This window comes from Pseudomonas sp. URMO17WK12:I9 (assembly GCF_900230165.1).
Lineage (GTDB): Bacteria > Pseudomonadota > Gammaproteobacteria > Pseudomonadales > Pseudomonadaceae > Aquipseudomonas > Aquipseudomonas fulva.
In genome coordinates this window covers 1-230,686 of record NZ_OCMQ01000007.1, presented here as the reverse complement: position 1 = coordinate 230,686, position 230,686 = coordinate 1, and the positions used below count along the sequence as shown (strand labels likewise).

The window sequence follows — 230,686 nt, the reverse complement described above, 5'->3', positions numbered from 1 at the left end:
TCGCGTTCGCGACCGAGGTAGAAGCCCAGGCGGCGGGCTACCGAAAAGCCGGCAACTGCCGTTGATCCACCACCCTCAGCGGCGGCTTATCAGCCATTGACCGCGTTGGCCGGGCGCCTACCCGCCAGCGCGGCGAGCAGGTTGTCCACGGCGCAACGCGCCATCGCTTGCCGAGTTTCTTCTGTGGCCGAACCTATGTGCGGGGTGGCCACTACGTTGTCCAGCCGGAGCAAAGGCGAGTCGGCCGCCAATGGCTCCTGAACGAATACATCCAGGCCCGCGCCGCGGATGCGCCGTGTTTCAAGGGCATCGATCAATGCCTGTTCGTCCACGACCCGCCCTCGGGAGATATTGATCAGGATGGCCTCAGGCTTCATCAGCGCCAGCTCCCCGCGCCCGATCAGCCCTTCGGTAGCTGCGCTCAACGGGACGGTGAGGCAGACGAAATCTGCCTTCGCCAATAGCTCGTCCAGAGCAAAGCGTCTGGCCCCGTAGCGGGCCTCGACGTCAGGCTTGGGCCGCTGGCTGTGGTAGATCACCTGCATGCCGAAACCAGCGGCCGCTCGCCGCGCCAGCGCCTCACCGATCCGTCCCATGCCGACGATGCCCAGCGTCTTGCCGTGCACGTCGCTGCCGAACTGCGCAGGACCAAGGCCCGATCGCCAGTGACCGTCGCGTACCCAGTTGGCCAGTTCCACCACCCGCCTGGCGGTGGCCAGGATCAGTGCGAAGCCGGTGTCGGCCGTGGTTTCGGTCAACACATCGGGGGTGTTGGTAAGCACGATACCGCGTCGATCAAGGTCGGCGATGTCATAGTTGTCCACGCCCACCGAGACACTGGAAATGACCTCGAGCTCGGGCGCCAGGTCAAGCAGGCTGGCATCCAGGCGCACACTGGCGCCCAGCACCCCGTGGGCGCCAGGCAGCGCATCACGCAAGCGCGCCATGCCATCGGGACGGGCCAGGTCGACGGTGGTGACCTCTGCCGCGGCCTGAAGGCGAGCGAGCAAGTCGGGGGACAACGCCTTGTACAGCACGATGCGTTTTTTCATGTCGGGTTCCTGGAAGGGATGGCCGGGCGCAGGCAAGGTGTCTTGGCACGCCCGGAGGTGGTTGAGTTGTTCAGCGCTGCGGTCAGGGCGACGGCGCACAGCAGCGCGCCGCACATGAACAGGTACGAGGCCGCAGGGCTACCCGTGGCACCGTTGAGATAGCCCACCAGCCACGAACCACCGAACGAGCCCAGCGCACCCATGCTGTTGATCAAGGCCATGGCGCCACCGGCCACGTTGGCCGGCAGAATCTCGGGCACGATCGCGAAAAACGGGCCGTAGGGGGCATACATGCAGGCCCCGGCGACCACCAGCAGTGCATACGACAGCCAGAAGTGCTCGGTCCCCAAAGCGTAGGAGCCGTAGAACGCGAGCGCTGCCACCAGCAGCGGTGGCCACACGAAGCGCTTGCGCCGTTGCATCCGATCGGAGGCCCAGGAGACGCCCACCATCGCGATCACTGCTGCCAGGTAGGGTACCGAGGCCAGCCACCCGGCCTCGACGATGTCGACGTTGGCTGCCTGCTTGAGGATCGAGGGCAGCCACAGCACAAAACCGTACACGCCAATGCTCCAGCAGAAATACTGCAGTGACAGAATGATCACCTGCGGCGAGCGGAACGCCTCTCGGTAGTTCTTGACCGGCTTGATGCCCTGCTGCTCTGCCGCCAGCGCCTGTTGCAGATCATTCTTCTCCTGCTCGCTCAGCCATGAAACCTGCGCAGGCCGGTCATCGACCAGGCGCCACCAGCAAAACGCCCAGATGACCGCCGGCAAACCCTCGATGATGAACATCCAGCGCCAGTCGAAATGCTTGATCAGGTAGCCGGACACCACCGACATCCACAGGATGGTCACTGGATTGCCCAGCATCAGGAAGGTATTGGCGCGCGAACGTTCCGCCCGGGTGAACCAGTGGCACAGGTAGACCAGCATGGCCGGCATCACCGCCGCCTCTACCACACCCAGCAGAAAACGGATGCCAATCAGCATGTACACGTTGCTGACCATGCCGGTCAGCGTGGCCAGCCCACCCCACAGGATCAGGCAGACGAAAATGAGCTTCTTGACGCTGCGCTTTTGGGCGTAGATAGCCCCCGGTACCTGGAAGAAGAAGTAGCCCAGAAAGAACAGCGCACCCAGTAGCGAGGACAGCACAGGGGTGATGTGCAGGTCTTCGGCCATGCCCGATGCGGCTGCGAAGCCGTAGTTGGCACGGTCCAGATAGGCAAGGCTGTAGGTGACGAACACGATGGGGATGATGTACCACCAGCGGCGTGGCGCCAGGCTTGTACGTTTCATGGTGAGTTTCTCCTGAGCTTGTTGTTTTTGTGCGACAGGTGATTCAGGCCGTGCGTATTTCAGGGTTTTGTGGGGATTCGTATGCCGTCAGGTCCTGCCGGTGCGGCAAGCCCTCCATATCACCGCGCGACTGCACCGCGCGGCTGCCGCACCAATTGCCGCGGGCAACGGCGTGCTCGACGGGCTGGCCTTCAAGCAAGGCGCTGAGCACACCGACGGCGAAGGCATCGCCAGCGCCCACGGTATCGACCACGCAGGGCGCAGGTACGGCCGCGACTTGGCCCTCCTCGTTGGCACTGCGGTAGTAGGCGCCCGCCTCGCCCAGCTTGATCACCACCAGGTCCACACCAAGGTCCAGGTAAAAGCCGGCGATCTCGGCAGGTGTCTGCCTGCCCGTGAGCAGGCGGCCCTCCTCCAGCCCCGGCAGCACCCAATTGGCCTGGGCAGCAATGGCGTTGATCTCGGTGATCATGCGCTGTTTGTCGGGCCATAGCGTCGGGCGCAGATTGGGGTCGAATGAAAGGGTGCGACCGGCTTTGCGCATCTGGCTGACCAACGCCTGGGCAAGCCCCCGACAGCCGTCCGACAGCGCCAGCGGAATGCCGGTTACGTGCAGGTGGCCCGCGCGCAACCAGGCCGGATCCAGCATCGAAGCGCTCATGTGGCTGGCTGCAGAGCCACGCCGGAAATACTCGACGACAGGGTCACTGCCGTCATCGCAGCGCGCCTTCAGTTGAAAACCCGTCGGATGCGTTGGGTCAACCTGCACATCCGCGCAGTCGATCCCCTCTGCGCGCAAACTGTCGAGTACGAAGCGCCCCAGCGAGTCGTTGCCGACCCGGCTGATCCAGCGCACGCCAAAGCCAAGCCGCGACAAGCCGATGGCGACATTGCTGTCGGCGCCGGCAATGCGTTTGCCGAAACGCCCGACCTGTGCAAGATCCCCCACATCATCGGCCACGAACATGGCCATGGTCTCGCCGAAGCACAACACGTCATGATCAGGCATGGCTCAGCTCCCGTGCGCAGTGGCGCGCACCCAGTGCGGACAGTTGATGTACGTGGCTGCGCGTCACGGTCAGCAAGTCTTCGCCAAGCAGCGGGTATTCCACAGCACGCATGACCCCAGGTGTGAAATGGGCCAGGATCTGCTGCCAGTGCTCAAGATCGGGCGCCTGAGGTGCAGCGGCAGCCAGTCGCCCACCACCATGGCGAGTCACTGCTTTGCAGTGCACATACTCAACCCATCGCCCAAGAAGGCTGGCGGCTTCCAGCACCGGCTCGTCCAGCCACTGCCAGTTGCCGATGTCGAACGTCATGCCGACCCGCACGCCGCACGCGTGTGCCTGTTCGAAAAAGCCCACGAGCGGCGCGATCCGCCCACCGTGCTCAGTCTGGTCGTTCTCGACCAGCAACACGGGGCCGTCCTCGGGTAGCACCGCCCGCAATACCTGCATGTCGACGCCAGCTCGGTAATGCCCCAAAGACACTTTCACCGCTACAGCCCCAAGTGCCTTGGCGATGCGCAGCTTGGCACCCAGTTCGGGCGCGGGCGTACCCTCTGCGCACCAAAGCTCCAGCGGTGTGGAATAGAGGCACTGCAGCCCTGCACCGGCGATGAATGCACCCAAGGCAGTCGGGTCGGGCTGGCATGAGAACAATTCCTCACGTAACTCAACGCGGCTTGCCCCAGCGCTTGCCAGCAGATCGATGAACTGCTCCTGGCCGCGTTGTCGGACGAAGTCTGCGCCGTAGCTGGACAGGCTGATGGAAACAGGATTTGCATGCATTGTTATTGTCCTATGAAACCGGTTTCATTTTTGAACGTCAGGCATTGCGGATAGGCCGCTAGCCGCCGTTATGTTCAACGTAGGGGGGTAGAACCTCGTATGATCAGCGACGCTTTGAAATCGATGCGCCGGGCGGCGCCTTGTTCACCGTGCAGGCGACTGAGCAAGTGCTCGAACGCTGCCATGCCGATGCGTTCGGTGGGCTGCGCCAGGGCCGTGATGCCGTTGCCTACCAAGGGGTACCAGTCAAGGTCGTCCAAGGCGATCACCCCAACATTACCGAACAGCGCATGCCCGGCCTCGCGCAATGCGGTGGTGACCGCCAGCGTTGCAACGCCGTTGAGGGTGAAAAGTGCCTTGGGACGGGTGCCGTTGCTGCCCAGGAAACGGATGAGCGCTTGTGACAATCCCGGGCCGGTCTGCACGACCTCGCACTGCATGTCGGCGCGGCTTTGGACACAGGCTGTCAATGCCTGGACCCGCTCGGCTCGCGAGCTGGTACCGTCCAGCGGCTCGGTGACGGCGAGAATGTCCCGGTAACCCCGAGCGTGCAGATGCTCGACACCCTGCTGCATCGCTTGAGCGTTGTCCAGGCCGACCAGATCGGCGTTAATCTCAGGTAACTGCCGGTCGACCAGCACGATGGGCAGGTCACGCATGACGGTATGCAACTCACCTGGGTGGTGGCCCAGGGTGTTCACGATCAGCCCTTCCACGTTGTAGGACTGCAACGCGCGCAGATGGTGGCGCTCTTGCTCGTCATCGCGGTTGGTGTTGCACACTACAAGGCTGTAGCCATGCTGGCGGCAAGCCGTCTCCACGCCGTGCATGACTGCGACCGAATAGGGATTGAGAATATCGGCGACCAGCATGCCGATCAGTCGTGTCTGCCCGCGCTTGAGCCCGCGCGCCATCTGGTTCGGCCGATAGCCAAGCTGCTCGATCACCTCGCCCAGGCGTTGGGCCGTGGCATCGGCCAGCAACTGGCGATCGCCTCCGATGTACCGGGAAACGGTGGCCTTGGAGACACCTGCGACACGGGCCACCTCGCTGATGGTGACACGGTCGCGCGCTGGCGCGGGTGCTGGGCTCATGATGGGACCTTGTGGTTGTTGTGATCATGATGAAACCGGTTTCACTAGAACAAAAAATGCCTATACGCGTCAATCCACCGTTGATCGGGAATGCTGTTTACTGCCGGTTCAAACAGTATGAGGACCCTGTGGAAGCGGCCTAGCCGGGGCGCCGGACCAGCCGTGATGGGCCGCCCAGAAGCCCCAGCGATGTAAGATACGAAGCTAAAATCTGGGGGCCGCTGCGCGGTCTATCGCGGCCGGAAGGGCTTTGACTCTCGGGATTCCAGGCTGCAGGGGCAGTGCAAACACAGGGCCCCTGGCAGCGGCATAGCCCTGCAGCGCTAGTGCTCGGTCACCTGCCCGAGATCATCACCCGATGTCTGCTTCATGTCGCTTGTGCGAAGCTTTTTCACCGCCTTGACCTCGATAGGCTCACCCTGGTTACCCCAGCTGGTGCGGATAAAGTTGACCACGTCAGTCACCTCCTGGTCGCTCAGGCGCCAGCCATAGGCCGGCATGGTGAAGTTCGAGGGCGCCGTGCGGGTCGCGGGCAGGGTCCCACCCTTGAGTACCAAATGAATCAACGAGGTAGCATCCTGGGTCTGCACCACCGGGTTACCGGCAAGCGCTGGGAAGACGCGCGTGTACCCCTTGCCATCGGTGCGGTGGCAGGCGGCGCAATTGTCGATATATACCCCAGCCCCTGGCTTGCTGTCGTCGCCTTTCCACAGCGCATCCGCCACTTGCCGGTCGTAGACGTGGGGCGTGTCATTCGGATTGCTGGGCGGCAAGGTCTTCAAGTAGCGCGCTATGGCTGTCAGGTCGGCGTCGCTCATGTACTGCATGCTGTGCTCCACCACATCGCTCATGCCACCGAACACGGCACTGGTGTCGCTGCGGCCAGTCTTGAGAAACTGCACCAGCTGTGCCTCGCTCCAACTGCCCAGACCATCCTTGTGATCGCCTCGCAGATTCTTCGCCACCCAGCCTTCGAGCGGCGCGCTGCCGGCCAGGAAAGCATCGCCCTCCTTTGCACTTAACGCTTTTTCCTGCATGGTCAGTGCCCTTGGGGTATGGCAGGCACCGCAGTGGCCCAGGCCTTCGACCAGGTAAGCGCCGCGATCGATCACCGGATCTCGCTCGGGCAACGGCTGCCAATGTTCAGGCTTCGGGGCGAATACACCGCGCCAGATCGACAACGGCCAGCGCATGCTCAGGGGCCAAGGAATGTCCGTGTCCTTGTTCGGCTCCTGCACGGGAGTTACGCCCTTCATGAAGTAGGCGTACAACGCCTGCATGTCGGGTTCGGTCAACCGCGCATAGGACGGGTACGGCATGGCCGGGTACAGTGTACTGCCATCCTTGCGGATCCCACGGCGAAGGGCTCGGTCGAAGTCTTCGAAACTGTACTGACCGATGCCCTCGGATGAGGGGGTGATGTTGGTCGAGTAGATCGTGCCAATGGGCGTTTCCATCGGCAACCCACCCGCAAAGGGCTTGCCGTCCTTGGCCGTGTGGCAAGCCACACAGTCCCCTGCACGCGCCAGGTACTCACCCTGGCTAACCAGCGTCTGTTCGGCCTGCGCTGCCTGCGTTGTCTGCGCCGTCATGCCCATACCCACCAGCACAGTGGCGATCAACATTCTGTTCATGCTCATCGCTCCTTACACCGCCACCAGGGGGCCGGGATTCTTCAGGTACCGTTCACGAATGGCCCGTGCCGACCAGTAGGTCAGCGCAGCGACCAGACCGGTCGGGTTGTAGCCAAGCCCCTGCGGGAACGCCGAGGCCCCAGGTACGAACACGTTGTGTACATCCCAACACTGTAAATAGCGGTTCAAAGCGCTGGTTTTTGGGTCGGTCCCCATGATCGCCCCACCGTTGAGGTGAGTCGTCTGGTAGGAGGCAGTATTGAAGTGTTCCTTGACCTGCTTCCCCAGCACCGCAATGGCCTTGGGGTTCATGGCCTTGGCGATGGCGCTGAGCTTGCCGACCATGAACTGGTTCATTCGGATGTCGTTTTCCTGCCAATCGAAGGTCATGCGCAACAGCGGCAGGCCATAAGCATCACGGTAGGTAGGATCCAGGTCCAGGTAATTGCCGCGGTAGGACTGGTGCGCGCCGTGGGCATCCATGGATATCTGGTGGGTGTAGTAGTCGGCGGTGGCCTTTTTCCAGGCGCTGCCCCATGCAGGCGTGCCCGGCGGGTTGCCTACACCTGCGATGGGCCGGGTCCCCGCCTGGTTGACCCACATCGGGGAGCCACCCACGAAGCCGTGAGGGCCATGGTCGAAATTGTCGGCGTTGAAGTCGTCGATCGCCACGCCATTACCACCGGCGCCGATGAAGTTGTTGGTGTGCAAGTCCTTGTCGAAGAAGGCCTTGACCGTGCCCATGTTCTGATAGGCGAAATTGCGCCCGACCACCCCTTCGTTCTTGACCGGGTCGTAGGGCTTGCCGATGCCAGAAAGCAGCATCAGGCGCACATTGTTGAACTGAAAAGCCGACAGGATCACCAGGTCGGCCGGCTGTTCCACCTCACGGCCCTGGGCGTCGATGTAGGTGACCCCGGTCGCACGCTGCTTGCTGTCGTCCAGGTTCACCTTCAGTACATGGGCATTGGGCCTTAGCTCGAAGTGCTCCACCTGGCGCAGCGCGGGCAGGATGTTTACGTTCGGCGATGCCTTGGAGTACATGTAGCACACGTAGCCGCTGCAAAATCCGCAGAAATTGCACGGTCCCATCTGAGCGCCATACGGGTTGGTGTAAGGGCCGGATGTGTTGGCCGAGGGCAGGTTGTAAGGGTGATAGCCCAACGACGAGGTGGCCTTCTGGAAAACCTGAGCCGACACCACGTTCTTCTGCGAGGGCAGCGGGAACGGATTGGAGCGGTCCGGGGCAAACGGATTGCCGCCTTTGCCCTGCCCGACCAGTTCACCCTTGACCGTCCAGGCCTGCCCCGAGGTGCCGAACACCTTCTCGGCGAAGTCGAAGTAGGGTTCCAACTCTTCGTAACTGACGCCGAAATCCTGAATGGTCATGTCCTGGGGGATGAAGGACTTGCCGTAGCGTTCTTCGTAGTGGCTGCGCATGCGCAGCTCCATCGGGTCGACACGAAAGTGTACGCCCGACCAGTGCAAACCGGCACCGCCTACGCCCTTGCCGGGCAGGAACGCGCCCAGCTGGCGGTACGGCAACGCTACATCGTTGACGGTATGGCGTATGGTCACCGTTTCCTTGGAAAGGTCCACGAACAGCTTCTTGCGCACGCTGTAAGTCAGTTCGTCGATCACTTGCGGGTAGCTGCCATCGGGGTAAGTGTCCTGCATGGGCCCGCGCTCCAGCGCCACCACGTGCAGGCCGGCCTCGGTCAGTTCCTTGGCCATGATTGCCCCCGTCCAGCCAAAGCCGACGATCACAGCGTCGACCTTCTTCAATGTGTTGGCCATGCCTCAAGCCCTCTCGCCGCGGATGGACACAGGAGGGAACGGGTAGCGCTCGTTACGCTCTGCCCAATCCATGAAGTCGGCGCGCGCGCCGGGAAAACCGATCAGTTTCCAGCCGACCATGCCCTGGTTGCCCCCATGCACGGGGTCGCAGAAAAAGCCTTCGCGCGTGTTCTGCAGCAGCAGGCTGAAAAATGCTTTGGCCGGCACCTCCTTCAACGCCAGCTCACCAGACTCCAACTGCGCCAGCACCTCGTCCTGCTGCTCGGGGCTGCGCGCGTGAAACGCCTTGTTGCCGTTGGCCAGGCACCATTGGTGCACACCTGCAATTCCCAAGCGGTAGATCTGCTGCGGGGTCAGTTGCAATTGATAGCCAAGCTCGGGTGCCGCATCGGCCTCGAACGGGCCTTGCATGTACCAGAGCCCGCCGCTGGCGTAGGCCGTGCCCATCTGACGGTCGATATACTGCGCAGCGCCGGCCTCGAGGGCACCAGGCCCTAGCGCGTCGGCTGGAATGAGCCGGCTGACCGCTGCCTGGACGAAGGCGAACTCCTCTGGGGTGAAGAACGCAGGATGGTAGGCAGTGTCAGCGGGTTTGGCTTCAGGCTGCTCAGGCGGGCGTACCGGCTCGGCCAGGGCGGTGGCTGCGCCCAGCCCAATACCGGTACTGGCCACCGTTACCACCGGTATCAAGGTCAAGGTCTTGCGCAGGAAGTCCCTGCGGGGGTTGTCCGGTACATGCTCAGACATATGTAATCCTCATCGTCAATCGGCTACCGCGGCCACGGCACGATGAAGACCATCAACGGACGAATGGCGTTCAGAAACGTTTTGAATTATTTGGCGGCTGGCTGATAGTGAACGCTCAAAGACGCCAGCTCTCTTCTGCTGGATAACAGGCTTACTGGAATAGTCAGACTGATGATCCAATCCGATCTTGACCTGTTCGGGGCCCAACCGCAGCAGCTGGCACCCCGCACGGTGCTGTTGCCTGGCGTCGCGCTAGATGACGTCGAGCACGTACTGGATGCGCTTCGCCCGATCCTGCGATCAGCGCCATGGCGGCACATGCGTACGCCTGGCGGTTTGAGCATGGCTGTGGGCCTGACCAACTGCGGCGCACTCGGTTGGATCAGTGACAAACGCGGTTACCGATACAGCCCCGTGGACCCGCTGTCCGGCAGACCCTGGCCGATGATGCCGCCCGTGCTTCTGGCCTTGGCCACGCAGTGCGCTGCGCGTGCAGGGTTCGATGGCTTCGTACCGGATGCGTGCCTGATCAATCACTACCTGCCGGGCATTCGTCTGAGCCTGCATCAGGATCGTGATGAGCAGGATTTCAGCCAACCCATCGTGTCCCTTTCCCTGGGTTTGCCTGCCGTGTTCCTGTTGGGTGGCTTGCAACGCGCGGACAAGACCCAGCGTATTGCCTTGAATCATGGCGATGTGCTGGTGTGGGGTGGTGAAGACCGTCTACGCTTTCATGGCGTCCTGCCCATCAAGCCTGGCGTGCACCCACGCATGGGCCCGCGGCGCATCAACCTGACGTTTCGCAAGGCAGGGGCCTGAACGACGAAGCAATCGAATTGAACGCATGGAGCAGGACTGGGCTCCCATGCAGCCTGCAACCTCCTCGAATGCCTTTCCTACAGGAGATCGTCATGACAAATCTGCATGCCCTAGCACGTACTTCGATCAGAGAGCAGCGATCATGAGAATGCCAGGCCGCGCTCCAAATGCATCGGTGCAACTCGACTACGTCCGCGACACCCTGTTCGGTCCCGTGGCGCAAAGCGTCGAGTGCCAGTGCCAGCTTGCGCCGCTCAACCTGCAAGGTCGGCCTGCACTGCGTCTGCACATCTGCCCGCCTCTGCCTAATAAGGTGCACAGTGCGCACAGTGTCGCGTTCATCTGGGACGGGCGCAGTTACCATGGCGTTGTCAGAGACCAGGGCAAGTGCGGCGACGGTGGGCTCAATCTTCTGCTTGAGTTGCAGTGACGGCCGGTTAGAAGCGAGCTTTGCGCCGCGCGGTCAGGCTAATTTCTTCGAGTGCATGGGAGCACTGTCACGCATTGCGTGTAATTGGCCGACCAGGTTAACCAAGTCCCTGCTGCTGTTCAGACTGCTCAGCGGAACATCGCAAAGCGTGACGGCCTCTGTCAGATCCTGACCATTGCCGAGCCGGATGGTCAGGTGTGAGCCATCGGCACAGTTGATTTCACAACGATCTGGCAAGCATGCCTGTTCGATCATCTGTCGCAGTTCCAGTGTCGATACGCCTAACAGTGACATGGCAGAGAGCCCTCTCTGTATTAACTTGCGGTTGGACAGGCCTGGGGCCAGGCACAGGGCCACAGGAAGAGGAACCTGTCGGTGCGCATGTGGATATGCGTTATCGATCGTGCGGGGTTCCATCTGCACCTTAGCTGAAGAACCCGAGCGGTGCTGGGTAGTTCGAGCCGTGTCGAATCGGTGCGACGGGTGGTGCTTCGCGCTCCAGGACGGTGCGCGTTCAGGGCATACGGCCGAACTTCCCCAACTGAAAGCCTTCGATGGACTCGATGATTTCTTCCCGCGTGTTCATCACGAAGGGACCGTATGCCACCACAGGCTCGTCGATAGGCTCACCGCTCAGCACCAGCACACGGGCGGGCTGCAGGGCTTCAAGCAGCACATCGGCACCGTCACGGGCCAATAGCGTCACTGAGCACGGGCCGGCCTCGCTGACCTGGTTCAACCGCAAACCGCCTTGCAGGGTCACCACCGCAGCCGTGCGGCCTGCCGGGATAGGGAGCACCAGTTTAGCGCCGGCCTCAAGGTCCAGGTCCCACACGTCCATCGGCGTAAACGTGCGCGCCGGCCCGCTCACCCCCTGGTACTCACCTGCGATCACACGCAGGCTGCCCGCGCCCGCACCCAGATTCACCGTGGGGATATCGGCGCTGCCCAGGGTCTGATAGCCGGCCGGAGCGCGCTTGAATCGGGCCGGAAGGTTCACCCACAGTTGCACTGACTCCAACACGCCTGCGCTGCGGGCGAATCCGGGTGAGTGAAACTCTTCATGAACGATGCCGTCTGCAGCGGTCATCCACTGAACGTCACCCGATCCTATTACTCCGCCGGCGCCCGTTGAGTCGCGATGCTCCAGTTCGCCTTGGTAAACGATCGTGACTGTCTCGAAACCCCGGTGCGGATGAGCCCCTACGCCGCGACGCGTCGAGGTGGGGGCGAAGGTGTGGGGCCCGGCGTAATCGAGAAGCAGAAACGGGCTGGTGCGACTGACGTCGTCGTCATAGGTGAACAGGCTTCGCACCGGAAAGCCATCGCCTACCCAGTGCCCGGCAGGATTGGAATGGGTATGCAAAATCGTCTTCATCGTGCGCTCCTCAACGTCCGGGTGCCACCTTAACGTTGCATCGACTCACGGGCTAGCTACCTGAAACGGTCCAGCCTGTTCTACCGGTAGGACGCTGGGTCGAAGGAAAGCCAGCACGTCCTGCGCCGCAGCCTCAGGGTATTCCTGCATGAAACAGTGTCCGCCGCCCACCTCCTGAACACTGACATGAGGGTTGAGCGCTGCCAGCCGTAACGCCGAGGCCCGCACATAAGGGTAAGTCTGGCTGCCGTACAGCACACGCGTCGACACGCCGATACGCGACAGGCTTGACCACAGGTGGGACGGATAGGTACTGAAGATGTCCACTTCGCGGCTTGGGCGACACTTGAGCAGCACGCCGCCCTCGCCTTCGGCGATCGCATGCGACACATAGGCCTGCAATGCCGCGTCGCTCCAGCCTTTGAAGATGCCCCGCCCTTGCAGGGAAATCATGGCTGAGTGGCGGTCGGGCCAGGTGCTGCGCCTGCCGGCCGTTTTGCGCGCCAGCGCATGGTGCCGGTTCAGCCCGAAGCAGGCGGCCAGCTTCATCGAAAACAGCATGCGCCTACTGAAAATCACCGGGTCGAGCAGCACAGCGCGCTCGAACAACTGCGGCTCACTGGCCAGCAACAACCCGGTGAGCACCCCGCCGAAGCTGTGGCCGATGGCAAGGCGGGGTACGTCTGCGTACTCAGCCACATGCGCGCTGAAAGCTTCAGCCGCCAGCGCTGCCGTGCGGTTCCAGCCACGGAACGGGCCTGCGTGGTCACTGTCGCCGTGCCCCTGAACGTCGCTGAGCCAGAGATCGAAGTGTTGCCCCAGTTGCATCAGCAGCGGTTGGTAGGCGAGCGAGCAAAACCCGTTGCCGTGCAGAAAGTGCAGCAGGGGCCGCCCTGTAGGCTCGCTGCGCCAGCCGCGCAGGGTGAACCCTTCGCTACAATCGTGGGACCACGGTGTCAGTTGCATGGTGGGCGCTGCCTTCTGCCTCAAGGGTGGAACGTAGATTCTACAAACAGCAGCGGGTAGAGCGAAACGACCAGCAGTGCAGCCATCAGGACATTGAACAGCATCAGCCAGCGTGGGTTTTGCAGCAGGCCACGAAGGGCACTGCCGAACATGACCCACACACCGACGCTGGGCAAGTTCACCAAGGCAAACACGGCGGCGATGACCACCACGTTGGCAACGTAGCCTTGCGCTGGGGTGTAGGTCGTTATCGCACCTATGGCCATCACCCAAGCCTTTGGGTTGACCCATTGGAAGGCAGCCGCGGCCCAAAAGCCAATCGGCTTTGGCTCTGCCGTAGAGGCGGTGCCAACCGGCCCTGAGGTGGCAATTTTCCAGGCCAGGTACAGCAGATAGGCCGCTCCGGCATAGCGCAACACGGTATAGAGCGCAGGCCAGGCCTTGAAGACCTCTCCCAGACCCAAGCCGACGGCAAGGACCATGACCATGAACCCGACGCTGACGCCCAGCGCGTGTGGCACCGAGCGGCGCACACCGAAATTCACGCCCGAAGCCAACAGCATGGTGTTGTTGGGCCCGGGGGTGATGGAAGAAACGAAAGCGAACAGCACGAAGGCGATCAAGAGGTCGAGCGAGGCGAACATGACGGGTATTCCACTGGGTTCAGGAAAGGATTCACACTAGCCCATAGCCCTTTGCCCCCTAGCAGTACAGATATAGAGAATTTTGCAGATACACATAGCTGTATCACTCGCAGCCGATAAAGGATAAGCGCTCGATGAGTCTTGTAATTCGCCCTGCCCTACGCACCGATGCCCAACAAATTCTGGACTTCATTACCGAATTGGCCGAGTACGAACGCGCCCGAGAAGAGGTACTGGCCACTACCCAGGACATCGAGCGCAGCCTGTTCGACGCCGACAGCACCGTCCATTGCCTGATGGCCGAACGTGAAGGCCGTGCGATTGGTTTTGCCATCTACTTCTACAGTTACTCGACCTGGCTCGGGCGCAATGGCATCTACCTGGAAGACCTTTACATCTCGCCCAGCGACCGTGGCGATGGCGCCGGGCGCCAGTTGCTCAGGTACATTGCCAAGCAGGCGGTTGCCAAAGGCTGCGGTCGCCTTGAATGGAGTGTGCTGGATTGGAACGAGCCGGCCATCGGGTTCTATGACGCACTGGGGGCGCAACCACAAACGGAGTGGCTGCGTTATCGGCTCGATGGCGAGCGGCTGATTGCCTTCGCCCAGCAATGATCGAGCGTAGCCTGTGCATTTGACGCAACGCGGCCCGCGTGCTTTTCTATCGCATTGCGTCAGGTGCCCCTAGAGGGTGAAACGGGAAATCGGTGCGTCGCAGGCTTGCCTTACAGGCCTGGACTATTCCGGTGCTGCCCCCGCAACGGTAAGCGAGTGAGGCGTCTTTACCACTGTGCCGCCAGATACGGCATGGGAAGGTGACGCTGCCCAGGAGATACCCTCCTCCTCCTCGCAAGCCCGGAGACCGGCCTGACGTTCATCAACACCCCGCGGTGGGCGGGCGCTGTCGCATTCCTGCGGGTATCGCCCGCAGCTGCCGCGCCTGCCCGTCGCCTACACGCAGAGGAAGGCGCCAATGCCCGTCACTACCCGCCCGCACGTTAGCAGCATCGTTGCACCCGTATCCCTCAGTCAACGCATTGTCGTGGCTGCAAGCGCCGGCCTGCTGGGCCTGTGCCTGGTTTACTTTGCCGGCTTCTCGCACATCGAAGCCGTTCATAATGCTGCGCATGACACCCGTCACAGCGCCGCCTTCCCCTGCCACTGAGTTGCCGCCCATGATCACGCACATCGCCCGTACGGCGGGCTTCAGCGGACTGCTGGCGGCACTGTTGCTGACCGTACTGCAAAGTTTGTGGGTCAGCCCGTTGATCCTGCAAGCGGAGACATACGAGGCGTCGGCGCCGGCACATTCGCATGCCCAAGGTACCGAGGCCGCCCATGAGCACAGTGACGAGGCCTGGTCGCCTGAAGAGGGCTGGCAGCGCACGCTCTCGACCACCGGCGGCAACCTGGTGGTGGCGGTGGGGTTCGCCTTGATACTGGCTGGTTTGTACAGCCTGCGCCAACCGCGCACCACGGCCAGCGGTGCTGCCTGGGGCCTTGCTGGTTTCGCCGTGTTCTGTCTGGCGCCCACGCTCGGATTGCCGCCGGAGCTTCCGGGAACCGCGGCGGCGGACCTGGCGCAGCGCCAGGTTTGGTGGGCTGGCGCTGCGGGTGCCACGGCCGTAGGCCTGGCACTGCTGGTATTCGCCCGCCATTGGGCATTGAAGGTGTTGGGCGTCATTGTCCTGGTGTTGCCCCACGTCATAGGCGCCCCTCAGCCTGAAGTGCACCAGAGTTTGGCTCCAGCAGCCTTGGAGACCCAGTTCCAGCTGGCGTCCTGGCTTACCAATGCAGCATTCTGGCTCGCCCTTGGCCTGATCAGCGCAGGCCTGTATCGTCGCTTCAGCCGCTCGGTGTGAAGCCGTTCTATGCAGGGTTTGGCTGCCGCGGTGGTTGCCCGATGGACAGGTTGTTGACCTTGCTCGAACAAGGCCTCGCTCAGCGGGGCCTGGACGCTGCGTACCTTCACGGTATCGCCAGCATCGATCTCAAGGCGCACGAGCCGGGGCTGCATGCATTGGCGAGCCATCTGGCGCTGCCTCTGTTGTTCTACCCTGTATCGCACTTGAATCGCTTCGAAGCGCATTTGAGCCACCGCTCAGCCGTCGCTTTTGCGCACAGCGGGTGCTGGGGCGTGGCAGAGAGTGCAGCACTGGCAATGGCCGACCAGTACAATGGCGAAACGAAGCTTCTGATCACGCGTCAAACCCTGGGCCCTGCGACCCTCGCCATCGCTCATTGATCCCGCTCACCCTTGTCAATCATTCAGGAATACCATGACGGTTTATTTCATCGGCGCCGGCCCCGGCGACCCCGAGCTGATCACGGTCAAGGGGCAGCGCCTGATTCGCACCTGCCCTGTCATCATTTATGCCGGTTCCCTGGTCCCTCTTGCCGTTCTGGAAGGTCACTGCGCCGACACCCTGATCAACAGCGCAGAACTGCATCTTGAGCAGATCATCGACGCCATTGAGTGCGCCCATGCCCAGGGCAAGGATGTCGCACGCGTGCACAGCGGTGATCCGAGTCTTTATGGCGCTATCGGTGAGCAGATCCGCCACCTACAGCGTCTTGGCATCGATTATCAGATTGTGCCGGGCGTCACCGCCGTGGCTGCGAGCGCCGCGTTGCTGGGATGCGAATTGACCTTGCCCGACGTCGCTCAGAGCGTGATCCTTACTCGCTTCGCAGACAGCTCGCCCATGCCAGCCGGCGAGCAGTTGGAGGCGCTTGCGCGCCATGCCACGACGCTAGCCATTCACCTGGGGGTCAAGCACCTGGCACGCATCGTTGAGCAGCTGCGGCCTCACTACGGTGGCGACTGCCCCATTGCCGTGGTTTACCGCGCCACCTGGCCGGACCAGGACTGGGTGCGAGGCACACTGGACGACATCGTCGAGCGCGCCGCCCTCAAAGGTTATCGCCGCACCGCGTTGATTGTGGTGGGCCGAGTGCTGGGTGACACGCCGTTCGCCGAATCGGCCCTTTACCGTGCCGGACATGCGCACCTGTACCGCGCCTAGCTTGCGAGCCAGTTCCAGCCCGGAGCACACTGCCTCCAGACCCTCCCGACAGGAACCACGCCTATGCTGGAATTACGCCCCAACTGCGAGTGTTGCGATGCCGACCTGCCCGGTGACAGCCTCGATGCCTTCATCTGCTCCTTCGAATGCACGTTTTGCCGAGGGTGTGCGCAGGGACGCTTGCATGGTCGATGCCCCAACTGCCAGGGCGTTCTTTCGACTCGTCCCGCGCGCGTGGGCAAATCGTTGGCTGAACACCCTGCATCTTCACTGCGCGTAAACAAAGTACACACTGCCTGTACCTGATCATACGGTTCGGCGGCCAACGCGAGGCCACAAGCTGCTGAACCGCCCGCCTTTTTGTAGGATTTTTCATCGGCTCCTTCAAGGTTATTCAACACTTCTATACTCGGCATTATCAAAGTTCGGTAATGGTCGTATCTTGCTGCGCTTCTGACTAACCCGCTTACAGAAGTATTCCTGAGTGTCCCAGGAAGCGGACCATATCTGAACAGGAGTTTTCCCAATGACCAATGTGCTGATCGTGGACGACCACCCCGTCGTCCGTATGTCCCTGCGCATGCTGCTCGAACATGAACGTTTCAATGTCGTTGCAGAAGTGGGCAATGGCAGTGAAGTCGCGCAAATGGCACGCGAGCTCAAACCGGACGTGGTGATTCTCGACATCGGTTTGCCTGGGCTGGACGGAATGGAAGTTATCAAGCGCCTGCAATCACTCGATCAGGTGCCCAAGATCATGGTGCTCACTGGCCAGGCGACCGACTTGTATGTACGCCGCTGTCTGGACGCAGGCATCGGCGCATTCGTGACCAAGGATGAAGATCACGACGCCTTGCTGTTCGCGCTCAAGGCCCTGGTAAAAGGCTATTCGACGTTCCCGCAGATGTCGGTCAACAGCAATTCGCTCGAAAGCGAGCCCATGCGCCTGGCGAGCCTTTCCAACCGCGAAATGGAGGTTCTCAGGCGTCTGGCCCGTGGAGAAAGCAACAAGAACATCGGCAGTAGCATGAACCTCAGCGCCAAGACCATCAGCACCTACCGTGGCCGGATCATGGATAAGCTCAAGACCGAGTCGCTGGTGGAAATGGTGGACCTGGCCAAGCGCAACCACGTCTACTGATGAGCGGTGCATGACGATTAAACGTTTGCTGGCCAGTACCCTCCTGCTGATGGTACTGGCAGGGCCTGTCGCGCAGTCGCTGGCGAGCGAGACGCGCAGTTTGCTGGCCCGTTCGGTGAGCGCCACGCAGCCCTTGAATCTGCAAACGGCCGAGCGCCAGTGGCTGGACGCTCGCAAGCGCCTGGTGCTGGGCACCTCACGGCCGGACTATCCACCATTTGATATCAACGTAAGTCCCAGTGACTACGAAGGTCTGACAGCGGATTACGTCGGCATCATCGCTGAGTTGTTGGGTATAGCCGTCGAAGTAAAGCGTTTCGATAGCCGTTATCAGGCCATTGAGGCGCTGCATGAAGGACGTGTGGACGTACTGGGCAGCTCCAACAGCTTTGAGGCTGCAGACGCTGGGTTGAGTCTGAGTACATCGTATGCCGATGACCTGCCGGTGATCGTCACGCGCGAAGGCCAGCGTCTTGCACCGGCCCACGATCTTGCAGGGCTGCGTCTGGCCATGGTTGACCATTATCTATCCGCCAATCGTGCCCGCGCCCTTTACCCGGCAGCGCAGCTGGTTTTGTATCGCTCCACCCAGGCTGGCCTTGCCGCTGTGGCTATGGGCGAAGCCGATGCCTACCTGGGCGATGCAATCAGCACAGACTATCTGATCGGCAAGACCTTCAGAGGTGCCCTGCGGATCGATCACTTCTCACCCATCGTCCCAGAAGCGTTTGCCTTTGCAGTGGCACGCGATAACGATGCGCTGCGTCAACTGCTCGACAAGGCACTGCGCCGGATTGGGGAAAGCGAGCGCCTGGCCATCCTCAAGCGCTGGAGCAACAGCAATACCAGTCTTTTGTTGCAGCGCCACCTGAGTGTACTGACAGATGAGGAGCAAGCCTGGATCAAGGCTCACCCGGTGGTAGACGTGTTGATCAATCCGGCCTTGGCACCCTTGACGTTCTACGATGATCAGCAGCGACCCAGTGGCATAACCCTGGACCTGCTTAAACAAATTACCCTAAGGACCGGGCTGCATTTTCATACCAGGCAAGCCGAGTCTGCCCAGTCCATGATCGACCGTCTGGGCCAGCGCGACGCACTGATGATCGGCGCATTGGGTTACGGCGCTGAACGGTCCAAACAAGTGCGCTACACACGGCCCTACCTGATCAGCCCGCGCGTGCTCGTTACCCGCGTCGATAACCCTTCGCAAGCCGGCATCAAGCGCTTTGAACCGCAACGAATCGCATTTATTCGCAATTCTCCGCAACGCGCCATGCTCCAGCAGCGCTACCCCCGGGCGCGGCTTGTCGAAGTCGACAACCCGCTGGACCTGATGGAGGCGGTTGTCAATCGCAGCGCTGATGCCGCGTTGAGTAGCCATATCAACGCGGCCTATTACATCAGTCACGTCTTCAAGAACCGCCTTCAGATCGCGAGCATCCTTGACGAAGACCCAGCCGTTGCGGCGTTTGCCGTCGCGGCCGATCAACCCCAACTGCAATCGATCCTGGACAAAGCATTGCTGAGTATAGCGCCCGAAGAACTTGAGCAACTGATCAATCGCTGGAGGACGAGCACCGTGGTCAGCGACAGCCCATGGCGCAACTACCGAGAACTGGCGCTCCAGGTGCTGGTGATTGCCGCGTTGCTGATCGCAGGTGTCGTCTTCTGGAACAGCTACCTGCGCAAACTGATCCAGAAGCGGGTCGAAGCCGAGCGCGCCCTGCAGACACAACTGGCGCTGAGCCGAGGCTTGCTGGAGCAACTTCGCCATGCCAAGGATGAAGCCGAGCAGGCCAGCCTCATGAAAAGCACGTTCCTGGCCACCATGAGCCATGAGATACGCACCCCCATGAACGCCGTGCTCGGCTTGTTGGAACTGGCGCTCGAGGACAGTCGCGCCGGTCGATGCGATACCCACATGCTCAAGACAGCCCATGAGTCGGCACTGGGGCTGCTAGGGTTGATAGGCGATATTCTCGATATTTCCAGGATCGAGTCAGGCCACATCAGTTTGCAGCCCATCCCCACCGACCTGGTGGACCTGGTGCGCGCTACCCTTCGCGTGTTCGAGGGCAATGCGAGGTTCAAGGGCCTTGAGCTCGCCTGTGACCTACCCACCGAACCGGTCTGGGTCCAGGTAGATGCTGCGCGCCTGAAGCAGGTGCTGTCGAACCTGATCAGCAATGCGATCAAGTTCACCGACCGTGGTGAAGTCCACACCGCGATGCGCACCTCGGTACAGGGCGAACTCCAGCGCGTCGAGCTCTGTGTGCGCGATTCGGGTATCGGCATAAGCCCTGCGGACCAGGCACGCCTGTTCAATGCATTCGTACAGGTCGACGGGCCCCGTGCGCGCCAGGGCACTGGGCTGGGCCTGGTCATCAGCCGTGCCCTGGCCGAGCTCATGGGCGGTACGCTGACACTGCAGAGTGTGGAGGGAGTGGGTACCAGGGTCCAGATCCTCATGGCCCTGCCCCAGTGTACGCCCCAGATCATTTCTGACGGGCAGGACCCAACCACGGGCCTTGATGCTTGCCCGTTGCACATCCTGGTCGTGGACGACTACCCGGCCAATCTGCTGTTGCTTGAACGTCAGTTGCGCGCCTTGGGCCATCAGGTGACCCAGGCGCAGAACGGCGAAATCGCGTTGCAGCTTTGGCGAGAAACGCGCTTTGACGTGGTGATCACCGACTGCAGCATGCCTGTGATGGACGGTCATGAGCTGGCCTGCTGTATCCGTGCTCAAGAGCGCCAGCAAGGCCTGTCGCCCGCGACGATTCTGGGGGTAACCGCCAATGCCCAGGCCGAAGAGCGGGAGCGATGCCTGGCGAGCGGGATGGATGACTGCCTGTTCAAGCCTATCGGCCTGCATGGCCTAAAGGCACACCTGCCGCAGGCGGCTCGCAAGCCACCAGCAGCCCCTGCACCTGCCCGGCCCGGCGGCTTGAACCTGGCCGAGCTGCGTCACTTGACCCGCGACGACGACGATTTGATCAGGCATCTGATCGAGCAATTGTCGCAAAGCGTGGCCGAAGACCTTTCAACGCTGCGCACCCTGGATGGGCAGCCGCCGGACGGGACGCTCAAGGCATTGGTTCACCGCATCAAGGGTGGGGCCAAGATGCTTAAGGTACGTCACTTGGTCGCCGACTGCGAAGCACTCGAGCAGGCGCTTGTAGCAGGTGATCCTGTAGACAACTTGTGTCGGGTACTCCAGGACACCCTGCAAACACTGCACAAAGACCTGATCGCTACCTTGGAAGCCATGCCCAGACCATCAGAGCCGAATTGAGTCACTCGCACCAGGTGCGCGTGAAACCTCAGGAGCTTTCTCGCACCATCAACTCAAACCCCAGGTCCTGCCGGGCTGGCGTCACGGCTTTGCCATCGAGCAGCGTCAACAACGCCTGGGCGGCGACACGTCCCACCGCAGCCCTTGGCGTGCGAATGGAAGTAAGCCTGGGCACCATGTGCGCCGAAGCCGGCAGATCGTTGAAGCCGACCATGGCCACCTGCTGCGGGACACGGATGCCCTGGCGCAGCGCTTGAAGCACCGCGCCTTGGGCAAGGTCATCGTTGCAAAAGAAGATGCCATCCACCTCGGGGGCTTGTCTGATCAGGCGGCTGAACAACTCCCCTCCCAGTGCGATCGAGGACGGGGCCGGGGTCAGGACCTCACGCTCGGGCGCGTGCAACCCAGCTTCGGCCAGCGCTAGCCGAAAGCCCTCAGCCCGCTGCATGACCCGGGGATCCAGCTGTGCTGCAATAAATCCAGGCCGAGTGCAACCGCGTTCGATCAGGTGTTGGGCTGCGGCCCGGCCAGCCTGATGTTGGGAAAAGCCTACCGCCAACGCGTCGGCCTCCCCGTCCAGTTCCATCATGTGCACGCAGGGTACGCCACTGGCCGCGAGCATCTGACGCGAAGCGTCAGTGCGTTCGAAACCGGTCAGCAGCATGCCACAAGGCTGATAGGCCAGGTAATTGCGAATGAGGTTTTCTTCCTCGGCGGTATCGTAGTGGTAGTTGCCGATCAGCACCTCCAGCCCTCGTGGGCGCATCACATCATGGATGGCTTCCAGTGTGTCGATGAACAACTGATTGGACAGCGACGGTATGAGCACCACGACCGAGTGGCTGCGGGCAGATGCCAACGCGCGGGCGGCGGGATTGGCCACATAGCCAAGGGTGGTGGCCGCAGCCACAACCTTGGCCGCGAGTTCAGGGGCCACGGTACTGACGCCGCGCAAGGCCCGGGATGCAGTGATGGGGGAAACCCCGGACAGTCTGGCGACTTCAGCCAGGGTGGGACGACCAGTTGTGCGCGAACCAATGCGGGCCATAATGTTGTAATTTTACTACTTGCAAGGACTGGGAACGGCCTCTAAGGTAGCGCTGTCTCAGGACGTAGGCAACGGCTGTTTGCCGGTTGCTCTCAGGTGATTGCCGCACGGCGTCCATACTGCGTAAGCACAAGATCAATAAACATTGGGGAGACCGCGCTGCCCGAGCCCAAGACAGCGCTGTCCCACCCAGCAGGAGGTACAGATGAATTCTCCACTGCCCGCCATCGTGGTCATGGGTGTGGCCGGGTGCGGCAAGAGCTGCATTGCGTCTGCCATCGCCGCCTACAGCGGCGGACACCTGATCGAAGGTGACGCGTTCCACCCGCAGGCCAATATCGACAAGATGAGCGCCGGTATTCCCTTGGATGACCATGACCGTGCCGGTTGGCTGGTACGCCTGGGCCAGGAGATGCAAGCGACGAGTGAGGCCGGCATGCGGCCGATTCTCACCTGTTCCGCACTCAAGCGCAGCTACCGCGACACATTGCGCTGCGCGATGCCTGGGCTGATGTTCGTCTTTCTTGAGCTCACCCCTGCCCAAGCTGAGCAACGGGTTCTGGCGCGACCAGGGCATTTCATGCCGGCCAGCCTCATCCAGAGCCAGTTCGCCGCCCTTGAGCCGCCCTACGATGAACCGCTCACCCTGACGCTGGACGCCACTCAGCCGATCGTTGCGCTTGCCGAGGCGGTCGACGGCTGGCTCAAGCGCTGCGCCGAGCACAGTGTTGCGCAGACTGCCTGAGTCTGCTCGCATTTCGGACCGTCAAGACAGCGCTGTCTTAGCCCATTCATGCAATGACTTACCCAACAAGCTACGCCAAAAACAACGATAAGACCGAGGCCTATACACCATGTTCGGACTGGCTACTGATACTTTCCTGCTCCTCGACGCGCTGGTTACCATCGTCGGGCTGATCCTGCTTATCACTCATTTCAAGGTGCACCCCTTCGTTGCCCTCACCCTGGCTGCCGGCTTCCTCGGCCTGACCTCTGGTATGCCGGTAGCCAAGGTCATGAAGTCGTTCCAGGACGGTTTCGGAGGCGTGCTCGGGTTCGTCGGCATCGTGCTCGCACTGGGTACGATGCTGGGCAAGCTGATGGCCGATTCCGGCGGGGCCGATCAGATCGCTCAGACCCTCATTCGGGCCTTTGGCAAGAAGAACGTGCACTGGGCCATGATGTTTGCTGCCTTTCTGGTGGGCATCCCGCTGTTCTTCGAGATTGGCTTCGTCCTGCTCATCCCACTGGTCTTCATCGTCGCGCGGCGCTCCGGAGTGTCGCTGATCAAGATCGGCATCCCCTTGCTGGCAGGTCTATCCGTCGTGCACGGCCTGGTACCGCCGCACCCGGGGCCGTTGCTGGCCATCGGCATCTTCCATGCCGACATCGGCAAGACCATCTTCTACGGCCTGATCGTGGCCCTGCCCACGGCCATCATCGCCGGCCCACTGTTCGGCAACTTCATCTCGCGCTATATCCCTGGGCACCCTTCACAGGAGCTGATGGACCAGATCGCCAAGGAATCGGACCAGGCCAACCTGCCGAGCTTCAGCGTCACCTTGATCACCGTCTTGCTGCCGGTGGTGCTGATGCTGCTCAAGACCTTCGCCGATGTGGTATTGCCTGCTGAGCACATCGTGCGCCAATGGATGGACCTGATCGGGCACCCCATCACTGCGCTGCTCGCCGCCTTGCTGCTGGCGTTCTACACCTTTGGCTCGGCGCGCGGCTTCAACCGCCAACAGATCATGAAGATGCTCGATCACAGCCTCGCGCCCACGGCTGCCATCGTCCTGATCGTTGGCGCCGGCGGCGGTTTCAAGCAAATGCTGGTCGATACCGGTGTCGGTAACGTGATCGGGCAAATGGCTGTACAGGCCGAGATATCACCGATTCTGCTGGCCTGGCTGGTCGCCGCAGTGATTCGAATTGCCACGGGCTCTGCCACCGTGGCGACCATTACCGGTGCGGGAATCGTGGCACCTGTGATCGACCTGGTGCCTGGGGTCAACCGTGAACTGCTGGTGCTGGCGACCGGTGCCGGGTCGCTGATCCTGTCCCATGTCAACGATGCCGGTTTCTGGCTGGTCAAGCAGTACTTCAACATGACTGTGGCCGAGACCTTCAAGACTTGGAGCATGATGGAGACCCTGCTGTCGGTGGTCGGCATCGTATTCATCATGGCGCTGTCGCTGGTGGTGTGACCGTTGATCGGAGTGCTGGCACTTTGAACGGCCGGGCAAGGCCAAAGGTTACGAACCTGCCCTGCCCGTTGCAAAGGAGATTGCCATGAATCGTCCCAGCTTCCTGTTGCTTGCCCTGCTTGCCTCGCCCCTGGCCCTGGCGGCCGGCACCGGGCCTACCTACCCGGATGACCCGCACAACCAGGCACCCAAGCCGGGTGCAGACAGCACTCTCAACCCGATCGAGAAGCCCATGCCCCGTGATACCGATCCAAGGCTACAGGGCAATGATCCAGACAGCCCGCCGGCGCAGCAGAACGACAACCAGGATTTACCGGGCATGGACGGCACTGGCTCGGAAGGCGCATCAAGCAAGGGTGCAAGCCAGCCCTGACTCATTGGGGGCGCCGGGGGCGCCCCACCGCTGAGCGGCTCCTTCATCACCAGGTGGCGATAGCCGATGGGTTCATATCATTCACCATGATAATAACCTTCAGCCCATTCGATTCGTTCCCCGCACGCAACACACTCACACTCCGCCCATTCCTAATATATTGGCGGAGTTCTCCATGGAGCAGTCACTCAAACCTTTCGGTGTTCCACTTGCAGCCCTCGCAGTGGTAGCGCTCGGCGCTTGCAGCAAAACCCCCGATGCCGCGCAGGCCCCGGCAGCTCCGAAGGTCACCGTGGCCAAGGTGATCGAACAGCCGATCAACGAATGGGACGAGTTCACCGGACGCCTGGAAGCGCCGGAAACCGTCGAGGTGCGCCCCCGTGTGTCGGGCCAGATCGACCAAGTGGCGTTCACCGAAGGCGCCCAGGTACGCAAGGGTGACCTGTTGTTCCAGATCGACCCTCGGCCCTTCCAGGCTGAAGTCCGCCGCCTTGAGGCCCAGCTGCAGCAAGCCAAGGCCAGCGCCATCCGAAGCGCCAATGAAGCTCGCCGGGGCGAGCGTCTACGAGACAGTAACGCCATCTCCGCCGAACTGGCAGAGTCACGCAACAGTGCTGCGGCCGAAGCACGCGCCGGCGTAGATGCCATCCAGGCCCAACTTGACCTGGCTCGTTTGAACCTGAGCTTCACCCGTGTCACCTCCCCTATCAACGGCCGCGTGAGCCGCGCGCAGTTCACCGCCGGCAACATCGTCACTGCCGATGTCACGCCCCTGACCAGCGTGGTCTCCACTGACAAGGTGTACGCCTATTTCGATGCTGACGAACGCGTCTACCTCAAGTACACACAGCTGGCCCGCCAAGGCCAGCGCGGGCAAAGCACCCCGGTCTACCTGGGCCTGACCAACGAGACTGGCAACCCGCACCTGGGGCAGATGAACTTCGTCGACAACCAGGTCAACCCGCGCACCGGCACCATTCGTGGCCGGGCCGTGTTCGACAACAAACGCGGTGAATTCACCCCTGGCCTGTATGCACGCCTGAAGCTGGTCGGCAGCGCTCAATACGATGCGGTGCTGATCAACGACGAAGCGGTGGGCACCGACCTTGGCAAGAAGTTCGTGCTGGTCATGGACAAAGACAACAAGGCGGCCTATCGCGCTGTCGAGTTGGGGCCAAAGCTTGAGGGCTTGCGCATCGTGCGCAGCGGGCTGGGCAAGGACGACCGCATTGTGGTCAGGGGCCTGCAGCGAGTGCGTCCAGGCTCCCAGGTCACCCCTGAAGAAGCGCCAATGGCCAGCGAGCAGACACTGGCCGCGCTTGCCGAGCAACGTCAGGCTCTGGAGGCGAGCACCCGCACGGCCAAAGTGGCCGGCAACACCAATCAGGGCGCCAGCGCGCCTGCGCCGCGCGGTTGAGGAACCCCACCGATGAACTTCTCCAAATTCTTCATCACACGGCCCATCTTCGCGGCGGTGCTGTCACTGGTGCTGCTGATCGCAGGCTCCATTTCGCTGTTCCAGTTGCCCATCAGTGAATACCCTGAGGTCGTACCGCCTACGGTTGTGGTACGCGCCAACTTCCCGGGTGCCAACCCCAAGGTCATCGGCGAAACCGTTGCCGCGCCCCTGGAGCAAGCCATTACCGGGGTCGAGAACATGCTCTACATGTCCTCGCAATCCACCGCCGATGGCAAGCTGACCTTGACCATCACCTTCGCCCTGGGGACCGACCTGGACAATGCCCAGGTGCAGGTGCAGAACCGTGTGACCCGCACGCAGCCCAAGCTGCCCGAGGAAGTGACACGTATCGGTATCACGGTGGACAAGGCGTCGCCCGACCTGACCATGGTCGTGCACCTGACTTCACCGGACAACCGCTATGACATGCTCTACCTGTCCAACTACGCCATCCTGAACATCAAGGACGAGCTGGCACGGTTGGGTGGTGTGGGTGATGTGCAGCTGTTTGGCATGGGCGACTACTCCCTGCGCGTCTGGCTGGACCCGAACAAGACCGCCTCGCGCAACCTGACGGCCACCGATGTGGTCACTGCAATTCGCGAGCAGAACCGCCAGGTGGCCGCGGGTCAGCTGGGTGCTCCGCCGGCGCCGGGCTCCACCAGCTTCCAGCTCTCGATCAACACCCAGGGCCGCCTGGTCAATGAGGAAGAATTCGAGAACATCATCATCCGTGCCGGTGCGGACGGTGAGATCACGCGCCTGAAGGACATCGCTCGTGTCGAACTGGGCTCTAGCCAGTACGCGCTGCGCTCGCTGCTCAACAACCAGCCTGCCGTGGCCATCCCAATCTTCCAGCGCCCGGGCTCGAACGCCATCGACATCTCCGATGAAGTACGCGCCAAGATGGCGGAATTGAAGAAAGACTTCCCCGAGGGCATGGACTACAGCATCGTCTACGACCCTACCGTGTTCGTGCGCGGCTCGATCGAGGCGGTGGTGCACACGCTGTTCGAAGCATTGGTACTGGTGGTGCTGGTGGTCATCCTGTTCCTGCAGACCTGGCGTGCATCGATCATTCCGCTACTGGCCGTACCGGTATCGCTGATCGGCACCTTCGCCGTGATGCACCTGTTCGGCTTCTCGCTCAATGCCCTTTCCTTGTTCGGGTTGGTGCTGGCAATCGGCATCGTGGTCGATGACGCCATCGTGGTAGTGGAGAACGTCGAGCGCAACATCGGGCTGGGTCTCAAACCGCTCGAAGCCACGCAAAAAGCCATGAGCGAGGTGACAGGCCCGATCATCGCCACCGCCTTGGTGCTGTGCGCGGTGTTCGTACCCGCAGCGTTCATCTCGGGGCTGACTGGACAGTTCTACAAGCAGTTTGCCCTGACCATTGCGATCTCCACGGTGATCTCGGCGTTCAACTCGCTGACCCTGTCCCCTGCCTTGGCGGCGGTACTGCTCAAGGACCACCATGCGCCCAGGGACAAATTCTCGCGGCTGTTGGACAGGTTGCTGGGTAGCTGGCTTTTTGCGCCCTTCAACCGCTTCTTCGACCGCGCCAGCCATCGCTACGTGGGCGGTGTCCGCCGAGTGATCCGTTCCAGTGGCATCGCCTTGTTCGTTTATGCCGGTTTGATGGGCCTGACCTATCTGGGTTTCTCCTCCACGCCGACCGGTTTCGTGCCTGCCCAGGACAAGCAGTACTTGGTGGCGTTTGCCCAGCTGCCGGATGCCGCCAGCCTTGACCGCACCGAAGCGGTGATCAAGCGCATGAGCGAGATTGCCCTCAAGCAACCGGGCGTGGCGGACTCTGTCGCGTTCCCGGGCCTGTCCATCAATGGCTTCACCAACAGCCCCAACAGCGGCATCGTGTTCACGCCTCTCAAGCCCTTCGACGAGCGCAAGGACCCCAGCCAGTCGGCCGCCGCCATCGCCGCAGCCTTGAACGCCCAGTTCGCCGACATTCAGGACGCCTACATCGCGATCTTCCCACCGCCGCCCGTGCAAGGGCTCGGCACCATCGGTGGCTTCCGCCTGCAGATCGAGGACCGTGGCAACCTGGGTTACGAAGCGCTGTACAAGGAAACCCAGAACATCATTGCCAAGAGCCATGAGGTGCCTGAGCTTGCGGGACTGTTCACCAGCTACCAGGTCAACGTGCCGCAGGTCGATGCGGCCATCGATCGCGAGAAAGCCAAGACCCACGGCGTGGCCATCAACGATATCTTCGACACTCTGCAAGTGTACCTGGGGTCGCTGTATACCAATGACTTCAACCGATTCGGACGTACCTACCAGGTCAACGTGCAGGCCGAGCAGCAGTTCCGACTCGACGCCGAGCAGATTGGCCAATTGAAGGTGCGCAACAACCGGGGCGAGATGATCCCATTGGCCACGTTCCTCAAGGTCACCGACACCTCCGGGCCCGATCGCGTGATGCACTACAACGGCTTCATCACCGCAGAAATCAATGGCGCAGCGGCGCCTGGGTACAGCTCAGGCCAGGCAGAAGCGGCCATCGAGAAACTCCTGAAGCAGGAATTGCCCAACGGCATGACCTTCGAGTGGACGGACCTGACCTACCAGCAGATCCTCTCGGGCAACACTGCGCTGTTCGTGTTCCCGTTGTGCGTGTTGTTGGCGTTCCTGGTACTGGCCGCCCAGTACGAGAGCTGGAGCCTGCCCTTGGCGGTGACCCTGATCGTGCCGATGACGCTGCTCTCGGCCATTACTGGCGTCATTGTCTCCGGTGGTGACAACAACATCTTCACCCAGATCGGGCTCATCGTTCTGGTCGGGCTTGCCTGCAAGAACGCCATCCTGATCGTGGAGTTCGCCAAGGACGAGCAGGCCAAAGGCCTCGATCCTCTGGCTGCGGTGCTGGAAGCCTGCCGTCTGCGCTTGCGCCCCATCCTGATGACGTCCATCGCGTTCATCATGGGTGTCGTACCGCTGGTGTTCAGCTCGGGAGCAGGCTCGGAGATGCGTCATGCCATGGGCGTGGCGGTGTTCTCCGGGATGATCGGCGTCACGGTGTTCGGCCTGTTCCTGACCCCGGTGTTCTTCTTCCTGATCCGCCGTTTTGTCGAGCGACGTCAGGCCCGCAAGGCCGAGCGCATCCATCCGCTGGAGAACCCTGCATGAACCTGTTCAAACACCTGACACCAAGCCTGCTCAGCCTGGCCCTGGCGGCCTGCGCGGTAGGGCCTGATTACCACGCGCCGGCTACTGCCCCAGCTCAGCTGGACGTCGATGCCCAGGCCAAGGCCTATGACCGCACCCGTTTCGAGAGCCTTTGGTGGAAACAGTTCGACGACCCGACCCTGAACCAACTGGTGCAGGCCTCGTTGGAAGGTAACCGAGATCTACGGGTCGCTTTCGCACGACTCAAGTCGGCCAGGGCGATTCGGGACGATGCCGAAAACGATCTGTTCCCGGTCGTGACCAGCCGTGCCAGCAGTGAAGTGGGCAAAGGCCAGGTGCCTGGCCAGACTGACCATCGGGTCAATGCCGAGCGCTACGACCTTGGCCTGGACATGGCGTGGGAAGTCGACCTGTTCGGGCGGATTACGCGCCAGATCGAAGCCAGCCAGGCTCAGGAAGCAGCAGCGGCGGCTGACCTTCAGCAACTTCAGGTCAGCCTAATCGCCGAGCTGGTCGACGCCTACGGTCAGCTGCGCGGCGCGCAACTGCGTGAACACATAGCCTTGGCGAACCTCAAGACCCAGCAACAATCGCGCACCATCACTGAAACGCTGCGCGATGCCGGGGTGGGTAATGAACTGGACGTGGTACGGGCCGACGCGCGCTTGGCAGGGGTCGAAGCCAGTGTGCCGCAGTTGCAGGCCCAACAGGCCAGATCGCGGCATCGCATCGCCACCTTGCTGGGCCGTCGACCTGACGCAATCGGCGTTGACCTGTCCCCCAAAGCACTGCCAGCCATCGCCAAGGCCTTGCCTGTCGGTGACCCTGGTGAACTGCTGCGCCGACGCCCCGACATACGCAGCGCCGAACGCCAGCTCGCTGCGGCCACCGCAAACGTCGGGGTGGCGACGGCAGATCTGTTTCCCCGGGTGAGCCTGAGCGGTTTCCTGGGCTTCACCGCAGCGCGCGGCTCCCAGCTCGGCTCCTCGGCAGCGGGCGCCTGGGGGTTGGGGCCCAGCATTACTTGGGCGGCCTTTGACTTGGGCAGCGTGAGGGCACGCCTGCGCGGCGCCAAAGCCGACGCGCAAGGCGCGCTGGCTAACTATGAGCAGCAGGTATTGCTGGCGTTGGAAGAGTCGGCCAATGCGTTCAGCGACTACGACAAGATCCAGCAGCGGCTGCTGTCGCTGATGCGCCAGAGCGAGGCCAGCCGCAAAGCGGCCGACCTGGCGTCGATCCGCTACCGCGAGGGGTCAGTCGATTACCTGGTGCTGCTCGATGCCGAGCGCGAGCGCCTGAGTGCGGAGGATGCACAGGCCCTTGGCGAGGTCGACCTCTATCGGGGAATCGTTTCAATTTACAAGGCACTCGGTGGCGGCTGGCAACCTGACACGGTAGCCAGCTCGCACTGAACCGCAGCTCAACAAGCTCCTTTGGTTGGTCCCGGACCGGCCGTTTGCCCCGCAGATCGAGTTCTGCGGGGCTTTTTTTGCTCGGGCCTGCGGGTTTCAGGCAAAGCCTGCCACAGGCGTACCCAGCCCGGTTGCATTTAACCGAAGGCTGGCCCAAGCTTTGCCTCTCCTGACACACGGACCGTCCGATGCCAAGACGTACCCGCTACCTGATTGCACTGCTGGCGTTGATGATGCTGTCAGCGCTGTTCGGTTATCTGTGGCGCGACGTGGAGCCTGATCAGCCAGCACTGCCCCCGCATAGCTACGTGAAGGCACTGCGCCAGGCCCATGACGGTCAGCCCGGCGCTGCGCGGGTCTTGTACCAACAGCTTCAGCGCCATGACCTACCGGCCATCCGCCGAGCGGCCCTGTATGCCGAGCTGCCCAATTACCCGTCTGCGCTAGCCTTCAAGCTGGCCCAGGCAGATCTGGACCATGCCGATGCCATCGTTCGTCGCGCCGCCGTGTCCGCGATCAGCCGCCTGCTGCCTGGGCCTCAGCGGAGCCTGATACTTGGCCCCCTGCTTGAAGACAGCGATCAGAGCGTTCGTTTTGCGGCCGTAGGGGCGCTGTTGGACGTGGACGCTGACAGCATGGGCCTGTATCTGCGTGCCTTGCACGAAGCCATTGGGGCGCAGGAGCAGGTTCTGCTCGCCCAGCCCCAGGACGTCGATGCACAGGTCCAGCTGGCCCGCCTGTACCTGCACGAGGACGAGTATGCCAAGGCGGCCGCTGCCATCGAGCGGGCATTGGCGGGCGATAACAGCAACCTCGATGCCGTGGCGTTGAAGGTGACCGTGCTCGAGCGCCAAGGGGCGCACGATGTTGCACGTCAGGTGCTGGCCGATGCGTTGGCAGTGACACCCGATTCGGCGTTCTTGCAGCATGAACTCGGCCGTTGGCTGATTCGTCACGACCAGCAGGAATACGCGCTATTGGCGCTGTCGCGGGCGGTCGAACTGGAGCCGGACAATGCCGAGTATCGTCTGACCCTTGCCACGACCTTGCATGACCTTGAACAGCTGGATGCGGCTCAGAGACAGCTGGAAGCCATCTTGAGCAGAGCGCCAGCCAATCGGCAAGCCAGAGTCCTGTTGATCGAGTACTGGAAAGCGTCCGGACAGTTGCAGAATGTCCAGGTGCTGCTCGCCGAACTCGAGCGCCAGAACCCTGATGATCCATTCCTGCAGAAAGACCTTTAGACTCGCGGCCACCCTGCGTCAGCTGTCGATCATCTCCAATGCCTGCTCCGCCAACTGCGCCAGCTGGAATGGCTTGCGCAGAAGCGCCGTTCCGGGCTGCTCAGTGGCGTCGGAGTCGATTTCCTGCAAGGCATAGCCCGTGATGAACAGGATCTTCTGGTCTGGCTTGAGCATGCGCATGGCCTTGGCCACTTGCCTGCCACTGAAGCTGCCGGGCAACCCGATGTCAGTAATCACCAGCTCGAAAGGTTCATCCTGGCGAAAGCGCTGCAGAGCACTGTTGGCATCCGCGACATCGGTTACATCGAAGCCAGATTCAATCAAGTATTCGCGCATCACCGTACGCAGGTTCGATTCATCATCGACCAGCAGTACGCGCTCGCCGCTCCCTACCCGGCTTGAGCTCTTGCGACCGGCGAGCGTTTCGTGAACGGCCTCAAAGCAGCGTGGGAACAGCATGCTTACCTTGGTCCCCTCGCCCACCGTAGACTCGATCCACGCATAGCCACCCGATTGACGAACGAAACCGTAGACCATTGATAGCCCCAGCCCAGCCCCCCGACCTGGAGGCTTGCTGGTGAAGAAGGGTTCGAAAGCCCTGGCCACGTCGCTGGCCGGCATGCCATGACCTTCATCGGCTATATGCAGGGCCACATAGTCGCCGGCAGGCAACCCTGTTTCATCCGGAAAGGGCACGCTCAGCCGTTCGTTGACGCTGCGAACCCTCACGGTGCCCTTGCCTAGGCTTGCCTCGCGCGCATTGGCGCACAGGCACAGCAATGCGTTTTCGAACGCCGCAATGTCCAAGGCTACGACCCAGGATGCGACGTCCAGTTGCCAGTCGATGTGCATCTCGGGGCCCAGAGCGCTCAGCAGCAGCGGCTCGCTCAGGCGCAGTTGGCGATTGAGGTGAAACGGTCTCGGCGCCGAAGGCCGATCACGAGAAAAGGCGAGCAGGCGATGGGTCAGTTCCATGGCGCGTAGTACCGAATCACGAGAAAGCTTCACATACTCCTCGATACGTTCCAGGCGCCCTTCCTGGAGTCGCAGCTGCAGTAGCTCAAGCCCACCCCCAATACCCGACAGCAGGTTGTTCATCTCGTTGCCCATGCCGCCGGCCAATTGTCCCACCGCCTCCATGCGCTCGGTGTTACGCATCAACATGCGGGATTGGCGCATGGCCTCTTCGCGTGTTCCGGTGATGTCTCGCCCTACGATGGTCACCAATCTCGCACCCACTCGCGCACGCCATCTAAACCAGTGGTAGTGGCCTTCACGGTGCCGCAGGCGCGTCTCGATCTGATGGGTATCGTTGCGACGCAGCAGCGATTCAATCGCTAGCTGGACCTGTGCAAGGTCTGCAGGGTGGACCAGGGACAAGATGGGCAAGTGCCGCACCTGCTCCAGCTCCCATCCGAGAATGCTTAGCCAGGTGGGATTGGCATTGTGCAGCTTGAGGTCGGAGGTGACCGTCATCATGGCGTCGTTTGACAGCTGCCAGATTCTTTCCAGCTCGCTGGCATGAGATGCAATCTGCCTCTCCAACGACATGGCCTGGCTTCGCCAATGCTCACGGCCCCCCTTGGTCGCCGTGGTTTCGATGATCGTATGGACAAACCCTGCGACCTCCCCTAACTCATCGTTCAGGGGGGTATAACCCAAGGCGCACCAGATGCCGTCAGCGTGATCGCAGCGAGCGATGTGGACTGGCGGATGTTCGATGAAACTGGAACGGCCCGCTAGCGCGTCGAACACAGACGGGCCCAGACTTTCCCAGTCGTCGTGCCACAGCGTATCGAAACGCGCACCTAACGTGATTGGCGATCCCTTGAGCGCCACATAGGCGTCGTTGGGTATGACCGTCAGTTGACTGCCCCACACCACAGCACACGCAAACGGCGAGCGAGACATGGTGTCGACTGCGATGCGCAAGCAGGCAGGCCAGTGGGGCAAGGCCCCCAGAGGCGTATGCGACCAATCGAAGCGGATTACTTGTTCCTTGAAATCGCTTGGGCGTGTCCGTTTGGAGAGTCTAGTTGCGACCGATCTCGTTGAGACTCCAGGTCCTTCTTTGCCGACCAATGTGGTTCTCCGTCGTTAAGCGAAAGCCGGTGGCCTTAGTGATGGGCCTGCACGCAAGCTCCATGCGCCGTGCCACGTTAGCATAGGCCAGCGCGACACGCAGACACTCCTGCCCCGGATGTGCCGGCGCAAGCCCATTCATCTGTTGCTGCACCGCTTATGAATACGGATGGCAGCTACGTTCAGCCTAACCAAATCCCACACCTTCTCGGCTATCCCCCTACAGTGGTGCTTTCAACAACGCCCTAGGCTTGAGCCAGCTGCCTACCCTGGGCAGCGCGAGGCTTGAGGAACGATGATCGATGGACAAGTTCATGCATGCGGGGCGGAGCCTGCTTGAGTTGGTACTGCTGATGGCTGTAGGTCTGGTACCTGTCTTTTCAGGACTACTGGTCATCAATTATCAGCAGGAGGCCAAGCTTGCGGACAACGCTGAAGTGTCGGTTCGGGAGGCGGTTTTCAGCGTCGATCAAGCCTTGGACCGCGTACAAGAGGTGGCCATGAGCACGCTGCCACTGGCTGGTCAGCCTTGCAGTAGCATCAGACGCGCCCTTGTCGACCAGGTGACCAGCCGTTCGATGCTCAGGTCGCTGGCTGTGATTGATGACGGCAAGGCCTATTGCGGCTCCGCCTCGGACTCGCATGAGCTGCTGACTGAAATCGCCTCGACCGGGCAACTGTTGACGTTCAACCACCTGATGCAGGATGCGAAGGGTTACTTGCTGATGAACATGTACGTGCAAGGTGAGAAAAAAGGCGTGATCGCAACAAGCTTTCCAGTGCAATTGCGCACTGAACTTGACGCTTTCAAGGACGGACTCGCGCTGGTGTTGGAGTTTGACAAGCACTCTGTCTGGAAGGATGGCGATAGCCTGAACGGTACAAGGCCTTCCGTCGCGGAATTCACCCATGAACTGGGGTCCACCCAGTACCCTTACCGGGTGGTCGCTGGCTATCCCGCGGGTTACGCCGCCCAGGAACTGCGCACTGCCGTGTTCAAGATGCTCCCTTCATTGATGCTGGTGGGGCTCATGACGGGCTCGGTGATCTACATGGTGTTGAGCAAAATGCGCGGCAGGCAGCGAAACAGTGCCGTCGATCGCCCAGGACCATGACGGCACCGCCGGTATTTACTCGACGCTGAGCACGCCGCGGCGAACCTGGTCACGCTCGATGGATTCGAACAGCGCCTTGAAGTTGCCTTCTCCGAATCCGTCGTCACCCTTGCGCTGGATGAACTCGAAGAACACCGGCCCCAGCAGCGTTTCGGAGAATATCTGCAACAACAGTCGTTTGTCCCCGGCTTGTGCTGCACCGTCCAGCAAAATGCCACGTGCCTGAAGCTGATCCACCGGCTCACCATGATCAGGCAGGCGCTCGGGAAGCATCTCGTAGTAAGTCTGCGGCGGCGGGGTCATGAAGCGCATGCCCAGACCTTTGAGCGCATCCCAGGTCTTGACCAGGTCGTCGGTCGAGAACGCGACATGCTGAATGCCTTCGCCATTGAACTGCATCAGGAACTCTTCGATCTGCCCCGCACCCTTGGACGATTCTTCGTTGAGCGGAATCCGGATCATGCCATCGGGCGCAGTCATCGCCTTGGAGGTCAGACCTGTGTATTCCCCCTTGATATCGAAGTAGCGTATTTCGCGGAAGTTGAACAACTTCTCGTAGAACCCAGCCCAATAGGCCATGCGCCCGCGATAGACGTTATGGGTCAGGTGGTCGATGACCTTCAGGCCTGCACCGGTCGGGTGGCGATCCACGCCGTCGATGAAGTTGAAGTCGATGTCATAGATCGAGCTACCTTCTTCAAAACGGTCGATAAGGTAAAGCGGGGCACCGCCGATGCCCTTGATCGCCGGAAGACGCAGTTCCATCGGGCCCGTCTCGATCTCGACGGGCTGTGCGCCCAGCTCCAGGGCGCGGGCGTAAGCATCGTGAGCGTTGCGCACACGAAACGCCATGCCGCAAATGGACGGGCCATGCTCAGCGGCGAAATACGAAGCTACGCTTCTGGGTTCATTGTTCAAGATCAGGTTGATGTCGCCCTGTCGATACAGGTGCACATCCTTGGAGCGGTGGGTGGCCACCTTGGTGAAGCCCAACATCTGGAATACAGGCTCCAGAACCCCGGGAGTAGGCGAAGCCAGCTCGATGAACTCAAAGCCCATCAAACCCATAGGATTGTCGAAAATATCAGCCATGTGCGTGTCCTCATCTGCAGCGAATTCAATGTTTGCCTGGGATGTCGAACAGCGCCGGCGGGGAGCACGGAATGCCCCGCACACTGCGCGCGAGGAAGTCACCAATGATCAATCTGAAGCCAGGGTATGTCATAGGACCCGTACTCAGCAGGTGTGACGCCTTCGGAACAAAGGCGCCTTATTGTTTTTTTCGTAAACCGATTCTACACAGCGTAATTTGTTTTGTCCCGCATTAGTTCCTCACCCCCTGGGCACAGGGCTATGCTTTGTAACGTCTCCTTCGATCAGTTGCCACTATGCCCCTTTCTAGAAAATCGCGCTCAGGCTTCGGCTGGCGAACCCTGCTGCCCTGGATGGTCGGCGCATTCCCTATCGCATGCGGCCTGACCGTTATGAACTGGCAGATTGAGCGTGATCTGCAAGCCGGCAGCCGAGCGACTGCCGAGCAAGTCATCGAACATGTCGAGCGCATCCTCGACGGCGCCTCGCGTACGGCGATCGCGTTGCTACCCTCGGCGGGTACGCCGTGTACCGAGGCGCAGCTGCTGTTACGTGGCGAAGTGACCCGCAACGCCTTCATTCGCTCGACCAACCTGGTCAATCAGGATCGGTTGTACTGCAGTTCGTTGTTCGGGGCGTTCGATGAACCGGTAACAGCCAGCGACTATGTCGATGGGCACTTGTGGTTGATGGACGGCAATTCCGTCACACCTGGGCACCCGCTACTGGTCTATCGCGCCAGTGACAAAGACCGCGCGGCAATCACCACGGTCGATGGCGATCATCTGCTGATGGCGCTGCGTCTGCTGGGTGCAGGCCACGCACTGTACCTGCGCGTGGGAAACGCCTGGATGGGCCGAGACGGCATCGTTCACCGGGGGCCGGCACCGGTTGCGGTTAGCGCCCCCGTGTTCATGGCGTCTGCACATTATCCGTTCAGCGTTGAAGGCGGCTATATGGCGCACCAGTCGAGCCGGCTTTGGCGCAGCCACTATCTGGCGCTTCTGGGCTTACTGGCGGTGCTGGGCGTTCTTGCCGGCGTTGTCTGTCGCTGGCAGATCAGGCGGGCCACCTCGCCGCGTGCCGAGCTGCGCAGGGCATTGGAGGCCGACGAGTTCATGCCCTACTTCCAGCCTGTGGTTCGTCGAGGGGATTACCGCTGGGCCGGTGCAGAAGTGCTGATGCGCTGGAATCACCCGAGTGAAGGTCTGGTTAGGCCCGACCTGTTCATTCCCTATGCCGAGCACAGCGGTCAGATCGTGGCGATGACCCGTTCGCTGATGAAGCATACGGCGAGCAGCCTGGCGCCCTATGTTGCCCTGATGGAGGACGGGTTCCACATCGGCATCAACATCACGGCCGACCACTGCCGCAGCCTTGAGCTTCTGGATGACTGCCGCGCATTCCTGGCCCACTTCCCACCCGGTCGGGTCATCCTCACCCTGGAGTTGACCGAACGCAAGTTGCTCGAACCCTCGCCCACGACGCTGGAGCTGTTCGAGCAGTTGCATGAGATCGGCGTAATGATCGCCCTCGACGATTTCGGCACGGGCCAGTCGAGCCTCAACTACCTCAGGCAGTTCAAGGTGGATTACCTGAAGATCGACCAGAGCTTCGTCGCCTTGATCGGCGGGGACGCGTTGTCCGTTGCCATTCTCGAAACCATCATCGAGCTGTCGGTCAAGTTGGGTCTTGGCATCGTAGCCGAAGGCGTCGAAACGGCGGTTCAGCGTGATTACCTCGAACAACATGGGGTTCACTTCCAGCAGGGTTATCTATACGCCAAACCCATGCCTGCCGCTCAGTTTCTGCAGGCGCTGGCGGCGCAGCCCGCCGCTTCGCGGTTGCCGCAGAGCACGCCCCCTGAGATCATGCGCGGCTGATCTCAACGCTCATCTCCTGCATACGAGGCACTTGTGTCAAAAGGGATTGTTACATCGGTCACGGCATCCTGCCTGTTCGCCGTGATGTACTTCTATACATCGCTGCTCAAGCCACTGGACGGCGAGGAAATCTTCGGCTGGCGCACCCTGCTCACGCTGCCATGCCTGACCCTGTTCATGCTGGTGTCCAAGGACTGGGCAAGGGTGGGCGAACTGCTGCGCAGGGTCCGACGTACACCACAGCTGCTGCTGGGTATGGTGGGTACGTCCTGGCTGATGGGCGTGCAACTGTGGCTGTTCCTGTGGGCGCCGCTGCACGGACGCAGTCTGGAAGTGTCGATGGGGTACTTCATGTTGCCCCTGGCCATGGTGCTCACGGGCCGGTTGGTCTACGGCGAGCAATTGTCGCACTTGCAGAAAATTGCAGTGGGCTGTGCGGCGCTTGGTGTGGGCCATGAACTGTATCAGCATGGCAGTTTCGCCTGGGAAACCTTGGTAGTGGTGGTCGGCTACCCCATTTATTTCGTGCTCCGGCGCCGCTGCGGCACGGATCATCTGGGCGGGCTGTGGTGCGACATGTGCCTGCTGTTGCCTTGGGCCCTCTACTTCGTGGTGCAAGGGCCGCTTTCCAGCGCCGACATGCAGGCCCATCCCGGCCTTTACGTACTCATTCCCGTGCTGGGAGCGATCAGCGCGTCCGCGTTGATCGCCTACGTCATGGCCAGCAGGCTATTGCCGTTCAGCCTGTTCGGGTTGCTCAGCTACGTCGAGCCTGTCTTGCTGGTCGGCGTAGCCTTGCTGTTGGGCGAAACCATCGGTGCAGACCAATGGCTGACCTACCTGCCCATCTGGGGGGCCGTGGTGGTGCTGGTCATCGAAGGATTCAAGCACATGCTGCGTCACCGTCGGCGTTCTGTTTGAGGCGCACCTGACGCACCCGACGCTCTTCTACCGCCTCGACGATCAGCGTCCAGTCATTCCAGGCAAGACGATCGCCTACTACCGGAAGGCGATCGAGCAAGCTCATCACCAGGCCCGCCAAGGTCTGGTAGTCCTCGGTCGCACGGGCAGCAAAGCCCGTTCGAGCCTGCACCTGAGCCAGGTTCACTGCGCCGCTGACGACGAAGCCCTCCCCATCCTGGATGATCCCAGGCCCCTCCACTTCACTGGCGTCAGGTAGCTCACCGGCGATGGATTCAAGAATGTCGGTCATGGTCAGCACACCCGTGAAATCACCGAACTCGTTGACCACGAAAGCAATGTGGGTGGATTGGCTGCGCATCTGTTCGAGTGCATTGAGGATGCTGAAACTGTCCAGCAGGTTCAACGGTGCCCGGGCCATGCCTTCCAGGTCAGGCTGATTGCCCGACAGCAGCTCCTTGAGTAGCTCCTTCTTGTGCACGAAGCCCAGTGGCTCGTCCACCCGACCGTTACGGATCAGCGGCAGCCGCGAGTAAGGCGAATTGATCAAGGCTCGCGTGATGGCGTCGGCCGGTTGGGCCAGATCGATCACGTCGACTTCCGAGCGCACGGTCATGACTGTCCGGATCGGGCGTTCGGCCAGGTTCAGCACGCCGCTGATCATGATCCGCTCACGACGATCGAACAGCACCTGTTCGCCATTGCCCTCTAGCATGTCGGCGATTTCTTCCCCAACTTCGTCAGCTTCGACGCGACGACCGCCCAGCAGGCGCAACACCGCATGCGCCGTACGTTCACGCAAAGGTCGATGCTGCTGCAGGCTGCGCTTGCGCCGCGCCCTGGCCAGCTGGTTGAACAGCTCGATCAGAATCGAGAAACCGATCGCTGCGTACAGATAGCCTTTGGGGATATGGAAGCCCAGGCCTTCTGCGGTCAGACTGAAACCGATCATCATCAAAAAGCCCAGGCACAGCATGATGACCGTCGGGTGGGCATTGACGAACCGGGTCAGCGGCTTGCTGGCCACAATCATGATACCGATGGAGAAAATCACCGCGATCATCATGATGGACAGGTGTTCGACCATGCCGACTGCGGTGATCACCGCATCCAGGGAGAAGACCGCATCGAGTACCACGATCTGCGCCACGATTGGCCAGAAGGCGGCGTGACGAACGGGGCCGCTGGCCTGGGCAACATGGCCCTCGAGCCGCTCATGCAATTCCATGGTCGCCTTGAAGAGCAGGAACACGCCACCAAACAGCATGATCAAGTCGCGCCCGGAGAAACTCTTGTCGAACACCTCGAACAGCGGCGCCGTAAGGGTGACCATCCAGGAGATGCTCGCCAGTAGGCCCAAGCGCATGATCAGCGCCAGGCTCAGGCCGATGATGCGCGCGCGGTCGCGCTGATGAGGGGGAAGCTTGTCTGCCAGGATGGCGATGAATACCAGGTTGTCGATACCCAGCACCAATTCCAGGACGATAAGCGTGAGCAGGCCTAGCCAGGCCGTCGGATCAGCCAGCCATTCCATCAGCGAGTACTCGTCAAAATTGAAGGGGTTGAACGATGTGGCCAGCAAGGCCGGGGACTGGGAGGCTCCGCGAAGGTGCTCATAGTGACCTGAATAACAATTAGGGAAGATGATCCTACAAGCACAGCAGGTTTTTCGGTAAGCGCAAAACTATTACAAACCGTTAGCAGCTATGCCCGTGCACGGCCGGTGCGCTCCCCTGGCACCAGGTAGGCACTTTTGTTCAATACCTGACTGACGTTGCGCCTGGATGATGTGCGGTAAATGACCCACGAGTACGTTCCCATGAATCTAGCATTGTCCATGGCTGCCTTCGCACTGGCGGCCTCCATTTCGCCTGGGCCAGTCAATGTGGTGGCCCTGGCCAGCGGCGTTCGACACGGCCTGCGCGCAAGCCTTGGCCACGCAGCAGGCGCGACATTCGGTTTTTGTGTGCTCCTGCTCCTGGTGGGCAACGGCCTGCACCAGTTGCTGGGACATTGGGGGCCGCTACAGGGTGTACTCCAGGCAGGTGGGGTGCTGTTTCTGCTTTACATGGCCTTGCGACTCGCCAGTGACGACGGCGCACTGGGGGCCGGTCATGCCTGCGCACCCCCTTCAGCCTGGTGCGGCGCAACCATGCAGTGGTTGAACCCCAAGGCGTGGCTTGCCGCCGTGGCCGGGGTGGGCGCCTACACGGCTGGCGAGCAACAGGCGCTGTGGATCTTTACCTGGATATACGCACCGATATGCTTCGTGTCTGTGGCCTGCTGGGCTTGGGCAGGCAGCGTGGCGGGCCAGCACCTGCAGAGCCCGCGGCCGCTGCGCCTGTTGAATCGTACGCTTGCCGCTTTGTTGGTCGCCAGCGCGTTGGGGCTGGTCATCTAAACGCTGTGGTTTGCCGATAATGGCCGGGGGTGGCCGCCAGATGACGCTTGAATGCCCGCTGCAAGTGCGACTGGTCGGCAAAGCCTGCGGACTGGGCAGCCTCGGCGATCGATTGCCCGTGGCGCAAGTGCGAGCGGGCCAATTGCACACGCTGATCAAGCAGGTAACCGTGGGGCGTCAAGCCGAAGCGCTTGCCAAAGGCGCGGATCAGGTAGGCACGCGACAAGCCGCAGGCCGTGGCGATGTCCTCAAGCGTCAGCGGGTCGCTTCGATGGGCGCGGATAAACGCTGCGGCCGCTTCAAGGCGTGGGTTGATTCCATCCTCTGACGCCGGTTCTTGGCCAAGGAACCTGGGCAGGTCGCACAGCATCGCTCTAAGTCGTTGCTCGCGATCAGCCGCATCAGGGTCAAACAGCGCAGCGCACACCGATAGCACTTGCTGGTACAGGCCCGGGGCTGCGCTGTAACGTTGGCTCGGCAAGGTTAAGCCCACCGATGCCAACCATGGCGTGTCGATGAACAGCATGATGTACGACCACGGCAGACCCGAGACAGGATTGCACGCGTGAATCACACCCGGGTTGATCAACACCGTGCTGCCGGCCGCCACCTCGAACTGGTCATGACCGCTGACGTAAGTACTGCGCCCGCCGGTGATTACCCCGAGTGAAAAACTCTCGTGGGAATGAGCGGCATGGCATACCTGACGCCCGTCTCCGACCACTCGCGCCTCGACGAAAGGCAGTGCCGAATCACGCCAGAACCGAGATACCTCAAGCATCGCCGCCTTATCCCCTTCCCATGCAATCGGCCGATACTACACCGCCGGAGAGGGAAACAGGTCCAGCGTTCGCTCTACCTCCTGGATGTCGATACGAAAGCCGTCCCCGTCGGGCACGCCAACCACGAACCCGAAATGCTGATGGTCACGGTCGGTTAGGTACTTGTAGTAGCTGACGAAGCGGTTCGGGGGTTGGAGGGTCAGCAGACACCCGCCCGCCTCCAGCACGTTCACGCCGTGCACCAGTTGGCTGCCCTCCACCCCGATGACCACGTGCGCCCCGGCGCAGGCTGCGACGATCGAAGGCACGTCGCTTTTCAACGGATCGACCACGCGGAACCCCCGGGTGACGCGCAAGTGCTCAGCCAGTGCCAGTTCGTTGCGCAGCAAGCGCAGATCACCGTCGCCTCCGCGCAGCAGAAAGACACCTGGATGCGGGCAATGGGCCACATGCGCCCGAAGTTTGTCGCCCATCGCCCGATAGCGGGCGTGGCGGTCGCGGTTGTTGCTCTGGTCGTCGAACAGCACCAGTTCGCGAAAGAACGCCGTGCGCAGGCGATGCGGCTGCATGCCAAGCCATGCTTCATAGGCAGGGGCCTGGGTGAAGATTGGGTACTTTGCAGAGGGCGCGGTAGTGACGGGCATGCCCTCGTTGCAGGCCAGTGCATAGGTCGGGCAGTCCTCCATCAACCAGGTGCCAAACCATGCATTGCCGTTATGGGTGCAGTAGATGGCCCCGCGGTCGATTTCATGCTCAACGCTCAGGGGGGGGAACGCGCTGTGCCTGTGCGACAGCCACTGCGCTGCCCTGCCCTTGTACAACGCGCCGTCGATCAACCACACGTCCCTGCACAGGTAGCCGCGGGTCGACCCATGCGCGGTGCGGATGCCGCCCTCCATGGTCGAGCGCGGGTGCACGAAGGGATAGAACCGCTTGCCTTCCCAGCCTGTGACGCGTTCGAGCTGGCCTGGCAAGAATATCGCGGGCGGGGTTATGGACATCTCGCCCGGCGCAATGTCCCACGAACGCTCGGCAATGCTCCTGATGTCTGGCGAGGGCTGCCTGAGCAGGCGCTTGCGCACCATGTACTGATAAGCGGCCAGGGTCCATGAGCGCGACGACAGGGCCGCGGGCAAAGTGCTGGGCTGCAAGCTATCACCTGCCATTGAACGTCTCCCCGCAAAACTGTCGATTAAGGTGGCCGCCTGGCCCATGCGTTGCCTGGACCGCACTCAGGTACAGGTGATGATCTCCATCGCCGGCGCTGATGGCAGGCCTGCATAACGCTGCCTGAGCGCCGCGATCAGCTGATCGCCCGCTCCCGTGGCCCCGTACAAGTAGATCTTGCTGAGCCCGCCGAAGACCATTTCGTGATAACGACTGGCCAGCGCCTGTTCGCTCGCACCGTCAGGCACGCCGAGGTGCAGCGTCAGCTTGTCACCTTCGACGGCGAACAGGGGTGTCTCCCAGAGAAAATGAGCGATACCGGATTTAGGCAGGCGTACGAAGAGGTGGGCGTGGTTGCCCAGCGAGTCGACGTCGCCGCCTCTGCGGCGCTTCCATTTCAACAGCCCGTCGTCAGGCCGCGCCAGACACAGGCCGATGTCGTAGTAATCGAAGCCCTGCCCAAGCGCCCACTCCATCGCCATGTAAGTTGTAATCGAGTTGACTTCACGCAGGCGCTTGGCATCGGAGAACACGGCTTCGCAATAGCCGAAACGCACCGTGCTCCAGTAGCGCTTGCCGGCGCGAACCACTTCACAACCCAGGTGACAACCGATCACTTGATCATCCTGGACGATGAGGTCGAGCCTGCCGACCTGCCTGGCGATTCTGAAGACTTCATCGGTCGGTATCTGCGACGCAAGAAGACCCTTGCGGGCTGTGGCATAAGGGCGCAGAAACTCCCGGTCCGCGGACTCGATGTCTTCGTCAGACAGCGCCTGGCGCATGTGATAAAGGGGCCGGTGTTTGCGAATGCTGCGGCGCAACTCGCTGTCATAGCGCGCGGTGATGTCCTCAAGGGGGCGCCCCAATGGCACGACGGCACTCACATAGTGAGGCACCGTCAGCGCGCCTGCGGTGGGCACTTCGCTGACCATCACCACAGGTCGTCGCGTGGTGGGTTCAGCAGGGCTGATCATTGCAGAGGGGGGGCTGGCCAGTCCGGTCATCAGCAACTTCGCCATGTCGCGTTGCTGTTTGCGGCCCACGTAAAGGATGTCATGGGCACTTTCGTGTTGCAGGCGAAACCGACTGATTTCCCAACGCCATACACAAGCACGGGCGGCAAGCTCACGCGCCTGGCTTGCCAAATGCCTTAACCGATAGCGCTGAGAAGGTGACAGTGAGCGACGAGCCACTGCCGAGAGCGTCTGTTTCATCAGGTTCAACGTCCACTGAAAGTTTTGCGTTCTTGCAGACATATAAAATGCCAGGCACGACTAACCTATTGATTAATTGAGCATTGCATTACTTTAAGATTCATATTCAGTAACAATTTAAGGTGCTGCCAAAGTGTTTGGCAAGTAGCGAGCCGATATAAAGGCCATATGTTTTATGGCGCCAATAATCCACGGCGCCGCCTGGCCTCGATTGGGCCAGGCTATGAGTCATAGCGCCTGGGTAATAACCCAGCACCACCGCATCAGTCACCCATGACGTGTGATAGCGCCTCAATACAAGGAGCTCGCACCACATGTCTGAAAGCAACTCAGTTTCACCTGTGACTTTGCCTCATTGGGCTGCACGGGCCACCGCGCACCAATGGCAGGCCCTCAAGCACACTCAACACCCCACTTGGCAAACGCAAGACTGGTTCTGCAATGCCCCTCCGGATCTGAGGGAAACCGTTGCCGCCAGTCATCGAAGATTGATCAGCGCGCAGGCAGCGCTAGGTCGGGCGATGCGCGGCCTTGAGCAAGTGGCAGAACTCGCCGAACGTGCACTACAGCAGTGCTTGCAGCGTCAGGGGTTAGATGTGGACGTCAACGCCTGCGAGTTGCTGCGCGTCGAGCAAACTTGGCGATGGGTCGGCCTGCGCTATGTGTTTAGCCACCAACGGGAAAACATCGTAAGGGCTGCATTGCAGAACTTTGCGGAGGATGAAGTGTTCTCTTCCCAGAGTGCAATCGCCCTGAGCAAGGATATTCACATAACGCCCATCACGGTGACGGGCACGGCGCCGATTGGTATGCAAGAGCCGGCTGCACAATTTCCCATCGACTCGGAGCGTTACCAAGTAACACCCTTGCCCCTCACGCCGGCCGCTTTCGCCACCCTGACGCGAGCGCTTGATTTGGGAAGTGCCTACCATGGTCATCTTCAAGGCTATTTCGACAGCCCGGCCGTAAAAGCGCACATGTTGCAGGTGTTCAAAGCGCGTCTGCAGATGGCGGCAGACTTGGCTGTGCTCAGGCACTTGATCAGCGGCAGCGCTCGCGATGACCTTGACCGCCTGCTGCAGGGAGAGCCTTTGACGTGCTGGCGGCTGAGCTTGTTCGGGACCGATCTTTACGAAGTCATGCTGATCGACCTGGGGCAGAACGGCCTAGGCGTGTACCTGCCCAACCACGAGCCTGCATTGCGCAGCTGCAAGGACCTGGCAGCCGTGCATGAAGCGCTGGCCATCCTGTTGCTCGAGCCTGCAGCACGTGAAGCGTTCACAGGGTATGTAGCCCAAGATCAACGCGAACATTTCTTCGATCTGTTGCAGCAAAACCTCGACGCGGCTGGCAACACTCCGGCCGACAAACCCTGGGAGCGTGCCTTGGACGCAGACCTGCGCCCGGCTCGTCAGCCCATCGAGGGAGACCCGTTCAGCGACTGCTACGTCCGGCACTGGACACGTTTGCAGCACGAAGCCAGTTTGCTCGCCGTTCCTACTGCACAGTTCGACGCCAGCGCCAGAGCCCAACGTCTGGCGACGTGGGAAAGTCGCGGCTGGGACCTGCTCAACATCGCCAGCTTTTTCGTACCTGGGGTGGGCACTTTCATGTTGGCCGTCACTGCCTGCCAGCTCCTGGGCGAAGCTTTCGAAGGGTATGAAGCCTGGGAAGCCGGGGATCGTCACCTGGCGCTCCAGCACATCGAATCGGTTGGGATAAACCTTGCTTTGCTGGGCGGTTTCGCCGCAGCCGGACACGCGTTGCCACGATTGTTCGGCAAACTGTCCGGTACGACGCTGCAAGAGGTACGCGGCAGCGACGGCACATTCAGGCTCTGGAACCAGGACTTGGCCCCTTACCGTTCCAAGGAAGTGCTGCCAACGCAGTTGCGGCCCAATGCGCAGGGCCAGTATCTGCATGATGGCCGATACTTCATCAAGATGGACGGACACCTCTATGAGCAACGGCTGGACCCTTCACTGTCGCGCTGGCAAATTGTTCACCCCGAGCGGCCAGATGCCTGGCAGCCCCCCCTTGAGCACAACGGTCAAGGCGCTTGGCGCGCCCAGCACGAGCCGCTAGGCGAGTGGCCGCTGGTAACGCTGGTAGAGCGCCTGGGTGAGCCGTTCGAGGCCTTTACAGCTGAGCAAATCCAGCAAGCGTGCGATGTGACTGGCATCGACGCCGACAACCTGCGAGACCTGCACCTTCGCGGGCAACCGGCGCCGCCGCTGCTGTTGGACGTTCTACAGCGTCTGCGCATAATCGCCGAACGCCCTTCGATGGATGTACAAGGCGCGTCGCAGTGGTTCGAGCAGCGCTACAGCCCAAGCATGCCGCACGATCCCGGCTTGGACCGCTTGCTTACCACCTACCCGCGTCTCACGCCGCCTTTGGCCAGGCAACTGCTGGGCCAGCTGGAGGCCGCCCAAGCGTTGACCTGGGAGCAAGAAGGAACACTGCCTGCCAGGATTCGACAATCGGTAGAACAGGTGCATAGCGAATTACCTCTGGTTCGGGCGCTGGAGGGCCTGGTGCAGCCGGCGCTCGCCAACACTGAGACCGAGCGCCTGCTATTCAGCGCACTGGAGGCCATGTCGGACTGGCAAGCCGACATACGTCTGGAACTGCGTGCCGGCAACCCTGACGGTCCCACCCTCGCTCATACCGGCACAGGTCAGCTCATTCGTGTGATCAAATCAAGCCAAGGCTATGAAGCTTTCTTGGGAGAGCGTCCTGCGCCCGGCGTGGTGAGTATCGATCTTTGCCGCGCCATCGAACAGGCACTGCCCCGCGCCCGTCGCGACCTGCTGGGTATCGAGCACCCTGACGGCGTCCACCTTCGCCGTCGGGTGATGACCTGGGTCAGGGCAAACCGCGCCACGCTAGCCCCCAGGCTCTATGGGCAACGCAGCCAACGCCTGGTAACACGGGGTTGGTTGCGGGGTGGAAAGCCGCTCGAACCACTGCCGGCAGCGCCACGCCAGACCACCTCGTTGAGCGCGGCCTATCGGCGTCTCTACCCCACTGCGACCGACGCAGAATTTGCCGACTGGCTCAATGAAGGGGAAGACGAGGACAACCTGCATGACATGCGCTCACCCACCCAACGCTTGCGCGACCTACAAGCGCGCCTAGAGAACTTGCGTCGTGATCTGGCCCAGTGGGCCGCCCCCAACCCCCAGCGCCCACATCAACGCCACCTTGCCGTGCAGCCCATCATCAATGCCTGGCGACGGGTTTCGTGCACGGTACTCGATGGCGGCGGTTGTCTGTACAGCCTCGATCTCTCCGGGCTGGGCCTGACTCATTATGACTTGGCCAGCTTGCCACTGAGGGATGACTTCCATCACATCGAGCACCTGACGTTGTGCGGCAACCCCGCACTCAGCCAACTGCCTGCGGTCTTCCACCAGCGACTCCCGAACCTCACGCGGTTACTGCTCAGCGATTGCCGCTTCGACCACCTGCCTCGCCTGGCCTTCGGTCAGCGCCTGCGCTGGCTGGATGTGGACCGCAACCGGATTACCTGGGACCCTACGGATCAAATTACCCTGCAACGATACCCCGGCCTGGCCGTACTTGATCTGAGTGAAAACCCGCTGCTGGTCGCGCCCGATCTGCGCCTGCATCCCGACATCAGATCGCTGTTCCTGTCGGGATGCTCGCTGACCGAGTTGCCACAGGGGTTGGCGCAATTAACGGAGCCGCTCGCCGTTGACCTGACGAACAACCAGTTCGTGCAGTTACCCGAGGACTTCACTTTGCCCGTTCCCGTAGCTGACACCCTGTCCATGGAAAGCAGTTGGCTGGCAGAGCCGATACTGAGTCAGATCGAAACGTACAATGAGATTCATGACGTGGATCTGTTAGTGAACGAGGGCGACTACACTGAATTCTTCGAACTTGCAGGCCCGCATGAATACAGCCTGTGGCGCCGCTTGCCATTGCAATATCGGCGCGACCTCAGGGCGCTGCTGGACGACGATCCTTTCCTCACCTACCCCGAACGAGCGCGCCGGGAGTTCTGGCGTCGGCTGTCTGTGATCGATAACGCAGGGCCAGACCGGCAGGCCCTGTTGGAACAACCAGCAGAGAGATTGTTCGAGCTCGACCTGTGACACCCTGATCAGGCGCCGGGCGACCGGCGCACTGCTCAAGCGCTTGCTGTGCGCTGGTATTCTGGTCGCCTCAGGCGCATGCTCGTCGCTGAACCGTTTCACTGTGCTAAACCCTTCCCGGCCACTGTGAGGTGCAGTTTCATGGAATCCTTGCTCGACAACCTTTACCCCAACGCCGCCGACGTACCTCCAGCGTGGCAACTGGGCGCCCCCCTTGAACAACGTGACTACCTCGTGGGCGGTGAACTGCGCCATTGGGACGGGCCGTTGGCCACAGTCCGTAGCCCCATTTGGCTAAAGGACAACGGCCAGGAGCAACAGGTGGTGCTGGGCCACGCACCGCTGCTGGACGCCGACACGGCCATGACCGCACTGGATGCTGCGGTTCAAGCTTATGACAAGGGGCGCGGTGCATGGCCGAACATGCGCGTGGCAGAGCGCATCGGCCATGTGGAGGCCTTCCTGGCACGCATGCGCGAGCAGCGCCAGGCCGTGGTCAAGCTACTGATGTGGGAAATCGGCAAGAACCTCGCGGATTCGGAAAAGGAATTCGACCGCACCTGCGACTACATCACTGAAACCATCAATGCCCTCAAGGACCTGGACAGACGCTCCAGCCGCTTCGAACTCGAACAGGGCACCCTGGGCCAGATACGCCGCGCGCCGTTGGGCGTGGCGCTGTGCATGGGCCCGTACAACTACCCTCTCAACGAAACCTTCACCACCCTGATACCGGCCTTGATCATGGGCAACACCGTGGTGTTCAAGCCCGCCAAGTTCGGCGTTTTGCTGATCCGCCCGCTGCTCGAAGCTTTCCGCGACAGCTTCCCGCCCGGTGTCATCAATGTCATCTACGGCAAGGGGCGTGAGACCGTCAGCGCAGTGATGGCCAGCGGCAAGATCGACGTCTTCGCCTTCATCGGCACCCACAAGGCTGCCAGCGACCTCAAAAAGCTGCACCCACGACCACATCGGCTGCGCGCGGCACTGGGCCTGGACGCGAAGAACCCCGGCATTGTGTTGCCTCAGGTCGACTTGGACAACGCCGTCGACCAGGCTCTGACGGGCGCCCTGTCGTTCAACGGCCAGCGTTGCACGGCGCTCAAGATTCTGTTCGTCCATGAAGATGTGGCCGATGCATTTCTGGACAAATTCACGCGCAAGCTCGCCACCCTCAAGCCGGGCATGCCCTGGGAGCCTGGCGTCACCCTGACACCGCTGCCCGAACCCGGGAAGATCGATTACCTCGACGGCCTGGTGCACGATGCGACCGCCAAGGGAGCACGGGTGATCAACGAGCACGGGGGCCGCAGCCGGGGTTCGTTCTTCTACCCCGCCCTGTTGTATCCGGTGTCGGCGCAGATGCGCGTGTACCAGGAAGAACAGTTCGGGCCAGTCGTGCCGATCGTCCCCTACCGCGATCTGCAGACGGTCATCGACTACGTCCTGGACTCGGACTATGGCCAGCAGTTGAGCCTGTTCGGCAGCGACCCTGCCACCGTCGGCAGCCTGATCGACATCTTCGCCAACCAGGTCGGTCGCATCAACATCAACACCCAATGCCAGCGAGGCCCGGACACCTATCCGTTTAATGGCCGCAAAAACAGCGCCGAGGGCACCCTGTCGGTGCACGATGCCCTGCGGGTCTTTTCCATACGCACCCTGGTGGCCACGCGCTTCCAGGACGACAACAAGGCCTTGTTCAGTGACATCATCCGTAATCGACGGTCGAGTTTCCTGACTACCGACTACATCTTCTGACGGTTGAAAGCGGCACCGCTTTGCTGGAAGCTTGAAGCTCATAGCACGGAGCCGCTCAATGCGTATCATCGACAAGACCGCCGCCCAGGTGCGCAGCCTGACGCCCGCCGAAGACGCGCTGCTGGTGGAATTTGCCACCGGCGGCTTGACCGGGCCCCGCCTGCTGCAGGCCAACCAGATGCTGATGAAGGTGCGCAACGCCAATCAATGGCTGGCCTGCGACTGCCGCACCGACGCCCTGCCTGTGCTCAATGTCACCCTCAATGGCAACACCGGTACGTTGTTTCTCAAGAACAACCCAGGCACGGCCGAACATGCGCCGGGCTGCCCCTTCACCAAGGATGAACAGGAAGCGGCCGAGCGTGCTCAGGCACCTGTTCAGCCGGTGGCCTGGCTGCCTCCCGACACACCGCTGCGGCTGATCGGCGACTTCCGCACGGGGGCAAGCGCAAGCACCAACGAGCCAGGCGAGCGCCGCGAACAACAGCGTTTGCTGGCCTTGTTGTTGACGTGGATCGAGACCAGCGGCCTCAACCTCTACGCCACGCATTTGAAGCAGGACCTGACCGGGCAATTCGCTCAACTGCGCGCCGTGGCCAGTCGCTATCCGCTGGTGGAACGGGTGCCGGCCAGCAACTACCTGGAAACGCGCCTGGACATGAAGCACATGATGATGCTCAAGGCCCGTCTGCGTGAAGCAACGATCTTTGGCAACCATCGTCGTCATGGACTACTGCTCGACTGCATCGACCAGATCAAGGGCCGCAAGGTCTTTCACTACCGCAGTGAAGAGGGTTTCGATTTCCAGGGCCATCATCTGTACTGGGGTGGTCAGCGCACCTGCGGCCCGTTGCTGACGCTGGCACTCTATTCGCCTACGACTCCCGGCAGTCACTTCTATGAACTGATCCACGTGGCCAGCGTACCGGTGCTGTCGCGCGGCCATCTGTTTCCGGTCTATCGCGATGAAGAGCGCGAACCGCTCAAGGCATTGGTATCGCTGGTGGACTGGATGGCCAGCAAGGGCGTCAAGGTGCAGATGCGCCGCCCGGTGGTCGGCGGGCAGCTCATGGATGAACTGGTGATGACGTCCGACCAAGACCGTGTACTGTCCATTTCGCTGCTCGAACAACCCATCGGACCCGAGCCGGATACCGAGAACTTCAAACGGTATGCCGACTTCAAGAGCCCTGAAACCTTCCGCAAGTTCGTGGCCGGTTTCTTCATGCGCGAGCGGTGATCCGCCGCCTCAGCCGAGGAACAGGCGATAAGCCGGGTTATCCGTTTCGTCCCAGTAGCGATAACCCATCTGGTCAAGCGCCGAAGATAACCCGGCACGCTCATCGGCAGGCACCTGCAGCCCAGCGAACACCCGCGCATGGGCTGCACCGTGGTTGCGGTAATGGAACAGGCTGATGTTCCAGCGCTGGCCCAGGCGCTCCAGAAACGCCGGCAGTGCCCCGGGGCGCTCTGGAAACTCGAAACGCAGCACCTGCTCGTTACTTCCAGGCGCCAAAGGCCCACCCACGGTATGGCGCACATGCAGCTTGGCCAGCTCATTGTCGGTCAGGTCCACAACCTCATAGCCTTGAGCCTGCAAACCGTTCAACAGCTGATCGCGTGGATCCTGCAATGGGTGCGTTTGCACACCCACGAACAGCCTTGCGGGTTTGCCCGGCTGGCAGCGGTAGTTGAATTCCGTGACCTGGCGCTTGCCCAACGCTTGGCAGAACGCCCGGAAGCTCCCAGGCTGGTCGGGGATGGTCACCGCGATCACCGCTTCGCGCTGTTCACCCAGTTCGGCGCGCTCTGCCACATGGCGCAGCCGATCGAAGTTGATATTGGCCCCAGAATCGATGGCCACCAGCGTCTTCCCGCGAACGCCCTCGCGGTCCACATACTGCTTCATGCCCGCGACCGCCAGGGCCCCCGAGGGCTCGGTGATCGAGCGGGTGTCATCGTAGATGTCCTTGATCGCGGCACACAACGCGTCGCTGCTTACAGTCAGCACCTCGTCCACAAAATGCCGGCATAGCTCGAAGCAGTGGGCGCCCACCTGGGCCACGGCCACCCCGTCGGCGAAGGTGCCGACATGCGGGAGCACCACCCGCTCGCCAGCCTGCAGGGCGACCTGCAGGCAGTTGGCATCCTCAGGCTCCACACCGATCACCCTGACCTCGGGGCGCAGGTACTTGATGTAGGCCGCGATTCCGGCAATCAAGCCACCTCCGCCTACCGGAACGAAGACAGCCTGTAGCGGCCCAGGACACTGCCTGAGGATCTCCATGCCGACCGTACCTTGACCGGCAATCACATCCGGGTCATCGAAGGGTGGCACGAAGGTGGCTCCTTCCAGCTCGGCCAGCTTCAAGGCATGTGCCAGGGCATGAGGGAAGCTGTCACCGTGCAGCACCACCTGGCCACCGCGGGCGCGCACGCCCTGGACCTTGAGCGAAGGCGTCGTGGACGGCATGACGATCGTGGCCGTCATGCCCAGATGCGCGGCGGCCATGGCCACGCCCTGGGCATGGTTGCCCGCCGAAGCGGTCACTACACCGGCCTGACGCTGACGGGTGGTCAACCTCGACAGTCGCGTGTACGCCCCACGGATCTTGAACGAGAATGTGGGTTGCAGGTCTTCGCGTTTAAGCAGTACCCGATTACCCAGCCTATCGGACAACCCACCGGCCTCTTGTAACGGCGTTTCGATGGCCAGGTCATACACGGGCGCTGCCAAAATTCGCCGAACCTGCTCGGACAGCAGTTGCTCAGGGGTGATTGCTCGCGGGGCGCAACACAGGTTGGACATCATCGACTCCTTGGCCGGTTAACGGTGCCCAGGAGTCAGATGGAAAAACCCGCCTCCAGGGCGGGTTTGGTGCATGCTCGCGCTAGCCCGCCAATCTGATGATGGCGGTAATAATGCTGGCGAAGGCAGGCTGATAGCGGTTCATGTGCCGAACGTTAGCCCGAGGCTTGGCCGCGCGTCAACACTTGGCCTGCTGCGCCGACAACGGCACGTCGAATACCTTGTCGAAGCCCCACTGGAACACGAAGGCGTAGACGAAGAAAAAAGCGAACAGGGCCAGATTGGTCAAGAGCGCTGCCAGCAGGCTGACTTGCAACCAATAAGCCACCAGCGGCAGCAGGATCACCACCAGGCCACCCTCGAAGCCAAGCGCATGCAGCAAGCGGCGCAACAGCGTGCGCTTGCGCTGAGGCTGGCGCGCCTCCCAGCGCTCGAACACCCAGTTGTAGAGCATGTTCCAGCTCATCGCGACGCCTGACATCAATACCGACAGCACAGTGGACTGCGCCATCCCCGCCCCGAACGCAAGTTCCAGGGCAGGGGCAACACACGCCACGGCGATGGCCTCGTAGAGAATGGCCTGGACGATCTTGCGGGCCTTGCCTTGCATGTTCAGCTCCCTGAATGACGACCCGACACGCTACAAGATCCCGCCGGTTAAAAGAAGAGGCTTACTACCAGGCATCAGCCTTCAGGTCACCTGCCCGGCGGGCAAGCGGATACGAAATTGCGCACCGCCCAATGGGGACTGGGCGACCGTCAGGGTCCCGCCCTGCCCCTCAATGGCCCGCCGGCTGATCGCCAGCCCCAAGCCGAATCCACCCGTGCTGCGGTCCCGGCTGCGATCCAGGCGATAGAACGGCTGGAAGATTCGCTCGCGCTCCTCGACAGGGATACCAATGCCATCATCCTCCACCGTCAGCGAGCAAGCCCCGTCGGGCTCCAGGCGCAAGCGCAGTACCAGGCGCTGCTCACAGTAGCGCATGGCGTTGCGCACCAGGTTCTGCACCGCTCGGGCCGTCAGGCGCGGATCGAGCACGAAGCGCGGCAACTCGGCGTCGGCATGCACCTCCCACTGGATGCCCCGCCCGTCCAACTCCTCGGCAAAGCTGCCTAGCACGCTGTCCACCAGCTCGAGCAACGACACCTCCACTCGTTCGCGCGCCTGGTCGGCATTGTACAACCGGCTGTAGGACAACAACTCCAACACCAATTCATCTAGCTCTCGCACATGCCCGACCAGCTCCAGCAAGCGCTTGCGGCTGGCCGCAGGCACTTCGTCGAAGAGCAGCACCAAGCCGAAATCCAGGCGCGTCAGGGGCGTGCGCAGCTCGTGAGATACGGCATTGAGCAGCTCGCGCTGCTGATTGACATGGCGCTCAAGGTCGCTAGCCATGGTGTCGAATACCCTGGCCAGTTCGCCGATGTTCGAATGCGCCGAGATATGCGTGCGCTCGGACATCTGCCCCTGCCCCAGACGCCGAGCGGTTTCCTTCAGGCGCTCCAGGTCACGCCAGTGCGGCCATACCCAAAGCAACAGGCAACCCAGCATCGCGGCCCCGATCAACACCGTCACGCCCCATGACAGGACGTTGATGTCCAAGGGATCAGGCGGCGAATCCAAGCGTACCAGCCAGTGGCTGTCCAACGGCGCCAGCAGGGTTTCGTAGTAGCCCCATTGGGCCAGGCGCACTGCCGACTCCCCTTGCGCCAGCCGCGCGCGCTCCGTTTCATTCAAGTGGGCCTGGTCGATGGGCAGCAGCTGGACCTGCAAGGGTGCAAAATCGTCGGCCAGCGCTTTCGCCACGGCAGGCCACTGGGCCTGAGGCGCCTGGTGGAACTGACGTACGATCAGCGACTGCACGCCTTTGGTCTGGCTGAGGTTGTAGGCCATGAAGCGTTCCTGAAACAGCCCCACGATGGTGTCGGGGATGAACAGCAAGGCACCGGCATACGCCACGATGATCAGCAGATACAGCCGCACCAGGATCTTGAACATCGCAGCTCACTCCCACTCGACACGGCTGAACAGATAACCTTTGCCCCAGACCGTCTTGATCTTGCGTGCTTCGCCTGCGTTGTCGTCGAACTTGCGGCGCAGCTTGGAAATGGCCACGTCCACCGAGCGGTCGGTGCCGTTGAACTCGATACCGCGCAACTGTTGAAGAATGCGATCGCGATTGAGCACGACCCCGGCATTGCGCGCCAGCACGACCAACAGGTTGAATTCCCCGCCCGACAGTTCGACAGGCTCGCCGCGCCAGGTGACGGTGCGTTCGGCCAGGTCGATGCATAACCCACCTACCACGATCAGGTCATGGTCCAACCTGGGTTCGTTAGCGCTGCGGCGCAGCAAGGTGCGCACCCGGGCCAGCAACACCCGTGGCTCGCACGGTTTGGTGACGTAGTCGTCGGCCCCCATTTCCAGCCCCAGCACCTGGTCATGGCTGTCATCGCGGGCGGTGAGCATCAGGATCGGCAGGCATTGGGACTGCTGACGCAACTGGCGACACACCTGCAGGCCGTCCAGGCCTGGGAGCATCAGGTCGAGAATCACCAAGTCGGGTTTGTCGCGGCGATACTCGTCCAGCACGTGGTCACCCCGGGCGATGACCCGGACGACGAATTCGTTGCGTTGCAGGTAACTGGCGATCAGCTCGGCCAGGGCGCTGTCGTCTTCGACCAGAAGTATAGTGGGCATGGGTGGCTTGGCAGGCAGGTGGAGGGACTTGCAGCGCACCGGCTCGGTGTGGCCTCGTAAGCGCTGCGTTCTAGTGACGCAAGCTTATAGAAACATCGTGGTGCACAACCCATCGCTTCACACTTTTTCACACTCCCCGTACAGCTGTTAACAGCCAACCATGACCCGGGTGCCGTAGCATAGCGCAGATCATCAGCGGAAGATCCCAATGTCCGACACACTCACTGTTACCCTGCGCCGCATGGCGCTTCTGGCGCTTGTAGGCTTGGGCCTGGGCGGCTGCAGCGCTAGCGACGAACCCGAGCAGCAAGCCCCGGCCCCGCAAGTGCGGATCGAAACGCTGCAACTGCAACCGCTGGCCATCACCAGCGAGCTCAACGGCCGCATTCTGGCGCCGCGTACCGCCCAGGTGCGGGCTCGGGTGGCCGGCGTAGTGCTCAAGCGGGTGTACCGCGAGGGTAGCGACGTCAAGCAGGGCGATGTGTTGTTTCAGATCGACCCCGCACCCTTCAAGGCCGACCTGGACAGCGCCCAGGCGGCACTGGCCAGAGCCGACGCTACCCGTTATCAAGCTCGCCTGCAGGAGCAGCGCTACCGCGAGCTGGTCAATGACAAAGCCGTCAGCGGCCAGGAATACGACAATGCCAAGGCCAGCCTGCTGCAAGCCAACGCAGCAGTGGCCGAGGCCAAGGCGGCTGTGCAACGGGCCCGTCTGAACCTGGGATACGCCACTGTGACCGCTCCCATCGCCGGGCGCATTGGCCGTGCCCAGGTGACAGAAGGCGCATTGGTCGGGCAGAACGAAGCCACGCCACTGGCGACCATCGAGCAACTGGACCCCATTCATGTCGACGTCACCCAGTCGACCCGTGAGATCACGGCGCTGCGCAAGGCTTTGCGTGCTGGCCAACTGCAACGGGTCGACGCAGACCAGGCCAGTGTCACCTTGATCGAGGACGACGGCAGTGCCTACCCGCTGCCCGGCAAGCTGTTGTTCTCCGACATCCAGGTCGACCCCTCTACCAACCAGATCACCCTGCGCAGCGAGTTCCCCAACCCGAACCTCGACTTGCTGCCGGGCAGCTATGTGCGCGTGCGCCTGGCCCAGGCCGTGCAACCGCAAGGGCTGAGTGTGCCGCAACGGGCGATCCTGCGTGACAGCGCAGGCGTGCCGAAGGTACTGGTCGTGGATGGCCAATCGCAGGTCAGCGAACGGCAAGTGGTGCTGGGCAGCGTACAGGGCGACCGCTGGGTAGTACGCGAAGGCCTCGCTGCCGGTGACCAGGTGGTGGTCGAAGGCCTGCAACATGCCAAGGCAGGCGAACGCGTGCAGATCGACCCCGCCCCCGAGGCCACCTCCGCCACCCAGCACACCGGCCAGTGAGGGCCTGATCGATGCCGCAATTTTTCATTGACCGCCCCATTTTCGCTTGGGTGGTGGCGCTGTTCATCCTGCTGGCTGGCGCCTTGGCCATTCCTCAACTGCCCGTGGCGCAGTACCCCAACGTGGCGCCGCCGCAGGTGGAAATTTACGCCGTATACCCTGGCGCCTCGGCGGCTACCATGGATGAAAGTGTGGTCAGCCTCATCGAGCAGGAACTCAACGGCGCCGACAACTTGCTGTACTTCGAGTCGCAAAGCAGCCTGGGCAGCGCCACCATCACCGCCACCTTCGAGCCGGGCACCGTGCCAGACCTGGCACAGGTTGACGTGCAGAACCGCTTGAAAGTGGTCGAGTCGCGCCTGCCACGCCCGGTCACCCAACAAGGCTTGCAGGTTGAAAAGGTGTCCACTGGTTTCCTGCTGCTGGGCACGCTCACCTCCGAGGATGGCAAGTTCGACGAGACCGCGTTGTCCGACATTCTGGCGCGCAACGTGATGAACGAGATCCGGCGCATCAAAGGGGTCGGCAAAGCCCAGCTGTATGGCTCCGAGCGCGCCATGCGCATCTGGATCGACCCGGCCAAGCTGGTCGGCCTCAATCTCACCCCCAACGACGTGGCCGAAGCCATCACCGCACAGAACGCGCAGGTGGCGCCCGGCAGCATCGGCGACCAGCCTAGCCCCGCTACCCAGGAGATCACCGCCAATGTGGTGGTCAAGGGCCAGCTGACCACACCAGAAGCGTTTGCGGCGATCGTGCTGCGAGCCAATACCGACGGTTCGGTGGTGACCATCGGTGACGTGGCCCGGGTAGAAATCGGTGCGCAGGAGTACCAGTACGGCACGCGCTTGAACGGCAAGCCGGCCACCGCATTCAGTGTGCAGCTGGCCCCGGGTGCCAACGCCATGGAAACGGCCACGCTGGTGCGCGCCAAGATGAAGGACTTGGCGCGCTATTTCCCGGAAGGCGTGAAGTACGACATTCCCTACGACACCTCGCCGTTCGTCAAAGTCTCCATACAGCAGGTCATCAGCACGCTGTTCGAGGCAATGGTGCTGGTGTTCGCGGTGATGTTTCTGTTCCTGCAGAACCTGCGTTACACGTTGATTCCCACACTCGTGGTGCCCGTGGCGCTGATGGGCACCTTCGGCGTGATGCTGATGCTGGGCTTCTCGGTCAATGTGCTGACCCTGTTCGGCATGGTCCTGGCCATTGGTATTTTGGTGGACGACGCCATCGTGGTGGTCGAGAACGTCGAGCGAATCATGGCCGAAGACGGTCTGGCGCCGCGTGAGGCCACACGCAAGGCCATGGGCCAGATCAGCGGGGCGATCATCGGTATCACGCTGGTGCTGGTGGCCGTCTTCCTGCCCATGGCCTTCATGAAGGGCTCGGTCGGCGTGATCTATCAGCAGTTCTCGGTGTCCATGGCCGTTTCCATCCTGTTCTCGGCCTTCTTTGCCCTGAGCCTGACGCCGGCGTTGTGCGCCACCTTGCTCAAGCCTGTGAACCCAGGTGCGCACCATCAGCGCGGCGGTTTCTTCGGTTGGTTCAATCGGCGCTTCGAGGGCATGAGCAAGGGCTATGAGGGCTGGGTGTCGCAGGCACTGCGTCGCAGCGGGCTCTACCTGTTGGTGTACGCCGTGCTGCTGGGCGTGCTGGGCTACGGCTTCAGTCAGCTGCCCACGGCCTTCCTGCCGACCGAGGACCAGGGTTACACCATCACCGATATCCAGCTGCCGCCTGGCGCCAGCCGCATGCGCACCGAGCAGGTAGCGGCTCACATCGAGGCGCACAACGGCGATGAGCCTGGCGTGGGCAATACCACGGTGATTCTGGGTTTCAGCTTCTCCGGCAGTGGCCAGAATGCGGCGCTGGCCTTCACGACCCTCAAGGACTGGTCCGAGCGTGACGCTGAGGACAGTGCCCAGTCCATTGCCGATCGCGCGAACATGGCATTCACGCAACTCAAGGACGCCATCGCCTTCGCCGTACTGCCACCACCGATTGACGGGCTTGGCGAGTCCACTGGCTTCGAATTCCGCCTGCAGGACCGGGGCGGGCTTGGTCACGCCCAACTCATGGCTGCCCGTGATGAACTGCTGGCCAAGGCGAGCAAGAGCGCGGTACTGACAAACGTGCGCGAGGCATCGTTGGCCGAAAGCCCGCAAGTGGAGCTGGAGATCGATCGCCGTCAGGCCAATGCGTTGGGCGTCTCGTTCGCCGATATCGGCTCAGTGCTGGACGTGGCGGTGGGTTCGAGCTACGTCAATGACTTTCCCAACCAGGGCCGCATGCAGCGGGTGGTGGTGCAGGCCGAGGGCGATCAGCGCAGCCAGGTGGAGGACTTGCTAAAGATTCATGTGCGCAACAGCGCCGGCAAGATGGTGCCGCTTGGCGCCTTCGTCCAGCCCAGATGGGTTAGCGGCCCGGTCCAGTTGACGCGCTACAACGGTTACCCGGCGGTGTCCATTTCTGGTGAGCCGACGGCCGGGCAAAGCTCGGGGCAAGCCATGGCCGAGATCGAGCGAATCGTGGCGCAGCTGCCGGCTGGTGTTGGGCTGGAATGGACTGGGTTGTCGCTGCAGGAAAGGCTCTCGGGCAGTCAAGCGCCGGTGCTGATGGCCCTGTCGCTGCTGGTGGTGTTCCTCTGCCTGGCGGCGTTGTATGAAAGCTGGTCGATCCCCACGGCGGTGCTGCTGGTGGTACCCCTGGGGATTCTGGGCGCGGTCCTGGCAGTCACGCTGCGTGGCATGCCCAACGACGTGTTCTTCAAGGTTGGGCTGATCACCTTGATCGGGCTATCGGCAAAGAATGCCATTCTGATCATCGAGTTTGCCAAAAGCCTGATGGACCAGGGCATGGATGCCACCCAGGCTGCCATCGAGGCTGCCCGCTTGCGCCTGCGGCCCATCGTGATGACGTCCCTGGCGTTCATCCTTGGGGTGGTGCCACTGGCCATCGCCACCGGTGCCAGTTCGGCAAGCCAGCAGGCCATCGGTACAGGGGTCATTGGCGGCATGTTGAGCGCCACGCTGGCGGTGGTGTTCGTGCCGGTATTCTTCGTCGTGGTGATGCGTTTGTCCCGGCGCCGGCGGCCACAGGAACCTGGCGACGAGCCAGCCCCGCGCAGTCACTGACTGGACAAGCGGAACGTGAAATGGGAGGGTTTCTGGCACTGACTGCCAGGAACCCTTTTTCATGCCTGCTACCCTGCCCCTTTGCTCTGTCCTCATGCTCGCCGGCGGCCGTGGCCAACGCATGGGCGGGCGCGATAAAGGGCTGATCGACTGGCAAGGCCGCCCTCTGATTGCCCACGTGCATGCGGTGGTTCGGGGCCTCAGTGATGACCTGATCGTTTCGTGCAATCGCAATCAGCAGATATACCAGCGGTACGCCGAGCACTGCGTGTGTGATGCCGAGACCGGCTTCCCTGGCCCACTGGCTGGCGTGCTTGCCGGGTTGGCGATAGCGCGGCACGATTGGGTGGTGGTGCTCGCCTGTGATGCGCCGCGGGTCGATCAGGTGCTGGTCAACGACCTGCGGCGCGCCGCCTTGGCGGCGAACAGTGCCGCGATGGTCCGCCAGGGTGGGTATTGGCAACCGATGTTCAGCGTGCTGCCCCGCGCCATCCTGCCGCTGCTTGAGCAGGCTTGGAATGCTGGGGAGCGCAGTTTGCAGAGAGCCTTGCTCGGCGCGCCCGTGGCAGCAGTTGATTGCGCTGAAGAGGATTGCCGGCTGAATAATTTCAACAGCCCGCAATGGCTTGAGGGCTGACAAGGGGGCTGTCGATTTTTTTCGATACTAAAGGCGCGCCAGGGCCTTAGGAATCTAGCTTCGCAGCGCAGACCCGGCGATACCGCGTTGAGCCTGGGAGTTCGCTAACCACCCAGGCCGGAGCCAGGCAGTTGACTCCGCCACTGCCTAGGCGCACCCCGCCGTCTCCGACTAGCGGTCAGCTACCAGCCGCCGAGCCTCCAACCCATTCAACAAAGCCTCCACCACTGCGGTCGCCGATTCCAGTCCATGGTCATTGCCCAGCAACAGGTCGAAACAGGTCCCATTGGCCAACTCCATGGCCTTCAGATTAGCGGCATAGGCGCCACGCAACAGCGTGGACAAGTGCACCAGCGCGTCTTCGAGATCGACGCCCGGACGTACCGAAAACAAAGGCGGATGGCTGCTTTCGCAGGTAGAGAAGGATGTGGGCGCGGTTGTGAGACTGGCAGGAGGATCAGGTAACCCTTTTGTCATGGTGTGCTCCTTGATTCATCAGGAGCCGCCATCAATCGCTACCAAACGAAATGGTGACGGCTATGCGCAGGTTGGTAGACCGGGAATCAAGGAAACCGGCGCGCACAGAGGCGCCCTACGCACAGCCGCCATAAAACGCTACAACCGAGCACAAAAAATGCGCCAACCATAGCGAAAGCGGGCGCTTTGTGCGCCTTGATCAATTCGGGCTACCAAACCCGACTGCTGGATTGACAGCAGCCCGCGAAGACTAACCCTCTCCCACGGTGCTTTCAAGCCAAAAGCCCCGCTTGAAACACTTGTAAGTGTCTTAGCAGGGCGCCGATAACGCCTACTGGCGCCTGGTTCGCGCTACAGTGAACGCCTGTGACCCATCAGCGTGCAGTTCCCATTCACGCTGACTGGCAACGCAACGGGCATCGGCGCAAAAATGCACGATGCCCCTGCACAATTGTCGATTGTACTAGGCAAATTCGCATGCCAGGATCCAGCGATCCTCCAGCGAACTCCAGATTTCACATGGAAAATCAATAATAAGCAGGGAGACCGCAATGACAGCGCTTATTCAGACGCCGGTTACCGAACACATTCTGAGCGAGGTTCGCAACCAGATCGGCCACCTGCGTCTCAACCGCCCCGCTGGGTTGAACGCCCTGACCTTGAACATGGTGCGCAGCTTGCGCAAGCACCTGGACGCGTGGGCCGGTGATCCGAACATCCGCGCCGTCGTACTGCGCGGCGAAGGGCCGAAGGGCTTCTGCGCCGGTGGTGATATCCGCTCGCTGCATGACAGCTACAAAGCCGGTGACGACCTGCACGCGGTTTTCTTCGCCGAAGAGTATGCCCTGGACTTGCTGATACACCGCTACCGCAAGCCTATCCTGGTGCTCATGGACGGCTTTACCCTCGGCGGGGGCATGGGCTTGGCGCAGGGCTGCGAGCTGCGGGTGGTCACCGAGCGCAGCCGCTTGGGCATGCCAGAGGTGGGCATCGGCTATTTCCCCGACGTGGGGGGCAGCTACTTCCTGTCCCGCCTGCCGGGCGAGCTGGGGACCTACCTCGGCGTCACCGGCACACAGGTCCAGGCGGCCGATGCCCTGTATTGCGGCCTGGCCAACTGGTATGTGACGAGCGACAAGATCGAAACCCTTGATCGCGAGCTGGACCAGTTATCCCTCAATGACAATCCGCTCAAGGATTTGCAGAACCTGCTGGCGCGCCTGGGCACACAGGCGCTGGAAGCGCCACCACTGGCTGCGCTGCGCCCAGCGATCGATCACTTCTTCGCCCTGCCCGATATGGCAGCCATCGTCGAGCAGTTGCGTGCCGTCAGCATCGGCGACAGCCATGCCTGGGCCGTTGCCACTGCAGAGCTGTTGGAAACCCGATCCCCACTGGCCATGGCCGTGACGTTGCAGATGTTACGACGCGGCCGACAGTTGAGCCTGGAAGAGTGCTTCGCCATGGAGTTGCACCTGGATCGCCAGTGGTTCCAGCACGGCGACATCATCGAGGGGGTGCGCGCCCTGATCATCGATAAGGACAAGCAGCCGCGCTGGAACCCCCCTACATTGCAGGGGCTGGACCGCCAGCGGGTCGACCAATTCTTCGAAGGCCTGTGAGCCCGGGAGCAAGCAGATGCAAGACGTGGAACTGAGCGAAGAGCAGATCATGATCCGTGACATGGCCCGCGACTTCGCCCGCGGCGAGATCGCCCCCCATGCCCAGGCGTGGGAAAAGGCCGGCTGGATCGATGACGCCGTCGTGCGCAGCATGGGTGAGCTTGGCTTGCTGGGCATGGTGGTCCCCGAGGCCTTCGGCGGTAGCTATACCGACTACGTGGCCTATGCGCTGGCGGTGGAAGAGATTTCAGTCGGGTGTGGCGCCACCGGGGCCTTGATGAGCATCCATAACTCGGTGGGGTGCGGCCCGTTGCTGGCCTACGGTAGCCCCGAACAGCAGCAGCACTGGCTGCCGCGGCTGGCCAGTGGCGAGGTGATTGGCTGCTTCTGCCTGACCGAGCCCCAGGCAGGATCCGAGGCCCATAACCTGCGCACCCGCGCCGAGTTGATTGACGGGCAGTGGGTGATCAACGGCAGCAAGCAGTTCGTCAGCAATGCCCGTCGCGCCGGGCTGGCCGTCGTGTTCGCCGTGACCGATCCTGACCTTGGCAAGAAAGGGCTGTCGGCGTTTCTGGTACCGACAGACAACCCCGGCTTCAAGGTTGATCGTACCGAACATAAGATGGGGATTCGCGCTTCCGATACCTGCGCCGTCACACTCGACCAATGCCGGATTCCGGCTGGCAACTTGCTGGGCGAGCGCGGTAAAGGCCTGGCAATCGCTTTGTCCAATCTCGAAGGCGGCCGAATCGGCATCGCCGCCCAGGCTCTGGGCATCGCCCGGGCTGCCTTCGAAGCGGCGCTGGGCTATGCCCGGGAACGTGTCCAGTTCGGCAAGCCGATCCACGAACACCAGAGCATTGCGAACTTGTTGGCTGACATGCAGGTGCAGATCAATGCGGCTCGCTTGCTGATCCTGCATGCCGCGCGCCTGCGCAGCGCCGGCAGGCCCTGCCTGTCCGAGGCGTCACAGGCCAAGCTGTTTGCCTCGGAAATGGCTGAGCGGGTGTGTTCGATGGCCATCCAGGTCCACGGTGGCTACGGCTACCTTGAGGATTATCCCGTCGAGCGACACTACCGTGATGCGCGAATCACCCAGATCTATGAAGGGTCGAGCGAAATCCAGCGGATGCTGATCGCACGTGAGCTGAAACACTACGCGCTGTAAGGCCCGGCCTACCTGGCCTGCAGCGGCGTGAGCTTGTGCCCCGCTGCCGTCAGCGGCAATAACGGGGGTCTTCGACCAGGCGGGCGTGGGCGGCGAAAATGGGCGGCAGTCGCTCCTTGAGGTAGTCGATCCAGGTTCGGACCTTGGCGTCCAGGTAATGCCGCGAGGGATAAATCGCATACAAGGCGTTTTCCCGCAGCCTGTAGTCGGCCAGCACCCGGTACAGGCGCCCTTGCTCCATGGCTTGGCTGGCGGTGTAGAACGGCAGCAGGCCAATACCCATCCCCAGCTCGCTGGCGACCAGCATGGCGTCCGCCACGTTGGTCATGAAGCTGTCCTGCGGTGCAATGACGCAATCCCCACCTGCCTGCGGAAACACCCAGTCACCCTCGTACAGCGGGTAGGCCATGCGCAGGCAGCGATGCTGGTGTAGATCGTCCGGGCGGGCAGGTACGCCTTTTTCATCCAAGTAGCCGGGAGCGGCACAGGCAATACTGAAAATCGTGCCCAAGGGGACGGCAATCAACTGTGAGTCCGGCAATGCCTGGTCCACGGTGATGACCACATCGTGCCCTTCAGCGAGCGGGTCAGGGTTGCGCTGGGAAAGCGTAAGCTCGATGACCACGTCGGGACAAAGCGCGTTGTAGCCCGCCACCAACGGCATCAACAGCAATCCAAGCCCATGCGGACAATGCACGCGTAGCCGGCCACGGGGCGTGAGGTGAGCACCCCGCGCCTCTCCCACTGCCTCGTCGGTCAATAGCAGTATCTGCCGTGCGCGCTCAAGAAACCGCTCCCCGGCCTCGCTCATGCGCAAGCGTCGGGTGGTGCGGTGCAGCAATCGGGTTTGCAGCTGATTCTCCAGCTCCGCCACGATGCGCGAGACTTGAGCAGCGGAGATGTCCAGCGCGTTGGCCGCCGCGGCAAAGCTACCGCACTCCACCACCCGGACGAAGGTACGCATGGCCTGCAACATGTCCATGAAGGCTAGTCCTCGGTGTGGGGGCGTTCGGCCAGCAGCCGGGTGATCCAGTCCACCTGTTGTTCGAAGTCTGCGACCTTGGCCGGCGGCACGGCAACGCGGGCCTGGGCCAAGTTGGCAAGGGTCTGCTTCTTTTGCCCAAGCATGCGTTGCCACTTTACGTGAAATGCCTGGCCATGGTCCTGCATCAACAGGGGGCCGAAATACAACTGCTGAGGGTTGTAGGCCACATAACCGGGTTCGGCCACGATGATTTCGTAGTCGAAGCGATGCTCGCGCAGAACATCTTCGGCGACGATACGGTAGCCATTGCTCATCAGCCACTGACGCACCTGCGGCTCGGCGCCATTGGGTTGCAGTACCAGGCGCTCGACACCCGCCAGGTGTGCCCTGCCCGCTTCGAGAATCTCGCAGATGGTTTCGCCGCCCATGCCGCACAGGCTGACGACCGTGATGCGGTCATCAGGCGCGATGACTGTCAGCCCATCGGCTAAGCGCACGGCAATGCGCCGCTCCAGCCCCTGCTTGCGCACATTGCGTTGAGCGGCCGCGAAGGGGGTGTTGGCGACCTCCCCGGCCACTGCGTACTCAATGCGCTCGCGAAGCATCAACGCCACGGGCAGGTAGCCATGATCAGAGCCAATATCAGCCAGACGAGCGCCTTCAGGCACATGGGTGGCCACGCGCTCCAGGCGCATGGACAAGGTGTGTTCGTTCACGGTAAGCCTCTCTGCAATGGCGGCGATTCTGACCGCGAATGCCGCGCTTTGCAAAAAACCGGCCTCTCGACCGGCGCAGGCCGCTCGCGTAGGCTTGAGGCTTTTCTACCCCGCAAGGCAGACCTCATGGCACATGCAGATATCGTCTACACCCCGGACAGCGACCCAGAATCCATTTCCTCCGATGTCGCCGAATACAACGGGATGCTGGTGACCACTCAAGTCCCGGTACACCCTGACGGTAGCCTGGCGTTGGGAGATATCGTCGAGCAGAGCGAATGCACGTTGCAGGCTTTGAAGGATGCCCTGGAGAAAGCCGGCAGCGGCATGGACCGGGTGCTGCACCTGACCATCTACCTGACCGATATGGCCGACCGCGCCGCCTTCAACCGGGTCTATCAACGTTTCTTCACTAAACCCTGGCCGGTGCGCGCTGCCGTAGGCGTGGCGGCGCTCGCGTTCGAGGGCATGCGCGTGGAAGTAACGGCAATGGCGGCCAAGAAGTGACGCTTAGCCGCCTGCTGGCAGGTGTCTCAATGCCGCACGTTGGCGGCGGCTCGCAGTGGTCGTGCTCAACCCTCGCCCTAGGGTAGCCATGCCACGCCGCCGCCGGCCCTTGTCTGGGCCGACAGAATCAGTGCAGGACCATGAGCTAAAGCTGCTGTCTGATTTTTTTGAGTTCAAGCAAAACGGAACGGTCGAGCTGTGCCATTGAAGCGACTCGAAAAGATTTCAGCTGTTTGGCAAAAGATTCTGGTCCGATTCCAGAGGCCGCAAGGGTAGCTTCTGTTGCAATGTAGCGGGTGATGATGGCAGCATCAGGCTTCAGAATTCGGGTGAAGTGCCTGTCCAGGTACTCTCCGGAAGCAAAAAATTCCCAAACCTTCTGATTGGATTCAAGACGATTGAGCCAGTCGGTACCAAGCGCTTGCGCTGCGGGCTCTCTAAAGCGTTTATCGCGCAATGTAGCCATGAAATTACTGCGCAAATCATTGCTTTTCTCTGGGCGCAGTAAAATACCGAGCGTGTGCTTGAGTTGTGCTCTGGCCTGCGCCAATCCAAAATCGATCTCCGGCTTTAACGGCGTCATGGGAGCAGATCTGGGCCGCTTCCAAAACTTCAATCTTTCCAATAGGTGTCCAGTTGGGTCGACGTGATTGACTGGATCGCCTGCGCAATACGCATAGGCGTTGAGGCCGCCCTGGTCGAACGGACTCAACGAATCGGGTGTTTCAAATCTCATCATGACACTGTTGAGGTATCTATAGCCCTGGCCAAACCCATAACAGCCCCGCAGCCCCTCCTGTACCGCCCCAACGTAACCCGTTTGGGAAAGGCGTGCGATGGCGCTATAGCCATACGGGGTATAGGCCGTAGGCGTGACAAGGGTTAAGCGACAACGCCCTGAAGCGGATGCCGGCCTGAGCATGTTATACACCTCCCTGCATCAATGGACTTGTCAGCCCTACTCTGTCCAGAGAGCCTACTGTAGGCAACTGCCATAAATACCAGGTCGTTGAAACACAGGCGCAGCCTGACAAGAGGCATTCATCCGACCAGCGCAGCCCGATGGTGTCGCCCGGCCGAATCGTCGGTACAATGCCCGGCTATACCGTGACAGCCGAAACCATAACGACATGTCCCTTCCCAAGCATCACCTGGAACTGCTCAGCCCTGCCCGCGACGTGGCCATCGCCCGCGAGGCCATCCTGCATGGCGCCGATGCCATCTATATCGGCGGCCCTAGCTTTGGCGCCCGTCATAACGCCTGCAACGAGGTGGGCGATATCGCCGAGTTGGTCGAATTCGCCCATCGCTACCATGCGCGCGTGTTCACCACCATCAATACCATCTTGCATGACAACGAGCTGGAGCCGGCGCGCGCGCTGATTCACCAGCTGTACGACGCCGGCGTCGATGCGCTGATCGTGCAGGACCTGGGGGTCATGGAGCTCGACATTCCACCCATCGAGCTGCATGCCAGTACCCAGACCGACATTCGTACCCTGGAGCGGGCCAAGTTTCTCGACCAGGCCGGCTTTTCTCAGCTGGTACTTGCACGCGAGCTGAACTTGCAGCAAATCCGTGCGATCGCCGCCGAAACCGACGCCGCCATCGAGTTCTTCATCCATGGTGCACTGTGCGTGGCATTCTCCGGGCAATGCAACATTTCCCACGCCCAGACCGGTCGCAGCGCCAACCGGGGCGACTGCTCCCAGGCGTGCCGACTGCCCTACACGCTCAAGGACGACCAAGGTCGGGTGGTCGCGTTCGAAAAGCACCTGCTGTCGATGAAGGACAACAACCAGACCGCCAACCTGCGCGACCTGGTCGATGCCGGCGTACGCTCATTCAAGATCGAGGGGCGCTACAAGGACATGGGCTATGTGAAGAACATCACGGCCCATTACCGCAAGGAGCTCGACGCCATCCTGGAAGACCGACCTGCCCTGGCTCGCGCTTCCAGCGGCCGTACCGCGCACTTCTTCGTACCGGATCCGGACAAGACCTTCCACCGCGGCAGCACCGACTACTTCGTGACTGACCGCAAGGTCGATATCGGCGCCTTCGACTCCCCTACGTTCACCGGCCTGCCGGTGGGTGTGGTGGAAAAAGTGGGCAAGCGCGACCTGCAGGTCGTCACCGACGTACCCTTGACCAACGGCGATGGCCTCAATGTGCTGATCAAGCGTGAAGTGGTGGGGTTCAGGGCCAACATCGCCGAGGCACGCGGCGAGTTCGAAGAAGATGGCCAAAAACGCTGGCGCTACCGGGTGGAACCGAACGAGATGCCTGCCGGGCTGCACAAGCTAAGGCCAAACCATCCGCTTTCGCGCAATCTGGACCACAACTGGCAGCAGGCCCTGCAACGGACCTCGGCCGAGCGCCGCATCGGCGTACGTTGGCAGGCGGTATTACGCGAGGAGCGCTTGACCCTGAACGTGACCAGCGAGGAAGGCGTGCATGTGCAAGTCGCCCTGGATGGCCCATTCGGCCCGGCGAACAAGCCAGAGCAAGCACTGGACCAGCTGCATGATCTGCTTGGCCAACTCGGCACCACGCTCTACCACGCCGACAGCATCGAGTTGGATGCCCCCCAGGCGTTCTTCATTCCCAACTCGCAGCTCAAGGCCCTGCGCCGGCAGGCCATCGAGACGCTGACCGAGCAACGCATCCAGGCGCACCCCCATGGCCGGCGCAAGCCGGAAACCTCGCCGCCGCCGGTGTATCCCGAGTCGCACCTGTCGTTCCTGGCCAACGTCTACAACCAGAAAGCCCGGGATTTCTATCACCGCCATGGGGTGCAGTTGATCGACGCGGCGTATGAAGCCCATGAGGAGCATGGTGAGGTGCCGGTGATGATCACCAAGCACTGCCTACGCTTCTCCTTCAACCTGTGCCCCAAACAGGCCAAAGGGGTGACCGGAGTGCGCACCAAGGTGGCGCCGATGCAGCTGGTTCAAGGGGATGAAGTACTGACCCTGAAGTTCGACTGTAAACCCTGCGAGATGCATGTGATCGGCAAGATGAAGAACCACATCATCGACTTGCCGACCCCTGGCAGCGCCGTGGCCCAGGTCGTCGGCCACATCAGCCCGGAAGATCTGCTCAAGACCATCGTCCGCGCGCCTCACTGAGGCGCGTCGTACGCCGCCTGCGCCTTCAGCGAATCTGGTGCTTGTGCAACAAACGGTAGAAGGTCGGCCGTGAGATGCCCAGCACCTTGGCTGCAACGCTGAGGTTGTCGCTGTGACGGTCCAGCACATCGCACAACGCCTGGCGCTCGGCCTTGTGCTTGTACTCTTCCAGGGTGCCCAGCGGCGGCTGTTGCGCAAATGGCTGCAAACCCAGGTCCTTGGCCTCGATCTGACGCCCTTCGGCAAGCACCAGCCCGCGGCGCACCCGGTTGGCCAATTCACGCACGTTACCGGGCCAATCGTGCTGCCCCATTGCCGTTAGCGCATGCTCACTGAAGGAGCGAGGCCGCCTGCCGGTTTCCAGGCTGTAGAAATGGGCAAAATGGTTGGCCAGCATCGGCAAATCGCCATGGCGGTCGCGTAACGGAGCGGTCACCACCTGCAGCACGTTCAGGCGGTAGTACAGGTCTTCCCGGAAGCGGCCCTGCTCGATGGCCCTCTCCAAATCCACGTGGGTGGCGGCTAACACCCGCACATCCACCGGTACTGGCTGACTGCCCCCCACCCGCTCAATGTGCTTTTCCTGGAGAAAGCGCAGCAGGTTGGCCTGCAACTCCAGCGGCAGGTCGCCTATTTCATCGAGAAACAGCGTGCCGCCGTTAGCCGCTTCGATGCGCCCGATCTTGCGTTGATGGGCACCTGTAAATGCGCCCTTTTCGTGCCCGAACAGTTCGGACTGAATCAAGTGCTCGGGGATGGCCCCGCAGTTGATCGCCACGAACGGCTGGCCACTACGCTGCGATTGGCGGTGTAGCGTACGCGCCACCAGCTCCTTCCCCGTGCCGCTTTCGCCGCGGATCAGCACAGGCGACTCGGTCGGTGCCAGCTTACCCAGCAGTTTGCGCAACTCTCGAATCGGCCGGCTCTCGCCCAGCAACTCGTCTTGGGTGTCGAGCGCCTTGACCGTGCCCTTGCCACGCAGCCGCGCCATGCCAAAGGCCCGGCCCAGGGTGACCTGTACCCGCGACTCATCGAAGGGCAAGGTATGGAAATCAAAAAACCATTCACAGACGAAATCCCCGAAGGCCGGGGAGCGCAGTTGTTCGGCGCTCAGTACCGCGATCCACTCGGTGTTGCTGCGCTTGATCATGTCCTTGACCACGTCCGGGTGTTTGAGATGCGCCTCATCCAGGCGCAATACGCCTACATCGCAGCGATGTTCCAATGCCTGCGCCAAGGTGCAGCTGTCGACATCCCACCCAGCCTCTAGCAAGCCAGGCGTCAGGCGCTGGCAATCGTCACAAGGATCGACGATGAGCAGGCGGCGTTGCACTGCGGTTTGTTGCATGACCGATCCTTGGCGCCAAGTATTGGTTTCTTGAAGTAAAACAGTAAGTTGTGGCGCCCGAATAACAGTAGCAATGAAGTTGACGGTGCCTATGACCGTTTGTCTGCCAATACGGCTTTTCGTAACTTGGCGGGGGAATTTTCGATGGGTAACGTCCTCACATGGGGCGCGTTAGAACGAAAAATGAATAATCGTTGATTATTTTGCTGTACCCATGTGACTCGATGCCGGTTGTCGAGCATCAGTACACATAACCCCGCGCTGCATTTCGCGATACATGAGGCGACCTTGAAGCAACGCGGACGTCACTTGAATGTTTGGGACCACAGAGAGACCGAACCATGAATGCCCCGCTCCGTGTCAACGAAGCACTGCTGATCGCCGACCACGCCTTCGAACCCTTCCACTGCGTGGCCTGGGACGCCCCCAACGGCACTGGCGACCTGAGCCTGGCGGTCATCGACCGTACCAGCGCCCGCATCGGCAGCAAGCAGGTAACCTCGCAAACTTATTCTGACAAAGCCCAGTGGCTTAACCTGATCGAAGAAGTACGCGCTGAACTTTGTGAAAAAGGCTACCACCTGCAGCCTTGGTCGATGCCCAAGTAAATGAACAGCTTCGACATGTGCGTGCTCTGCCACGCACATGCACTTCCAGCCGTCCCTGTTTACCCTTCTTGCGTGCGACTTGTTGCCGCACCACACCGCTGTTACTTCACCGCTTCGAAACTTAGCAGGTGTTGATAGTCCGCTGCCAATTGCTGTGCCAGAAGGCGAGCACGGCCCAGGCGGACCGGTGTCAGTTCCATGTCCACCAGCAATGTGCAGCACGGCAAGGGCTCGACGGTACCCCATTGCTGCAGGCGGCCGTCGGTGAACACCAGGCAGCGTACTTCCTCGTTAGGATGGGCCTTGCGCCGAGCGCCCAGCCACTGCCTTGCTTGCTCCAGCGCCGGCAGCAACGGCGTGCCGCCTCCCGCGCCCAGCGCCTGCAGCCAGGGTTGCAGCGCCGCCGAAGCTTTGAGTCCATGGCGCTGCCATTGTGGGGCACTGCCACTTGCCGTCAATAAAGCCAGCCGTGCCCGCTGGCGGTAGGCATGGTCGAATAACGTGGCCAATAGTCCTTTGGTGTGCGCGAGCGCCTGATGACGACGTGTCGAAGCGGAGGCATCGACGATGATCAGCCATAGCTGGGCCGGTGTGCCCCTGCGGTTGTGCCAGCACAAATCGTCGCGGTGCCTGGGCCGGCCCTTCAATAGGCTTTGTAACCAGGCGACCCGGCCAGCACTGGCCGCCTGGGCTCGACCGCGGCTTGCACCTGCGCGCGCGCCCTTGCCTGCTCGCGCACCCGTCGTCTTGGCCGGCTGACGGATGCTCAGGGCTTTTTTGCCCAGTTCGGCACCTCACGCCTTGGCCCGCTTGCCACAGGCTGCGGGGCCAAAGCCCCCCAGTCCCCCTGCCCGCCCTTCTCGGCCGAGCTGTTGCCGGTCTGTGACTGCGGCTGCTCGGGCGCTGCGGGCGCAGTAGCCTGGGCGGGCGATTGCCTGCGATGGCGCAAGGCAAAATCTTCCACCGCATCGATATCTGCCGCCTCGATGGCCGCCGCCCCGCGCCATGCGCAGTGGGCGCGGGCCGCGCGCAGCCACACCAGATCGGCCCGCAGCCCATCGACTCCAGCGGCGAAGCAGCGTTCGGTGATGCTGGCCAAGGTCCGGTCATCCAGTGCAATGTCGTCCAGCGCCTGGCGCGCTGCCTGACAGCGCTTACGCAAGGCCTCCTGGGCCGGTGCCCACTGGGCACAAAACGCCAGGGGGTCATGGTCGAAGGCCAGCCGGCGCCGGATGATCTGTTGCCGTGCATCAGGCGCGGGTAGACCGTCGAGCGCCACATTCAGACCGAAGCGATCGAGTAGCTGAGGGCGCAACTCGCCTTCCTCGGGGTTCATGGTCCCGATCAAGACGAAGCGGGCATCGTGACGATGGGAAATGCCGTCGCGTTCGATGCGGTTGGTACCACTGGCGGCGACATCGAGCAACAGGTCGACCAAGGTGTCCGGCAGCAGGTTGACTTCATCGACATAGAGCACGCCACCATTGGCCTGGGCCAGCACGCCGGGGGAGAACTGCGCCTTGCCCTGCCCGAGTGCGGCATCCAAATCGAGTGTGCCCACCACGCGCTCTTCACTGGCGCCCAGCGGCAAGGTCACGAAAGGCCCATCGCCCAGCAGGTCAGCCAGGCCGCGGGCCAGGGTGCTCTTGGCCATGCCACGCGGGCCTTCGATGAGCACCCCGCCGATCCTGGGATCGATGGCCGTCAGGCACAGGGCCAACTTCAAATCGTCGGCGCCCACTACGGCGGCCAGGGGAAATTGTGCAGCGTCGTTCATTTCAAGCCTGTTCCTCGCCATCGAGCAGCTGTTCTTCCAGGGCATCGCGGTACTCGCCGGGGGACTGCCAGAGGCCGCGTTGCTGCGCCTCGATCAGCCGCTCGGTGAGGTCGCGCAGCGCCTGCGGGTTGTGCTCGCGCATGAAGTCGCGGGTCGCCGGGTCCAGCACGTAGGCATCGGCCAGCGACTGGTAATGGTGATCGTCGATCAGGTGCGTCGTGGCGTCGAAGGCGAACAGGTTGTCGACCGTCGCCGCCATCTCGAACGCCCCTTTGTAGCCGTGGCGTTTGACGCCATCGATCCACTTGGGGTTCAGCGCGCGCGCGCGGATCACGCGGTTGAGTTCTTCCTTCAATGTACGGATGCGCGGTCGGTCCACCTGGCTGTGGTCGCCGTGGTAACTGGCCACGGACGCGCCGGCCAGCGTTTCGGTGGCCGCCAGCATGCCGCCCTGGAACTGGTAGTAATCGTTGGAATCCAGCACGTCGTGTTCGTGGTTGTCCTGATTTTGCAGCACTGCCTGCACCTTGCTCAGGCGCTCGACGAACTGCGCCCTGGCCGGCGTCCCCTCGTCCTGGGCGCCATAGGCATAGCTGCCATGGTTCAGGTAGACCTCGGCCAGGTCTTCACGGGTCTGCCACAGCCGCCCATCAATCGCATTCTGGATGCCAGCCCCATAGGCACCGGGCTTGGCGCCGAAGACGCGCCAACCGGCCTGTCGAGCCGCCTGCTCAGCGTCTAGGCCCTGCTGCTGCAAGGCCAGACGCTCACCGCGCACGCGCGCAGCCAACGGATTAAGATCATCGGGCTCATCAAGTCCGGCCACGGCCTGGACGGCAGCATCGAACAGGCGGATCAGGCTGCCAAAGGCGTCCCGGAAGAAACCCGACACCCGCAGCGTCACGTCCACCCGCGGACGATCCAGCAGGCTGAGTGGCAGTATCTCGAAATCGTCGACCCGCTGGCTGCCGGTGGCCCACACTGGGCGCACGCCCATCAGCGCCATGGCCTGGGCAATGTCGTCCCCACCGGTACGCATGGTCGCGGTTCCCCACACCGACAGCCCGAGCTGACGCAAGTGGTCACCATGATCTTGCAAATGACGTTCGAGTATCAGGTTGGCCGACGTAAAGCCTAGCCGCCACGCTGTCGTGGTCGGCAAGTTACGCACGTCGACGGTGTAGAAATTGCGGCCTGTGGGCAGCACGTCAAGCCGCCCGCGGCTGGGTGCGCCGCTAGGACCGGCCGGCACGAAGCGCCCAGCTAGCGCTGCAAGCAACCCATTCATCTCGGCGGCGCCGCAGGCGTCCAGGCTCGGCGCCACTGTAGCGAGCAGATGATCGACAACGGCCTGGACGGGCGCTCCAAGTTCCACCTCCAACGCTGGCAGCGAGCCGTCGAGCGCACCTTCGATAACCTGCAATGCCAGCAGTTCGAGGCGCTCGCGCGTATCGCCGGCCGTGCGCCAGGCCTGGTCGCTGATGTTCATCAGTAGCAGAGGCCGTGGGCCTTCCCAGGGTTGCCCAAGGTCGCAGTCGAGCGGATCGAAGCCTGGGACCAGTGCCTTGGCCAGGGCGCGCAACACACTCGCATTGCCGCCACGGCCATCGCCACGCTCGACACGCAGCAGTGCCAGCAGCGTATCCAGGCGCAATCGGCCCTCGGGCGACTGGCCGAATACATGCAAACCATCGCGGATCTGCGATTCCTTGAGGTCGCACAGGTAGGTGTCCAGGCGTGGCAACCAGACGGTTGCATCGTCAAGCTGCCCTTCGAGCTGCAATTCCCGGTCGATGTGATGGGTCCTGACCAGTTCGAGGATGTCGCGTTGCAGCTCCCGGGCGCGACGCGGGTCGAGCAGTTGTGCTTCGTAGAATTCATCGGCCAATTGCTCCAGGTGGCGCAGCGGGCCATAGGTCTCGGCGCGGGTCAGCGGCGGCATCAGGTGATCGATGATCACCGCTTGCGTGCGCCGCTTGGCCTGCGCGCCCTCACCCGGATCGTTGACGATGAACGGATAGATGTTGGGCAGCGGGCCGAGCAGCGCATCCGGCCAGCATGTATCAGACAGCCCTACCCCCTTGCCCGGCAGCCATTCCAGGTTGCCGTGCTTGCCGACATGGATGACGGCATCGGCGGCATACCCATGCCGTAGCCAGAAATAGAACGCCAGGTACCCATGGGGTGGCACCAGGTCCGGGTCGTGATAAACGGCGCTGGGGTCTAGCTGATAACCACGTGCTGGCTGGATGCCGACGAAGGTCATCCCCATGCGCACCCCTGCCACCATCAGGCGGCCCTCGCGGAACATTGGATCCTGCTCGGGTGGCCCCCAGCGTTCCAGTACCGCTTGGCGGTTGGCGGCCGGCAGGCGATCGAATGCTGCCTGGTAATCGACCAGGCTCATGCTCTGGGCGCACGGCCGTTGATCGATGTGGTCCAGGTCGTTGGTCACACCGCCCAGCAAGTGATGGATCAGCTGGGTGCCACTCTCGGGCAGCTCGCTGACCGGGTACCCTTCAGTGCGCAGCGCACGCAAGATATTGAGCGCCGCAGCCGGCGTGTCCAGGCCAACGCCATTGCCGATGCGCCCATCGCGCGTGGGATAGTTGGCCAGAATCAACGCCACGCGTTTGTGCGCATTGGGCTGGCGCGCCAGGGTCACCCAGCGCCGTGCCAGCTCGGCCACAAAATCCATGCGCTCGGGGTGCGCGCGGTAGCACACCACATCCGATTGGCTGCGCTCGCTGTGCCAGGCCATGTCCTTGAAGCTGACCGGCCGTGTGATGATGCGCCCGTCCAGTTCGGGCAGCACAATGTGCATGGCCAGGTCACGTGCGCCCAAGCCCTGCTCGCTGGCCTCCCAACCCGGCTGGTTGTCCTGCGCACAAATGGCCTGCAACACGGGTATGTCTCGTCTTAGCGGGCGCAGGTTAGGACGCTCAGGGCTGGACAGGGCAAAACCGGTGGTATTGAGCACCACCTCGGCGCCGACAATGTCGAGCCATGCCTCAACCTGTTCCAGGCAGGCGCTTTCCTTCAGGCTGGCCACCGCAATGGGCAACGGATTCAAACCTGCTGCCTGCAGGCGCTGGCAGAACACATCGATGAAGGCCGTGTTCGCCGCCTGCAAGTGCGAGCGATAAAACAGTATTGGCGCCACCGGATAATCGGTATCCCAGTGTGGGAACCAGTCCTCCAGCGCCCCACTGCCCACCTGAGGGTGGTAGACCGAGGTGCGGGGCAACGCCCGCGGCTCGGACCAGCAGTAGTCACGGTCCAGCCACTGACTGGCAAGGTAATAGAACAGGTTGAGTGCGTTGGCCTTGCCACCTTGGCGCAGGTAGTGCCACACCTGCTCGGCTTGCGCACCCTGCACGGACCCGAGCCCGGTCAGTTCCGGGTCGGGACGGTCGTCGCCGGGCACCAGGATCACGTGCACGCCGCGCGCGGCGAGCGTGACCAACTGTTCCACGCCGTAGCGCCAGTACCCCACGCCGCCGTGCAGCGACACCAGGATGACCTTGGCATGCTGCAAGACCTGATCGACATAAAGGTCGACCGAGGCGTGGTTCTGCACCTGCATGGGGTTGGCCAGGCGCAGGCTTGGGAAGTCGCCGGGCAGTTGCTCGGCGCTGTCGGCGAGCAGGGCCAGGTGCGAATCACCGCTGCAGAGGATGACCAGTTCGGCAGGGGTCTGGCCGAGGTCGGCGATGCTGTCGTCCGGCACGAAGCCGCCGGGCTGGGTCCGCAGCAGGTGCATGGGTCAGGCGCCCAAGGCCTGGCGCAGACGCGCTTCGAGCTGGGCAGGGTCAAGGTCCTGACCGATCAGCACCAGGCGTGTGATGCGCGGTTCTTCGGCACGCCAGGCGCGGTCGAAGTGCTTGTCAAAGCGCGTGCCTACCCCCTGGATGAGCAAGCGCATCGGCTTGCCGGCAATGGCGGCGAAACCTTTGACGCGCAGGATGCCGTACTCGACCACCAGTTGGTTGAGCGCCTCGATCAGCACTCGCTCATCGGATTCGGGCAGGTCGATGGAGATGGAATCGAAGGCATCATGGTCATGATCGTCATGGTCATCGCCGTCGTGATGGGCATCGTGGTGGGTCGGGCGGGCGTCGATGTGCTGCTCGGACTCGGCGCCCAGGCCCAGCAACACCTCCAGCGGCAATTTGCCACTGCTGGCTTCGATAACTTTGACGGCCGCTGGCAGCTCTTCAGCGACCTCGGCACGTACCTTGGCCAGGCCGTCGGCGTCAATCAGATCGGCTTTGTTCAACACGACCAGGTCGGCGCTGGCCAGTTGGTCAGCGAACAGCTCGTGCAGGGGGGACTCGTGGTCCAGGTTCGGGTCCAGCTTGCGCTGGGCGTCGACTTGGTCCGGGTAGGCGGCGAAAGTGCCTGCGGCAACGGCAGGGCTGTCGACCACGGTGATCACCGCATCGACGGTGCAGGCGGTGCGGATCTCAGGCCACTGGAAGGCTTGGACCAGTGGCTTAGGCAGAGCCAGGCCGCTGGTTTCGATCAGAATATGGTCCAGGTCGCCGCGGCGCGCCACCAGTTCGCGCATCACCGGGAAGAACTCTTCCTGGACGGTGCAGCACAGGCAACCGTTGGCCAGTTCGTACACGCGGCCATTGGCCTCTTCTTCGGTGCAACCGATGCTGCACTGCTTGAGGATGTCGCCATCAATGCCCAGTTCGCCGAATTCGTTGACGATCACGGCGATGCGTCGCCCTTGGGCATTGTCGAGCATGTGGCGCAACAGGGTGGTCTTGCCCGAGCCCAGGAAGCCGGTGACGATGGTAACGGGGAGCTTGGCCAGTGTTTTCATGTTGCAGTGCCCTTGGCAGAATGGCGCGGGCATGCAGGACGAGTGCCGTCGACCAGACTGGCCGGGCATGTTCGCCACCGGATCACCCCGCCCGGTTTAAAGTCGAAAACGTTGCGAGGCAGGTCTCCTGGCTTGCACCTGCGCCAGGCACGGTCATCAGGACCGGGCTTGGGAGAAGACGCCTTCCCGCGCTTGGCGCAGTGGCAGTGTCGACTCATCGATGGTGCCTACAGTTGCGGGGGCAGCCGCGGCTTGAACCGCGTTCCCGTCTTAGCTCCGGCCTGGCCGAAGAACCTCGAACGGCCAAGGCTACGCAGTGGCTGCCGGGTGGTCAACCGTTGTCGAGGCTGTGGGGGCGCCGCACTGCTGGTAGGCGGCGAGCATCCTCTGGTTCACACAGGGGCACAGCGCTGAGCGTAGCGCAGTACGTGTGCAGGAGCGGCCGCTTCAACCAAAAGAATAAGTGCAAGGCACTCACCACTCCCCTCAGCGTCTGCCCCACTTTACGCGCCGCCCAGCCTCCTCTACTCTTTCCACGTCCCCATCACGAGGTATTCGTCCAATGCGCCATTGATGCCGCCGTCTGTTAGACGGCCAGTCTTCACTTTCCGGTCGCCACCGGAAATGTCGCGGCATTCGTGGAGTTGCACATGACGACTACGTCTATCCTTACGCTGGACAGCGTCACCCTGGTCTTGCCAGATGGCAGGCCACTGTTCACCGATCTAACACAGACCTTCGACAGTACCCGAACCGGATTGGTGGGTCGCAACGGCGTTGGCAAGAGCCTGCTTGGCCAACTCCTCGCTGGCCGGCGGTTGCCAAGCAGCGGCACGTGCCGGCGCTTTGGCCGTGTCCATCTTGTCGATCAACAGGTGATCGACACCAGCAAGACCGTAGCCGATCTGGCCCAGATGGGCCCATTGATCGCAGCGCTCGAACGAATCCAGATGGGCAGCCTAGAGGCGGCTGACTTCGACACCGTTGGCGAGCGCTGGGATGCGCCCGAGCGCCTGCGCGCCCACCTGCATCGCCATGGCCTGGGTCACTTGGAGCTGCAACGCCCTGTTCATACCCTGAGCGGCGGGCAAGCCATGCGTGTGGCGCTGATGGGTGCCTGGTTGAGCGAGGCCGACTTCCTGATACTCGATGAACCTACCAACCATCTTGACGACCACGGCCGCTCGCAATGGCTGGCGATGATGCAAACCTGGAACCGCGGCCTGCTCGTGATAAGCCATGACCGGTCTCTACTCGATCACATGGACGGTATTCTCGAACTGTCAAGCCTGGGTCTGAAAGCCTATGGCGGCAACTTCAGCCACTATCACGCGCAAAAGCGCTGCGAAACCACGCAAGCTGCACAGCAGTTGGAGTACCTCAAGCGCTCCCAACAGCAGCAAGCCAGAGCTCTGCTGCAGCAACGCCAGGCACTGGACAAAGCGCAGGCCCGGGCGGGGCGCAAGGCCAAGCACGTCAACCAAGCCAAGATCCTGGTCGATCACCGACAGCAAGGCAGTCAGGCGACACTTGGCAAGCAGCGCCGACGCCATCGGGAGGCCGAGCAACGGCTGACCGACAGGGTGCGCGAAGCTGCGCAAGCGGTCGAAAGCGCCTGCGAAATTACCGTGCACGCGCCAACGCTTGAGCCCAGCGTCCAGCGGCAAGTGTTAGTGCTGCAAACCTTGCGCCTGCCGCATGGCACATCGGTACCCATCGAATTCAGCCTGCGTCAGGGCCAACGCTGCGCCCTCACCGGCGTCAATGGCAGTGGCAAGAGCACCCTGCTGAAGATGATCGCCGGCCAGTTGCCAGCGCCTGCAGGCAACCTCCTGGTCGCAGGCGAAACAGCGCTGCTCGACCAGCACTGCAGCGTGTTGTCTGCCGACGTGAGCGCGCTGGAACACGTGCAACAGGCCAACCTGGCACTGGATCCGAGCCGTGCCCGCATGCTGCTGGCTCAGTTGGGCCTGGACGCTGCGCGTGTCGTGCTGCCCAGCAGGCTGCTCAGTGGAGGCGAGCGCATGAAGGCGGCCCTGGCAGCGATTCTGTACCGCAGGCGCCCGGTAGAACTGCTACTACTGGACGAACCTGGCAACCACCTTGACCTGCCATCGCTCCAGGCCCTGGAAAGGATGCTGGAGAAGTTCACCGGCGCGCTGATCATCGCTTCCCACGACCAGGTGTTGCTCGATGCGCTCGAGCTCGACCGCTATCTGCACCTTGCGCAGCCGCATGCCAAGTCGTGATAGGACATTTCCGATCCGGCGAAGATGTATTAAGGTGGCGTGTGCGCATATAACAGCAGCCCCAACGTGGGCACTTGCAAGACAACGAGGGTGTCATGAGCAACGAAAGCATTAACTGGGACAAGCTCGGCTTCGACTACATCAAGACCGATAAACGCTATCTGTCTGTCTGGCGCGATGGCGCGTGGGATGAAGGCACCCTGACCGAAGACAACGTGCTGCATATCAGCGAAGGCTCCACGGCCCTGCATTACGGCCAGCAGTGCTTCGAAGGCATGAAGGCCTACCGTTGCAAGGATGGCTCGATCAACCTGTTCCGCCCCGACCAGAATGCTGCCCGCATGCAGCGCAGCTGCGCGCGCCTGCTGATGCCCCACGTGCCTACAGACGTGTTCATCGAAGCCTGCAAGCAGGTCGTCAAGGCCAATGAGCGCTTCGTGCCACCCCACGGCAAAGGCGCCCTGTACCTGCGCCCATTCGTCATCGGCACGGGTGACAACATTGGCGTGCGCACCGCGCCGGAGTTCATCTTTTCCATCTTCGCCATCCCGGTAGGCTCGTACTTCAAAGGCGGCATGAAGCCACACAACTTCCAGATCTCCAGCTTCGACCGGGCAGCCCCGCAAGGTACTGGCGCTGCCAAGGTCGGTGGCAACTATGCGGCCAGCCTGCAGCCAGGCTATGAGGCGAAAAAGGCCAACTTCGCCGATGCCATCTACCTCGACCCGTTGACCCATACCAAGATCGAGGAAGTGGGCTCGGCCAACTTCTTCGGCATCACGGCCAATAACGAATTCGTGACGCCCAAGTCGGCTTCGGTACTGCCCGGCATCACCCGCTTGTCCCTGATGGAGCTGGCGCAGTCTCGCCTGGGCCTGACTGTCATCGAAGGGGATGTGGAAATCAGCCAGCTGGATCGCTTCATCGAGGCAGGTGCCTGCGGTACCGCGGCGGTGATCACCCCCATCGGCGGCATCGAGTATAACGGCAAGCTGCATGTGTTCCATGACCTTGAGAAGGTCGGCCCCGTTACCCAGAAGCTCTACAACGAGCTGACCGGCATTCAGAGCGGCGACATTGAAGCGCCGGCAGGCTGGATCGTGAAAGTGGCCTGATCACCGAAGCTGCGCAATGTCCAGGGCGCGCTCCTCAGGGGGCGCGCTTTTTTTGCACGTCGCGACAGGCAATTGCGTACTTGAGCAGGCCATGAGGTTTCCTCCTGGGGCCAGGCCCGGTATCCTTCAAGGCTCTACTGCAAGCCCTTCAGGAAGCCGACCATGACCAGGCCCCTTCTAGTGCTGAGCGCGGCCCTGCTGTTCAGCCCCACGCTCCTGGCCCAGCAGATCAAACGTGAAGTGGGCGACTTCGACTTTACCCTCAGTACGACCCCTACCCGCAGCATGGCCCAGGGGCTTATTTCCCCAGCCGCTACCGGCGCCTTTCATGGCGGCCTGGACTTCAGTCACACCAGCGGGTGGTACGTAGGGCAGTACACACCCAGCATGGGCGTGGCGCCAGGGTCCACCCTGCGGGTCGATAACTACGTGGGCTACAAGCATCACTTCGACAGTACCTTGGGTTACGAGATCGGCGTCATTCACTACAGCCAACCCAACATCGCAGGCGCAGAGAGCCATGCGCTGTATGGGGGTATTTCGATCATGGGCAGCCGCTTCGGCGGGGCATTGCGTGACAACCCAAGCAACCGGATCGGCACCTTGTATGCCGATTTCGGGCAGGTTCCCCTGCTCAATGCCGACCTGACGGTCAAGCTTGCACATCATCGGCTCGGCACCCCGTTCACGATTGGCGACGGCAGCCAGGTCAACGGTTTCTCCGACTGGTCCATGCAGCTGTCGCGGCCCTGGTTGGGCCTGGACCTGAACCTGATCTACAGCGACTCGAACCTGACCGGTGGCGGCTGCGATGCTTATTCGGGGATCAACACCTATTGCGAGAGCGTGGTGACGCTCAAGGCCCAGCGCAGTTTCTTCTAGGCAAGCCTGCTCATGCTCAGGCTTTGCCGGCCACTGGGCAACCTCAAGCCTGTGTCGTTGTCTGTAGACGAGGAGCCGTTACTGCGATAGCCACCCCGCCCAGTACTATCGCGCAGGCACCTATGGCACGTAGCGACAGCGCCTCTCCGATCACCAACACCCCACCCAGCGAGGCGATCACCGGGACGCTCAGTTGCAACGTGGCGGCCTGTTGAGCGCTGATGCGCCGCACCACGCTGTACCAGACGGCATAACCTGCCGCCGATGCCAGCATCCCAGAGCACACCGCGAAGAACACGCCGGCCGTCGAGAACCGTAGCTCGGCACCCAGAGCGATCAGCGGCGTGCACAACGCCAGGAAGGGCACGCTGCGAACGAAGTTGCCTGCCGTGTCCGCCAGCGGCCGAGGTGACCCCTGGCCCAGCAAGGTATAGAGCCCCCATGCCATGCCCGCGGCTACCATCAGCAAGGCGCTCGTCAGTGTAGGTGCGTGGCTGCCAGGCAGCAGCAAAACGACCAGGCCTGAAAAAGCCATCAGCATGCCTGACAACGCGCGCAGGCTGATCCGTTCTCCACGCACCGCCGCCACGCTGAACATGGTCAGCTGAACGGCACCAAACAAGAGCAATGCCCCTACGCCCGCGCTCAAATCAAGGTAGGCAATGGAGAACAGAAAGGCGTAGCAAAACAACGCCAGACCGCCTCTCCAACTGCCGGCAGCCCCTGAACAGGGGTTGCGCAGCCGCACCAGCCACCACAGGCACAAGGCGCCGCTGCCCAGGCGCAGTGCGGTGAAGGTGATGGCGTCGACGGCGCCATCCTTGAGCGCCAGCCGGCAAAGTACCGAATTGGCGGCGAAGGCCATCAAGCTGAACATGGCCGGCCTGAACCAGGCGCTCAGTAACGGCCGGTCGATCGGGGAAGAGGTCGTGCTCATGGTGTGGTCACCTCTGAGAACTGCTGTGCTTATCGCGCAGGAAGGCGCAAACCTGATTAGAGGTTTACTACACAGCGAGTCGTTGGCGCTACCTACCTTGGGAGGAGGCGGGCAGCGCCGCTACGGCATCCACCTCGATTAGCATCCCGTCCAGGGCCAGTCGCGGAACCGGTATGAGCGTGCAGGTAGGTTTGGTAGCCTGGCCCCAGGCGCGGTCTACGGCGTCCACCCATTGCTTGAGGCGTGCCTGGCTATGATCGACGATAAGCAGTGTGAGCTTGCACACGTGCTCAAGACCCGCGCCTTTGCTGGACAAGGCCAGCGCCAGATTGGCAATGGCCTGTCGAGCCTGGACGGCGAAATCAGGGGACAGCGTTCCACTGGCCTGCTCCCCACCTTGACCCGCGATGAACAGCAGCCTGCTCCCGGAAATCACGTCAGCCACATGGGAATAACCGTTGCCACTGGGGTCATACAGCGATTGAGGGTTACTCAGGTCAAAGGCGGAGGTCTGCATGGCATTGGCTCTCGGTCTGTGGAATGAACGCCGAGTATCCAACCTCAAGCAGACCTGAGGTCAAGGGCCGAAAGCGGCCCTGAGCGTGACAGTAGAATTACAGCAGCGATGCCGCCAGACGCCCCCGCGCCTGGCCCGCGATTCACTTCTCTTCCAATACAGCCTTGCCCTTGACTGCGCGAGGCCCGCGCCAGGCCCAGATCGGCAGGCCAGGGAACGGTGCCCACACCACGAACACAATCCACAGCATCTTGCGCTCGGCGCGCCGATCGCTGCCCATGATGTGCCAGATCGCCCAGATCTCCAGCAAAATCAAGATGATTGCCACCACGAACCAAATCGTTCCGATTTCCATGAGCTTCCTCCCATTGGCACTTACCCTATTGATTCCCCGATAACGCCTAGGGTTCCGTTGGATTTGAACGGCGCCAGCACGCATGCAACCTCCCTGCCCCAGGCCGACGCCCAGCGCATGCCTGAACACGACCTGCACATTGGCGCCAGCCACCTTGCCGATTGTCTTTCCAAGGGGCACCGGCCACACTTTGGTGCGAAGCCAGGAAGCGGAGTCCAGCGTGTCCACACCCCGTCAGTTCAGCAAAAAGAGCAGCACCAGCAACATGCTGCGGTTAAAGACCAGCAGCGCCAGCGTTGAAGCGCCCTATCGGGTCGACTTCGTTTTGCTCGAACACTTTTCCATGGCCAGCTTCACCGTGGCCATGGACGTACTGGTCACGGCTAACCTTTTGCGCGCCGACAGCTTCCAATTCACGCCCTTGTCGCTTGCTGGTGACCGCGTACTGAGTGACCTGGGGCTCGAGTTGATCACCACCGAGCTTTCGGCGACCGCCCTCAAGCACTTGGACTTGCTAGTGGTCTGCGGCGGCTTACGCACGCCGCTCAAATACCCTGAACTTGACCGCTTGCTCCAGGACTGCGCTTCCCACGGGATGGCCCTGGGCGGCTTGTGGAATGGCGCATGGTTTCTCGGGCGCGCCGGAGCGCTGGATGACTACGGCTGCAGCGTTCACCCCGAACAACGTGCCAGCCTTGCCGAACGTAGCCCGCAGACGCGTATCACGCCTGCAAGCTTTACCCTCGACCGGGACCGGCTGAGTGCCGCCAGCCCAAACGGGGCGATGGAACTGATGCTGGGACTGGTACGACGGCTGTACGGTGATGGCCTGGCAGAGGGCGTCGAGGAGATTCTGTCCTTCTCGGGTGCGCGCTATCGCCAAGTGGGTCCCGGGGCCAAGAAGTCGATGAGTCTGCACCTGCGCACCATCGTCGAGCTGATGGAAAACAACCTCGAAGAAACCCTCAGCCTGGACCAGTTGGCGGCTTACAGCGGCCGGTCCCGACGCCAGATAGACCGGCTGTTCCAGGCGCAGTTGGGCACCTCCCCCCGGCGTTACTACATGGAACTTCGCATTACCAAGAGTCGCCGCCTGTTGCAGTACTCCGATCTCTCGGTGATGGAGGTGGCGGTAGCGTGCGGCTTCGTCTCGGTGTCGCACTTCAGCAAATGCTACGCCGCCTACTTCGGCTATCCCCCGTCGCGTGAGCAGCGACTGGGGGATTGATGGCTGCTGTCATCGACTCTTTTTTCAGACTTCAGTTTGACGCAGCGGCCGGCTGCGCTGGAGGGGTCAGGTGCAGCACGCGATCACGTCCGCCTTCTGCAAGCCAGTAACCACCGCTGCCATCGGCCACGATCGACTGCGGCGCCTTGAGAAACGAGAGCACGGTCTGGCGAGTCCCATCGGGCTTTATGCGCAGCAGCCGCGCCCGGTGAGTGTTGTCTTCACTGATCCAGAGACCACGCTGGTCGCAAAACAGGAATGTAGGGTTGTTGAGGCCATCGATCACCACAGGGTCCTTGCCATCCTTGGACAGCGCCCGGACCTGCCCTTCGGCTTTCTCGGTATACAGTAGCCGACCACCCCCGCATCGGGTCAAACCTTCGGCTTCGGTCAGGCCCGCACGCAACACGTCCACCTGGCCGCTGCGCCAGTCATAGCGCAGCAAGCGGCCATCACCCTTGCGGTCTTCGATGGCGAAAAGGTGGTTGCCCTCGTTCCAAAGGCCCTGTACCGCAATGCCCTCGAAAAGTGGTGTGACGTGGCCATCGACCGCCAGACTCACCGGCGCCAGGCCACCTTCCTGGCTGAAGACCCAGCCCCCTCTTGCCGCCACCATGCCGTCCGGCTTAGACAGCTTGTCCACGAGCACTTCGCGCTCACCGTCCGCAGCAATCTTGAGAATGCTGCCGCGACCATCGTCCAGCTCTTGGCTGACCAACAGGCTGCCGTCGGCCTGGGGAAGCAGTGACGCAGCCTTGTCCACATTGCGGTGCACGACCTCGACCTGCCAGCCCGAGGCGGCTTGCACGGGGTAGAAGCTTTGCCAGGCGAAAAACCCGAGGGTTGCGACTACAAGGCCAGTGGTAGCGGTTAGCACGATGCGAGTGCTGCGTGTGCGCAGGAAGATAGACATGGAGAACTCCTTGATTCTGCTAGGAATGCTACCAACGGGATGTGAAAAAAACGTCGACAGCGCACAACTGATTACAAAACAAAAGGATATAAAAATAACTAAACAATCTAATAATTAGTAATAAAAAAATTGAAGAAGCGCGCTTATGTGCTTATTTTCTGGTGCTCCTGTTGAACTGAACATCAAGGATCGCGCCATGCCCCACCCCCTCTTTTCATCACTACGTCGGCGAGTACTGGGAGGGCTAATGGCCTCGCTTACCGGCGCCCTGCTGTTAGCCGGACCGGCCCAGGCGGGGGAAAACAGCACCCTGCGCATCGGATACCAAAAATTCAACAGCCTCAACATCCTCAAAGGCAGCGGTGCGCTGGAAAAGGTCCTTGCCCCTCAAGGGGTGAGCGTCAGCTGGCATGAGTTTGCTGCGGGCCCTCAGTTGCTCGAGGCGTTGAGCACGGGTGCCATCGACGTGGGGCACGCTGCCGATGCGCCTTCGGTGTTTGCCCAGGCGGCCGGCAAATCCGTGGTCTACCTGGCTGCTGAACAGCCGTATCCACGTGGGATCGGGCTGGTGGTGCGCCAGCAGGACACTCTCACGCACGTGCAGGATCTGAAGGGCAAGCGCGTGGCCACTGGCCGGGGGTGGAATGCCCAGTATTTGCTGGCCGTGGCTTTGCAACAGGCAGGGCTGAGTTACCAGGACATCACCCCGGCGTACGTCAACAACGCAGCCGACGCGATAGCCGCGCTGCAGTCAGGCAGCGTTCAGGCCGCTACGCTATGGGACCCGTTCCTGGCTGCAGCAGAGCGTCAGCCAGGGCTGAAAAACCTGCGTGACGGGACCGGCTTGACCAATAATCGCACTTTCTATTTGTCCACCGCCCACTTCGCGGACAGCAACAAGGCGTTGCTCAGAACATTCTTCAGCGAACTGGCCAAAGCCAGCCAGTGGGCCAATGACAAACCTGCCGACGTCGCCGCATTGCTGGCACCGCAGCTTGGCATCAACGCCGATGTACTGGAGGTGGCGAGTCAACGACGCAACTACAACGCCGTGCCGGTGACGCCAGAGATCGTTGCCGAACAACAGAAGTTGGCAGACACCTTCCAAGGGCTTGGCCTGATCCCCCGCAAACTGAACGTAGCCGAAGCGGTTTATCCCGCTTCCGTGCTGCCCTGAGGCGAGGTCAGCCTATGCCCCGCCCTATACGCTTCAACGCCTTCAGCATGAATGCTGCCAGCCACCAATCGCCTGGATTGTGGCGCCACCCACGCAACACCAGCACCGATTTCAACCGCCTGGCCTACTGGACCGACCTGGCGAGGCTGCTCGAACGCGGTGTGTTCGACGCATTGTTCATTGCCGATGTAATGGGCATCTATGACGTCTATCAAGGCAGCCCAGGCCCGGCCTTGCGCGGCGGCGTTCAGGTGCCGGTGAACGACCCGATGCTGCTGGTCCCGGCCATGGCCGCTGTGACCAAGCACCTGGGTTTTGGGGTCACCTTCTCGCTGACCTACGAGCATCCCTACCCCTTTGCCCGGCGCATGTCCACGCTCGATCACCTCAGCGACGGGCGCGTGGGCTGGAATATCGTCACCGGCTACCTGGACAGTGCCGCGCGTAATCTTGGGCTGGATCGACAACTGGGGCATGACCAGCGCTATGACCTGGCCGAAGAGTATCTGCAGGTGCTCTACAAGCTCTGGGAAAAAAGCTGGGACGAGGATGCCCTGGTGCTGGACCGTCAGACTGGCCGTTACGTCGAGCCAACCCGTGTACACGCCATCGGTCACCTCGGCGAGCATTTCCAGGTACCTGGTATTCACCTGTGCCAGCCCTCCCCGCAACGGACCCCCGTCTTGTTTCAAGCAGGCGCATCTGCGCGTGGTCAGCAGTTCGCTGCAAGGCATGCCGAGTGCGTGTTCATCAGCGGGCCTACACCCACGGTGCTGCGGCGCTACGCCGATGGTGTTCGTCAGGCCAGCGAAGCGGCAGGACGCACGCGTGACGATGTGCTGATCTATGCCCAGGCGTTACTGATCGTCGCGCCCATCCACGAGCAGGCGCAGGCACGCTTTGCCCAATACCGCAGTTTCGTCGACATCGAAGCAGCCCTGACCCTGCTGTCAGGGTGGACCGGTATCGACCTGGATGGCCTGGACCCTGATGCGCCGATCCAGTACGTGGAAAACGATGCAGGCCGTGCGGCCCTGGCAGCCTTCACGGCGGCTGACCCTAGCCGCCAATGGACAGTGCGCGAAGCGGCGCAATTCATCGGGCTAGGAGGACGCGGGCCCGTCCTGGTCGGTACGCCAAGCGAAGTCGCTGACCAGTTGGAAGCGTGGGTCGATCAAACCGATATCGACGGTTTCAACCTCACCTATGCTGTCCAACCTGATGACCTGACCCACGTCGTGGAGTTGCTCATTCCTGAGCTGCAGCGCCGTGGCCGTTATCCCAAGGGCTACGTCGATGGCACATTGCGCCACAAGTTGTTCGGCGAGGGAGACCGCCTGACGGCGCACCATGTGGGTAGCCAGGTGAGTATTCAGCAAACAAATACCGGGTATTCCAACATTTAATTTGTAGATGCTCGGCGCGCCACCCTATCCTGTGCCCACGTCCCCTGCACCGCACCGGCCGGTGCGGTCCACGGCATGGGGATAGAACAACAAGTCGAGAGCATTCATGTCGAACCACGCCTATTTCGCGCCCCACGGCGGCCACCCGGCTCAAACCGAGCTGCTGACCGACCGTGCCATGTTCACCGAAGCTTACGCGGTCATTCCCAAGGGCGTGATGCGTGACATCGTCACCAGTCACTTGCCCTTCTGGGACAAGATGCGCATGTGGGTCATCGCCCGGCCGCTGACAGGGTTCGCCGAGACGTTCTCCCAGTACATCGTCGAGGTGGCGCCCGAAGGCGGGAGCGAACGGCCTGAATTGGACCCCAACGCCGAAGCGGTGTTGTTCATCGTCGAGGGCGAGCTGGACATCACCGTCGAGGGCCAGCACCACACACTGGTGCCAGGGGGCTATGCGTTTCTGGCGCCTGGCGCCGAATGGAGCTTGCGCAACAACAGCAAGGCCAATGTCACCTTCCACTGGCTGCGCAAGCACTACCAGAAGGTCGAGGGGCTGGACGTGCCGTCCTCATTCGTGACCCATCGCGACAACGCTACCGTGATCGAGATGCCAGGTACCGAAGGCCGCTGGAAAACCACCCGCTTCGTCGACATGGCCGACATGCGCCATGATATGCACGTCAATATCGTCACGTTCCAACCAGGTGGCGTCATTCCGTTCGCTGAAACCCACGTCATGGAGCACGGGCTTTACGTTCTCGAAGGCAAGGCGGTCTACCGCCTGAATCAGGACTGGGTCGAGGTAGAAGCCGGCGACTTCATGTGGCTGCGCGCCTTCTGCCCGCAGGCCTGCTATGCCGGCGGCCCTGGCAACTTCAGCTACCTGCTGTACAAGGACGTGAACCGTCACGTGCACTTGACGCTCAACCCCAAGCGCTGAAGTCAAAAGACCGCCTGCCGGTCGACGAGGCGCACCCACCAGGGTGCGCCAACCCGCCGTTACTCAACCACCCCACACGCCACGCGCGCACCACCGCCACCCAACTTCTCGGGGTGGTCGCTGTGGTTATCGCCACCTGCGTGCACCATCAAAGCATGGCCTTTGAAGTCCTCAGCCTTCAAGCGCGGTGCCAGTACTGGATAGGTTGCCTTGCCATCGGCACCTACATACAACGCCGGCAGGTCACCGCGGTGACCGCTGTCATCATAAGGGCCTTTGTGCGCGTTGGTCGATTGAGGGTCCCAGTGGCCCCCTGCTCCCCCTGCTGGCACGGTTTTGCCTGCGTCCTGCGCAGGTGCGCAGGACGGATTCTGGTGCAGGTGGAAACCGTGCACACCTGGTGGCAGGTCTTTGAGGTCCGGAGTCAGCAGCGTTCCGTACTTGTTCTGTTCGATACTGATGGTGCCGATCGACTTGCCTGGGCCATCGGCGCCTGCCAGCTTGAGCTCGACGGTCTGGGCGGCTTGGGCCAGGCCGGTAGTGGCCAGCAGGGCAGCGATTACAACTGCTTTCATAGGGTTCTCCATGGCGTGGTGAAGGCGGACGTCATACCCGCGTTGTGCATGGGACTGCATCATCGCGCAGTCATTCCCTTGTGCCACAGCCTGAAACACTTAAAGGCTACCACCGGCCAACAGCTGCTTGAGCACCTGCGCCAAGTCCTTGACCGTTGGATCGGCGGTCGGGCGGTGCACGATGACGATCTCATAGCTGTCGACTTCGTCCAGCCCCTGCTCGACGCCCAGCACGCGATGCTCCGTGGTGGCGGCGCGCGGCGGTAGCAGGCTGATGCCCATGCCATCGGCGACCGCGGCCTGGATGCCACTCAGGCTCGAACTGGTGAAGCTGATACGCCAGCGCCTGCCACTGCGCTCGATGGCGGTAATCATGTCCTCGCGGTACAAGCCCCGCGGCGGGAATGTCACCAACGGCACCGGGTCCAGTTCAAAGGCAGGCAGGCGCGCGCTGTCGATCCATTGCAGGCGCTCTGGCCAACAAGCGACGCCTTCGCGACTGTTGCGTCGTTGTTTGAGCAGTACCAGGTCCAGCTCGCCATTGTCGTAGGCCTGGCTCAGATCCCGGCACAGCCCACTGGTGACCTCCAGCTTCACCTGCGGATTGAGCCGACTGAAGGCCGATAGGGCATGGGTGGTCGATCCGCCCACGAAGTCTTCGGGCACACCCAGGCGCACCGTGAAGCCGACCATGGCACCGGCCAAGGCTTCGAGCATCTGGTCATTCAGGGCCAGCATGTGCCGGGCGTACCCGAGCAACGTCTGCCCGGCGTCGGTCGGGAGCACGTCGCGGTTGCCACGTACCAGTAAACGATGCCCCACCATGTCTTCCAGGCGCCGGACTTTCTGGCTGATGGTGGACTGGGTCGAATGCAAGCGAGCGGCAGCCGTGGTGAAACTGCCGCAGTCGGCCACCACGACGATCGCCCGTAAGAGGTCCAGGTCGAATAAGGCCCTATTCGGTTTAACGTTATGAGACATGCGAGTATTCGACAAATGAATGGGAGGAGCGTTTTCTAGCACGCGCCTGTACAGCTCGCAACGCTGGCCTTAGTCCCCCAGTGCCACGCCCTCCCGGCGCGGGTCGGCACCCCCCGACCAGTCTGACCCAGCTCGCCAAATGACTTGCAGGCCGCTGGTCATGTCCATTGGCGTTACCGTGTGGCCCCACGCCTCGAGCTGGCGGATCAACGCAGCGCTGGTCAACCCTGATTCCACCTCGGTTGCGCCGTTGCGGCTGCCGAAATTGGGCAAACCGGCGGCTTGCTGGGGGTTCAGCCGCCAGTCCAGCAACCCGATGAGTGCCTTGTTGACGTAACCGATGATCTGCGAGCCGCCGGGCGAGCCAAGGCTGGCCACCAACGCCCCATTGCCTCGGGAGAACACCAACGTTGGCGCCATGGCTGACAGGGGTCGCTTACCCGGCTGAACGCGATTGGCCACTGGCCTGCCCTGTTCCCGGGGCACGAACGAAAAATCGGTCAGTTGGTTGTTGAGCAAGAACCCTTTGACCATCAGGTGCGAGCCGAATGCGCCTTCTACCGAGGTGGTCATGGCCACGGCATTGCCTTGGTCATCAATGGCGCTTACGTGGGAGGTGGCTATGCGCGGTGGCGATCGGTCAGGCGCGAGCGTCAACAGCGCACCCTTCGGATAGCCGGGGCTGGCCTTGTTCATGCTGCGCTCACCCACCTGACTGGCACGCTGTGCCAGGTAGCCCGGGTCGAGCAGGCCCTTGAGCGGAACGGGTACATAGTCACTGTCGGCCAGATACTGGGCGCGATCGGCATACACCAGTCGTTCGGCTTCGGCAACCAAGTGCACGGCGCGTGCTGGCGCCTCCAAGGTGGCAGCAGTGGTCGAGGGGACGGGTGTGAGGTGGGCTAGATCGTCCCTGGCCGATCTGCGTTGCAATGCCTCCAGTATGCCCAAGGTCTGCAATACCGCCACGCCCCCGGAGGATGGGGGTGGCATGCCGCATACCTGCCAAGCTTTGTAGGGCCCGCAGACAGGTTCACGCTCGCTGGCGCGGTAGTGCTTCAGGTCATCGATGGACAGATACCCTGGGTTAGCGTGGTTATGAACAGCGGCCACCATGGCCTGCGCGACCTCGCCGTTGTAAAACGCCTGCGCGCCGTGCTGCGCGATCTGCTCGAATGTGTCGGCAAGTGCGGGGTTACGCAGTCGTGTGCCTACCGCAAGCGGGCGCCCCGTCGCGTCCAGAAAATAGCCAGCCATGCTGGGCGACCTGGCCACGAAGGGGTCAGCCTCCAGCAGCGCGTGTAGCCGTGCCGAGACTGGGAAGCCGGTACGGGCCAATTCGATGGCGGGTTGGAACAACGCTTGCCAGGGCAGGACGCCGTGCTGCTTGTGGGCCAGCTCCAAGGCCCGCAGTACGCCTGGCACCCCCACCGCTCGCCCGCCTATCTGGGCTGACCTGAAGGGTATGGGTGCCCCTTTGTCGTCGAGAAACAGCCGTTCGGTCACCTGTGACGGCGCCGTTTCCCGGCCATCGAATGCCTGCGTCTTTTTCCCGTCCCAGTGGAGGATAAATGCACCGCCGCCGATCCCACTCGATTGGGGTTCGACAAGTGTCAGTACCATTTGCATCGCAATCGCCGCATCCACCGCGCTGCCCCCGGCGCGAAGGATGCGTTGTCCAGCCTGGCTAGCCAGCGGGTTGGCGGCTGCTACCATATGACGCTTGGCTGCCACCGGCTGCAAGCCGGCGCGATAACCGGAGCCAAGTTCGGGTGCTACGGGCAGCACTTGCCTGGCCTGGGCTAGGTTACAGGACAGGCTCAGGCACAGCGCGCTGACGGATACAAAGAGAGGGTTCATACAGCCGCTTCCTGCGTTGGGCCTGGCATCGATGCCAGGCTGTCGAATCGAAAAGGGGCGCTGACGCTTTTAGGTAAGCATTCTGGCTGGGCGAGGATAACGCGACTGCAACGCCCGGGACCATCGACGCTCACGCGGTTGTTGCGCGGTTCGATTCCTGTCGCTCACCTTGACGTATACGTAAAGCACGCTTCAGGATGGCGGCATATCCTGTCCAGAGCCCTGGTATGAGTATCCAGACCTACAGCATTTCCGACCTGTCCCGCGAGCTGGACATCACCACGCGTGCCATTCGTTTCTATGAAGAGCAAGGGCTGCTTCGTCCCGAGCGACGCGGCCTTGAACGCATCTATTCGGCGCGGGACAAGGTCAGCCTCAAACTTATCTTGCGGGGCAAGCGTATCGGCTTTTCGCTGGCAGAATGCCGTGAGTTGATCGAGCTGTACGACCCATCGGGCGGCAACCTCAAGCAACTCAACAGCATGCTCGCCAAGATCGCCGAGCGGCGCGCCCAACTGGAACAGCAAATGCTCGACATCCACCAGATGCAACTCGAACTGGACACTGCCCAGGAGCGCTGTGAACAGGCGCTGGCTTGCACGCTTGCCAATAAAGACCACGGTTGACCGTTACAGGAACCTCATCATGTCCTTGCCTGAAAAAGTTCGTCTGGTAGAAGTTGGCCCTCGCGATGGGCTACAGAACGAAGCCCAGCCCATCCCTGTTGCCGACAAAGTACGGCTGGTGGACGACCTGACAGCGTCTGGCGTCGCCTACATCGAAGTGGGCAGTTTCGTTTCACCCAAGTGGGTGCCGCAAATGGCCGGTTCGGCCGAGGTGTTCGCGAGTATCGAGCAGCGTGCGGGCGTCACCTACGCAGCCCTGGCGCCCAACCTGCGAGGCTTCGAAGATGCCGTGGCGGCGGGCGTCAAGGAGGTGGCGGTATTCGCCGCCGCGTCAGAAGCGTTCTCGCAGCGCAATATCAACTGTTCCATCTCGCAGAGCCTGGAACGTTTCGAACCCATCATCGAGGCCGCGCGAGCCCAGGGTGTGCGGGTGCGTGGGTATGTATCTTGCGTACTCGGCTGCCCATACGAAGGCTCGGTCCGTGCGGAGCAGGTGCTGCCGGTGGCGCGCGCCCTGCACCAGATGGGCTGCTACGAGGTGTCGCTGGGCGATACCATCGGCACCGGTACTGCTGGTGACGTCCGACGCTTGTTCGAGGTGGTGGCGGGCCATATACCCCGCGCGCAATTGGCGGGGCACTTCCACGACACTTACGGCCAAGCCCTGGCCAACGTGTATGCGAGCCTCCTTGAAGGCATCAGCATATTCGACAGCTCAGTGGCGGGTTTGGGTGGCTGCCCCTATGCCAAGGGCGCGACGGGTAACGTCGCAACCGAAGATGTCGTTTACCTGCTTGATGGGTTGGGCATCGAGACCGGTATCGACCTGCAACGCCTGATCGAGGCCGGGCAGCGCATCAGCACGGTGTTGGGAAGGGCCAACGGATCGCGCGTTGCACGTGCGTGGCAGACGCGCTAGGTCATCAAGGTGTCACGTCCGTGTGGGTGAAGTGTTACCGCTTAGCGAAGACGAGGCCAGATACGGGTATCACGGAAACATCTGGTGTGGTTTTACCGACGTCGCGCTTTTGCGAATTTCTTCATCCCATTGATTAAAAAGGATTTTTAAAACCTGGCACGCGAACTGCTATATCTCTTGCATAACAAGAACAACAAAGCATCACTCAATAAAAATAATAGAGAACGGCTCTGACAGAACAAGAACAACACGGCAGAGGCGTAGCAAGCAGATTTTTTTGGAGTCGACCCGCGTTCCTGGGGCAAGCCCCGCGAATTGGCACAGAACAACAAAACTACCTCCAGGTAGCAGCAGCCAACTCGGATCGTACGTGATGAAGGTCGGTCAGCGCTCAAAAAAATACGTTTGCTCTTGGCCCCGAATGGGGGCCTTGCACCACCCGGGCAGGCTGACAAAAACAACAACAGGCCAGCCCTAATAATAAAAAGAGCAAGCAGCAACGCTTTGGGGGGAGCTTCGGCTCCCCTTAGTGCTTATCCCTCCTCCTTCTGCTTCTCTTCGTGCTTGCCCTCGGCCTTCTCGACCAGCATTGGCATCGTGCCCAACACCAACAACGCGAGCACCGTGCTTATCAATGCGGTGGCCTCCCGGCCCATCCCAGCGGCAGTGCCTATGGCGGCGGTCATCCAGAGGCCAGCGGCGGTCGTCAACCCTTTCACGTGGCTGGTGTCCCGTCCGTTGCCTTTCAGGATGGTGCCCGCCCCGAGAAAACCGATGCCGGCGACGATGCCCTGGATCACGCGGCTGAGGGCCTGTTCGTCGGCGCCTGCCATGCTGGGCGCCAGCACGAACAGCGCAGCACCGAGCGACACCAGCATGTGCGTGCGCACCCCGGCAGACTTGCCCCGATGTTCCCGCTCGAACCCCAATACCGCGCCGAGCAACGCTGCCATCAACAAGCGCACGAGAATGCGTGTCACCTCGTGCGCATCGGTCACGTCTGCAAATTCGATCTGGATCGCGTGCCAGATAGTTTCCATCCTGTACGTTCTCTTCTAAGGCTGGCTGCTTGGCGAACGTCAGGTGCCTAGGTGGCAGGGCCATGCTTGCCCCAAATGCTAATACACCAACCACGGCCCCCATACGATCGTGCTTGCCGGCAATGGGCTGCACAGCTGCACCCAACACCGGGCCCAGCATCCCCTCTTCACATTCATGGACCCTGAGTGCCTCTGCAAAGTGCCGTTGAGCCAAAGGGTGCAACGATGTCCAATACCCTGCGGTCAACCGTTCGAATCACATCAGGAGACTTGTCATGCCAGTGGAAATCGATGCCCAAACCCAACGCTGCACGCTCATCAATGATCAGCAACGTCTTGAAGGCGCCGCTTGCGACGTCGAGATCTTGACTGACGAGCAAATGCGCATGTCAGTGGCGGTACTGGCCGAGATGCGCACGCCTATCACCGAATTCGAGGCCGATGCCCTGACGGTGGCCGGTGCGGTCGATAGCCGCAGGCATCTGAAGAGCACCGCGCCAGGCTCGATCATATAAGGGGATGCACGGCATGCGGCGCAACTGATATGGTTTTTATCGCCAAGGCTGAGCCTGTGCTGATAGCAGAGTGAAGGCCATAGTGCACAGGCCTGATCCAGGCTAGAAGAGCACGGAGCCATGACCGATAGAACGCCTTACTCAGTGATCGCCGCTGTTCCTGCCAATCCTTCCCGGCGCACTCGCGAAGCCGCCATCCACACGCGCAGTTTCAACGGACTGTTTCGCACCCTGCGCATTGGTTTCGCCGGCGCGCTGTTCGTCCTGTTCTTCGGCACTGCCTGGCTGAACTGGAACGGCCGCCAGGCCGTGCTGTGGGACCTGGAGAACAGCAAATTCCACATCTTTGGCGCTACCTTCTGGCCGCAGGACTTCATCCTGCTCTCGGCGCTGCTGATCATTTGTGCGTTCGGCCTGTTCGCCATCACCGTCTACGCCGGGCGCGTCTGGTGCGGTTACAGCTGCCCGCAAAGTACTTGGACCTGGTTGTTCATGTGGTGCGAAAAAATCACTGAAGGCGACCGCAACCAACGCATCAAGCTGGCCGCAGCCCCCTGGAGCGTGGACAAAGCCGCCCGGCGCATCGCCAAGCACTCGCTCTGGCTGGCCATAGGGCTGGTCACCGGCATGACCTTCGTGGGCTACTTCACACCAATTCGTCCGCTGGCGGCCGAATTGTTGACACTCCAACTGGGCGGCGTAGCGCTGTTCTGGGTGTTGTTCTTCACAACGGCCACGTACTTCAATGCCGGCTTGCTGCGCGAAGCGGTCTGCCTGCACATGTGCCCCTACGCCCGTTTCCAGAGCGTGATGTTCGATAAGGATACCCTGGCCGTCGCTTACGATCCGCGCCGTGGCGAAGCACGTGGCGCGCGCAAGAAAGGCAGCGACCCCCGCGCCCAGGGCCTGGGTGACTGTATCGACTGCACCTTGTGCGTGCAGGTGTGCCCTACTGGCATCGACATTCGCGACGGTTTGCAAATGGCCTGCATCGGCTGCGCGGCCTGTATCGATGCCTGCGACGGCGTGATGGACAAGATGGGCTACCGACGCGGGCTGATCGGGTACAAGTCCGAGCACAGCCTGCAAGGGGGTACTACGCACTGGCTACGGCCACGCCTGCTCGGTTACGCCGCAGCACTGCTGGTGATGATCGGTGCCTTGTGCATGGCATTGTACCTGCGGCCGATGGTATCGCTGGATGTGATCAAAGACCGCGGTCTGTTCCGCGAAAATGCGATGGGTCAGATCGAGAACATCTACCTGCTCAAGGTGATCAACAAGACCGAGCACACTCAACACTACGCGCTTCGGTTGCTCGATGCCGAGGGCTTTACCCTGCAGGGGCAGACAGCGCTTACTGTACCCGCCGGCGACATGAGCGAAATGCCGGTGTCCGTGGCGATGCTGGCCGACCGACCCGAAAGCAGTGCGGTGCCGCTTACATTCGAAATCAGCGAACGCGACGACGATTCGGTGCGCAGCGTTGCGCACAGCCGCTTCGTGGCGCCCATGAACCGATGACGCCTACACTCCACTTTTCTTGCCTGCCAGGCTTCGACAGAAGGCCACAATGAAACGTTACGAACGCTTCGCCGACGACATCGCCGAACTCATTCGCTCCGGCGTACTGGGCCCTGGTGAGCGCGTGCCCTCCGTGCGGTACGCTAGCCAGACGCACGGGGTCAGCCCCTCCACGGTATTCCAGGCGTATTACCTGCTGGAGCGGCGTGGGCTGATCCGCGCCAGGCCGCGCTCGGGCTACTTCGTCAATGCCCATGCGACTCGCCAATTCAGCGAGCCTCAAGCGCTGCACCCGATCAGCGAGTCCACCGATGTGGACGTAAGTGCCCTGGTCTTTTCCATCCTCGACTCGATCAAAGACCCCAACACGGTACCCTTTGGCTCAGCCTTCCCGAGCCCATCGCTATTCCCTCTCCAGCGCCTGTCCCGGTCACTGGCCAGCGCCAGCCGTGCCATGGACCCTCGGGTGGCGGTCACGGATCTGTCGCCCGGCAACCCGCAACTGCGACGGCAGATTGCCCTGCGCTACATGGTCGGCGGACTGATGCTGCCGATGGAAGAACTGCTGATCACCAACGGGGCACTGGAGGCCTTGAACCTCTGTCTTCAAGCTGTCACCCAGCCAGGTGACCTGGTTGCAATCGAAGCGCCCGCATTTTATGCCTGCCTGCAGGTATTGGAACGGCTCAAACTCAAAGCCGTCGAAATCCCCGTACATCCCCGCGATGGCATGGACCTGGAGGTGCTCGCCCAAACGCTGCAAAAACACCCGGTCAAGGCGGTGTGGTGCATGACCACGTTCCAGAACCCGGTCGGCGCGAGCATGCCGGAGGCCAAGAAGCAGGCGTTGGTCGAGCTGGTGACTCGCCATCAAGTGCCCCTGATCGAAGACGATGTCTACGCCGAGCTCTATTATGCCCAGCAGGCCCCCAAGCCTGCGAAAGCATTCGATACCCAGGGCCTGGTCATGCATTGCGGCTCCTTCGCAAAGAGCCTCGCCCCGGGCTATCGCATCGGCTGGGTCGCCGCTGGGCGGTTCGCACAGAAGGTCGAGCGGTTGAAGCTCATGACCTCGCTCTGCGCCTCGATGCCGGCCCAGGCTGCCATCGCCGACTACCTGCAGCACGGTGGCTACGATCGGCACCTGCGCAAGTTGCGTTATGCCCTCGAAGGCCAGCAAGCCAATATGCTGGCAGCGATCGGGCGTCACTTTCCGGCACAGACACGTGTCAGTCAACCGTCAGGGGGGTATTTCCTCTGGCTGGAGTTACCGCAACAGATGGACGCGCTCAAGCTGTTCCACATGGCGCTGGCGCAAGGCATCAGCATTGCCCCGGGGCCGATCTTCTCGCCCACCCGGCGCTTCGGCAACTGCATCCGGCTCAACTATGGCAGTCCCTGGAACGAAGGTGCCGAACAGGCAATGGCCACCCTGGGGCGGATCATTCGTTCTTTCTGAGTTGTGCCTTTAACCTCTCATGCACACACGGCTATAGTTGTCGAAATTTCCAAGCCCAATTGCCCGCATGACATCACAAACGACGTTGGACGACCGCGCAGCCTTACAGGCCAGGCTGCTTGAGCTCGAGGCCGAGCACGAGCAGCTGCGCCTGAAGGCTGCTGCGTATGACGCCGTCGTCGAGCAAATCGATGAAGGCCTGTGCATCTTGCAAGTGCTTGAGGATGAGCACGGCCAACTCAATGACTATCGCTACCTGATGTACAACGAGGCCTGCGCCCGCCACACTCTTCATGTCAAAGAGGTGGGTTTGACCGCAAGGCAAACCATTCCTGACGAAGTGGACCAATGGCTCCCACATTTCGCCGAGGTGGCTCGCACGGGTGTGCCCCTGCACTTCGAACAGCGGCTGGCGGTCTCGAATCGCTGGCTGACCTTGAAAGTCAGCCGCCTCGAGCCCGCCTGCGAGCGAACATTGCTGGTTCTGTTCACCGGCAGGCCCGACGAAAACGCTGACGTCAATCAGTTGCAGGCGCTCAACCAGGAACTGGCACAGCAAGTAGACAGAGAGCTTGCCAGTCGCAAGCTGCTGGGCAACTTGGTCGATCACAGCGTTGCCAACGTATTCGCGGCCGATTGCAGCTTCAGGCTGCTGGCGATCAACCGTACCGCGCAGGAAACCTTCAAGCGGTGGCGCGGCCTGGTGCCCAGGGTTGGTGAGTACATCCCCGACTTCATCGCCGACCAGCCGGATATCGTCAAACAATTGAGCGGGCTGTGGCCAAGGATCATGGCGGGTAAGTCTTTCGTGGACACCGTTGCCATTGGCCTGCAATCGGATGTCCGTCACTACGAGGTGCGCTACAACCCGCTGCTCGATGCCGACCAGGTCGTGCAGGGTGGTTTCATGTTCGCCTATGACATCACCGAGCGCGTCGCTGAGCAGCAGCGCCTTGAGCAAGTGGAAGAAACCCTGCGCCAGTCCCAGAAAATGGAGGCCATCGGCCAGCTGACTGGCGGGATTTCCCATGACTTCAACAACTTGCTCGGCAGCATAATGGGTGCGCTGGAGGTTGCCGCTCAGCGGCAGACCGAAGGTCGCTATCCGGATGTTGCCAGGCTCATCGGGTTGGCCAGGCAGGATACGAAGCGGGCGGCTACCCTGGTGCAACGCCTGCTGACCTTCGCCCGGCAACAAAAACTGACCCCACAGACGGTCGACGTCCATGCGTTGGTGACCAGCATGCACGATCTCATCAAGAGCTCGTTGCACGCCAGCATCGAGTTCCAGGACCACACCACGCCTGGACACTGGCTTATCCAGGTCGACCCTTCCCAGCTGGAAAACGCGTTGCTCAACCTGTGCATCAATGCACGCGACGCCATGCCGTTAGGCGGGATGCTGGACATTCGCAACAATGACGTGCGGGTGCAGCCTTCGCTGGCCGACCGTCTTCACTTGCCTGTAGGCGAGTACGTCAGGATTTCTATCAGTGACACCGGCGTGGGAATGAGCAGCGATGTGGCAGAACGTGCCATGGAGCCGTTTTTCACCACCAAGCCACTTGGCCAGGGATCGGGACTGGGGCTACCCATGGTCTATGGCTTCATTCGTCAATCCGGCGGTCAGGTGAAGATCACCAGCACGCCGGGGCAAGGCACGTGTGTGGACCTTTATCTACCCAAGGACACAGGCCAGATCGCGCTGAGCATTGCCAACGTACCAACGCCATCCTGGCCCTCCCGGCAGGACAAACATCTGGTCATGCTGGTGGAGGACGAAGACACGTTGCGTCTGGTGATAGAGGAGCTGCTGATTGATCAAGGGATGGAGGTGCGCGCCTTTGCAGAAGGCTCGCAGGCCTTGGAAGCTTTGAGGGCCGGCCTGCAGCCGTCGCTGTTGATCACCGACATCGGCTTGCCAGGCAGAGTCAGTGGCAAGCAGCTGGAAACCGCCCTGCCCGACTCGGCAGCCCTGCTCTACATCACTGGCTATGCCGATGAACAGGGCGTTGCCATGTCGCGTAGGGGTGCAGTGATGTGCAAGCCCTTTGCACTGACCGCGCTGGTCGAACAGGTGGCCCTGCTGCTGGCCGGCCATGACGCTGGCTCGAACAGGCGCGTTTGATGATGCGGGCGGCCGGTTATCTTCCGCCACTTAGGTCGATGAATGTACCTGTCGAATAGGAAGCGAACCTTGTCGCCGACTTTGCCGCAGAGTCCAACGACAGATTGCGCACGCTGTTGGACGCTCAGGTCTTCAGTACACCAAGCATCAGCTCGCTGGCGGCGGCACGGCAAGCCCTGGGTCCCTTGGGCAGTAAACCTGAAGCACGGGGCGTTGCCGTGGTGGTGGAGGACGCCATCGGCATTACCCAGGAACTCAATGCCTGGCGCAACGCTGGCATGGAATACCTCAGGAATTGGCTGGAAGCCAGCACCGAGAACGGTGGCCCCAGTAACGAGCGGAAGGTGTTGGTTGCTCAAGCCTTTAGCGAGCTGCATGAGCAATTCACGGAGCGAAAGGTTGCCGCGTTGGTCGGTCATTATGACAAGGCGCTACGCGCCAGTCTCGCCTACGTCATGCAGGGTTCGCAGTCGCGGCTGGCCGAACTTTGGGAACAGAAAAAAGAGGCCATCTTCGAAATACACGTAGAAAAAGAGAGGCAGAAGCTCGAAATCCTTGCCGAGAACGGCGAGTTTGCCAAACATTTCGAAGACCGCTACCTGCCACTCGTCAACCTGCAAGGTATGCATCGACACCTGGAGACGTTCGAGGCGCAGAGCGCCGAAGCAGAACGTCTCGCCGAGTCCAGAGCGGCAGATCACCTCACGTGGTTGAAGTCGTCCGCACTGGTAGACGCACTTGTCCACTATGATGAGAGCGACCTCACCAATGGCTTGTGCTTTGCACATCAAACGGGCCTATGCGTGATAGGCCTCGAAGGCGTGCCAGCAGGCGCAGCATTGCTCGCCCAATGGTGGCGCGCCGACGATATAACCCCTGACAACCTTGCGCTGCGCTCGTTTGTCCTCAACCAACGTGAGATTGCAGAGGCGCTTGCGCGAACACGTACAGCGCTGGACGCACTGGCGCCAGGTAACGACCCTTTTCTTCAGCTGGAGACGGCCCTTAAACAAGCCAAGGAGCTCGCCGCACACTTCAGCCGGCTGGACAGCCATCTGGACCAGCTCGCGCAACATAGCCCCATCAATACTGCTGGCGCGTTGGCCTGGCTTGGGCAGCTGGGGCACCAGAGCCTGTCAGCGGGTGCGCCCGGCAGCGCTGATCGGTTGCTGTACCGACGCCTGAGCACCTACCTCATTGCCTCACTGGGTCAGCAAGCGGTGGAACTGCGCTTGAGTGAGCAGGCGCTGAACGGTAAAACGCCGTCGCCCGGCCGCGTCGCGGCGCCCATCGTACGCCGGCTTGATCAAGCTTATGCCGAGACATTGCACGGGGTGCACGGGAATCAGTTCTATCGTTTGCGGGTCGCCAGCGGATTACTGCTGTTGGAGGCCGGGCTGCTGTTGTTACAAGGCAGGCGGGATGACAAGGACCGACGCTTCTGGAGCGAAGTGACTGCAGCTGCATTTACAAGTGCGGCTGCGGGGATGGAGCTGCTTGCGGTGGGGACTGAACTGACGATTAGAGGCGTTGGTGGGAACAGCGCCACTGCGCGAGGCGCGCACGTTAGCCTGGGTCGGTATCGATTGTGGGGAGCGGGGTTGGCGGCGGCGGGCGCGGTTATAAGTATTAAGTGGAACTTTTCCGATGCCATTGATGCACAAGCAAGATCTAAACATATGTTAGTAGCGGCTCACAGCGTTAGAGCAAGCGCCATCATCACCTTACTTGTGGGGCAAGGGGGTATAGCATTTTCACAGGCGAGTGCGTTCTTCCATTGGCTAGCAATTCTTGATCCTACTGCACGCATAAGCAACTCATACGCAATGTTATCAAGATTATCTGCAAGACTTGCGGCGAACAGGCCTGCTATGCTCTGGCTCAGCCGTTTGGGCTTGATCGGCGGCACCGTCGTGGTAGTCAGTACTGTTGCCTTACTGATACTCGATGAAAGCGCGTTAGAGAAGTGGTGCAGTAAATGCTGCTTCCGCATTAAAAAAACCACCGAAGGTTACGAAAAAGACACGGAAGAACTTGAAGCTTTATTTAGCGCAATCAGAGAGATAGCGTAATGTATTTTTTTGAATGGCTCACATGGCTCTCCTATATTGACCCCAAGGAAGAACGCGATGCTTTTGAGAAAAAGCATAAAAAGATAAAACTCAAGACAGTCTATGAAAACGACGATCAGGAGATGATCACAGCCGCTAAAAATCCAGCCAGCAGCTCACCCAAGAGCCGAGGACCAGTTTATGCTTGCAACGAGCATATACTGGAAATGCGCTACGGCATGTGGGAAAACAAGCGCGGACTCATCAGCATCATCTCGGCCACCATAGTAGCTACGATTACATCATTCGCATACATGTCAGCAACGTCTCTAATTCGACTAGTAGACATAGTTAGAAACGATCAAGGGGAGCCGTATGGAGCCCATATCTTCATAGCAACTCTTACCAGCAGCTTAATGATATTGATCTCCATAATTTATATAAAGTATGGGTTATGTATCACGCGCTTGGAAATGTTTACGTCGCGCCACTTGCTGATTCGATTCAATCGTAGTACCCAACAGGTTCACCTGCACCGTCCTACTTACTGTGGTGGCATCGTCACACTTCCTTGGCACGGAGTCACGTCCAACGGCTCGAATATAAATTACGCTGCTGCCGGTGGTGTAGGCCTACCTTTGGTGCTTATGTGGCCACCGTCGTTCGCCGGCGCCCTCCATCCAGAACTCGCCCACGTAGGCAAAGCCGCCAACAACTTCACGGAGCTGCAATCCGAGTGGGAGTTCATCCGCCGCTTCATGGACGAGGGCCCGGAGGACCTGCCCCGCCCACCTATGACCTCGCACTTCCCCTGGCCCTGGCAAGCCTTTACCCCTCAATTCGAAGGCCTGACCCACTACTTTCGAAAATCCTCTCGAATCATCAAACTCGGCCTGGTCTTGATCTCGCCCGCCTTCCTGATCATCGGCACCGGCCATTGGCTAAGCCTGATGCTGTGCTGGAAACCGCGCTGGCCCAAGATCATTCGTGAAGCCGGTTTGCCCGGGAAACCCGTTCCGCCATTGACCACCGTCAATGACTATCCACCGGCCATTCAAGAGCGGTTACGCGAAAACGCTTACCTCTGGGCCGTTCGCCCAGGTAAACGCCCGGAGAGGAAGAAACGCACCTCGACTCGGCGGCTAAAGACCGAAGTAGAAACTTCGACTGCCCAAATGAGTAGGCCCCGTGAAGCCCCCGTGATGATCAGCCATGACGATGCAGTGAAGAGCAGAAGCGCGGACTCAAAAAACATCGGCTCCCCATGAAATTCTCTTTAGGGCTGCTGTGCAGCCCATCGAGGTCGGTCCGGCGCTCCGGCAAGACCGCTCCTACTGGGCTCCGGTATTTAGCAAAACACCGGTCACGCAACCCAAATCAAACTCAATGCCCGCCCCCCGGCCCCGCCTTGGCCGTAAACGGCGGCTTCGCGAACCAGACCAACAAAATCAGCCCTGCGAACACCCACGTCATCATCATGAAGTAGTCCACCGTCGACATCATGTAAGCCTGCCCGTTGAGCACCTGCTCCAACTGCGCGTAGTTGTGCAGGTTCGCCCCGCCCATCTGCTCAAGCGTATGCCGTGTCGCCGGCTCGTACTGGCTGATGTGCTCACTCAAGTAAGCATGGTGCTGGTCAGCCCGGCGGATCCAGATCCACGTCGTCAGCGAAGCCGCAAAGCTACCCCCCAATGTGCGCAGGAACGTCGCCAAGCCTGATCCATCGGCGATTTGCTGGGGCGGCAGGTCGGACAACAAGATGCTCAATGTGGGCATGAAGAACAGCGCAACCCCGATGCCCATGAACAACTGCACCAATGCCACATGCTGGAAATCCACCTGGCTGGTGAACCCTGCACGCATGTAGCAACTGCTACCGATCGCCAGAAACGCCAGCCCCGCCAGAATCCGCAAGTCAAAGCGATGCGCGTACTTGCCCACGAATGGCGACATGATTACCGGCAATATCCCGATAGGCGCCACGGCCAAGCCTGCCCAGGTGGCGGTATAGCCCATCTGCGTCTGCAGCCACTGGGGCAGGATCAGGTTGATGCCGAAGAAGCCTGCGTAGCCACCCACCAGGACGATGGTTCCCACGCGGAAATTGCGGTGGGCGAACAACCGCAGGTTCACCACCGGGTGCCGGTCGGTCAGCTCCCAGATGACGAATACAGCCAGGAACACGACGGATATCAGCGTACCGGTGATGATGAACGAGGACTCGAACCAATCAAGGTCGTTGCCTTTGTCCAGCACGACCTGCAAGGCCCCTACCCCAACGATCAACGTCAGCAGCCCTATGTAGTCCATCGGCTGTCGGCTGGTGACCACCGGACGATCGCGCATTTGCTGGCGCACCACCGCAGCGGCGAACAGGCCGATGGGCACGTTGATGAAGAAAATCCACGGCCAGCTGTAACTGTCCGTGATCCACCCACCCAGGATGGGCCCGGCGATAGGGGCCACGACCGTCACCATGGCCAGGAGTGCGAGCGCCATCCCCCGCTTGGCAGGGGGATAGACCGCAATCAGCAAGGTCTGGGTCATGGGATACAACGGACCGGCTACCACCCCCTGCAATACCCGAAAGCCCACAAGCTCCGGCATCGACTGGGCGATGCCGCACAAGAACGATGCCAGCACGAACAACAAGGTCGCCCACAGGAACAACTTCACCTCGCCAAAGCGTCGGCTCAACCAGCCTGTTAGCGGCAAGGCGATGGCATTGCTCACGGCGAACGAGGTGATCACCCAAGTCCCTTGCTCGTAACTGACCCCCAGGTTGCCCGAGATGGTCGGCAAGGCCACGTTGGCAATGGTGGTGTCCAGCACCTGCATGAACGTGGCAAGCGACAGGCCGATGGTGGTCAGCAGCAGGCTAGGCGGCGTGAACTGGGCGGCGGCGTTATTGCTCATCGCTGTGCCGTCTTGCCAGGCGCGCTGTTGTCACGGATCAGTTGCTCGATCAGCTTGTCCGCCTCGACCAACTGGCGATCGTAGACGTCGGTGGTGTAGCTCGCCTGTTGCGCAGGTTGCTGAGCCAGGGCCGGGCCACTCTGGTCGTGCAAGTCCACATCCACAACCGTGGACAGGCCGATACGCAAGGGATGGTCCTTCAACTGGTCGGGGTTCAAGTGAATGCGCACAGGCACCCGCTGCACGATCTTGATCCAGTTGCCGGTCGCGTTCTGCGCAGGCAGCAAGGCGAACGCGCTGCCGGTGCCGGCACCCAGGCTGTCCACCGTGCCACTGTAGGAGACATCGCTGCCATACAGGTCGGCAGTGATCTCAACCGGTTGGCCGATGCGCATCTGGCGCAGCTGGGTTTCCTTGAAGTTGGCGTCGATCCACACCTGGTCAAGCGGAATCACTGCCATGGTGGCAGTACCGGGTTGCAGGCGCTGCCCGAGCTGCACGCTGCGCTTGGCAACGTAGCCGGTCACTGGCGCTACCAGCGTGGTGCGCGCATGAGCCAGGTAGGCCTGACGCAGATCGGCCGCCGCGGCCATGACCTCTGGGTGCGAAGCCACCACGGTGTCATCGACCAAAGCAGCACTGGTACTCAGTTGCTGGCGGGCACTGTTAACCGCCGCCTGGGCAACACTCAGGTCATCGCGCGCATGGGAAAGCTCTTCGCCGGCGATAGCGCCGCTTTCGGCCAGCACCTTGCGCCGGTTGAAGTCCTGCTGGGCCTTGCGCAATTCAGCCTGACGCGTCTGCAACTGAGCCTTGAGCGAATCGACGTTGCTGTACAGACCGCGCACCTGCCTTACCGTACGCGCAAGGTTGGCCTGAGCCGATTGCAGGGCCACTTGGCTGTCGGCCGGGTCGAACTGCAGCAAGACCTGGCCGGCATGCACCAGGTCGCCATCGTCGGCGCCAATGCTGGTCACCGTCCCGGTCACCAACGGCGTGATTTCGACCACGTTGCCGTTGACGTAGGCGTCATCAGTGCTCTCGTACCAACGCCCAACCAGGCTGTACCAGGCCCAAGTGCCTAGCCCACCGAGGATCAGCAGCACCAACAGGCCAATCAGCCAGAGCTTGCGCTTGCGCGAGGAGGTGGGTGCCTCGGTAGGTGCAGGGGTGTCTGAGGAAGTAGCCATGACAATACCTTGGAATAAAGGAAACGGGGTTCAACGATCACCGAAGCGACGGATCGTCAGCGGATCGCCAGCGCCAAGCAGTACCTTGGCCAACAGACGCTCCAAGTCTTTGAGCTCATCGGCCGCCAGGGCGCCACACAGCTCGTTCATGGCGGCAGCTCCGATCTCGGGCAAACGGTCGGCCAGCCGCTGGCCATCGGCCGTCAACGCCAGGCGCACCACGCGGCGGTCCGTCGGGCAACGGGTACGCACCAGCAGGTCCTTTTGCTCAAGGCGATCGAGCATGCGCGTCATCGATCCGCTGTCCAGGCCCAGGTAGCGGCAGACCTCCGCCGGGGTATCGACCTGGTACTGCGTCACGATGATCAACACCTTGAACTGCGCGGCAGTAACGCCCTCGGACTCCAGGTGCCAGTCGAGGATCCGATCCTTCAGAAGCGCCGCGCGGCCCAACAGCATGCCGATGGCGCACGTCTCGAAATTGTCTGGCGAGAAATGGGGCATGAATGATTGCTCGAACAAGTGTGTGTAAATATTACTGCCTAGGCAGTGAATGTCAAAGACTTAATTAGCTTGCTATGTACGTGACACGAGCGCCTTTATTCATGGCGCGAAGCGTTCTCAAAAGCGAAAAATCTGAAGGCTTTTGCCGGAAAAGGCCGGGAAATGAAAGGGTTTGGCGGCTTTCCGTGTTTCTCGACGCGGTGGTGGAACGTTAGAATGCGCAAAACCTGGAGCCGCGATGAACCAAGACCGCCCGACTATCCACACCGATGACAGCATGGCCGACGCCGCTGCGCACTGGTGCATGCGCCTGCATGAAGGCGATTGCACCACTGCCGAGCGTGAGGCTTTTGCCCAGTGGCTGGCAGCCGATCCGCGTCATGCCGAGGAATACCAGGCCATGCTGGATATCTGGTACACGGCCGACTTGCTGCCGCGTCCCGTTCAAGCGAATGGGCACCCTGCCCCCGTGCGGCGCAGCGGTCGCAGGTGGCGCGCTCAGGCTTACGCTGCCGTCATCGCGTTGGCGGCTCTGCCGCTGGTGGGGTGGATCGGCTGGGAGCAAGGCTGGGTTCCCAACCGCTACCAGCACGTCGAGACGACGGACCACATGCAGACCGTGCAGTTGAGTGACGGCAGTACGGTGCAGCTCAACCTGAACACCGACCTGACCTACCTCAACTTCAAGCACCAGCGCCGTGTCACGCTCAAGCGTGGCGAAGCCTTCTTCACGGTCCACCACGACAGCTCGCACCCCTTCGTGGTCCGCGCAGGCAATGGCCAGACCCGCGTGACAGGTACCCGCTTCAATGTCTGGAAATACCAGGACAGGGTCAAAGTGACCCTGGTCGAAGGATCGGTGCTGGTATCCAGCGAGGGCAATGCGGGCTATCGGCTTGGCCCCGGTATGCAGGCCACCTACCGCAAGGGCGACTATGAGCCCCAGTTGCTGGAAAACAGCAACTTCGCCGACGCCCTGGCCTGGCGCAGCGGCAAACTGGTGCTCGACAACTTGACCCTCGAACAGGCACTGCCGGCCATAAACCGCTACCTCGACAAGCCACTGAGGCTTGCCGATGTCGGTACCGGTCAGATTCGTATCAGCGGCATCTACAACACCCGGGAAGTAGGCCAGTTGGTGAACAACCTGCCCAAGGTGCTGCCGGTCTACCTGACCCGCAGCAACGACGGCAGCACGGTGCTCAACCGTATTTCGCCGCCGCCCGCCAAGCGCTGAGTGCCCTGCTGTTAGAGCGTCATCGCCGCCAACCACCCGAAGGCCAACAGCGGCAGGTTGTAGTGGATGAACGTCGGCACCACCGTGTCCCAGATGTGATGGTGCTGCCCGTCCACATTGAGCCCGGAAGTCGGACCCAGGGTGGAATCCGATGCTGGCGAGCCTGCGTCACCCAACGCGCCTGCCGTACCGACGATACACACGGTCGCCAAAGGGTCGAAGCCGAGCTGGACGCACAGCGGTACGAAAATCGCAGCCAGAATCGGTACGGTGGAAAACGACGAGCCAATGCCCATGGTGACCAGCAGGCCCACCAGCAGCATCAGCAAGGCACCTATCCCTTTGCTGTGGTTGATCCAATGCGCCGAGGTTTCGACCAGGCTTTGCACATCACCCGTGGCTTTCATGACGTCTGCAAAGCCAGAGGCGGTGATCATGATGAAACCAATCATGGCCATCATCTTCATACCTTCGGTGAACAGATCATCGGTGTCGCGCCACTTGACGATGCCTGAGAGCGAGAAAATCAAGAAGCCGACCATCGCGCCGATGATCATCGAGTCCACCAGCAGCTGAACGACGAACGCGGCGACGATTGCAATGCCGGCCACCAGTAGCGTCATCGGGTTGTAACGCACGCTCACCTGTTCGACCTGCTCGATACGCGCTAGGTCGTAGTCGCGTTTTTTTCGGTAGCTGACGAACATCGCCACTATCAAGCCCACCAACATACCAGCGGCGGGAATGGCCATGGCGTGGGTAACGTTGACACCCGTGATGTCGACCCCTGCACGCGCCACGTTGGCCAGCAGAATCTGATTGAGGAAAATGTTGCCGAAACCCACAGGCAGGAAAATGTAGGGCGTGATCAGGCCGAATGTAATGACGCAGGCGATCAGGCGCCGGTCGATACGCAGGCGGGTCAGCACATAGAGCAGCGGCGGCACCAATAATGGAATGAAGGCGATATGGATGGGCAGAATGTTTTGCGACGAGACGGCCACCACCAGCATCAAACCGATCATCAACCATTTGACCCTGCCACCTTGGTCGTGGCCTTGCCGGTCGATCATGGCCAATGCCCGGTCGGCCAACGCATGCGCCAGGCCGGATTTGGCGATGGCCACGGCAAAGGCACCCAGCAACGCATAGGACAGTGCCACGGTAGCCCCCCCGCCGAGCCCACCATTGAAAGCTTCAAGTGTGCCTTGCACACCCAGGCCGCCGACCAGCCCACCTGCCAGGGCACCGACGATCAGGGCGATGACCACGTGCACGCGGGACAGGCTCAGTATCAGCATGATGCCGACCGCGGCAATCACTGCATTCATGGGGGGCTTACCTCACTGGGAACAAAAAAGCGCGCACTCTGACGCAGTGCACGGCAGATGTCAAAACTGCCAGGCAACGGCGGATTGCCCGCAACCGGCGGATTAAATTGAATGTTTGAATAAAGAAAAGTCTGTAGGAGCCGATACCCACCTGGGGCTGGAAACCGCCTCGCCCGTGCCCTAACCCTTACTTGTCATAAAAAGGGATCTGCCCCATGCCTCTGCGACAACTTTCCATCCAATGGAAAATCACATTGCTGGCCGGCCTGTGCCTGGCCGGCATCGTCACCCTGCTCATCGGTTTGTCCCTGTACCGGATGGACCACAGCTCGGACCTGGTCAAGGCCAGCAGCATGCAGATGCTGACCGAATCGGCCCAGTCGCGCATCGAATCCCAGGGCGAGGTGCAGGCCCTGAACATCCGCCGCCAATTCATGGATGCTTACCAGTACGGTGCGGGCTTTTCCAGGCAGGTACTGTTCCTGCGCGAACAGGCCGAAAAGCGCTTTCTCGATGCGTTCGACCTGCGCGAGGACATGACCCGGCAGGTGCGCGCCGCGCTCCAGGCCAACCCCGATCTGCTGGGCCTGTCACTGGTGTTCGAGCCCAATGCGCTGGACAGCAAGGACAGCCTGTTCGCCGGCCAGGCTGAGCTCGGCAGCAACGAAACCGGGCGCTTCGCCCTGTACTGGTCGCAACCGCACGTGGGCCAGCTCACCTCGATGGCCCTGCCCGAGCGCGACATGGCCGACACGTCCATCGGGCCCAGCGGCCAACCTGCCAACACCTGGTGGGTATGCCCGCGTACATCGGGCAAGGTCTGCGTGGTCGAACCCTACTTCTATGCCATCGATGGCCAGCAGGTGCTGATGACCAGCATCGTCTTCCCGCTGGTGGTGGACGGCAAGGCGATCGCAACCCTGTCGGTGGACATCAACCTCAACAGCCTGCAGGCCCTGAGCGAACAGGCCAGCCGCAGTCTCTACGAAGGCCGCACCACCGTCGGCATCCTCAGCCCGGTGGGCTTGCTGGCAGGCTACAGTGCCGATGCCAGCAAGCTCTCCCAGCGTTTCGATCAGATCGACACGACCAAAGGTGCGGAGCTTGTGGCCAAGATGGCCGACGGCAAGATGACCATCATCAATGACCGCCAACGCCTGAAAGTGCTCGCGGCCTTCCGCCCGATCCCGGACGCCAAGCCATGGGGCGTGTTGCTGGACGTCCCCGAAAACGCCCTGACCGGGCCCGCCGAGGCCCTGAAGCAGGAACTGGACGCCCTCAACACCAGCGGTACCCTGCTCGAACTGGGCCTAGGCCTGGCAGCAGCCATTTTTGGCCTGCTGATGGTGTGGCTGATGGCCCGGGGCGTTACTCGCCCGATACTGGGCGTGGCGGCCATGCTCAAGGACATCGCCAGTGGCGAAGGTGACCTGACCCGCCGCTTGACCTACGACAAGCAAGATGAACTGGGTGAACTCGCGGGCTGGTTCAACCGCTTCCTGGACAAACTCCAGCCCACCATCGCCGAGGTGAAACAGTCGGTACAGGCCGCCCGCTCGACGGCCGATCAGTCCTCGGCCATCGCCACCCAGACCAGCGCCGGCATGGAGCAGCAATACCGCCAGGTGGACCAGGTAGCCACCGCCTCGCACGAGATGAGCGCGACCGCCCAGGATGTCGCCCGCAGCGCAGCGCAAGCCGCGCAGGCGGCCCGCGACGCCGACCAGGCAACGCGCGAAGGGTTGGCGGTGATCGATCGCACTACCCACAGCATCGATTCGCTGGCCGCCGACATGAGCACGGCCATGGCCGAGGTGCAGGGCCTGTCGCAGAACAGCGAAAAAATCGGCTCCGTACTGGAAGTCATCCGCTCGATTGCCGAGCAGACTAACTTGCTGGCGCTCAACGCCGCCATCGAGGCAGCCCGAGCCGGTGAGGCCGGGCGCGGCTTTGCGGTGGTCGCCGATGAGGTTCGCAACCTGGCCCAGCGCACCCAGGAGTCGGTCGAAGAAACCCGCCAGGTCATCGAGGCCTTGCAGGACGGTACCCGTGAAGTGGTGGGCGCAATGGACAACAGCCATCGTCAGGCCCAAAGCGGCGTGCAGCAGGTCGGCCAGGCCGTGACCGCCTTGCAGCGCATTGGCCAGGCGGTGACGGTCATCACCGACATGAACCTGCAGATCGCCTCGGCAGCCGAGGAGCAAAGCGCGGTGGCCGAGGAGATCAACAGTAACGTGGCGACCATTCGCGATGTCACCGAGTCGCTGTCAGGCCAGGCCAACGAATCGGCGCGGGTCAGTCAGTCGCTCAATGCCTTGGCCAACCAGCAGCAGGCATTGATGGACCAGTTCCGCGTCTGAGTCTGCCCCCTGTGCTGCGTCGTCTACACTTGCCCCATTCCCGAAGGGCCGTAGACGACGAGGTCAGGCATGAAAAGAGGTTCATCGCTGCTGCTCGGGGTGCTGTTCGCCCTGGGCCTGGCCGCTGCCGACAGCGCTAGCGCTGCCGATCAGAAGCCACCCATCCGCTTTGGCGCCCTTACCTGGGAAAGCGGTGCCTTCACCACCGAACTCCTGCGCGTGATCGTCGAGCGTGGGTACGGCTACGCCACCGAGACATTGCCTGGTAGCACGGTCAGCCTGGAAGTCGCCCTGGCCCGCAACGACCTGCAAGTGATCGCCGAAGAATGGGCCGGTCGCAGCCCTGCCTGGGTCAAGGCCGAGCAGGCAGGTCAGGTGTTTGCGCTGGGCGACACGGTCAAGCATGCCGAAGAAGGCTGGTGGGTGCCGGCGTATGTCATCGAAGGCGATGCGTCGCGCAAGCTCAAGGCCTTGGCGCCTGAACTGCGCAGCGTCGAGGATCTCAAGCGCTACGCTGCGGTGTTTCGCGACCCCGAATCACCCGACAAAGGCCGTTTCCTGAACAGCCCCAGTGGCTGGACGTCCGAGACCGTGAACAGCCAAAAGCTCAAGGCCTATGGGCTGGACCAACTGTACACCAACTTCCGCACAGGTTCCGGGGCCGCGATGGATGCGGAGATCGGGTCGGCCATTCGCCGGGGCCAACCGGTGCTTTTCTACTACTGGAACCCTACCCCGCTCATGGGCCGCTACAAGCTCGTGCGGCTACAGGAACCTGCATTCGATGCCCAGGCCTGGGCGACCTTGACCGACCCTGCCAACCCAGCCCCAAAAGGCAGCAGTTCGCTGCCGGCGAAACTCTCGGTTGGCGTGTCCAAAGCCTTTCGTGAGCAATACCCGGACGTGGTCCAGGTATTCGAACGGGTGGATCTGCCTATCGACACGCTCAACCAGGCATTGGCGCAGATGAGCGAAAAACGTACCCCACCCCGTGACGCCGCCTTGGCGTTCATGCGCCAGCACCCGCACGTGTGGAAGGCTTGGCTTCCCGAGCAGGTGGCCACCAAGGTCGAGGGCGGTCTGTGAGCAATGGTTTCCCCCAGGCTTTGCAGTTTTCCTTCGCCGATCAGGTCAACCGCATGGTCGACTGGTTGGTACTCCATTATGGGGACCACCTGCGCAGCGTCTCCGACCAGTTGCTGCAAGTGCTCGTTGGCCTTGAAAACCTGCTGCGGCTCATGCCGTGGTGGCTACTGCTGGCGGCGGTCGGTGCGCTGGCCTGGCATGCTTGCCGAAGCCTGCTGCGCAGCTGTGTCCTGGTAGGGCTGCTGGCGGTCATCGGTATGCTGGGGTTATGGGACAAACTGCTGCAGACCCTGGCGCTGGTGCTGGTCAGTACCGGGTTGTGCGTGCTGGTTGGCATACCGTTGGGCGTCGTGCTGGCCGCTCGACCGTTGGCAAGGCGCCTGGTAATGCCAGTGCTCGACGTGATGCAGACCCTACCCGCTTTCGTCTACCTGATTCCCGTGTTGATGCTCTTCGGTCTGGGCAAGGTGCCTGCGGTTTTCGCGACCTTGATCTATGCCCTGCCACCGTTGGTGCGACTCACTGAACTTGGGTTGAGTCAGATAGACCCGTCGTTGCTCAAAGCCGCCCAAGGCCTTGGCGCGACCCGTGCCCAGCGGCTCAGGCGCATCGCACTGCCCCTGGCGCTGCCCAGCATCATGGCCGGGCTCAACCAGTCGGTCATGATGGCCCTGTCGATGGTCGTGGTCGCCTCGATGATTGGGGCGCGAGGGCTTGGCGAAGATGTGCTTGCAGGCATCCAGACGCTGAACGTTGGTCAAGGCGTCGAGGCCGGGCTGGCCATCGTGGCACTGGCCATGGTCATCGACCGTATCAGCCAGGCGTATGGGCGTGGACGGCGTTGAAAGGCCATAGCCAGGGCGGTAGGACGGGCATGGCAAAGCAAGTGTCCGGCCGGTACTCTGTGCAACGTACCCGGCCACGGATCTGCCTCCATGCTGCATGTGCTGTTGACCACCCTGCTCCCCATCATCCTGTTGATCGCCCTGGGCACACTGCTGCGGGTGCGTGGCTTCGTCTCGGACAGCTTCTGGCCGGGAGCCGAGCGCCTGAGCTACTACGTGCTGCTGCCCTCGTTGTTCCTCCATGGCCTGGCCACTGCCAACCTGGACGGGGTGCCGGTGCTGGCCATGGTCGCGGTGCTGATGCTTTCGACCCTGTCCGGGGCGTTGCTGTTGGTGCTTTATCAGGGCATGCGCCAGCACGACGGCACCGACTTCACGTCGCTGTTTCAGGGTGGCATCCGGTTCAACAACTACATCGGCGCGACCTTGGCCGCGGGCATCTACGGCAGCGCGGGCATCGCATTGGCAGCAGTGGCCAACGCAGCCATCGTGCCACTGGTCAATCTGCTCTGCGTGCTGGTGTTCGCGCGCTTCAGCGCCCGGCACAGCTCGCCGCTGACGGTGCTGCGGGCGATCCTTGCCAACCCACTGATTCTAGGGTGTGCGGGGGGCATGCTGTTACGGGTGACGGGGCTGGGCCTGCCGGCTGGCATCGAGCCTACCCTTGGCGCGCTAGGGCATGCCGCGTTGCCGCTGGGGTTGCTGTGCGTCGGTGCGGCCCTGGGTGGTGCACGTCTCGGTGATCAGGCCCAGCCATTGATAGCGGCCTGTGTCTTCAAGTTCCTGGTGATGCCGGTGACGACATGGGGGCTCTGCCGCCTGCTCGGCCTCAGTGGCCAGGCCGCTGTAGTGGCGGTGATTTTCCAGGCGCTGCCAACGGCATCGTCGTCCTACGTCATGGCCAGGCAAATGGGCGGCAACGCGCCTCTGATGGCGACCATCATTGCGGTACAGACGGTGGCGGCGGCGGCCACGCTTCCTCTGGTCCTTTCACTGTTGTTGGGCTGACAGCTGCACAACATCATGCATGGCCGATATCATGCCGAGTGCAAGTCCGGTCCACGCACACCCAGCATTGCCCACTACACCTGGCCTGCACGCCGCCGCACTTTTTGCCCAGCCTGCGGTCTACTCTCCCTTACGACCGACAATGACTGCAGGCGTTTTCAATGCGTTGCACAGCTCGGGTCAAAACCATCGGGCTTGTGTAGGATAGGCAGCGCCTACTCGCCGCTGCCAGCCTCAGGGAGAACCATATGCGCGTCCTGTCATCTGTCGCTGCCTTCACGCTTGGGCTGATCGTTTCCTCCCAGGCACTGGCTGTCACGGGCGAAGAAGCACAGTTGATAGCGGCCATCAACGTCTACCGCAGCCAGGCGCAGCCCTGTGGCGAGCAAGGCTCGCTCGAACTGCCGCCGCTCAACAGCGACACACGCCTGGCACTGTCTCCCGAAGGCACTCGTGACCTTCAGCAGGCCATGACCCGCGCCGGTTACCCCATGGTCAACGTACAGGCGATCAGCCTGTCTGGCCCCCGAGATGCACCCGCTGCCATGCACGCCATTGAAGAAAGCTTCTGCCAGGTGGTGCTCGATCCTCAGTTCGTCGACATCGGCGTCAGCCAGGAAGGTCGGGATTGGCGCATTGTGCTGGCGCGCCCCCTGCTCTCTGGTCGCTTGGGCGACTGGCAGGCGGAAGGGCAAAAGATGCTCCAGGAAATCAACGCCGCGCGTCAGCAGCCCCGCCAGTGCGGCGGCCAACCCTACGCCGCCGCACCTGCACTTGGCTGGAACACCGTGCTGGCCGGAGTGGCAGCCGGCCACACGCGGGCCATGGCCAACCAGAACTTCTTCGATCACATCGACAAAGAAGGCCGCACCCCAGGTGATCGGGCCGAGCTTGCCGGTTATCTGTACCAGCAGATTGGCGAGAACATCGCCGCCGGGCGCGACACGCCGCACAAGGTGGTTCAAGGCTGGCTGGACAGCCCAGGCCACTGCGCAGTCCTGATGAGCGCCGACTTCCGGGACCTCGGCGCAGCCTATGCCGTAGACCCGAAGAGCGATGCCGGCATCTATTGGACGGCCCTGTTCGGCTCGCCGCAATAGCGCCTGGTTGAACCGGCGACACCCGACACCCGCAGTGTTGGCCCCGGGCTTCAGGCTGGCCGGATCAGAAACCCAGCGTGGCAGACAGCAGGTAAGTGCGTGGCGTCGACAAGGTAAGCCCCGGTTCGGCGTCATCCGGCGCGCCTGCTGAGCTCCAGTAACGGTCGTCGAGCACGTTTTCGACGCTGGCGCGCAGGGTCACCTGCGTGTCGTCCAGCTTGAAGGCGTACCGTGCCCCCAGGTCATAGCGTTCCCAGCCGTCGATCTTCTTGCTGTTGTTCTGGTCCAGGTACTGGGAGCTCGAGTGCGTCCCGCGCGCCGTCAGGGTCAGCCCCTGGACCACCGGCACATCCCATTCGGCCCCCAGGTTGACGTTGTACGCGGGCGTTGCGGGCGCACGGTTGCCATCGTAGGCCCCCCTCACGGTATCGGTCAGCTCACTGTCGATGTACATCACCCCGCCCAGCACACGCACCCCTTTCGTGGGTTCACCGAACACGGTCAGCTCCACACCCCGGTTGTTGCGCTTGCCATTGGCGCCGAAGACCCGGGAGCCGGGGTTGGTTTCATAGGCAGGCTGACGGATTCTGAAGGCGCTGGCCGTGAACGCCACGTTGCCCAGGTCATACTTGGCACCCACTTCCACCTGGCGGCTGGTGAAAGGCGGGAAAATCTGATCCTCGTTGATCGAGGTGGACGGTGCGATCTTGCCTTGGCTCAAGCCTTCCATGTAGTTGGCATACACCGACAGCTCCTCCGTTACCTTGTACAGCACACCACCGGAGGGCGACACCTTCTTCTCGTCATACGCCGTGTCGCCTTTGACCCCATCACTCCAATCGTCCACCTGCACCCGCTGCCAGCGCAGCCCCAGGGTCAACAGCAATCGGTCATCAAAGAAGCCGAGGGTGTCGGACAACGCCAGCCCAGAGAAACGGTTCTCGGTGTAATCCTTCGAATCGAGCCGCGTCGGGGTACCTGGCGTGGGCGTCGCCGTCGGATGATAGAGGTTGCCGGGTGAGGCGGCGTAACGGGCACCCCCATTGGTGAAGTCCATGTAGTAGTACGTGGCAGCCAGGTTGATCTCGTGGCTGACGGGCCCGGTGTGCAACCAGGTCCTCAAGCCCGCCAAGGCAGTGCGTACCGATTCATCCCTGCTGAAATCGCGGGGCTGGATGGTGAAGTCGCCAGCATTGTTGATCACAGAGACGTTATGGCGCAGGAAATCGTGTCGGCTCTCCCGGGCACCCACTGCGCCATAGGCCAGCACAGAATCGCTGAGGTCATATTCGGCATGCACTGCCCCGAAGGTATCGTTGGTGCGCGCCTTGCTCCACGCCTGGGCGTAGTTGCGGTGCACATCGCCAGCACGCGGTACCTGGGCGCTTGCCCCTACCAGCACACGCTCCTGAGGGGCATCGGTGTCACGCTCGGTATGCCCAAGGTCGGTCGAAAGCCGCAGGCGCTCGCCGCGAAAATCCAGCCCCAGTACGGCCATTTCGCGGTCCACTTGCTGGTGGTCCCATTCGGTATCGCCAGACTGTTTCACCGCGTTCAGACGCATGCCGAACTGCTGCTGTTCACCGAACCTTCGCCCTACGTCAACGGCCCCGCCTACCTGGCCCGCCGAGGCGTAGCTGCCGGTGAACTCGGTGATCGGCGTGTCGCCAGCGCGTTTGGGTTGGACGTTGATGCCGCCGCCGACGCTACCCCGTGGCGCAATGCCGTTGATCAACTGGCTGGGGCCCTTGATGATGTCGACCCGTTCGGCCATCTCCATATCGATCGAATAGGTAGGTAGCAAGCCATAGAGGCCGTTGTAGGACACATCACTGTTATACAAGCTGAAACCGCGAATGGTGAACTGCTCGAAACGCCCACCGGCCGGGTTGGTGGCACGAACCGAAGGGTCGCTGGCGACCAGTTCGCTCAGGGTGCGGGCCTGTTGGTTCTTCACGAGGTCGCTGGTGTAACTGGTGATGCTGAACGGCGTTTCCATGAAATCGCGCGCACCCAGCAAGCCCTGCGCGCCTTGGCGGGCGACCTGCCCGCCTGCATAAGGGGGTGCCTCGTCGGTCGCCGGTAGGCCACCGACGATGCTGGTAGGGGCTATTTCCAGCGGGCCACTTTGCTGGGGCGACGGCACGAGAGTGAAAGCATCTTGGCCCACGGCTACCCATTGCAGACCGCTGCCGCGCAGTAACTGCGTGAAGCCTTCATCGACGCTGTATTGCCCGGTCAGCCCTTCGCTGCGCAGGCCCTTGACCAGCGCTGGGTCCAGCGACAAGCTGACCCCTGCTTGATCGGCGAAGCGGGTCAATGCCGCCCCCAGGCTCGCCGCTGGCACTTGGTAGGTGCGCCGGGCTGGCTCATCGGCCCAAGCGGGCGTGCCGAGCAGCAGGCTGATGGCGAACAATGGGCGTGCTGCCCGCACCCATGGGCGCAGGTGGATGGACTTTACTGCAGGCATCTATAAAGCTCCCCTTTATGGTGTTCTAGGGGTAATGACAGGCGAGTCCGGAAAAGGGGACAGCTTCTCGTTGATATCACGTGCAATGCGTCGCAACGCAGCGTTCGGGGTGAACTTGGCGGGTTCGAGCTTCAGGCAGTCGTTGCTCGCGGCACCAGCGTGATCCAGTAGCGGGTACGGGCTACCACCTGCACCGGCAGGCTTGCCGCGAGCAGCGTCAATACCTGGTCGGTGTCATCCAGTCGGAAGGTGCCGGTCACCCGCAGCCTGTCCAACGCCGGATCCCAGCGCAGCACACCTGGGCGATAGCGGCTCAACTCCACCAGCAGGTCGGCTAGCCGCTGATCGTCCAGGCGCAACACGCCATCACGCCATCCCAGTCGCCATGCCTCGAAGATACCGACATTTCGAATACCTGACGCCACAAGGTCGGCCTGCTGACCGGCGTTGAGGCGCAGGCGATTACCCCCTGAGGGCTGCACGTCTGCCCTGCCCTGGACTACTGCAACCTGACACCCTGATTCGATCAGGCGGACGCACACCTGTCCAGGGCCAAGGGTCGCACCACCCAGCGACACCTGGCCTGAAGGCACCTGGATGGTCAGGGGTTGAAGGCCAGGCGTGGTGACTGAAATTTCGCCGCGTCGCAACCACACCTTGTGATTTACGGTGTCCAGGTCGACAGCGCTGTCGGTGTTCAATTGCACCGTGGTGCCGTCATTGAACGTCACCACTCGACGCTCACCTACATCCGTGCGCAGGTCGGCAGTCCAGGCCTCAAGGGGCAGTTCGTGGCTCATCCACCAAGCCATGGGCATCAGCGCTGCCAAACCGAGCATTTGCCCAAGGGCGGTACGCCGGCTCTGGTCCGGACGGTCCAGCGTGGCCATGGCCAGACTGGCAGGCAAACCGGTGAAGCGCTCGCGCAAGCGCAGCGCCTGCTGCCAGGCAGTCTCATGCACAGCGCTTTGGCTGCGCCACTGCTCAAGCCCGGCCAGGTCCGTCTCACGGGTATCGCCTGAATCGATGAGCGCCAACCATTGCGCGGCCTCGCGCAAAGCTTCCCGCAGGTGCTCAGGCGCGCTCACAGGAGTTCGGCCAGCAGGCAGTGCTCGTAAGCGTGCGCCATGTAGCGCTTGACCGACCGCTCGCAAACACCAAGCCGGCTGGCGATGTCGGCGTAGCTCAGTCCTTCGAGCTGGCTCAGCAGAAAAGCCTTGCGCACGACTGGCTTCAAACCGCCCAGCAATTCATCGAGTGCCTGCAGCGTTTCGAGCAACAACCAGCGCTGCTCGGGCGAAGGTGCGTGCTGTTCGGGCAGGTGGGCCAGGGCCTCAAGGTAGGCTTTTTCAAGGCTGCGGCGTTGGTGCAGGTTGCTCAGCAGTCGCTTGCCAACTGTCAACAGGTAGGCGCGTGGTTCGCGGATGTCGGTCAACGGCTGGGCGCTGGCCATCACGCGAAGGAAGGTATCCTGACTCAGGTCGGCCGCATCCCAGGCATTGCCCATGCGCCGTCGTAGCCAGCCCTCGAGCCAGCCACGGTGCTCCCGGTAGAGGTCGGGGAAGCTTTGCGAGGGCGGCGGCGCGGCTTCGAACATGGACAAGTCCCTGCGATGATGTAAATAGGATTAATTCTAATTTACATCTCACCACAGGGCCAAGCCCTTTATCACTGCTTACGCAATGGCCGCATCCACCAGTACCTGGGCTTCCTGTACCAGACGTTGCAAGTGGGCTTCGTCGACGAAACTCTCCGCGTAGATCTTGTAGATGTCCTCGGTGCCGGATGGCCGGGCTGCGAACCAGCCATTGGCGGTGATGACCTTCAGACCACCGATGGCCTGCCCATTCCCTGGCGCGTGGCTCAGGATCTGCAGGATTGGCTCTCCAGCAAGCTCGGTGGAGGTCACTTGCTCGGGCGCAAGCTTGCTCAACAACCCTTTCTGGCGGGCATCGGCCTTGGCTTCCACGCGGGTAGCGAACGGCTTGCCCAGGGCCTGGGTCAGCTCGGCATACGCCTGGCTTGGGTTACGTCCCGTCCGGGCGGTCATTTCCGCAGCCAGCAAGGCCGGGATGAGGCCATCTTTGTCGGTTGCCCATACCGAGCCGTCGCGGCGCAGGAACGAGGCGCCCGCACTTTCTTCGCCACCAAAGCCCAGCGTGCCATCGAACAGGCCTTGGGCGAAGAACTTGAAGCCTACGGGTACTTCGTACAGCTCGCGGCCCAGCCGTTGGGTTACGCGATCGATCAGGCCGCTGGACACGACCGTCTTGCCGACGGCTGCGTCGCTACGCCACTGGGGACGGTTGCGGTACAGGTAGTCGATGGCCACGGCCAGGTAGTTGTTAGGTTGCAGCAAGCCGTCGGGGGTGACGATGCCATGGCGATCATGGTCCGGATCGCAGGCAAAGGCCACGTCGAAACGCTCGCGCAGGCCGATCAAGCCCTGCATGGCGTAGGGTGACGAAGGGTCCATGCGAATCTGGCCATCCCAGTCGACGCTCATGAAACGGAACGTCGGGTCGACCTCGGTGTTTACCACTTCCAGGTCCAGTTGATAATGCTGGGCAATGGCCGACCAGTAGCGCACCCCTGCCCCACCCAGCGGGTCCACACCCAAGCGCAGCTTGGCCGCACGGATGATCTCGAAGTCGATGACGTTTTCCAGGTCTGCCACGTAGTGGCTGACGTAGTCGTGACGATGGGTGGTAGGGGCCTGCAGCGCCTGGGCGTGGTCGATACGCTTGACCCCCGCCAGCCCGGCCGCCAGCAACTCGTTGGCCTTGGCTTCGATCCACTTGGTGACGTCGCTGTCGGCCGGGCCGCCGTTGGGCGGGTTGTACTTGAAGCCGCCACTTTGCGGCGGGTTGTGCGAGGGCGTGATGACAACCCCGTCGGCCAGGCCGTCCTGGCGCCCACGGTTGTAGCAGAGGATGGCATGAGACACTGCCGGTGTCGGGGTGTACTCGTCGTCCTTGGACAACATCACCTGCACGCCGTTGGCAGCCAGCACTTCCAACGCACTCGCTGCTGCAGGTGCTGACAGCGCGTGGGTGTCGGCACCGACGAACAGGGGGCCATCGATGCCCTTTTCCTGGCGGTACAGGCAGATGGCCTGGGTGATGGCCAGTACATGGTATTCGTTGAAGCTCAACTCAAGCGAAGTACCCCGGTGCCCCGATGTGCCGAAGGCGACCCGCTGGCTCGCCACGCCAGCGTCCGGCCGGCCGGTATAGTAGGCCGTGAGCAGGCGGGGAATATCGACCAGCACGCTGGCTGGAGCCGGCTTGCCTGCCAAAGGACTGAGCGTCATGCATTAACCTCGAGTTCAGCGAAATGTGGGGGGTTAGAGCGTGCAGTGTACTGAGAGTTGCAAGTGCGCGCGATGCAGGGCACGAAAGAAACCCCGGGTATCGCTCGATGATAATTTGATGCAGACCCCCCGTCCCTGCCACGGGATGATATCGAGCCCCTGCCTTATGTGGATCTTGGCTCAAGCCATGCGGTCAGAAGCCTTGTCGAGCACACCATTGCTGTGAGGCACCATGGCTTTCTATCGTCTGACGCGCACTCACCCTCGATTGAGCCTGGCCACAGGCGCAGGGTTGCTGAGCGCCTGGCTGATCCCTGTCAGCGACCCTGTGCAACGCCTGCTGGCAGGCTGGAACATTGGCGTCTGGTTGTACCTGATGCTGGTACTCTGGCTCAGCTGCACCGCAAGCCCTGCAAAGGTTCGCAAGGTGGCCCACAGCGAAGACGAAAACGCGGGCCTGGTGCTGCTGACCGTCTGCGTCGCAGCGATCGCCAGCCTGGTCGCCGTGACGCTGCAACTGGTGTCCAGCCGCGGGCTGCAGGGCAGTGCATTGACGGCTCACTACCTGTACACCGGGTTCACCGTCGCAGGCTCCTGGCTGCTGATTGGCTGCATCTTCAGCCTTCACTATGCACGGCTGTTCTATGCAGTGAAGGCCACGGCGCCGCCTTTACGCTTCGCCGATGGCGAAACCCAGCCAGACTACTGGGACTTTCACTACGTCTCGTTCACCATCAGCGTGGCCGTCCAGACATCCGACGTGGGGGTAGCCGGTAGCGCGATGCGGCGCGTGGTATTGGCCCACTCGCTGGTGGGGTTCGTGTTCAACACCGCCATTCTTGGCTTTACCATCAATATCGCGGCTGGGTTGCTTGGGTGAATCACCCGTCGGTCAGGTTTCATGAACTCACGCCATGCTCGGCTTTATACGTTCTATAGGCTTATCTCGTATCCCCACCCTGAACCCGGCTTCCGAGGTTCAGCGTTTGGATTGGCTCGATGCGGTGGGCGTGTGCCCGCCGGACGGGCAAAATCATGAGGATGCGCCTTAACCGGCTTCAGATTCCCATAGCGCTGTGATGCAGGTCATGCCCTGCAACATTTGTCACATTTGCAAGCGAGAATCACGTCAGCCAGATGCTATGGTTACATTCCCGGCAGCCACGGTGCGCGGCCGCCCTTCACCAGCTTTCAGTCACGTACAAGGAGGCTCGGATGAACAAGATGACCTTCCCCAACGCCTGTCAAGTCATGCGCTGGCACTTCCATCCGTTGGGTTTCGAAGCCAACATGGATGCACCGCGCAGCATGGTGGCGCGGCTGTTCGATCGAAGCACGGGCGAAACCTTGCTGGCCATAGCAGGCATCCCCTGCACAGCCATCATGGCTGCCAGCGATGTAGAGCGCATCATCGAAGCGGTCGAAACCGAACTCGATGCCTTCCAACCCCCTCCTTTGCTGCGCAACGCCAGTTAACCCAGGGTCGAGTTCGACCCCCGCAACTGCTCGGCCGGCACGGGTCGACCGAGCAAGTAGCCCTGAAGCGAATCGCAGCCTAACCGCGTCAGGAAGGCTTGCTGACTGGAGGTCTCGACGCCTTCTGCGACGATTCGCAACCCCAGTGCGCGGCCCAGGGCAACGATGGCCGACACGATGGCCGCATCCTCGCCCTCATCTTCCAGCTCGCGCACGAACCCTCGGTCGATCTTCAGCTCGTTGGCTGGCAAGCGCTTGAGGTACATCAGGCTGGAATAACCTGTACCAAAGTCGTCAATCGATAGGTCCACGCCCATGTCCGAGAGCTGCTGGAGTACGGTCAGGCTCACCTCCACGTCGGACATCGCCGTGGTTTCGGTGATTTCTAACGTCAGGCAGTTGGCGGGCAGTGCGTGACGTTCGAGGGCACGCGCCACGCTATCGAGCAGGCCCGCGTGGCAAAACTGGATGGCCGACAGATTGACCGCGATCCGCCAGCCCTCGATACCCTCATCCAGCCACAGGCGCATCTGGCGACACGCCTCGTCCAATACCCAGTCACCGATGGGGATGATCAGGCCGGTCTTTTCCGCCAGGCCGATGAAACGGTCTGGGGCCAAAAGCCCGTGCTGAGGATGCTCCCAACGCAGCAACGCCTCGGCGCCGATCGGTTGACACCGCTTGGCGTCGAACTTGGGTTGGTAATGCAGACGGAATTGACCGGCTGCCACTGCCAGGCGCAAGTCCTGCAACAACTGCAGCTGCTGACGGGCGTTGCTGTTCATCGAGGCGTCGAAGAAGCTGTAGCCATTCTTGCCGACCCGCTTGGCGTGATACATGGCAGCGTCGGCGTTGCGCAGCAGCTCGTGCTGATCCTGGCCGTTGCCGGGATACAGGACGATACCCAGGCTCGCTGAAAGCTGCAGATCATGCTCGGCCACTCTGAAAGGCCGCGAGACCAGATTCACCTGTTTGATGGCAACGTTCATGGCATCGCTCGGGTCCTGTAACTCGACCAACAGCACGAACTCGTCCCCGCCGATGCGCGCCAGCGTGTCCTGACTGTGCAGGTGACCCCGCAATCGCGTCGCCACAGCCTTGAGCAGCAGGTCCCCAGCATGATGGCCAAAGGCGTCGTTGACCGGCTTGAACCCATCCAGATCAATGAACATCAGCGCAAAGCACCCCCCCTGCTCAGCGACCTTCGAGATGGCCAGTTCTATGCGGTCAGCCAGCAGACTGCGATTGGGCAACCCTGTAAGCGTGTCGTGCAATGCCAGCTGAGTCAGCTCCTGGTTGGCCAGGGTCAAAGACCTGGCCAACGCCGCCGTGCGAGCTTCGAGGCGCGCGTCCAGTACGGAGGTCAGCAAGGCCACGAGCAACACGGCAAAGGTCGTGATCAGGACAAGCGATACCAGGCCGTCCCCTTCCAGGCCATCGGGCAGCGCGCCACAGAAACTGCCCTGGGGAAAACCAGCGGCCGCCATACCGGTGTAGTGCATGCCAACGATGGCGATCCCCATGAGCACCGCTGCCAGCCCACGTATCTGACGCACGTAGGGGGTCTGCCGGCGCAGCCGGAACGCGGTCCACAGCGCCGCAGCCGAGGCGCCCACCGCGATCAGCAGCGAGGCCATGAACAGGCTCGGGTCATAGTCGATCCCGAGTGTCATGCGCAGCGCTGCCATGCCGGTGTAATGCATGCTGGCGATTCCGGCTCCCATGATGAGCGCGCCGAGGGCAAGCTGCAGGAAGGGCAAGCTGGGCTGGCTGACCAGCCACAGGGCGAAGCCCGAGGACAGCACCGCGATCAACAGCGAACATGCCGTCAACGTGAGGTCATAGCCCAGCTCGACAGGCAGCTGCAAGGCGAGCATGCCGACAAAATGCATCGACCATATGCCGGTCCCCATGGCCAGCGCCCCGCCGATCATCCATAGCGAGGCGGCATACCCTCTGGCGGTGGCAATGCGCCCGGCAAGGTCCAGCGCCGTGTAGGACGCAAGGATGGCCACGCACAGGGAAATCAGCACCAGCGAAGAGGAGTAGCTAGCGGTCAGCATTTTGCGAAGTACCAGGGGCTGGCAGAGGTAGGCACGAAAGGCCGACCATTGTACTCAAGCTTTGGTAAAACGCACGGTGTTTCGACATGTCAAATGGCCATGTCGACAGCAGGTAGGTGCGTCGACATGTGCCATGGGCTGCACATCAATCCTGGTCGGCGAAAGCCCCACGGGCATCCCAGCCACCGCCCAGCGCTGCCACCAATTGGACACTGGCGACCAAGCGTCCCTGCAACAGGTTGAGCACACTGCGTTCGTTGCTCAGGGCGGTGGCTTGCACATTGACCACATCCAGATAGCCGATCAAGCCGGCCTTGTACTGATTTTCCGTAAGCCGCAGCGATTCGCGGGCTGCCTCCAGGGCTTCCTGGCGCACCACGGCTTCGTCCCCGTACACCTTCAGTTGCACCAGCAGGTTCTCGACTTCCTTGAACCCATCGAGCACGGTCTGGCGGTACTGGGCGACCGTCTGGTCGTATACGGCAACGGTACGGTCCACCTCGGCGCTGCGCCTGCCGGCATCGAACAGGGTGAGCGCAAGCTGTGGGCCAACCGACCAGTAGCGGTTGGGCAACTCGATCCAGTTGTTGAAGCTGCTGCTCGAATAACCGCCATTAAGGCTCAGGCTGAGATCTGGGAAATAAGCCGCACGTGACACGCCGATATTGGCGTTGGCGGCCATCACGTTGCGCTCGGCAGCGGCGATGTCGGGTCGGCGCTCGAGCAGTTGCGACGGCAGAGCCACCGGGATTTGTGGCAATGCAGGAATAGCCTGGCTGTCGGCCAGGGCAAATTGCGCAGGCGTCTTGCCCAGCAACACGGCAATGGCGTTCTCGAATTGAGCGCGCTGCCAGATCAGGTCGATCAGGTCAGCCTCGGTGCTTTTGAGCTGGGTGCGCGCTTGGGCCACGGCATCGGGGCCGGCGATGCCCGCGCGGTATTGATTCTGGTTCATCCGCAGCGATCGCTCGTACGCGGCCACGGTGGCTTGCAGCAAGCGTTTCTGCTCATCGATGACGCGCAGTTGCAGGTAGTTCTGCACCAGCTCCGACTGCTGGCTCAAGCGCATGGCGGCAAGGTCGGCCAGGCTGGCCTGGGCACTGGCCTGGTTGGCATTGAGCGTCTCGCGCAACTTGCCCCACAAGTCGATTTCCCAGCTCACGCCCAACTGGGCGTTGTAGGTGTCACGAATGCCGCTGCTGTTATTGGACAGGCTTGAGCTGGAACTGCCGGTGCCCTGGGCTGACCTGTTCTTGGCCACGCTCAGGTCAAGGCTTGGAAACAGCCCGGCGCGGCTACTGCGCACCAGCGCCTGGGCCTGACGATACTGAGCCTCGGCTTGCGCCACACTCTGGTTGTTGCGGTTGAGCTCCTCGACCAGTGCGTTGAGTTGCGCGTCGCCGTAGATCTCCCACCAGGCACCGCGGGCGATGGCGTCAGAAGGCGTGGCCTGCGTCCAGCCTTCGGCATGCTTGAATTGCGCCGTGCCGGCCATTTCCGGGCGGTGGTAATCCGGGGCCAGTGTACAGGCGCTGAGCAAGGCGGCCCCCAAGGCAGCCCCCAGCAAACGCGAGCCGCGAACACGGCTGAGCACTTGCAGGGCACGATGAAGCGGAGTCTGGGCAAAAGTCATAGCGGGTTTTCCAAGGCCGCGTCGGTGCGCACGCCGCGCCAACGGTTGTAGCGGTGACGCAAGCGGTCCAGATACAGGTAGACCACAGGCGTTGTGTAGAGGGTCAGGACCTGGCTGAAAACCAGGCCGCCGATGATGGTCAGCCCCAGCGGCTGACGCATCTCCGCCCCTTCTGCCTGGCTCAGCAGCAGGGGCAAGGCGCCGAGAATGGCCGCCAGCGTCGTCATCAGGATCGGGCGCAAGCGCAGCAGGCACGCGCGCCGAATGGATTCCTCGGGCGAGAGCCCCTGGTGGCGTTCAAGTTGCAGGGCCAGGTCGATCATCAAGATGGCGTTTTTCTTCACGACCCCGATCAACAGGAATAGCCCCAGCAGGGAAATCAGGCTGAATTCGCCACCGGTCACATACAGCGCCAACAAGGCACCAACGCCGGCCGAGGGCAGCGTGGACAAGATGGTCAGGGGGTGGATGTAGCTCTCGTACAGGATCCCGAGTACCAGGTACACAAGCACCAGTGCGCCCAGAATCATGAAAGGCTGCCCCTGCGCGGTCTTGGTGAAGGCATCGGCGGTGCCGCCCAGCTTGGCGATCACCCCTTCCGGTAGGCCGAGCTTGGCCACGGCACGCTCGACCGCCGCCAGCGCCTGGTCGGTGCTGTAGCCTTCGGCGACGTCGAAGGCGATGTCCTCGGAGGCGAACTGGTCTTCGTGGCTGACCCGGTCGTTGGCCAGGCTATTCTCGTAGTGCGCGATGGTCGACAGCGGCACCCGCGCGCCCTCGGCGGTAATCACCTGCACCTGCTCCAGCGTACTGGGGTCCCAGGCGTATTTCGGGTTGATCTCCAGCACGACCTGATATTGGTTGAGGCTGTCGTAGATGGTGGAGATCTGCCGTTGGCTGTAGGCGTTGTTCAGCACGGTGGTGACCATCTGCATGTCGATGCCCAGACGCTTGGCCTGATCACGGTCCACCACCAGTGTCACCTGCTGGGTGCCCGCCCCGTCGCGTGCGTCGATGGCGGTCAGCTCGGGCAAGGCGCGCATGGCCGCGACGACTTTGGGGAACCATTGGCGCAAAGCTGCCAGGTCGCCGCTCTGCAAAGTATACAGGTACTGCGAGGACGACTGATCGCGCCCGCCGCCGCCTAGCTGCAGGTCCTGATCGGCCATCAGGAACAGCCGCCCGCCTGGCACCTTGGGCATTTCCTTGCGCAGGCGTTCGATGACCTTCTGGGCATCGAGCTTGCGTTCGCCGATGGGCTTGAGCCTGACCAGAACCATGGCGTTGTTGGTGCCGCTGTTGCCGCCGATGAAGCCTGCAACGCTCTGCACGGCAGGGTCTGCCAGCAAGGCGCGCCGGTAGATTTCCATCTTCGGCTGCATCACGCTGAACGACAGGCCGTCGTCACCGCGAATGAAACCCATGAGCTGGCCGGTATCCTGCTGGGGCATCAGCGTTTTGGGCACCACGATGTATAGCGCCACGTTGACTGCAATGGTCACCAGCAGGCTGATCAGGGTCAGGCGCCGATGCCGCAGCGCCCAACCCAGGCTGCGGTCATACGCGGCAACCATGCGCCGGTGCACGGCATCGCTCCAGCGTTGCAGGCGAGTCTGCTCGGCCTGGTGCGCAGTCAGCCAGCGGGCGCACAGCATGGGGGTGAGGGTCAGCGACACCAGCAGCGAAACCATGATGGCGGCCGCCAGGGTGATGGAAAATTCCTGGAACAAACTGCGCACGATGCCGCCCATGAACAGGATCGACACGAACACGGCCACCAGTGACACGTTCATCGACAAGAGGGTAAAGCCGACTTCCTTGGCGCCCAGGAACGCCGCTTTCATGGGTGGCTGCCCGTCCTCGATATGCCGGGAGATGTTCTCCAGCACAACGATGGCATCGTCCACCACCAGTCCCGTCGCCAGGATCAGCGCCATCAGCGACAGGTTGTTGAGCGAGAAGCCGCACAGATACATGACCGCGAACGTGCCGACCAGCGACACCGGCACCGCAAGGCTTGGAATCAGTGAAGCACGCAGGCTGCCGAGGAACAGGTAGACCACCAGGATCACCAGTACCACGGCGATCAGCAGGGTATGCTCTGCCTCCTTTAGCGTGGCCTTGATCACCGGCGAACGGTCCATGGCCACGTTTAGCTCGACGCTTGCCGGGAGCAGCGATTGCAGTGCAGGCAACTGCGCCTTGATCTGGTCCACCGTGGCAATGATGTTGGCACCTGCCTGCCGGTTCACGACCAGCAACACCGCGCTCTGGTCATTGAAAAAACCACTGTTGTAGCGGTTTTCGACCCCATCGGTGATGGTTGCCACGTCCGATAACCGAAGAATCGTGCCATTCTCCTGGCGAATCACGATCGGCCCGTAGTCCTTGGCGCTTTCCAACTGATCGTTGGCCCGCACCTGCCAATTGCGCTCGGCATCCTCGACAAAGCCCATGGGCCGGCGCTGGTTGGCGTTGGCCACGGCGGTACGCACCTCATCCAGCGCCAGGCCGTACTGGTTCAACAATTGCGGCTCGACCGAAATGCGCACGGCCGGCAGCGAACTGCCCCCGATCTGCACCTCACCCACGCCAGGCACCTGGGCCAGGCTTTGGGACAGGATGGTGTCGGCCAAATCGTACAGCTGCCCTTTCTGCAGCACACTTGAGGTCAGCGACAGGACCATGACCGGTGCCTGCGACGGGTTGATCTTCTTGTAGGTCGGCATGCTGCGCATGCCGCTGGGCAGCAGGTTGCGGGTGGCATTGATTGCGGCCTGCACCTCGCGCGCAGCGCCGTCGATGTCGCGGCCAAGCTCAAAACCAATGATGACCCGCGTGGAGCCCTGGTTGGAGCTGCTGGTCAATGTGGTGACGCCGGCGATGCTGCCCAGCTTGCGCTCGAGCGGCGTTGCCACGGTCGAGGCCATGACCTCGGGGCTTGCGCCCGGCAGGTTGGCCGACACCACGATCACCGGGAAATCCATCTGCGGCAGCGGCGAGACCGGCAACAGACCGAAGCTGACCGCGCCCAGCAGCATGATCGCCAAGCTCAACAGCATGGTTGCCACGGGCCTGCGGATGAATGGCGCCGACAGGTTCATCGGGCCGCCCTTAGGAACGCGCTGCACGTACTCATACCGGCTCCTGCGCCAGGTCGCGCTTGCCGAAGCGACGGCCCAACCGGTCGAAATACAGGTATATGACCGGCGTGGTGAACAGTGTCAGCACCTGGCTCACCAGCAGCCCGCCCACCATCACCAGGCCCAGGGGTTGGCGCAGTTCGGCGCCGGACCCGGTGGCCAGCATCAACGGCACTGCACCGAACAGGGCCGCCAGCGTGGTCATGAGGATCGGTCGGAATCGCAGCAGCGCGGCCTGGTAGATGGCATCGCGCGGACTCATGCCTTGGTGACGCTCGGCTTCGAGCGCGAAGTCGATCATCATGATGGCGTTTTTCTTGACGATGCCGATCAACAGGATGATGCCGATGATGGCGATCATGCCCAGGTCATTGCCACTGATCAGTAGCGCCAGCAACGCACCCACGGCAGCCGAAGGCAGCGTCGAGAGGATGGTTACCGGATGGATATAGCTCTCATAGAGCACACCCAGCACGATGTACATGGTCACCACCGCCGCGAGAATCAGCAGCAAGGTGCTGGACAGCGATGCCTGGAACGCCTGCGCCGCGCCCTGGAAACGGGTCTGGATACCCAACGGCATGCCGATGTCCTGCTGAACCTGCTCAATCACTTGCACGGCCTTGCCCAGCGACGCGCCCTGCCCCAAGTTGAATGACAAGGTGACCGCCGGGAACTGACCGATGTGGGAAATGGCCAGCTGCGCCTGGCGCTGCTCGATGCGCGCCAGCGCGGACAGTCGCACTTGCCCGCCATCACTGGCCTTGACGTGGATCGACTCCAGTGCCTGGGGCCCGATCACGGCCGCGTCTCGCGATTGCAGCACCACCCGGTATTGGCTGGCCTGGGTATAGATGGTCGATATCTGCCTTTGGCCGAAGGCATCGTAAAGCGCGTTGGTGATCTGCGATACGCTGATGCCTAGCCGACTGGCCATGTCCCGGTCGATCACCAGGTACACCTGCAAGCCATTCTCCTGCAGGTCACTGGCCACATCGGCAAGCTCGGGGCGCAGGTTCAGGGCCTGGACCAGCTTGCCACTCCACTGCCCCAGCAGCTCGGCATCGGGCGATGACAGCGTGAACTGGTACTGCGTGCGGCTGACCCGGTCCTCGATGCTCAAATCCTGCACCGGCTGCATGAACAGGCGGATGCCCACCAGCTTGTCGAGCTGGGGTTGCAGGCGCTTGATGACATCGGTTGCAGTGACATCGCGCTCGCCATGAGGCTTGAGGTTGATGAGCATGCGGCCGCTGTTGAGCGTGGCGTTGTCGCCGTCCACGCCAATGTAGGATGAGAGGCTCTGCACGGCAGGGTCTTGCAGAATAACGCGGCTCAGGGCCTGCTGGCGCTCGCTCATGGCCGCAAACGAGGTGGACTGGGGCGCTTCGGAGATACCCTGAATGACGCCCGTGTCCTGGACCGGGAAGAACCCCTTGGGCACCACCATGTACAGCAGTACCGTCAACGCCAGGCTAGCCACCGCCACCAGCAGGGTCAGGGGCTGGCGCTTGAGTACCCATTGCAGGGCGCTGGCGTAGTGCTTGATCAGCCAGTCGATCCAGGCGCCGCTGGCGCGGTAGAAGCGGCCTTGCTCGTCAGGGGTGGGTTCACGCTTTAGCAGGCGGGCACACATCATCGGCGTGAGGGTCAGCGAGACCACCAGGGAAATCAGGATGGCCACCGCCAGGGTGATGGCGAACTCCCGGAACAGGCGCCCTACCACATCGGCCATGAACAACAGCGGGATCAGCACGGCGATCAGCGAGAAGGTCAGCGAGATCAAGGTAAAGCCAATCTGCCTGGCGCCTTTGAGCGCCGCCTGCATAGGCGTTTCGCCCTCCTCGATGTGCCGGGAAATGTTCTCCAGCATCACGATCGCATCGTCCACCACGAAACCGGTGGCGATGGTCAGCGCCATCAGGGTGAGGTTGTTGATGGAAAACCCTGCCAGGTACATGACGGCGAAGGTACCGACCAATGACAGCGGCACGGCAATCGAAGGAATGATCGTGGCGCTGAACCGCCGCAGGAACAGGAAGGTGACCATCACCACCAGGGCGATGGCGATCAGCAGTTCATGCTGAACGTCGCGCACGGCGGCACGGATGGTCTGGGTACGGTCAGTGAGCACGGACACGTCCAGGCCCGCGGGCAGGTTGTCGGTGATCGAGGGCAGCATGTCCTTGATGCGGTCCACCACCTCGATGACGTTGGCACCTGGCTGACGCTGGATGTTCAGGAGCACGGCATGGTTCTGGTTGGCCCAGGCCGCCAGCCGCTCGTTTTCCGCGCCGTCGACGATTTCCGCCACATCCTTCAAACGCAGCGGAGCGCCGTTGTTGTAGGCCAGGATGAGGTTGGCGTATTCCTCGGGCGAGCGCAGCTGGTCATTGGCGTCGAGCATCGAGACGCGGGTAGGACCATCGAAATTGCCTTTTGGCTGATTGACGTTGGAGGCCCCGATGAGTGTGCGGACATCCTCCAGGTTGAGCCCGTTGGCTGCCAGCGCATCCACGTTGACCTTGATGCGCACGGCCTGGCGCTGGCCCCCGGCGATGCTGACCATGCCCACCCCGCTGGTCTGCGCCAGCTTCTGTGCCACGCGGGTGTCGACCAGGTCGTTGAGCTTGGGCAGCGGCATGGTCTTGCTGGAGATGGCGAGCGTCAGCACTGGCGTATCGGCCGGGTTGACCTTGTTGTAGACAGGAGGCGCCGGAAGATCGCTGGGCAGCAGGTTGCTGGCGGCGTTGATTGCAGCCTGCACCTGCTGCTCGGCCACATCCATGTTCATGTCCAGGTTGAAGCGCAGGGTCAGCACCGACGCGCCACCGGAACTGGTCGACGCCATCTGTTCAAGGCCGGGCATCTGGCCGAACTGACGTTCGAGTGGCGCGGTAACGGCACTGGTCATGACCTGGGGGCTTGCACCGGGATACAGGGTCATGACCCGAATCGTGGGGTAATCCACCTGCGGCAGCGCGGCGACAGGCAGCATGCGGTAGGCAATCAGACCGGCCAGTACCAAGGCCAGCATGGTCAAGGTCGTTGCGACTGGCCGCAGGATGAACAGGCGCGAGAGGTTCATGCGCCCGCCTTGCCTGCGGTGCTGTCGGCCTGGCCCGGGGCACTGCTTTCTTGGCCCTGCAAATGCTGGCCGGGCGTGGTGGGCACCTGGGAGCTGTCATCGACCACGTCCACCTTGGTGCCTTCGCGCAGACGGTCGGTGCCTTCGAGCACCAGGCGATCACCGGCCGCCAGGCCTTCGAGGATCACGCTGTTCTCACCGTCGCTGGGGCCGACTTTCAGCTTGCGCACGTTGACGGTATTTTCGCCGTTGACCACGTAGGCGAACGTCCCGTCGTTCCCGAACTGGATGGCGGCGGCTGGCGCCAGCACCACCTGCTTGAGCGTATCGGCAAGCAGGCGCACGTTTACGAACTGGTTGGGGAACAGGGCCAGGTCCTTGTTCTCGAAGCGGCCCTTGAACTTGAGGGTGCCAGTGGCAGTGTCGATCTGGTTGTCGATACTGCCCAGCACGCCAGTGGCCTGCAGCTTGCTGTCGCCTCGATCCCACGCCTCCACGGGCAGGCTGGCCCCGGTGCGATAGCGCTCAAGAACGGTGCCCAGTTCGGTTTCTGGCAGTGTGAACGCCACGTTGATCGGCTCTGTCTGGGTGATCACCACCAGGGCGGTGGTGTCGTTGGCGGCCACCAAATTGCCCAGGTCGAGCTGGCGCAGGCCGACACGGCCGCTGATGGGCGCGCGAATCTGGGTGAATTCGAGGTTCAGGCGCGCATCGTTGACCTGCGCCTGGTTGGTCTTGACCAGCCCCTGGAATTGCGCCACCTGCGCCTGCGCAGTGTCCAGGGTTTGCTTGGCGATACTGTCCTCGGCGTACAGCCCTTTGTAGCGAGCGACGTCGACCTGGGCATTCTTCAGTTGCGCCTGGTTCTGGGCCAGGGTGCCCTCGGCCTGCTGCAGGGCAATACGGTAGGCACGTGGGTCGATTTCAGCAAGCAGGTCACCGGCCTTTACTTGCTGGCCTTCCTTGAAGTGCACCTTGACCAACTCCCCCCCTACACGGCTGCGCACATTCACGGTATTGGTCGCGGTCACGGTGCCAAGCGCCTTGTAGTAAAGCGGGAAGTCGCCCACCCGTGCAGGTTCCACCCTGACCGGGACAGGGTCGGTAGACCCTCCGAAACCGGGCCGCCCGCTCTTGCCACCCTGCCCCCCAGCAGCCTGGTCGGTGGCTGGCGTGGCAGGCCATAGCCACCAGGCCAGCACTGCAACCAGCAGCACGATCAGCAGCATAACGAGCCAGCGACGGGGAGAACGGGATGTAGGCGCTTGCATGGGTTGAACGAACCTTGTTCGGATTGACGATTCAGGAGGGTGAACGATAAGCACTGTCGACAGCCAAGCAAAGCGCCTTTACCAGAGGTTTACCTTTGCCTGACGTTGCCAAGACCCTGAACTTTAAACGAAAACGGCCCGGAAAAGCGTTCCGGGCCGTTACAGGGTATAGCTTGGAGCAATGGGCAGGAGGAAGGTTCGATCCCTGCCCGGCGCCGTCACTTCAACGCGGCAAGGGCGGCGTCGTAGTTGGGCTCGTCGGCGATTTCAGCGACCAGCTCGCTGTGCAGCACCTTGTCGTGCTCGTCCAGTACCACGACGGCGCGGGCAGCCAGGCCTGCCAATGGGCCGTCGGCGATGGCAACACCGTACTGCTCAAGGAACTCACGGCCACGCAAGGTGGAGAGGTTCTTGACGTTTTCCAGGCCTTCGGCACCGCAGAAGCGAGCCTGGGCGAATGGCAGGTCGGCGGAAACGCACAGTACGACGGTGTTGGCCAGCTCGTTGGCCTGGGCATTGAACTTGCGCACAGACGTGGCGCAGGTAGGCGTATCGACACTTGGGAAGATGTTCAGCACCTTGCGCTTGCCGGCGAAGTCATTGAGCGACTTGTCGGCCAGCCCCTCGCCTACCAGGGAGAACGCCGGCGCCTGAGCACCGACCTGTGGCAGCGAGCCATTGACTTGGACGGGGTTGCCTTTGAGAGTCACTTGAGCCATGACAAAATCCTTGATCTTGGGTTGGGAAAAGGATCAAGAGTTAACCATGAAGGCCAGCATGTGCCTATGGGGCAACGTGAATTTGTTGGCGGTGAAGCATTGGCCCGCCCCGGCGCACGTACCGAGCACCGGGGCGGGCCTGCAGCTGGGCGCTTAAGCCAACAGGCCGTAGACGACCGAAGTCAGGGCGACCAGGCCGATCACGGTGACGAACACGTTCGACAGCGCCCCGCTGTACTTGCGCATTGCCGGCACGCGGCGGATGGCATACATGGGCATCAGGAACAGCAATACCGCGATGATCGGGCCGCCGAGAGACTCGATCATGCCCAGGATGCTGGGGTTGAGCGTGGCAACGATCCAGCACACCACCAGCATCAGCGCCGCCACCACGCGGTCCAGGGCCTTGGCACCCGGGCGCGCGCCGGTCTTGGCGATGATGCCCTTGAGACCCTCGCTGGCGCCGATGTAGTGGCCCAGGAATGACTTGGCGATGGCGACGAAGGCGATCAAGGGCGCGGCGAAGGCGATGGTCGGGTTGCTGAAATGGTTGGCCAGGTACGACAGGATCGACAGGTTCTGCGCCTTGGCTTCGGCCAACTGCGTGCTGTCGAGGGTCAGCACGCAACTGAAGACGAAGAACAGCACCATGGCCACCATCAGCAGGTGCGCACGCGCCAGAATCTGGCCGCTGCGGGCGTCTGCATGATCGCCATAGCGGCGTTTCTGGTCGACCGCGAAGGCCGAGATGATGGGTGAATGGTTGAACGAGAACACCATCACCGGGATGGCCAGCCATACCGTGTGCAGGAAGGCCGAACCGCTGGGCACGGTGTGGACGCTGTCGAGAATGCCGCCGGTCCAGTGCGGAACCAGGTACAGGCCCAGCAGCGCCAGGGCCACGATGAACGGATAGACCAACAGGCTCATGACCTTGACGGTGGCCTGTTCGCCGCAGCGTACGATTGCAAGCAGGCCCAGGATCAGCACGAACGACAGCAGTGCACGGGGTGGAGGCGCCATGTGCAACTGGTGCTCCATGAAACTGCTGACCGTATTAGTCAGGGCCACGCTGTAAATGAGCAGGATGGGGAAGATGGCGAAGAAGTACAGGACCGTGATCACGGCGCCTGCCTTGATGCCGAAGTGTTGTTCGACCACGTCGGTGATGTCTGCCCCTTCGCGCCCCGAGAGCACGAACCGGGTCAACCCGCGGTGGGCGTAGTACGTCATCGGGAAAGCCAGCGCCGCCAGCACCAGCAATGGCCAGAACCCGCCAAGCCCGGCATTGATCGGCAGGAAAAGCGTACCTGCGCCAATGGCGGTGCCAAACAGGCCGAGCATCCAGGTGGTGTCCTGACGGGACCATTTGCCGAGGGTACCGGCGGTCGTTTCTTCGTAACGCTGTTCTACGCTTGAGGCCTGCTCATTCATCCGGGTGACGCTCCACTCGCAAGACTGCAACAGGCTGAGAATGACGAAGCGTTGGCTGCGCCCTACTCAACCGGAAAAAGAGGGGCGCGATTGTGCACGGAAAGGTTGCACTTGCGAAGCCTTTTTCGGAGGGGCGGTTGCACTTGTCTGTACAAGCGGTAGGTGCAGCCGGGCTGCTCAGCACGCTCGGCGTGCAGAAGGTCTTGACTGGCACAGGCGTCCTTGCGGGCAGGACACGAATAAAGAATGACGATGGCCGAAGCCGCAGGGCGGCCTCGGCCATCGTCGTTGCATAACGTTAAGCGTGGGCGCTTACTGATGCACAGCCGCGAATGCCTCGGCAACACGCTGCAGGTTTGCCGGCCGCAGGCCTGACATGCACACGCGCCCACTGTCGATCAGGTAGACGCCAAACTCATCTCGCAAGCGGCGCACCTGCTCCACGCTGAAGCCTGTGTAACTGAACATGCCCCGCTGACGCAGCAGGAACTGGAAATCACGCCCCGGCAGCAACACGCCCAGCGCATCGACTAGCGCTTGGCGCATGTCCAGAATGCGAGTGCGCATGACTTCCACTTCCGCAGCCCACTGGGCATTGAGGACGGGATCGTTGAGCACGCCTGCGACCAGTTGGGCACCGAAGTTGGGTGGGCTGGAATAGTTACGGCGCACGGTGGCCTTGAGTTGGCCAAGCACGCTCTGCGCCGTGGCCGCATCGTCGCAGACCACCGACAGGCCGCCCACACGCTCCCCATACAGGGAGAAGATCTTGGAGAACGAGTTGCTGACCAGGCACGGCACGCCTGCGCTGGCCATTTCGCGGATGGCGAACACGTCTTCGACCAGCCCTTGAGCAAAGCCTTGGTAGGCGATGTCCAGGAAGGCGATCAACTGACGGGCCTTGACCACCTCCACCACCTGCTGCCACTGGCCCTGGTCCAGATCGGCACCTGTCGGGTTGTGGCAGCAGGGGTGCAGCAGCACTACACTGTTGGCAGGCAAGGTGTGCAACGTGGCAAGCATACCTTCGAAGTCCACGCCACGGGTGGCCTGGTCGAAGTACGGGTAGGTGTTCACCGTGAAGCCCGCACCCTCGAAGATGGCGCGATGGTTGTCCCAGGTGGGGTTGCTGACCCAGACTTGCGCCTGCGGGAAATAACGTTTCAGGAAGTCGGCACCGACCTTCAGGGCTCCGGAACCACCGACGGTCTGCACCGTTGCCACGCGACCGTCGGCAACCGCCGGGTGGTCGGCCCCGAACAGCAAGGCCTGGATGGCCTGACGGTAGCTGGCAAGGCCTTCCATGGGCAGGTACAGCGAAGCATCGTGATCCTGACCTGCGATGCGCTTTTCCACTGCATCCACTGCAGCGAGCTGCGGCACTACTCCGGCTTCGTCGTAGTAAAGGCCGATGCTCAGGTTGACCTTGTCGGCGCGTGGATCGGCCTTGAAGGTTTCCATCAACGAGAGGATCGGGTCGCCGGCGTAGGCTTCGACATGTTTGAACACAGCGTGCAGCTCCTTGGGATCAGGACGAGTCAAAAAGGCAGCCAAGAGCATACCCGTACTGGCTGAGAATGGGCACCAACTATCGTGCAAGGGGTATATGCAACCCTGCATGATCGGGTAAGGGCCGCCTACCCTGCCCTGCGGCGATCAGATGAGCAGATCGCGCAGCGCCTGCAGGGTACTGATGCCGATTGCCACCCCTTCGCGCTGCGCCCGTTCACGCTCCAGGTGCCGCCGGGCACCTGGCATGCGACTGACGCCGGCCGCCTCCATCTGCTCGAGTAGCAGGCGGCTGCGCTGGGCGAACCGTTGCCCTTGTGCGATCTGTGGATCGATGACGATCAGCAACTGCCCGGTCCACGGCGTCTTGGCCCCGGGATGGCCAGACCAGTCGAACTCCCACGAAAAATGCCCACCCGTGAGTGCTGCCGCCAACAATTCCACCATCATCGACAAGGCTGAGCCCTTGTGCTCGCCGAACGGAAGCAGAGCACCGCCGTCCAGGATCTTGGCCGGGTCCTGAGTCACCTGGCCCTGACCGTCCACGCCCACCCCCAGGGCCACGGGCTCCCCGGCACGGGCAGCCAGTTGCACATCGCCATGTGCCATCGCACTGGTGGCCATGTCGAACACGATGGGTGGATGCCCTTCGCAAGGCGCAGCGAAGGCGATCGGGTTGGTCCCGAACACCGGCTTGCGCGCACCGTGCGGTACGACGCATGTCATGCTGTTGACCACGCTCAGGGCAACCAGGCCCTGTTCGGCGAACGGCTCCACATCCGGCCACAATGCGGCGAAATGATGGGAATTGTGGATGGCCAGCACTGCGATCCCAGCGGCGCGTGCCTTGGCCACCAACACGTCCCGGGCAGCCGCCAATGCGGGCTGCGCAAAACCACCCCGTGCATCGACACTGATATAACCGGCCGCCAGATCACTGACCTCGGGAGTAGCCTTGCCATCCACCCAACCGCTGGCCAAGGTCGACACGTAGCCAGGCATGCGGAACACGCCATGGCTATGCGCGCCATCACGCTCGGCGCTGGCACAGTTGGCGGCCAGTACCCGAGCAACTGCCGGCGTACAGCCATGACGTTCGAAGATCGACTCAAGCAGGGCTTTGAGCTCAGCAAAGGGAACATGGGTGACGGGCTCGCTGCTAGGGATGGCCATCAAAATATCCTTCTTCTGATCATGGAGGGATGTGCTGCACCGCAACAGCTCGGAAGACTAACCCACGCCTGCTGGCAGGGCCACGTGATACGGTCAAGTCACCTGCCAAACATCAACACGTAACCCCTGGAACCGCTGGAACATTGCGCCGCTGCAATGAGTCGACTGCGTCGTTAAGTATTATTGACCATCGCCCCAGCCAAACCCGCGCCGCCACTGCCTTGCAGCCCGCCAGGCCCCATGATTGGGGGCCAGGGGCCTGCTGCGGTCGTTTGACATATCGAACGGCTCTGGCAATCTAACACCAAGTCCCGACCGGCATCGTCGACGCCGACGAGTCGGCAGTGCTCGGGGCCTCAGGTTGCACCAGCGCCGCGCGCCGTGCACCTGCACAACAACGACAGGTTCAACCTGTCCCAAGGTGACATATGTCCAACAGCAACATTGGCAACAAGCAACCTTCCCTGCGCAAACCCATCGTTCTGATGACCATGGGCACCCAAGAGCGCAAAGGCCATGACTACCAGGTCATGACCCACAAATACATCACCCCGCTGGTCGATTTCGCCGATTGCGTCCCGGTCCTGGTGCCCACCTGCTGTGGCATCGAGGCACTGGAGACCTACTTGGACATGGCCGACGGCGTGTACCTGACGGGCGCGGGCAGCAACATCGACCCAGCGCTGTACGGCCAGGAGAACGAAACCCCAGGCAAAGGCCAGGACAGGAACCGTGACCTGTTCGACATTCCGCTGGTCAAGGCGGCGATCAAGCGCGGCCTGCCCATCTTCGGCGTGTGTCGGGGCATGCAGGAAATCAACGTGGCGCTGGGCGGGGACATCTACCAGAAGGTGTACGCCGAGCCTGGTTTCAATGATCACCGTGAAAACCCCGAAGACCCTGTCGAGGTGCAGTACGCTCAGGCTCACAGCGTGAAGATCAAGCCCGGCAGCTGGCTGCGCGACACCCTTGGCACGGACGAAATTCGCGTCAACTCCCTGCATGGCCAAGGCTTGCGCAACCTGGGCAAGGGCATCGAAGCCATTGCCCACGCCGAAGACGGGTTGGTCGAGGCCATCCATGCCCCGGGCCTTTCGTCTTTCCTGTTTGCCGTTCAATGGCACCCGGAGTGGCAAGCTGCCAAGAATCCTGACTCGATCAAGCTCTTCCAGGCCTTTGGCGATGCGTGCCGAGCGCAGGTTCGCAAGGCACAGGGCAAGCCTCAACAGGCGGCCTGATCACCCGCACACAGGCGAGTAATTAAGCATGGGGCGGCGCAAGGCCGCCTCATTCGTTTGTAAAGCGACTGCCCATCCCAGAGATACGATGACCCGACAGCAGACACAACTGTCTAAGGCCGCTTTCTGCGCTTCACCATCCATCCATAGCGCGCCATCAATGCAATCCCTCATCACCCAGACCGAAAAAAAATCCAGAGGGGACTGTTCTTGAGCTAGGTTGTACGATAACTTACCTCATACAAACCGCACCGCTCCCACCCAAGTGTCTGGATGCCTATAACAATGAACCCACAAGAACTGAAATCCATCCTCTCCCACGGCTTGCTGTCATTTCCTGTCACCGACTTCACTGCGCAGGGCGATTTCAATCAGGCTGGCTACATCAAACGCCTGGAATGGTTGGCCCCATACGGCGCGAGTGCGCTGTTCGCCGCCGGGGGTACGGGCGAGTTCTTCTCCCTGGCTGCCAGCGAATACAGCCAGGTCATCAAGACAGCGGTGGACACATGCGCCACGTCGGTACCTATCCTGGCGGGCGTAGGGGGTGCAACCCGCCAGGCCATCGAGTATGCGCAGCAAGCCGAGCGCCTGGGGGCCAAGGGCCTTCTGTTGCTACCGCACTACCTCACCGAAGCCAGCCAGGATGGCGTCGCTGCCCATGTAGAGGCCGTGTGCAAGTCGGTCAACATCGGCGTAGTGGTCTATAACCGCAACGTCTGTCGCCTCAATGCCACCTTGCTCGAACAGCTGGCCGAGCGTTGCCCGAACCTGATCGGCTACAAGGACGGTCTGGGTGACATTGAACTGATGGTGTCGATCCGTCGCCGCCTGGGTGAGCGTTTCAGTTACCTGGGCGGGCTGCCGACTGCCGAAGTCTATGCTGCAGCGTACAAAGCGCTGGGTGTGCCGGTGTATTCATCGGCGGTATTCAACTTCATCCCCAAGACGGCCATGGACTTCTACCACGCCATTGCCCGGGACGATCACGCCACCGTAGCCAAGTTGATCGACGACTTCTTCCTGCCCTACCTAGAAATTCGTAACCGCAAGGCCGGTTACGCCGTCAGCATCGTCAAGGCGGGTGCCCGCATTGCCGGCCATGACGCAGGCCCGGTTCGTGCACCGCTGACCGACCTGAACCCCGAGGAGTATGAAATGCTTGCCGCCCTGATGGACAAGATGGGGCCGCAGTAAACCCTCGCGGCGCCTGCCAGCGCCGCCCCCGGAGTGGGCCCGCCCTACTCCGGCACAATTCGAAGACCCCGCACAACAATAACTAGTGGGAGTACTACCAGCATGCAAGCGACGAAGAAAACGCATGTGCGCTACCTGATCCTGTTCATGCTGTTCGTGGTGACCACGATCAACTACGCCGACCGCGCAACCATCGCCATCGCAGGGTCGAGCCTGCAAAAAGACCTGGGGATCGACGCCGTCACCCTGGGCTACATCTTCTCGGCCTTCGGCTGGGCCTATGTGGCCGGACAGATTCCCGGCGGATGGTTGCTGGATCGCTTCGGCTCAAAAAACGTCTATGCATTCAGCATCTTCACCTGGTCACTGTTCACCTTGCTGCAAGGCTTCGTCGGCGGCCTGCCGGTGGCCTGGGCAGTCGTCACTTTGTTCACCCTGCGTTTTCTGGTCGGCTTTGCCGAAGCGCCGTCGTTCCCCGGCAACGCCCGGATCGTCGCCGCCTGGTTTCCGACCCAGGAGCGAGGCACGGCCTCGGCGATCTTCAACTCGGCGCAGTATTTCGCCACCGCCCTGTTCGCGCCCCTGATGGGCTGGATCGTGTTCAGTTTCGGTTGGGAGCATGTGTTCGTGGTCATGGGCGTGCTGGGCATCCTCTTTTCGATGGTATGGCTCAAGACCATCTACAACCCCCGCCAGCACCCGCGGATCAGCCCCGCCGAGCTTGAACACATCGAGCAAAACGGCGGCTTGGTGGACATGGACCACAAGCGCGGCAACGACGGGCCCAAGTGGGGCTACATCAAGCAATTGCTGACCAGCCGCATGCTCCTGGGTGTGTACCTTGGCCAGTACTGCATCAACGCCATCACCTACTTCTTCCTGACCTGGTTCCCGGTGTACCTGGTGCAGGAACGGGGCATGACCATCCTCAAGGCAGGGTTCATCGCTTCGCTGCCGGCTATCTGTGGCTTCATCGGTGGGGTACTGGGCGGCGTGATCTCGGACTGGTTGCTGCGCCGCGGCAATTCGCTGACCTTCTCGCGCAAACTGCCAATCGTGTGCGGCCTGATGTTGTCCACCACCATGGTGTTCTGCAACTACGTCGATGCCGAATGGATGGTAGTAGGCTTCATGACCCTCGCGTTCTTCGGCAAAGGCATTGGTGCGTTGGGCTGGGCAGTGGTGGCCGACACCTCGCCCAAGCAGATCGCAGGCCTGTCCGGCGGGTTGTTCAATACCTTCGGCAACATCGCCTCGATCACAACCCCTATCGTGATCGGCTACATCATCAGCGCCACCGGCTCGTTCAAGTGGGCGCTGGTCTATGTGGGCGCCAATGCGCTGGTGGCAGTACTGAGCTATCTGGTGATCGTCGGTCCGATCAAGCGCATCGAGCTGCGCGATGAGACGCCTGAGCCCAAACCAGCGCCTGTGGCGGATGCCCAGCTTGCCAGCCCGCGTCATTGAATGAGCACGTGCGCACTGCCCGCCAGTGCGCACGCACGTAAAAAAAGCCTGAGAACCTGAACAATAGGGCCCGAACATGCAGCTGATCGAACATTCCGAATCGCCGCGCTATATCCGTCTTCACGATGATGACAATGTGGTGGTAGTGGTCAACGACGGCGGCCTGGGCGAAGGGGCCCGGTTCGCCGATGGGCTTACCTTGGTAGAAGACGTGCCCCAGAGCCACAAGGTGGCCACCGTGCCCATCGCCAAGGGCCAAGCGGTACGGCGCTATGGACAGGTGATCGGCTATGCCCTGGAGGACCTGCGCCAAGGCAGCTGGGTGCAGGAGGGTCAGCTGGCCATGCCCGCCCCACCCGAGCTGGACGATTTGCCACGCTGCGATGCAGTTCCCCAGCCGAAACCGCCGCTGCTGGGTCATACCTTCGAAGGCTACCGCAATGCCGACGGTACGGTCGGCACCCGCAACATCCTGGGTATCACTACCACCGTGCAATGCGTCACCGGGGTGCTGGAGCATGCCGTCAAGCGCATTCGCAATGAGCTGCTGCCGCGCTATCCGAATGTTGACGATGTGGTGGCCCTCACTCACAGCTACGGCTGCGGCGTGGCCATCAATGCCTGCGATGCCTATATCCCCATCCGTACCGTGCGCAACCTGGCGCGCAACCCTAACCTGGGTGGCGAAGCGCTGGTCATCAGCCTGGGCTGTGAAAAGCTGCAGGCCAGCCAAGTGATGCACGAAGACGACCTGTCGGTCGACCTCAGCGAGCCCTGGCTGTACCGTCTGCAGGACGCAAGCCTGGGCTTCACGGAAATGATCGAGCAGATCATGGCCCTGGCCGAAACCCGCCTGAAAAAACTCGACAAGCGCAGGCGCGAGACTGTGCCGGCCAGTGAGCTGATCCTGGGCATGCAGTGCGGCGGCAGCGATGCCTTCTCCGGCATCACCGCCAACCCGGCGCTTGGCTACGCGGCAGACTTGCTCGTGCGGGCCGGTGCAACAGTGCTGTTCTCGGAAGTGACCGAGGTACGCGACGCCATCTACATGCTCACCTCCCGCGCACAGGATCCGCAGGTGGCCGATGCGCTGGTACGCGAAATGGACTGGTACGACCGCTACCTGCACCAGGGCGCTGCCGACCGCAGCGCCAACACCACCCCAGGCAACAAGAAAGGCGGTTTGTCGAACATTGTCGAGAAAGCATTGGGCTCAATCGTCAAGTCCGGCAGCGGCGCCATTCAAGGTGTGCTCGGGCCGGGGGAACGGGTGAATGGCAAGGGGCTCATCTTCTGTGCCACACCTGCCAGCGACTTCGTCTGCGGCACCCTGCAACTGGCCGCCGGGATGAACCTGCATGTGTTCACCACCGGCCGAGGTACGCCATACGGCCTGGCAATGGCGCCGGTGGTGAAGGTATGCACCCGCACCGAGCTGGCGCAGCGCTGGCCGGACCTGATCGACATCGACGCCGGGCGCATCGCCACGGGCCGCAGCACCATCGAAGCGCTGGGCTGGGAGCTGTTCCATTATTACCTGGACGTGGCCAGCGGGCGCAAGCACACCTGGGCTGAGCAACACCGCCTGCACAACGACATCACCCTGTTCAATCCCGCACCCATTACCTGATCCTTTTTTCTGAGGAGTTCCAGATGCCAGAGATTCTTGGCCACAACTTCATCGCCGGCCAGCGCAGCGCCGCCGGCACCCAGCGCCTGCAAAGCTTGGATGCCACTACCGGTGAGCCCCTGCCCTATGGCTTCGTACAAGCCACCGAGGGCGAAGTGGACGAGGCGGCCGAAGCCGCACAGGCCGCTTTCGCAGCGTTTCGTCAGTTGGCACCGGCACGACGCGCCGAATTTCTGGAGGCCATTGCCGCAGAGCTCGATGCGCTCGACGATGACTTCGTGGCGATCGTCTGCCGTGAAACCGCATTACCAGCAGCCAGGATCCAGGGTGAGCGCGGCAGGACCAGCGGTCAGATGCGCCTGTTTGCACAGGTGCTGCGCCGAGGCGACTATCTGGGTGCGCGTATCGACCTGGCGCAGCCAGACCGTCAGCCGCTGCCGCGCGTGGACCTGCGGCAGATGCGCATCGGCGTTGGACCTGTAGCGGTGTTCGGCGCGAGCAACTTCCCCCTGGCCTTCTCTACCGCCGGTGGTGACACCGCCGCTGCACTGGCTGCCGGTTGCCCGGTGGTATTCAAAGCGCACAGCGGCCACATGGCTACCGCCGACCTGGTCGGTTGTGCCATCGAACGTGCGGCCGCCCGTACCGGCATGCCCAAAGGCGTGTTCAACATGGTGTTCGGGGCAGGCGTGGGTGAGCCATTGGTCAAGCATCCGGCCATCCAGGCGGTGGGCTTCACCGGCTCGCTCAAAGGTGGCGATGCCCTGTGCCGCATGGCCGCCGAGCGCCCCCAGCCGATCCCGGTGTTTGCCGAAATGTCGAGCATCAACCCGGTGATCGTCCTGCCTGGGGCGCTGGCCAAGCGCGGCGAAGCGATTGCGCGTGAACTGGCAGGCTCCGTATGCCTGGGGGCTGGACAGTTCTGCACCAACCCGGGGTTGGTGATAGGGCTGCAATCGCCCGCTTACACCCAACTGCTCAAGAACCTGGGCAGCCATCTTGATCAACAGGCTGGCCAGACCATGCTCAATGCAGGTGGCCTGCGAAGCTACGCCAGTGGGCTGGATCATCTTCACGCCCATGACGGTATCGTGCACCTGGCCGGCCAGCCGCAGACAGGCCCGCAGGCACGTGCACAGCTGTTCGAGGCCGAGGCCCGCCTGCTGGTGGAGTCTGACCCGCTTTTGCAGGAAGAAGTCTTCGGCCCGACGACGGTAGCGGTGCAAGCGCGCGACGAGGTACAACTGCGCAGCGCCCTGCAGGGCCTGAGAGGCCAACTGACCGCGACGCTGATCGGCGAGCCTGAAGACTTTGCTGCGTTCGCCTGGTTGGTACCGCTGCTGGAGGAAAAGGTCGGCCGCATCCTGGTGAACGGCTACCCCACCGGGGTGGAGGTATGCGATGCCATGGTCCACGGCGGCCCGTACCCCGCCACTTCGGACGCTCGGGGCACGTCTGTCGGCACGTTGGCCATCGACCGATTCCTACGGCCGGTGTGCTATCAGAACTACCCGCAGGCGCTGCTGCCAGAGCCGCTGCGCGACAGCAACCCGCTGGGGTTGCGCCGGCTGGTGAATGGCCAGTGGAGTGATAAAGCGATCGAAGGACAATCTTGAGTCATTAGCCGTGATGAGGGACACCAGGAGGCTGGGGCGATGGTGTCACGCCCCGCTCACCTGTGCCCGCTCATGCGCCTGGCGCAGCCGTTCCCGGCTGTTGCTCAGGTGCATGCGCATGGCCATTTTCGCCCCTTCGCTGTCCTGACGTGCAATGGCCTCATAGATCGCTTCGTGCTCATGCATCAGCCTGCTCATGTAATGGGGCTGGTCGTCGTGGGCCAAGCGGGCAGAATTGAGGCGGGTTCGAGGGATGATGCTGGTGCCCAGGTGGTTGATGATGTCGGCGAAATAGTGATTACCGCTGGCCTGGGCGATGCGCAGGTGGAATTGAAAGTCCGCGGACACTGCATCGGTAGCATGAGCTGCCCCTTCATTGAGCTCATCGAGGGCCGCGCGCATCCCAGCCAGCTCTTCATCGCTGCGTCGCTGTGCGGCAAGGCTGGCCGACTCGATCTCAAGGGCGATGCGCAGCTCCAGTACCGCGAGTACTTCGCGCAGCGTCACCACCGTGGCCGGGTCGATGCGCAGCCCCCCAACCGGTGGAGCGTCCAGCACGAAGGTACCGATACCATGACGGGTTTCCACCTGCCCGGCGGCTTGCAAGCGCGAGATCGCCTCTCGCACGACCGTGCGGCTGACCCCTTCCTCGGCCATGATCTGCGATTCGGTCGGCAGCTTGTCACCGCGCTTGAGTTGACCACTGCGAATGCGTTCGGTCAGCACCGTGACCAGTTCCTGGGCCAGGCTGCGCGGCTTGCGCCTGGCCCGAGCCGGTGGTTGTAGATCTGACATGCCCTGTGCTTCACCTTGAAAGACAGCTGTCATGATAGCAGGCAGTTGTACGATCACATACGGCTGCCACGTTATTGGTGCTGGTGCTATCACGACACCGTTTGTTAAGGTCCGGGCTTTCCATGGAAGGATGTCTGCATGAAACTGCTGGACCGATCACTCCTGAGCTGTGGCTTGCTCATTCCATTTTGGCTGGCTCTGGGCGTTTCGCTGACCGCCATGGCCTACCCCGGCTACGATCATCTGCAATTGGCAATGAGCCAGCTTGGCGCCGTCGGCGCCCCAACCCATGGCCTCTCCCCGCTGGTGAACAATTTCCCACTAGCGCTCTTGTTCGCCTTGTTCGCCTGGGGCATTGCGCGGCGCTGGCGCGGCTCCCGGCTGGCCATGGTCAGTGCGGTACTGTTGCTACTGCACGCCGTTGGCAGCTTGGGCACGGGTTGGTTCGCCTGCGACCAGGGCTGCGCGCCTGACCAGCCTTCCACGTCGCAGCAGTTGCACAACCTGTCAGGGCTGTTGATGTTCTTGTCCTTGACCCTCGCCAGTGGCCTGTGGGTCTGGCTCGGCGCTCGCGTCGCGGACTCGCGCGCCCTGGCGGTCACCTCGCTGGTATGTACCCTTGGCGCAATCATCACCGTCGGGTTCATGGGCCAAGCCATGCAGAGCGGGGAACTGTTCGGGCTTTACCAGCGGCTTAATTATGGCGTGGGGGTGGTTTGGGTAGCGGCTATCGCCGGGTACAGCCTGCGTGAACAGGCCAGCACAGGCGCCAAGGCTGCGCTGGCCTGAAGGCAAACTGCTGGCCCCTGGCTACGGAGGGAGGAGGCAAACTTCTTTCTCCTTCAAGCGCTTAGGACAGGAACATGCGAGTCATTCTAGCAATTACAACGGGCTGCCTGCTGGCGACGGTAGGTCTCAGCGCCAGCGCGCGATCGTTGACTCAGAACGATCGCCAAGCCTGCACGTGGGGTGCCCAGATTGCAGCCCAGGCCCAACAAGCCAAGTTGTCTGGCGTGACGCTCTATACCGCGCGCAAGAAGCTGCAGGCCCGCAAGTTTGCCAAGCCGTGGATGCGCATGACAGCCTTCGGCATCACCGAGCAAACCTATAACAGCCGCTCGCGGCTCTCACCGGCTGCCATCGGCAAAACCTACCATGAACAATGTGTACAGCATGCTGTGGCACGTAGATAGCTAGTTAAATCAGATAGTTACGAACTATATTTGATGTTAACTATCAGTCCAGCAGCCCCCAACCTAACGTTGATTGGCCGAGTCGTTAACCACCCGGCCAGCCCCTTGCCTTAACAGCCGGTCAAGGTCGTCGCGCGGCGCTCCCCTGCAAAGAACGCAGGGCGTAGCCGTACCCCGACCACGTTGCCCATGTAGGCGGCGATCAGCCATAGCCAGCCGTGCAGGCTCCCCGATGCGATACCGCTGAAATAAGCGCCAATATTGCAGCCGTAGGCCAGGCGAGAACCGTAGCCCAGTAACAGGCCGCCAATGACAGCAGCGATCAGTGACGGCAGCGGGATCTTCAGGCTCGGCGCAAAGCGCCCGGCAAGACCTGCGGCCAGCAGCGCCCCCAGCACGATGCCCAGGTCCATGACGGTGGTTACATCCTGCCAGACTGGCGAGGCCAAGGCCTTGGCATTGGCCGGCGCCTGCCAGAACACCCAGCTGCTTACCTGAACGCCAAGGCTGTCCAGCACCTTTGCGCCCCACAAGGCGAAGGCCGAGGTGATGCCCCAGGGCCGCCCAGCCAGCGCCAGGGTGGCATAGTTGAGCACGGCCAACGCGACGGCACCCCAGACCAACGGCCAGGGGCCCCGTACAAAGCGTTGCAGACCTGCCCGGCCATGCTGCTCAGGCTGTTCAAGCCCACCGTGGCGGCGCTTTTCCAGGTGCACCGTGACCCAGGCGATCAGGCCGAACACGCCCAGGCTCACCAGCAGGGCGGGCACGAGGCCCCATGCCTGCACGATCGAGGTCGCAGGCAATGATGGCAAAGCAAACCACCAGTCGGCGTGGTGCGTGGCGGTCACGGAACCGATGATGAAGAACAGCAGGGTCACCAGCATTCGGGCATTGCCGCCACCAACGGTGAACAAGGTGCCCGACGCGCAGCCGCCCCCCAGCTGCATGCCGATGCCGAAGATGAAAGCCCCGAACACGACGGACACCCCGGCCGGTGCCACAAGCCCTGTCACGGGGTTGCCGAACAGGTTGCCGGCCGCAAGCGCCGGGAAGAACAGCAGTACGGCCAGTGCCAGCATGACCATCTGTGCGCGCAAGCCGGCGCCACGCCGCTCATTGATGAACACGCGCCACGCGGAAGTGAAACCGAAGGCGGCGTGATACAACGTCAGGCCCAGCGCAGCCCCCAGCAGCAGAAGCAGCACCTGCTTGAAGCCTGCGTTGACATCCAGGAACCAGGCGCCAGCCATCAGTAGGCCCAAGGCGACTAGGGGTGCGCCCAGGCGGCGCGGTTCAGGTGAAGCGGTAGCGGAAAGACCCATCGAAATACTCGGAAAAAATCGAACAGGTGCGCAGTATAACGGCAACCGCCGGCAAGGTCGTGTTGTGCCGCCAGCGGCACAGGCGCGCATTTGTTAGGCTTGGCCCTGCCCCCTTACGGATCAGACGCCCGGACCATGGATCAATTGCGCAGAATCGACCTGAACCTGCTTCTGGCCCTGCACGCCCTGCTCACCGAGCGGCATGTGACACGCGCTGCCATTCGCCTGCACCGCAGCCAGCCGGCGGTCAGCCATGCGCTGGCACAGCTGCGCGAGCATTTCGATGATCCTTTGCTGGTACGTCAGGGTGGCAAGATGATGCTCACCCCGCGGGCTCAGGCCTTGGCACAGCCGCTGGAACACGCATTGGCGGATCTGGAAGGGCTGCTGAGCACGCCGCAATTCGATGCCACGCAGGCCCGGCGATGCTTTCGGCTCTCGCTGTCGGACTACGCCGCACGGATCATCCTCCCACCTCTGCTACGCCATGTGCGGCGCGCTGCCCCGGGCATCGACCTGGCGGTCAGCCAGGCCAGTCGCGAGGCGATGGTGGCCCAATTGCTCGACGGCGAACTGGATCTGGCACTGGGGGTCTTTCCGGAGCTGCCTCAAGGCATCATCGCCCAGTCATTGTTTGACGATCGCTTCGTAAGCGTGGCTGACCAGCAGACGCTGCCGGCCACGGGCGAACTGAGCCTGAGCCAGTGGTTGGCGCGCCCCCATGTGCTGGTGGCTACGCGCCCCGACGCCTTCGATGAGATTGACCGTGCCCTGGCCTCCCAAGGTCATCGCCGTCACATTGCCCTTGCACTGCCCCATTGGAGCGCAGCCGTGCAAGTGTTGAAAGATACCGACCTGATTCTTACCGTGGCGCGACGGGCCGTTGCCCCGCTGCCTGCCCATGCAGGGGTTCGCGAGTTCATCCCGCCGGTGCCTCTGGACTGCATCGATTACCGGCAAGCCTGGCACAGCCGCAAAGACGGTGACGCAGGGCATCGCTGGCTGCGCGAGACGGTGCTGACGTGCTGTCAGCCGGAGGTCTGATCGTGGCTTGAAGACTGTACTGCGGGCTCGCTTTTGCTGGATGTACTGGTCGCCCATTGACTCTGCACCAGCCACACGCCCGCCAGAATCATAACTAGCCCAAGTACTCGCGCCAGTCCCAGGGGCCTGCCAGGCAGGTTCATGATGGCAAAATGATCAGCAACAACCGCCGTAACGATCTGCCCTGCCACCACCAGCACCAGAAAGCCTGCCGCCCCAAGCCTGGGCGTCAGCGCCGCCGCCCCTGCCACATAAAGGGCGCCCAACACACCGCCGATCCAGAGCCACCAAGGCCCTTGCAAGGCTTTGCCGATGTCCGGCGCAGGGATCCGCATCACCAGCAGCGCTGTGATAACGACCACCGCGCTGACGGCAAGTGACGCAAAAGCGCCCCACAGCCAGTGACCGAGTGCCTTCCCCGCAGCGGCATTGCCAGCTGCTTGAAACGGCAGGACAGCGCCAGCAATCAACGCTAAAACAATGGGTAACAGCACAAATATAAGGGATTTACTGAACATGACCGTTCTCGCTACCAGGACGGAGTTCAGCATGAGGCTATTGATGCCTCGCATGGAAATCGAAAACTGAGATGGAAACTATTCGTATGGCGAATAGCAACCTGGCGCGTCTTCGCCCAGGCACCGCGTGACTCTCACATTGAGTGTCGGCTACAGGGGCAATGTGTCCTGCCCCCGTAGCCGATTCATCAGTTGCGCGTCACCCGCCAGATGGTGTTGGCCAGATCGTCCGCAATGATCAGTGCCCCACGCGGGTCGACGGTCACACCCACCGGCCGCCCACGCGTCTTGCCATCTTCGCCTCTGAAACCGGTGGCGAAATCGATGGGTTCTCCCGCCGGCTTGCCGTTGCTGAATGGCACGAAGATGACCTTGTAGCCGACCGGGTTCGGCCTGTTCCAGCTTCCGTGCTCACCCACGAATACCCCTTCAGCAAAGCCTTGCCCCATGGCGGCCGTGGAGAAGTCGACACCGAGCGCTGCGACATGCGACCCCAGGCTGTAGTCGGGCTTGATCGCGGCAGCCACCTTGTCAGGGTTCTGCGGGCGCACCCGGTCATCGACATTCTGCCCCCAGTAACTGTAAGGCCAGCCGTAGAAGCCGCCTTCACGCACTGAAGTCAGGTAATCGGGAACCAGGTCCGGGCCGAGTTCATCGCGCTCGTTGACCACTGTCCAGAGCTGCCCGGTACCCGGCTGGACGGCCAGTGCAGTGGGGTTGCGCAGCCCAGTGGCGTAGGGGCGATGCGCGCCAGTCTGGGCATCGACTTCCCACACCATCGCACGGTCGATCTCGACCTCAAGCCCCCGCTCGGTGATGTTGCTGTTCGAACCGATGCCCACATAGAGGAAGCGGCCGTCCGGGCTGATGGTCAGTGCCTTGGTCCAGTGATGGTTGATCTCGGCTGGCAGGTCGGTGAGTTTGACCGGTGGGCCGTCGGCCTTGGTCTGGCCGTCGCGGTAGTCGAAGCGCACCAGCGCATCCTGATTGGCCACGTACAACTTGCCATCGGCAAATGCCAGGCCATAGGGCGCATTCAGGTTTTCGGCAAAGACGGTCTGCAGCTCATACTTGCCGTCACCGTCGGCATCGCGCAACAGGGTTAAGCGGTTGCCGCCCTTCACCTGGGTATTGCCCTTGGCCTTGATCTGGCTGGCGATCACATCCTTGGGCTTGAGTTTGGCAGCGCTGCCGCCGCGCCCCTCTGCCACCAGGATGTCGCCGTTGGGCAACACCAGGCTCTGACGCGGGATTTTCAAATCGGTGGCGATGGCGGTGACGCTGAAACCGTCGGGTACGGTCGGCTTTTGCTGACCCCAAGCCACCGGCTCGGCGATCTTCATGCTGGGCAGCAGACCGCGCTGGGGCTCGGGCAGTTTCGGGTCGGGCCCACGGGCCTGGGTAGGGTCACCCTCACCGCCGCAAGCGGCCAGCAACAGCGAAAGGGACAACAAGCTCACAGCGTGCAGCGCTCTCATGCTTCACCTCCCGAACGCAGGTTGCTCAAGCCAAGCCACGCCGTTACCACCGCGAGCACCGTCACGATTACCGACAGTACCAGCCCGGACGGCATCACAGCCCAGGCGTCCTTGGCGTGCTCGAAGGCGTTGACCAACCCAAGCACCCACGTCACCAGCAGCAACAAGAAATAAAGGGTCGGCCGCCCGGCCTTGCGCCGAGCGCTGATCAAGTTGGCCAGGGCGAACAGCAGGGCCAGCCCGCAGAACACCAGGCCCCCTGCGATCAGCCAGGCGGCAAAGTTGCTCCATTGAATCTGGTAGCTGTTGTAGTAGGCAATGTCACTGATCATTGCCCCCAGGAACAGCGGCACGGTGCCCGCCAACAACAACGCATGCAGTGGGCCAGGTCTGCAGCGGTACAGGGTAGGGTCGGATACGGTCACGGTGCCTCCTTTTCGTTCAGTGACCAGGGCCGGCGAGAGACGGCCCACGGGGATACGCAGGGTGCGCCTAGCAAATGAGCACCCTGGCGAGCCGATAGTTCAGCCACGCACCACTGAAATATCCTGCAAGAAATCCCGAACCGCCTCCCTGTGTGGCATGCGCGGCCTATCCAGGCCCGCATGCCTGCAGGACGTCAAGCCAGCCGCGCCCGAGCGGCGTGCAGCTTCTTGTAGCTGTCGATCAGGCGCAAATGGCGATCCAGCCCTTCGAGCTTCATGCTGGTCGGGGTCAGGCCGTAGAAGCGCACGCTACCTTCGATCGAGCCCAGTACCGCATCCATCCGTGGGTTGCCGAACATGCGGCGGAAATTGACTTCGTAGTCGGCCATGTCCAGCTCATCGTCCAACTGCACTTCCAATGCCACGTTAAGCGCCTGGTAGAACAACCCCCGCTCCACGGTATTGTCGTTGAACTGCAAAAACGCCTCGACCAGTTCCTTGGCCTCCTCGAAGCGCTGCACGGCCAGGCAAATGAGCAGTTTGAGCTCGAGGATAGTCAGTTGCCCCCAGACCGTGTTGTCGTCGAATTCGACGCCAATCAGCGTGGTGATGGTGGTGTAGTCGTCGACATCGCAGTTGTCCAGGCGCTTGAGCAGCAGCTTGAGCGAGCGGTTGTCCAGGCGGTGCAGGTTGAGGATGTCGGCGCGGAAGGACAGCGCCCGGTTGGTGTTGTCCCAGATCAGGTCCTCGACCGGGTAGATTTCCGAATAGCCTGGCACCAGAATTCGGCAGGCGATCGCCCCGAGGTTGTCGTACACGGCCATGTAGACTTCTTTGCCAAGGTCTTCGAGGATGCCGAACAAGGTGGCTGCCTCCTGCGCATTGGCACCTTCGCCCTGGGCAGTGAAATCCCAATCGACGAACTCGAAATCAGGCTTAGCGCTGAAGAAGCGCCACGACACAACGCCGCTGGAGTCGATGAAGTGCTCGACGAAATTGTTCGGCTCGGTCAGGGCGTGGCTTTCGAACGTGGGCTGCGGCAGGTCGTTCAAACCTTCGAAGCTGCGGCCCTGCAGCAGTTCCGTCAGGCTGCGTTCCAAAGCCACCTCAAGGCTTGGGTGCGCACCGAACGAGGCGAACACACCACCGGTGCGCGGGTTCATCAGGGTCACGCACATCACCGGGAATTCACCGCCCAGCGAGGCATCCTTGACCAGCACCGGGAAGCCCTGTTCTTCCAGCCCCTGGATACCCGCGACGATGGACGGATAGCGCGCCAGCACCTCGTCCGGCACATCTGGCAGGCACAGCTCGCCTTCCAGGATTTCACGCTTGACCGCTCGCTCGAAGATTTCGGACAGGCACTGCACCTGCGCTTCGGCCAGCGTATTGCCCGCGCTCATGCCGTTGCTCAGGAACAGGTTCTCGATCAGGTTCGATGGGAAGTACACCACTTGCTGGTCCGACTGGCGCACGAACGGCAGTGAGCAGATGCCCCGGGCCGTGTTGCCCGAGTTGGTGTCGTACAGGTGCGAGCCGCGCAGTTCGCCATCGGGGTTGTAGATGGCCAGGCAATGCGCGTCGAGGATTTCGCTGGGCAGGGCATCACGGGGGCCGGGCTTGAACCACTGCTCGTCCGGGTAGTGCACGAACGCCGCATTGGCCAGCTCCTCTCCCCAGAACTGGTCGTTGTAGAAGAAATTGCAGTTCAGCCGCTCGATGAATTCGCCCAATGCTGACGCCAGGGCAGCTTCCTTGGTAGCGCCTTTGCCATTGGTGAAGCACATGGGCGACTGCGCATCGCGCACGTGCAGCGACCAGACGTTAGGCACGATATTGCGCCAGGAGGCAATTTCGATCTTCATGCCAAGGTCGGCCAGGATGCCGGACATGTTGGCAATCGTCTGTTCCAGTGGCAGGTCCTTGCCCGGGATGCGCGTGCTGGTTTCGGCCACCGGCATCAGCAGACCCTGGGCATCGGCGTCGAGGTTGTCGACGACCTCGATCACGAATTGCGGACCGGTCTGCACCACCTTCTTGACCGTGCAGCGCTCGATTGAACGCAAGATGCCCTGGCGGTCCTTGTCAGTGATGTCTTCGGGCAATTCGACCTGGATCTTGAACACCTGGTTGTAGCGGTTCTCAGGGTCGACGATGTTGTTCTGCGACAGGCGAATGTTTTCGGTCGCAATACCGCGTGTCTGGCAGTAGAGCTTGACGAAGTAAGCCGCGCACAGCGCCGAAGACGCCAGGAAATAGTCGAACGGCCCAGGGGCCGAACCATCGCCCTTGTAGCGGATCGGTTGATCGGCGATCACCGTGAAGTCGTCGAACTTGGCTTCGAGACGGAGATTGTCGAGAAAATTGACCTTGATTTCCATGCGGGTTTACCGTGACTTTAAGCGTGCAAAACACAATGGTCGGCATTATCCGGTTTTTCACCGCGGAAATCCTCCCCGAAGGTCGTACGCGGCAGCTACAGGCGCACGCTTGCGCATTCCGGGGAAATCCTTGCCTGATCCTCTGCATCTGCACAGCCTGCCGCAGGCAACGGTTCAGCGGTGTGCTAGCGTTTCTGCACGGGGCAACGCACCCCCAACCATTACGACAAGAACAGCGCAGACCGATCACTGGCAGGTGAACCATGGAATTACACATCAACGGCACGACCCACCAGGTCGATGCAGATGCCGACACGCCCTTGCTGTGGGTGATCCGCGACGATCTGGGCATGACCGGCACCAAGTATGGCTGCGGCCTGGCCCAATGCGGGGCCTGCTCGGTGCTGGTCGACGGCGTTGTGGTGCGCGCCTGCGTTACCCCGGTGTCCGGCGTGGTTGGCAGACAGGTATCGACCATCGAGGCGATCGAAGCGGACCCTGTGGGCAAGCGGGTGGTAGCGGCCTGGGTGGAACACCAGGTCGCGCAATGCGGGTATTGCCAGTCCGGTCAGGTGATGGCGGCGACCGCACTGCTCAAGCATACCCCTGCACCCAGCGCCGAGCAGATCGATGCGGCCATGATCAACCTGTGCCGTTGCGGCACTTACAACGCTATCCATGCAGCCATGCATGACTTGGCGCAGGGAGTCAAAGCCTGATGAGCGCTCCTGATCCCGTTGCCGAACTGCATAGGTTGCAAGCTGGCGAAACCGTCAATCTTTCGCGCCGCCGTTTCCTCGTGGGCACGGCCGCAGGCGCATTGGTCCTGGGCTTCGGCCTGCCGACGGGCGTTGCGCGTGTGCAAGCCGCTGCCGATGCGCAGCGAGGCACCCAGGTACCGGCGTTCCTGGAAATCCGACCGAATGGCACGGTTCGTCTGCTCAGTCCGTTCATGGAAGGCGGCCAAGGACCGTTTACCGCCATGGCGCAGATCGTTGGCGAGGAGCTGGATGTGGATCCCGCTCATTTCGTCGTGGACAGCGCCCCACCCGGCCAAGCCTATGTCGTGATGGAAAACGGCATGCGCATCACCGGCGGCAGCATGTCCGTACGCATGAGCTACCCCACCATGCGCCGTCTGGGCGCACTGGCGCGGGCGATGTTGCTGCAGGCCGCCGCGCAGCAACTCGGGGTCGAGATGAGCGAGCTCACCACGACGCCGGGTACCGTAGTACATACCACGTCAGGGCGCACACTCGGTTATGGCGAGCTCGCCAAGCGCGCCATGGACTTGCCGGTCCCCGACCCTGCCACCGTCAAGCTACGAGATCCTGCCCAGTTTCGCTGGATCGGCAAACCGGTTCGGCGGTTGGATGCGTACGACAAGTCCACCGGCAAGGCCTTGTACTGCATCGATATCAGCGTGCCAGGCATGCTTCACGCAGCCGTGCAGCATGCCCCTCGCCTGGGCATGACGGTGGGCCAAGTGCGCAATGAGGCACAGGTGTCTGCCATGAAGGGCGTGCATTCGGTACATCGCCTGCCCGGGGCTGTTGCCGTGGTTGCGCCGCGGTGGTGGCACGCCAAGCGTGCTGTCGAGGCGCTGCAAGTGGAGTGGCTGGAGCCGGCCGCAGACTCCACCGTACGGGCCATGCCGGCTGATTTCTCCAGCGACGGCTGGCTCCAGCACCTGGCCGATGCTACAGGTCCGGCCCGTGATGAGGAAACGGCCGGAGATGTGGCAAGCGCGCTGGACAACGCCGTGACCACTGTAGAAGCCAGCTACCACAACCAGTACCTGAACCATGCCCAGTTGGAACCCCCTTCTGCCCTTGCCCGCTTCAATCCCGACGGCACACTGGAGGTCTGGCTGCCCAACCAGGCGCCCGACATGTTCCGCGATGACATTGCCAAGCGCACCGGACTGCCACCCGACCAGATCACGCTGCATTCGCCACTGCTGGGGGGCTTCTTCGGTCGGCATTTCCTGTATGAGTCGGCCAACCCCTACCCGCAGGCCATCGCGCTGGCCAAGGCGGTAGGCCAACCCGTCAAGCTGATCTGGAGCCGCGAGGAAGAGTTCTTGCGCGATGTGCTACGCCCAGTCGCCGCGGTCAAGTTCCGGGCCGGGCTCGATGCCGAAGGCTTGCCGGTGGTCCTGGAAGCGGTCAGCGCCACGGAGGGCCCCACTGAAGCCCTGGCCGGCAAACAAGGTGAAAAGGTAGACCCCACGGCATTGGAGGGGCTATCGGGCAAAGCCTATGCCATTGCCAACAAGCGCATTGCACAGGTGTACGTCAAGGGCCCGGCCATGCTCGGCTATTGGCGGTCGGTGGGTAACTCGCTCAACGATTTCTTCTATGAGTCCTTCCTGGATGAGCTGGCGGACAAAGGGGGCCAGGACCCTCTGGCCCTGCGTCAACACCTGCTGCGAGACAACCCGCGCCTGACCCAGTTACTGCAAGCGGTCGTCGAGCTTTCAGGTGGCTGGAAACGCGGGCCTTTCACTGCCGAGGATGGCACGCGGCGGGCCCGGGGCTTGGCGATGGCGTCCCCTTTCGGGTCCGAAGCGGCCGTGATCGCCGAGGTCTCCATCGAAAATGGCCACGTGAAGGTCCACGACATCTGGCAGGCGATCGATCCGGGTAGCATCGTCAACCCGGCCATCATCGAGCACCAGGTCAATGGCGCGGTTGCCTTGGGGTTGTCGCAGACGCTGGTCGAGGAAGCGGTATACGTCGATGGCATGCCGCGTGCGCGCAACTATGACCTGTACCCAATCCTGCCGCCTGCGCGCATGGCCCGGGTGCATGTACGCATCGTTGAAAGCGGCGCGAAGATGGGCGGTATCGGCGAGCCACCTTTGCCCGCGGTAGCACCGGCAGTGGCCAATGCCGTGGCCCAGCTGACCGGACAGCGGGTTCGCAGCCTGCCCATGAGCCGTCATACCTTCAGCTGACCGACAAGGACGCCGCCATGAACCCTCGTACTGCTAGAACCCTCGGCTGGCTGTTGCTGCCCTGCGCGGTCGTCGCTGGCTTGACCGGTTGGTACGTCACCCGAGAACCTGCCTCGCCGTTCGCTGATGAGCAGGCACGCGCCACCGACGACCCGGCATTGATCCGACGCGGGGAATACGTCGCACGGCTGGGCGATTGCGTCGCCTGCCACAGCGTGCCTGATAACCCGCCCATGACAGGTGGGCTCGAAATGGCAACGCCGCTTGGCACGATCCACGCCACCAACATCACCCCTGACAAAGAAACAGGCATCGGCGCCTACTCGCTGGCCGATTTCGACCGGGCCGTGCGCCACGGTGTGGCGCCTGGTGGCCGCCGCCTTTACCCCGCCATGCCCTACCCCTCCTATGCCAAACTCAGCGACGATGACGTACGAGCGCTGTACGCATTCTTCATGCGCAGTGTTCAGCCAGCACGGCAGCCGAACAAGCCTGTCGACATACCCTGGCCATTGAACCTGCGCTGGCCCATTGCCCTGTGGAACGGAGCCTTCGCCCCTGCCAGCCCGTACTTGGCGAAGAACGACAAGAACACACTGTGGAATCGCGGCGCCTACATCGTGCAGGGACCGGGGCACTGCGGCAGTTGCCATACCCCCCGCGGCCTGGCCTTCAATGAAAAAGCCTTTGATGACTCGGGCACGGCGTACCTCGCAGGCGCCTTGCTCGATGGCTGGTACGCGCCAAGTTTGCGCAATGATCCCAACACCGGCCTCGGGCGCTGGAACGAGACTGAGGTGGTGCAGTTTCTCAAGACCGGTCGCAATCGACATGCCGTGGTCTTCGGCTCGATGACCGAGGCATTCAACAACTCTACGCAGTTCATGACCGATGGCGATCTACAGGCCATCGCCCATTACCTCAAGGCGCTGCCCGGCGACCCATCCCGTGATGGCAAACCCTGGCAGTATCAGCCCGAGCCCACACTCGCGCAGCTGGAGCGCCCAGGCGTACGCACTTACATGGCACGCTGCGCCACCTGCCACGGCATGGATGGCAAGGGCCAGGGCGAGTGGATGCCGCCCCTGGCTGGTGCCACTTCCTTGCTCGCCAAGGAGGCTGCCTCGGCCATCAACATCACCCTGAACGGGTCGCAGCGGGCCGTGGCCGATGGCAGGCCCGATGCCTACCGCATGCCCGCCATGCGTGCACAATTGAGCGATCAGGAAATAGCAGAGGTGTTGAGCTATACCCGAAGTGCCTGGGGTAACCACGGCAACGCCGTGAAAGCGGCGGCCGTGGCCAAGCTGCGCAACGATACCGACCCTGCCAGCCCCAGCCCGATCATCCTGCAAATGCGCTGAGGCATGCCACGCCGTCGAGCATGGGAAGGCCTTAGCGGCTGCGTTGCAGGTTGAGTCTGAGCAACTGCTGCGGTACATCCTGCGCGTTGAGCTGCTGCATCGCCCGGCCCAAGGCTTCGCGCAGCGCCGGCTGGTTGCACGGCGAAGCCTTTGACAGGGCCAGGTACAGGCCTTCGCTGGAGACAGGCGGCTGCAGGATCAGCACCTGCTGGTCGATGCCCAAGGTGCGCGCCAGGGCCATGCCCGGGTACTGCTCATAGATCACATAGTCACTGCGCCCGTGCATCAGCTTTTCGAAAGCCTGCCTGGCGCTGGGCACCGCTTCGAGCATCAGGTGCTGCCTGGCATAGGCATCGAACTGTTGACCGTGACTGTTATTGACCAGCGTTCCGCCCTTGAGGCCCTGCAGATCCGACCATTGCCCGTAGACGAAGCCATGCCCCTGACGAGCCCAGATCACGCTCGGCGTGTAGAGAAATGCGGGCAGAATGTAGTCCATCTGCTGCCGGCGAGCGTCGGTGATGAAGTAGCCGGCCATCAAGTCGATCCTGCCGGTGCGAACCTCTTCCTGGGCTCTGGACCAAGGGCCTACATAGAGGACGTCGATTTCCAGGCCAAGGCTGTTGGCCAGGTGGGTGACCAGATCGGCATTGGCCCCAACCAGGTGTTGCGGGTCGAGGGGGTCATGCCAAAGGTAAGGTGGGTATTCCGGATTTCCGGTAGCGGTCAGGCGTTTACACGGCTCGGCAGCCATTGCCAACGATGGCAACAGCCCGAGGCACAACAGGCCAACCAAACCCTTGATCATGCAAGAACTCCGGCAGACGACGCTGTGATTCCTCGTTCCCTGCGCTGGGCACTGGAAGTAAAACCTGCTTCAGGCGGTCAGCTCTACCCGCGCGCGCTCACCGGCCCGCTGGAACACCTCGCGCACCTCGTCGGCTTTGGCCTTGGTAACCGACTTGCCGCTCAGCAGTTCGTCGACCACACGCAGGCCTTGCTCGACGGCAGTGGCTAATTGGTCCGCATCGGAGGCGTCGGCGATATCACCCAGATAAGGCGCGATGAGGTAGACATAGCGATCCTGCAGTTTCAGTGTCTCCAGGGCGTCGAGTGCCTGCTGGAAGCGATCGGCAGCGGCGGGGCTCATGCTCAATTTATCGAAATGAATCAGGCTCACACGATCAGTGGCCATGTTGACGAATCTCCGTTTCCTGATGCGGCCCAGGCCACGAGCAGCAGCGTGTCCACGCTACTCGGACAAGCAGGCCCGGGTGATGTCGATCAGGTTAACAGAACACGACACAGAAAGGGTCATCCGCCCAGGAACTAAAAGTGACCAGCAGGTCGCGCAATGGAAGCCCCAGGGCGCAACCGGGACAGGCAGCGGGATTTGGTGCGCAGGATAATCGCCCGGCAAACCACCCTGCCGAGAACGCCACCACGCGCTCCCCCCTACAACAACAAGCCTGTTTCAGCAGGCACGTCACACAGGGCTTCAACTTCATGGCAAAGGAACACTTCGCAGAGACACCCGATCTTGGCGTGACCGATCCCTCCAAAACGGACGAAGCCCGACAGGACAGGCGCCTGGAGGGCAAGCTCGACTGGGTCGTGTTCGGTTTCACCAGCCTGCTGGCCATCGCGTTCGTGCTGTGGGGTTTCCTCAACCAAGTCAATTTGGCTAGCAGCGCGTCCAGTGCGCAGTCGTGGGTCATTCTCAACTTCGGCTGGTTCTTCGTGCTGACCTCGACTGTGTTCGTCGTGTTCGTACTGTGGTTGGCTGCCAGTCGTTATGGTCGTGTGCCGCTGGGCAGGGACGGGGAACTGCCCGAATTTCGAACGGTGTCGTGGGTGGCGATGATGTTCAGCGCCGGCATGGGCATCGGCCTGATGTTCTTCGGCGTGGCCGAGCCGTTGTCGCACTACGTTTCCCCGCCGCCGGGCTCGACCACTGGTCAGTCGAGCGAAGCGATGCAGGTGGCCATGGCCACCACCCTGTTTCACTGGACGCTGCACCCTTGGGCAATGTATGCCATCGTCGGGCTCGCCATCGCCTATGGCACTTTTCGGCGCGGCCGCTCCCAACTGATATCCGCAGCCTTCAGGCCCTTGATCGGCAAGCACGCCAATGGCCCGCTCGGCCGGCTGATCGACATGATGGCAATCTTTGCCACGCTGTTCGGCTCGGCCGCATCGCTGGGGCTTGGGGCGCTGCAAATTGCAGGTGGCCTTGAATACAACGGCTGGATCGAGCACCCCGGCAAGCTGTTCTACATCGCACTGATCACCGTGCTGACCATCGCCTTCGTCACCTCAGCCGTGTCGGGCATCGGCAAGGGTATCCAGTGGCTGTCCAATACCAACATGGTGCTTGCACTTGTGCTCGCCGTGTTCGTGTTTCTGGTCGGGCCTACCCTGCTGATGCTCAATCTGCTGCCGACATCGATCGGTATCTACATCAAGATGCTGCCGGAAATGATGGCGCGCACCAATGCCAGCGGCGGCGAACCGATGAACGCCTGGCTGGCCGGCTGGACGGTGTTCTACTGGGCATGGTGGATCTCCTGGACGCCTTTCGTCGGCATGTTCATCGCCCGTATCAGCCGTGGCCGCACCATTCGCCAATTCGTCACCGGGGTACTGCTGGTGCCAAGCCTGGTCAGCCTGGCGTGGTTCACCATCTTCGGCGGCGCGGCCATCGACGCCTTGCGCGAAGGCGCCTTCGTGCTGGCTAACGGTGCCGTCAACAGCAACCATGCGCTGTACCAATTGCTCGCCAGTTACCCTTTGGCCTCCGCCACTTCGGTGCTGGTGATGATCCTGGTCGGTATCTTCTTCGTTTCCGGTGCCGACGCAGCATCACTGGTCATGGGGACGCTGTCCGAACATGGCACCACCTCCCCTTCACGACGCACGGTGATTTTCTGGGGAGCGCTCACCGGCACGGTCGCAGCCATCATGCTGGCCATCGGTGATCCCAGCGCGCCGGACAAAGCCCTGACCGGGCTGCAAAACCTGACCATCGTGGTGGCCCTGCCCTTCGTACTGGTCATGGTGCTGCTGTGTCTGGCGCTTTATCGCGACCTGCGCAAGGACCCCATGATGCTGCGCCACCTTCGCGGTACCGAGCTGATCGAAAAAGCTGTGTTGTATGGCGCCGTCAAGCATGGCGAAGAGTTCTACATCGTCGTTCAGGAAAAGAAAGCCTCGGTGAAAGCTGTTGCAACCAAAGAGCTGACCGAATCATGAGGTCGCCAGATCGGGCGCTCTGATGCCTACCCGCGAAACTGGTAAAAGTGCCAGTTTCGCAGCCCCAGCGACCGACGCAATATCGTCAACGCCTTCCAGCCGAATGAGCGCAGCGCTCATGAATGACCTTCAGCAAGGTAGAGTCGCCTGGTTCGATGCCGGCCAGGGTTGGGCTGCAGCCAGGGAACGAACGGCATCAGTTTTCCATTCCAGGGGCGACGCCTGCTAGACCCAGGCAGGCCCCATTGCCGCGGTCAGGTTTACCAATCGAACCGGTGTACAGAAAGAATGCCTGGTTGACCCTGCTCCGCACCTCATCCATTTGCGCAACATGTTGAAGACTTTTCGCGACGCCAACGGTGAACCAGCTTACAAAAAAACGGTCTTTGGCTGACGGTTCACTACCCGACCGGTTCGCGGCCCATTCATCGGCCTACATTTGTCCAGCTTCAGCGAAGACCCCAAAATGCCCGACTCCCGCCTAACTGCCTTTGCCCTCCCTGCCCTGCGCGGCGGTCTGCTTGCCAGCGCCCTGGCGCTCGTCACGCCCGCGCACGCCGAGACGCCAGCCAGCGATGCCCGCTGGGTCAGTGACAGCCTCAGCACCTACGTACGCAGTGGTCCGACAGACGGCCACCGTATCGTCGGTACGCTGAAGTCCGGGCAGCCGCTGACGCTGATCGGTACCCAGGGCAACTACAGCCAGGTCCGTGGACAAAACGGTGATGTGGTGTGGATCCTCTCCAGTGATCTGCAGTCAGTGCCTGGCCAGAATGAGCGCTTGCCTGAGCTCGATGCCAAGGTGGCCGAATTGACAGGGCAATTGAAGACCATCGATGACAGCTGGAAGAACCGGGTGCAGGGCATGCAGGAAACCCTGGATTCGCGCAAGCAACTGGTCGACGAACTCCAGGCGCGCAACAAGGACTTGAACGAGCAACTGGACCAGAGCCAGTCGAACCTTCGCGATGCCCAGGCGCGCCTGGGTGACGAGAACAAGCAGGTGATGATGCGCTACATGGTGTATGGCGGCAGCATCGCAGGGGCGGGCTTGTTGGTCGGTCTCATTCTACCGGCCTTGACCCGTGGGCGGAAAAAGAGCGATCGCTGGTTCTAAGGCTTGTATTGACGATTCGGGCTGAACGCCTGGGGCTGCGGCGCAGCCCATCGCGGCCCCGCCTGCTTAGCCCATGGCGCAGATACTTGCGCCCTGCCCGTTTTCGGCATTGCTCAACCCGTCATCCCCAGCATTGACCGCTGCTGCGCCTGCCCACGCTACTGACTCAGCCGCTCCAATGCCTGAAGCACATAGTGAGTACCCTTATCCTGCCTGGCGTCCCGGCAGGCGATCCCCAACTGCCGCCACAACCCAGGCCTCAAGGGTCGACAGACCAGACGTGGGTCTGCCTCCGTTACCTCACCCTCCTGCGGCAGCAACGTGGCACCGTACCCGGCACTCACCAGGCGCTTGATGGCGTCGTTGTAGTTCAGTTCGATGCGTGGCTGTGGGTGCAGCCCGGCCGCTGCGAACCATTCGGAGCAGACCCGCGACAACTGCGTGCTGCTGTCATTGAGGATCAAAGGGCGCTCGGCCAACCACTGAGGCGTGACAGCTGCCGGCGGCTGCCAGTCAGCCGGCATGTAAGCCAGGATGGGGTCTCGGCGCCAAGCAGTGACCGCCAGGCCCTTGCCCGCCACTTGTGGCAAGGCCACCAGGCCGATGTCCAGCAGCCCTTCACGCAACTGCACCAGGGACGCCTGGGAAGTGAGGACCTGCACCTGCACATCGATGCCCGGGTGATCAATGCGCAGGTGCTCAAGCGCCTCGGGCAGCAGGTGCGCGATGGCCCCTGTCGATGCGCCAAGCCGCACACGCCCTGTCAGGCCTTGCACTTGATTGCGCACCTCATCCAGGGCCAGTTCGGCATCGGCAAGCAGGCGCCTGGCGCGCACCAGAAGGGTTTCGCCAATGGCTGTCGGCCGAACCTGGCCGCGTGTGCGGGTCAGCAGCGAAGCGCCCACCCGCGACTCCAGCTCGGCCACGTGCAGGCTGATGGTGGGGGGTGCCAGATTGAGCTGACGGGCTGCCGCCGCAAAAGACCCTAGCTGACTGATCACCACCAGCGTCCGCAGGCGGTCAAGGCTTATTTCACGCACAGTGCCACGGTTTCCTTGAGCTAAACGTCGAAAGGTTCAGAATAGCTGAACGTCCCGGTCATGAAATGTAAATTTTCTTTACGTCTGGCTTGAGCGACGCTGGTGTCCGACCTACTGGCTTGGACACGTGAACATGCATCTACCTCTTGTCTTCATCGATGGCGATCAAGGCACCACCGGGCTGCAAATCCATGCCCGCCTGCACGATCGCAAGGACCTGCGCCTGCTGACACTTGCCGACGCCCAGCGCAAGGACCTCAAGTGCCGCAGCGAGGCCATCAACCGTGCCGACATCGCCATCCTCTGTTTGCCCGATGACGCTGCACGCGAAGCGGTGAGCGTGATCGACAATCCCGGGGTGCGGGTGATCGATGCCAGCTCAGCCCACCGTACCGCGCCAGGTTGGACCTACGGTTTCGCCGAACTGAATCGTGACCAGGCTACGCATATCGGCCAAAGTACCCGGGTCAGCAACCCTGGCTGCTACCCGACGGGCGCGATCGCACTGCTCGGCCCCTTGATCGCGGCAGGCTTGGTACCTGCCGACTACCCGCTGGCCATCCATGCCATTTCGGGCTATTCCGGCGGCGGGCGCGCAGCGGTGCAGCAGCATGAGCAGCAGGACAATAGCGACGCCTCGGCCGTGCTCATGTACGGGCTGGACCTGGCGCACAAGCATGTGCCCGAGATCCAGGTCCACGCCGGCCTATCGGCCCGTCCCATGTTCATGCCCGCCTATGGCGCCTATCGCCAGGGCATCGTCCTCAGCATCGCCCTGCACCTGCGCATGCTGCCCGGCCGGGTCAGCGCGCAGCAGTTGCAGGCGTGTCTGGAGCAGCACTACCAGGGCGCCCGCCACGTGAAGGTGATGCCGCTGCAAACCCAGGGCACAGCCGAGCGGCTCGACCCCCAGGCGCTCAACGGGACCGATGATCTGCGCCTGGCCCTGTACGCCAACCCCTCGCACGGCCAGGTGCTGTTGACCGCCGTCTTCGACAACTTGGGCAAAGGGGCTGCCGGGGCTGCCGTGCAGAACCTGGACTTGATGCTCGACGCCCTGCGCGCCGAAGGCGATAACGGCAAAAACGGGTAGACTGTACAGCCCGCGCACTCATGCTGCGGGCTGTATTCCATTCGCCGGAGCCTGTTTGCCGATGTACATCCTGAGCCGCCTGTCCAGCGTGCCACCCGAGTCGTTCCAGAACCAGATCCGGGAACTGGTCATCCACGAGGTGGGTGAGCTGAGTAGTGTCGCCATCACGCCTGACAACCCGTTGTACCCGTTGTACCAGTACGGTGTAGGCATGGAGGTACACCAGTACCTGCAAGCACTCGATGGCACCCGCGGGCTGCGCGTTGCCCTGACGCTGGCGCTCGATGCCGATGCCCCGGATCAGTTACTGGGCTTCGCTCTGGCATTGCCAGCCGACAACGACGACCAGGCCTGCGCCCTGGCTTTTCTCGCTGTAGCGCCCACGTACCGCCGCAAGGGGGTCGCGCGCGCCTTGCTGGCCGACCTGCAGGCTCAGTACAGGTACATCGAGTTGAATGCCTTTGCCCATCAGGTGCCGTGGTTCGAAGTCATGGGCATGCAAGCCGTCTCGGCCAACGGCCCACAGGTACTGATGAGCAGTACCGGTCAGGGCGGTGATGCGCTGATCGGGCGCCTGGACATCGCGCCCATCTACCAGACGACCGAAGTCATGCAAATCCACACCTATCTGCTGAACCAGCACGGCGAGGACGCCATGATCGAGGCCGAACAGCGTCGGGACGAGCGTCTGGATGAGCTAGCCCTTCAGGCTCAAGCCTGTGTGCAGCAACGCCTGACGGTACATTGATCCCCCTGCTCCTGCGCCTGTGACACGGCGCAGGTTGCCCACACTCAGGCATGCACCCAACGGCGATGCAGACCACGGGCCAGCGCATCCAGGGCAAAGCCCAACACCCCGATCAGCAGCACCATGGCCATCAGCTCTGAATAGGCCAGACGGTCGCGTGTATCGAGAATGAAGTATCCCAGGCCTGCGCTCACCCCGAGCATCTCGCAGGGCACCAGCACGATCCACAGAATGCCGATGGCCAGCCGTACGCCTGTGAGCACGTGCCCGATCACACCAGGGACGATCACCTTGCACAAGGTTTCCCAGCGGGTGGCGCTCAGGCTTCGGCTCAGCTGCAGCCAGCGCGGGTCCAGTTGCCTTACACCGGCAGCGGTATTGAGCAGGATCGGCCACAGCGCTGCGAACGCCAGCAGGAAGTAGATAGGCTGGTCGCCCACCCCCATCAGCATCACCACGACCGGCATCCACGACAGCGGCGAGATCATGCGCAGAAACTGAAAAGCAGGTGTAGTCGCCGCCTCCAGGTGCCGGTAGCTGCCCACCAACAGCCCAAGGGGCACGCCTATCAGCAGTGCCAGCACTAACCCGATCAGGATTCGTTTGAGGCTGACCCAGATGTGACCGTACACCTCGCCTTGCCCAAGCAGCTCGATCAGGCTGGTAAAGGTGGCTGAGGGCGAGAAGCGTGCAGACAGACCATCGGGCTGGCCGAAGGCTGCCACCCCCGCCCACCAGACCAGCAGCAACCCCAGCAATCCGGCCAGCCCCAGGCTGGCATGTACCACGTGCTTGCGCATCAGACCGCGAACTCCTCGCTTCGCTCGAAGCTGTCGCCAATACCGAAGACCGAAGGGCCACCGACGCTGGCGATGGCGTTGCGCACAAAACGGTCGTCGACCAGGTCACCGGCCACGTGGGCCGGGTCCAGGTCGGCGAGGAACGCGTTGTTGCCTTCGATCAGGGTGCGCTTGAGCCGCGTAACGAGCTCTTGGGTGTAGCTGGGGTACGGGTACGGCTGGAAATCGATGCGTTTCTCATCCCACTGCTGGTGCTGTATGGCGCCAGTGGCAATGTAGTCGGCACGGTCGCTGGCAGCGGGTGCCAACACCTTGGTCAACACCGCGGGATCGTGCGGGGTGTACTTGTTAGGGCCTGACTTGGACAGCAAGGCAGCCGCCTCTGCCCGGTGTTCGCGGGTCCATTGCTGGGCCTTGACGATGGCGTTGACCACCTTCTGCGACCAGTCCGGCCGGTTGTTCAGGTCGTGCTCGTGCATGAACACCACGCAGCAGGCATGGTTGCGCCAGACGTCTGCGGTGAAGCGCTGCACGCGACCGACCTTGAGGTTTTCGGCCAAGGCGTTGAACGGCTCGGCGACGATGTAGCCGGCGATGCGCTTGCTGGCCAGCGCTGGGGGCATGTCAGAGGGAGGCAGCACCAGCAGGTTGACTTCGTTGGCGGCGAGCGCTGCTGTGGCAGGCTTGGACACGGCGGTCAGGCCGCTGTCGGCGAGCATCTGTTGCAGCACCACGTTATGGATCGAGTACCAGAACGGAATGGCCACGGTCTTGCCACCGAGCTGTTTCATGTCGGTGATGTCCGGCGCTACCGTCAGCCCCGAACCGCCCACGTGGTTCCAGGCCACCACTTTGGCCGGCACCTTGCTTGCGTAACGCGCCCAAACCGTCATCGGTGACAACAGGTGAATGACGTTGACCTGCCCAGAAATGAACGCTTCGATCACCTGTGCCCAGCTGCGCAGCAACACGGGCCGTTCGGCCTTGATGCCTTCGGCTTCGAACAGGCCATTGTTATGCGCCACCAGCAACGGGGTGGCATCGGTGATAGGTAGATAACCGATGCGCACAGGCGCATCGGGTTCTGCGGCGGCGCGCGCCTGCAGGCTGGACAGCAGCGGCAAGGCGCCAGCTGCGGTCAGCAGTGCGCTCATCTTGAGAAAATCGCGACGCGAAGAAGCGCCGCAGCAGTCATCCATGCACATGGACAGCCTCCGAGGGCAACGGGGTGGGTTGAGGTTCGTTTGTGCGGCTTGCCCGCCGAAGGGTTTTGAGAATCTCGATGCGCAAGGCGCCCAATGCCTCGACCTGCTGCGTCCGGGGTTGCAGCAGGTCGACGCGCCATTGCCCGAGCGTGTGCGCTGGGTGGTCGCCCAGTAGCAATACGCGGTCGGACAACAGCAGGGCTTCGTCGATGTCGTGCGTGATCAGGACCGCCGCGGTGTTGTGCGTGGCGATCAATTGCAGCAGCAGTTGCTGCATGTCGGCGCGGGTCACCTCGTCCAGCGCGCCGAATGGCTCGTCGAGCAGCAGCACTTCAGGTTGGCGCGCCAGGCAACGGGCCAATGCCGTGCGCTGGGCCATGCCGCCGGAGAGCTGGGCCGGGTACTGGTTGCGCGCATGCTCCAGGCCCACGGCGGCAATGGCATGGTCGACGCGTGCCCGACGCTCGTCTGCGGCAAGCGCTGGCTGGCGAGCGAAGTCCAGGCCGAAGGCAACGTTCTTTTCCAGGCTCAGCCAAGGCAGCAGGCTTGGATCCTGAAAGGCCACTGCCAGGCGCGGATGCGGACCCTGCAGTGGCTGGCCGTGCAACATCACATGCCCACCCTGGGGTTGCTGAAGGCCGGCCAGCACGCGCAGCAGGCTGGACTTGCCGACCCCGCTGGGGCCCAGGATGCTCACCACCTCGCCTGGGGCCAGTTGCAGATCGAACTGCGCCAGTACCTGCTGCCAGCCATCGGCACGGGGGTAACCCAGGCTGATGCCCTGGGCTTGTAGCACCACGCGGGTCATGCCGATGCTGCCTGGCGGTGAAGTTCAGCGCGCAGTTGCACCAGGCTGGGGGTGACGATGGGCACGAAGGCCGACTCACGCCAGCGCCGAGCGAAGCCTTCGCCGTACTCGCACAGGTAAGCTTTGCCGCCGCTTGCCTGAAGCTCAAGCTGCACGGCATCGGCAGCGCACTCGGCCAGGGTGATGCGCAATTTGAACAGCGCTGCCGGTTGCTCCTTGAAGCGCTCATCGAGCAGCCCCTGCTTGAGCTCGCTCACGGTGTTCTCCAGGCGAGCACCGAGTACCTGCCTGGCTTCATCCAGGAACGAAGCGCGCCCGTGCAGGTGACCCTGGACTTCCTCCAGCGCCCTGCGCGCCAGGCCGATGGCCATGCCGCACTGCAGCCCCAGGAAAGCCGGCCGCACCCGGGGTAGGAATTCACGTGCGTTATCGTGCAGCAACCAGTCACGCGGCAGCTGCACCTGGTGAAAGGCCAGCGCAGCGGTGTTACTCGACTGCAAGCCCATCAGTTGCAGGTCATCTGAGCGCTCAAGACCTTGAGCATCGGACGGAATGGCCAGCACGAAGGGGGCGCCACCGCCTTCATCTTCGATAGCCGCGGCGACAACGAAGCCGCTCTTGCGCAGGTTGGTCACCCAGTGCAACCGCCCTTCCAGGTCCCAGCCATCCTCCAGAGGCCTACCGCGCACCTGCAGTGTCTCGATACCCGAAAGAAACTTCATGGCGTTGGACAAACCCGTAGCGCCGGCCAGTTCACCGCTCAGCAGTGCAGGCAGTAGCCGTTGGCGCAGCCCGGCATTGGGGCTCTGTAGCAGGTACTCGATGAAGGCCCGCTGCCCCCAGCAAACGAAGGCCGTCGCCAGTGAACGGCTGGCAATGGCTGCGATGGCCTCCACGGCATCGGTGATCTGACCACCTGAACCACCCAGGGCAGGGTCAATGCCAACGCGCAGCAGCTGCGACTGGGCGATCTGCGACAGCACCCGTTGCGGCTCGCACTGGCCTCGGTCGATGGCTTCGGCATTGGCATCCAGCCACTGTCCAAATGCGCACTCTTGCATGTGTTCTTGCTCCTTTTGAAACGCCGCGGCCGCCTGGCGACCCGTTCACGGCCAATGGCCGCTCCTGCACCGACCGCCGTGCGGCGGGTTGCCTGCGCCTTATGCAGACGGCTGTTGCCAGCGGTACTTACCCAACTCATCGTTGAGCGGCGTCTGGGCGAACACATTAGCAAAGTTGCACAGGGTTGCGAGGCTGACGCCCAGAATCACTTCCAGCGCATTGCCCTCGGTGAAGCCGGCGTCACGAAAAGCCTGGTAGGTTGCCGGGCTCACGTCGCCGCGGGTAGCGATGACTTCGCGGGCAAACGCCGCCAGGGTTTCATAACGCGCGTCGGGAAGCTCACCGCGCGCGCGCAGGGCGTCGACCACTTCATGGGGCAGCTTGGCTTTATTCAGGGCCACTGCGGTATGGCCCGCCACGCAGAAGTCGCAACCGTGCTGGGTGGCGGCGATCAACTGCACCACTTCGCGCTCGGCCAAGGTCAGCTCCGACTTACCGTTCAACGCCGAAACGGTGACATAGGTCTCCAGCGCTGCTGGCGCATTGGCCAAGACACGCAGCAGGTTGGGGATGAAGCCCGAGTTCTTCTGGGCGTTTTCAAGAAACGGCTTGGCCGCCTCTGGTGCGGTCTGCAGGTCGTGTAGGGTAATGCGCGAGGACATGGGGTAATCTCCTTTGCCGTGTATCAGTACAGTCTGTTGGTTATAAGAAGTACGCTCCATATTCATCAGTCGTTTTTACTTGCTTCTGAGTGTTTGCCTTAGATGATTTCGTCCAGCCATCTCGTCGAGCGGTTATTAGAAAACCTCGAGCTAGACGCCAGCCTGTTCCATGTCGGCCGTTACTGCGGGGGTTGGCACGCCAGCACTCACGGCATGGGTCACGCCAGTTTTCACCTGGTCGTGCAAGGCGGCTGCTGGCTGCACGCCGATACCCTCGAACAGCCAGTGCGCCTTGAGCGCGGCGACGCCGTGTTCCTGCTGCGTGACGTAAGTTATCGGCTTGCCAGCGAAGCCGATGCAGCGCAGGCCTGCGCCCAACCACGCCAAACCATGCAGCCCCTGGATACCCAAGCCAGCGATGGGGTGGGCCTGGTCTGTGGATTCTTCCATTTCAGCAGCGGCCTCTCGGCACTGATCATCGACGCAATGGCCGACCTGATCATCCTGCGCGCCGAGGATCCCGCTGGCAGCGCTGCACGGGCGTTGTTCGATCTGATCCTGGAAGAATGCCGGCGCGCCAACGGGCCGTCTCAAGTCTTGCTGGAGCGGCTGACGCACCTGCTGTTCCTTTATGCCTTGCGCCAACAGGTGCATGGCGCTCAGCCGCTGGGAGGGCTGATCGCCCTTGCCCGCCAGCCGGCGTTTGCCGACTTGCTCGAACAGTTGATCAAGGCCCCTGGGGCCATCTGGACGCTGGAGCGCATGGCGGCGTGCACGGGCTTGTCGCGCTCGGCGTTCTTCAAGCGTTTCAGCGAGCTGGCCGGGCAGTCACCCGGCCAAGTGCTTTTGGCACTGCGCATGCGCCATGCCAGCCAGCTGCTGCGCGCTGGCCATACGGTCGAGCAGGTTGGCGTCCAGGCGGGGTATCAATCTGTGGCGGCGTTCACGCGTGCCTTCGCCAAGGCAGTGGGTGTTCAGCCGGGGGCGTATCGGCGTCAGCAAGGGCGAAGGTGAAGCCGCTTCCAGCGCCTGCGTGCAGGGCATTGGCGCTAGCATCTCGTTACATTGCATGACTGTCCTACAATAATGGCTTTATGTCATCATCCGCGCGTTTAAGTTCATCGCACTCCCCCTCCCGCCCCATAGCCTCTCCAGAGCCTGGCGCCGTCCCGAACGGCTTGCGCCAACGCGCCTCGCCCCTGCACGCCTTTCCTAGGAGCCTTCAATGCATTTCAGGAACATGAAGATCGGCATTCGCGCAGCCTGCGTGTTTGCCTTGTTGGGCATGCTGATCCTGACCATGGGGCTGGTCGCCCTGTATGAAACACAGCAGATGGATGAGTCCACGGATGAGATTCGCCTGACCTGGATGCCCACCGTCATGTCGCTCAGTGCAATCAACAGCAACCTGGGCCGTACGCGCGCCCTCACCCTGCGCGGTGCATTGGAAGAAGACGCCAGCGAGCGCACCCGCTACCTGAATACGATCCAGAACATCGAACGCGAATTGGATGAAGGCTTCGAGGCCTACGTGGCAACCATCGTGTCCAGTGAAGACCGCGCGCTTTTCGAAACGGCCCGCAGCGCCTACCAGCACTACCACGAGCTTCAGGAGACGGTCTTGGCCGAGCTTTCGGCCGGGCGCATGGACACTGCTCGCCAGCTGATCAACGGCCCGCTGACGGCGCGTGCCGAAACGATGATGCAAGCCATGTCCACGCTCATCGCCTTCAACGCCAAAGGCGCAGAAGCTGCCTCCCAGCTGAGCAGTGACGTGGCCGATGAGGCATTCGTGGCCATTATCACGGCATTGGTGGTGATCCTGCTGGCACTGGTGATGATCGCCTACCTGCTCACACGCAGCATCATCGTGCCGCTGGCCGAGGCCGTCACCGCCGCAGAGCGCGTGGCGGCCAGTGACCTGACCCAACCGATCAAGGCCCAGGGCCGCGATGAGCCCGCCTTGCTGCTGCAAGCCTTGGCCCGCATGCAAGCCAACCTGCGCCAGACCATTGCCCGCATCGCGGCCTCCTCGGACCAACTGGCGTCGGCGTCCGAAGAGCTGCACACCGTGACGGAAGACACCAGCCGCGGCCTGCACCAGCAAAGCGCAGAAATCGACCAGGCTGCCACGGCTGTCAACCAGATGACCGTCGCCGTGGAAGAGGTCGCCAGCAATGCCGTGAGCACGGCGGACGCGTCCAAAGGCGCAGACCGCACGACCCGTGACGGCCGCGATCAGGTCAACCAGGCATTGCAGTCTATCGAGCAGTTGGTCGCCGATGTCACCGGCACTTCGGCACAGGTGCAGCAGCTGGCCAGCAGCGCCAATGAAATCACCCGGGTGCTGGACGTGATTGGCGCTATCGCCGGGCAGACCAACCTATTGGCACTCAACGCCGCCATTGAGGCGGCGCGAGCAGGTGAAGCAGGCCGAGGGTTTGCTGTAGTGGCCGACGAGGTGCGCGCCCTCGCCCACCGTACTCAACAATCGACTGCGGAAATCGAACACATGATCGCGGGCATCCAGAACGGCACCGAACGCGCCGTGACGGCGATGTCCAGCAGTCAGGGTCGAGCGGCCGGTACGTTGGAGGTAGCGCAAGGTGCAGGGCGGGCGCTTGAGGTCATCGCCCAAGTCATCGCCTCGATCAACCAGCGTAACCTGGTGATCGCAAGCGCCTCGGAGGAGCAGGCTCAGGTAGCCAGAGAAGTGGATCGCAACCTGGTCAACATCCGTGATCTGTCCATGCAGACTTCGGCCGGGGCCAACCAGACCAGCGCAGCAGCGCAGGATCTGTCACGCCTGGCGGTAGACCTCAATGCCATGGTTGCGCAATTCAAGGTGTAATCCTCAGAAAGGGGCCGTCCAGCGGCCCCTCCACGTGGAGCCCTAGGCTCACTTGCTGACGCTGACCACGCGCCCCACGTTCTGCGCTGCCTTGCCACGGGTCGCCAGGCAGTAGTACAGCGGCACCGTCACGAGCAAACCGAACAGCCACGACAGGTCGGCCCCTTCGACGATGTTCGAGTAGGGGCCGACATACAGCGCAGTGTTGGCGAATGGCAACTGCACCAGAATGCCGCAGGCGTAGGCAATGATCGCGTGGTGGTTGAAGCGGCCATAGATGCCACCGTCGGCGCTGAAGATCGAGGCGATGTCGTACTGGCCTTTCTTGATCAGGTAGAAGTCGACCAGGTTGATCGATGCCCAGGGCACCAGCACCAGCAGAAGCGCCAGGATCAGACCGATGAACTGGCCGATGAAGTCGGCCGATGCATTGAGCGCGACCAGTGCGCAGGCCACCAGGATGACGCTGGCCAGGGCCACACGCACCTTGATGCTCGGCGTCCACTGGGCGAAGAACGTCTGAATTGCCGTCACGATCGAAAGCACGGCGCCGTACAGGTTCAGGGCGTTATGGCTGATGATGTTGAGCAGAAACAGCACCATCAGGATCGGCCCGAGCCAGCCGGTCGCCTGCTTGACGGCATCCATTGCATCGGTGCCTTCGGGCACGCATAGCACGGCGACTGCACCGAAGCTGAAGCACAGGATGGTGCCCAGGGTGGCGCCGAAGTAGGTCGCCCAGAATGGACGCGCGATGCCCACTTCACGCGGCAGATAGCGCGAATAGTCGGAGGTGTACGGCGAGAAGCTGATCTGCCAGATCGTACCCAGCGACACGGTGGCGATGAACCCGGACAGGTTGAAGGCGCCACGGCTGAAGAAGTCGCCCGGCAGTACCTGTGTGAACATCATGATGAAACCAGCCAGCAACGCCGAGCCCATGACCCAGGTGCCGATACGGTTCAGGATGTGGATGAAGCGATAGCCAACGATGCCAATGGCGGTGGCACTCAAGGCGCCGATCACGATCGCGCCGGGCATAGGGACCATGGGTGCGATGCCGTGGATCGTCTTGCCTGCCAGTACGATGTTGGAGATGAAGAAGCCCACGTAGATCAGCGCGGTGAAGAAAACGATCAGCAGCGCGCCGTAGCGTCCGAACTGCCCCCGGCTCTGTACCATCTGCGGGATGCCCAACTGCGGCCCTTGTGCAGAGGCCAGGGCAATCACCACGCCTCCGAGCAAGTGCCCCAGGACGATAGCGATCAGTCCCCATAGCAGGTTCAGGTTGAACACCTGGATCACCATGGCGCCGGTGACGATGGGCAGTGGCGCAATGTTGGTGCTGAACCAGAGGGTAAACAGGTCGCGCGCCTTCCCATGGCGCTCGGCAGGTGGAACGTAATCGACCGTGTGATTCTCGACAAACTGATGTTGCGACGACGGTTGGGACATGATTTTTAGCTCGAAAGGTCGTTTTTATCGTTGTAAGGAAACCGCATCTAGGCGGCCTCTCAGCTGAAGACCATATTATGGTATTCCAAGGTTTTGACAATACTGATCCGTATTTCAAATTGTCAGCTGATACGATTTAGCGAATACCGCAATTCGTTCGTTTACGCGTATACCCCTTGAACTGCGCGGCTTTGAACCATTCATCGCAGTGTTAGCCAAGCCGAAAAATGTGCTTGCAAAAAAGGTATTACGGTATACCATCAGACACATCAACGATAAAAACCGCGGCCCACCGCAGCTTTAAGAGGTACATCAGATGATCGACGCAACCGTCTACAAGAACGTCCTGGGTTCCTTCCCTTCTGGCGTTACCGTCATCACCACCCTGGACGACGACGGCTCGGTTGTTGGCTTGACCGCCAGCGCCTTCTCATCCCTGTCGATGGACCCTCCCCTGGTGCTGTTCTGCCCCAATTACACGTCCGACTCCTACCCGGTGCTGATCAAGCACAAGCGCTTTGCCATTCATTTGTTGTCCGGTAACCAGCAGGCCGAAGCCTATGCTTTCGCCAAGAAGGGCAAGGACAAGGCGGCCGGCATCGAGTGGTCGTTGAGCACGCTGGGCAACCCCATCCTCGCCGGCGCTACCGCCGTGATCGAATGCGAGCTTTGGCGCGAGTACGAAGGGGGTGACCACGCGATCATGGTCGGCAAGGTCCACAACCTGATCGTGCCGGAGCAAGCGCCGCTGCCGATGGTGTACTGCCGCGGAAAAATGGCCAGCTTGCCCGCGCTCGCCTGATCTCTGCACCGCTGAACGCACTTGGCGGGAAGCAATGTTCTGCTCGCCGCGATACCCGGCTTTACGCCGGGTGACACAACCAGTCCGAGGAATGCCCCCATGAAATTTTCGTTGTTCGTGCACATGGAACGTTGGGATGAACAGGTCAGCCACCGCCAGTTGTTCGAAGACCTCACCGAACTGACCTTGATGGCCGAAGACGGCGGTTTCAGCACCGTGTGGATCGGCGAACACCACGCCATGGAATACACCATTTCGCCAAGCCCCATGCCATTGCTGGCTTATCTGGCGGCGCGTACCGAGAAGATCCGCCTGGGCGCCGGCACCATCATCGCCCCGTTCTGGAACCCGATCCGCGTCGCCGGCGAATGCGCTTTGCTCGATGTGATCAGCAACGGGCGCATGGAAGTGGGCCTGGCCCGGGGTGCCTATCAATTCGAATTCGATCGCATGGCCAATGGCATGCCAGCCACCGATGGCGGCAAGGCACTGCGCGAGATGGTCCCGGTGGTACGCAAACTGTGGGAGGGTGACTACGCCCATGAAGGCGAGGTGTATAAGTTCCCGACCTCCACCAGCGTACCCAAGCCGTTCAATGCTACGCCGCCCATGTGGATCGCGGCCCGCGACCCTGACTCGCATAACTTCGCCGTGGCCAATGGCTGCAACGTGATGGTCACGCCGCTGATGAAGGGCGACGAGGAAGTGCTGGACCTTCGCAACAAGTTCCAGGCCGCCCTGGACAATAACCCCGACGTGCCTCGCCCACAATTGATGGTGCTGCGCCACACCCACGTGCACAGCCCGGCAGAGCCGGACGGCTGGAAGGTAGGGGCCAGCGCGATCTCTCGTTTCTACCGCACCTTCGACGCCTGGTTCGGCAACAAGACCACGCCGGTCAATGGGTTCCTGGAGCCCAGCCCGGAAGCGAAGTTTGCCGAAGTCCCTGCCTTCGAACTTGAGAACATCCGCAAGAACACCATGATCGGCACCCCGGAAGAAATCATCGCGCGCATCAAGTACTACCAGGAGCTGGGCGTCGACGAATTCAGCTTCTGGTGTGACAACAGCCTGCCCCACGCTGAGAAGAAAAAATCGCTGGAGCTGTTCATCAAGGAAGTGATCCCGGCGTTCACCTGAATCCCATTACCTGATTTCTTGCGGGACATGCCCGCTCGCGTGGGCCAATTGGCACCGCGCGAGCGGGTTTTTTTCAGCCCAACGTTAAGTGCTGCGCCGCTTGCTTGATACAGATGCGATGCAGACCTGCACATCAGCTCACCTTTCGTCCCGGCTGGATGAGAAAACACCACGCAGTGCTTGCAGAACAAATATTATGGTATACCATCAGACAACAAGATCTGATCACACCGTACAGGAGCCCCCCATGAGTTTTGAAATTCGCAAGATCGTCACCTACTCCGAAGAGACGCGTATCGAAGGTGGCAAGGCCACTGACAAGCCGGTCACCATGGTGGGCCTGGCGGTGGTCATCAAAAACCCTTGGGCTGGCCGTGGCTTCGTCGACGACCTTAAGCCCGAAATCCGCGCGCATTGCTCGGAACTGGGCGCGCTGATGGTCGAGCGTCTGACCGCCGCCATCGGTGGTGCCGACAAGATCGAGGCCTACGGCAAGGCTGCAGTGGTGGGCGCCGACGGTGAAATCGAACACGCTTCGGCCGTCATCCATACCCTGCGCTTCGGCAATCACTATCGCGAAGCCGTGCAGGCCAAAAGCTACCTGAGCTTCACCAACAAGCGTGGTGGCCCTGGCACGTCGATCCAGATTCCGATGATGCAAAAAGACGACGAAGGCCTGCGCTCGCACTACATCACCCTGGAAATGCAGATCGAGGACGCACCTCGCGCCGATGAAATCGTGGTAGTTCTTGGCGCTGCCGATGGCGGCCGCCTGCACCCGCGCATTGGCAACCGCTACATCGACCTGGAAGAACTGGCGGCCGAAAAGGCCAACGCTCAATAACAACAATCAAGCCGGGCCTGGGCGTGGCGATTCTTCCACCACGCCCGACCTCAAAGGAGCGCCCTCCATGATTCAGCCCGTCGCTGAACATACCCCCGCCGGCACCAGTTACCTGTCCGTCGGTCAGGGTCAACCCGTGGTACTCATTCACGGCGTGGGCCTGAACAAGGAAATGTGGGGCGGTCAGATCGTTGGCCTGGCCAACGACTACCGCGTCATCGCCTATGACATGCTCGGCCACGGCCAGAGCGCCTTGCCCCCGGCCGACGTCGGCCTAGAAGGTTATGCCGCCCAGTTGGCCGAGGTGCTCGATCACCTGCAACTGAGCCAAGCCATCGTCATCGGTTTCTCCATGGGCGGCCTGGTCGCACGTGCCTTCGCCCTGCACTACCCCCAGCGCATCGCTGCCCTGGTGGTGCTCAACAGCGTCTTCAACCGCAGCCCCGAACAGAGCGCCGGGGTCATCGCCCGTGCCGCTCAGGCAGCAGAGCTGGGCCCGGACGCCAATGTCGAGGCGGCACTGGACCGCTGGTTCAGCCGCGAGTACAAGGCGGCCAACCCGGCCCAGGTCGCTGCCATCCGTCAGGTGCTGGCCAGCAACGACCCACAGGGTTATCACACCACCTATTCGCTGTTTGCCACCCAGGACATGTACCGCGCAGGTGATCTGGGCAGCATTCAGGTGCCGACGCTGATCGCCACAGGTGAGCTCGATACCGGCTCTACGCCGGCCATGGCCCGCCAGCTTGCCGCCCGTATCCCGGGTGCGCACAGTGTGGTGCTGACCGAGCAGCGGCATATGATGCCGGTGGAGGCGCCGCGCGAAGTGAACAAGATGCTGCTGGACTTTCTCGCCAAAGCCCGCAGCCTGACCGAATCAGCCAAGGGGATTGTGGCATGACCCTCGTTCGTTTTCAGATGTGCATCGACGGCCAGTGGTGCGATGCACAAAGCGCCAAGACTTTCGACAGCCTGAACCCGGCCACCGCACAGCCCTGGGCACAGCTGCCGGACGCAGGCGAAGCCGATGTGGAGCTGGCGGTACAAGCCGCCCAGCGGGCATTCGAAAGCCAGGCCTGGCGGGGCATCACTGCCACGGCTCGTGGCAAGCTGCTGCGCCGTCTTGGGGACCTGATCGCCGAGAACAAGGAACACCTCGCCCAGCTGGAAAGCCGTGACAACGGCAAGCTGATCCGCGAGACCCGTGGGCAGGTAGGTTACTTGCCAGAGTTCTTCCATTACACCGCAGGCCTGGCCGACAAGCTCGAAGGCGGCACGCTGCCGTTGGACAAGCCGGACCTGTTCGCCTACACCGTGCATGAGCCTATCGGTGTGGTCGCCGGGATCATCCCATGGAACAGCCCGCTGTACCTGACGGCGATCAAACTGGCGCCGGCACTGGCCGCGGGCAATACCATCGTACTCAAGCCCTCCGAGCATGCCTCGGCGACGATTCTGGAGCTGGCGCGCCTGGCGTTGGAAGCCGGGTTTCCGTCTGGCGTTGTCAACGTGGTCACCGGCTACGGCCCGAGCACCGGCGCGGCGCTTACCCGTCACCCGCTGGTGCGCAAGATCGCCTTCACAGGCGGTGCGGCAACCGCTCGCCACGTGGTGCGCAGCAGCGCCGAGAACTTCGCCAAGCTGTCGCTGGAGCTGGGCGGCAAGTCGCCGAACATCATTTTTGCAGACGCCGACTTGGACAGCGCCATCAATGGTGCCGTGGCGGGGATCTATGCCGCGTCTGGACAGAGCTGCGTGGCCGGCTCGCGCCTGCTGGTGCAGGACGAAATCTTCGATGAATTCGTCAAGCGTCTGATCGAGCGTGCCCAGCGCATTCGCATTGGCAACCCCCAGGACGATGCCAGCGAGATGGGCCCTATGGCCACCGCTCAGCAATTGGCCGTGGTCGAGCAGCTGGTCGCCGCGGCCAAGGCCGAAGGCGCCAAGCTGCACCTGGGCGGTAAACGGGCCGAGGTCGATGGCGATGGCTGGTTCTACGAGCCGACGCTGTTCGAATGCGACAGCAATTCGATGAGCATCATGCAGGAAGAGGTGTTTGGCCCGGTGGCGGCTGTCATCCGTTTCAAGACCGAGCAAGAGGCGCTGGCGATTGCCAACGATTCACAGTTCGGCCTGGCCGCTGGTATCTGGACCCGCGACCTGGGACGTGCCCACCGCCTGGCGCGCGACGTGCGCTCGGGGATCATCTGGGTCAATACCTACCGCGCCGTGTCTGCCATGGCGCCCATCGGTGGGTTCAAGAACAGCGGCTACGGACGCGAAAGTGGCATCGACTCCGTGCTGGCCTACACCGAGCTGAAAACCGTGTGGATCAACCTGTCCACCGCCCCCATGCCCGACCCCTTCGTGATGCGCTAGGAGGTAATACCGATGATCGAACCCGGCATCTACAAAGACGTGATGGGCTCCTTCCCCTCCGGAGTGACGGTCGTCACCACCCTGGACGCCGAGGGTGGCATTGTCGGCATCACCGCCAGTGCCTTCAGCGCACTGTCGATCGACCCGGCGCTGGTGCTGTTCTGCCCTAACTACGCCTCCGACACCTACCCGATCCTGCGCGACAGCAAGCAGTTCGCCATTCACCTGCTGTCGGCAGGCCAGACGGCTGAAGCTTATGCCTTCGCCGGTAAAGGCAAGGACAAGGCCAAGGGCGTACAGTGGCACCTGAGCGCCTTGGGCAACCCGCTGCTGGACAATGCCACGGCGATCATTGAGTGCGAGCTGTGGCGAGAGTACGACGGCGGCGACCATGCCATCATTGTCGGTGCCGTGAAAAACCTGGTACTGCCCGCCGAGCCGATGACGCCCATGGTGTACCACAAAGGCAAGCTGGGCGCCCTGCCCCCATTGGGCTAAGGCCCGCCTTTTCCAGGGGCCGCGCTGGCGTCTCACCCTCGTTTGCGCCCCCTGTTCTATTTCGGAGTAGCGTGCATGAGCAATGAAAAGTACGAAAAAGGCCTGCAGATACGCACCCAGGTCCTGGGCGAAGACTATGTGAACCGGTCAATCCAGAATGCCGACGCATTCACCCAGCCGTTGCAGGAACTGGTGACCGAGTACTGCTGGGGCCATGTCTGGGGCCGCGAAGGCTTGTCGCTCAAGGAGCGCAGCATGATAAACTTGGCCATGATTTCGGCACTCAACCGGCCACACGAGCTCAAGCTGCACATCCGCGGCGCCTTGCGCAACGGCCTGAGCCGCGAGCAAATACGCGAGATTCTGCTCCAGGTCGGCATTTATTGCGGCGTCCCGGCGGCGGTGGACAGTTTCCGCCTGGCCCGGGAAGCGTTCGCCGAGGCCGACGCGGAGTCCACCCGTTAACACCGGGCTGTTCGTACCCACGCAAGGAGCACCCAGGGCCGTGGTGCCCCGTTTCGGTCGTGGCCGGGCAGCCTTATTCAGAGCGCACTCGATGAAACGCCAGCCACTGGACGACAGCTTCAAGGTCAATCGCAACCCCGTTACCCTGCGCGAAATCGTGCTCGACAAACTGCGCGGCGCGATCATGAACTTCCACCTGCTCCCAGGCGATCGCCTGGTCGAGCGCGACCTGTGCGACCGCCTCGGCGTCAGCCGCACGTCCGTGCGTGAAGCCCTGCGCCACCTGGAATCCGAGGGCCTGGTGGAGTTCGCCGATGCCAAGGGCCCGCGTGTTGCGATCATCACCCTTGAAGATGCGCGCGACATCTATGAGTTGCGGTGCGTACTCGAGGGCCTGATCGTGCAGCTGTTCACGCTCAATGCCAAGGCCAAGGACATCCGCGCGCTGGAACGAGCCCTGGCCGTCAACCGTGAGGCGTTGGAGGAAGGTGAGCTGCAGCAGGTGCTCGAGTCGGTGCAAGGATTCTATGACGTGCTGCTGGAAGGTTCAGGCAACCAGGTTGCGGCGCAGCAGCTTCGTCAGTTGCAGGCGCGCATCAGCTACCTGCGTGCCACATCGGTATCCCAGGCCAACCGCCGCGGAGCCAGCAACCTGGAAATGGAAAAGATGGTCGAGGCCATCAAGAGCGGCGACCCGCTGGTAGCCCACCAGGCCTCGGTGGATCACGTGCGTGCCGCGGCCAAGGTTGCCCTGGATTACCTGCGCCAGAAACAAGACGACAATGCCAAGGTTCGCGATATCGTCGCCCCCCTGGCCCTCAAGGAACCTCGCATAGGCCGCTGATCATGCCCATTGCTCCCCGCTACTGCCCTCATTGCACCACGACGCTGGCCCAGGGCACGCCTGCGGGAGACACCCATGAGCGGCTGCACTGCGCCAGCTGCGGCTACATCCATTACATCAACCCCAAGATCATTGCCGGTTGTATCATCGAGCGCGACGGTAAATACCTGCTGTGCCAGCGCGCCATCCCCCCTCGCCCCGGCACCTGGACGCTGCCGGCAGGCTTCATGGAAGCGGGCGAAACCACCGAGCAGGCGGCGCTGCGCGAGGTGTGGGAAGAAAGCGGCGTACGGGCAGAAATCGTCTGCCCCTACTCCATTTTCAGCGTGCCGAAGATCAGCGAGGTCTACATCATCTTCCGCGCCTTCGTCACCGAGGAAACGGGCCAGTTTGGCCCGGAAACCCTGGCCTATCGGTTTTTCGAGCCAGAGCAGATCCCGTGGGATGACATCTATTACCCCGCTATCCGGCAGATTCTCGAGCGATACATTCTCGAGCGTCAGGCCGGTGTCTACGGGATCTACACGGGCAACGATGACGTCGGCAAGGTGCATTTCATTCGCTGACTGGCCAAGCGCCATAAAACGCTCGCCAATCTTGCCTCAAGGGTGCACCCTAGAGCCCCCTGTTTCAATGATCGGCAGAGTAGATGGCGAAGTGGCTAGCAGGCGGCGGCGCGATGGCCGACCGTATTCTTGGGCATGACTGGGCGTGCACCTCGTTAGGTCCGCTGGAAAACTGGCCCGATACCCTCAAGACCACCTTGGCGCTGTGCCTGGGCTCGCACTTTCCACAGGCTGTGCTGTGGGGGCCCGATCTGCTGACCTTTCACAACGATGCCTTTCTTCCGATTCTAGGGCGCAAGCCGGTGGCGCTGGGAGTGCCGTTTGCAGAGGTCTGGCAGGAGGCATGGGACGATATCCGCTGCATGGCCGACAGGGCCTTCAAGGGCGAAGCGGTCTACATCCAAGACTTCCCCCTGGTCATCGACCGTAATAGCGGACCGGAGCGTGCCTACTTCACGTTCTGCTACAGCCCTATCCGTGACTTGCAGGGCAATGTGCTTGGAATGCTCGATACCGTTACCGAAACCACGGCGACCGTGCTCGCCAACCAACGGTTGGCATTTCTGGACGAGCTCGGCCGGGCAGTGGCCCAAGCGGTTGATCCTCAGGAGATCATGGCGACGACCACACGCCTGCTCGCCAATCACCTGGGGCTATCAGGTTGTACTTACGCGGTCATGCAATCCGACGATGATACCTTTACGGTCTGTGGCGAAGCGCTGACCGACGCAAGCCCCTCATTGATCGGAGAGCATCGCCTGCGAGATTTCGGCAAGCAGGCGAATGAACGACTGCGCAGCGGTCTGGCATTGACGCTCGATGATTGCAGGCAGGAACTTCCCGATTCTGAGGCGGCTGTGTTTGCAGCCCTCGGGATCGCCGCCACGTGCTGTGTGCCGCTGATAAAAGGCGGGCGGCTTACCGCCTTGATGGCGCTCAACAGCACGTCGGCGCACGCGTGGACCGAATATGAGCGGGCGTTGCTCGGTGATGTGACCGAACGCAGTTGGGCACATATCCAGCATGCCCAATCCACGGGCGAAACGCAGGCCGCCCTGCTGGCGCTCGAGGCGCTCAATACGAGCCTGGAGCAACACGTACGGACCCGCACTACGCAACTGCTGCACACCGAAGCGGAGCTGCGCCAGGCCCAGAAGCTTGAGGCCATCGGCCAGCTTACAGGTGGTGTGGCGCACGATTTCAACAACATATTGACCATCATTCATGCCTCGCTGCACTTCTTGCAGCGTCCAGGCCTGGACGACGACCGACGCATGCGCTATCTACGCACCATGGTCGAGACGGTCGAGCGCGGCTCCAAACTGACCGGCCAGCTGCTGGCATTTGCACGGCGCCAGGCCTTGAACCCGCAGGTGTTCGACGCAGCGGCGCGGCTGGCAGCCATGGCCGACCTGTTCGACACCGCAGCAGGCGCCAGCATTGACGTCGAGCTGGACTTGCCCGCTTCGCCGTGCCATGTGCGCGCCGACGTTAGCCAATTGGAAACGGCGGTCATCAACCTGATGCTCAACGCCCGCGATGCCATGGCTGCGGTGGGCGTCGTGCGCATACGTCTCGAAGCCCACCAGCACTTACCGGTAGGCCGCGATGAGGTCCCCGATCCGTGCGCGTATGCTGCCATTTCTGTAACCGACACGGGCGTTGGCATCAGTACGGAGCTCTTCGAGCGTATATTCGACCCCTTTTTCACCACCAAGCCTGCCGGGCAAGGCACTGGTCTGGGCTTGTCCCAGGTATTCGGTTTCGCTAAACAGTCCGGCGGGGATATCAAGGTCAGCAGTGTTCAGGGCCAGGGGACTACCTTCACCCTCTACCTGCCGCAACAGTCGCCCGCCGCCTTGCTGGAGCAAGAGCAGATGTGCAGCCTGCAAAAAGGCTGATGCTGGCGTGTCAGCGTCGACTGAGGAAAGCCCCCGCCAGCAGGCGCGCCACACTCTGAGCGAGTTCGGCGCGTCGATAAGGCTTGCGCAGTACTTCGAAACCGCTTAGCTGGCGCGGCGTCAGGTTCGCATAGCCCGTAATGATCAGCACCGGCAGCTCGCTGTGATGCTGGCGCATTTGCTGGGCAAAGCGTACGCCAGTCATCTCGGGCATGACATGGTCGGTCACCAATACATCAGGCAGCCACCCCTTTTCCACCAGGCGCAGGGCGGCCACTGCACTTGGCGCCTCGGTCACCTCGTAGCCCAGGTCGCGCAATTGCAAGGCCGTTGCGTGACGCACGATTTCTTCGTCGTCCACCAGCAGTATCCGGCTCGGACGCTCGGCCACAGGCCCGTCGCAGGGCTCGATGTCACGGTGGGTGGGCAATGCGTCGCTGGCCGGCAACCACAGCGTCGCCTGAGTCCCTTGGCCTGGTATGGAATGAATCTCGAACCCACCGCCGGATTGAACCGCCAATCCTTGGACCATTGGTAAGCCCAAGCCAGTCCCCTTGCCCACCTCCTTGGTAGAAAAGAAAGGTTCGATGCACCGCCTGAGTTGTTCATCGTCCATGCCGCAGCCGTTGTCCCTGACCTGAATCCATACCAAACGTTTGCCCGCAAGGTCCTCGGGCGGCGCCAGGCAGTGAGTGTCATCACCGGCGATGATTTGCAGCTGGCCGGCGCCGCCGATGGCGTCGCGGGCATTGACCGCCAGATTCAACAGGGCCAACTCCAGTTGGTGCGGGTCGACCACGACGCAGGGTAATGACGGATCGATATTCACGTGCACGGCAATGGTGGGCCCGAGCGAGCGCGCCATCAACTCGTGCATGTCCTCGACCAGGGCTGCCAAGGACACAGGTTGCGGTTTGAGTGTCTGGCGGCGTGCGAAGCTGAGCAGGCGAGCGACCAGGTTGCGCGCACGTTCAGCTGCCTGCAGGCCACCGTCGATCAGCCGGGGCGCGCGATCGGTCTGCGGATGGCGGCGCAACAGCTCGAACGACCCAATGATCGGCGTGAGCATGTTATTCAGGTCGTGGGCGATACCACCGGTCAATTGCCCGATCATTTCCATCTTGTGGGCTTCGTGCAGTTGCATCATCACCGACTCGCGCTGGGCCAGCGCCGTGGCAACTCGCTCCTCAAGGCTCTGGTTGAGCAGATGCAACGCCTGTTCGGCGCGGGCGTGCAGGATTGCAGCCCACACTTGCTTGGCGGTCTCTTCCACAAGCTGGCAGTCCTCCTCGAAGCATCCTCGCGCATCACTGAAATGAACGGCCAACACGGCCTCCAGTCGCCCCCCGCGCAGCACAGGGGCATGCAAGGTGGTGCTTATGCCCGCCAGACAAGGCTCGGGCTGTTCGTAGCTATGTTGAACGGTCCTGCCGTCGCTCAATTGCTCATACAAGTCGGTACCGAACGTCAGGTACGAATGCGTGCCCACCAACGACGTCACGCCCTCGGTCCAGTCGTGACTGACCTTGAAGCCGACACCGTCGCCTTTGTCTTCACCGAAGCAGACCCTGGCCGCCCCCAACTCCTGCGCCAGGCGTTGAACCGCATAGGACTCGATGCGCGCAGCATCACCCAGCCCAGGCAATGTGCGGCTCAATTCCAGAAGAAACGCCTGGCGCTGGTGGAAGCGCACGCGGTCAGTGGTCTCTGTGACCAGGCACAAGACACCGCCAACGCTTGCATCAGCCTCGCGCACGGCAGAATACGACACATCGAAATACACCGTCTCACCGTGCCCACGGCGCTCGATATAAAAAGCGCGGTCCTTGGCCGAAAACGTCTGCCCGGTGTCACGCACACCGCGCAGCAACGGTTCGAGGTCATCCCACAGCTCGGCCCAATTCTCACGCGCCGGGCGCCCGAGGGCTTGCGGGTGCTTGTTGCCGATAGTGGGCGCATAGGCATCGTTGTACAGCGCGACATAGTCCGGGCCCCAGAACAGCACGACCTGGGTCTGCGCTGGCAGGAGCGTGGCCATCGCGGCCTGAAGGTGCGGGGACCAGCCATGTGGCGTCCCAAGTGGAGAATCCTGCCAGTTCATCGTTTGAAGCAGACGGCCGATCTCACCGCCATTGAGCAGGAAGCTCAGCGGTGTGGAGGTGTCATCGATCAGAGAGGTTTGGAGCGATCTCATGTCAGGGGAATCCGCGGCACAGGCCATCCATCTCTGGATAAGAGGCATTGACTCGCGGTTCGTTCCACTGAGATTGATCAGTCGTTCAATGTCGGCACTGGCCCTACCTCGCGCGGCCAGTCTGCCGGGTCGATGCTCAACTGCCCTCCGGCAGCAAGCTACGGTCGAACATGAACGGCCCCTGCCCTTGCGCGGTGTACTGGTACAGTTGCTGCGGGCGCCCCATGGGTGGTTGATTCTTTTCGCCTGTGTCCTTGACCCAGCCCAGCACGCGCAAGCGCTCCAGGCGCTTGCGCAGCGATGTCGCGTTCACAGGCTGGCCCAGGCAGGCTTGCATGGCCCCCAGCGCATCGAGGACGGTGAACCGGGTGTCGAGCAGGTACAACGGCAAACTGCTGTAGACGGACTTGGCCGCGAGCCGCTCATGGGCTCGGCGCGCCAGCAGGTTGTGATCGAATGGCAGCAGCACCCTGCGTTCCACCACGTCGGCGAGGTCGAAAAAGGCCAGCTGCTCATTCTCGACTTCCTGGCAGGCGGGCAACAGCGCCAGGTAACAGGTGCTCAACGACCAGCCCCGTGGATCGCGAAAGGCATTGCCTTCGGTAACGACTTGCTCCAGATAGTGCGGCTGGACGCGCGCTTTCTCGCTCAAGGCGCGGTGGGCAGCGCTCTCAAGGCTGGTATCAGGGGTGCGCCCATTGATGATCACACCGGGTAGTGCCCATTGACCATGGTGCGGTTCTCGCTCACGGCGATGCAGAAGCACCTGCAGGTGCTCACTGCCAGGCGGCAGGCGCAGCGCGACGATGTCGACGCTTGCCAGGACTTCAGCTGTACTCACTCGTAACTCCTTGACTGAAGCCTTTTATAGTTCACTAGAGCGAATAAGTAAATCTGCATCATGCAGCCTATTTACGGACACTTGACATATATAGTTCACCAGGTGGACTATGTAGCCATTCCAGCGAGGAGAGCCACCATGAAAATCGCCAGCTTCGATGTCGACGCACAACTAGGCTTCACGTGCCATGCGCCTCAGGAACTCCCAGTCCCCGACGGTCACGAAATCGCACCAGACCTCAACGCCATGGCACAGCGGGCCGACCTGCGGCTGGGCAGCAAGGACGCGCATCCCGCCAATGCCGCGTGGGTGGTGGCCGACGCCACGCAGATGCTGCAGCCGCTGACACTTGCCAATGCGGACCTCACCTGGGTCAGCCACTGCATCCCTGGTACCCCCGGTTTCGAGCTGCTGCCGGGCCTCCCTGCCCCCATCGAGTACGACTACTTCGTGTGGAAAGGCGTGGAGCCCGACCTGCATCCCTATGGCGCCTGCTATCACGACCTGGCCGAACGCCGCTCCACGGGTGTTATCGAATACCTCAAGGTGCATCAGGTGGGTGCCGTGATCGTAGGCGGCCTGGCGCTCGACTACTGCGTGCGCACCACTGCCCGGCAACTGCGTCAGGCCGGGTTCGAGGTGCTGCTGTACCTACCGGCTTGCCGTGCCCTGACCCAGGCCGGCGCGATAGAGGCCTGCGGCGCCCTGGCTGGCGAAGGTGTGAAGCTGTGCGGCGACGAGTCGGCCCTCGACCATCAACTGGCCCTGATCAAGGAGCAAGCAGCATGAGTGACAGCGTATTTGGCCCACGGATCGTTCAGAACCTGCTGGACACCGACTTCTACAAGATCACCATGATGCAGGCGGTGCTGCACAACTATCCCAATGCGGAGGTGGAGTGGGAGTTTCGCTGCCGCAACGGTGAGAACCTGGCCCCGTATCTTGCAGAAATCCGCTACCAGGTCGAGCAACTCGCCGAAGTCACGGTCACCCAGGACCAGCTTGCTTACCTTGAGAAGATCGCCTTCATCAAGCCTGACTTCATCCGCTTCCTGAGCCTGTTCCGCTTCAACCTGCGCTACGTGCATGTTGGCCTCGACGACGCCGGCCAGTTGGCGATACGCGTGCGCGGCCCCTGGCTGCACGTCATTCTGTACGAAATCCCGTTGCTGGCGATCATCAGCGAGGTTCGCAACCGCTACCGCTACCGTGAAGTGGTGATCGAACAGGTACGCGAACAGTTGTACCGCAACCTCGACTGGCTCAGGGCCGAGGCCAGCAGTGAAGAATTGGCAGGCTTTCAGCTAGCGGATTTCGGCACTCGCCGACGCTTCTCCTACCGGGTGCAGGAAGAGGTGGTGCACATCCTCAAGCGCGACTTCCCAGGCCGCTTCGTCGGCACCAGCAACGTGCACCTGGCGCGGGAGTACGAGCTGCGGCCGATTGGTACCATGGCGCACGAGTGGTTCATGGCCCACCAGCAGCTGGGCCCTCGCCTCGTGGACAGCCAGGCGGCAGCCCTGGAGTGCTGGGTGCGCGAGTACCGCGGCCTGCTGGGTATCGCCCTTACCGACTGCATCACCATGGATGCCTTCCTTGGCGACTTCGACCTCTATTTCGCCAAGCTCTTCGATGGCCTGCGCCATGACTCGGGCGACCCGCTTGCCTGGGCGGAGAAAGCCATCGCGCACTACCACCGGCTGGGCGTCGACCCTAAGACCAAGACCCTGATCTTCTCCGACGGCCTGGACATGCCGAAAGCGCTTGAGCTTTACCGCGCATTGCATGAGCGCATCAACGTGAGCTTTGGCATCGGGACGCGACTGACCTGCGACATCCCAGGGGTCGAGCCGATGAACATGGTGATCAAGATGACAGCCTGCAACGGTGCGCCGGTAGCCAAGATTTCGGACAGCCCTGGGAAAACACAGTGCCGGGATGAAAATTTCGTGGCCTATTTGAAGCATGTGTTCAACGTAGGCGCGTGACTTTCTGCAGGTGGCATTGCAAGGCCTGGGTCCGTATCATGCCTTCCGGTTCAACACTCAACTCCACTTTCAGCGCACCAGGAGAACGATCGCGATATGGACATCAAATTGGCAAAGCTGGTCACGGCAATGGGCTTGGCAGCCTTGCTCGCAGGCTGCAGCGAGGAAACGGTGCCCGAGCCTACCGCTGACAACTGTACCCCGCAGATGCAGGAGAAAATTCTGGCGGATTTGTCCAAAGAGGCCAATCGCAATACCTTTACCGCCAACTGCAACAGCTTCCTCCAAGCGCGCAAGCACACCGACTGGACCTTCAAGAAGAGCCCGAAAGACGATTTCTGATGAAGTACTGGCGGCCCTGGCAGCACACGTGCGGCGTGGCCGCCGGGCCGCTGGCCCTGATCACCGGCGAGTTATTGCCTGGCTTCGCTCTACGCCAGCGAGCACGGTCAGCCTCAGTTCAACGGCCAGTATCGTCGTAACTCGCCGCGTCGCTAGGCCGAAGCGCCGAGGAAAGCCACACACAGATCGTGAAAGCGGGCAGCCGCTCGAGAGGGTGAGCCTGCGTGGGGCAGCACTATCGAGAACCGACGAGTCAGTGAACGCGGCCCCACCCGGACCTTGCGCAAGACCGTATTTTCATGACGAATCGACAGGGCGGACACGAAGCCTACGCCCATACCTGCGCGCACTGCTTCCTTCACCCCCTCTACGCCAGCAATCTCCAGGCCGATCTTCATCGGCAGTTGATTGTTGGCAAATGCTTGCTCGACGACCTGGCGCACGCCCGAACCCTGCTCACGGAGCACTAATGGGAAGCCTGCCACGTCCTTCAAGGAGCGAGGTTCGGCGCCAGCCAAGGGGTGTGCGACCGGGACGATGGCGACGATTTCGTCCTCAAGCCACTCCGTCACGCCAGTGCCCACGGGCAGGTCTCGCCCCGGTGGCCCTTCTATCAACGCCAAATCCACGCTACCCAGAGCACCGACGATTTCGGCGGTGTTGCCCTGTACGGTGGTAATCGCTACCTGCGGGTAGAGTGTCTTGAACTGGGCGATCAGGTACGGGAGCAGGTAGCTTGCAGGCGTAGTGCTGGCACCGATCCGCAATGTGCCTCGTTGAAGGCCGCGCATTGCTTCGCGAAGTAACCGGGCCTGATCGAATGTATCGCGCAGCCGAGTCGCATGCGCCAGGAGCTGTTCGCCTGCTGCCGTGAGGCGCACCCCGCGCCCGGCCCGATGATAAAGAGGCTCACCGAACGCTTCCTGCAGGAGTTTGAGTTGACCAGACACCGCCGGCTGCGACAGATGCAGGGCCACTGCTGCATGGCTGATGTTGCCATGTTCGGCGACGACGGCGAAGGTTATAAGCTGTTCAGGGGTCATTCCGCAAAACTATCAGCTAAATGGATACTCTGCATTCCAGATTACGATTTTTCATAAGCTTATAACCAAATTATTGTGGTGCTCATTGATTCCGCTCGCTGGAGAATCCCATGACACCCGCCCCTAGTACGCCCCCTGACGCACCTGTCGCGCACCGCTGCGCAGTGCTCAAGGGCGTGATTTTCGTTACGGTTCTCGCCCTTGGCGTCAGCCAGGTGGCTGCCCTGCCCCTTTTTGTCCAACTTGGCCTCAGCCCGTTGATCCTTGGCATTATTGCCGGGGCGTTCTGCGGCAATGTGCTGGAAGATCGCCTGCCGGCCGGCTATGGCCCGGGCATACACTTCTGCGCCCGGGCCCTGCTCCGTGTAGCCGTGGCCTTGTTCGGCCTGCGGATCAGCCTGCAGGAAATTGCACACGTTGGCTGGCCTGGCTTGGTGATCTCGCTGCTGGTGATCAGCAGCACATTGGCGATAGGCGTGTGGTGCGGCATGAAACTGCTCGGGCTTGACCGGGAGACGGCCCTGCTTACGGCTGCGGGCAGCGCCATCTGCGGGGCTGCGGCCGTTTTGGCTTTTGAATCGACGCTGCGCAGCGCGCCGCATAAAAGTGCGGTGGCCGTGGGCAGCGTGGTGCTGTTCGGCACGGCGTCGATGTTTTTCTATCCCTTTTTGATTCAGGCCGGCTGGCTGCACCTGGATGCCCAGACCGCTGGGCTTTGGCTGGGTGGCACGCTCCATGAAGTGGCTCAAGTAGTAGGCGCCGCCAGTACCCTTGGCCCTGACGCCAGCCATGTAGCAACCATCGTGAAAATGACGCGCGTGATGCTGCTGGTGCCCGTCCTGTTACTGGTTGGCTTGTGGATCAGCCGTACCCCACGGGCTGGCGTGGTGCCCGGCAAGGGTCGGCTCTCGGTGCCTTGGTTTGCTTTTGGGTTTCTGGCACTGGTGGCGATCAATTCCCTTCAGATTCTACCTTCCAACCTGCGCGAGGCCGTCAACGGCCTGGACACCTTCGCATTGACCATGGCCATGACGGCACTGGGCATGGAAACTCGGTTCGAGCAGATACGCCATGCTGGGCCTCGCGTGCTGGCGACTGGGGCGATTCTGAACATGTGGTTATTTGGGGGTGGCTTGGCCATTACCCTCGCCGTGCAACGGCTGGTGGGCTGATTGTTTGCCAATGCGCGCAGCTGGAGCGGCCATGAAGTACCGGGCTTTTTTTGCAGGCCTCTCGTTGCCGCTTCCATTTCTCGGTATGGTGTGGTGAAAGAAGGATGTTTTACCCGCACAGGAAAGACTTAGATGCCCCAACGCCATGTCATCAATGCATCCGTCAGCCCCAAGGGCAGCCTAGAAACGCTGTCCCAACGTGAAGTACAGCAACTGAGCGAAGCCGGCTCCGGCAGTCTCTACACCCTATTCCGCCAGTGCGCCCTGGCCATCCTCAACACCGGCGCCCATGTCGACAATGCCAAGACCATCCTCGAGGCCTATCAGGATTTCGAAGTACGCATCCATCAGCAGGACCGAGGCGTTCGCCTTGAACTGCTCAACGCCCCAGCGGACGCCTTCGTCGATGGCGAAATGATCGCCAGCACCCGGGAGATGCTGTTCAGCGCCTTGCGCGATATCGTGTATACCGAAAGCGAGCTGGCCAGCCAGCGCATCGATCTGGAAAGCTCTCAAGGCATCACCGACTACGTGTTCCACTTGCTGCGCAACGCCCGCACCTTGCGCCCTGGCGTCGAGCCGAAGATGGTGGTGTGCTGGGGCGGTCACTCGATCAGCACCGAGGAATACCAGTATACCAAGAAGGTGGGCCATGAACTGGGCCTGCGTAAACTGGACGTGTGCACCGGTTGCGGCCCGGGCGTCATGAAAGGCCCGATGAAAGGTGCCACCATTGCCCATGCCAAACAGCGCATGCAAGGCAGCCGCTACCTGGGCCTGACGGAGCCAGGCATCATCGCTGCCGAGGCGCCCAACCCGATCGTCAACGAACTGGTGATCCTCCCAGACATCGAGAAGCGCCTGGAGGCGTTCGTGCGGGTCGGCCACGGCATCATCATCTTCCCGGGTGGTGCAGGCACGGCAGAAGAGTTTCTGTACCTGCTGGGGATCCTGATGCATCCGGATAACCAGGATGTGCCCTTCCCGGTCGTGCTGACGGGCCCGCGCAGTGCAGAGCCCTACTTGCAGCAGTTGCATGCATTCGTCGGCGCGACGCTCGGCGAGGCAGCGCATCGGTTGTACGAGATCATCATTGACGACCCGGCTGAAGTGGCGCGCCACATGGTCGAGGGGCTCAAACAGGTCAAGCAGTTCCGTCGCGAGCGCAACGATGCGTTTCATTTCAACTGGTTGCTGCGGATCGAAGAGAGCTTCCAGCGCCCCTTCGACCCCACCCACCAGGCCATGGCTGACCTGGATTTGCGTCGCGAGTTGCCACCCCATGAGCTGGCAGCCAATTTGCGCAGGGCGTTTTCCGGCATTGTGGCGGGTAACGTGAAGGACAAGGGCATCCGCCTGATCGAAGAGCATGGGCCCTATCAGATTCGCGGTGACAGTGCTGTGTTGGATCCGCTGGGGCGTTTGTTGCAAGCCTTCGTTGACCAGCATCGGATGAAGTTGCCGGGCGGGGCGGCTTATGTGCCTTGCTATCAGGTGGTGACGTGACCCACGGTTCGCAGCGAGGCACCTAACGATCTCCGTTGAGCGGCCTTGCCGGGGCCGCTCTGCGGCCCATCACGCGGGCAGCGAGACCTACAGGGCTGTACCGGTACGCCCACGGCGCACTTAGTTCAGGCCGGCAACGCTAATACGTCACTCAAGAAAACCCACCACTGGCGACCTGCCGTTCTACGAATCGAATGCTATTCCGCCCTGCACGCTTGGACGCGTACAGCGCCGCATCCCCTTGCTCGATCAACGCCGCCAGACTCGCTGGCGCCTGGTCAAACACATTCACCCCAATGCTCAACGTCACCGCTGCAGGTGTCGGTACCGCCCCGCCGGCGTAGGCCTGAAACTGCTCCCGCAAACCCTTGGCCAACCCCAGGACGCCTTCACGGCTCGCCCCACTGAGCAAAATCACGAACTCATCCCCGCCTAACCGCGCGGCCAAAGAGCGCTCTGGTAACACCGTACGAATCATTTCACTCAACGCCACCAGCAACCTGTCCCCTGCCGCATGCCCATGCAGGTCATTGACCAGCTTGAAGTTGTCGATATCGATCAACAACAACGCCGCAGGCCGTACATTGCTGACCTCCTTGAAGAAAGGCCCCGCACGCACTTCCAGGGCACGCCGGTTGTACAGCGCAGTCAGCGGATCCCGTGCTGCCAGCCGAGCGATACGTTCTTCGCGACGGTAACGAACCGTGCCTGTCATCGACAAGGCGATCATCATGATCGCCATGGCGCCTTCCACCAGGGAGACCTGGATGATCAACCCTCCGAAACTGGCCAGGTCAATCAACGTGCCCGGCGCAATCGCAATGATCGCCTTGATCACGTAGAACAACCCATGCACCAGAAGCACATACCGCAACTGGACTGCACCTACGCTCAGCGATTGCCCATGGGGCTGGAGCAGGCTACTGGCCTTGAGGGTCAGGGCGGCAACCAGCAGCGAGTTGGCCATCAGCATGACTTTCGACCACTCCGGGCCTGCAGGCAGCAATAACAGCGCGAACCAGATCAGCACGATCACCAGCCAGGAGCGCGAAATTCGGTCTTGGGTGAAGCGCAGCACGCCTAGCAGGAAAAGCCCATGGGCCACGACCAGCAGGCCATTCGCAAACCAGATGCCGATGAATAAAAGGCCAACGCCTCGCAGCAGCGCCAGCGTGCAACCGACGGTGATGGTCGCAAAACCGGCGCTCCAGTAAAGCAGCGACGACTCGCGGACACTGCGCCACTCTATCGCCAGGTAAAGCGCAGCCGCTGCCGCCAGGGCTATGGAAATGGTGAGCATGGTAGGTGGGTCTAGCGCCATGGCGGGTGTAGCCTATCGAAGTGGTTCGTAAAGGCGGCGATTGTATGCGCTCGCGCAGGATTTTCAGAGCAGTTGACGACCGCGTGCGCCAGACTTTCCTGCTGCTGTGACCGGGTGTGCATGAAACCTGAATCTTGCCGGTCCGGCGCCCCGGCAAGGCCCCTCCAGGCCTGTTCAATCCGAGGTATATGACGGAGTGGCCGCCGAGGTCATCAACTTGATCAGCGCCTGATTGTTCACCGGCCGGCTCAAAAAGTATCCCTGGACCTCATGGCACTGGTCATCACCGAGCAAGGCGAGCTGCTCAGCTGTTTCCACCCCCTCGGCCGTGACCGTCATGCCCATTGCGTTCCCCAGGCTGATGATCGCCTGCACCACGCTGCGGTCACTGCTGCTCTTGCCCAGCGACTGAACGAACCGACGATCGATCTTGATGCTGTCGAACGGGTAGGTACGCAGGTAGCCCAGTGATGAATAGCCTGTCCCGAAGTCGTCCATGTTCAAGCGCACGCCAAGTTCCTTCAACGCGTTCATCGTCTGCAGCGCGCCTTCGACATCGTTGAGCATCACGTTCTCGGTGATCTCCAACTCCAGCCGGTGTGCAGGTAGCCCGGTGGTGCGCAGAGCCTCGGCCACATCGCGCACCACGTCGCTACGGCTGAACTGGGCAGGCGACATGTTCACGGACACGATCACTTCGAGCGGCCAAGCGCCCGCCTCACTGCACGCTTGCTGCAGCACCCAATTGCCCAGCAACACGATCACATCGCTTTGTTCGGCCAAGCCGACAAAATCATCCGGCATCAACAACCCAAGGCGGGGGTGCTCCCAGCGCACCAGCGCTTCGGCGGAGGCGATCGTTACGCCATCCACCTTGAACCGCGGTTGGAAATGCAAACGTAATTCCCCACGGGGGATGCCCTCGCGCAGCTCCTGTTCGAGTACACGCTTCTCAAGCAGCGCAGCGCTCATCTGCGTGGAGAAATACCGCCATGTGTTCTTGCCCGATTGCTTGGCCCCGTACAGCGCCACGTCGGCATAACGGATCAGGTCGCTGGGGCCACCCGGGTAATCGTCGGACATGACCACACCCAGGCTGGCGCCTACCTGGACCTTATGGTGCTCCACCGCCATTGGCTGCTTGAGGATGTCGATGAGCCGGGCGCAGAACCGGTCGAGTTCATCACGCGCGCCCGGTGCGATCAGGACAATCACGAACTCATCGCCACCCAGGCGCGCGACCAGATCGCTGGAACGGGTCATTTGACCGAGCCGCATCGCCACCTCCATCAACACCGCATCACCGGCCGGGTGGCCGAGGCTGTCATTGATCGGCTTGAAGTTGTCCAGGTCGAGCATCAGCACGGCCCGCGACACCTTGGCACTGTCCTCGAGGAAGCGGAACAGCTTGTTGCGGTTGGGCAGCCCGGTCAGGGCATCATGTTGGGACAAGTGCTGAATTCGGGCATGGGCTGCCACCTCATCGGTGATGTCGGTACAGGTTCCGCGGAATCCCTTGCAGATGTTGTGCTCGATGATGGCTCTGGCCGCAATTCGGCATTCGCGTCGCTGCCCGGCCTTGTCCAGGTACTGGCAGCGCAGCGTGCCGGTAGACTCGCTGGCGCCCAGGCCGTGCAGCCAGGTTTCGACATGACCGGTTTCACAATCGAACAAGGTGCAGATCGGCTGATTCAGCCAGTTCTGGGCGTCGTGCCCGGTCAATTCGGCAAAGCGTGGTGAAAGATAGATCAGCTGCTGCTGCGCATCGGTCTCCCAGATCCAGTCGGAGGCCGCCTCGGCCACGGCTTTGAAGCGCGTTTCGCTGGCCTCCAGTGCCCGCTTGGAAATAGCCAGCTGATGGTAGCTGCGGTCAATGTCGGCGCTGGTGCGCATGGCATAGCGTGCGAGCAGTACCATCAGCGCCAGGATGATGAGCAGCGCCACAGCCAGCGGTGCGAACACCGCTTGCAGCAAATCGCTACCGGGCTGGTCCATGCGCCAGGTCAAACGATAGGGAACCTCCTGAAGTGGCAAATGCCCCATGTCTTGCGCAGCATAGTCGCTCGCGGTGATAGCCAGGTCCGTGAGGCCGGCCGTCTTACCCATCTGACTCAGCAAGTCGGCTTCGATCATCCGAATGAAGACCATCACCGAGTTATGCTCCGCCAGGCTGTCGGCGAGCGCAGGAGGACGTATCACGGCAGAGGTGAAGACCGCAGGCTGGCCAGCAAACATGACGTAGCCCGATGCCGGTTGTTGTTGCGCCATGGCCTGGCGGGCCTGTTGCAGGACGCGATGGCCTTCGGGGCTGAAGTGATCGAAACCCAGGTCGGTCAAACGCCCTTGCACGACCGCATAGAGCGTACCCTGATCGTCAAGGACGAACACGCCTGCATAGCCATCATCGCTGTAGAGCGTGGCACCCACGTTACCTTCATCGAACGCCCATTGCCGGTCTGCTGGACGCGCCAGATGATCGTAGGCAGCCTGCCAGGAAGCATGGGTCCACAGGTAGCTGCGCTCGGTCTTGTGCAACTGTGCCAGGGCCGCGCCCGCATGAAATCGGCTTTGTTCCAGCTCCCGCTCATCGAGCGAAACGGCGATGCGGTACAGCGACACCAGCCCCAGCGTCATCGCCAACAAAAGCAGGCTCGAAAAGGCAAATACAAGATGGCGCATCACACGGCTGCGCGGCGAATCAGTGCCAAAAGCTGCTTCCATTCCTTGAGCGCCTATTGTCTGGGATGCACTGGGTGGACCAACAGCGTGCCTGGCCGATCAACGCAATCGACCATCGAGCAGGCCAACTACCCGTCCCTGCCCTACAACACCCGCTTGATCAACGGCTCCAACCGACTATAGCGTAGCCTGCGCAGCAGCTTGCGCACGGGCTTGGGGTGTTCGGCCTTGACGCCCAATGCGCGGGCAGAATCGATAGCCGGGGCGTGCTCACGCAATGCGCTGAGTTCCTTCTCGCACGGCCCCCGCCATTGCCCAAGGGGGTCATCGATAAGCAGGCCGTTTTCCAGGTCCAGGTTGAAGCCGCGTGGGTTCAGGTTGTTGCCGGTCAGCAGGCAATAACGCTCATCGACCCACACGCCTTTGGCGTGAAAGGTGTGTCCTGGGTCGTTCCACAGCCTGATCTTCAGCTGACCGCTGGCCAGCAAAGGCTCGCGACGCCGCGCAAAGGCCCGCAGGTTGTCCTCGTACAGATAAGGCAATGCCCCGCTGGCATGGAATGGCTCTCCCGGAGGGACGTAGAAGTCATTGGCGGTACGATGGCCGACGATGAACTCTACCCGCACGCCTCGTGCCAACGCATCGTCAATCTCGCGCATCACGACGCGAGGCGGATTGAAATACGGTGTGCTGATGACGATACGTTCCCGGGCCACGGCCAGTAGCGCGCACACGGTCTTGTTCAAGGCATTGCGCCTGCCAACGCCGATCAGCGGAATGACCCGCAGGTGCCCCGGCTCGGTTGCAGGGCCCGGTGCGTACGTAAGCCGGCGCATCCGTGCCCGCAGGCGGCGGATGTCACTGCGAAGATCGGCGGTGGAAGGCGCTGGAAGGTCCAGGCGCGGCGTGGCCTGCGGGTGGAGCAGCCGCTGCACCAGGTCGACCATGCAGTCGGCCAGGGCCTTGCTGTGGAACAGGTGGTAGCGATCAAGCCGGTAACGGTCGAACCGATGAAGGTAGACGTTGTTAAGGCTGGCGCCGGTGTAGATGACGCAGTCATCGATGATGCTGCCCTTGAGGTGCAGCACTCCGAAGAGCTCGCGGGTCTGCACAGGCACGCCATGGATCGCAATGTCCAATTGGCGGCTCTGGCGTTCGGCCTGGTACCAGGCTGCATTGCCAGGCTGCCTGCCCGCCCCCAGCAGGCCACGCCGGGCCCGGAACCAGTCCACCACGACAGTTATTTCAAGCGCTGGACGCGCCGCCTTGGCCTGATAGAGTGCGTCCAGCACCTCCTGGCCGGCCTCGTCATGTTGCAGGTAAAGCGCCACGATGACGATACGCCGGGTGGCTGCGCCGATACGCTCGAGCAAGCAGGCCCGGTAGGCCTGGGCATCCGGAAGCACTTCGATCGCATCGGCAGCCAACGGGTAGCCGGGCAACTGGGCCAACAGGTTTTCTGGGTTCACTTGCAGCCACCTTCTGGGCAAACTATGCCCCAGCTTGCACAGGAATCGCCCAATGGTCCACCCCGCTTCGGTAAATCCGCAGTCCGGCACGGTCAAGACATTCGGTTTTCTGATCATGCCCAACTTCACCACCATCGGCCTGGCGTCGGCGGTCGAAACCCTGCGCATGGCCAACCTGGCGGCATGCCGGCCTGTTTTTCGCAGCGTACTGATCGCGGCACAAGGGGCGCCGGTCACCGCCAGCAACGGCATGCGCGTGCTGCCCGATTGCACGCTCGATGACGCGCCAGCGCTGGACGTACTGTTGGTAGTGGGCCCTAATCCCATCGAGCGCGGCCCTGCCACCGGGGCTTACCTGCGCTGGCTGCGCGAACGGGCCAACCAACGCCTGCCGATTGGGGGCATCTGCACCGGCAGTTACCTGCTCGCCAAGGCGGGGTTGCTCGACGGCTACCGCTGTACCATTCATTGGGAGGACCTGCCAACGCTGCGAGCACGCTTCCCGAACATCATATGCTCGCAGCAGCTGGTCGAACTGGACCGCGACCGTTACACCTGCTCAGGCGGTGTCGCCGCCATCGACATGATGCTGCAACTGGTGGCTCGCGAGCCGAGCGGCCAGGGCATTGCCGCCAAGGCCGCCGAACTGTTGCTGTGCGACCGTGTGCGTAGCGAGCGCGAACGTCAGCGCGTTTCGCTAAGGACCTTGCTGGGCACTGCGCAACCGCGGCTAAGCCAAGTCGTTGCAATCATGGAAGCCAACCTTGAGGAGCCTTTGGCGCCCAGCGAGCTGGCCAACCTGAACGGCATCACCGTGCGCCAGCTCGAGCGCCTGTTCAAGCACCAGCTGCAACGCACGCCCACACGCTATTACCAGGAACTGCGGTTGTCCCACGCCAGGCAGTTGCTGCTGCAAGGCGACGCGCCAGTTGGCGACGTCGCGCTGGCCTGCGGCTTCGGCTCGGCGGCGCACTTTTCCAAGGCGTACAGCCGACTGTTCGGTGTTTCGCCTTCTGCGCAGCGCCGCCTGGCAGCTTTGCGATGACAGCGCGCTTGTCGCTTATTGGCAGATGACGTTGTGCTGCGGCCCACAGGGGAACTGGGTAATGTTGTCTGCCCCCTGCTCGGTCACCACCAGGATGTCATGCTCGCGATAGCCGCCTGCCCCTGGCAGGCCCTGGGGCAGCATGATCATGGGCTCGATCGACACCACCATGCCCGGCTCCAGTACGGTGTCGATGTCCTCGCGCAACTCCAAGCCGGCCTCACGCCCGTAGTAGTGGCAAAGCACGCCGAAGGAATGGCCGTAGCCGAAGGTGCGGTATTGAAGCAGGTCGTGCTGGCGGTAGATTTCATTGAGCTCAGCGGCAATGTCGCAACAACGTACGCCTGGACGGACGAGGCTTTGGCCTGCCTCGTGCACCTGGACGTTCACCTGCCACAGGCGCAGGTACTCGTCCGGGCAATGATCGAGGAAAAGTGTGCGTTCCAATGCGGTGTAGTAGCCGCTGATCATGGGGAAGCAGTTGAGGCTGAGGATTTCACCCTTGCTCACACGACGGCTGGTCACTGGGTTGTGGGCGCCATCGGTGTTGGGCCCGGATTGGAACAGCGTCCAGGTGTCCATCAACTGGCTGTCGGGAAAGCGCCTGGCAATGTCCCGGACCATGGCCTGGGTGGCATGCATGGCTACCTCGAACTCCGGCGCCTGGTCAGCCAGCGCCTCGATCACCGCCGCGCCGCCAACATTGGCGACCTGTGCCCCCTGGCGGATCAGGGCCTGCTCTTCAGCCGACTTGATCAGGCGCAAGCGCATGCAGGCGGTGCTGATATCGACCAGCTCGGCAAGCGGGTAGCACGCCGCGAGCGCGGCATGGGTGTGTAGCGTCAGGTGGTCGCCCTCCACGCCGATGCGTCCTGCCCGCGGTAGCGCCTGGCGCAGGGCGGTGAAAAAACTGCCCTGCCGCCAGTCGGTGTAGACGATGTTGTCGGTGCCGACCGACCGGCGCCACGGCTGACCGCCGTCGATGTTGGCGCTGATCAGGACGACCTGATCAGGGGTGATCACCACGGCATAGGCGCGTCCGAACGCGCAATAGAGGTAGTCACTGTAGTAGTTGACGTTGTGATAGGAGGTCAAGACGAGTGCTTCGAGCTGCTGAGCGCTCATCAGGGCGCGCACCTCGGCATGCCGGCGGGCATATTCTTGAGCCGAGAACGTCGCCACGGCCTTCTGGCCATTGCGAATTCTGAGGGTATCGGGCATGTGCATGAGCGTGATTCCTTGGGGTTGTGAGCACGCAAATCAGGCCGGCCGCCTGAAATCATTGCAGCACGCAACCGGCAAGCACGTTTGTACCCAAGCGACTTCGAATTGGCAGCAGCACTGCCTTTCACATCTGCAGTGTCAATGGCCAGTGGCTAACGCCGCCGTTGCATCCAGGCTGCCCCCAGCCCGCTAAGGCAGATCACGCAAATCCCGATCAGGCTGAGCGTATCGGGGGTCTGACCATAGAACACCAGGCCCAGCAGGCCCGCAAAGATGATCTGGCAGTAGCTGAAGGGCGCCAACAGCGCAGGCGCTGCCAAACGGAAGGCCTGGGTCAGCAGCAAATGAGCGGTCATGCCGAAACCACCCAGCGCCAGCATCAGCAAGGCATGGTCCCAGCGCGGCGTTTCCCAGAAAAACGGCACCAGCGCACTCATGGCCAGGGTGTTGCACAGCCCTGCATAGAAGTTGCTGGTGGTCGGGCTGTCGTGCGCCGCCAGAATGCGGGTCAGCAGTTGGTAGAAGGAAAAGCCCAGCGCCGAGCCGAACGGGTACAGGATGGCGGGCGTGAACAGGGCCCCGCCTGGGTGCACGACGATCAGCACCCCGAGAAAGCCCAATACCACTGCCACCCACTGCGCTACCGTGACCCGTTCCTTGAGCAGTGGCACGGACAAGGCAGTGACCAGTACAGGTGCAAGGAAGTTGACCGCAGTTGCTTCGGCCAACGGCAGGTACTGCAACCCGGACGTGAACAGCAGGCTGGTGCTGAGCAGGCTCAAAGCGCGCAAGGTTTGCAGCAGCGGGCGCCGGGTGCGCAACACGTTGAGGCCAGAGCGAGGCAGGAAAATGCCAGCCATCAACAGCGTGTGCACCACGTACCGCGCCCACACCACCATCACGATGGGGTACAGCCCCCCCAGGAACTTGGACAAAGCGTCGTGGCTGGCGAACATGAACGTGGCGCACACCACCAACACGATGCCACGAAGCGGTTGGTTGACGCCGGAAAGCGGGGTACTGGAACTCATGGCTCTCTCGAAGTGGACGCAAAACCGCGCTGCGCCATTATGAAGCCGCGCGCACGCCCCGATTGGGCGTGGCAGCAGGATTCTAGAAGAGATACCGGGAGCGCGGAAGTTCAATCATCACCGCAGTCTCTTTTTTCTCGTGGCAACGGTTACCTGCGCCGCAGTTGTCAGCCCTGCACCACGTGCTGCAGCCTGGCCCAGAGGCGTTGCACGTCCTCCCTCTCAGTGTCCAGGGCGCCGATCGATACACGTACCATCCAGCACCCGTCTAGTACGGCGGGGGTTACATAGGCGTCACCTGATGCATTCAGGCGCTCGGCCCAGGCTCGGGTGTGAGCGTCCAGCGCCTGGCCGGCCATCCCTTCAGGGCAATGCCGAAGGCACAGCGTCTGCAACGGCACTGGGGCGAGCAACTGCCAGTCGCTGGCCGCGCGCACCTGCTCGGCCAGCCACCTGGCATTGTCCATGTCCCTGCGCAGCCGGGCTTGCAAGGCCTCGACACCTTCTGCGCGCAACATGAACCATAGTTTCAACGCGCGGAACCTGCGCCCCAAGGGTATGCCCCAGTCGCGCAGGTTCTTGACCTGCCCATCGACCGAAGACTGCAAGTAACTGGGGTTGGTGCTCATCACGCGCACAAGGTGCTGGGGATCGCGCACATAATAGACCGAGCAGTCGAACGCGACCCCTAGCCATTTGTGCGCATTGACGACGACCGAATCGGCGAGCTCTATCCCATCCCACATCCAGCGGCACTCGGGCACTATCATCGCCGAGCCGGCCATGGCCGAGTCCACATGCAGCCACAGGCCATGTTGCTGGGCCAGGGCGCCGATGGCGCGCAGCGGATCGAGGGCCGTCGTGGCGGTGGTGCCACAGGTGGCGACGACCGCACACGGCCGATTGCCAGCCGCCAGGTCCTGTTCGATGGCCTGCTCCAGCGCAGTCGGACACAGCGCATAGGCTTCATCGGTCGCGATCAGGCGGATATTGTCGCGACCGAAGCCTGCCAGCAACGCCGCCTTGTCCACCGAACTATGGGCATGGGCGCTGACGTACACGATCAGGGGCTTGTCCTGGCCCTGAAGCCCGTGACGGACCAAGGCGTAATCACTCGAGCGCTCACGGGCACAGATGAGCGCGACCAGGGTGCTGGTCGAGGCGGTGTCCTGGATCACCCCGCTCCACTGCGGCGACAGGCCGAGCATCTGGCGCAGCCAGTCCAGGGTCGTTTCTTCCAGTTCGCTCAATGCTGGGCTCGATTGCCACGACAACCCCAGTACGCCAAGCCCGGTACTCAGGAAGTCCCCCAGCACGGAGGACAACGTCCCGTTCGAGGGAAAATAACCGTAGAAATCCGGGTGCTGCCAATGGGACAGGCCCGGCATGATCAACTCATCCACGTCCTTGATAATCGCGTCGAAGGGCTCGCCCTGTTGCGGCGCGGCCGGCGGCAGGGCCGCCTTCAGGTAACCGGGCTCGACCTGGGCCATGACCGGACGCTGATGCACGGTCTGGCGGTAATCGGCGATCAGGTCGATCAGTTGATGGCCATACTGGCGAAACTCTTCGGGGGTCATGCACGTGCTCCTGTGGTGGGCGCCTCACCGCCTGATGGCGGTCAATGCGCGCCGGCGGCTGGCAGAGAGCAGTGTAGAGCGCGTCGCCTGCGCGAAGAACCGCGCCTTGCGCATAGCTGCTATGGCAAATGCGCAAGGCCGCCCTGTACACCGAATTGCGATTGGCGCCACAGCTCGAACACCCGGTTTCGAAACCAGCGATGCTCGGCCGATGCCTGCAGGCGTTGGTGCCACACCACCCAATAACGCTGACTGTGCTCGACGAACCCCAACGGTCGCCAGGCCAGCGGATGCAGGCGGCACAATTGGCGGGCGATGTGTTCGGGTACGGTAGCCACTGCCTGGCTGGTGGCGACCACCTTTACCGTGGCGCAAAAAAACGGCACTTGCAGGCTGATGCGCCGTTGCAGGCCCTGTGCACGCAGGTGCTGGTCAATGAAGCTGTCCTTGTCCCCGCCCCCGGAGATCCGTACATGCCTGCACGCCAGGTAATCGCTTTGCGAAACCCACCCATGGACAGTCAAGGGGTGGTCCTGCGCCATCAGGCACACCGCCCGATCCTCGCCGAGCAGACGCCCGTGCACATTGGGCGGCGATTCGTCGAACAGGGTGGTGGCAAGGTCGATCTCGCCACTGGCGAGCAAGTCATACTGCCCGGCTTGCCAGGTGCGGTACTCCAGGCTGATGCCTGGCGCTTCCTGCTCCAGCGTCGTCACCAGCAAAGGCAGCATATGCTCGGCGACATAATCGGAAGCAGCCAGGCAAAAGCGGCGTTGGCAGCGGGCAGGCTCGAATACGGCAGGCTGACGAAGTGCCTGCACCTCGTCCAACACCTGGCGCAAGGGCTCGCGTAGCGTCTGGGCATGCTCGCTCAGTACGTAGCCCCGGCCTTGGCGGACCAGCAGCGGATCGTCGAAGGCCTCGCGAAGTTGAGCCAGTTGACGGCTCAAGGCCGACTGGCTCATGCCCAGGCGCTCAGCCGCCCGACTGAGGTTCTTCACCTGCAGCAGGTGGTCGAGCGCACGCAGGTGCGCAAGGCTGAGCGTGGCAAAGGCAGGATTCACGGCAGCTCCAGCTCGGGGCACGCCCCGGTGCAGCGCTGCCCCGCCATCACCTGTACAACACGCCTGGCAATGGGCAGCATCGGCAAAGGGGGCTCGAGCTTACTGCGTCAAGCCAACGTAGACGTTCTGGACGTCATCGTTTTCGTCGATGGCTTCAAGAAACGCCTCGACTTCGGCCAGGGCTTCGGCGCTCAGGCTCGAAGCGCTCACCGGGTTTTTCGGGGTGTAGCCGATCTTGGCCGACGTGACGGTGAAACCGTGCACCGGCAGGGCCTTCTGCACAGCGTCCAGGTCGGTGGTATCAGTGATGAACAGGGTAGACCCCTCCTCTTCTCCTTCTTCGAAGTCCTGAGCCCCGGCTTCGATTGCAGCCATCTCAGGATCAGCGTCACCGTTGGGGGTGGCTTCGATCAGGCCGACATGATTGAAGTCCCAGGAGACCGAGCCGCTGGCCCCTAGCTGACCCTTGCGGAACAACACGCGAATTTGCGCCACTGTGCGGTTGACGTTGTCAGTCAGGCATTCAACGATCAGCGGAACCTGATGCGGGGCAAAGCCTTCGTAGCTGACAGCCGCATACTGCACGGCATCGCCATCCAGGCCGGCACCCTTGCGAATGGCTCGCTCCAGGGTTTCGCGAGTCATCGAGGCCTTCTTGGCCTGTTCGATGGCCAGGCGCAAGCGCGGGTTCATGTCCGGGTCGGCGCCGGATTTGGCGGCAATCTGGATTTCCTTGGACAGCTTGCCCATGACCTTGCCCTTGGCATTGGCCGCGGCTTCTTTATGTTTGGCTTTCCACTGTGCGCCCATGTCGACTCTCTTGTTTCAACGGCCGGTTCAGGAAGCGACCGGCACAAAAAGTGGGAGCAGTTTATACGCCTATGGGGAAGGATCGACAACCGTCTGCGCTGCACCGACACCTCACCCGACGACTTAACGGGTGGCAACCACGAATAAGCGCGGAAACGCCAGCAGCACCTTGCCGTCGGACGCTGGCGGGTAGGCGCTTTGCATGGCCTGCAGGTACATCTGCAGGAAGTCTTCCTGCTCCTGCGGCTGCAGCCGCGCCAGGTAAGGCCGCAAGGCCGAACCCTTGAACCACTGCACCACGCCCTCAGCGCCGTCGACCAACGGGTGGTGGTAGGTGGTGCGCCACACCTCGACGCGGGCGCACAGCGGGCTCAACAGGTCGTAGTAGAACGCCGCGCCATGGCGCGGCGGCAACGTGAAGTCGTCGAATTTGGCCGCCCACGGGCCCCGGCGGGCGATCTCGCGCAACGCGGTGTGCGCGGGCTCCTCCAGGTTATCGGGCGTCTGCACCGCAAGGCTCGCCCCTTCGCTGAGCTGACGCACCAGGTGCGGGTAGAGCTGCCCGTGGTCGGGCACCCACTGCAACGAGGCGTTGGCCAGGATCAGGTCCTGGGGCTCAGGGGCGGACCAGCCTGCGATGTCCGCCGTGACCATGTGCACGCGCGGGATGCACAGCCGCTTGCGCGCTCGGGCCTTCTCGATCATGTCTGGGTCGCTGTCCAGCGCGGTCACCTGCGCGTCGGGACAACGTTGCAGCAGGACCTCGGTGGAATTGCCCGGCCCGCAGCCCAGGTCGGTCGCGTGTCGCACCGGGCGCGGCGGCACGGCCCCCAGCAGATCGCGCACCGCCCGGGTGCGTTCGTCTTCGAACAAGGAATACTGGGTTGCAGACCAGGACATGGCGACGTTCTCCGATGAGCGATGCTCTGAAGCATATGCCATCTGTCGCCCAAAACGCGAAGCGGCCGGCCCCTTTGAGGGAGCCGGCCGCTTCGCAAAACCAATGAGCCTTAGTGTCGAGGCGCGCTGCGCATCTGGTGCACAACCCCCATCGCCACCACCAGCGCCGCCGCGATGCCGGTGGAGATCACCAGGATCTGGTAGTCAGGCATGAACGCCATGGTCACCAGGGCTGCCACGATGAAGGCGATCACCAGGTAGGTCAGCCACGGGAACAGCCACATCTTCAGGCGCACTTCCTTGCCTTCGGCAATCAGCTTGCGGCGCATGCGCAGCTGGGAGAACGCGATCACCAGGTACACCAGCAGGGCAATCATGCCCGTGGTGTTCATCAGCGTGTCGAGTACGTCCTTGGGGCGCAGGGTCTCGCTGAAGTTGATCAGCGCACACACCACCGCCACCGCGCACGAGCCCATTATCGCGTACACCGGCACGCCAGTGCCGGCACGGGTGATCTTGAAGAACGACGGCGCGTCGCCACGCTGAGCCAGGGAGAACAGCATGCGCGAGGCGGTGTAGTGGCCGGAGATCAGGCAACTGCTCACCGAGGTCAGCACCACGAAGTTCATCAGCAACTCGGCGTAAGGCACGCCCAGCAGCTCAAGGGTACGACGATAGGCGCCGTAGCCGGAGACGCCCAGGTGCGGGTCATTCCACGGCACCAGGCAAACGATCAGGAAGATCGAGCCTACGTAGAACAGGCACACGCGCCATACCACCGAGTTGGTGGCCTTGACGATCTGCGCAGCCGGGTCCTTGGCCTCGGAGGCCGCAATGGTCACGATCTCGGCGCCAAGGAATGCGAACATCACCCCCAGCAAGGCTCCGATGACCGTGGTGATGCCATTGGGCATGAACCCTTCGGCGGTGAGGTGGGTAATGCCCCGCACCTCGCCGAATTGCCAGATGTTGAGCACCGCTGCGGTACAGACGATCAGGAAGCAGACGATCGCGATGACCTTGATCAGCGCGAACCAGAACTCGAACTCCCCGTAATGCTTGACGTTGAAGAAGTTGACCGTGATCAGCAGCAACGTCGTGGCCAGCACGAACACGTTGACACTGACGTCCGGGAAGAACCCGTGCAGGATCTTGCCGGCTACGTAGGCTTCCCAGGCCATGAGAATGACCCAGTACCACCAGTACAGCCAGCCGATGGTGAAGCCAGCCCAGCGCCCAATGGCGCGGTCGGCATAGGTGGAAAACGAGCCCGTGTCGGGTGAAGACGTTGCCATTTCGCCAAGCATGCGCATGATCAGCACCACGAGGATGCCGCCTGCCAGGTAGGCCAGCACCGCGGCCGGCCCGGCGCTGTGGATCACGCTGCCGGATCCTACGAACAAGGCGCCGCCGATGACCCCGGCGATGGACATCATCGTCAGGTGGCGCGACTTCAGCGAGGCACTGAGCTTGCTCTCGTGCCCGCCGTTCGCGGTGGTGGTTGTGGATGTTGCGTCCATCAGTTGTGTACCCCGTGCTTCTTTTTATCCAAGGAAAACCGTGAAACCCCGATGGCTGGCGGTTTCACCTGTACATCAGTGCTAATGCGCGCAGGAGGTGTGAACGAACACACGCAGGCCATCCATGGCGGCCTGCTGACGCGCCCCAGGGCTGAGGCCTGGAGCGAACTGAACATGCTTTGTGTGGCGATATCCGACACCTAATGTAAAAATGTCCATCGCAGAGAGCCATGCACAGTGGCATGAAACTCGCACTGCACTGTACAGGTCGCCAACCCTATACACCGGGCCAGCACCTGGCGTTACACACCTGAAGGTCCCCCATGCTGCAATTGAATCCAGACGCTTCCACACCGTTGGTCAACCAGATCATCGACGGCCTGCGCACCCTGATCGACACCCAGACGCTCAAGCCTGGCGCCAAGGTGCCGTCGATCCGCGCCTTCGCCGCCACCTACTCGGTCAGCACGTTCACCGTGGTGGAAGCCTACGATCGCCTGGTCGCCCAAGGGCTGCTGGTGAGCCGCGGCAACGCTGGCTTTTTCGTCAATCGGGCTGCCGCTGAGCTGTTGGACACGCACACGGCAGACCCTGACGCAAGCCGACCAACGTTCAACACCGAGTGGTACCTGCAGCAGATCTTCGAAACCCGGCAGTTGCCGTTCAAGCCAGGCTGCGGTTGGCTGCCCAACGACTGGATGTACGAAGACGGCTTGCGCCGAGGGCTGCGGCAGGTGGCTGGCAGCCCGCTGGAACTGTCCGGTTACGGCGATCCCATGGGGTTGCCAGAGCTGCGCGCGTTGACGGCGCAGAACCTGCAGCAGGATCTGTCGATCGTCGCCAATCCCGCTCAGCTGATGTTGACCCACGGCGCCAGCCAGGCCCTGGACCTGGCCGTGCGTACGCTGGTCCGCCCCGGTGACGTGGTGCTGGTGGACGACCCTGGCTACCCCAACCTGATGAGCATCCTGCGTACCCAAGGCGCAACGCTGCTGGGGGTGGCGCGCACGCCCAATGGCTACGACCTCAATCAGCTGGAGCAGTTGCTGGCGCAACACCGGCCCACGGCCTTCTTCACCCAGCCTCACCTGCACAGCCCAACGTGCTCGCGCACACCGCTGCCGCAGTTGCACCGCCTGCTGCAACTGGCCAGCCAGCATGGCTTGCGGCTGGTCGAAAACAACCTGTACGCCGACATGATCGCCGAACCGCAACCCTGCCTCGCCAGCCTTGACCACTTGCAGCAGGTGGTCTACGTGGGCAGTTACTCGAAAAGCATCTCACCCAATGTGCGGGTGGGCTACCTGCTGGCCAATCCGGAACTGGCGCAACAATTGGTACACCTGAAAATGCGCTCGGGCCTGACCACCTCGCAGGTCATGGAGCGGGTCGTCTACGCCGCCATCATCGACGGTCGCTGGCGCAAGCACCTCAAGCGCCTGCGTCAACGCCTGGCCGAGGCGCATCAACGGGTGGGTGCGCATCTGCACCGACTAGGCTTCGAGCTGTTCACGGAATCGGACGAGGGGATGTACATCTGGACCCGCCATCCCTCGATCCCCGACAGCGCGCTGTTGCTCGATGACGCGCTCGAAAAAGGCATCATGCTCGGCCCTGGTCAGCTGTTCATGGTGGACGCCAGGGCAACGGGCTGGATGCGTTTCAACGTGGCGTTCAGCCTTGACCCGGTCATGTGGGAACTGCTGGAAAAGGTATTTGCCAGGCATGCCAGGCGATTGGATCAGTGAGTTTGGAATTTCTGGGGCGCCCTAGGTTCGCCTCTGCAGGATCCGCGGCCCCGTGTAGGAGCGACCGCGCCGGGCCTCCGGCGAGCTGAAAAACTTGGGGCCGCTGCGCGGCCCATCGCGGCCGGTCCTACACGAGACCGCGTAGACCCTCGGATTCGCGCTGTGGCACGTCGTCCTGCGTCTTACACGTGATGCACGACTGCCCCACCCACCGCAAGCCCGCTCAGGCCTTGACGCCATACGGTGCTGCCGCCAGCCGGCACACCCTTCGAAGCGAACACCTTGCGCAAGACCCCGCCAATCGGTGAGGCCTGAAGGCCCAGGCTGGTCAGGCACTGTTCGACGCTCTGCAAATGGGCTTCCAACCGCTGGCGCACCTGCGTCTCGCCACACATGGCCAGCAGGGTCGACTTGCCTTGGTCCAACCCCATGCTCTTGCCGCTTTCAGGGTCACGGTCATGCAAATCATCGTGCAATTGAAACGCTTGCCCCAATTCCCCCGCCAACTGCTGCAAGGTGCCCTGCTGGGTTTCGCCAGCCCCCGCCAACCGGCCGGCCATACCCAGCAAGGCCGAGAACAAGGCCCCGGTCTTGAGTTGATTGGTCTGGGCAATTTCAGCCGCCGTGCGCGGCCGTGCACCGTCGCGCAGATCCTGCAACTGCCCCTTGACCAGCCCATCGGCACCGATTGCCGAGGTGAGGGTCACGACCAGGTCGCTGCGCACATCCGGCCCGACCGTCTGCAACCCCGCCACAACCCCGAACGCACGGGAGAGCAAGGCAATGGCCGTCAACACTGCCACATCTTCCCCAAACGCCAGGTGCAAGGTAGGGCGACCGCGGCGCAAGGCGGCGTTGTCCATACAGGGGAGGTCGTCCAGTACAAGGGAGGCTGCATGCACCATCTCCACGGCGCAGCCAAGGTCGAGCGCTGCGTGTGGGCACGCGCCCAGACCTTGTGCCGTGAACAGTAACAGCAGGGGCCGCAAGCGCTTGCCTGGCGCCAGGGTGCAGTCGCGCATGGCCGCAACCACTAGGTCACGCTCGTGACCTGCCGATGGCAGCAAGGCCGCCAGCCGGGCTTCTACGGCCGCATGTGCGACGGCCAGTGGCTGATCGTGATCAGCGCCAGCGCTGTGCGGGGGGGCGATGGTCGTCATCCTTGCCTCTCGATGTGGGCGGCCCATTGACCGTAGATGAAAAAGGAACGACTGATAGGCGCCGTTGCCTGATGCTTTGCTTTTTATGAGCTTAGCTATACAAAACGGGTAGTGTTGTACAACTTGTCTGTCCTAAGCACACAGACCGCACGTACCTCAGGATGATTCCCTGGCAGTGGAGCCGGCATGAACAAAAGCCCGTTGAGTCAACGCAAGGATGATCACCTCGATATCGTTCTGGCCGCCGGCACCACCTCGCATGGGGTCGATGCTGGCTGGTCGGCGCTGCGTTTCGAACATTGTGCACTGCCTGAGATGGCCCTGGAAGACGTCAACCTGGGTACCGAGCTGTTCGGCATGGCACTGCGCGCACCGCTGCTGATCAGTTCGATGACCGGCGGTGCTGAGCGGGCACGGTTTATCAACCAGCACCTGGCCGAAGCTGCGCAGGCTTTGGGCCTGGCCATGGGCGTGGGTTCGCAGCGAGTTAGCTTGCGCAGCGGGCAGGACCAGGGGCTGACCACGGAGCTGAGAAGGCTCGCACCCGACGTCCCGCTCCTGGCAAACCTGGGCGCCGCCCAGTTACGCGAGGCTGATGGTGTAGACCTTGCCCGCCGTGCGGTCGATACACTCGATGCCAGCGCCCTGATCATTCATCTCAACCCCTTGCAGGAAGCCGTTCAGCCCGAAGGCGACCGCAACTGGAACGGGGTGCTCGCCTGCATCGAGCACGTCGCCGGGCAGCTTCACGCGCCCATCATCGTCAAGGAAGTAGGCGCCGGTATCTCCCCAGGCGTGGCCCGGCAATTGTACGACGCTGGCGTGTCCATGATCGATGTGGCCGGCGCCGGCGGCACGAGCTGGGCCGCTGTCGAGGCGGAGCGCGCCAATGACCCTGCCGAGCGTGCGGTGGCAATGGCCTTCAGCGGCTGGGGCATTCCGACCGCCCAGAGCCTGCTTGCCGTGCGCCGCGCCGTGCCCACGGTTGGCCTGATCGCCTCGGGTGGGGTGCGCGATGGGGTGGACGCGGCCAAGGCCATCCGCCTGGGGGCGGACTTGGTGGGCCAGGCTGCCGGCGTGCTGACCTCTGCGATGACGTCTACCGAAGCGGTGGTCTCACATTTCGACGTGATCATCCGGCAACTGCGTATCGCCTGCTTCTGCACCGGCTCCGCCACGCTGGCGCACTTGCGCCGGGCCCGACTGGTCAATGCCCAGCTCGACCTCAAATGAGCCACTTCGCCCTGGTCGCCCCACCCTACCCCAGCCATTTTGCAGCCATGCAGGCGCTGGGCGGCGAGTTGGTCGAACGCGGCCATCAGGTCAGTTTCTTTCACCAGCCCGAAGCCGAACGCTGGCTGAGTGACTCGCGGCTGGGCTTCGTCGCCATTGGCCATGCCGAGTGCCCGCCGGGCAGCCTTGACCTCGCCATGCGCCGCGTGGCCGACCCCGCCGGGCCGCTGCGTCTGCGTCGCTTGATCAAGCAGTTGGCGCACACCACCGGCATGCTGATCAGCAACCTGCCGCAGGCCCTTAGGGACCATCGGGTCGACGCGATGATCTGCGACCAGATGGAACCCGCAGGCGGCTTGGTGGCCGAGGCTTGCAACCTGCCGTTCTTTTCGGTGGCCTGCGCGTTGCCGATCAATCGCGAACCGGGCTTGCCATTGCCCGTGATGCCCTTCGGGCTCGGCTTGGATGCGCGCCTCTACGAAGGCAGTGCTCAAGTCCATGACTGGCTCATGCGCCCGCTGCACGACACCTTAGTGCAGGCGTGTCATCGCCACGGGCTGCCACCGCGCAGCGGTGCCCATGAGTTTCTCTCGCCGCTGGCCCAGTTGAGCCAGACACCTCTGCATCTGGATTTCCCAAGAGCGGATCTACCCAAGCACTTTCACGCCGTCGGCCCTTTACGCAGCACGCCCTCCCAGGCGAGCCCCAACTGGTCTTTCGAATCCGGCAAGCCTTTGGTATTCGCAAGCCTGGGAACGCTGCAGGGCCACCGGTTCGATCTGTTTGCACGGATTGCCAAGGCTTGCCGGGGCCTGGATGCCCAGTTGCTGGTGGCTCACTGCGGCGGGTTGGACGCGCATCAGCAGGCACGGCTACGCCAGATCGGTGCTACCGTCGTGACCGACTTCGCCCCCCAGCACTGGGCTGTGCGACGAGCCAATGTGGTGATCAGCCATGGCGGCTTGAACACGGTGCTCGATACCGTGTGCGCCGGCACACCGCTGCTGGTCATGCCCATTGCATTCGATCAGCCCGGCGTGGCCGCACGGGTGCGCCATCACCGCTTGGGCCGGGTGCTCTCCAAACGTGCCAGTGCATCGGCCATTGGCCAAGCGTTGCGTCAGCTGCTTGATGAGGCTGCACCACGTGATGCGGCGCTTGAAGCCGAGCTTGCCACCTGCGGTGGCGTACAGCGCGCTGCCAGCCTCATCGAAGCCGCTCTGCGCAGTGGCCAGCCCAGCATTTCGGAGAATGTACCGTGCCCTATGACCTGATCCTGGTAGGTGGGGGGTTGGCCAACGGCCTGATCGCCTGGCGACTGCAGCAGCTGCGCCCGCAATGGCGCGTGTTGTGCCTGGAGCAAGGGCCGGTCCTGGGCGGCAACCATACGTGGTCCTTCCACGACGCCGACCTTACTGCCGAGCAACTGCGCTGGCTCGCCCCGCTGGTGGAGCAGCGCTGGCCTGCGTACCACGTGCACTTCCCGGCTTTTTCCAGGCGCATGGAAGGCGGCTATGCGAGCATTACCAGCGAGCGTTTCGCGCAGGTGATCACCCCAGCCCTCGGCCCGAGCTTGCGCACCGACTGCGCGGTCGCCGAAGTGGGTGCCAGCCATGTCACGCTCGCCAGTGGCGAAACCTTGCACGCCGCGGTGGTGATCGATGGCCGGGGCATGCAGCACAGCCCTCACCGGGTCCTCGGCCAGCAGGCGTTCCTCGGGCAGGTCGTACGTCTGACGGCCCCCCATGGCTTGGTCGCACCGATTCTGATGGACGCACGCGTACCTCAAGGCGAGGGCTATCGCTTCGTCTATGTCCTGCCGTTCACGGCTGACACCTTGCTGGTGGAGGACACCCATTACGTCGACAGCCAGGCGCCCGCCGCGCAGCAGCTGCGCCAGCACATCGAGTGCTACCTGCAGCAGCGCGGCTGGCACGTCGCCGAGTGCCTGCGTGAAGAACAGGGCGTATTGCCGATTACCCTGGTCGACGACTTTCCTGCCTGGTGGAACGAACAGCACGGGCCGCTCGCCGTTGGCCTGCGGGCCGGATTGTTTCACTGCACCACGGGTTATTCCCTGCCCGATGCCGTGCGCCTGGCCGACTGGTTGTCAACGCAAGCGCTGGAGGACACGGCGTCGCTCAAGCCCGCGTTGGGCGCCTACCTGCATCGTCGCTGGCGTGAGCAAGGGTTCTATCGCCTGCTCAACCGAATGCTGTTTCTGGCCGGCCGGCCGAACCGTCGCTGGCAGGTGATGCAGCGCTTTTATCGATTGCCTGAGGGGCTGATCGCCCGTTTCTACGCAGGCCAGAGTACGCTGCGTGATCGCCTGCGGATCCTGTGCGGCAAACCGCCTGTGCCCGTCGGCGAGGCCATGAAGGCTGCCTTGCGACACTCCCCTGCCCATTTCAAGGATTATCCATGAGCAACGAACGATCCGCCCTGGTCATCGGCGCAGGCCTTGGCGGCCTGGCCCTGGCCATCCGCCTGCAGGCCGCGGGTATCCCCACGACCTTGCTCGAGGCGCGCGACAAACCAGGTGGCCGCGCTTACGTCTATCACGACCAAGGCTTTACCTTCGACGCAGGCCCCACGGTGATCACCGACCCGAGCGCCATCGAAGCCCTGTTCACCCTCGCCGGCCGGCCCATGCATGAGTATGTGGAATTGCTGCCGGTAACGCCTTTCTACCGCCTGTGCTGGGAGGATGGCCGGGCATTCGACTATGGCAATGACCAAGCCGACCTGGAGCGCCAGATCGAGGCCTTCGAGCCCAAGGACGTGGAAGGCTATCGACAGTTCCTGGCCTATTCCAAGGCCGTGTTGCAGGAAGGCTATATCAAGCTTGGCGCAGTGCCCTTCCTGTCTTTTCGCGACATGCTGCATGCCGGCCCGCAGTTGGCTCGCCTGCAAGCCTGGCGCAGCGTCTACAGCATGGTGGCGCGGTTCATCAAAGATGACCAACTGCGCCAGGCGTTCTCGTTCCACGCCTTGCTGGTCGGGGGTAATCCCTTCGCCACGTCCTCAATCTACACGCTGATCCATGCGCTGGAGCGCACCTGGGGTGTCTGGTTCCCCAAAGGCGGCACGGGCGCGCTGGTGCAGGGCATGGCCAAGTTGTTCACCGACCTGGGCGGCACCCTGGAGCTCAATGCCGAGGTGGCCGCGTTCGAAACCCAAGGCAGCCGCGTGACCGGCGTGCGCACCCAGGACGGGCGACGCTGGCGGGCAGACGCAGTCGCCTCGAATGCCGATGTGGTGCACACCTACTCCGACCTGCTGGCCGAACACCCTCGCGGTGAACAGGAAGGCAAGCGGCTCAAGGGCAAGCGCTTTAGCAACTCGCTGTTCGTGGTGCACTTCGGGCTCAAGCGCACGCAGCCGCAACTGCGTCATCACACGGTGTGCTTTGGCCCGCGCTACCGGGAGCTGATTGACGAAATCTTCAACGGTCACGAGCTTGCCGAAGACTTTTCACTCTACCTGCATACCCCCTGCGCCACCGACCCTAGCCTGGCCCCGGAAGGATGCTCGAGCCACTACGTATTGGCGCCCGTACCGCACATGGGCAACGCGGCCATCGACTGGGAAGTGGAAGGGCCACGGTTCCGGGACAAGATTCTCGACTACCTGGAACGTCACTACATTCCAGGCCTGCGCGAGGACTTGGTCACCTACCGCACCTTCACGCCGCTGGACTTCCGCGAAGAACTTAATGCCCACCTGGGGTCGGCGTTCTCTCTGGAACCCATCCTGACCCAGAGCGCCTGGTTCCGCCCGCACAACCGTGACAGCGAAGTGAGCAATCTGTACCTGGTGGGGGCAGGCACGCACCCAGGGGCCGGTGTGCCAGGCGTGATCGCCTCGGCCAAGGCCACCGCAGGCCTGATGCTCGAGGACCTGGGCGCATGACCGCACCGAACCACGACCAGTTACTTGCCCATGCCGAACACAGCATTGCCGTGGGTTCGAAAAGCTTTGCCGCAGCAGCCCGGCTGTTCGATGCCCACACCCGGCGCAGCGCTGTGCTGTTGTATGCCTGGTGCCGCCATTGCGATGACGTGATCGATGGTCAGCAAGCCGGGCATGATGCGGTGGTCATCAGCCAGGAAGAAGCGCAGGTGCGCCTGTTGGATCTGCAGCGTCAGACGGAGGCCGCCTGCGCGGACTTGCCCGTGAACCAGCCGGCCTTCGCCGCACTGCGCGAAGTGGCCAGGCGCCACGGCATTCCCCGCGCCGAAGCCTTCGACTTGCTCGAAGGCTTCGCCCAGGACGTGTCCGCCTGCCGCTACCAGACCCTGGATGAGGTCATGGTCTACTGCTATCACGTAGCAGGTGTGGTGGGCCTGATGATGGCCAGGGTCATGGGTGTTCAAGATGCCCGCGTGCTGGACCGGGCCTGCGACCTGGGCCTGGCCATGCAGCTGACTAACATCGCCCGGGACATCGTCGATGATGCCAAGGTCGGGCGCTGCTACTTGCCTCAGGCTTGGCTGTCGGAATTCGACCTCAGTGCAGACGACCTGGCCGATGTGCGTCATCGCGCAGCCGTCGCTACCTTGGCCAGGCGCCTGGTCGCCCACGCCGAACCCTACTACGCCAGCGCCCAGGCCGGGCTGCAGGCCTTGCCGCTTCGCTCGGCGTGGGCAGTGGCCACGGCAGGCCAGGTTTACCGGCGCATCGGCCTGAAGGTCGACAGCGCCGGGGTCGACGCCTGGGACGGCCGGCTGTCTACGTCAAAACTCGAAAAGGTCGGTGCCTTGGTCACAGGGTTTTGGCAGGCGCTGAGCTGTCGGCTGCATCGCCACCCTCAGCGCCCAGCTCGCCTGTGGCAGCGCCCTTCGCCCGCAGCGGCCCCCCATGCAGCGCCCGAAGTTGCCGACGCAGCCGTTCGATAGTGGGTACGTACAGAAAACCGAACGACACACAGCCTTCGCGGCCCTGCACGGCATGATGAAGCCGATGTGCCTGGTACAGGCGCTTGAAGTAACCTTTGCGCGGGACCACTTTGAAAGGCCAGCGCCGGTGGACCAGGCCGTCGTGGGCAACGAAATACAGGACACCGTAGGCCGTCATGCCTGCGCCTACCCATTGCAACGGGTACCAGCCGGCATTGCCCAGGGCGATGAGAATGATCGCCAGCACGGCGAACACCGCGGCGTAGAGATCGTTCTTCTCGAAGATCCCGGTGCGTGGCTCATGGTGCGAGCGGTGCCAGCCCCAGCCGAAGCCGTGCATGATGTACTTGTGAGCAAACCAGGCCACGCCTTCCATGGCGGCCAGGGTGCCGAAAAAGGTGAGTAACGTCAGGGTCATGCGCAGGCTATCCAGGCAAGAGGGAACATGGGGGCAGTCCTTTGGTGCGTCGGGGCCGGGTGGGTACAGCATGATCTACCCAAGGCGCTGGCGCAAAGCCTATGAGTGTGCAAGATGGGCTGGTGTTCCGTTGGCAACGCGCTATCCAGCCCTGCCCGATGCTTTAACCCTGAAACGCCATCTCAGGATCCCTTATGCTGCCGGGGTCTGCACCACGAACCCATGTAAAGGCCGGCCATGCACTCCTCAGAACGACTCAAAGGGATCGACGTCTTCGTCGCGGTCGCCGACCTTGGCAGCTTCACGGCAGCGGCCGGGCGACTGAGCCTTACCAGCTCGGCGGTCAGCAAAAGTATTGCGCGCCTTGAGGCGCGCATGGGCGTTCGCCTGTTCGAGCGCACCACACGCCGGTTGTCGCTGAGCGAGGCCGGCGTGGTTTTCTACCGCACCTGCACGTCGGTGCTGGCCGATCTGGAAGAAGTCGAACACACCCTCGCCACGACGGGTAATGAACCTCACGGACGGGTACGCATTGACCTGCCCGCCTCCTACGGTCGCCTGCATGTGCTGCCGCTGATCCTGGCGTTCACCCGGCAGCATCCGCTGTTACAGCCGCACGTATCGTTTTCCGACCGTTTCGTCGATCCGGTGCAGGAAGGCATCGACATCGTGGTACGCATCGGCGGCCCCGATACATGGCCCGCCGCCCTGGGCCATCAGTACTTTGGCGCCCAGCGCCTGATGTTCTGTGCAGCCCCCGACTACCTCGACACCTATGGTACGCCGCAAAGCGAGGAGGACCTGGAGCACCACCACTGCGTGGGCTATGGGCACACCGACGGTTTGGTCAGCCCGTGGTTCTTCAAAGGGCGCCAGCCTGGCGAGATGGAGCGTCGCACGGTACAGCCGCGCATCGCCGTAGGTGATGGCGAAGGCGAGGTCGCGGCGGTGCTGGCCGGCCACGGTATAGGGCAGCTACCCACCTGGTTGACCCAGCAGCACCTCGATCAAGGACGGATGATCGAGGTGCTGCCGGAGCTGGCGACCGATGGCCTGCCGATGAACCTGGTCTGGCTCAAGCGTCGCGAGCACCTACCCAAGGTGCGTGCCTTGCTCGATTACCTGTTGCCCAGGCTCGCGCCTCACGGCACGCGTGCCGCCGAACCCGTCTGAGGTGCCAGCCTGGCTACCACGGGCACTGTCAGCAGCGCCAGCACCGCGACTGCGGCGGCCACATAACCGAGGTAGGCAATCCCCAGACCGTCGATGGTCATGCCACCGAGCACCGCACCCAGGCCGATGCCGGCGTTGGCAGCCGACACGTTGGCAGTACCAGCCAGTGCCTTGGCGTGGCTCACCGACGCCATGACGCGCACCTGGCAAACCGGGTAGAGCGCCGTGTTGGCGACACCCCACAAGGCCAGCGCCAGGCAGAAAACCAGGCCTGCATGGGCCAAGGGCACCAGCGCGGCCATGCCGATCGCCAGCAGCACCAGAAAGCCCGCGGTAGCCTTGAGAACGGAGTGGTCGACGGCACGCCCCCCGATCCAGTTACCCAGCAGGCCAACGGCACCGAAGCCCATCAGCCACCAACCGGTGTGAGCCGGGGCCACACCCGCCACACGCTCGAGCAGGTCGGCCAAGTAGGTGTAGCCGGTGAACATCGCGGTGAACACCAGAATCGACAGCAGCACGTTCGCCACGAAGAAGCGTTCGGTGAAGATCCGCGCCTGGCGGGCAAAATCCACCTTGGCGGTACGGGCCACGTGGGGCATCCAGACGCTCATCGCCACGGCCATCACCAGCGAAAGCACCGCCAGCGCCCAGAACGCGCCACGCCAGCCCAACGCGTCAGCGGCCAACGTGCCCAGCGGGATGCCCAACAGCATGGCGGCAGAGATGCCGAGGTAAACCTTAGACACCGCGCGCCCTGCATGCTCGGGCCCCGCGAGGTGCCCTGCTGTCTCGCTGGCGGTCCCCCAGAACACCGGTAATGCCAATGCCGGTATGACACGTGCAACGGCCAGTACCCAGAAATTGTCGGCCACGGCCGCCAGGGCATTGGCCGCGGCAAAGACCAGCAAGATGGTGATGAACAGCCGTTTACGGTCCAGGTGCGCCAGCATGGCCGTGAGGAACGGCCCTGCCAACATGACCGTGAAGGCGAACAGCGTTACCAGTTGTCCCGCCATGGAGATGGACACCCCCAGGTCGCGACTCAGGGCAGGCAAAAGGCCCACAATGAGAAACTCGGTGGTGACGATCAGGAAAGCGGAAAACGCAAGGATGGCAATACTGATGGCTGCCCGTGGAGCTTCGTCGACGGGTGAAGCGGTGGAAGATGCGGCAGGCATGGAAAAACTCTCAAGACGTTGGCCGCCAGTCTATTCGATCGCGCAGGTCTTATTTTTGGCCGATTTTCACATATGGGATGACGCAAATTCACCAATCAGCTCAATGTATACAACTTCCCCGTTTCCTGATTACATAGCCGCGTCGCCTACGACGCTGGCCATCGCCGGCGCGTATTGCAACAGGCATCAACCATGTCATCTGCACACACTTCAAGAACGCTACTGATCAAAAATGCCCAACTGCTCGTCACCATGGATGGCGAGCGTCGCGAAATCCGCGGCGGTGGGCTGTACATCGAAGACAACCTGATCAAGCAGGTTGGCCCCAGCGAAACCCTTCCCCAACAGGCGGACGAGGTGCTGGACATGTCCGGCAAGGTGGTCATCCCTGGGCTGGTCAACACGCACCACCACATGTACCAGAGCCTGACCCGGGTAGTGCCAGCCGCCCAGGACGGCGAACTGTTCAACTGGCTCGCCCAGCTGTACCCGATCTGGGCACGGCTCACGCCCGAGATGATTTCAGTCTCGACCCAGACGGCCATGGCTGAGCTGATCCTTTCCGGTTGCACCACCTCGAGCGATCACCTGTACATCTACCCCAACGGATGCAAGCTCGACGACAGCATCCATGCGGCTGCCGAAATTGGCATGCGTTTTCATGCTGCTCGCGGCAGCATGAGCGTGGGTCAGAGCCAGGGCGGGCTGCCGCCGGACTCGGTGGTGGAAAAGGAAGCGGATATCCTCAAGGAGTCCCAGCGCCTGATCGAGGACTACCACGATGCCAGCCATGGCTCGATGCGCCGGATCGTGGTCGCGCCCTGCTCGCCCTTCTCGGTCAGCCGCGACCTGATGCGCGAAGCGGCTGTTCTGGCTCGCCAACATGGTGTATCGCTGCACACGCACCTGGCCGAAAACGTCAATGACATTGCCTACAGCCGGGAAAAATTCGGCATGACCCCTGCCGAGTACGCCGAGGACCTGGGGTGGGTCGGGCCCGACGTGTGGCACGCTCACTGCGTGCAACTGGACCAGCATGGCATCGAACTGTTCGCCCGCACCGGTACCGGGGTCGCCCATTGCCCATGCTCGAACATGCGTCTGGCTTCCGGTATCGCTCCGGTACGCGCCATGCGCGATCATGGCGTTCCGGTCGGGCTCGGGGTGGACGGATCGGCGTCCAACGACGGTGCCAGCATGATCGGCGAGGTTCGCCAGGCCCTGCTGCTGCAACGCGTAGGGTTTGGCCCGGACGCGATGACGGCCCGTGAAGCACTGGAAATCGCTACCTTGGGCGGTGCCAAGGTGCTCAACCGCGATGACATCGGCGCATTGGCACCGGGCATGGTCGCCGATTTCGTCGCCTTCGACCTGGGCCATGTAGCCTACGCCGGCGGCCATCATGACCCGCTTGCAGCGCTGGTGTTCTGCACCCCGACCCAGGTGCATACCAGCGTCATCAACGGCAAGGTGGTGGTCAGGGAAGGTCAGTTGGTGACTGTCGACCTGCCACGGGTACTCGAGCGCCACAACCGCCTGGCCTATCAGTTGGTCGCGGGCTGATAGAGGCGGTGCCTTAAGGTGCTGGCTGCCAAGTGCCTGCGGGGCTGCATCGCAGCCCATTGCCGGCAAGCCAGCCCCCGTCTGACGGCAAGCTCACCCTGTAGGCACCGCACGGCAACAGGCTTACAGCACCATCACCATCTCGTGCCACGCCATGCCGCCGTGGTCGGAAGGTGACGGCTGGACGTACTTGTAGCCCAGCTTGCGGTACAGCGGCACGTGCTGTTCCTTGCACATCAAGTGGATGGTCTGCTTAGAGCAGGCTTTCATCCGCAGAATGAACGCTTCCATCAACCGCTTTGCATGACCTTGGCCCTGGTAAGCCGGGTCGACCACCACCGACATGATCACCACGTTGGGGGCATCGGGGTCATGCCCGACCAGCTCCTTGAACGCTTCGTCCGACATCACGACCTGATGGGCGCAACCACTGTTGATGAAGCCCACGATGGCCCCGTCGCTTTCAAGCACTAGAAAACCTTGTGGATACTGACTGATGCGCGTCTGGATCTTTTCCAGCGTGGCCGCTTCGTCTCCCTCGTAAGCACCGATCTCGATGGCGTGGCAGCGGCTGGCGTCCTCCAGGGACGGCGTACGGAACTGAAGCGAAGGCATGACCGGCTTTTCCTTTGGGTCTGAACGATACGGCGACCATGATAACCGTGCCTGACGCTTGCTGCGATGCTCACCGCCACGCATCATGGAGGCCTTTCTGCCCGCGACGGACTCACCGAATGATCGCAGTACCCGTGCCACCCCTGGAGACGAGCCGTTGCAAACGCCTCAAAGCGGCCACCCACCGCGAACATGACGGTGTCGATCAGTTGGTCATGGCCGCCCACCCTTTTCAGCACAGGGCGCGCTATGCGCGCTTCCTGCTGGTACAGCATCATTTTCACGGCAGCCTCTTGGGACTTTACGAAGACCCCCACCTCAATACGTGGCTGCCGGGCCTCTCGTCGCTGTCGCGGTTTGCAGCGGTCGAGCAGGACATTCGCGACGTGGGACAACTGCCACCTGCCTTGCCGACGAGCGTGAAGGTAGACCCGGCCCATGCACTGGGCTGGCTGTATTGCAGCGAAGGATCGAACCTGGGCGCCGCTTTCTTGTTCAAGCACACCCAGCGCCTTGGCCTGGACGAGGGCCTGGGTGCGCGGCACCTGGCAGCGCACCCGCAAGGACGGGCGCTGCATTGGAAGGCGTTCGTGAGCGCAATCGACGGCCTTGAACTCGACAAACAACAGGAAGCTGGCGTGATCGCCGGCGCCATCGCAGCCTTTGAAGCCTATCGGACGAAGGTCACCGAGGTATTCGCCGCTGACCTGCAAGCCGCTGCGCACACCTGCGAAGGCTGAACGCTTGTGCTGCATTGGCCAGTCGCCAGCTTGCGGCCCGGATACGCCGATGGCATGAACAAAATAGCGATTTGATGCTGGGCTGGATTGCCAAACGCCATGGGCCGTCTTTACTGGTACTTAACGACCCCGGCATAGGTGTGCGCCCATGAAGATCATGCTCACCCGTATTCTTGTCGACGACCAGGCCAAAGCGCTTGCCTTCTATCATTACGTATTGGGCTTCGAACCCAAACAAGACCTCGCCATGGGCCAGCACCGCTGGCTGACCCTGACCTCGCCCAACGACCCCAACGGCGTGCAATTGCAACTGGAGCCAGAGGTGCATCCCGCGGCGAAAGCGTACAAGGCTGCGCTCAAGGAAGACGGTACCCCCACCGCGATCTTCGCGGTGCGTGACATTCAAGGCGAATATGCCCGGCTATCCGCTGCCGGTGTCAAGTTCCACCAGGCTCCCGCCGAGGTCGATAACGTCTTGACTGCAATCTTCGACGACACCTGCGGCAACCTCATCCAGATTACCCAGTTACACTGACCGCCCCTTGCAAACCGCCTGCGCCAGTTCAACTGGCGCGGCCCTACCGATCGTTGCCCAAGGACATGCGATGCGTCATGAGTTCGACGAAGTGCTCAACGACCTGGTCGACTACTTTCTGCTAGGTGACATTCAACTGCTTGAGCGCTTCAAGCAGGAGCATGGCCTGCCTGACGACCTGGCCCACGAATTCACCCATCATGACAGCGGCGACATGGCCGTGCGCGACGGCGTGGTGCTGCCTGTGGCCGGCGTCGACAACCTCCCCTATCACGTGGTGTTCACGCTCGATGGGCAAATGCCCAAATTGCGCGAGCCGGGCAGCCGGCTCAAGCACCAGCGCGGTGGTTATTCGCTGAACGTCGAGCATGGCGCTGTGATGCTGTACACCTGGCGCATCCTCCAGTACTTCACCCCCAAGACACTGGGCGACTTGATGGCGCGCTACCGTGAGCCCGGCCGCCCGGTGATCGAACTGGACAACGGTTGGTATGAGGTCGAAGTCCTGGCCGGTGCGTGCGTGCGCGATGGGCTGTACGAGCCCACCTTCGAGTTCGTCCTGAGCAAGCGTAGCGGGCGTGTGGCGAACACCACCGCGGACACGGGGTACAGCTTCAGCCTGCGAGGCTACTTTGACTAAAGCCAGTGTGTCTGAACGAATGGCGCAACCTTACCTGGGCGCTACTCGTTGACCAGCCGCTGCAACACGGCGCCTTCATGGCGCGCGAGGATACGTAGCAGTTGATCAACCAAGGCACGGTCCGGCGCATCGAGGTGGAAATGGTGGCCGCCTGGGTGCCAGGACACTTTCGCCTGGGGCGGCAATGCCGCTTCACGGCGGTCGAAAGCCTCGCCAGTGAAAGCGCCCTGCCGGCCGAACATCAGGTACAGCGGGCAGCGAATCTGGCTGAGCAGCGCGCAAGCTTCAGGCTCGGTGAGCGGCATGGGCTCTGGGAGCACCAACCGCGGGTCGTGTCGCCAGCAATAACCGTCGTTGAGCTGGAGCAAGTCGCGCAGCGCTAGTAACCTTGCCGCTTCTTGGGACAGGTCGGTGTCGAGCCGTTCGCGGCGCTGCGCCAGCGCGCTGTCCAGATCGTCGAAGCGTTGCACGTCCCGCTCGTTGAAGCCCTGCATCTGCGTACGCTGGACCATGCGCTTGAGGCGATAGGCCCGTGCCAGGTGCTGCACGCGGTCATGCTCGGCTACGGTGAATGGTGCTCCCATACCGTCGAGGAAGGTCATGCTCGCGATCCCGCTGGTCATGGCGGCCAGCAGCGAAGCCACACCGGTGCCCATGCCGTGCGCCAGCACATGGAATTGCCGCATGCCAAGGCTTTCGGTGACCGACAGCATGTCCTCGGCGTGCTCCCACAAGTAGTAGCCGCTGTCATGACGACGATGGTCGGAACGTCCGTGGCCGACCAGGTCGGGGGCTACCACGAAACAGCCATCGAGCAGGGGTGCCAGGCGCTCGAACGAGGCGGCGTTGTCCAACCAGCCATGCAAGGCCAGTACGGGAATGCCATCCTCCGGGCCCCAGCAGCGCACCGCCACTTCGATGCCATTGATGTCCAGCGGGTGATCCTTGGGTGTGGTGGTTGATCGCATGGGTATGCTTCCTGATCGGCAGCCTGATGCACGTACACCAGACCGAACACGCCACCGCATTCCACGACGCCTGTCGTCTGCGGCAACCCTTGCGCCGGAGCGCGCATGGCGCCGACAGGTCACCTTGGCGCAAGCCAGTGGCCACCACTGGCCCCTTACCGACGGTGACTTAACCGTCACCGACCCCGGCAGTCTTCGAAACAGTCCTGGCGGCCATCGACGCGGCTGGAAGCGCGAGCGGCCACGGCGGCGTCGCCATTGGCCGGTTCCACGTGCCAGTAGCAATGCTGAACTGCTCGGGTCACGGCCACATAGGCCAAGCGCTGCACCTCCTCTTTCTGGGCGGTGTCGAACGGCTGCGGGTCGCCCGCCTTGCCCAGGCCCGCCTGGCGGTACACCTGGTTCTTGTAGGGCGAGCTGGTCAGGTACTGGCAGTCGCCCAGCATGAACACCGCATCGGCCTGCAAGCCCTTGGCGCTGTGGTAGGTGAGTTGGCGAAGACGCCGCTGCTCGGCGGGCACTGCTGCCTCGGCCTGAAGCACAGGTTCCAGGTGTTCGCTCATCGCTGCCCGGTCATTGCCCTTGCGGTAGAGCATCAGCACCGACTCGCCGCGCTGGTAATGCTCGATGAGGGTCTGGCCCAGGGCGGCCTCGTCACGCTCGAAGACCTTGACCGGTGAACCGGCAAGTTCAGCGGCAGGGCCAGCGGCTCGGGCCTTCTTGCCGGCGATGGTGGGTGTGCCCTTGACCAGGTGCTCAGCGGCATCGATGACCTGCTGCTGGCAGCGATAGTTTTCCACCATCATCACTCGAGTGCTGGCGGGCGTCGGAAACGCCTTGGTGAATTCGGTGAAGTACTTGGGCGAGCTGCCTCGCCAGCCATAGATCGACTGCCAGTCATCGCCCACGCACAACAGGGACGAGTGCTGAGCATGGCGGCCGACATTCATCCCGGGCCCGCGCCTGCGGATTTCGCGCAGGGAAGCCCGCAGCCAGCTGACGATTTGCGGCGAGACGTCCTGGAATTCATCGATCATCAGATGCGCCAGCGGCCGTAGCAGCGGGTCGGGCAACAGCTGCAGGTTTTCCGGGTTGTTTTCCCCGAACAGCGCGAACATGCGGTTGTAGCTCATGACCGGAGGGACCTGATCAAGCAGATGCGCTTCGAACGCCTTCCAGTAAAGGGCTAACGCTTCGAAGAACAGCGCGTCGCTGTCGCCTGGCACGAAGCGCATGTCGGCAATCGCCGTGTTCACTTCGAGCCCGAGGTTTTCGATAAAGCCCGCGGCACTGACGAATGCGTCGAGCAGCGGCGCGGCGGACAGCTCGCCCTTGACCTTGTATTCAAACCCCGGCCCCGTCACGGCGTCGCCCGCCAGCGAAGCGGCCAGGCGCCGGGCCATGGCGTAGTTGTCCAGCCAGATCAACGGCTGGTCGCAGAATGCCTGCAACAGGGTTCGTTTGACTGCCCACTCCCCGCGTACGGCCAGCTTGGCGCCGGGTCGTTGGTACTGGGCACTCTCGGAGGGGTCGAAGCCCAATACCACCAAGGGCCCTGTGGCACCCAACCGGCCGTGTACATGAAAACGGCATCCACGGATCTCCACGGTGTCGCGCGTCGGCTCAATGCCCTGGATCGGCCAAGCGCCTGCTGCGAACCACAGGTCCTCGATCACATCGCACAGCTCTTCGTCGCGTTGCGCAGCCAGCTGCGTCACCTGGGCGCGTTTCTGCACCTCGGGGTTATCCGGATCCACTGGCTTGAGTTGCAAGGCTTCGTTGCGCAAGTGGCCAATCAGCTCGGCAAAGCGCGGGCTGTCCGCCAGCAGGGTGCTGTAGCAATGATTGAGCTGTTGGCGCTGGGCATCGTTCAGGCGCAGGTCGAACGGGTTGCTATCGGCCTCGGCCTCGCGCCCGGCGGGCATCTCGTTGCCCAGGGCCTCGAACGCACGCACGTGCTCGAACCCAGGCAGGCTGCGCACCAGGGGCAGGATGCGGGAGTGGAAGGTGCGGACCAGTTCGCGCGCCTGTGCCGGTTGCAGGTGAACATCCCACAGCGCGAACACCTGCACCAAGCGCTTGATGAAGTCCTTGCGCGACTCGCGGGTGAAGGTGACGACCGTCATCGCGTCGAGTTCGTAGCCCAGGTAGTGACGCAGCAGCAAGATTCGCAGCACCAGGGAGGTGGATTTGCCCGCCCCTGCCCCGGCCACCACGCAGGTGGAGGGTGTGTCGCTGAAGATCAGTTTCCATTGCGCGGCGCTGGGTTGCGCGTGGCTGGGCAGGCGCTGGGCGACGTCGGCCTTGAAGCGTTTCTTCAGGTCGGCGGTCAAGGCCAGTCGCCAATCCTCGAACAGGTGATCGTCCTGGCCGGGCACGGCCGGGGTGTCGGGGCGATGGTCACGGATGACCAGCACTTGCTGGCCTGCCTCGTACCCTTGCGCATGGCCACGTTCGTACCCTGCGCGCTGGCCTTCGTCACGGCCCTGGTGCTGGCCATCGGCATGGCCCAGCCACCAGGAATGAGGGTGTTGCGCCTGAATGCGGGTCAGGCCACGCCCAAGGCACTGGGCGATGAGCCGTTTAAGCCAGGGTAGCCGTGTGGGTGGGGTCAGTTCGGCGAGGGCCTTGGGTTGCTCGTTGGCCACAGTCACTCCGTTGGCAGCAAAATCAGCCGGCAATGTTCGCCGCAATGGCGCAAAAGCGCCAGCGAATGCGTGGGAAAACATCGGGGGTCACGGCTGGGGCAAGGGGGAGTAGGCTTGCGCGGTCTTGACCGAGGATGACGTACGCTGGGTTAGCGGCCCACCGCGCTCGGTTCGGCGCCCGGCAAGGCCGCTTCCGCAGGGGAAAGAGTGTATCGTTGAGCCATATGCGAGGCTCAAGCCATTCAATCAAGTCAAGTTTGAAACTTTTAATTCCAATATCGTAGTTAAGACTATTGCTATTATTGCTGTTACTGCTGTTACTGCTGTTGCAGTTGATCTTGATCTTGATCTTGATCTTGATCTTGATCTTGATCTTGATCTTGATCTTGCTTTTGATCTTCGCGACTTCAGAAGGCCGAACGCAGGTCTTGCGGAGGGAGGTGACAGGCATGGATGCCTGTCAAGCGCTGGGCCCCAGGATGGGGCCTGCAGCGCGGTCCTCCCGGGAGCAAGACCGGAGTGAGGGAACCCCGAAGCGCAGCGTAGGGGCCGTATGAACGGAGCGCAGCCTTTTTTGGTTACTTTTTGTGGCGTTTGACAAAAAGTAA

The 230,686-nt window shown here is 62.1% G+C and carries 189 protein-coding genes, 3 pseudogenes and 2 riboswitches (1 of these 194 cut by a window edge); of the genes and pseudogenes, 100 read left to right on the top strand and 92 right to left on the bottom strand.

Annotated features, from left to right (window positions below; genetic code table 11):
* Positions 1 to 65, top strand: the end of a protein-coding gene (locus CRP40_RS15775; protein WP_027914959.1) for an endonuclease. The gene continues 886 nt to the left of window position 1, outside the view; 65 of the gene's 951 nt are visible here — the last part of the coding sequence; the start codon falls outside the window, past its left edge; it ends in the stop codon at positions 63 to 65.
* Between the two features lie 24 nt (positions 66 to 89).
* On the opposite strand, the gene CRP40_RS15770 is transcribed toward CRP40_RS15775, so the two are convergent.
* The 8 genes from CRP40_RS15770 to CRP40_RS15735 form a co-directional block, all read right to left on the bottom strand.
* A complete protein-coding gene (locus CRP40_RS15770; RefSeq protein ID WP_027914958.1) occupies positions 90 to 1,052 on the bottom strand; it encodes a D-glycerate dehydrogenase in 963 nt (320 codons plus the stop codon).
* On the bottom strand, positions 1,049 to 2,353 hold the full coding sequence (locus tag CRP40_RS15765; protein ID WP_028687445.1) for an MFS transporter: 1,305 nt from the start codon (positions 2,351 to 2,353) through the stop codon (positions 1,049 to 1,051). Before CRP40_RS15765 ends, CRP40_RS15770 begins: the two co-directional genes overlap by 4 nt.
* A gap of 43 nt (positions 2,354 to 2,396) precedes the next feature.
* Entirely contained in the window at positions 2,397 to 3,362 is a 966-nt protein-coding gene (locus tag CRP40_RS15760) for a sugar kinase (RefSeq protein ID WP_027914957.1), read from the bottom strand.
* Positions 3,355 to 4,143, bottom strand: coding sequence for an AP endonuclease (locus CRP40_RS15755; RefSeq protein WP_027914956.1), 789 nt, complete (start codon positions 4,141 to 4,143; stop codon positions 3,355 to 3,357). The genes CRP40_RS15760 and CRP40_RS15755 overlap by 8 nt, the downstream gene beginning before the upstream one ends.
* Before the next feature lie 74 nt (positions 4,144 to 4,217).
* Positions 4,218 to 5,237, bottom strand: coding sequence for a LacI family DNA-binding transcriptional regulator (locus CRP40_RS15750; RefSeq protein ID WP_027914955.1), 1,020 nt, complete (start codon positions 5,235 to 5,237; stop codon positions 4,218 to 4,220).
* Between the two features lie 323 nt (positions 5,238 to 5,560).
* Entirely contained in the window at positions 5,561 to 6,871 is a 1,311-nt protein-coding gene (locus CRP40_RS15745; protein ID WP_027914954.1) for a cytochrome c, read from the bottom strand.
* Between the two features lie 12 nt (positions 6,872 to 6,883).
* Complete coding sequence (locus CRP40_RS15740; RefSeq protein ID WP_027914953.1) at positions 6,884 to 8,668, bottom strand: GMC family oxidoreductase; 1,785 nt, start codon at positions 8,666 to 8,668, stop codon at positions 6,884 to 6,886.
* Positions 8,669 to 8,671: 3 nt separating this feature from the next.
* Positions 8,672 to 9,415 (bottom strand): gluconate 2-dehydrogenase subunit 3 family protein, encoded by a 744-nt coding sequence (locus tag CRP40_RS15735; protein ID WP_027914952.1) that lies wholly within the window; start codon positions 9,413 to 9,415, stop codon positions 8,672 to 8,674.
* A 171-nt stretch (positions 9,416 to 9,586) separates the two neighbouring features.
* Between CRP40_RS15735 and alkB the strand changes: the two genes are divergently transcribed.
* Together alkB and CRP40_RS15725 are read left to right on the top strand one after the other, a co-directional pair.
* Complete coding sequence (gene alkB, locus CRP40_RS15730; RefSeq protein ID WP_027914951.1) at positions 9,587 to 10,234, top strand: DNA oxidative demethylase AlkB; 648 nt, start codon at positions 9,587 to 9,589, stop codon at positions 10,232 to 10,234.
* A gap of 142 nt (positions 10,235 to 10,376) precedes the next feature.
* Positions 10,377 to 10,664, top strand: coding sequence for a hypothetical protein (locus tag CRP40_RS15725; protein ID WP_027914950.1), 288 nt, complete (start codon positions 10,377 to 10,379; stop codon positions 10,662 to 10,664).
* A gap of 33 nt (positions 10,665 to 10,697) precedes the next feature.
* On the opposite strand, the gene CRP40_RS15720 is transcribed toward CRP40_RS15725, so the two are convergent.
* The 4 genes from CRP40_RS15720 to CRP40_RS15705 form a co-directional block, all read right to left on the bottom strand.
* A complete protein-coding gene (locus CRP40_RS15720) occupies positions 10,698 to 10,958 on the bottom strand; it encodes a DUF1652 domain-containing protein (RefSeq protein ID WP_027914949.1) in 261 nt (86 codons plus the stop codon).
* 220 nt (positions 10,959 to 11,178) lie between these two features.
* Complete coding sequence (locus CRP40_RS15715) at positions 11,179 to 12,042, bottom strand: pirin family protein (RefSeq protein WP_027914948.1); 864 nt, start codon at positions 12,040 to 12,042, stop codon at positions 11,179 to 11,181.
* Between the two features lie 45 nt (positions 12,043 to 12,087).
* A complete protein-coding gene (locus CRP40_RS15710; protein WP_050587320.1) occupies positions 12,088 to 13,008 on the bottom strand; it encodes an alpha/beta hydrolase in 921 nt (306 codons plus the stop codon).
* A gap of 20 nt (positions 13,009 to 13,028) precedes the next feature.
* Complete coding sequence (locus tag CRP40_RS15705) at positions 13,029 to 13,652, bottom strand: LysE family translocator (RefSeq protein WP_033695049.1); 624 nt, start codon at positions 13,650 to 13,652, stop codon at positions 13,029 to 13,031.
* Positions 13,653 to 13,786: 134 nt separating this feature from the next.
* Between CRP40_RS15705 and CRP40_RS15700 the strand changes: the two genes are divergently transcribed.
* The 8 genes from CRP40_RS15700 to CRP40_RS15665 all read left to right on the top strand — a co-directional run bounded on the left by CRP40_RS15700 (position 13,787) and on the right by CRP40_RS15665 (position 21,116).
* Complete coding sequence (locus tag CRP40_RS15700; RefSeq protein ID WP_027914946.1) at positions 13,787 to 14,266, top strand: GNAT family N-acetyltransferase; 480 nt, start codon at positions 13,787 to 13,789, stop codon at positions 14,264 to 14,266.
* 44 nt (positions 14,267 to 14,310) lie between these two features.
* A riboswitch (cobalamin riboswitch) is annotated at positions 14,311 to 14,537 on the top strand.
* A gap of 87 nt (positions 14,538 to 14,624) precedes the next feature.
* Positions 14,625 to 14,816, top strand: coding sequence for a CbtB domain-containing protein (locus CRP40_RS15695; RefSeq protein WP_027914945.1), 192 nt, complete (start codon positions 14,625 to 14,627; stop codon positions 14,814 to 14,816).
* Positions 14,817 to 14,826: 10 nt separating this feature from the next.
* Entirely contained in the window at positions 14,827 to 15,513 is a 687-nt protein-coding gene (locus CRP40_RS15690) for a CbtA family protein (RefSeq protein WP_027914944.1), read from the top strand.
* Positions 15,510 to 15,896 carry a cobalamin biosynthesis protein gene (locus tag CRP40_RS15685; RefSeq protein WP_027914943.1) on the top strand — a complete coding sequence of 129 codons (387 nt, stop codon included), beginning with the start codon at positions 15,510 to 15,512 and terminating at the stop codon, positions 15,894 to 15,896. Before CRP40_RS15690 ends, CRP40_RS15685 begins: the two co-directional genes overlap by 4 nt.
* A 34-nt stretch (positions 15,897 to 15,930) precedes the next feature.
* Positions 15,931 to 16,677, top strand: coding sequence for a precorrin-4 C(11)-methyltransferase (cobM, locus tag CRP40_RS15680; RefSeq protein ID WP_027914942.1), 747 nt, complete (start codon positions 15,931 to 15,933; stop codon positions 16,675 to 16,677).
* Between the two features lie 63 nt (positions 16,678 to 16,740).
* Positions 16,741 to 16,983, top strand: coding sequence for a DUF1272 domain-containing protein (locus CRP40_RS15675; protein WP_081728205.1), 243 nt, complete (start codon positions 16,741 to 16,743; stop codon positions 16,981 to 16,983).
* A gap of 220 nt (positions 16,984 to 17,203) precedes the next feature.
* Complete coding sequence (locus CRP40_RS15670; RefSeq protein ID WP_027914941.1) at positions 17,204 to 17,818, top strand: response regulator transcription factor; 615 nt, start codon at positions 17,204 to 17,206, stop codon at positions 17,816 to 17,818.
* A gap of 16 nt (positions 17,819 to 17,834) precedes the next feature.
* Positions 17,835 to 21,116: a transporter substrate-binding domain-containing protein gene (locus tag CRP40_RS15665; protein ID WP_027914940.1), complete on the top strand. Its 3,282-nt coding sequence runs from the start codon at positions 17,835 to 17,837 to the stop codon at positions 21,114 to 21,116.
* Between the two features lie 28 nt (positions 21,117 to 21,144).
* Here CRP40_RS15665 and CRP40_RS15660 read toward each other — a convergent pair whose 3' ends face one another.
* Positions 21,145 to 22,164: a LacI family DNA-binding transcriptional regulator gene (locus CRP40_RS15660; RefSeq protein WP_027914939.1), complete on the bottom strand. Its 1,020-nt coding sequence runs from the start codon at positions 22,162 to 22,164 to the stop codon at positions 21,145 to 21,147.
* Between the two features lie 205 nt (positions 22,165 to 22,369).
* On the opposite strand from CRP40_RS15660, the gene CRP40_RS15655 reads away from it, so the two are divergent.
* The 7 genes and pseudogenes from CRP40_RS15655 to CRP40_RS15625 all read left to right on the top strand — a co-directional run bounded on the left by CRP40_RS15655 (position 22,370) and on the right by CRP40_RS15625 (position 32,009).
* Positions 22,370 to 22,909, top strand: a complete 540-nt coding sequence (locus CRP40_RS15655; RefSeq protein WP_027914938.1) for a gluconokinase — start codon at positions 22,370 to 22,372, stop codon at positions 22,907 to 22,909.
* Positions 22,910 to 23,018: 109 nt separating this feature from the next.
* Positions 23,019 to 24,371 carry a GntP family permease gene (locus tag CRP40_RS15650; protein WP_027914937.1) on the top strand — a complete coding sequence of 451 codons (1,353 nt, stop codon included), beginning with the start codon at positions 23,019 to 23,021 and terminating at the stop codon, positions 24,369 to 24,371.
* 85 nt (positions 24,372 to 24,456) lie between these two features.
* Entirely contained in the window at positions 24,457 to 24,744 is a 288-nt protein-coding gene (locus CRP40_RS15645) for a hypothetical protein (RefSeq protein WP_027914936.1), read from the top strand.
* A gap of 175 nt (positions 24,745 to 24,919) precedes the next feature.
* Positions 24,920 to 26,095: pseudogene (gene mexE, locus CRP40_RS15640) on the top strand (multidrug efflux RND transporter periplasmic adaptor subunit MexE); the annotation flags it as partial.
* A gap of 78 nt (positions 26,096 to 26,173) precedes the next feature.
* A complete protein-coding gene (locus CRP40_RS15635; protein ID WP_027914934.1) occupies positions 26,174 to 29,353 on the top strand; it encodes an efflux RND transporter permease subunit in 3,180 nt (1,059 codons plus the stop codon).
* Complete coding sequence (locus CRP40_RS15630) at positions 29,350 to 30,765, top strand: TolC family protein (RefSeq protein ID WP_027914933.1); 1,416 nt, start codon at positions 29,350 to 29,352, stop codon at positions 30,763 to 30,765. The genes CRP40_RS15635 and CRP40_RS15630 overlap by 4 nt, the downstream gene beginning before the upstream one ends.
* 188 nt (positions 30,766 to 30,953) lie before the next feature.
* Positions 30,954 to 32,009, top strand: coding sequence for a hypothetical protein (locus CRP40_RS15625; RefSeq protein WP_027914932.1), 1,056 nt, complete (start codon positions 30,954 to 30,956; stop codon positions 32,007 to 32,009).
* Between the two features lie 18 nt (positions 32,010 to 32,027).
* Here CRP40_RS15625 and CRP40_RS15620 read toward each other — a convergent pair whose 3' ends face one another.
* Complete coding sequence (locus CRP40_RS15620; RefSeq protein WP_080992871.1) at positions 32,028 to 33,920, bottom strand: response regulator; 1,893 nt, start codon at positions 33,918 to 33,920, stop codon at positions 32,028 to 32,030.
* A 473-nt stretch (positions 33,921 to 34,393) separates the two neighbouring features.
* On the opposite strand from CRP40_RS15620, the gene CRP40_RS15615 reads away from it, so the two are divergent.
* Positions 34,394 to 35,206 (top strand): CSS-motif domain-containing protein, encoded by an 813-nt coding sequence (locus CRP40_RS15615; RefSeq protein WP_027914931.1) that lies wholly within the window; start codon positions 34,394 to 34,396, stop codon positions 35,204 to 35,206.
* Positions 35,207 to 35,221: 15 nt separating this feature from the next.
* Here the strand turns inward: CRP40_RS15615 and hppD are convergent, their stop codons facing one another.
* Positions 35,222 to 36,298, bottom strand: a complete 1,077-nt coding sequence (gene hppD / locus CRP40_RS15610; protein ID WP_027914930.1) for a 4-hydroxyphenylpyruvate dioxygenase — start codon at positions 36,296 to 36,298, stop codon at positions 35,222 to 35,224.
* 296 nt (positions 36,299 to 36,594) lie between these two features.
* Here hppD and CRP40_RS15600 point away from each other — a divergent pair, with 296 nt between their 5' ends.
* Together CRP40_RS15600 and rarD are read left to right on the top strand one after the other, a co-directional pair.
* On the top strand, positions 36,595 to 38,181 hold the full coding sequence (locus CRP40_RS15600) for an EAL domain-containing protein (RefSeq protein WP_027914929.1): 1,587 nt from the start codon (positions 36,595 to 36,597) through the stop codon (positions 38,179 to 38,181).
* Between the two features lie 33 nt (positions 38,182 to 38,214).
* Positions 38,215 to 39,102: an EamA family transporter RarD gene (gene rarD / locus CRP40_RS15595; RefSeq protein ID WP_027914928.1), complete on the top strand. Its 888-nt coding sequence runs from the start codon at positions 38,215 to 38,217 to the stop codon at positions 39,100 to 39,102.
* On the opposite strand, the gene CRP40_RS15590 is transcribed toward rarD, so the two are convergent.
* Complete coding sequence (locus CRP40_RS15590; protein ID WP_027914927.1) at positions 39,065 to 40,636, bottom strand: TerC family protein; 1,572 nt, start codon at positions 40,634 to 40,636, stop codon at positions 39,065 to 39,067. The two genes, rarD and CRP40_RS15590, sit on opposite strands and share 38 nt — an antisense overlap.
* 285 nt (positions 40,637 to 40,921) lie before the next feature.
* On the opposite strand from CRP40_RS15590, the gene CRP40_RS15585 reads away from it, so the two are divergent.
* Positions 40,922 to 41,503 carry a LysE family translocator gene (locus CRP40_RS15585; protein ID WP_027914926.1) on the top strand — a complete coding sequence of 194 codons (582 nt, stop codon included), beginning with the start codon at positions 40,922 to 40,924 and terminating at the stop codon, positions 41,501 to 41,503.
* Here the strand turns inward: CRP40_RS15585 and CRP40_RS15580 are convergent.
* From CRP40_RS15580 to CRP40_RS15570, 3 genes are all read right to left on the bottom strand, one after another.
* Positions 41,496 to 42,284 carry an AraC family transcriptional regulator gene (locus CRP40_RS15580; protein WP_027914925.1) on the bottom strand — a complete coding sequence of 263 codons (789 nt, stop codon included), beginning with the start codon at positions 42,282 to 42,284 and terminating at the stop codon, positions 41,496 to 41,498. The genes CRP40_RS15585 and CRP40_RS15580 overlap by 8 nt on opposite strands.
* A gap of 36 nt (positions 42,285 to 42,320) precedes the next feature.
* Positions 42,321 to 43,451 carry a glycosyltransferase family 61 protein gene (locus CRP40_RS15575; protein ID WP_027914924.1) on the bottom strand — a complete coding sequence of 377 codons (1,131 nt, stop codon included), beginning with the start codon at positions 43,449 to 43,451 and terminating at the stop codon, positions 42,321 to 42,323.
* Positions 43,452 to 43,517: 66 nt separating this feature from the next.
* Positions 43,518 to 44,669, bottom strand: a complete 1,152-nt coding sequence (locus CRP40_RS15570) for a hypothetical protein (protein ID WP_027914923.1) — start codon at positions 44,667 to 44,669, stop codon at positions 43,518 to 43,520.
* Between the two features lie 521 nt (positions 44,670 to 45,190).
* Here CRP40_RS15570 and CRP40_RS15565 point away from each other — a divergent pair.
* The 3 genes from CRP40_RS15565 to CRP40_RS15555 all read left to right on the top strand — a co-directional run bounded on the left by CRP40_RS15565 (position 45,191) and on the right by CRP40_RS15555 (position 51,794).
* Positions 45,191 to 48,793 carry a DUF6543 domain-containing protein gene (locus CRP40_RS15565; protein WP_097223517.1) on the top strand — a complete coding sequence of 1,201 codons (3,603 nt, stop codon included), beginning with the start codon at positions 45,191 to 45,193 and terminating at the stop codon, positions 48,791 to 48,793.
* Positions 48,794 to 48,934: 141 nt separating this feature from the next.
* The gene (locus CRP40_RS15560; RefSeq protein WP_027914921.1) at positions 48,935 to 50,554 is read left to right on the top strand and encodes an NADP-dependent glyceraldehyde-3-phosphate dehydrogenase; all 1,620 of its coding nucleotides are present in this window, start codon (positions 48,935 to 48,937) and stop codon (positions 50,552 to 50,554) included.
* A 58-nt stretch (positions 50,555 to 50,612) separates the two neighbouring features.
* On the top strand, positions 50,613 to 51,794 hold the full coding sequence (locus CRP40_RS15555; RefSeq protein WP_027914920.1) for a hypothetical protein: 1,182 nt from the start codon (positions 50,613 to 50,615) through the stop codon (positions 51,792 to 51,794).
* Positions 51,795 to 51,803: 9 nt separating this feature from the next.
* Here CRP40_RS15555 and ilvA read toward each other — a convergent pair whose 3' ends face one another.
* The 4 genes from ilvA to CRP40_RS15535 form a co-directional block, all read right to left on the bottom strand.
* Positions 51,804 to 53,363 (bottom strand): threonine ammonia-lyase, biosynthetic, encoded by a 1,560-nt coding sequence (gene ilvA, locus CRP40_RS15550; protein ID WP_027914919.1) that lies wholly within the window; start codon positions 53,361 to 53,363, stop codon positions 51,804 to 51,806.
* A 178-nt stretch (positions 53,364 to 53,541) separates the two neighbouring features.
* Positions 53,542 to 53,973 carry a PACE efflux transporter gene (locus tag CRP40_RS15545; protein WP_023535716.1) on the bottom strand — a complete coding sequence of 144 codons (432 nt, stop codon included), beginning with the start codon at positions 53,971 to 53,973 and terminating at the stop codon, positions 53,542 to 53,544.
* An 81-nt stretch (positions 53,974 to 54,054) separates the two neighbouring features.
* Positions 54,055 to 55,362 (bottom strand): ATP-binding protein, encoded by a 1,308-nt coding sequence (locus CRP40_RS15540; protein ID WP_027914918.1) that lies wholly within the window; start codon positions 55,360 to 55,362, stop codon positions 54,055 to 54,057.
* 6 nt (positions 55,363 to 55,368) lie between these two features.
* Entirely contained in the window at positions 55,369 to 56,064 is a 696-nt protein-coding gene (locus CRP40_RS15535; protein ID WP_023535591.1) for a response regulator transcription factor, read from the bottom strand.
* A 208-nt stretch (positions 56,065 to 56,272) separates the two neighbouring features.
* Between CRP40_RS15535 and CRP40_RS15530 the strand changes: the two genes are divergently transcribed.
* The 3 genes from CRP40_RS15530 to mobA all read left to right on the top strand — a co-directional run bounded on the left by CRP40_RS15530 (position 56,273) and on the right by mobA (position 61,225).
* The gene (locus CRP40_RS15530; protein WP_027914917.1) at positions 56,273 to 57,448 is read left to right on the top strand and encodes an efflux RND transporter periplasmic adaptor subunit; all 1,176 of its coding nucleotides are present in this window, start codon (positions 56,273 to 56,275) and stop codon (positions 57,446 to 57,448) included.
* An 11-nt stretch (positions 57,449 to 57,459) separates the two neighbouring features.
* Positions 57,460 to 60,588, top strand: a complete 3,129-nt coding sequence (locus tag CRP40_RS15525) for an efflux RND transporter permease subunit (RefSeq protein WP_027914916.1) — start codon at positions 57,460 to 57,462, stop codon at positions 60,586 to 60,588.
* Positions 60,589 to 60,649: 61 nt separating this feature from the next.
* Positions 60,650 to 61,225, top strand: a complete 576-nt coding sequence (mobA, locus tag CRP40_RS15520) for a molybdenum cofactor guanylyltransferase MobA (RefSeq protein WP_027914915.1) — start codon at positions 60,650 to 60,652, stop codon at positions 61,223 to 61,225.
* A 171-nt stretch (positions 61,226 to 61,396) separates the two neighbouring features.
* On the opposite strand, the gene CRP40_RS15515 is transcribed toward mobA, so the two are convergent.
* Positions 61,397 to 61,702 (bottom strand): DUF3077 domain-containing protein, encoded by a 306-nt coding sequence (locus CRP40_RS15515; protein WP_080992850.1) that lies wholly within the window; start codon positions 61,700 to 61,702, stop codon positions 61,397 to 61,399.
* Between the two features lie 551 nt (positions 61,703 to 62,253).
* Here CRP40_RS15515 and CRP40_RS15510 point away from each other — a divergent pair.
* Both CRP40_RS15510 and CRP40_RS15505 read left to right on the top strand, forming a co-directional pair.
* Positions 62,254 to 63,324 (top strand): enoyl-CoA hydratase/isomerase family protein, encoded by a 1,071-nt coding sequence (locus CRP40_RS15510; protein ID WP_027914913.1) that lies wholly within the window; start codon positions 62,254 to 62,256, stop codon positions 63,322 to 63,324.
* Between the two features lie 16 nt (positions 63,325 to 63,340).
* Entirely contained in the window at positions 63,341 to 64,492 is a 1,152-nt protein-coding gene (locus tag CRP40_RS15505; RefSeq protein WP_027914912.1) for an acyl-CoA dehydrogenase family protein, read from the top strand.
* Positions 64,493 to 64,541: 49 nt separating this feature from the next.
* Here CRP40_RS15505 and CRP40_RS15500 read toward each other — a convergent pair whose 3' ends face one another.
* Positions 64,542 to 65,474: a LysR family transcriptional regulator gene (locus tag CRP40_RS15500; protein WP_027914911.1), complete on the bottom strand. Its 933-nt coding sequence runs from the start codon at positions 65,472 to 65,474 to the stop codon at positions 64,542 to 64,544.
* A gap of 5 nt (positions 65,475 to 65,479) precedes the next feature.
* Positions 65,480 to 66,193 (bottom strand): class I SAM-dependent methyltransferase, encoded by a 714-nt coding sequence (locus CRP40_RS15495; RefSeq protein WP_027914910.1) that lies wholly within the window; start codon positions 66,191 to 66,193, stop codon positions 65,480 to 65,482.
* 126 nt (positions 66,194 to 66,319) lie between these two features.
* Here CRP40_RS15495 and CRP40_RS15490 point away from each other — a divergent pair, with 126 nt between their 5' ends.
* On the top strand, positions 66,320 to 66,700 hold the full coding sequence (locus tag CRP40_RS15490) for a RidA family protein (RefSeq protein WP_027914909.1): 381 nt from the start codon (positions 66,320 to 66,322) through the stop codon (positions 66,698 to 66,700).
* 145 nt (positions 66,701 to 66,845) lie between these two features.
* Here the strand turns inward: CRP40_RS15490 and CRP40_RS15485 are convergent, their stop codons facing one another.
* On the bottom strand, positions 66,846 to 67,622 hold the full coding sequence (locus CRP40_RS15485; RefSeq protein WP_081728204.1) for an RHS repeat-associated core domain-containing protein: 777 nt from the start codon (positions 67,620 to 67,622) through the stop codon (positions 66,846 to 66,848).
* A 208-nt stretch (positions 67,623 to 67,830) separates the two neighbouring features.
* Between CRP40_RS15485 and CRP40_RS15480 the strand changes: the two genes are divergently transcribed.
* Positions 67,831 to 69,831, top strand: coding sequence for a U32 family peptidase (locus CRP40_RS15480; protein ID WP_027914908.1), 2,001 nt, complete (start codon positions 67,831 to 67,833; stop codon positions 69,829 to 69,831).
* A 25-nt stretch (positions 69,832 to 69,856) separates the two neighbouring features.
* On the opposite strand, the gene CRP40_RS15475 is transcribed toward CRP40_RS15480, so the two are convergent.
* The gene (locus CRP40_RS15475; protein WP_027914907.1) at positions 69,857 to 71,179 is read right to left on the bottom strand and encodes a sigma-54 dependent transcriptional regulator; all 1,323 of its coding nucleotides are present in this window, start codon (positions 71,177 to 71,179) and stop codon (positions 69,857 to 69,859) included.
* 341 nt (positions 71,180 to 71,520) lie between these two features.
* Between CRP40_RS15475 and CRP40_RS15470 the strand changes: the two genes are divergently transcribed.
* On the top strand, positions 71,521 to 71,787 hold the full coding sequence (locus tag CRP40_RS15470) for a hypothetical protein (protein ID WP_023535558.1): 267 nt from the start codon (positions 71,521 to 71,523) through the stop codon (positions 71,785 to 71,787).
* A 101-nt stretch (positions 71,788 to 71,888) separates the two neighbouring features.
* On the opposite strand, the gene CRP40_RS15465 is transcribed toward CRP40_RS15470, so the two are convergent.
* The 4 genes from CRP40_RS15465 to cobW form a co-directional block, all read right to left on the bottom strand.
* On the bottom strand, positions 71,889 to 72,434 hold the full coding sequence (locus CRP40_RS15465) for a VWA domain-containing protein (RefSeq protein WP_027914906.1): 546 nt from the start codon (positions 72,432 to 72,434) through the stop codon (positions 71,889 to 71,891).
* Positions 72,435 to 72,553: 119 nt separating this feature from the next.
* Complete coding sequence (locus tag CRP40_RS15460) at positions 72,554 to 73,564, bottom strand: ATP-binding protein (RefSeq protein ID WP_027914905.1); 1,011 nt, start codon at positions 73,562 to 73,564, stop codon at positions 72,554 to 72,556.
* Between the two features lies 1 nt (position 73,565).
* Positions 73,566 to 77,327, bottom strand: coding sequence for a cobaltochelatase subunit CobN (gene cobN, locus CRP40_RS15455; protein WP_027914904.1), 3,762 nt, complete (start codon positions 77,325 to 77,327; stop codon positions 73,566 to 73,568).
* 3 nt (positions 77,328 to 77,330) lie between these two features.
* Positions 77,331 to 78,398: a cobalamin biosynthesis protein CobW gene (gene cobW, locus CRP40_RS15450; protein WP_027914903.1), complete on the bottom strand. Its 1,068-nt coding sequence runs from the start codon at positions 78,396 to 78,398 to the stop codon at positions 77,331 to 77,333.
* A 99-nt stretch (positions 78,399 to 78,497) separates the two neighbouring features.
* A riboswitch (cobalamin riboswitch) is annotated at positions 78,498 to 78,711 on the bottom strand.
* Between the two features lie 337 nt (positions 78,712 to 79,048).
* Here cobW and CRP40_RS15445 point away from each other — a divergent pair.
* The 3 genes from CRP40_RS15445 to CRP40_RS15435 all read left to right on the top strand — a co-directional run bounded on the left by CRP40_RS15445 (position 79,049) and on the right by CRP40_RS15435 (position 82,644).
* Entirely contained in the window at positions 79,049 to 80,647 is a 1,599-nt protein-coding gene (locus CRP40_RS15445) for an ATP-binding cassette domain-containing protein (protein ID WP_027914902.1), read from the top strand.
* A gap of 74 nt (positions 80,648 to 80,721) precedes the next feature.
* On the top strand, positions 80,722 to 81,762 hold the full coding sequence (locus tag CRP40_RS15440; protein ID WP_255212319.1) for a branched-chain amino acid aminotransferase: 1,041 nt from the start codon (positions 80,722 to 80,724) through the stop codon (positions 81,760 to 81,762).
* 162 nt (positions 81,763 to 81,924) lie between these two features.
* On the top strand, positions 81,925 to 82,644 hold the full coding sequence (locus tag CRP40_RS15435) for a TorF family putative porin (RefSeq protein ID WP_023535690.1): 720 nt from the start codon (positions 81,925 to 81,927) through the stop codon (positions 82,642 to 82,644).
* A gap of 43 nt (positions 82,645 to 82,687) precedes the next feature.
* On the opposite strand, the gene CRP40_RS15430 is transcribed toward CRP40_RS15435, so the two are convergent.
* From CRP40_RS15430 to CRP40_RS22350, 3 genes are all read right to left on the bottom strand, one after another.
* Entirely contained in the window at positions 82,688 to 83,581 is an 894-nt protein-coding gene (locus tag CRP40_RS15430; protein ID WP_027914901.1) for a DMT family transporter, read from the bottom strand.
* A gap of 88 nt (positions 83,582 to 83,669) precedes the next feature.
* Entirely contained in the window at positions 83,670 to 84,098 is a 429-nt protein-coding gene (locus CRP40_RS15425; RefSeq protein ID WP_027914900.1) for a RidA family protein, read from the bottom strand.
* A gap of 142 nt (positions 84,099 to 84,240) precedes the next feature.
* A complete protein-coding gene (locus tag CRP40_RS22350; protein WP_023535666.1) occupies positions 84,241 to 84,453 on the bottom strand; it encodes a PLDc N-terminal domain-containing protein in 213 nt (70 codons plus the stop codon).
* 220 nt (positions 84,454 to 84,673) lie between these two features.
* On the opposite strand from CRP40_RS22350, the gene CRP40_RS15415 reads away from it, so the two are divergent.
* Positions 84,674 to 85,681, top strand: coding sequence for a GlxA family transcriptional regulator (locus CRP40_RS15415; protein WP_027914899.1), 1,008 nt, complete (start codon positions 84,674 to 84,676; stop codon positions 85,679 to 85,681).
* 31 nt (positions 85,682 to 85,712) lie between these two features.
* On the opposite strand, the gene CRP40_RS15410 is transcribed toward CRP40_RS15415, so the two are convergent.
* A complete protein-coding gene (locus tag CRP40_RS15410) occupies positions 85,713 to 86,594 on the bottom strand; it encodes a hypothetical protein (RefSeq protein ID WP_027914898.1) in 882 nt (293 codons plus the stop codon).
* Positions 86,595 to 86,790: 196 nt separating this feature from the next.
* Here CRP40_RS15410 and CRP40_RS15405 point away from each other — a divergent pair, with 196 nt between their 5' ends.
* The 3 genes from CRP40_RS15405 to CRP40_RS15395 all read left to right on the top strand — a co-directional run bounded on the left by CRP40_RS15405 (position 86,791) and on the right by CRP40_RS15395 (position 90,120).
* Positions 86,791 to 87,771 carry an aliphatic sulfonate ABC transporter substrate-binding protein gene (locus CRP40_RS15405; protein WP_027914897.1) on the top strand — a complete coding sequence of 327 codons (981 nt, stop codon included), beginning with the start codon at positions 86,791 to 86,793 and terminating at the stop codon, positions 87,769 to 87,771.
* Between the two features lie 14 nt (positions 87,772 to 87,785).
* Entirely contained in the window at positions 87,786 to 89,177 is a 1,392-nt protein-coding gene (locus CRP40_RS15400; RefSeq protein WP_027914896.1) for an LLM class flavin-dependent oxidoreductase, read from the top strand.
* Between the two features lie 106 nt (positions 89,178 to 89,283).
* Positions 89,284 to 90,120, top strand: coding sequence for a bifunctional allantoicase/(S)-ureidoglycine aminohydrolase (locus tag CRP40_RS15395; protein ID WP_023535538.1), 837 nt, complete (start codon positions 89,284 to 89,286; stop codon positions 90,118 to 90,120).
* A gap of 59 nt (positions 90,121 to 90,179) precedes the next feature.
* Here the strand turns inward: CRP40_RS15395 and sodC are convergent, their stop codons facing one another.
* The 3 genes from sodC to ggt all read right to left on the bottom strand — a co-directional run bounded on the left by sodC (position 90,180) and on the right by ggt (position 93,536).
* A complete protein-coding gene (gene sodC, locus CRP40_RS15390; RefSeq protein WP_023535661.1) occupies positions 90,180 to 90,695 on the bottom strand; it encodes a superoxide dismutase family protein in 516 nt (171 codons plus the stop codon).
* A 99-nt stretch (positions 90,696 to 90,794) separates the two neighbouring features.
* Complete coding sequence (locus tag CRP40_RS15385; RefSeq protein ID WP_027914895.1) at positions 90,795 to 91,676, bottom strand: LysR family transcriptional regulator; 882 nt, start codon at positions 91,674 to 91,676, stop codon at positions 90,795 to 90,797.
* Positions 91,677 to 91,745: 69 nt separating this feature from the next.
* Positions 91,746 to 93,536, bottom strand: coding sequence for a gamma-glutamyltransferase (ggt, locus tag CRP40_RS15380; protein WP_027914894.1), 1,791 nt, complete (start codon positions 93,534 to 93,536; stop codon positions 91,746 to 91,748).
* Between the two features lie 227 nt (positions 93,537 to 93,763).
* Between ggt and CRP40_RS15375 the strand changes: the two genes are divergently transcribed.
* A complete protein-coding gene (locus tag CRP40_RS15375; RefSeq protein WP_027914893.1) occupies positions 93,764 to 94,162 on the top strand; it encodes a MerR family DNA-binding transcriptional regulator in 399 nt (132 codons plus the stop codon).
* A 19-nt stretch (positions 94,163 to 94,181) separates the two neighbouring features.
* Complete coding sequence (locus CRP40_RS15370; protein WP_027914892.1) at positions 94,182 to 95,081, top strand: hydroxymethylglutaryl-CoA lyase; 900 nt, start codon at positions 94,182 to 94,184, stop codon at positions 95,079 to 95,081.
* 533 nt (positions 95,082 to 95,614) lie between these two features.
* Here the strand turns inward: CRP40_RS15370 and CRP40_RS15365 are convergent.
* Positions 95,615 to 96,121 carry an MgtC/SapB family protein gene (locus CRP40_RS15365; RefSeq protein ID WP_027914891.1) on the bottom strand — a complete coding sequence of 169 codons (507 nt, stop codon included), beginning with the start codon at positions 96,119 to 96,121 and terminating at the stop codon, positions 95,615 to 95,617.
* Between the two features lie 275 nt (positions 96,122 to 96,396).
* Between CRP40_RS15365 and CRP40_RS15360 the strand changes: the two genes are divergently transcribed.
* The 6 genes and pseudogenes from CRP40_RS15360 (at position 96,397) to CRP40_RS22020 (ending at position 105,066) form a co-directional block, all read left to right on the top strand.
* Positions 96,397 to 96,636: a DUF3203 family protein gene (locus CRP40_RS15360; protein ID WP_027914890.1), complete on the top strand. Its 240-nt coding sequence runs from the start codon at positions 96,397 to 96,399 to the stop codon at positions 96,634 to 96,636.
* 120 nt (positions 96,637 to 96,756) lie between these two features.
* The gene (gene ccoG, locus CRP40_RS15355) at positions 96,757 to 98,160 is read left to right on the top strand and encodes a cytochrome c oxidase accessory protein CcoG (RefSeq protein ID WP_027914889.1); all 1,404 of its coding nucleotides are present in this window, start codon (positions 96,757 to 96,759) and stop codon (positions 98,158 to 98,160) included.
* Between the two features lie 49 nt (positions 98,161 to 98,209).
* The gene (mapR, locus tag CRP40_RS15350) at positions 98,210 to 99,619 is read left to right on the top strand and encodes a GntR family transcriptional regulator MpaR (RefSeq protein WP_027914888.1); all 1,410 of its coding nucleotides are present in this window, start codon (positions 98,210 to 98,212) and stop codon (positions 99,617 to 99,619) included.
* A gap of 67 nt (positions 99,620 to 99,686) precedes the next feature.
* Complete coding sequence (locus CRP40_RS15345) at positions 99,687 to 101,747, top strand: PAS domain-containing sensor histidine kinase (RefSeq protein ID WP_081728202.1); 2,061 nt, start codon at positions 99,687 to 99,689, stop codon at positions 101,745 to 101,747.
* A gap of 83 nt (positions 101,748 to 101,830) precedes the next feature.
* Positions 101,831 to 103,819 (top strand): annotated as a pseudogene (locus CRP40_RS15340) (T6SS effector BTH_I2691 family protein); the annotation flags it as partial.
* The gene (locus CRP40_RS22020; protein WP_050437963.1) at positions 103,819 to 105,066 is read left to right on the top strand and encodes a hypothetical protein; all 1,248 of its coding nucleotides are present in this window, start codon (positions 103,819 to 103,821) and stop codon (positions 105,064 to 105,066) included. The pseudogene CRP40_RS15340 and the gene CRP40_RS22020, both read left to right, overlap by 1 nt.
* A 115-nt stretch (positions 105,067 to 105,181) precedes the next feature.
* Here the strand turns inward: CRP40_RS22020 and CRP40_RS15330 are convergent, their stop codons facing one another.
* From CRP40_RS15330 to CRP40_RS15320, 3 genes are read right to left on the bottom strand one after another with little or no spacing between them, the layout of a single operon-like run.
* On the bottom strand, positions 105,182 to 106,714 hold the full coding sequence (locus tag CRP40_RS15330) for a DHA2 family efflux MFS transporter permease subunit (protein ID WP_027914885.1): 1,533 nt from the start codon (positions 106,712 to 106,714) through the stop codon (positions 105,182 to 105,184).
* Positions 106,711 to 107,904 (bottom strand): HlyD family efflux transporter periplasmic adaptor subunit, encoded by a 1,194-nt coding sequence (locus CRP40_RS15325; protein WP_027914884.1) that lies wholly within the window; start codon positions 107,902 to 107,904, stop codon positions 106,711 to 106,713. The genes CRP40_RS15330 and CRP40_RS15325 overlap by 4 nt, the downstream gene beginning before the upstream one ends.
* Before the next feature lie 30 nt (positions 107,905 to 107,934).
* The gene (locus tag CRP40_RS15320; protein WP_027914883.1) at positions 107,935 to 108,408 is read right to left on the bottom strand and encodes a MarR family transcriptional regulator; all 474 of its coding nucleotides are present in this window, start codon (positions 108,406 to 108,408) and stop codon (positions 107,935 to 107,937) included.
* 238 nt (positions 108,409 to 108,646) lie between these two features.
* Between CRP40_RS15320 and CRP40_RS15315 the strand changes: the two genes are divergently transcribed.
* Positions 108,647 to 109,645 carry a FecR family protein gene (locus CRP40_RS15315; protein ID WP_027914882.1) on the top strand — a complete coding sequence of 333 codons (999 nt, stop codon included), beginning with the start codon at positions 108,647 to 108,649 and terminating at the stop codon, positions 109,643 to 109,645.
* An 11-nt stretch (positions 109,646 to 109,656) separates the two neighbouring features.
* Here the strand turns inward: CRP40_RS15315 and CRP40_RS15310 are convergent, their stop codons facing one another.
* Complete coding sequence (locus tag CRP40_RS15310) at positions 109,657 to 110,976, bottom strand: Na+/H+ antiporter NhaC family protein (RefSeq protein ID WP_027914881.1); 1,320 nt, start codon at positions 110,974 to 110,976, stop codon at positions 109,657 to 109,659.
* Between the two features lie 215 nt (positions 110,977 to 111,191).
* Here CRP40_RS15310 and CRP40_RS15305 point away from each other — a divergent pair, with 215 nt between their 5' ends.
* The 5 genes from CRP40_RS15305 (at position 111,192) to CRP40_RS15285 (ending at position 117,375) form a co-directional block, all read left to right on the top strand.
* Entirely contained in the window at positions 111,192 to 113,336 is a 2,145-nt protein-coding gene (locus CRP40_RS15305) for a methyl-accepting chemotaxis protein (RefSeq protein ID WP_027914880.1), read from the top strand.
* A gap of 69 nt (positions 113,337 to 113,405) precedes the next feature.
* Entirely contained in the window at positions 113,406 to 114,422 is a 1,017-nt protein-coding gene (locus tag CRP40_RS15300; RefSeq protein WP_027914879.1) for an ABC transporter substrate-binding protein, read from the top strand.
* Positions 114,419 to 115,267 (top strand): proline/glycine betaine ABC transporter permease, encoded by an 849-nt coding sequence (locus tag CRP40_RS15295; RefSeq protein WP_027914878.1) that lies wholly within the window; start codon positions 114,419 to 114,421, stop codon positions 115,265 to 115,267. The genes CRP40_RS15300 and CRP40_RS15295 overlap by 4 nt, the downstream gene beginning before the upstream one ends.
* A gap of 90 nt (positions 115,268 to 115,357) precedes the next feature.
* Positions 115,358 to 116,275 carry an AEC family transporter gene (locus CRP40_RS15290; RefSeq protein WP_027914877.1) on the top strand — a complete coding sequence of 306 codons (918 nt, stop codon included), beginning with the start codon at positions 115,358 to 115,360 and terminating at the stop codon, positions 116,273 to 116,275.
* A 248-nt stretch (positions 116,276 to 116,523) separates the two neighbouring features.
* The gene (locus CRP40_RS15285) at positions 116,524 to 117,375 is read left to right on the top strand and encodes a CAP domain-containing protein (protein ID WP_027914876.1); all 852 of its coding nucleotides are present in this window, start codon (positions 116,524 to 116,526) and stop codon (positions 117,373 to 117,375) included.
* Between the two features lie 64 nt (positions 117,376 to 117,439).
* On the opposite strand, the gene CRP40_RS15280 is transcribed toward CRP40_RS15285, so the two are convergent.
* From CRP40_RS15280 to pgm, 4 genes are all read right to left on the bottom strand, one after another.
* Positions 117,440 to 119,845 carry a TonB-dependent receptor gene (locus CRP40_RS15280; RefSeq protein WP_027914875.1) on the bottom strand — a complete coding sequence of 802 codons (2,406 nt, stop codon included), beginning with the start codon at positions 119,843 to 119,845 and terminating at the stop codon, positions 117,440 to 117,442.
* A gap of 131 nt (positions 119,846 to 119,976) precedes the next feature.
* On the bottom strand, positions 119,977 to 120,933 hold the full coding sequence (locus CRP40_RS15275) for a FecR domain-containing protein (RefSeq protein ID WP_027914874.1): 957 nt from the start codon (positions 120,931 to 120,933) through the stop codon (positions 119,977 to 119,979).
* Positions 120,930 to 121,442: a sigma-70 family RNA polymerase sigma factor gene (locus CRP40_RS15270; RefSeq protein WP_027914873.1), complete on the bottom strand. Its 513-nt coding sequence runs from the start codon at positions 121,440 to 121,442 to the stop codon at positions 120,930 to 120,932. The genes CRP40_RS15275 and CRP40_RS15270 overlap by 4 nt, the downstream gene beginning before the upstream one ends.
* 78 nt (positions 121,443 to 121,520) lie before the next feature.
* A complete protein-coding gene (pgm, locus tag CRP40_RS15265) occupies positions 121,521 to 123,158 on the bottom strand; it encodes a phosphoglucomutase (alpha-D-glucose-1,6-bisphosphate-dependent) (protein ID WP_027914872.1) in 1,638 nt (545 codons plus the stop codon).
* Between the two features lie 232 nt (positions 123,159 to 123,390).
* Between pgm and CRP40_RS15260 the strand changes: the two genes are divergently transcribed.
* Both CRP40_RS15260 and CRP40_RS15255 read left to right on the top strand, forming a co-directional pair.
* Positions 123,391 to 124,038, top strand: a complete 648-nt coding sequence (locus CRP40_RS15260; RefSeq protein ID WP_027914871.1) for a DUF1345 domain-containing protein — start codon at positions 123,391 to 123,393, stop codon at positions 124,036 to 124,038.
* A 335-nt stretch (positions 124,039 to 124,373) separates the two neighbouring features.
* Complete coding sequence (locus CRP40_RS15255; RefSeq protein ID WP_027914870.1) at positions 124,374 to 124,634, top strand: DUF1652 domain-containing protein; 261 nt, start codon at positions 124,374 to 124,376, stop codon at positions 124,632 to 124,634.
* Here the strand turns inward: CRP40_RS15255 and CRP40_RS15250 are convergent.
* From CRP40_RS15250 to CRP40_RS15210, 9 genes are all read right to left on the bottom strand, one after another.
* On the bottom strand, positions 124,631 to 126,697 hold the full coding sequence (locus CRP40_RS15250) for an EAL domain-containing protein (RefSeq protein ID WP_027914869.1): 2,067 nt from the start codon (positions 126,695 to 126,697) through the stop codon (positions 124,631 to 124,633). The genes CRP40_RS15255 and CRP40_RS15250 overlap by 4 nt on opposite strands.
* A 145-nt stretch (positions 126,698 to 126,842) precedes the next feature.
* Positions 126,843 to 128,330, bottom strand: coding sequence for an efflux transporter outer membrane subunit (locus tag CRP40_RS15245; RefSeq protein WP_027914868.1), 1,488 nt, complete (start codon positions 128,328 to 128,330; stop codon positions 126,843 to 126,845).
* Positions 128,327 to 131,434, bottom strand: coding sequence for an efflux RND transporter permease subunit (locus CRP40_RS15240; RefSeq protein WP_027914867.1), 3,108 nt, complete (start codon positions 131,432 to 131,434; stop codon positions 128,327 to 128,329). Before CRP40_RS15240 ends, CRP40_RS15245 begins: the two co-directional genes overlap by 4 nt.
* A gap of 31 nt (positions 131,435 to 131,465) precedes the next feature.
* Positions 131,466 to 134,561, bottom strand: a complete 3,096-nt coding sequence (locus CRP40_RS15235) for an MdtB/MuxB family multidrug efflux RND transporter permease subunit (protein ID WP_027914866.1) — start codon at positions 134,559 to 134,561, stop codon at positions 131,466 to 131,468.
* Positions 134,558 to 135,832 carry an MdtA/MuxA family multidrug efflux RND transporter periplasmic adaptor subunit gene (locus CRP40_RS15230; protein WP_027914865.1) on the bottom strand — a complete coding sequence of 425 codons (1,275 nt, stop codon included), beginning with the start codon at positions 135,830 to 135,832 and terminating at the stop codon, positions 134,558 to 134,560. Before CRP40_RS15230 ends, CRP40_RS15235 begins: the two co-directional genes overlap by 4 nt.
* Before the next feature lie 218 nt (positions 135,833 to 136,050).
* Positions 136,051 to 136,551, bottom strand: coding sequence for a thiol peroxidase (tpx, locus tag CRP40_RS15225; RefSeq protein ID WP_027914864.1), 501 nt, complete (start codon positions 136,549 to 136,551; stop codon positions 136,051 to 136,053).
* A gap of 153 nt (positions 136,552 to 136,704) precedes the next feature.
* Positions 136,705 to 137,985, bottom strand: coding sequence for a serine/threonine transporter (locus tag CRP40_RS15220; protein ID WP_027914863.1), 1,281 nt, complete (start codon positions 137,983 to 137,985; stop codon positions 136,705 to 136,707).
* A 312-nt stretch (positions 137,986 to 138,297) separates the two neighbouring features.
* Positions 138,298 to 139,494: an amino acid aminotransferase gene (locus CRP40_RS15215; RefSeq protein WP_027914862.1), complete on the bottom strand. Its 1,197-nt coding sequence runs from the start codon at positions 139,492 to 139,494 to the stop codon at positions 138,298 to 138,300.
* Positions 139,495 to 139,641: 147 nt separating this feature from the next.
* Entirely contained in the window at positions 139,642 to 140,667 is a 1,026-nt protein-coding gene (locus tag CRP40_RS15210) for an Ldh family oxidoreductase (protein WP_027914861.1), read from the bottom strand.
* A 428-nt stretch (positions 140,668 to 141,095) separates the two neighbouring features.
* Between CRP40_RS15210 and CRP40_RS15205 the strand changes: the two genes are divergently transcribed.
* The 5 genes from CRP40_RS15205 (at position 141,096) to CRP40_RS15185 (ending at position 147,815) form a co-directional block, all read left to right on the top strand.
* Positions 141,096 to 141,905, top strand: coding sequence for a type 1 glutamine amidotransferase (locus CRP40_RS15205; RefSeq protein ID WP_027914860.1), 810 nt, complete (start codon positions 141,096 to 141,098; stop codon positions 141,903 to 141,905).
* A 285-nt stretch (positions 141,906 to 142,190) separates the two neighbouring features.
* The gene (kdgD, locus tag CRP40_RS15200) at positions 142,191 to 143,102 is read left to right on the top strand and encodes a 5-dehydro-4-deoxyglucarate dehydratase (RefSeq protein WP_027914859.1); all 912 of its coding nucleotides are present in this window, start codon (positions 142,191 to 142,193) and stop codon (positions 143,100 to 143,102) included.
* A 102-nt stretch (positions 143,103 to 143,204) separates the two neighbouring features.
* The gene (locus CRP40_RS15195) at positions 143,205 to 144,569 is read left to right on the top strand and encodes an MFS transporter (RefSeq protein WP_027914858.1); all 1,365 of its coding nucleotides are present in this window, start codon (positions 143,205 to 143,207) and stop codon (positions 144,567 to 144,569) included.
* A 76-nt stretch (positions 144,570 to 144,645) separates the two neighbouring features.
* Positions 144,646 to 146,199, top strand: coding sequence for a galactarate dehydratase (gene garD / locus CRP40_RS15190; RefSeq protein WP_027914857.1), 1,554 nt, complete (start codon positions 144,646 to 144,648; stop codon positions 146,197 to 146,199).
* Between the two features lie 23 nt (positions 146,200 to 146,222).
* Positions 146,223 to 147,815 (top strand): aldehyde dehydrogenase (NADP(+)), encoded by a 1,593-nt coding sequence (locus CRP40_RS15185; RefSeq protein WP_027914856.1) that lies wholly within the window; start codon positions 146,223 to 146,225, stop codon positions 147,813 to 147,815.
* A 45-nt stretch (positions 147,816 to 147,860) separates the two neighbouring features.
* Here the strand turns inward: CRP40_RS15185 and CRP40_RS15180 are convergent, their stop codons facing one another.
* Positions 147,861 to 148,610 (bottom strand): FadR/GntR family transcriptional regulator, encoded by a 750-nt coding sequence (locus CRP40_RS15180; RefSeq protein WP_027914855.1) that lies wholly within the window; start codon positions 148,608 to 148,610, stop codon positions 147,861 to 147,863.
* A 138-nt stretch (positions 148,611 to 148,748) separates the two neighbouring features.
* Here CRP40_RS15180 and CRP40_RS15175 point away from each other — a divergent pair, with 138 nt between their 5' ends.
* Together CRP40_RS15175 and CRP40_RS15170 are read left to right on the top strand one after the other, a co-directional pair.
* Entirely contained in the window at positions 148,749 to 149,399 is a 651-nt protein-coding gene (locus tag CRP40_RS15175; RefSeq protein ID WP_027914854.1) for a DUF998 domain-containing protein, read from the top strand.
* A gap of 74 nt (positions 149,400 to 149,473) precedes the next feature.
* Complete coding sequence (locus tag CRP40_RS15170) at positions 149,474 to 149,803, top strand: hypothetical protein (RefSeq protein ID WP_027914853.1); 330 nt, start codon at positions 149,474 to 149,476, stop codon at positions 149,801 to 149,803.
* A gap of 110 nt (positions 149,804 to 149,913) precedes the next feature.
* Here CRP40_RS15170 and CRP40_RS15165 read toward each other — a convergent pair whose 3' ends face one another.
* Positions 149,914 to 151,128 carry a YeeE/YedE family protein gene (locus tag CRP40_RS15165; protein ID WP_027914852.1) on the bottom strand — a complete coding sequence of 405 codons (1,215 nt, stop codon included), beginning with the start codon at positions 151,126 to 151,128 and terminating at the stop codon, positions 149,914 to 149,916.
* 135 nt (positions 151,129 to 151,263) lie between these two features.
* Between CRP40_RS15165 and CRP40_RS15160 the strand changes: the two genes are divergently transcribed.
* Positions 151,264 to 152,172: a LysR family transcriptional regulator gene (locus CRP40_RS15160; RefSeq protein ID WP_027914851.1), complete on the top strand. Its 909-nt coding sequence runs from the start codon at positions 151,264 to 151,266 to the stop codon at positions 152,170 to 152,172.
* On the opposite strand, the gene CRP40_RS15155 is transcribed toward CRP40_RS15160, so the two are convergent.
* The 4 genes from CRP40_RS15155 to CRP40_RS15140 form a co-directional block, all read right to left on the bottom strand.
* The gene (locus CRP40_RS15155; protein WP_027914850.1) at positions 152,157 to 152,690 is read right to left on the bottom strand and encodes a DMT family transporter; all 534 of its coding nucleotides are present in this window, start codon (positions 152,688 to 152,690) and stop codon (positions 152,157 to 152,159) included. The genes CRP40_RS15160 and CRP40_RS15155 overlap by 16 nt on opposite strands.
* Before the next feature lie 188 nt (positions 152,691 to 152,878).
* On the bottom strand, positions 152,879 to 154,168 hold the full coding sequence (locus tag CRP40_RS15150) for a sorbosone dehydrogenase family protein (RefSeq protein WP_027914849.1): 1,290 nt from the start codon (positions 154,166 to 154,168) through the stop codon (positions 152,879 to 152,881).
* Positions 154,165 to 154,593 carry a DUF2231 domain-containing protein gene (locus CRP40_RS15145; RefSeq protein ID WP_027914848.1) on the bottom strand — a complete coding sequence of 143 codons (429 nt, stop codon included), beginning with the start codon at positions 154,591 to 154,593 and terminating at the stop codon, positions 154,165 to 154,167. The genes CRP40_RS15150 and CRP40_RS15145 overlap by 4 nt, the downstream gene beginning before the upstream one ends.
* A gap of 194 nt (positions 154,594 to 154,787) precedes the next feature.
* Positions 154,788 to 156,974 (bottom strand): OsmC domain/YcaO domain-containing protein, encoded by a 2,187-nt coding sequence (locus CRP40_RS15140; RefSeq protein WP_027914847.1) that lies wholly within the window; start codon positions 156,972 to 156,974, stop codon positions 154,788 to 154,790.
* A 263-nt stretch (positions 156,975 to 157,237) separates the two neighbouring features.
* Between CRP40_RS15140 and CRP40_RS15135 the strand changes: the two genes are divergently transcribed.
* The 3 genes from CRP40_RS15135 to CRP40_RS15125 are packed head-to-tail and all read left to right on the top strand — an operon-like array spanning position 157,238 to position 161,297.
* Positions 157,238 to 157,693: a (2Fe-2S)-binding protein gene (locus tag CRP40_RS15135; protein ID WP_027914846.1), complete on the top strand. Its 456-nt coding sequence runs from the start codon at positions 157,238 to 157,240 to the stop codon at positions 157,691 to 157,693.
* Entirely contained in the window at positions 157,693 to 159,933 is a 2,241-nt protein-coding gene (locus tag CRP40_RS15130) for a molybdopterin cofactor-binding domain-containing protein (protein WP_027914845.1), read from the top strand. Before CRP40_RS15135 ends, CRP40_RS15130 begins: the two co-directional genes overlap by 1 nt.
* Before the next feature lie 17 nt (positions 159,934 to 159,950).
* Positions 159,951 to 161,297 carry a cytochrome c gene (locus CRP40_RS15125; RefSeq protein ID WP_027914844.1) on the top strand — a complete coding sequence of 449 codons (1,347 nt, stop codon included), beginning with the start codon at positions 159,951 to 159,953 and terminating at the stop codon, positions 161,295 to 161,297.
* A 31-nt stretch (positions 161,298 to 161,328) separates the two neighbouring features.
* Here the strand turns inward: CRP40_RS15125 and CRP40_RS15120 are convergent, their stop codons facing one another.
* Both CRP40_RS15120 and CRP40_RS15115 read right to left on the bottom strand, forming a co-directional pair.
* Complete coding sequence (locus CRP40_RS15120; RefSeq protein WP_027914843.1) at positions 161,329 to 162,105, bottom strand: transporter substrate-binding domain-containing protein; 777 nt, start codon at positions 162,103 to 162,105, stop codon at positions 161,329 to 161,331.
* Between the two features lie 69 nt (positions 162,106 to 162,174).
* Positions 162,175 to 162,492, bottom strand: a complete 318-nt coding sequence (locus CRP40_RS15115) for a hypothetical protein (protein ID WP_027914842.1) — start codon at positions 162,490 to 162,492, stop codon at positions 162,175 to 162,177.
* 311 nt (positions 162,493 to 162,803) lie between these two features.
* Here CRP40_RS15115 and CRP40_RS15110 point away from each other — a divergent pair, with 311 nt between their 5' ends.
* Positions 162,804 to 164,549, top strand: a complete 1,746-nt coding sequence (locus CRP40_RS15110) for a BCCT family transporter (protein WP_027914841.1) — start codon at positions 162,804 to 162,806, stop codon at positions 164,547 to 164,549.
* Between the two features lie 466 nt (positions 164,550 to 165,015).
* Entirely contained in the window at positions 165,016 to 165,666 is a 651-nt protein-coding gene (locus CRP40_RS15105) for a TIGR04211 family SH3 domain-containing protein (RefSeq protein ID WP_027914840.1), read from the top strand.
* Between the two features lie 158 nt (positions 165,667 to 165,824).
* Here the strand turns inward: CRP40_RS15105 and CRP40_RS15100 are convergent, their stop codons facing one another.
* Entirely contained in the window at positions 165,825 to 166,706 is an 882-nt protein-coding gene (locus CRP40_RS15100; protein ID WP_027914839.1) for a LysR family transcriptional regulator, read from the bottom strand.
* A gap of 133 nt (positions 166,707 to 166,839) precedes the next feature.
* Here CRP40_RS15100 and argC point away from each other — a divergent pair, with 133 nt between their 5' ends.
* Positions 166,840 to 167,799, top strand: coding sequence for an N-acetyl-gamma-glutamyl-phosphate reductase (argC, locus tag CRP40_RS15095; protein WP_027914838.1), 960 nt, complete (start codon positions 166,840 to 166,842; stop codon positions 167,797 to 167,799).
* A gap of 61 nt (positions 167,800 to 167,860) precedes the next feature.
* Positions 167,861 to 168,547 carry a GNAT family N-acetyltransferase gene (locus CRP40_RS15090; RefSeq protein WP_027914837.1) on the top strand — a complete coding sequence of 229 codons (687 nt, stop codon included), beginning with the start codon at positions 167,861 to 167,863 and terminating at the stop codon, positions 168,545 to 168,547.
* Positions 168,548 to 168,591: 44 nt separating this feature from the next.
* Here the strand turns inward: CRP40_RS15090 and CRP40_RS15085 are convergent, their stop codons facing one another.
* The 5 genes from CRP40_RS15085 to CRP40_RS15065 form a co-directional block, all read right to left on the bottom strand.
* Positions 168,592 to 169,347, bottom strand: a complete 756-nt coding sequence (locus tag CRP40_RS15085; protein ID WP_027914836.1) for an ABC transporter permease — start codon at positions 169,345 to 169,347, stop codon at positions 168,592 to 168,594.
* Positions 169,347 to 170,552 (bottom strand): ABC transporter substrate-binding protein, encoded by a 1,206-nt coding sequence (locus CRP40_RS15080; protein WP_027914835.1) that lies wholly within the window; start codon positions 170,550 to 170,552, stop codon positions 169,347 to 169,349. Before CRP40_RS15080 ends, CRP40_RS15085 begins: the two co-directional genes overlap by 1 nt.
* Positions 170,539 to 171,360: an ABC transporter ATP-binding protein gene (locus tag CRP40_RS15075; RefSeq protein ID WP_027914834.1), complete on the bottom strand. Its 822-nt coding sequence runs from the start codon at positions 171,358 to 171,360 to the stop codon at positions 170,539 to 170,541. The genes CRP40_RS15080 and CRP40_RS15075 overlap by 14 nt, the downstream gene beginning before the upstream one ends.
* Positions 171,357 to 172,421 carry an acyl-CoA dehydrogenase family protein gene (locus CRP40_RS15070; protein WP_027914833.1) on the bottom strand — a complete coding sequence of 355 codons (1,065 nt, stop codon included), beginning with the start codon at positions 172,419 to 172,421 and terminating at the stop codon, positions 171,357 to 171,359. The genes CRP40_RS15075 and CRP40_RS15070 overlap by 4 nt, the downstream gene beginning before the upstream one ends.
* A gap of 99 nt (positions 172,422 to 172,520) precedes the next feature.
* The gene (locus CRP40_RS15065; protein ID WP_023535132.1) at positions 172,521 to 173,084 is read right to left on the bottom strand and encodes a carboxymuconolactone decarboxylase family protein; all 564 of its coding nucleotides are present in this window, start codon (positions 173,082 to 173,084) and stop codon (positions 172,521 to 172,523) included.
* Positions 173,085 to 173,186: 102 nt separating this feature from the next.
* Between CRP40_RS15065 and CRP40_RS15060 the strand changes: the two genes are divergently transcribed.
* Positions 173,187 to 174,098, top strand: coding sequence for an AraC family transcriptional regulator (locus tag CRP40_RS15060; protein WP_027914832.1), 912 nt, complete (start codon positions 173,187 to 173,189; stop codon positions 174,096 to 174,098).
* A gap of 211 nt (positions 174,099 to 174,309) precedes the next feature.
* Complete coding sequence (locus tag CRP40_RS15055; RefSeq protein ID WP_027914831.1) at positions 174,310 to 175,935, top strand: methyl-accepting chemotaxis protein; 1,626 nt, start codon at positions 174,310 to 174,312, stop codon at positions 175,933 to 175,935.
* 48 nt (positions 175,936 to 175,983) lie between these two features.
* On the opposite strand, the gene CRP40_RS15050 is transcribed toward CRP40_RS15055, so the two are convergent.
* The gene (locus CRP40_RS15050) at positions 175,984 to 177,390 is read right to left on the bottom strand and encodes a cytosine permease (RefSeq protein ID WP_027914830.1); all 1,407 of its coding nucleotides are present in this window, start codon (positions 177,388 to 177,390) and stop codon (positions 175,984 to 175,986) included.
* Between the two features lie 316 nt (positions 177,391 to 177,706).
* Here CRP40_RS15050 and CRP40_RS15045 point away from each other — a divergent pair, with 316 nt between their 5' ends.
* From CRP40_RS15045 to CRP40_RS15000, 10 genes are all read left to right on the top strand, one after another.
* A complete protein-coding gene (locus CRP40_RS15045) occupies positions 177,707 to 178,192 on the top strand; it encodes a flavin reductase family protein (RefSeq protein WP_027914829.1) in 486 nt (161 codons plus the stop codon).
* A gap of 99 nt (positions 178,193 to 178,291) precedes the next feature.
* Positions 178,292 to 179,332, top strand: coding sequence for an LLM class flavin-dependent oxidoreductase (locus tag CRP40_RS15040; protein WP_027914828.1), 1,041 nt, complete (start codon positions 178,292 to 178,294; stop codon positions 179,330 to 179,332).
* Between the two features lie 247 nt (positions 179,333 to 179,579).
* On the top strand, positions 179,580 to 180,176 hold the full coding sequence (locus tag CRP40_RS15035) for an amino acid synthesis family protein (protein ID WP_023535107.1): 597 nt from the start codon (positions 179,580 to 179,582) through the stop codon (positions 180,174 to 180,176).
* A 67-nt stretch (positions 180,177 to 180,243) separates the two neighbouring features.
* On the top strand, positions 180,244 to 181,077 hold the full coding sequence (locus tag CRP40_RS15030; protein WP_027914827.1) for an alpha/beta fold hydrolase: 834 nt from the start codon (positions 180,244 to 180,246) through the stop codon (positions 181,075 to 181,077).
* Positions 181,074 to 182,555, top strand: a complete 1,482-nt coding sequence (locus CRP40_RS15025; RefSeq protein WP_027914826.1) for an aldehyde dehydrogenase — start codon at positions 181,074 to 181,076, stop codon at positions 182,553 to 182,555. Before CRP40_RS15030 ends, CRP40_RS15025 begins: the two co-directional genes overlap by 4 nt.
* Positions 182,556 to 182,567: 12 nt before the next feature.
* Positions 182,568 to 183,053: a flavin reductase family protein gene (locus CRP40_RS15020; RefSeq protein WP_027914825.1), complete on the top strand. Its 486-nt coding sequence runs from the start codon at positions 182,568 to 182,570 to the stop codon at positions 183,051 to 183,053.
* A 75-nt stretch (positions 183,054 to 183,128) separates the two neighbouring features.
* Complete coding sequence (locus CRP40_RS15015) at positions 183,129 to 183,518, top strand: carboxymuconolactone decarboxylase family protein (protein ID WP_023535056.1); 390 nt, start codon at positions 183,129 to 183,131, stop codon at positions 183,516 to 183,518.
* Between the two features lie 91 nt (positions 183,519 to 183,609).
* Positions 183,610 to 184,362 (top strand): GntR family transcriptional regulator, encoded by a 753-nt coding sequence (locus tag CRP40_RS15010; protein WP_023535134.1) that lies wholly within the window; start codon positions 183,610 to 183,612, stop codon positions 184,360 to 184,362.
* A gap of 2 nt (positions 184,363 to 184,364) precedes the next feature.
* Entirely contained in the window at positions 184,365 to 184,928 is a 564-nt protein-coding gene (locus CRP40_RS15005; RefSeq protein WP_027914824.1) for an NUDIX hydrolase, read from the top strand.
* Between the two features lie 83 nt (positions 184,929 to 185,011).
* On the top strand, positions 185,012 to 186,829 hold the full coding sequence (locus CRP40_RS15000) for an ATP-binding protein (protein ID WP_027914823.1): 1,818 nt from the start codon (positions 185,012 to 185,014) through the stop codon (positions 186,827 to 186,829).
* 10 nt (positions 186,830 to 186,839) lie between these two features.
* On the opposite strand, the gene CRP40_RS14995 is transcribed toward CRP40_RS15000, so the two are convergent.
* Positions 186,840 to 189,023 carry a response regulator gene (locus CRP40_RS14995; RefSeq protein WP_027914822.1) on the bottom strand — a complete coding sequence of 728 codons (2,184 nt, stop codon included), beginning with the start codon at positions 189,021 to 189,023 and terminating at the stop codon, positions 186,840 to 186,842.
* 136 nt (positions 189,024 to 189,159) lie between these two features.
* Entirely contained in the window at positions 189,160 to 189,864 is a 705-nt protein-coding gene (locus CRP40_RS14990; RefSeq protein WP_027914821.1) for an NUDIX domain-containing protein, read from the bottom strand.
* A gap of 138 nt (positions 189,865 to 190,002) precedes the next feature.
* Here CRP40_RS14990 and CRP40_RS14985 point away from each other — a divergent pair, with 138 nt between their 5' ends.
* The 3 genes from CRP40_RS14985 to trbK all read left to right on the top strand — a co-directional run bounded on the left by CRP40_RS14985 (position 190,003) and on the right by trbK (position 192,194).
* A complete protein-coding gene (locus tag CRP40_RS14985) occupies positions 190,003 to 190,653 on the top strand; it encodes an isochorismatase family protein (protein WP_027914820.1) in 651 nt (216 codons plus the stop codon).
* Complete coding sequence (pncB, locus tag CRP40_RS14980) at positions 190,650 to 191,852, top strand: nicotinate phosphoribosyltransferase (protein WP_027914819.1); 1,203 nt, start codon at positions 190,650 to 190,652, stop codon at positions 191,850 to 191,852. Before CRP40_RS14985 ends, pncB begins: the two co-directional genes overlap by 4 nt.
* Positions 191,853 to 191,948: 96 nt before the next feature.
* Complete coding sequence (gene trbK, locus CRP40_RS14975; RefSeq protein ID WP_023535077.1) at positions 191,949 to 192,194, top strand: entry exclusion lipoprotein TrbK; 246 nt, start codon at positions 191,949 to 191,951, stop codon at positions 192,192 to 192,194.
* Between the two features lie 152 nt (positions 192,195 to 192,346).
* Here trbK and CRP40_RS14970 read toward each other — a convergent pair whose 3' ends face one another.
* Positions 192,347 to 193,237, bottom strand: coding sequence for a LysR family transcriptional regulator (locus CRP40_RS14970; RefSeq protein ID WP_027914818.1), 891 nt, complete (start codon positions 193,235 to 193,237; stop codon positions 192,347 to 192,349).
* Between the two features lie 110 nt (positions 193,238 to 193,347).
* On the opposite strand from CRP40_RS14970, the gene CRP40_RS14965 reads away from it, so the two are divergent.
* Together CRP40_RS14965 and ppnN are read left to right on the top strand one after the other, a co-directional pair.
* Positions 193,348 to 194,409, top strand: a complete 1,062-nt coding sequence (locus tag CRP40_RS14965) for a YeiH family protein (protein WP_027914817.1) — start codon at positions 193,348 to 193,350, stop codon at positions 194,407 to 194,409.
* Positions 194,410 to 194,541: 132 nt separating this feature from the next.
* Positions 194,542 to 195,915: a nucleotide 5'-monophosphate nucleosidase PpnN gene (ppnN, locus tag CRP40_RS14960; protein WP_023535126.1), complete on the top strand. Its 1,374-nt coding sequence runs from the start codon at positions 194,542 to 194,544 to the stop codon at positions 195,913 to 195,915.
* Between the two features lie 151 nt (positions 195,916 to 196,066).
* Here ppnN and CRP40_RS14955 read toward each other — a convergent pair whose 3' ends face one another.
* From CRP40_RS14955 to pssA, 3 genes are all read right to left on the bottom strand, one after another.
* Complete coding sequence (locus tag CRP40_RS14955; protein ID WP_027914816.1) at positions 196,067 to 197,215, bottom strand: GGDEF domain-containing protein; 1,149 nt, start codon at positions 197,213 to 197,215, stop codon at positions 196,067 to 196,069.
* A 195-nt stretch (positions 197,216 to 197,410) separates the two neighbouring features.
* On the bottom strand, positions 197,411 to 199,957 hold the full coding sequence (locus CRP40_RS14950) for an EAL domain-containing protein (RefSeq protein ID WP_027914815.1): 2,547 nt from the start codon (positions 199,955 to 199,957) through the stop codon (positions 197,411 to 197,413).
* 101 nt (positions 199,958 to 200,058) lie between these two features.
* Positions 200,059 to 201,384, bottom strand: a complete 1,326-nt coding sequence (gene pssA / locus CRP40_RS14945; RefSeq protein ID WP_027914814.1) for a CDP-diacylglycerol--serine O-phosphatidyltransferase — start codon at positions 201,382 to 201,384, stop codon at positions 200,059 to 200,061.
* Positions 201,385 to 201,436: 52 nt separating this feature from the next.
* On the opposite strand from pssA, the gene CRP40_RS14940 reads away from it, so the two are divergent.
* On the top strand, positions 201,437 to 202,429 hold the full coding sequence (locus CRP40_RS14940) for a GlxA family transcriptional regulator (protein ID WP_027914813.1): 993 nt from the start codon (positions 201,437 to 201,439) through the stop codon (positions 202,427 to 202,429).
* Between the two features lie 15 nt (positions 202,430 to 202,444).
* Here the strand turns inward: CRP40_RS14940 and CRP40_RS14935 are convergent, their stop codons facing one another.
* The 7 genes from CRP40_RS14935 to CRP40_RS14905 all read right to left on the bottom strand — a co-directional run bounded on the left by CRP40_RS14935 (position 202,445) and on the right by CRP40_RS14905 (position 210,558).
* The gene (locus tag CRP40_RS14935; RefSeq protein ID WP_027914812.1) at positions 202,445 to 203,656 is read right to left on the bottom strand and encodes a M24 family metallopeptidase; all 1,212 of its coding nucleotides are present in this window, start codon (positions 203,654 to 203,656) and stop codon (positions 202,445 to 202,447) included.
* Between the two features lie 149 nt (positions 203,657 to 203,805).
* On the bottom strand, positions 203,806 to 204,684 hold the full coding sequence (locus CRP40_RS14930; RefSeq protein WP_023535082.1) for a DMT family transporter: 879 nt from the start codon (positions 204,682 to 204,684) through the stop codon (positions 203,806 to 203,808).
* A gap of 167 nt (positions 204,685 to 204,851) precedes the next feature.
* Positions 204,852 to 206,264 carry a DOPA decarboxylase gene (locus tag CRP40_RS14925; RefSeq protein WP_027914811.1) on the bottom strand — a complete coding sequence of 471 codons (1,413 nt, stop codon included), beginning with the start codon at positions 206,262 to 206,264 and terminating at the stop codon, positions 204,852 to 204,854.
* Between the two features lie 119 nt (positions 206,265 to 206,383).
* Positions 206,384 to 207,328 (bottom strand): LysR family transcriptional regulator, encoded by a 945-nt coding sequence (locus CRP40_RS14920; protein ID WP_027914810.1) that lies wholly within the window; start codon positions 207,326 to 207,328, stop codon positions 206,384 to 206,386.
* Positions 207,329 to 207,427: 99 nt separating this feature from the next.
* Positions 207,428 to 208,138, bottom strand: a complete 711-nt coding sequence (locus tag CRP40_RS14915; RefSeq protein WP_023535102.1) for a YebC/PmpR family DNA-binding transcriptional regulator — start codon at positions 208,136 to 208,138, stop codon at positions 207,428 to 207,430.
* Between the two features lie 123 nt (positions 208,139 to 208,261).
* The gene (gene tam, locus CRP40_RS14910) at positions 208,262 to 209,038 is read right to left on the bottom strand and encodes a trans-aconitate 2-methyltransferase (protein WP_027914809.1); all 777 of its coding nucleotides are present in this window, start codon (positions 209,036 to 209,038) and stop codon (positions 208,262 to 208,264) included.
* A gap of 110 nt (positions 209,039 to 209,148) precedes the next feature.
* Positions 209,149 to 210,558, bottom strand: coding sequence for an amino acid permease (locus CRP40_RS14905; protein WP_027914808.1), 1,410 nt, complete (start codon positions 210,556 to 210,558; stop codon positions 209,149 to 209,151).
* A 323-nt stretch (positions 210,559 to 210,881) separates the two neighbouring features.
* Between CRP40_RS14905 and CRP40_RS14900 the strand changes: the two genes are divergently transcribed.
* Complete coding sequence (locus tag CRP40_RS14900; RefSeq protein WP_027914807.1) at positions 210,882 to 212,306, top strand: PLP-dependent aminotransferase family protein; 1,425 nt, start codon at positions 210,882 to 210,884, stop codon at positions 212,304 to 212,306.
* Between the two features lie 182 nt (positions 212,307 to 212,488).
* Here the strand turns inward: CRP40_RS14900 and CRP40_RS14895 are convergent, their stop codons facing one another.
* Positions 212,489 to 213,466 carry a polyprenyl synthetase family protein gene (locus CRP40_RS14895; protein WP_050587319.1) on the bottom strand — a complete coding sequence of 326 codons (978 nt, stop codon included), beginning with the start codon at positions 213,464 to 213,466 and terminating at the stop codon, positions 212,489 to 212,491.
* Between the two features lie 186 nt (positions 213,467 to 213,652).
* On the opposite strand from CRP40_RS14895, the gene fni reads away from it, so the two are divergent.
* From fni to CRP40_RS14870, 5 genes and pseudogenes are all read left to right on the top strand, one after another.
* Positions 213,653 to 214,699, top strand: a complete 1,047-nt coding sequence (gene fni, locus CRP40_RS14890; protein ID WP_027914806.1) for a type 2 isopentenyl-diphosphate Delta-isomerase — start codon at positions 213,653 to 213,655, stop codon at positions 214,697 to 214,699.
* Positions 214,696 to 215,973: a glycosyltransferase gene (locus CRP40_RS14885; RefSeq protein ID WP_027914805.1), complete on the top strand. Its 1,278-nt coding sequence runs from the start codon at positions 214,696 to 214,698 to the stop codon at positions 215,971 to 215,973. The genes fni and CRP40_RS14885 overlap by 4 nt, the downstream gene beginning before the upstream one ends.
* Complete coding sequence (gene crtY / locus CRP40_RS14880) at positions 215,958 to 217,124, top strand: lycopene beta-cyclase CrtY (protein WP_027914804.1); 1,167 nt, start codon at positions 215,958 to 215,960, stop codon at positions 217,122 to 217,124. The genes CRP40_RS14885 and crtY overlap by 16 nt, the downstream gene beginning before the upstream one ends.
* Positions 217,121 to 218,611 carry a phytoene desaturase gene (locus CRP40_RS14875; RefSeq protein ID WP_027914803.1) on the top strand — a complete coding sequence of 497 codons (1,491 nt, stop codon included), beginning with the start codon at positions 217,121 to 217,123 and terminating at the stop codon, positions 218,609 to 218,611. The genes crtY and CRP40_RS14875 overlap by 4 nt, the downstream gene beginning before the upstream one ends.
* Positions 218,608 to 219,540, top strand: a pseudogene (locus CRP40_RS14870) (phytoene/squalene synthase family protein); the annotation flags it as partial. The gene CRP40_RS14875 and the pseudogene CRP40_RS14870, both read left to right, overlap by 4 nt.
* Here CRP40_RS14870 and CRP40_RS14865 read toward each other — a convergent pair.
* Positions 219,464 to 220,015: a sterol desaturase family protein gene (locus tag CRP40_RS14865; protein ID WP_027914801.1), complete on the bottom strand. Its 552-nt coding sequence runs from the start codon at positions 220,013 to 220,015 to the stop codon at positions 219,464 to 219,466. The pseudogene CRP40_RS14870 and the gene CRP40_RS14865 sit on opposite strands and share 77 nt — an antisense overlap.
* 237 nt (positions 220,016 to 220,252) lie before the next feature.
* On the opposite strand from CRP40_RS14865, the gene CRP40_RS14860 reads away from it, so the two are divergent.
* Positions 220,253 to 221,188, top strand: coding sequence for a LysR family transcriptional regulator (locus CRP40_RS14860; protein WP_027914800.1), 936 nt, complete (start codon positions 220,253 to 220,255; stop codon positions 221,186 to 221,188).
* On the opposite strand, the gene CRP40_RS14855 is transcribed toward CRP40_RS14860, so the two are convergent.
* Positions 221,158 to 222,369: an MFS transporter gene (locus CRP40_RS14855; RefSeq protein ID WP_027914799.1), complete on the bottom strand. Its 1,212-nt coding sequence runs from the start codon at positions 222,367 to 222,369 to the stop codon at positions 221,158 to 221,160. The genes CRP40_RS14860 and CRP40_RS14855 overlap by 31 nt on opposite strands.
* Before the next feature lie 192 nt (positions 222,370 to 222,561).
* Here CRP40_RS14855 and CRP40_RS14850 point away from each other — a divergent pair, with 192 nt between their 5' ends.
* The gene (locus CRP40_RS14850; RefSeq protein WP_027914798.1) at positions 222,562 to 223,932 is read left to right on the top strand and encodes an 8-oxoguanine deaminase; all 1,371 of its coding nucleotides are present in this window, start codon (positions 222,562 to 222,564) and stop codon (positions 223,930 to 223,932) included.
* Between the two features lie 123 nt (positions 223,933 to 224,055).
* Here CRP40_RS14850 and CRP40_RS14845 read toward each other — a convergent pair whose 3' ends face one another.
* Positions 224,056 to 224,547 (bottom strand): GNAT family N-acetyltransferase, encoded by a 492-nt coding sequence (locus CRP40_RS14845; protein ID WP_027914797.1) that lies wholly within the window; start codon positions 224,545 to 224,547, stop codon positions 224,056 to 224,058.
* A 119-nt stretch (positions 224,548 to 224,666) separates the two neighbouring features.
* On the opposite strand from CRP40_RS14845, the gene CRP40_RS14840 reads away from it, so the two are divergent.
* The 3 genes from CRP40_RS14840 to CRP40_RS14830 all read left to right on the top strand — a co-directional run bounded on the left by CRP40_RS14840 (position 224,667) and on the right by CRP40_RS14830 (position 226,462).
* Positions 224,667 to 225,287, top strand: coding sequence for a biliverdin-producing heme oxygenase (locus tag CRP40_RS14840; protein ID WP_027914796.1), 621 nt, complete (start codon positions 224,667 to 224,669; stop codon positions 225,285 to 225,287).
* 148 nt (positions 225,288 to 225,435) lie between these two features.
* Positions 225,436 to 225,822, top strand: a complete 387-nt coding sequence (locus CRP40_RS14835) for a VOC family protein (RefSeq protein ID WP_027914795.1) — start codon at positions 225,436 to 225,438, stop codon at positions 225,820 to 225,822.
* 70 nt (positions 225,823 to 225,892) lie between these two features.
* Positions 225,893 to 226,462 carry a hypothetical protein gene (locus CRP40_RS14830; protein ID WP_027914794.1) on the top strand — a complete coding sequence of 190 codons (570 nt, stop codon included), beginning with the start codon at positions 225,893 to 225,895 and terminating at the stop codon, positions 226,460 to 226,462.
* Between the two features lie 41 nt (positions 226,463 to 226,503).
* On the opposite strand, the gene CRP40_RS14825 is transcribed toward CRP40_RS14830, so the two are convergent.
* From CRP40_RS14825 to CRP40_RS22015, 3 genes are all read right to left on the bottom strand, one after another.
* Positions 226,504 to 227,430, bottom strand: a complete 927-nt coding sequence (locus tag CRP40_RS14825) for an alpha/beta fold hydrolase (protein WP_027914793.1) — start codon at positions 227,428 to 227,430, stop codon at positions 226,504 to 226,506.
* Between the two features lie 176 nt (positions 227,431 to 227,606).
* The gene (locus CRP40_RS14820) at positions 227,607 to 230,078 is read right to left on the bottom strand and encodes a UvrD-helicase domain-containing protein (RefSeq protein ID WP_230395972.1); all 2,472 of its coding nucleotides are present in this window, start codon (positions 230,076 to 230,078) and stop codon (positions 227,607 to 227,609) included.
* Between the two features lie 22 nt (positions 230,079 to 230,100).
* Positions 230,101 to 230,529 carry a hypothetical protein gene (locus tag CRP40_RS22015; RefSeq protein WP_115065761.1) on the bottom strand — a complete coding sequence of 143 codons (429 nt, stop codon included), beginning with the start codon at positions 230,527 to 230,529 and terminating at the stop codon, positions 230,101 to 230,103.
* Between the last annotated feature and the right edge of the window lie 157 nt (positions 230,530 to 230,686).

Coding starts and splice junctions, on each gene's coding strand:
- CRP40_RS15770 (WP_027914958.1), bottom strand. CDS start 1,052: ATGAAAAAACGCATCGTGCTGTACAAGGCGTTGTCCCCCGACTTGCTC.
- CRP40_RS15765 (WP_028687445.1), bottom strand. CDS start 2,353: ATGAAACGTACAAGCCTGGCGCCACGCCGCTGGTGGTACATCATCCCC.
- CRP40_RS15760 (WP_027914957.1), bottom strand. CDS start 3,362: ATGCCTGATCATGACGTGTTGTGCTTCGGCGAGACCATGGCCATGTTC.
- CRP40_RS15755 (WP_027914956.1), bottom strand. CDS start 4,143: ATGCATGCAAATCCTGTTTCCATCAGCCTGTCCAGCTACGGCGCAGAC.
- CRP40_RS15750 (WP_027914955.1), bottom strand. CDS start 5,237: ATGAGCCCAGCACCCGCGCCAGCGCGCGACCGTGTCACCATCAGCGAG.
- CRP40_RS15745 (WP_027914954.1), bottom strand. CDS start 6,871: ATGAACAGAATGTTGATCGCCACTGTGCTGGTGGGTATGGGCATGACG.
- CRP40_RS15740 (WP_027914953.1), bottom strand. CDS start 8,668: ATGGCCAACACATTGAAGAAGGTCGACGCTGTGATCGTCGGCTTTGGC.
- CRP40_RS15735 (WP_027914952.1), bottom strand. CDS start 9,415: ATGTCTGAGCATGTACCGGACAACCCCCGCAGGGACTTCCTGCGCAAG.
- alkB (WP_027914951.1), top strand. CDS start 9,587: ATGATCCAATCCGATCTTGACCTGTTCGGGGCCCAACCGCAGCAGCTG.
- CRP40_RS15725 (WP_027914950.1), top strand. CDS start 10,377: ATGAGAATGCCAGGCCGCGCTCCAAATGCATCGGTGCAACTCGACTAC.
- CRP40_RS15720 (WP_027914949.1), bottom strand. CDS start 10,958: ATGTCACTGTTAGGCGTATCGACACTGGAACTGCGACAGATGATCGAA.
- CRP40_RS15715 (WP_027914948.1), bottom strand. CDS start 12,042: ATGAAGACGATTTTGCATACCCATTCCAATCCTGCCGGGCACTGGGTA.
- CRP40_RS15710 (WP_050587320.1), bottom strand. CDS start 13,008: ATGCAACTGACACCGTGGTCCCACGATTGTAGCGAAGGGTTCACCCTG.
- CRP40_RS15705 (WP_033695049.1), bottom strand. CDS start 13,652: ATGTTCGCCTCGCTCGACCTCTTGATCGCCTTCGTGCTGTTCGCTTTC.
- CRP40_RS15700 (WP_027914946.1), top strand. CDS start 13,787: ATGAGTCTTGTAATTCGCCCTGCCCTACGCACCGATGCCCAACAAATT.
- CRP40_RS15695 (WP_027914945.1), top strand. CDS start 14,625: ATGCCCGTCACTACCCGCCCGCACGTTAGCAGCATCGTTGCACCCGTA.
- CRP40_RS15690 (WP_027914944.1), top strand. CDS start 14,827: ATGATCACGCACATCGCCCGTACGGCGGGCTTCAGCGGACTGCTGGCG.
- cobM (WP_027914942.1), top strand. CDS start 15,931: ATGACGGTTTATTTCATCGGCGCCGGCCCCGGCGACCCCGAGCTGATC.
- CRP40_RS15675 (WP_081728205.1), top strand. CDS start 16,741: ATGCTGGAATTACGCCCCAACTGCGAGTGTTGCGATGCCGACCTGCCC.
- CRP40_RS15670 (WP_027914941.1), top strand. CDS start 17,204: ATGACCAATGTGCTGATCGTGGACGACCACCCCGTCGTCCGTATGTCC.
- CRP40_RS15660 (WP_027914939.1), bottom strand. CDS start 22,164: ATGGCCCGCATTGGTTCGCGCACAACTGGTCGTCCCACCCTGGCTGAA.
- CRP40_RS15655 (WP_027914938.1), top strand. CDS start 22,370: ATGAATTCTCCACTGCCCGCCATCGTGGTCATGGGTGTGGCCGGGTGC.
- CRP40_RS15650 (WP_027914937.1), top strand. CDS start 23,019: ATGTTCGGACTGGCTACTGATACTTTCCTGCTCCTCGACGCGCTGGTT.
- CRP40_RS15645 (WP_027914936.1), top strand. CDS start 24,457: ATGAATCGTCCCAGCTTCCTGTTGCTTGCCCTGCTTGCCTCGCCCCTG.
- CRP40_RS15635 (WP_027914934.1), top strand. CDS start 26,174: ATGAACTTCTCCAAATTCTTCATCACACGGCCCATCTTCGCGGCGGTG.
- CRP40_RS15630 (WP_027914933.1), top strand. CDS start 29,350: ATGAACCTGTTCAAACACCTGACACCAAGCCTGCTCAGCCTGGCCCTG.
- CRP40_RS15625 (WP_027914932.1), top strand. CDS start 30,954: ATGCCAAGACGTACCCGCTACCTGATTGCACTGCTGGCGTTGATGATG.
- CRP40_RS15620 (WP_080992871.1), bottom strand. CDS start 33,920: ATGTCTCGCTCGCCGTTTGCGTGTGCTGTGGTGTGGGGCAGTCAACTG.
- CRP40_RS15615 (WP_027914931.1), top strand. CDS start 34,394: ATGGACAAGTTCATGCATGCGGGGCGGAGCCTGCTTGAGTTGGTACTG.
- hppD (WP_027914930.1), bottom strand. CDS start 36,298: ATGGCTGATATTTTCGACAATCCTATGGGTTTGATGGGCTTTGAGTTC.
- CRP40_RS15600 (WP_027914929.1), top strand. CDS start 36,595: ATGCCCCTTTCTAGAAAATCGCGCTCAGGCTTCGGCTGGCGAACCCTG.
- CRP40_RS15590 (WP_027914927.1), bottom strand. CDS start 40,636: ATGGAATGGCTGGCTGATCCGACGGCCTGGCTAGGCCTGCTCACGCTT.
- CRP40_RS15585 (WP_027914926.1), top strand. CDS start 40,922: ATGAATCTAGCATTGTCCATGGCTGCCTTCGCACTGGCGGCCTCCATT.
- CRP40_RS15580 (WP_027914925.1), bottom strand. CDS start 42,284: ATGCTTGAGGTATCTCGGTTCTGGCGTGATTCGGCACTGCCTTTCGTC.
- CRP40_RS15575 (WP_027914924.1), bottom strand. CDS start 43,451: ATGGCAGGTGATAGCTTGCAGCCCAGCACTTTGCCCGCGGCCCTGTCG.
- CRP40_RS15570 (WP_027914923.1), bottom strand. CDS start 44,669: ATGAAACAGACGCTCTCGGCAGTGGCTCGTCGCTCACTGTCACCTTCT.
- CRP40_RS15565 (WP_097223517.1), top strand. CDS start 45,191: ATGCGCGGCCTTGAGCAAGTGGCAGAACTCGCCGAACGTGCACTACAG.
- CRP40_RS15560 (WP_027914921.1), top strand. CDS start 48,935: ATGGAATCCTTGCTCGACAACCTTTACCCCAACGCCGCCGACGTACCT.
- CRP40_RS15555 (WP_027914920.1), top strand. CDS start 50,613: ATGCGTATCATCGACAAGACCGCCGCCCAGGTGCGCAGCCTGACGCCC.
- ilvA (WP_027914919.1), bottom strand. CDS start 53,363: ATGTCCAACCTGTGTTGCGCCCCGCGAGCAATCACCCCTGAGCAACTG.
- CRP40_RS15545 (WP_023535716.1), bottom strand. CDS start 53,973: ATGCAAGGCAAGGCCCGCAAGATCGTCCAGGCCATTCTCTACGAGGCC.
- CRP40_RS15540 (WP_027914918.1), bottom strand. CDS start 55,362: ATGTTCAAGATCCTGGTGCGGCTGTATCTGCTGATCATCGTGGCGTAT.
- CRP40_RS15535 (WP_023535591.1), bottom strand. CDS start 56,064: ATGCCCACTATACTTCTGGTCGAAGACGACAGCGCCCTGGCCGAGCTG.
- CRP40_RS15530 (WP_027914917.1), top strand. CDS start 56,273: ATGTCCGACACACTCACTGTTACCCTGCGCCGCATGGCGCTTCTGGCG.
- CRP40_RS15525 (WP_027914916.1), top strand. CDS start 57,460: ATGCCGCAATTTTTCATTGACCGCCCCATTTTCGCTTGGGTGGTGGCG.
- mobA (WP_027914915.1), top strand. CDS start 60,650: ATGCCTGCTACCCTGCCCCTTTGCTCTGTCCTCATGCTCGCCGGCGGC.
- CRP40_RS15515 (WP_080992850.1), bottom strand. CDS start 61,702: ATGACAAAAGGGTTACCTGATCCTCCTGCCAGTCTCACAACCGCGCCC.
- CRP40_RS15510 (WP_027914913.1), top strand. CDS start 62,254: ATGACAGCGCTTATTCAGACGCCGGTTACCGAACACATTCTGAGCGAG.
- CRP40_RS15505 (WP_027914912.1), top strand. CDS start 63,341: ATGCAAGACGTGGAACTGAGCGAAGAGCAGATCATGATCCGTGACATG.
- CRP40_RS15500 (WP_027914911.1), bottom strand. CDS start 65,474: ATGGACATGTTGCAGGCCATGCGTACCTTCGTCCGGGTGGTGGAGTGC.
- CRP40_RS15490 (WP_027914909.1), top strand. CDS start 66,320: ATGGCACATGCAGATATCGTCTACACCCCGGACAGCGACCCAGAATCC.
- CRP40_RS15485 (WP_081728204.1), bottom strand. CDS start 67,622: ATGCTCAGGCCGGCATCCGCTTCAGGGCGTTGTCGCTTAACCCTTGTC.
- CRP40_RS15480 (WP_027914908.1), top strand. CDS start 67,831: ATGTCCCTTCCCAAGCATCACCTGGAACTGCTCAGCCCTGCCCGCGAC.
- CRP40_RS15475 (WP_027914907.1), bottom strand. CDS start 71,179: ATGCAACAAACCGCAGTGCAACGCCGCCTGCTCATCGTCGATCCTTGT.
- CRP40_RS15470 (WP_023535558.1), top strand. CDS start 71,521: ATGAATGCCCCGCTCCGTGTCAACGAAGCACTGCTGATCGCCGACCAC.
- CRP40_RS15460 (WP_027914905.1), bottom strand. CDS start 73,564: ATGAACGACGCTGCACAATTTCCCCTGGCCGCCGTAGTGGGCGCCGAC.
- cobN (WP_027914904.1), bottom strand. CDS start 77,327: ATGCACCTGCTGCGGACCCAGCCCGGCGGCTTCGTGCCGGACGACAGC.
- cobW (WP_027914903.1), bottom strand. CDS start 78,398: ATGAAAACACTGGCCAAGCTCCCCGTTACCATCGTCACCGGCTTCCTG.
- CRP40_RS15445 (WP_027914902.1), top strand. CDS start 79,049: ATGACGACTACGTCTATCCTTACGCTGGACAGCGTCACCCTGGTCTTG.
- CRP40_RS15435 (WP_023535690.1), top strand. CDS start 81,925: ATGACCAGGCCCCTTCTAGTGCTGAGCGCGGCCCTGCTGTTCAGCCCC.
- CRP40_RS15430 (WP_027914901.1), bottom strand. CDS start 83,581: ATGAGCACGACCTCTTCCCCGATCGACCGGCCGTTACTGAGCGCCTGG.
- CRP40_RS15425 (WP_027914900.1), bottom strand. CDS start 84,098: ATGCAGACCTCCGCCTTTGACCTGAGTAACCCTCAATCGCTGTATGAC.
- CRP40_RS22350 (WP_023535666.1), bottom strand. CDS start 84,453: ATGGAAATCGGAACGATTTGGTTCGTGGTGGCAATCATCTTGATTTTG.
- CRP40_RS15410 (WP_027914898.1), bottom strand. CDS start 86,594: ATGTCTATCTTCCTGCGCACACGCAGCACTCGCATCGTGCTAACCGCT.
- CRP40_RS15405 (WP_027914897.1), top strand. CDS start 86,791: ATGCCCCACCCCCTCTTTTCATCACTACGTCGGCGAGTACTGGGAGGG.
- CRP40_RS15400 (WP_027914896.1), top strand. CDS start 87,786: ATGCCCCGCCCTATACGCTTCAACGCCTTCAGCATGAATGCTGCCAGC.
- CRP40_RS15395 (WP_023535538.1), top strand. CDS start 89,284: ATGTCGAACCACGCCTATTTCGCGCCCCACGGCGGCCACCCGGCTCAA.
- sodC (WP_023535661.1), bottom strand. CDS start 90,695: ATGAAAGCAGTTGTAATCGCTGCCCTGCTGGCCACTACCGGCCTGGCC.
- CRP40_RS15385 (WP_027914895.1), bottom strand. CDS start 91,676: ATGTCTCATAACGTTAAACCGAATAGGGCCTTATTCGACCTGGACCTC.
- ggt (WP_027914894.1), bottom strand. CDS start 93,536: ATGAACCCTCTCTTTGTATCCGTCAGCGCGCTGTGCCTGAGCCTGTCC.
- CRP40_RS15375 (WP_027914893.1), top strand. CDS start 93,764: ATGAGTATCCAGACCTACAGCATTTCCGACCTGTCCCGCGAGCTGGAC.
- CRP40_RS15370 (WP_027914892.1), top strand. CDS start 94,182: ATGTCCTTGCCTGAAAAAGTTCGTCTGGTAGAAGTTGGCCCTCGCGAT.
- CRP40_RS15365 (WP_027914891.1), bottom strand. CDS start 96,121: ATGGAAACTATCTGGCACGCGATCCAGATCGAATTTGCAGACGTGACC.
- CRP40_RS15360 (WP_027914890.1), top strand. CDS start 96,397: ATGCCAGTGGAAATCGATGCCCAAACCCAACGCTGCACGCTCATCAAT.
- ccoG (WP_027914889.1), top strand. CDS start 96,757: ATGACCGATAGAACGCCTTACTCAGTGATCGCCGCTGTTCCTGCCAAT.
- mapR (WP_027914888.1), top strand. CDS start 98,210: ATGAAACGTTACGAACGCTTCGCCGACGACATCGCCGAACTCATTCGC.
- CRP40_RS15345 (WP_081728202.1), top strand. CDS start 99,687: ATGACATCACAAACGACGTTGGACGACCGCGCAGCCTTACAGGCCAGG.
- CRP40_RS22020 (WP_050437963.1), top strand. CDS start 103,819: ATGTATTTTTTTGAATGGCTCACATGGCTCTCCTATATTGACCCCAAG.
- CRP40_RS15330 (WP_027914885.1), bottom strand. CDS start 106,714: ATGAGCAATAACGCCGCCGCCCAGTTCACGCCGCCTAGCCTGCTGCTG.
- CRP40_RS15325 (WP_027914884.1), bottom strand. CDS start 107,904: ATGGCTACTTCCTCAGACACCCCTGCACCTACCGAGGCACCCACCTCC.
- CRP40_RS15320 (WP_027914883.1), bottom strand. CDS start 108,408: ATGCCCCATTTCTCGCCAGACAATTTCGAGACGTGCGCCATCGGCATG.
- CRP40_RS15315 (WP_027914882.1), top strand. CDS start 108,647: ATGAACCAAGACCGCCCGACTATCCACACCGATGACAGCATGGCCGAC.
- CRP40_RS15310 (WP_027914881.1), bottom strand. CDS start 110,976: ATGAATGCAGTGATTGCCGCGGTCGGCATCATGCTGATACTGAGCCTG.
- CRP40_RS15305 (WP_027914880.1), top strand. CDS start 111,192: ATGCCTCTGCGACAACTTTCCATCCAATGGAAAATCACATTGCTGGCC.
- CRP40_RS15300 (WP_027914879.1), top strand. CDS start 113,406: ATGAAAAGAGGTTCATCGCTGCTGCTCGGGGTGCTGTTCGCCCTGGGC.
- CRP40_RS15290 (WP_027914877.1), top strand. CDS start 115,358: ATGCTGCATGTGCTGTTGACCACCCTGCTCCCCATCATCCTGTTGATC.
- CRP40_RS15285 (WP_027914876.1), top strand. CDS start 116,524: ATGCGCGTCCTGTCATCTGTCGCTGCCTTCACGCTTGGGCTGATCGTT.
- CRP40_RS15280 (WP_027914875.1), bottom strand. CDS start 119,845: ATGCCTGCAGTAAAGTCCATCCACCTGCGCCCATGGGTGCGGGCAGCA.
- CRP40_RS15270 (WP_027914873.1), bottom strand. CDS start 121,442: ATGTTCGAAGCCGCGCCGCCGCCCTCGCAAAGCTTCCCCGACCTCTAC.
- pgm (WP_027914872.1), bottom strand. CDS start 123,158: ATGACGCTCAGTCCTTTGGCAGGCAAGCCGGCTCCAGCCAGCGTGCTG.
- CRP40_RS15260 (WP_027914871.1), top strand. CDS start 123,391: ATGGCTTTCTATCGTCTGACGCGCACTCACCCTCGATTGAGCCTGGCC.
- CRP40_RS15255 (WP_027914870.1), top strand. CDS start 124,374: ATGAACAAGATGACCTTCCCCAACGCCTGTCAAGTCATGCGCTGGCAC.
- CRP40_RS15250 (WP_027914869.1), bottom strand. CDS start 126,697: ATGCTGACCGCTAGCTACTCCTCTTCGCTGGTGCTGATTTCCCTGTGC.
- CRP40_RS15245 (WP_027914868.1), bottom strand. CDS start 128,330: ATGACTTTTGCCCAGACTCCGCTTCATCGTGCCCTGCAAGTGCTCAGC.
- CRP40_RS15240 (WP_027914867.1), bottom strand. CDS start 131,434: ATGAACCTGTCGGCGCCATTCATCCGCAGGCCCGTGGCAACCATGCTG.
- CRP40_RS15235 (WP_027914866.1), bottom strand. CDS start 134,561: ATGAACCTCTCGCGCCTGTTCATCCTGCGGCCAGTCGCAACGACCTTG.
- CRP40_RS15230 (WP_027914865.1), bottom strand. CDS start 135,832: ATGCAAGCGCCTACATCCCGTTCTCCCCGTCGCTGGCTCGTTATGCTG.
- tpx (WP_027914864.1), bottom strand. CDS start 136,551: ATGGCTCAAGTGACTCTCAAAGGCAACCCCGTCCAAGTCAATGGCTCG.
- CRP40_RS15220 (WP_027914863.1), bottom strand. CDS start 137,985: ATGAATGAGCAGGCCTCAAGCGTAGAACAGCGTTACGAAGAAACGACC.
- CRP40_RS15210 (WP_027914861.1), bottom strand. CDS start 140,667: ATGGCCATCCCTAGCAGCGAGCCCGTCACCCATGTTCCCTTTGCTGAG.
- CRP40_RS15205 (WP_027914860.1), top strand. CDS start 141,096: ATGTCCAACAGCAACATTGGCAACAAGCAACCTTCCCTGCGCAAACCC.
- kdgD (WP_027914859.1), top strand. CDS start 142,191: ATGAACCCACAAGAACTGAAATCCATCCTCTCCCACGGCTTGCTGTCA.
- CRP40_RS15195 (WP_027914858.1), top strand. CDS start 143,205: ATGCAAGCGACGAAGAAAACGCATGTGCGCTACCTGATCCTGTTCATG.
- garD (WP_027914857.1), top strand. CDS start 144,646: ATGCAGCTGATCGAACATTCCGAATCGCCGCGCTATATCCGTCTTCAC.
- CRP40_RS15185 (WP_027914856.1), top strand. CDS start 146,223: ATGCCAGAGATTCTTGGCCACAACTTCATCGCCGGCCAGCGCAGCGCC.
- CRP40_RS15180 (WP_027914855.1), bottom strand. CDS start 148,610: ATGTCAGATCTACAACCACCGGCTCGGGCCAGGCGCAAGCCGCGCAGC.
- CRP40_RS15175 (WP_027914854.1), top strand. CDS start 148,749: ATGAAACTGCTGGACCGATCACTCCTGAGCTGTGGCTTGCTCATTCCA.
- CRP40_RS15170 (WP_027914853.1), top strand. CDS start 149,474: ATGCGAGTCATTCTAGCAATTACAACGGGCTGCCTGCTGGCGACGGTA.
- CRP40_RS15165 (WP_027914852.1), bottom strand. CDS start 151,128: ATGGGTCTTTCCGCTACCGCTTCACCTGAACCGCGCCGCCTGGGCGCA.
- CRP40_RS15160 (WP_027914851.1), top strand. CDS start 151,264: ATGGATCAATTGCGCAGAATCGACCTGAACCTGCTTCTGGCCCTGCAC.
- CRP40_RS15155 (WP_027914850.1), bottom strand. CDS start 152,690: ATGTTCAGTAAATCCCTTATATTTGTGCTGTTACCCATTGTTTTAGCG.
- CRP40_RS15150 (WP_027914849.1), bottom strand. CDS start 154,168: ATGAGAGCGCTGCACGCTGTGAGCTTGTTGTCCCTTTCGCTGTTGCTG.
- CRP40_RS15140 (WP_027914847.1), bottom strand. CDS start 156,974: ATGGAAATCAAGGTCAATTTTCTCGACAATCTCCGTCTCGAAGCCAAG.
- CRP40_RS15135 (WP_027914846.1), top strand. CDS start 157,238: ATGGAATTACACATCAACGGCACGACCCACCAGGTCGATGCAGATGCC.
- CRP40_RS15130 (WP_027914845.1), top strand. CDS start 157,693: ATGAGCGCTCCTGATCCCGTTGCCGAACTGCATAGGTTGCAAGCTGGC.
- CRP40_RS15125 (WP_027914844.1), top strand. CDS start 159,951: ATGAACCCTCGTACTGCTAGAACCCTCGGCTGGCTGTTGCTGCCCTGC.
- CRP40_RS15120 (WP_027914843.1), bottom strand. CDS start 162,105: ATGATCAAGGGTTTGGTTGGCCTGTTGTGCCTCGGGCTGTTGCCATCG.
- CRP40_RS15115 (WP_027914842.1), bottom strand. CDS start 162,492: ATGGCCACTGATCGTGTGAGCCTGATTCATTTCGATAAATTGAGCATG.
- CRP40_RS15110 (WP_027914841.1), top strand. CDS start 162,804: ATGGCAAAGGAACACTTCGCAGAGACACCCGATCTTGGCGTGACCGAT.
- CRP40_RS15105 (WP_027914840.1), top strand. CDS start 165,016: ATGCCCGACTCCCGCCTAACTGCCTTTGCCCTCCCTGCCCTGCGCGGC.
- argC (WP_027914838.1), top strand. CDS start 166,840: ATGCATCTACCTCTTGTCTTCATCGATGGCGATCAAGGCACCACCGGG.
- CRP40_RS15090 (WP_027914837.1), top strand. CDS start 167,861: ATGTACATCCTGAGCCGCCTGTCCAGCGTGCCACCCGAGTCGTTCCAG.
- CRP40_RS15085 (WP_027914836.1), bottom strand. CDS start 169,347: ATGCGCAAGCACGTGGTACATGCCAGCCTGGGGCTGGCCGGATTGCTG.
- CRP40_RS15080 (WP_027914835.1), bottom strand. CDS start 170,552: ATGTGCATGGATGACTGCTGCGGCGCTTCTTCGCGTCGCGATTTTCTC.
- CRP40_RS15075 (WP_027914834.1), bottom strand. CDS start 171,360: ATGACCCGCGTGGTGCTACAAGCCCAGGGCATCAGCCTGGGTTACCCC.
- CRP40_RS15070 (WP_027914833.1), bottom strand. CDS start 172,421: ATGCAAGAGTGCGCATTTGGACAGTGGCTGGATGCCAATGCCGAAGCC.
- CRP40_RS15065 (WP_023535132.1), bottom strand. CDS start 173,084: ATGTCCTCGCGCATTACCCTACACGACCTGCAGACCGCACCAGAGGCG.
- CRP40_RS15060 (WP_027914832.1), top strand. CDS start 173,187: ATGATTTCGTCCAGCCATCTCGTCGAGCGGTTATTAGAAAACCTCGAG.
- CRP40_RS15055 (WP_027914831.1), top strand. CDS start 174,310: ATGCATTTCAGGAACATGAAGATCGGCATTCGCGCAGCCTGCGTGTTT.
- CRP40_RS15050 (WP_027914830.1), bottom strand. CDS start 177,390: ATGTCCCAACCGTCGTCGCAACATCAGTTTGTCGAGAATCACACGGTC.
- CRP40_RS15045 (WP_027914829.1), top strand. CDS start 177,707: ATGATCGACGCAACCGTCTACAAGAACGTCCTGGGTTCCTTCCCTTCT.
- CRP40_RS15040 (WP_027914828.1), top strand. CDS start 178,292: ATGAAATTTTCGTTGTTCGTGCACATGGAACGTTGGGATGAACAGGTC.
- CRP40_RS15035 (WP_023535107.1), top strand. CDS start 179,580: ATGAGTTTTGAAATTCGCAAGATCGTCACCTACTCCGAAGAGACGCGT.
- CRP40_RS15030 (WP_027914827.1), top strand. CDS start 180,244: ATGATTCAGCCCGTCGCTGAACATACCCCCGCCGGCACCAGTTACCTG.
- CRP40_RS15025 (WP_027914826.1), top strand. CDS start 181,074: ATGACCCTCGTTCGTTTTCAGATGTGCATCGACGGCCAGTGGTGCGAT.
- CRP40_RS15020 (WP_027914825.1), top strand. CDS start 182,568: ATGATCGAACCCGGCATCTACAAAGACGTGATGGGCTCCTTCCCCTCC.
- CRP40_RS15015 (WP_023535056.1), top strand. CDS start 183,129: ATGAGCAATGAAAAGTACGAAAAAGGCCTGCAGATACGCACCCAGGTC.
- CRP40_RS15010 (WP_023535134.1), top strand. CDS start 183,610: ATGAAACGCCAGCCACTGGACGACAGCTTCAAGGTCAATCGCAACCCC.
- CRP40_RS15005 (WP_027914824.1), top strand. CDS start 184,365: ATGCCCATTGCTCCCCGCTACTGCCCTCATTGCACCACGACGCTGGCC.
- CRP40_RS15000 (WP_027914823.1), top strand. CDS start 185,012: ATGGCGAAGTGGCTAGCAGGCGGCGGCGCGATGGCCGACCGTATTCTT.
- CRP40_RS14995 (WP_027914822.1), bottom strand. CDS start 189,023: ATGAGATCGCTCCAAACCTCTCTGATCGATGACACCTCCACACCGCTG.
- CRP40_RS14985 (WP_027914820.1), top strand. CDS start 190,003: ATGAAAATCGCCAGCTTCGATGTCGACGCACAACTAGGCTTCACGTGC.
- pncB (WP_027914819.1), top strand. CDS start 190,650: ATGAGTGACAGCGTATTTGGCCCACGGATCGTTCAGAACCTGCTGGAC.
- trbK (WP_023535077.1), top strand. CDS start 191,949: ATGGACATCAAATTGGCAAAGCTGGTCACGGCAATGGGCTTGGCAGCC.
- CRP40_RS14970 (WP_027914818.1), bottom strand. CDS start 193,237: ATGACCCCTGAACAGCTTATAACCTTCGCCGTCGTCGCCGAACATGGC.
- CRP40_RS14965 (WP_027914817.1), top strand. CDS start 193,348: ATGACACCCGCCCCTAGTACGCCCCCTGACGCACCTGTCGCGCACCGC.
- ppnN (WP_023535126.1), top strand. CDS start 194,542: ATGCCCCAACGCCATGTCATCAATGCATCCGTCAGCCCCAAGGGCAGC.
- CRP40_RS14955 (WP_027914816.1), bottom strand. CDS start 197,215: ATGCTCACCATTTCCATAGCCCTGGCGGCAGCGGCTGCGCTTTACCTG.
- CRP40_RS14950 (WP_027914815.1), bottom strand. CDS start 199,957: ATGGAAGCAGCTTTTGGCACTGATTCGCCGCGCAGCCGTGTGATGCGC.
- CRP40_RS14940 (WP_027914813.1), top strand. CDS start 201,437: ATGGTCCACCCCGCTTCGGTAAATCCGCAGTCCGGCACGGTCAAGACA.
- CRP40_RS14935 (WP_027914812.1), bottom strand. CDS start 203,656: ATGCACATGCCCGATACCCTCAGAATTCGCAATGGCCAGAAGGCCGTG.
- CRP40_RS14930 (WP_023535082.1), bottom strand. CDS start 204,684: ATGAGTTCCAGTACCCCGCTTTCCGGCGTCAACCAACCGCTTCGTGGC.
- CRP40_RS14925 (WP_027914811.1), bottom strand. CDS start 206,264: ATGACCCCCGAAGAGTTTCGCCAGTATGGCCATCAACTGATCGACCTG.
- CRP40_RS14915 (WP_023535102.1), bottom strand. CDS start 208,138: ATGGGCGCACAGTGGAAAGCCAAACATAAAGAAGCCGCGGCCAATGCC.
- tam (WP_027914809.1), bottom strand. CDS start 209,038: ATGTCCTGGTCTGCAACCCAGTATTCCTTGTTCGAAGACGAACGCACC.
- CRP40_RS14905 (WP_027914808.1), bottom strand. CDS start 210,558: ATGGACGCAACATCCACAACCACCACCGCGAACGGCGGGCACGAGAGC.
- CRP40_RS14900 (WP_027914807.1), top strand. CDS start 210,882: ATGCTGCAATTGAATCCAGACGCTTCCACACCGTTGGTCAACCAGATC.
- CRP40_RS14895 (WP_050587319.1), bottom strand. CDS start 213,466: ATGACGACCATCGCCCCCCCGCACAGCGCTGGCGCTGATCACGATCAG.
- fni (WP_027914806.1), top strand. CDS start 213,653: ATGAACAAAAGCCCGTTGAGTCAACGCAAGGATGATCACCTCGATATC.
- CRP40_RS14885 (WP_027914805.1), top strand. CDS start 214,696: ATGAGCCACTTCGCCCTGGTCGCCCCACCCTACCCCAGCCATTTTGCA.
- CRP40_RS14875 (WP_027914803.1), top strand. CDS start 217,121: ATGAGCAACGAACGATCCGCCCTGGTCATCGGCGCAGGCCTTGGCGGC.
- CRP40_RS14865 (WP_027914801.1), bottom strand. CDS start 220,015: ATGACCCTGACGTTACTCACCTTTTTCGGCACCCTGGCCGCCATGGAA.
- CRP40_RS14860 (WP_027914800.1), top strand. CDS start 220,253: ATGCACTCCTCAGAACGACTCAAAGGGATCGACGTCTTCGTCGCGGTC.
- CRP40_RS14855 (WP_027914799.1), bottom strand. CDS start 222,369: ATGCCTGCCGCATCTTCCACCGCTTCACCCGTCGACGAAGCTCCACGG.
- CRP40_RS14850 (WP_027914798.1), top strand. CDS start 222,562: ATGTCATCTGCACACACTTCAAGAACGCTACTGATCAAAAATGCCCAA.
- CRP40_RS14845 (WP_027914797.1), bottom strand. CDS start 224,547: ATGCCTTCGCTTCAGTTCCGTACGCCGTCCCTGGAGGACGCCAGCCGC.
- CRP40_RS14840 (WP_027914796.1), top strand. CDS start 224,667: ATGATCGCAGTACCCGTGCCACCCCTGGAGACGAGCCGTTGCAAACGC.
- CRP40_RS14835 (WP_027914795.1), top strand. CDS start 225,436: ATGAAGATCATGCTCACCCGTATTCTTGTCGACGACCAGGCCAAAGCG.
- CRP40_RS14830 (WP_027914794.1), top strand. CDS start 225,893: ATGCGTCATGAGTTCGACGAAGTGCTCAACGACCTGGTCGACTACTTT.
- CRP40_RS14825 (WP_027914793.1), bottom strand. CDS start 227,430: ATGCGATCAACCACCACACCCAAGGATCACCCGCTGGACATCAATGGC.
- CRP40_RS22015 (WP_115065761.1), bottom strand. CDS start 230,529: ATGCCTGTCACCTCCCTCCGCAAGACCTGCGTTCGGCCTTCTGAAGTC.